This window comes from Pseudomonas retamae (assembly GCF_043496865.1).
In the GTDB taxonomy this organism is placed as follows: domain Bacteria; phylum Pseudomonadota; class Gammaproteobacteria; order Pseudomonadales; family Pseudomonadaceae; genus Aquipseudomonas; species Aquipseudomonas retamae.
In genome coordinates this window covers 1-224,105 of the sequence record NZ_JBIEIL010000005.1, presented here as the reverse complement: position 1 = coordinate 224,105, position 224,105 = coordinate 1, and the positions used below count along the sequence as shown (strand labels likewise).

216 protein-coding genes, 2 tRNA genes and 1 riboswitch (1 of these 219 running past the window's edge) are annotated in these 224,105 nt (G+C 60.0%); of the genes, 114 read left to right on the top strand and 104 right to left on the bottom strand.

Going from position 1 to position 224,105, the window contains the following annotated elements:
* Positions 1-146, bottom strand: the start of a protein-coding gene (locus ACGSLL_RS12745) for a DUF6231 family protein (protein WP_394506282.1). It extends 352 nt beyond the left edge of the window; the window shows 146 of its 498 coding nt (coding positions 1-146); it begins with the start codon at positions 144-146; its stop codon lies beyond the left edge, outside the window.
* Positions 147-345: 199 nt separating this feature from the next.
* On the opposite strand from ACGSLL_RS12745, the gene ACGSLL_RS12740 reads away from it, so the two are divergent.
* The 4 genes from ACGSLL_RS12740 (at position 346) to ACGSLL_RS12725 (ending at position 3,046) form a co-directional block, all read left to right on the top strand.
* Positions 346-1,041 (top strand): OmpA family protein, encoded by a 696-nt coding sequence (locus ACGSLL_RS12740; RefSeq protein WP_394506280.1) that lies wholly within the window; start codon positions 346-348, stop codon positions 1,039-1,041.
* A gap of 90 nt (positions 1,042-1,131) precedes the next feature.
* Entirely contained in the window at positions 1,132-1,854 is a 723-nt protein-coding gene (locus tag ACGSLL_RS12735) for an OmpA family protein (RefSeq protein WP_208938453.1), read from the top strand.
* A gap of 159 nt (positions 1,855-2,013) precedes the next feature.
* Complete coding sequence (locus ACGSLL_RS12730) at positions 2,014-2,295, top strand: DUF1145 domain-containing protein (RefSeq protein WP_208938452.1); 282 nt, start codon at positions 2,014-2,016, stop codon at positions 2,293-2,295.
* Complete coding sequence (locus ACGSLL_RS12725; RefSeq protein WP_394506277.1) at positions 2,288-3,046, top strand: collagen-like protein; 759 nt, start codon at positions 2,288-2,290, stop codon at positions 3,044-3,046. The genes ACGSLL_RS12730 and ACGSLL_RS12725 overlap by 8 nt, the downstream gene beginning before the upstream one ends.
* Positions 3,047-3,159: 113 nt before the next feature.
* On the opposite strand, the gene ACGSLL_RS12720 is transcribed toward ACGSLL_RS12725, so the two are convergent.
* Positions 3,160-3,618: a DUF2269 family protein gene (locus tag ACGSLL_RS12720; protein ID WP_394506275.1), complete on the bottom strand. Its 459-nt coding sequence runs from the start codon at positions 3,616-3,618 to the stop codon at positions 3,160-3,162.
* A gap of 98 nt (positions 3,619-3,716) precedes the next feature.
* Between ACGSLL_RS12720 and dinG the strand changes: the two genes are divergently transcribed.
* From dinG to ACGSLL_RS12690, 6 genes are all read left to right on the top strand, one after another.
* Positions 3,717-5,861 (top strand): ATP-dependent DNA helicase DinG, encoded by a 2,145-nt coding sequence (dinG, locus tag ACGSLL_RS12715; protein WP_394506273.1) that lies wholly within the window; start codon positions 3,717-3,719, stop codon positions 5,859-5,861.
* A gap of 95 nt (positions 5,862-5,956) precedes the next feature.
* The gene (locus ACGSLL_RS12710; protein ID WP_394506271.1) at positions 5,957-8,431 is read left to right on the top strand and encodes a beta-galactosidase; all 2,475 of its coding nucleotides are present in this window, start codon (positions 5,957-5,959) and stop codon (positions 8,429-8,431) included.
* Between the two features lie 202 nt (positions 8,432-8,633).
* Positions 8,634-9,779, top strand: a complete 1,146-nt coding sequence (locus ACGSLL_RS12705) for a serine hydrolase domain-containing protein (protein ID WP_394506269.1) — start codon at positions 8,634-8,636, stop codon at positions 9,777-9,779.
* A 113-nt stretch (positions 9,780-9,892) separates the two neighbouring features.
* Entirely contained in the window at positions 9,893-10,999 is a 1,107-nt protein-coding gene (locus ACGSLL_RS12700) for an OmpA family protein (protein ID WP_394506267.1), read from the top strand.
* Positions 11,000-11,023: 24 nt separating this feature from the next.
* Positions 11,024-11,671 carry a pyridoxamine 5'-phosphate oxidase gene (gene pdxH, locus ACGSLL_RS12695; protein ID WP_394506265.1) on the top strand — a complete coding sequence of 216 codons (648 nt, stop codon included), beginning with the start codon at positions 11,024-11,026 and terminating at the stop codon, positions 11,669-11,671.
* Positions 11,672-11,848: 177 nt separating this feature from the next.
* On the top strand, positions 11,849-12,313 hold the full coding sequence (locus ACGSLL_RS12690) for an outer membrane lipoprotein (protein ID WP_016771369.1): 465 nt from the start codon (positions 11,849-11,851) through the stop codon (positions 12,311-12,313).
* A 71-nt stretch (positions 12,314-12,384) separates the two neighbouring features.
* Here ACGSLL_RS12690 and ACGSLL_RS12685 read toward each other — a convergent pair whose 3' ends face one another.
* From ACGSLL_RS12685 to nhaA, 5 genes are all read right to left on the bottom strand, one after another.
* Positions 12,385-12,636, bottom strand: a complete 252-nt coding sequence (locus ACGSLL_RS12685) for a pyocin S6 family toxin immunity protein (RefSeq protein WP_394506262.1) — start codon at positions 12,634-12,636, stop codon at positions 12,385-12,387.
* A gap of 21 nt (positions 12,637-12,657) precedes the next feature.
* Positions 12,658-12,903 carry a colicin E3-like toxin immunity protein gene (locus tag ACGSLL_RS12680; RefSeq protein WP_394506260.1) on the bottom strand — a complete coding sequence of 82 codons (246 nt, stop codon included), beginning with the start codon at positions 12,901-12,903 and terminating at the stop codon, positions 12,658-12,660.
* Positions 12,904-13,155, bottom strand: a complete 252-nt coding sequence (locus tag ACGSLL_RS12675; protein WP_394506258.1) for a colicin E3-like toxin immunity protein — start codon at positions 13,153-13,155, stop codon at positions 12,904-12,906.
* 7 nt (positions 13,156-13,162) lie between these two features.
* Complete coding sequence (locus ACGSLL_RS12670; RefSeq protein ID WP_394506256.1) at positions 13,163-14,377, bottom strand: S-type pyocin domain-containing protein; 1,215 nt, start codon at positions 14,375-14,377, stop codon at positions 13,163-13,165.
* Between the two features lie 163 nt (positions 14,378-14,540).
* Positions 14,541-15,731 carry a Na+/H+ antiporter NhaA gene (gene nhaA / locus ACGSLL_RS12665; protein WP_332762391.1) on the bottom strand — a complete coding sequence of 397 codons (1,191 nt, stop codon included), beginning with the start codon at positions 15,729-15,731 and terminating at the stop codon, positions 14,541-14,543.
* A 250-nt stretch (positions 15,732-15,981) separates the two neighbouring features.
* On the opposite strand from nhaA, the gene ACGSLL_RS12660 reads away from it, so the two are divergent.
* The gene (locus ACGSLL_RS12660) at positions 15,982-17,076 is read left to right on the top strand and encodes a PLP-dependent cysteine synthase family protein (RefSeq protein ID WP_394506253.1); all 1,095 of its coding nucleotides are present in this window, start codon (positions 15,982-15,984) and stop codon (positions 17,074-17,076) included.
* A 138-nt stretch (positions 17,077-17,214) separates the two neighbouring features.
* Here ACGSLL_RS12660 and ACGSLL_RS12655 read toward each other — a convergent pair whose 3' ends face one another.
* From ACGSLL_RS12655 to ACGSLL_RS12645, 3 genes are all read right to left on the bottom strand, one after another.
* Complete coding sequence (locus ACGSLL_RS12655) at positions 17,215-18,828, bottom strand: NAD(P)/FAD-dependent oxidoreductase (RefSeq protein ID WP_394506251.1); 1,614 nt, start codon at positions 18,826-18,828, stop codon at positions 17,215-17,217.
* Positions 18,829-18,925: 97 nt separating this feature from the next.
* Positions 18,926-19,579 carry a COG3650 family protein gene (locus tag ACGSLL_RS12650; RefSeq protein ID WP_394506249.1) on the bottom strand — a complete coding sequence of 218 codons (654 nt, stop codon included), beginning with the start codon at positions 19,577-19,579 and terminating at the stop codon, positions 18,926-18,928.
* Between the two features lie 59 nt (positions 19,580-19,638).
* Entirely contained in the window at positions 19,639-20,238 is a 600-nt protein-coding gene (locus tag ACGSLL_RS12645) for a short chain dehydrogenase (protein WP_394506247.1), read from the bottom strand.
* Between the two features lie 104 nt (positions 20,239-20,342).
* Here ACGSLL_RS12645 and ACGSLL_RS12640 point away from each other — a divergent pair, with 104 nt between their 5' ends.
* Positions 20,343-21,257 (top strand): LysR family transcriptional regulator, encoded by a 915-nt coding sequence (locus ACGSLL_RS12640; RefSeq protein ID WP_394506245.1) that lies wholly within the window; start codon positions 20,343-20,345, stop codon positions 21,255-21,257.
* A 109-nt stretch (positions 21,258-21,366) separates the two neighbouring features.
* Here ACGSLL_RS12640 and ACGSLL_RS12635 read toward each other — a convergent pair whose 3' ends face one another.
* From ACGSLL_RS12635 to ACGSLL_RS12595, 9 genes are all read right to left on the bottom strand, one after another.
* On the bottom strand, positions 21,367-21,843 hold the full coding sequence (locus tag ACGSLL_RS12635; RefSeq protein WP_394506243.1) for a DoxX family protein: 477 nt from the start codon (positions 21,841-21,843) through the stop codon (positions 21,367-21,369).
* Positions 21,840-22,598: an HvfC/BufC N-terminal domain-containing protein gene (locus tag ACGSLL_RS12630; protein WP_394506241.1), complete on the bottom strand. Its 759-nt coding sequence runs from the start codon at positions 22,596-22,598 to the stop codon at positions 21,840-21,842. The genes ACGSLL_RS12635 and ACGSLL_RS12630 overlap by 4 nt, the downstream gene beginning before the upstream one ends.
* Entirely contained in the window at positions 22,595-23,482 is an 888-nt protein-coding gene (gene bufB / locus ACGSLL_RS12625; protein ID WP_394506239.1) for an MNIO family bufferin maturase, read from the bottom strand. The genes ACGSLL_RS12630 and bufB overlap by 4 nt, the downstream gene beginning before the upstream one ends.
* A 25-nt stretch (positions 23,483-23,507) precedes the next feature.
* Entirely contained in the window at positions 23,508-23,813 is a 306-nt protein-coding gene (locus ACGSLL_RS12620) for a BufA1 family periplasmic bufferin-type metallophore (protein WP_016771358.1), read from the bottom strand.
* 293 nt (positions 23,814-24,106) lie between these two features.
* Positions 24,107-24,808, bottom strand: coding sequence for an ABC transporter ATP-binding protein (locus ACGSLL_RS12615; protein ID WP_003222380.1), 702 nt, complete (start codon positions 24,806-24,808; stop codon positions 24,107-24,109).
* Complete coding sequence (gene livG / locus ACGSLL_RS12610; RefSeq protein ID WP_016771357.1) at positions 24,809-25,576, bottom strand: high-affinity branched-chain amino acid ABC transporter ATP-binding protein LivG; 768 nt, start codon at positions 25,574-25,576, stop codon at positions 24,809-24,811.
* Positions 25,573-26,829: a high-affinity branched-chain amino acid ABC transporter permease LivM gene (locus ACGSLL_RS12605; RefSeq protein ID WP_090282128.1), complete on the bottom strand. Its 1,257-nt coding sequence runs from the start codon at positions 26,827-26,829 to the stop codon at positions 25,573-25,575. The genes livG and ACGSLL_RS12605 overlap by 4 nt, the downstream gene beginning before the upstream one ends.
* A complete protein-coding gene (gene livH, locus ACGSLL_RS12600; RefSeq protein ID WP_090282129.1) occupies positions 26,826-27,749 on the bottom strand; it encodes a high-affinity branched-chain amino acid ABC transporter permease LivH in 924 nt (307 codons plus the stop codon). Before livH ends, ACGSLL_RS12605 begins: the two co-directional genes overlap by 4 nt.
* A 230-nt stretch (positions 27,750-27,979) precedes the next feature.
* Complete coding sequence (locus tag ACGSLL_RS12595) at positions 27,980-29,107, bottom strand: branched-chain amino acid ABC transporter substrate-binding protein (protein WP_206416063.1); 1,128 nt, start codon at positions 29,105-29,107, stop codon at positions 27,980-27,982.
* 351 nt (positions 29,108-29,458) lie between these two features.
* On the opposite strand from ACGSLL_RS12595, the gene ACGSLL_RS12590 reads away from it, so the two are divergent.
* Positions 29,459-29,779 (top strand): DUF2288 domain-containing protein, encoded by a 321-nt coding sequence (locus tag ACGSLL_RS12590; RefSeq protein WP_394506492.1) that lies wholly within the window; start codon positions 29,459-29,461, stop codon positions 29,777-29,779.
* Between the two features lie 280 nt (positions 29,780-30,059).
* On the opposite strand, the gene ACGSLL_RS12585 is transcribed toward ACGSLL_RS12590, so the two are convergent.
* The gene (locus ACGSLL_RS12585; RefSeq protein ID WP_394506234.1) at positions 30,060-32,252 is read right to left on the bottom strand and encodes a hypothetical protein; all 2,193 of its coding nucleotides are present in this window, start codon (positions 32,250-32,252) and stop codon (positions 30,060-30,062) included.
* Positions 32,253-32,447: 195 nt separating this feature from the next.
* Here ACGSLL_RS12585 and ACGSLL_RS12580 point away from each other — a divergent pair, with 195 nt between their 5' ends.
* Complete coding sequence (locus ACGSLL_RS12580) at positions 32,448-33,344, top strand: NAD(P)-dependent oxidoreductase (protein ID WP_394506232.1); 897 nt, start codon at positions 32,448-32,450, stop codon at positions 33,342-33,344.
* On the opposite strand, the gene ACGSLL_RS12575 is transcribed toward ACGSLL_RS12580, so the two are convergent.
* A complete protein-coding gene (locus ACGSLL_RS12575; RefSeq protein WP_394506230.1) occupies positions 33,235-35,517 on the bottom strand; it encodes a putative bifunctional diguanylate cyclase/phosphodiesterase in 2,283 nt (760 codons plus the stop codon). The genes ACGSLL_RS12580 and ACGSLL_RS12575 overlap by 110 nt on opposite strands.
* Positions 35,518-35,665: 148 nt before the next feature.
* The gene (locus ACGSLL_RS12570; RefSeq protein ID WP_394506228.1) at positions 35,666-36,034 is read right to left on the bottom strand and encodes a YkgJ family cysteine cluster protein; all 369 of its coding nucleotides are present in this window, start codon (positions 36,032-36,034) and stop codon (positions 35,666-35,668) included.
* A gap of 301 nt (positions 36,035-36,335) precedes the next feature.
* Here ACGSLL_RS12570 and ACGSLL_RS12565 point away from each other — a divergent pair, with 301 nt between their 5' ends.
* Entirely contained in the window at positions 36,336-37,685 is a 1,350-nt protein-coding gene (locus tag ACGSLL_RS12565; protein ID WP_394506226.1) for a spinster family MFS transporter, read from the top strand.
* Between the two features lie 190 nt (positions 37,686-37,875).
* On the opposite strand, the gene rapA is transcribed toward ACGSLL_RS12565, so the two are convergent.
* On the bottom strand, positions 37,876-40,722 hold the full coding sequence (gene rapA / locus ACGSLL_RS12560) for an RNA polymerase-associated protein RapA (RefSeq protein ID WP_394506224.1): 2,847 nt from the start codon (positions 40,720-40,722) through the stop codon (positions 37,876-37,878).
* Positions 40,723-40,963: 241 nt separating this feature from the next.
* Here rapA and ACGSLL_RS12555 point away from each other — a divergent pair, with 241 nt between their 5' ends.
* The 3 genes from ACGSLL_RS12555 to ccoM all read left to right on the top strand — a co-directional run bounded on the left by ACGSLL_RS12555 (position 40,964) and on the right by ccoM (position 41,828).
* The gene (locus tag ACGSLL_RS12555; protein WP_394506222.1) at positions 40,964-41,305 is read left to right on the top strand and encodes an aspartate-semialdehyde dehydrogenase; all 342 of its coding nucleotides are present in this window, start codon (positions 40,964-40,966) and stop codon (positions 41,303-41,305) included.
* A 103-nt stretch (positions 41,306-41,408) separates the two neighbouring features.
* Complete coding sequence (locus ACGSLL_RS12550) at positions 41,409-41,570, top strand: hypothetical protein (protein ID WP_016771347.1); 162 nt, start codon at positions 41,409-41,411, stop codon at positions 41,568-41,570.
* Positions 41,571-41,714: 144 nt separating this feature from the next.
* Positions 41,715-41,828 carry a cytochrome c oxidase subunit CcoM gene (gene ccoM, locus ACGSLL_RS12545; RefSeq protein ID WP_016771346.1) on the top strand — a complete coding sequence of 38 codons (114 nt, stop codon included), beginning with the start codon at positions 41,715-41,717 and terminating at the stop codon, positions 41,826-41,828.
* Between the two features lie 1,022 nt (positions 41,829-42,850).
* Here the strand turns inward: ccoM and ACGSLL_RS12540 are convergent.
* Both ACGSLL_RS12540 and ACGSLL_RS12535 read right to left on the bottom strand, forming a co-directional pair.
* Positions 42,851-44,326: an inorganic phosphate transporter gene (locus ACGSLL_RS12540; RefSeq protein ID WP_093103960.1), complete on the bottom strand. Its 1,476-nt coding sequence runs from the start codon at positions 44,324-44,326 to the stop codon at positions 42,851-42,853.
* 371 nt (positions 44,327-44,697) lie between these two features.
* The gene (locus tag ACGSLL_RS12535; RefSeq protein WP_008080067.1) at positions 44,698-44,898 is read right to left on the bottom strand and encodes a hypothetical protein; all 201 of its coding nucleotides are present in this window, start codon (positions 44,896-44,898) and stop codon (positions 44,698-44,700) included.
* 630 nt (positions 44,899-45,528) lie between these two features.
* Here ACGSLL_RS12535 and pcaR point away from each other — a divergent pair.
* The 11 genes from pcaR to pcaC all read left to right on the top strand — a co-directional run bounded on the left by pcaR (position 45,529) and on the right by pcaC (position 56,536).
* Entirely contained in the window at positions 45,529-46,371 is an 843-nt protein-coding gene (gene pcaR / locus ACGSLL_RS12530; protein ID WP_394506218.1) for a pca regulon transcriptional regulator PcaR, read from the top strand.
* Positions 46,372-46,664: 293 nt separating this feature from the next.
* A complete protein-coding gene (locus ACGSLL_RS12525) occupies positions 46,665-48,011 on the top strand; it encodes an MFS transporter (RefSeq protein WP_394506216.1) in 1,347 nt (448 codons plus the stop codon).
* Between the two features lie 275 nt (positions 48,012-48,286).
* Positions 48,287-49,144, top strand: coding sequence for a CoA transferase subunit A (locus tag ACGSLL_RS12520; protein WP_024011937.1), 858 nt, complete (start codon positions 48,287-48,289; stop codon positions 49,142-49,144).
* Positions 49,144-49,923, top strand: coding sequence for a CoA-transferase subunit beta (locus ACGSLL_RS12515; protein WP_394506213.1), 780 nt, complete (start codon positions 49,144-49,146; stop codon positions 49,921-49,923). The genes ACGSLL_RS12520 and ACGSLL_RS12515 overlap by 1 nt, the downstream gene beginning before the upstream one ends.
* A complete protein-coding gene (gene pcaF, locus ACGSLL_RS12510; protein WP_394506211.1) occupies positions 49,920-51,125 on the top strand; it encodes a 3-oxoadipyl-CoA thiolase in 1,206 nt (401 codons plus the stop codon). Before ACGSLL_RS12515 ends, pcaF begins: the two co-directional genes overlap by 4 nt.
* A 36-nt stretch (positions 51,126-51,161) precedes the next feature.
* Positions 51,162-51,866 (top strand): protocatechuate 3,4-dioxygenase subunit beta, encoded by a 705-nt coding sequence (gene pcaH / locus ACGSLL_RS12505; RefSeq protein ID WP_394506209.1) that lies wholly within the window; start codon positions 51,162-51,164, stop codon positions 51,864-51,866.
* A gap of 1 nt (position 51,867) precedes the next feature.
* On the top strand, positions 51,868-52,434 hold the full coding sequence (pcaG, locus tag ACGSLL_RS12500; RefSeq protein WP_208938421.1) for a protocatechuate 3,4-dioxygenase subunit alpha: 567 nt from the start codon (positions 51,868-51,870) through the stop codon (positions 52,432-52,434).
* Between the two features lie 190 nt (positions 52,435-52,624).
* Positions 52,625-53,920 (top strand): MFS family transporter, encoded by a 1,296-nt coding sequence (locus tag ACGSLL_RS12495; RefSeq protein ID WP_394506206.1) that lies wholly within the window; start codon positions 52,625-52,627, stop codon positions 53,918-53,920.
* A gap of 44 nt (positions 53,921-53,964) precedes the next feature.
* Positions 53,965-55,329, top strand: a complete 1,365-nt coding sequence (locus tag ACGSLL_RS12490; RefSeq protein ID WP_394506204.1) for a 3-carboxy-cis,cis-muconate cycloisomerase — start codon at positions 53,965-53,967, stop codon at positions 55,327-55,329.
* A gap of 11 nt (positions 55,330-55,340) precedes the next feature.
* Positions 55,341-56,129, top strand: coding sequence for a 3-oxoadipate enol-lactonase (gene pcaD, locus ACGSLL_RS12485; RefSeq protein ID WP_394506202.1), 789 nt, complete (start codon positions 55,341-55,343; stop codon positions 56,127-56,129).
* A 14-nt stretch (positions 56,130-56,143) separates the two neighbouring features.
* The gene (pcaC, locus tag ACGSLL_RS12480) at positions 56,144-56,536 is read left to right on the top strand and encodes a 4-carboxymuconolactone decarboxylase (protein ID WP_394506200.1); all 393 of its coding nucleotides are present in this window, start codon (positions 56,144-56,146) and stop codon (positions 56,534-56,536) included.
* A 230-nt stretch (positions 56,537-56,766) separates the two neighbouring features.
* Here pcaC and ACGSLL_RS12475 read toward each other — a convergent pair whose 3' ends face one another.
* Positions 56,767-58,026: an OprD family porin gene (locus ACGSLL_RS12475; RefSeq protein WP_394506198.1), complete on the bottom strand. Its 1,260-nt coding sequence runs from the start codon at positions 58,024-58,026 to the stop codon at positions 56,767-56,769.
* 487 nt (positions 58,027-58,513) lie between these two features.
* Between ACGSLL_RS12475 and ACGSLL_RS12470 the strand changes: the two genes are divergently transcribed.
* On the top strand, positions 58,514-59,002 hold the full coding sequence (locus ACGSLL_RS12470) for a hypothetical protein (RefSeq protein ID WP_394506196.1): 489 nt from the start codon (positions 58,514-58,516) through the stop codon (positions 59,000-59,002).
* 82 nt (positions 59,003-59,084) lie between these two features.
* Here the strand turns inward: ACGSLL_RS12470 and emhC are convergent, their stop codons facing one another.
* From emhC to emhA, 3 genes are read right to left on the bottom strand one after another with little or no spacing between them, the layout of a single operon-like run.
* A complete protein-coding gene (gene emhC, locus ACGSLL_RS12465) occupies positions 59,085-60,545 on the bottom strand; it encodes an efflux RND transporter outer membrane subunit EmhC (RefSeq protein WP_258450215.1) in 1,461 nt (486 codons plus the stop codon).
* On the bottom strand, positions 60,542-63,691 hold the full coding sequence (gene emhB / locus ACGSLL_RS12460; protein ID WP_394506193.1) for an efflux RND transporter permease subunit EmhB: 3,150 nt from the start codon (positions 63,689-63,691) through the stop codon (positions 60,542-60,544). The genes emhC and emhB overlap by 4 nt, the downstream gene beginning before the upstream one ends.
* A 3-nt stretch (positions 63,692-63,694) precedes the next feature.
* Positions 63,695-64,852 carry an efflux RND transporter periplasmic adaptor subunit EmhA gene (gene emhA / locus ACGSLL_RS12455; protein ID WP_394506191.1) on the bottom strand — a complete coding sequence of 386 codons (1,158 nt, stop codon included), beginning with the start codon at positions 64,850-64,852 and terminating at the stop codon, positions 63,695-63,697.
* Positions 64,853-65,118: 266 nt separating this feature from the next.
* Between emhA and emhR the strand changes: the two genes are divergently transcribed.
* Positions 65,119-65,751, top strand: coding sequence for an efflux system transcriptional repressor EmhR (gene emhR / locus ACGSLL_RS12450; protein ID WP_090282156.1), 633 nt, complete (start codon positions 65,119-65,121; stop codon positions 65,749-65,751).
* Positions 65,752-66,143: 392 nt separating this feature from the next.
* On the opposite strand, the gene ACGSLL_RS12445 is transcribed toward emhR, so the two are convergent.
* The 3 genes from ACGSLL_RS12445 to ACGSLL_RS12435 are packed head-to-tail and all read right to left on the bottom strand — an operon-like array spanning position 66,144 to position 68,727.
* Positions 66,144-67,193, bottom strand: coding sequence for an alkene reductase (locus ACGSLL_RS12445; RefSeq protein ID WP_258450212.1), 1,050 nt, complete (start codon positions 67,191-67,193; stop codon positions 66,144-66,146).
* Between the two features lie 31 nt (positions 67,194-67,224).
* Positions 67,225-68,391, bottom strand: a complete 1,167-nt coding sequence (locus tag ACGSLL_RS12440) for an MFS transporter (protein WP_394506188.1) — start codon at positions 68,389-68,391, stop codon at positions 67,225-67,227.
* A 33-nt stretch (positions 68,392-68,424) separates the two neighbouring features.
* Positions 68,425-68,727 (bottom strand): ArsR/SmtB family transcription factor, encoded by a 303-nt coding sequence (locus ACGSLL_RS12435; RefSeq protein WP_007917068.1) that lies wholly within the window; start codon positions 68,725-68,727, stop codon positions 68,425-68,427.
* A 167-nt stretch (positions 68,728-68,894) separates the two neighbouring features.
* Between ACGSLL_RS12435 and ACGSLL_RS12430 the strand changes: the two genes are divergently transcribed.
* Positions 68,895-69,479 carry an acyl carrier protein phosphodiesterase gene (locus ACGSLL_RS12430; RefSeq protein WP_394506185.1) on the top strand — a complete coding sequence of 195 codons (585 nt, stop codon included), beginning with the start codon at positions 68,895-68,897 and terminating at the stop codon, positions 69,477-69,479.
* Positions 69,480-69,584: 105 nt separating this feature from the next.
* Here the strand turns inward: ACGSLL_RS12430 and ACGSLL_RS12425 are convergent, their stop codons facing one another.
* Both ACGSLL_RS12425 and olsB read right to left on the bottom strand, forming a co-directional pair.
* Positions 69,585-70,379: a lysophospholipid acyltransferase family protein gene (locus ACGSLL_RS12425; RefSeq protein ID WP_394506183.1), complete on the bottom strand. Its 795-nt coding sequence runs from the start codon at positions 70,377-70,379 to the stop codon at positions 69,585-69,587.
* Positions 70,379-71,134: an L-ornithine N(alpha)-acyltransferase gene (gene olsB / locus ACGSLL_RS12420; protein ID WP_206416047.1), complete on the bottom strand. Its 756-nt coding sequence runs from the start codon at positions 71,132-71,134 to the stop codon at positions 70,379-70,381. The genes ACGSLL_RS12425 and olsB overlap by 1 nt, the downstream gene beginning before the upstream one ends.
* A gap of 153 nt (positions 71,135-71,287) precedes the next feature.
* On the opposite strand from olsB, the gene ACGSLL_RS12415 reads away from it, so the two are divergent.
* The 5 genes from ACGSLL_RS12415 to ACGSLL_RS12395 all read left to right on the top strand — a co-directional run bounded on the left by ACGSLL_RS12415 (position 71,288) and on the right by ACGSLL_RS12395 (position 75,627).
* Entirely contained in the window at positions 71,288-72,166 is an 879-nt protein-coding gene (locus tag ACGSLL_RS12415) for an acyl-CoA dehydrogenase middle domain-containing protein (RefSeq protein WP_394506180.1), read from the top strand.
* Between the two features lie 168 nt (positions 72,167-72,334).
* The gene (locus ACGSLL_RS12410) at positions 72,335-73,414 is read left to right on the top strand and encodes a serine hydrolase domain-containing protein (protein ID WP_394506178.1); all 1,080 of its coding nucleotides are present in this window, start codon (positions 72,335-72,337) and stop codon (positions 73,412-73,414) included.
* Complete coding sequence (locus tag ACGSLL_RS12405) at positions 73,411-73,707, top strand: amidase (RefSeq protein WP_394506176.1); 297 nt, start codon at positions 73,411-73,413, stop codon at positions 73,705-73,707. The genes ACGSLL_RS12410 and ACGSLL_RS12405 overlap by 4 nt, the downstream gene beginning before the upstream one ends.
* 170 nt (positions 73,708-73,877) lie before the next feature.
* Positions 73,878-74,468 carry a YceI family protein gene (locus tag ACGSLL_RS12400; protein ID WP_208938406.1) on the top strand — a complete coding sequence of 197 codons (591 nt, stop codon included), beginning with the start codon at positions 73,878-73,880 and terminating at the stop codon, positions 74,466-74,468.
* A 1-nt stretch (position 74,469) separates the two neighbouring features.
* A complete protein-coding gene (locus tag ACGSLL_RS12395) occupies positions 74,470-75,627 on the top strand; it encodes a phospholipase D-like domain-containing protein (protein ID WP_394506174.1) in 1,158 nt (385 codons plus the stop codon).
* Between the two features lie 139 nt (positions 75,628-75,766).
* Here ACGSLL_RS12395 and bglX read toward each other — a convergent pair whose 3' ends face one another.
* Positions 75,767-78,058: a beta-glucosidase BglX gene (gene bglX / locus ACGSLL_RS12390; protein ID WP_394506172.1), complete on the bottom strand. Its 2,292-nt coding sequence runs from the start codon at positions 78,056-78,058 to the stop codon at positions 75,767-75,769.
* 252 nt (positions 78,059-78,310) lie between these two features.
* Between bglX and ACGSLL_RS12385 the strand changes: the two genes are divergently transcribed.
* The 4 genes from ACGSLL_RS12385 (at position 78,311) to ACGSLL_RS12370 (ending at position 81,882) form a co-directional block, all read left to right on the top strand.
* Positions 78,311-78,919 (top strand): LemA family protein, encoded by a 609-nt coding sequence (locus ACGSLL_RS12385; RefSeq protein ID WP_208938403.1) that lies wholly within the window; start codon positions 78,311-78,313, stop codon positions 78,917-78,919.
* A 25-nt stretch (positions 78,920-78,944) separates the two neighbouring features.
* On the top strand, positions 78,945-79,700 hold the full coding sequence (locus ACGSLL_RS12380) for a TPM domain-containing protein (RefSeq protein ID WP_208938402.1): 756 nt from the start codon (positions 78,945-78,947) through the stop codon (positions 79,698-79,700).
* A 32-nt stretch (positions 79,701-79,732) separates the two neighbouring features.
* Positions 79,733-80,350 (top strand): TPM domain-containing protein, encoded by a 618-nt coding sequence (locus ACGSLL_RS12375; RefSeq protein WP_394506169.1) that lies wholly within the window; start codon positions 79,733-79,735, stop codon positions 80,348-80,350.
* A gap of 305 nt (positions 80,351-80,655) precedes the next feature.
* Positions 80,656-81,882 carry a class I SAM-dependent methyltransferase gene (locus tag ACGSLL_RS12370; RefSeq protein ID WP_394506167.1) on the top strand — a complete coding sequence of 409 codons (1,227 nt, stop codon included), beginning with the start codon at positions 80,656-80,658 and terminating at the stop codon, positions 81,880-81,882.
* A 65-nt stretch (positions 81,883-81,947) separates the two neighbouring features.
* Here the strand turns inward: ACGSLL_RS12370 and ACGSLL_RS12365 are convergent, their stop codons facing one another.
* Positions 81,948-82,853 (bottom strand): DMT family transporter, encoded by a 906-nt coding sequence (locus tag ACGSLL_RS12365; RefSeq protein ID WP_394506165.1) that lies wholly within the window; start codon positions 82,851-82,853, stop codon positions 81,948-81,950.
* A gap of 233 nt (positions 82,854-83,086) precedes the next feature.
* Between ACGSLL_RS12365 and ACGSLL_RS12360 the strand changes: the two genes are divergently transcribed.
* Together ACGSLL_RS12360 and ACGSLL_RS12355 are read left to right on the top strand one after the other, a co-directional pair.
* Positions 83,087-83,668, top strand: a complete 582-nt coding sequence (locus ACGSLL_RS12360) for a DJ-1/PfpI family protein (protein WP_394506163.1) — start codon at positions 83,087-83,089, stop codon at positions 83,666-83,668.
* A 161-nt stretch (positions 83,669-83,829) separates the two neighbouring features.
* On the top strand, positions 83,830-84,174 hold the full coding sequence (locus tag ACGSLL_RS12355; RefSeq protein WP_394506161.1) for a YegP family protein: 345 nt from the start codon (positions 83,830-83,832) through the stop codon (positions 84,172-84,174).
* A 165-nt stretch (positions 84,175-84,339) separates the two neighbouring features.
* Here ACGSLL_RS12355 and ACGSLL_RS12350 read toward each other — a convergent pair whose 3' ends face one another.
* A complete protein-coding gene (locus ACGSLL_RS12350) occupies positions 84,340-85,359 on the bottom strand; it encodes a DUF4917 family protein (protein WP_394506159.1) in 1,020 nt (339 codons plus the stop codon).
* A 154-nt stretch (positions 85,360-85,513) separates the two neighbouring features.
* Here ACGSLL_RS12350 and yiaY point away from each other — a divergent pair, with 154 nt between their 5' ends.
* Positions 85,514-86,662 carry an L-threonine dehydrogenase gene (gene yiaY, locus ACGSLL_RS12345; RefSeq protein ID WP_394506157.1) on the top strand — a complete coding sequence of 383 codons (1,149 nt, stop codon included), beginning with the start codon at positions 85,514-85,516 and terminating at the stop codon, positions 86,660-86,662.
* On the opposite strand, the gene ACGSLL_RS12340 is transcribed toward yiaY, so the two are convergent.
* Positions 86,623-87,288: a hypothetical protein gene (locus ACGSLL_RS12340; protein ID WP_394506155.1), complete on the bottom strand. Its 666-nt coding sequence runs from the start codon at positions 87,286-87,288 to the stop codon at positions 86,623-86,625. The two genes, yiaY and ACGSLL_RS12340, sit on opposite strands and share 40 nt — an antisense overlap.
* Before the next feature lie 219 nt (positions 87,289-87,507).
* On the opposite strand from ACGSLL_RS12340, the gene ACGSLL_RS12335 reads away from it, so the two are divergent.
* From ACGSLL_RS12335 to ACGSLL_RS12315, 5 genes are all read left to right on the top strand, one after another.
* Positions 87,508-88,776 carry an NHL repeat-containing protein gene (locus ACGSLL_RS12335; protein ID WP_394506153.1) on the top strand — a complete coding sequence of 423 codons (1,269 nt, stop codon included), beginning with the start codon at positions 87,508-87,510 and terminating at the stop codon, positions 88,774-88,776.
* A gap of 198 nt (positions 88,777-88,974) precedes the next feature.
* A complete protein-coding gene (locus tag ACGSLL_RS12330; protein WP_394506151.1) occupies positions 88,975-89,706 on the top strand; it encodes a PA3715 family protein in 732 nt (243 codons plus the stop codon).
* Between the two features lie 38 nt (positions 89,707-89,744).
* A complete protein-coding gene (locus ACGSLL_RS12325) occupies positions 89,745-90,458 on the top strand; it encodes a PA3715 family protein (protein ID WP_394506149.1) in 714 nt (237 codons plus the stop codon).
* An 84-nt stretch (positions 90,459-90,542) separates the two neighbouring features.
* Positions 90,543-91,181: a LysE family translocator gene (locus ACGSLL_RS12320; protein ID WP_394506147.1), complete on the top strand. Its 639-nt coding sequence runs from the start codon at positions 90,543-90,545 to the stop codon at positions 91,179-91,181.
* Positions 91,182-91,331: 150 nt separating this feature from the next.
* Complete coding sequence (locus tag ACGSLL_RS12315; protein ID WP_394506145.1) at positions 91,332-91,835, top strand: DUF4142 domain-containing protein; 504 nt, start codon at positions 91,332-91,334, stop codon at positions 91,833-91,835.
* A 206-nt stretch (positions 91,836-92,041) separates the two neighbouring features.
* On the opposite strand, the gene ACGSLL_RS12310 is transcribed toward ACGSLL_RS12315, so the two are convergent.
* Complete coding sequence (locus ACGSLL_RS12310; RefSeq protein WP_208938389.1) at positions 92,042-92,452, bottom strand: low affinity iron permease family protein; 411 nt, start codon at positions 92,450-92,452, stop codon at positions 92,042-92,044.
* Between the two features lie 163 nt (positions 92,453-92,615).
* On the opposite strand from ACGSLL_RS12310, the gene tam reads away from it, so the two are divergent.
* Positions 92,616-93,386, top strand: coding sequence for a trans-aconitate 2-methyltransferase (gene tam, locus ACGSLL_RS12305; protein ID WP_394506142.1), 771 nt, complete (start codon positions 92,616-92,618; stop codon positions 93,384-93,386).
* A gap of 183 nt (positions 93,387-93,569) precedes the next feature.
* Here tam and ACGSLL_RS12300 read toward each other — a convergent pair whose 3' ends face one another.
* Together ACGSLL_RS12300 and ACGSLL_RS12295 are read right to left on the bottom strand one after the other, a co-directional pair.
* Positions 93,570-93,926, bottom strand: coding sequence for a helix-turn-helix domain-containing protein (locus ACGSLL_RS12300; protein WP_394506140.1), 357 nt, complete (start codon positions 93,924-93,926; stop codon positions 93,570-93,572).
* The gene (locus ACGSLL_RS12295) at positions 93,926-94,228 is read right to left on the bottom strand and encodes a type II toxin-antitoxin system HigB family toxin (RefSeq protein ID WP_394506138.1); all 303 of its coding nucleotides are present in this window, start codon (positions 94,226-94,228) and stop codon (positions 93,926-93,928) included. Before ACGSLL_RS12295 ends, ACGSLL_RS12300 begins: the two co-directional genes overlap by 1 nt.
* Positions 94,229-94,444: 216 nt before the next feature.
* Here ACGSLL_RS12295 and ACGSLL_RS12290 point away from each other — a divergent pair, with 216 nt between their 5' ends.
* Positions 94,445-94,741 (top strand): helix-turn-helix domain-containing protein, encoded by a 297-nt coding sequence (locus ACGSLL_RS12290; RefSeq protein ID WP_394506136.1) that lies wholly within the window; start codon positions 94,445-94,447, stop codon positions 94,739-94,741.
* A complete protein-coding gene (locus ACGSLL_RS12285; protein ID WP_394506134.1) occupies positions 94,741-96,024 on the top strand; it encodes a type II toxin-antitoxin system HipA family toxin in 1,284 nt (427 codons plus the stop codon). The genes ACGSLL_RS12290 and ACGSLL_RS12285 overlap by 1 nt, the downstream gene beginning before the upstream one ends.
* Before the next feature lie 143 nt (positions 96,025-96,167).
* Here ACGSLL_RS12285 and ACGSLL_RS12280 read toward each other — a convergent pair.
* From ACGSLL_RS12280 to ACGSLL_RS12225, 12 genes are all read right to left on the bottom strand, one after another.
* Positions 96,168-96,241, bottom strand: a tRNA-Gly gene (locus tag ACGSLL_RS12280).
* 158 nt (positions 96,242-96,399) lie between these two features.
* Positions 96,400-97,284 carry an alpha/beta fold hydrolase gene (locus ACGSLL_RS12275; protein WP_394506132.1) on the bottom strand — a complete coding sequence of 295 codons (885 nt, stop codon included), beginning with the start codon at positions 97,282-97,284 and terminating at the stop codon, positions 96,400-96,402.
* A 315-nt stretch (positions 97,285-97,599) separates the two neighbouring features.
* Positions 97,600-98,292, bottom strand: coding sequence for a pseudouridine synthase (locus ACGSLL_RS12270; RefSeq protein WP_394506130.1), 693 nt, complete (start codon positions 98,290-98,292; stop codon positions 97,600-97,602).
* A gap of 33 nt (positions 98,293-98,325) precedes the next feature.
* On the bottom strand, positions 98,326-98,544 hold the full coding sequence (locus tag ACGSLL_RS12265) for a cysteine-rich CWC family protein (RefSeq protein ID WP_394506490.1): 219 nt from the start codon (positions 98,542-98,544) through the stop codon (positions 98,326-98,328).
* Positions 98,545-98,548: 4 nt separating this feature from the next.
* Entirely contained in the window at positions 98,549-100,036 is a 1,488-nt protein-coding gene (locus ACGSLL_RS12260) for a sensor domain-containing diguanylate cyclase (RefSeq protein WP_394506128.1), read from the bottom strand.
* Between the two features lie 282 nt (positions 100,037-100,318).
* Positions 100,319-102,091 (bottom strand): allophanate hydrolase, encoded by a 1,773-nt coding sequence (gene atzF / locus ACGSLL_RS12255; protein ID WP_394506126.1) that lies wholly within the window; start codon positions 102,089-102,091, stop codon positions 100,319-100,321.
* A gap of 26 nt (positions 102,092-102,117) precedes the next feature.
* Entirely contained in the window at positions 102,118-105,762 is a 3,645-nt protein-coding gene (gene uca / locus ACGSLL_RS12250; protein WP_394506124.1) for an urea carboxylase, read from the bottom strand.
* 275 nt (positions 105,763-106,037) lie between these two features.
* On the bottom strand, positions 106,038-106,679 hold the full coding sequence (locus tag ACGSLL_RS12245) for an urea amidolyase associated protein UAAP2 (protein ID WP_394506122.1): 642 nt from the start codon (positions 106,677-106,679) through the stop codon (positions 106,038-106,040).
* An 11-nt stretch (positions 106,680-106,690) separates the two neighbouring features.
* On the bottom strand, positions 106,691-107,416 hold the full coding sequence (locus ACGSLL_RS12240) for an urea amidolyase associated protein UAAP1 (protein ID WP_394506120.1): 726 nt from the start codon (positions 107,414-107,416) through the stop codon (positions 106,691-106,693).
* Positions 107,417-107,441: 25 nt separating this feature from the next.
* Positions 107,442-108,230: an ABC transporter ATP-binding protein gene (locus tag ACGSLL_RS12235; protein WP_394506118.1), complete on the bottom strand. Its 789-nt coding sequence runs from the start codon at positions 108,228-108,230 to the stop codon at positions 107,442-107,444.
* Positions 108,227-109,042, bottom strand: coding sequence for an ABC transporter permease (locus tag ACGSLL_RS12230; protein WP_394506116.1), 816 nt, complete (start codon positions 109,040-109,042; stop codon positions 108,227-108,229). Before ACGSLL_RS12230 ends, ACGSLL_RS12235 begins: the two co-directional genes overlap by 4 nt.
* A gap of 18 nt (positions 109,043-109,060) precedes the next feature.
* Positions 109,061-110,128, bottom strand: coding sequence for a putative urea ABC transporter substrate-binding protein (locus ACGSLL_RS12225; protein WP_258450180.1), 1,068 nt, complete (start codon positions 110,126-110,128; stop codon positions 109,061-109,063).
* Between the two features lie 63 nt (positions 110,129-110,191).
* A riboswitch (guanidine-I (ykkC/yxkD leader) is annotated at positions 110,192-110,292 on the bottom strand.
* Positions 110,293-110,688: 396 nt separating this feature from the next.
* Here ACGSLL_RS12225 and ACGSLL_RS12220 point away from each other — a divergent pair.
* From ACGSLL_RS12220 to ACGSLL_RS12205, 4 genes are all read left to right on the top strand, one after another.
* Positions 110,689-111,090: a hypothetical protein gene (locus tag ACGSLL_RS12220; protein ID WP_093103835.1), complete on the top strand. Its 402-nt coding sequence runs from the start codon at positions 110,689-110,691 to the stop codon at positions 111,088-111,090.
* A 195-nt stretch (positions 111,091-111,285) separates the two neighbouring features.
* The gene (locus ACGSLL_RS12215; protein WP_394506113.1) at positions 111,286-112,530 is read left to right on the top strand and encodes a glycosyltransferase family 4 protein; all 1,245 of its coding nucleotides are present in this window, start codon (positions 111,286-111,288) and stop codon (positions 112,528-112,530) included.
* A gap of 1 nt (position 112,531) precedes the next feature.
* Positions 112,532-113,386: a hypothetical protein gene (locus ACGSLL_RS12210; RefSeq protein ID WP_394506111.1), complete on the top strand. Its 855-nt coding sequence runs from the start codon at positions 112,532-112,534 to the stop codon at positions 113,384-113,386.
* 2 nt (positions 113,387-113,388) lie between these two features.
* On the top strand, positions 113,389-118,929 hold the full coding sequence (locus ACGSLL_RS12205; protein WP_394506109.1) for a calcium-binding protein: 5,541 nt from the start codon (positions 113,389-113,391) through the stop codon (positions 118,927-118,929).
* Between the two features lie 67 nt (positions 118,930-118,996).
* Here the strand turns inward: ACGSLL_RS12205 and ACGSLL_RS12200 are convergent, their stop codons facing one another.
* Positions 118,997-120,109 carry an enoyl-CoA hydratase/isomerase family protein gene (locus tag ACGSLL_RS12200; protein ID WP_394506107.1) on the bottom strand — a complete coding sequence of 371 codons (1,113 nt, stop codon included), beginning with the start codon at positions 120,107-120,109 and terminating at the stop codon, positions 118,997-118,999.
* A 132-nt stretch (positions 120,110-120,241) separates the two neighbouring features.
* On the opposite strand from ACGSLL_RS12200, the gene ung reads away from it, so the two are divergent.
* Entirely contained in the window at positions 120,242-120,937 is a 696-nt protein-coding gene (gene ung / locus ACGSLL_RS12195; RefSeq protein ID WP_394506105.1) for a uracil-DNA glycosylase, read from the top strand.
* Between the two features lie 135 nt (positions 120,938-121,072).
* Here ung and ACGSLL_RS12190 read toward each other — a convergent pair whose 3' ends face one another.
* The 4 genes from ACGSLL_RS12190 to ACGSLL_RS12175 are packed head-to-tail and all read right to left on the bottom strand — an operon-like array spanning position 121,073 to position 125,110.
* Positions 121,073-122,110: an AbrB family transcriptional regulator gene (locus ACGSLL_RS12190; protein ID WP_394506103.1), complete on the bottom strand. Its 1,038-nt coding sequence runs from the start codon at positions 122,108-122,110 to the stop codon at positions 121,073-121,075.
* A complete protein-coding gene (locus tag ACGSLL_RS12185; protein ID WP_258450175.1) occupies positions 122,103-123,617 on the bottom strand; it encodes a tripartite tricarboxylate transporter permease in 1,515 nt (504 codons plus the stop codon). Before ACGSLL_RS12185 ends, ACGSLL_RS12190 begins: the two co-directional genes overlap by 8 nt.
* A gap of 1 nt (position 123,618) precedes the next feature.
* Positions 123,619-124,077: a tripartite tricarboxylate transporter TctB family protein gene (locus ACGSLL_RS12180; protein ID WP_258450174.1), complete on the bottom strand. Its 459-nt coding sequence runs from the start codon at positions 124,075-124,077 to the stop codon at positions 123,619-123,621.
* Positions 124,078-124,132: 55 nt separating this feature from the next.
* Positions 124,133-125,110: a Bug family tripartite tricarboxylate transporter substrate binding protein gene (locus tag ACGSLL_RS12175; RefSeq protein ID WP_394506100.1), complete on the bottom strand. Its 978-nt coding sequence runs from the start codon at positions 125,108-125,110 to the stop codon at positions 124,133-124,135.
* 434 nt (positions 125,111-125,544) lie between these two features.
* Between ACGSLL_RS12175 and ACGSLL_RS12170 the strand changes: the two genes are divergently transcribed.
* Together ACGSLL_RS12170 and ACGSLL_RS12165 are read left to right on the top strand one after the other, a co-directional pair.
* Complete coding sequence (locus ACGSLL_RS12170) at positions 125,545-126,216, top strand: response regulator (RefSeq protein ID WP_090282195.1); 672 nt, start codon at positions 125,545-125,547, stop codon at positions 126,214-126,216.
* A complete protein-coding gene (locus tag ACGSLL_RS12165) occupies positions 126,209-127,594 on the top strand; it encodes a sensor histidine kinase (RefSeq protein WP_394506097.1) in 1,386 nt (461 codons plus the stop codon). The genes ACGSLL_RS12170 and ACGSLL_RS12165 overlap by 8 nt, the downstream gene beginning before the upstream one ends.
* A gap of 121 nt (positions 127,595-127,715) precedes the next feature.
* On the opposite strand, the gene ACGSLL_RS12160 is transcribed toward ACGSLL_RS12165, so the two are convergent.
* Both ACGSLL_RS12160 and ygfZ read right to left on the bottom strand, forming a co-directional pair.
* Entirely contained in the window at positions 127,716-128,537 is an 822-nt protein-coding gene (locus ACGSLL_RS12160) for an HDOD domain-containing protein (protein WP_394506095.1), read from the bottom strand.
* A gap of 35 nt (positions 128,538-128,572) precedes the next feature.
* On the bottom strand, positions 128,573-129,517 hold the full coding sequence (ygfZ, locus tag ACGSLL_RS12155) for a CAF17-like 4Fe-4S cluster assembly/insertion protein YgfZ (protein ID WP_394506093.1): 945 nt from the start codon (positions 129,515-129,517) through the stop codon (positions 128,573-128,575).
* 150 nt (positions 129,518-129,667) lie between these two features.
* Between ygfZ and ACGSLL_RS12150 the strand changes: the two genes are divergently transcribed.
* Positions 129,668-129,922, top strand: a complete 255-nt coding sequence (locus ACGSLL_RS12150) for an FAD assembly factor SdhE (RefSeq protein WP_007911418.1) — start codon at positions 129,668-129,670, stop codon at positions 129,920-129,922.
* On the top strand, positions 129,906-130,358 hold the full coding sequence (locus ACGSLL_RS12145; protein ID WP_394506091.1) for a protein YgfX: 453 nt from the start codon (positions 129,906-129,908) through the stop codon (positions 130,356-130,358). The genes ACGSLL_RS12150 and ACGSLL_RS12145 overlap by 17 nt, the downstream gene beginning before the upstream one ends.
* Here the strand turns inward: ACGSLL_RS12145 and nadB are convergent.
* The gene (gene nadB / locus ACGSLL_RS12140; RefSeq protein ID WP_394506089.1) at positions 130,327-131,943 is read right to left on the bottom strand and encodes an L-aspartate oxidase; all 1,617 of its coding nucleotides are present in this window, start codon (positions 131,941-131,943) and stop codon (positions 130,327-130,329) included. The genes ACGSLL_RS12145 and nadB overlap by 32 nt on opposite strands.
* Before the next feature lie 558 nt (positions 131,944-132,501).
* Here nadB and rpoE point away from each other — a divergent pair.
* From rpoE to ACGSLL_RS12120, 4 genes are all read left to right on the top strand, one after another.
* The gene (gene rpoE, locus ACGSLL_RS12135; RefSeq protein WP_003172477.1) at positions 132,502-133,083 is read left to right on the top strand and encodes an RNA polymerase sigma factor RpoE; all 582 of its coding nucleotides are present in this window, start codon (positions 132,502-132,504) and stop codon (positions 133,081-133,083) included.
* Between the two features lie 30 nt (positions 133,084-133,113).
* Positions 133,114-133,701, top strand: a complete 588-nt coding sequence (locus ACGSLL_RS12130) for a sigma-E factor negative regulatory protein (protein ID WP_090282201.1) — start codon at positions 133,114-133,116, stop codon at positions 133,699-133,701.
* 8 nt (positions 133,702-133,709) lie between these two features.
* Positions 133,710-134,675 carry a MucB/RseB C-terminal domain-containing protein gene (locus ACGSLL_RS12125; protein WP_394506085.1) on the top strand — a complete coding sequence of 322 codons (966 nt, stop codon included), beginning with the start codon at positions 133,710-133,712 and terminating at the stop codon, positions 134,673-134,675.
* 207 nt (positions 134,676-134,882) lie between these two features.
* Positions 134,883-136,313, top strand: coding sequence for a DegQ family serine endoprotease (locus tag ACGSLL_RS12120; protein ID WP_206414868.1), 1,431 nt, complete (start codon positions 134,883-134,885; stop codon positions 136,311-136,313).
* An 80-nt stretch (positions 136,314-136,393) separates the two neighbouring features.
* Here ACGSLL_RS12120 and ACGSLL_RS12115 read toward each other — a convergent pair whose 3' ends face one another.
* A complete protein-coding gene (locus ACGSLL_RS12115) occupies positions 136,394-137,827 on the bottom strand; it encodes a M48 family metalloprotease (RefSeq protein ID WP_394506082.1) in 1,434 nt (477 codons plus the stop codon).
* Positions 137,828-137,924: 97 nt separating this feature from the next.
* Between ACGSLL_RS12115 and ACGSLL_RS12110 the strand changes: the two genes are divergently transcribed.
* A complete protein-coding gene (locus ACGSLL_RS12110; RefSeq protein WP_016771269.1) occupies positions 137,925-138,164 on the top strand; it encodes a sulfurtransferase TusA family protein in 240 nt (79 codons plus the stop codon).
* Positions 138,165-138,194: 30 nt separating this feature from the next.
* Positions 138,195-139,265, top strand: a complete 1,071-nt coding sequence (locus ACGSLL_RS12105) for an AI-2E family transporter (protein ID WP_394506080.1) — start codon at positions 138,195-138,197, stop codon at positions 139,263-139,265.
* Between the two features lie 129 nt (positions 139,266-139,394).
* On the opposite strand, the gene ACGSLL_RS12100 is transcribed toward ACGSLL_RS12105, so the two are convergent.
* Together ACGSLL_RS12100 and ACGSLL_RS12095 are read right to left on the bottom strand one after the other, a co-directional pair.
* Positions 139,395-139,868 (bottom strand): peroxiredoxin, encoded by a 474-nt coding sequence (locus ACGSLL_RS12100; RefSeq protein WP_394506078.1) that lies wholly within the window; start codon positions 139,866-139,868, stop codon positions 139,395-139,397.
* A gap of 10 nt (positions 139,869-139,878) precedes the next feature.
* Positions 139,879-140,439: a glycine cleavage system transcriptional repressor gene (locus ACGSLL_RS12095; protein WP_090282208.1), complete on the bottom strand. Its 561-nt coding sequence runs from the start codon at positions 140,437-140,439 to the stop codon at positions 139,879-139,881.
* A gap of 327 nt (positions 140,440-140,766) precedes the next feature.
* Here ACGSLL_RS12095 and dapA point away from each other — a divergent pair, with 327 nt between their 5' ends.
* The 5 genes from dapA to ACGSLL_RS12070 all read left to right on the top strand — a co-directional run bounded on the left by dapA (position 140,767) and on the right by ACGSLL_RS12070 (position 144,461).
* Positions 140,767-141,645 carry a 4-hydroxy-tetrahydrodipicolinate synthase gene (gene dapA / locus ACGSLL_RS12090; protein ID WP_394506075.1) on the top strand — a complete coding sequence of 293 codons (879 nt, stop codon included), beginning with the start codon at positions 140,767-140,769 and terminating at the stop codon, positions 141,643-141,645.
* A 17-nt stretch (positions 141,646-141,662) separates the two neighbouring features.
* A complete protein-coding gene (gene bamC, locus ACGSLL_RS12085; protein ID WP_394506073.1) occupies positions 141,663-142,778 on the top strand; it encodes an outer membrane protein assembly factor BamC in 1,116 nt (371 codons plus the stop codon).
* Positions 142,779-142,784: 6 nt separating this feature from the next.
* The gene (locus ACGSLL_RS12080) at positions 142,785-143,546 is read left to right on the top strand and encodes an MBL fold metallo-hydrolase (protein ID WP_394506070.1); all 762 of its coding nucleotides are present in this window, start codon (positions 142,785-142,787) and stop codon (positions 143,544-143,546) included.
* A gap of 28 nt (positions 143,547-143,574) precedes the next feature.
* Positions 143,575-144,288, top strand: a complete 714-nt coding sequence (gene purC, locus ACGSLL_RS12075) for a phosphoribosylaminoimidazolesuccinocarboxamide synthase (RefSeq protein WP_090282213.1) — start codon at positions 143,575-143,577, stop codon at positions 144,286-144,288.
* An 83-nt stretch (positions 144,289-144,371) separates the two neighbouring features.
* Positions 144,372-144,461: transfer RNA gene (locus tag ACGSLL_RS12070), tRNA-Ser, on the top strand.
* Positions 144,462-144,550: 89 nt separating this feature from the next.
* On the opposite strand, the gene ACGSLL_RS12065 is transcribed toward ACGSLL_RS12070, so the two are convergent.
* Both ACGSLL_RS12065 and ACGSLL_RS12060 read right to left on the bottom strand, forming a co-directional pair.
* Positions 144,551-145,312, bottom strand: a complete 762-nt coding sequence (locus tag ACGSLL_RS12065) for a hypothetical protein (RefSeq protein WP_394506068.1) — start codon at positions 145,310-145,312, stop codon at positions 144,551-144,553.
* 227 nt (positions 145,313-145,539) lie between these two features.
* Positions 145,540-145,731 (bottom strand): YegP family protein, encoded by a 192-nt coding sequence (locus tag ACGSLL_RS12060; protein WP_394506066.1) that lies wholly within the window; start codon positions 145,729-145,731, stop codon positions 145,540-145,542.
* A gap of 238 nt (positions 145,732-145,969) precedes the next feature.
* On the opposite strand from ACGSLL_RS12060, the gene ACGSLL_RS12055 reads away from it, so the two are divergent.
* Both ACGSLL_RS12055 and ACGSLL_RS12050 read left to right on the top strand, forming a co-directional pair.
* Positions 145,970-146,890 carry a LysR substrate-binding domain-containing protein gene (locus tag ACGSLL_RS12055; RefSeq protein WP_093103766.1) on the top strand — a complete coding sequence of 307 codons (921 nt, stop codon included), beginning with the start codon at positions 145,970-145,972 and terminating at the stop codon, positions 146,888-146,890.
* Between the two features lie 159 nt (positions 146,891-147,049).
* Complete coding sequence (locus ACGSLL_RS12050) at positions 147,050-147,412, top strand: 5-carboxymethyl-2-hydroxymuconate Delta-isomerase (RefSeq protein WP_394506063.1); 363 nt, start codon at positions 147,050-147,052, stop codon at positions 147,410-147,412.
* A gap of 3 nt (positions 147,413-147,415) precedes the next feature.
* Here ACGSLL_RS12050 and ACGSLL_RS12045 read toward each other — a convergent pair whose 3' ends face one another.
* Entirely contained in the window at positions 147,416-148,351 is a 936-nt protein-coding gene (locus ACGSLL_RS12045) for a LysR family transcriptional regulator (protein WP_394506061.1), read from the bottom strand.
* Between the two features lie 176 nt (positions 148,352-148,527).
* Positions 148,528-149,721, bottom strand: a complete 1,194-nt coding sequence (locus tag ACGSLL_RS12040) for a cyanate transporter (RefSeq protein WP_394506059.1) — start codon at positions 149,719-149,721, stop codon at positions 148,528-148,530.
* Between the two features lie 409 nt (positions 149,722-150,130).
* On the opposite strand from ACGSLL_RS12040, the gene ACGSLL_RS12035 reads away from it, so the two are divergent.
* From ACGSLL_RS12035 to ACGSLL_RS12015, 5 genes are all read left to right on the top strand, one after another.
* On the top strand, positions 150,131-151,780 hold the full coding sequence (locus ACGSLL_RS12035; RefSeq protein WP_394506057.1) for a phosphoethanolamine transferase: 1,650 nt from the start codon (positions 150,131-150,133) through the stop codon (positions 151,778-151,780).
* Positions 151,781-151,943: 163 nt separating this feature from the next.
* Entirely contained in the window at positions 151,944-153,077 is a 1,134-nt protein-coding gene (rnd, locus tag ACGSLL_RS12030; protein WP_394506055.1) for a ribonuclease D, read from the top strand.
* Positions 153,074-153,367 (top strand): YcgL domain-containing protein, encoded by a 294-nt coding sequence (locus ACGSLL_RS12025; protein WP_203421116.1) that lies wholly within the window; start codon positions 153,074-153,076, stop codon positions 153,365-153,367. Before rnd ends, ACGSLL_RS12025 begins: the two co-directional genes overlap by 4 nt.
* A gap of 104 nt (positions 153,368-153,471) precedes the next feature.
* Entirely contained in the window at positions 153,472-154,404 is a 933-nt protein-coding gene (locus ACGSLL_RS12020; RefSeq protein ID WP_394506052.1) for a D-2-hydroxyacid dehydrogenase, read from the top strand.
* Positions 154,405-154,657: 253 nt separating this feature from the next.
* Positions 154,658-155,107 (top strand): YcgN family cysteine cluster protein, encoded by a 450-nt coding sequence (locus ACGSLL_RS12015; protein WP_394506050.1) that lies wholly within the window; start codon positions 154,658-154,660, stop codon positions 155,105-155,107.
* Between the two features lie 169 nt (positions 155,108-155,276).
* On the opposite strand, the gene ACGSLL_RS12010 is transcribed toward ACGSLL_RS12015, so the two are convergent.
* The 4 genes from ACGSLL_RS12010 to ACGSLL_RS11995 all read right to left on the bottom strand — a co-directional run bounded on the left by ACGSLL_RS12010 (position 155,277) and on the right by ACGSLL_RS11995 (position 157,518).
* Positions 155,277-155,654 (bottom strand): YgaP family membrane protein, encoded by a 378-nt coding sequence (locus ACGSLL_RS12010; protein ID WP_394506048.1) that lies wholly within the window; start codon positions 155,652-155,654, stop codon positions 155,277-155,279.
* 81 nt (positions 155,655-155,735) lie between these two features.
* Positions 155,736-156,206 carry an RNA methyltransferase gene (locus ACGSLL_RS12005; protein ID WP_007911337.1) on the bottom strand — a complete coding sequence of 157 codons (471 nt, stop codon included), beginning with the start codon at positions 156,204-156,206 and terminating at the stop codon, positions 155,736-155,738.
* A gap of 204 nt (positions 156,207-156,410) precedes the next feature.
* The gene (locus ACGSLL_RS12000; RefSeq protein ID WP_007944009.1) at positions 156,411-156,782 is read right to left on the bottom strand and encodes a YajD family HNH nuclease; all 372 of its coding nucleotides are present in this window, start codon (positions 156,780-156,782) and stop codon (positions 156,411-156,413) included.
* A 49-nt stretch (positions 156,783-156,831) separates the two neighbouring features.
* Complete coding sequence (locus ACGSLL_RS11995) at positions 156,832-157,518, bottom strand: spermidine synthase (RefSeq protein WP_093103748.1); 687 nt, start codon at positions 157,516-157,518, stop codon at positions 156,832-156,834.
* A 78-nt stretch (positions 157,519-157,596) separates the two neighbouring features.
* Here ACGSLL_RS11995 and ACGSLL_RS11990 point away from each other — a divergent pair, with 78 nt between their 5' ends.
* Complete coding sequence (locus ACGSLL_RS11990) at positions 157,597-157,881, top strand: hypothetical protein (RefSeq protein ID WP_394506044.1); 285 nt, start codon at positions 157,597-157,599, stop codon at positions 157,879-157,881.
* Here the strand turns inward: ACGSLL_RS11990 and ACGSLL_RS11985 are convergent.
* On the bottom strand, positions 157,878-158,351 hold the full coding sequence (locus ACGSLL_RS11985; protein ID WP_090282232.1) for a cyclic nucleotide-binding domain-containing protein: 474 nt from the start codon (positions 158,349-158,351) through the stop codon (positions 157,878-157,880). The genes ACGSLL_RS11990 and ACGSLL_RS11985 overlap by 4 nt on opposite strands.
* Before the next feature lie 204 nt (positions 158,352-158,555).
* Positions 158,556-160,610, bottom strand: coding sequence for a S9 family peptidase (locus tag ACGSLL_RS11980; protein WP_394506042.1), 2,055 nt, complete (start codon positions 160,608-160,610; stop codon positions 158,556-158,558).
* Between the two features lie 233 nt (positions 160,611-160,843).
* On the opposite strand from ACGSLL_RS11980, the gene ACGSLL_RS11975 reads away from it, so the two are divergent.
* The 4 genes from ACGSLL_RS11975 (at position 160,844) to ACGSLL_RS11960 (ending at position 163,315) form a co-directional block, all read left to right on the top strand.
* Positions 160,844-161,341, top strand: coding sequence for an MFS transporter (locus tag ACGSLL_RS11975; RefSeq protein WP_394506040.1), 498 nt, complete (start codon positions 160,844-160,846; stop codon positions 161,339-161,341).
* 15 nt (positions 161,342-161,356) lie between these two features.
* Positions 161,357-162,133 (top strand): class II glutamine amidotransferase, encoded by a 777-nt coding sequence (locus tag ACGSLL_RS11970; protein ID WP_186532168.1) that lies wholly within the window; start codon positions 161,357-161,359, stop codon positions 162,131-162,133.
* A 12-nt stretch (positions 162,134-162,145) separates the two neighbouring features.
* Positions 162,146-162,688 carry a DUF2937 family protein gene (locus ACGSLL_RS11965; protein ID WP_394506037.1) on the top strand — a complete coding sequence of 181 codons (543 nt, stop codon included), beginning with the start codon at positions 162,146-162,148 and terminating at the stop codon, positions 162,686-162,688.
* 291 nt (positions 162,689-162,979) lie between these two features.
* A complete protein-coding gene (locus tag ACGSLL_RS11960) occupies positions 162,980-163,315 on the top strand; it encodes a hypothetical protein (RefSeq protein ID WP_394506035.1) in 336 nt (111 codons plus the stop codon).
* A 259-nt stretch (positions 163,316-163,574) separates the two neighbouring features.
* Here the strand turns inward: ACGSLL_RS11960 and ACGSLL_RS11955 are convergent, their stop codons facing one another.
* Positions 163,575-164,489, bottom strand: coding sequence for a LysR family transcriptional regulator (locus ACGSLL_RS11955; RefSeq protein ID WP_394506033.1), 915 nt, complete (start codon positions 164,487-164,489; stop codon positions 163,575-163,577).
* A 158-nt stretch (positions 164,490-164,647) separates the two neighbouring features.
* On the opposite strand from ACGSLL_RS11955, the gene ACGSLL_RS11950 reads away from it, so the two are divergent.
* From ACGSLL_RS11950 to ACGSLL_RS11930, 5 genes are all read left to right on the top strand, one after another.
* The gene (locus ACGSLL_RS11950; RefSeq protein ID WP_394506031.1) at positions 164,648-165,934 is read left to right on the top strand and encodes an MFS transporter; all 1,287 of its coding nucleotides are present in this window, start codon (positions 164,648-164,650) and stop codon (positions 165,932-165,934) included.
* Between the two features lie 62 nt (positions 165,935-165,996).
* Positions 165,997-166,749, top strand: a complete 753-nt coding sequence (locus tag ACGSLL_RS11945) for a 5-oxoprolinase subunit PxpA (protein ID WP_394506029.1) — start codon at positions 165,997-165,999, stop codon at positions 166,747-166,749.
* Positions 166,746-167,450 (top strand): 5-oxoprolinase subunit B family protein, encoded by a 705-nt coding sequence (locus tag ACGSLL_RS11940; RefSeq protein ID WP_394506027.1) that lies wholly within the window; start codon positions 166,746-166,748, stop codon positions 167,448-167,450. Before ACGSLL_RS11945 ends, ACGSLL_RS11940 begins: the two co-directional genes overlap by 4 nt.
* The gene (locus ACGSLL_RS11935; RefSeq protein ID WP_394506025.1) at positions 167,447-168,364 is read left to right on the top strand and encodes a 5-oxoprolinase subunit C family protein; all 918 of its coding nucleotides are present in this window, start codon (positions 167,447-167,449) and stop codon (positions 168,362-168,364) included. Before ACGSLL_RS11940 ends, ACGSLL_RS11935 begins: the two co-directional genes overlap by 4 nt.
* 118 nt (positions 168,365-168,482) lie before the next feature.
* Positions 168,483-169,025 carry a hypothetical protein gene (locus tag ACGSLL_RS11930; protein ID WP_394506023.1) on the top strand — a complete coding sequence of 181 codons (543 nt, stop codon included), beginning with the start codon at positions 168,483-168,485 and terminating at the stop codon, positions 169,023-169,025.
* A gap of 54 nt (positions 169,026-169,079) precedes the next feature.
* On the opposite strand, the gene ACGSLL_RS11925 is transcribed toward ACGSLL_RS11930, so the two are convergent.
* Positions 169,080-170,258 carry a vWA domain-containing protein gene (locus tag ACGSLL_RS11925; protein WP_394506021.1) on the bottom strand — a complete coding sequence of 393 codons (1,179 nt, stop codon included), beginning with the start codon at positions 170,256-170,258 and terminating at the stop codon, positions 169,080-169,082.
* Between the two features lie 12 nt (positions 170,259-170,270).
* Positions 170,271-171,116, bottom strand: coding sequence for an AAA family ATPase (locus ACGSLL_RS11920; RefSeq protein WP_076566454.1), 846 nt, complete (start codon positions 171,114-171,116; stop codon positions 170,271-170,273).
* A gap of 199 nt (positions 171,117-171,315) precedes the next feature.
* On the opposite strand from ACGSLL_RS11920, the gene ACGSLL_RS11915 reads away from it, so the two are divergent.
* Together ACGSLL_RS11915 and ACGSLL_RS11910 are read left to right on the top strand one after the other, a co-directional pair.
* A complete protein-coding gene (locus ACGSLL_RS11915) occupies positions 171,316-171,546 on the top strand; it encodes a DUF4160 domain-containing protein (RefSeq protein WP_394506018.1) in 231 nt (76 codons plus the stop codon).
* Positions 171,534-172,031 (top strand): helix-turn-helix domain-containing protein, encoded by a 498-nt coding sequence (locus tag ACGSLL_RS11910; protein WP_394506488.1) that lies wholly within the window; start codon positions 171,534-171,536, stop codon positions 172,029-172,031. Before ACGSLL_RS11915 ends, ACGSLL_RS11910 begins: the two co-directional genes overlap by 13 nt.
* On the opposite strand, the gene ACGSLL_RS11905 is transcribed toward ACGSLL_RS11910, so the two are convergent.
* Complete coding sequence (locus tag ACGSLL_RS11905) at positions 172,028-173,104, bottom strand: DUF748 domain-containing protein (RefSeq protein WP_394506016.1); 1,077 nt, start codon at positions 173,102-173,104, stop codon at positions 172,028-172,030. The two genes, ACGSLL_RS11910 and ACGSLL_RS11905, sit on opposite strands and share 4 nt — an antisense overlap.
* Before the next feature lie 142 nt (positions 173,105-173,246).
* Here ACGSLL_RS11905 and cysK point away from each other — a divergent pair, with 142 nt between their 5' ends.
* Together cysK and ACGSLL_RS11895 are read left to right on the top strand one after the other, a co-directional pair.
* Entirely contained in the window at positions 173,247-174,221 is a 975-nt protein-coding gene (cysK, locus tag ACGSLL_RS11900; protein ID WP_394506014.1) for a cysteine synthase A, read from the top strand.
* 181 nt (positions 174,222-174,402) lie between these two features.
* The gene (locus ACGSLL_RS11895; RefSeq protein ID WP_394506012.1) at positions 174,403-175,341 is read left to right on the top strand and encodes an aspartyl/asparaginyl beta-hydroxylase domain-containing protein; all 939 of its coding nucleotides are present in this window, start codon (positions 174,403-174,405) and stop codon (positions 175,339-175,341) included.
* Between the two features lie 50 nt (positions 175,342-175,391).
* On the opposite strand, the gene ACGSLL_RS11890 is transcribed toward ACGSLL_RS11895, so the two are convergent.
* Positions 175,392-175,553, bottom strand: a complete 162-nt coding sequence (locus tag ACGSLL_RS11890) for a hypothetical protein (RefSeq protein ID WP_394506010.1) — start codon at positions 175,551-175,553, stop codon at positions 175,392-175,394.
* A 35-nt stretch (positions 175,554-175,588) separates the two neighbouring features.
* Positions 175,589-176,011 (bottom strand): hypothetical protein, encoded by a 423-nt coding sequence (locus ACGSLL_RS11885; RefSeq protein ID WP_394506008.1) that lies wholly within the window; start codon positions 176,009-176,011, stop codon positions 175,589-175,591.
* 286 nt (positions 176,012-176,297) lie between these two features.
* Here ACGSLL_RS11885 and ACGSLL_RS11880 point away from each other — a divergent pair, with 286 nt between their 5' ends.
* Positions 176,298-176,462, top strand: coding sequence for a hypothetical protein (locus ACGSLL_RS11880; protein ID WP_394506006.1), 165 nt, complete (start codon positions 176,298-176,300; stop codon positions 176,460-176,462).
* Between the two features lie 95 nt (positions 176,463-176,557).
* A complete protein-coding gene (locus tag ACGSLL_RS11875; RefSeq protein WP_394506004.1) occupies positions 176,558-177,424 on the top strand; it encodes a DMT family transporter in 867 nt (288 codons plus the stop codon).
* A gap of 112 nt (positions 177,425-177,536) precedes the next feature.
* Here ACGSLL_RS11875 and ACGSLL_RS11870 read toward each other — a convergent pair whose 3' ends face one another.
* Positions 177,537-178,424, bottom strand: coding sequence for a DMT family transporter (locus ACGSLL_RS11870; RefSeq protein WP_394506002.1), 888 nt, complete (start codon positions 178,422-178,424; stop codon positions 177,537-177,539).
* Positions 178,425-178,630: 206 nt separating this feature from the next.
* Here ACGSLL_RS11870 and aceK point away from each other — a divergent pair, with 206 nt between their 5' ends.
* From aceK to ACGSLL_RS11845, 5 genes are all read left to right on the top strand, one after another.
* A complete protein-coding gene (aceK, locus tag ACGSLL_RS11865; protein ID WP_394506000.1) occupies positions 178,631-180,352 on the top strand; it encodes a bifunctional isocitrate dehydrogenase kinase/phosphatase in 1,722 nt (573 codons plus the stop codon).
* Positions 180,353-180,691: 339 nt separating this feature from the next.
* A complete protein-coding gene (hrpA, locus tag ACGSLL_RS11860; protein ID WP_394505998.1) occupies positions 180,692-184,603 on the top strand; it encodes an ATP-dependent RNA helicase HrpA in 3,912 nt (1,303 codons plus the stop codon).
* Between the two features lie 326 nt (positions 184,604-184,929).
* Positions 184,930-186,051 (top strand): beta-ketoacyl-ACP synthase III, encoded by a 1,122-nt coding sequence (locus tag ACGSLL_RS11855; protein ID WP_394505996.1) that lies wholly within the window; start codon positions 184,930-184,932, stop codon positions 186,049-186,051.
* Between the two features lie 137 nt (positions 186,052-186,188).
* Complete coding sequence (locus tag ACGSLL_RS11850) at positions 186,189-186,800, top strand: RNA polymerase sigma factor (RefSeq protein WP_394505994.1); 612 nt, start codon at positions 186,189-186,191, stop codon at positions 186,798-186,800.
* Positions 186,794-187,030: an anti-sigma factor family protein gene (locus ACGSLL_RS11845; RefSeq protein ID WP_208938317.1), complete on the top strand. Its 237-nt coding sequence runs from the start codon at positions 186,794-186,796 to the stop codon at positions 187,028-187,030. Before ACGSLL_RS11850 ends, ACGSLL_RS11845 begins: the two co-directional genes overlap by 7 nt.
* Before the next feature lie 145 nt (positions 187,031-187,175).
* Here ACGSLL_RS11845 and ACGSLL_RS11840 read toward each other — a convergent pair whose 3' ends face one another.
* Positions 187,176-188,498, bottom strand: a complete 1,323-nt coding sequence (locus ACGSLL_RS11840; protein WP_394505991.1) for a putative porin — start codon at positions 188,496-188,498, stop codon at positions 187,176-187,178.
* A gap of 279 nt (positions 188,499-188,777) precedes the next feature.
* On the opposite strand from ACGSLL_RS11840, the gene ACGSLL_RS11835 reads away from it, so the two are divergent.
* Positions 188,778-189,902: a GNAT family N-acetyltransferase gene (locus ACGSLL_RS11835; RefSeq protein WP_394505989.1), complete on the top strand. Its 1,125-nt coding sequence runs from the start codon at positions 188,778-188,780 to the stop codon at positions 189,900-189,902.
* 116 nt (positions 189,903-190,018) lie between these two features.
* Here ACGSLL_RS11835 and ACGSLL_RS11830 read toward each other — a convergent pair whose 3' ends face one another.
* The 4 genes from ACGSLL_RS11830 to ACGSLL_RS11815 all read right to left on the bottom strand — a co-directional run bounded on the left by ACGSLL_RS11830 (position 190,019) and on the right by ACGSLL_RS11815 (position 194,248).
* Positions 190,019-191,851: an ABC transporter ATP-binding protein gene (locus tag ACGSLL_RS11830; RefSeq protein ID WP_394505987.1), complete on the bottom strand. Its 1,833-nt coding sequence runs from the start codon at positions 191,849-191,851 to the stop codon at positions 190,019-190,021.
* An 88-nt stretch (positions 191,852-191,939) separates the two neighbouring features.
* Complete coding sequence (locus ACGSLL_RS11825) at positions 191,940-192,503, bottom strand: peptidylprolyl isomerase A (RefSeq protein WP_007956541.1); 564 nt, start codon at positions 192,501-192,503, stop codon at positions 191,940-191,942.
* Positions 192,504-192,506: 3 nt separating this feature from the next.
* Positions 192,507-193,310, bottom strand: a complete 804-nt coding sequence (locus ACGSLL_RS11820) for an alpha/beta fold hydrolase (RefSeq protein WP_394505984.1) — start codon at positions 193,308-193,310, stop codon at positions 192,507-192,509.
* A 14-nt stretch (positions 193,311-193,324) separates the two neighbouring features.
* Positions 193,325-194,248, bottom strand: coding sequence for a LysR family transcriptional regulator (locus ACGSLL_RS11815; RefSeq protein ID WP_090282261.1), 924 nt, complete (start codon positions 194,246-194,248; stop codon positions 193,325-193,327).
* Positions 194,249-194,297: 49 nt separating this feature from the next.
* Here ACGSLL_RS11815 and ACGSLL_RS11810 point away from each other — a divergent pair, with 49 nt between their 5' ends.
* From ACGSLL_RS11810 to ACGSLL_RS11800, 3 genes are all read left to right on the top strand, one after another.
* Positions 194,298-194,612 (top strand): 3-phosphoglycerate kinase, encoded by a 315-nt coding sequence (locus ACGSLL_RS11810; protein ID WP_394505981.1) that lies wholly within the window; start codon positions 194,298-194,300, stop codon positions 194,610-194,612.
* Positions 194,613-194,846: 234 nt separating this feature from the next.
* Positions 194,847-195,446 (top strand): FMN-dependent NADH-azoreductase, encoded by a 600-nt coding sequence (locus tag ACGSLL_RS11805; protein WP_394505979.1) that lies wholly within the window; start codon positions 194,847-194,849, stop codon positions 195,444-195,446.
* 346 nt (positions 195,447-195,792) lie between these two features.
* Positions 195,793-196,659, top strand: coding sequence for a carboxylate/amino acid/amine transporter (locus tag ACGSLL_RS11800; protein WP_394506486.1), 867 nt, complete (start codon positions 195,793-195,795; stop codon positions 196,657-196,659).
* 106 nt (positions 196,660-196,765) lie between these two features.
* On the opposite strand, the gene ACGSLL_RS11795 is transcribed toward ACGSLL_RS11800, so the two are convergent.
* Positions 196,766-198,064: a mechanosensitive ion channel family protein gene (locus ACGSLL_RS11795; RefSeq protein ID WP_394505977.1), complete on the bottom strand. Its 1,299-nt coding sequence runs from the start codon at positions 198,062-198,064 to the stop codon at positions 196,766-196,768.
* 191 nt (positions 198,065-198,255) lie between these two features.
* Here ACGSLL_RS11795 and ACGSLL_RS11790 point away from each other — a divergent pair, with 191 nt between their 5' ends.
* Positions 198,256-199,596 (top strand): DEAD/DEAH box helicase, encoded by a 1,341-nt coding sequence (locus ACGSLL_RS11790; RefSeq protein WP_394505975.1) that lies wholly within the window; start codon positions 198,256-198,258, stop codon positions 199,594-199,596.
* Positions 199,597-199,648: 52 nt separating this feature from the next.
* Here ACGSLL_RS11790 and ACGSLL_RS11785 read toward each other — a convergent pair whose 3' ends face one another.
* The 5 genes from ACGSLL_RS11785 to ACGSLL_RS11765 all read right to left on the bottom strand — a co-directional run bounded on the left by ACGSLL_RS11785 (position 199,649) and on the right by ACGSLL_RS11765 (position 201,681).
* Positions 199,649-199,924 carry a hypothetical protein gene (locus ACGSLL_RS11785; protein ID WP_394505973.1) on the bottom strand — a complete coding sequence of 92 codons (276 nt, stop codon included), beginning with the start codon at positions 199,922-199,924 and terminating at the stop codon, positions 199,649-199,651.
* A 74-nt stretch (positions 199,925-199,998) separates the two neighbouring features.
* A complete protein-coding gene (locus tag ACGSLL_RS11780) occupies positions 199,999-200,367 on the bottom strand; it encodes a Fic/DOC family protein (RefSeq protein WP_394505971.1) in 369 nt (122 codons plus the stop codon).
* Positions 200,364-200,621, bottom strand: coding sequence for a hypothetical protein (locus ACGSLL_RS11775; RefSeq protein WP_394505969.1), 258 nt, complete (start codon positions 200,619-200,621; stop codon positions 200,364-200,366). The genes ACGSLL_RS11780 and ACGSLL_RS11775 overlap by 4 nt, the downstream gene beginning before the upstream one ends.
* The gene (locus tag ACGSLL_RS11770) at positions 200,618-200,788 is read right to left on the bottom strand and encodes a YhfG family protein (RefSeq protein ID WP_090282270.1); all 171 of its coding nucleotides are present in this window, start codon (positions 200,786-200,788) and stop codon (positions 200,618-200,620) included. Before ACGSLL_RS11770 ends, ACGSLL_RS11775 begins: the two co-directional genes overlap by 4 nt.
* Before the next feature lie 149 nt (positions 200,789-200,937).
* Positions 200,938-201,681 (bottom strand): DUF899 domain-containing protein, encoded by a 744-nt coding sequence (locus tag ACGSLL_RS11765; RefSeq protein WP_394505966.1) that lies wholly within the window; start codon positions 201,679-201,681, stop codon positions 200,938-200,940.
* A gap of 174 nt (positions 201,682-201,855) precedes the next feature.
* On the opposite strand from ACGSLL_RS11765, the gene ACGSLL_RS11760 reads away from it, so the two are divergent.
* Entirely contained in the window at positions 201,856-202,248 is a 393-nt protein-coding gene (locus ACGSLL_RS11760) for a transcriptional regulator (RefSeq protein WP_394505964.1), read from the top strand.
* Between the two features lie 123 nt (positions 202,249-202,371).
* Here the strand turns inward: ACGSLL_RS11760 and ACGSLL_RS11755 are convergent, their stop codons facing one another.
* The 3 genes from ACGSLL_RS11755 to ACGSLL_RS11745 form a co-directional block, all read right to left on the bottom strand.
* On the bottom strand, positions 202,372-203,241 hold the full coding sequence (locus ACGSLL_RS11755) for a DUF6279 family lipoprotein (RefSeq protein WP_394505962.1): 870 nt from the start codon (positions 203,239-203,241) through the stop codon (positions 202,372-202,374).
* A gap of 77 nt (positions 203,242-203,318) precedes the next feature.
* Positions 203,319-204,038: a TorF family putative porin gene (locus tag ACGSLL_RS11750; protein ID WP_394505960.1), complete on the bottom strand. Its 720-nt coding sequence runs from the start codon at positions 204,036-204,038 to the stop codon at positions 203,319-203,321.
* Between the two features lie 205 nt (positions 204,039-204,243).
* Positions 204,244-204,432 carry a hypothetical protein gene (locus ACGSLL_RS11745; protein ID WP_016985943.1) on the bottom strand — a complete coding sequence of 63 codons (189 nt, stop codon included), beginning with the start codon at positions 204,430-204,432 and terminating at the stop codon, positions 204,244-204,246.
* A gap of 340 nt (positions 204,433-204,772) precedes the next feature.
* On the opposite strand from ACGSLL_RS11745, the gene ACGSLL_RS11740 reads away from it, so the two are divergent.
* From ACGSLL_RS11740 to ACGSLL_RS11730, 3 genes are all read left to right on the top strand, one after another.
* Entirely contained in the window at positions 204,773-205,609 is an 837-nt protein-coding gene (locus ACGSLL_RS11740) for a CvfB family protein (RefSeq protein WP_090282275.1), read from the top strand.
* Between the two features lie 45 nt (positions 205,610-205,654).
* On the top strand, positions 205,655-206,059 hold the full coding sequence (locus tag ACGSLL_RS11735) for a DUF2177 family protein (protein WP_394505957.1): 405 nt from the start codon (positions 205,655-205,657) through the stop codon (positions 206,057-206,059).
* 242 nt (positions 206,060-206,301) lie between these two features.
* Positions 206,302-207,234, top strand: a complete 933-nt coding sequence (locus ACGSLL_RS11730; protein WP_394505955.1) for a DMT family transporter — start codon at positions 206,302-206,304, stop codon at positions 207,232-207,234.
* Here the strand turns inward: ACGSLL_RS11730 and ACGSLL_RS11725 are convergent.
* A complete protein-coding gene (locus ACGSLL_RS11725; RefSeq protein ID WP_394505953.1) occupies positions 207,179-208,360 on the bottom strand; it encodes an MFS transporter in 1,182 nt (393 codons plus the stop codon). The genes ACGSLL_RS11730 and ACGSLL_RS11725 overlap by 56 nt on opposite strands.
* 104 nt (positions 208,361-208,464) lie before the next feature.
* Between ACGSLL_RS11725 and ptrR the strand changes: the two genes are divergently transcribed.
* Together ptrR and ACGSLL_RS11715 are read left to right on the top strand one after the other, a co-directional pair.
* Complete coding sequence (ptrR, locus tag ACGSLL_RS11720) at positions 208,465-209,358, top strand: putrescine utilization regulator PtrR (protein ID WP_394505951.1); 894 nt, start codon at positions 208,465-208,467, stop codon at positions 209,356-209,358.
* A gap of 142 nt (positions 209,359-209,500) precedes the next feature.
* Entirely contained in the window at positions 209,501-209,629 is a 129-nt protein-coding gene (locus ACGSLL_RS11715; protein WP_003198971.1) for a PA1414 family protein, read from the top strand.
* Between the two features lie 5 nt (positions 209,630-209,634).
* Here ACGSLL_RS11715 and ACGSLL_RS11710 read toward each other — a convergent pair whose 3' ends face one another.
* From ACGSLL_RS11710 to speB, 5 genes are all read right to left on the bottom strand, one after another.
* On the bottom strand, positions 209,635-209,781 hold the full coding sequence (locus ACGSLL_RS11710; RefSeq protein ID WP_394505949.1) for a hypothetical protein: 147 nt from the start codon (positions 209,779-209,781) through the stop codon (positions 209,635-209,637).
* Between the two features lie 18 nt (positions 209,782-209,799).
* The gene (locus ACGSLL_RS11705; protein ID WP_394505947.1) at positions 209,800-211,179 is read right to left on the bottom strand and encodes a sodium:solute symporter family protein; all 1,380 of its coding nucleotides are present in this window, start codon (positions 211,177-211,179) and stop codon (positions 209,800-209,802) included.
* Between the two features lie 163 nt (positions 211,180-211,342).
* Entirely contained in the window at positions 211,343-212,854 is a 1,512-nt protein-coding gene (locus tag ACGSLL_RS11700; protein WP_394505945.1) for a purine-cytosine permease family protein, read from the bottom strand.
* Positions 212,855-212,905: 51 nt separating this feature from the next.
* Positions 212,906-213,328, bottom strand: a complete 423-nt coding sequence (locus tag ACGSLL_RS11695) for a YybH family protein (RefSeq protein ID WP_394505943.1) — start codon at positions 213,326-213,328, stop codon at positions 212,906-212,908.
* 10 nt (positions 213,329-213,338) lie between these two features.
* A complete protein-coding gene (gene speB / locus ACGSLL_RS11690) occupies positions 213,339-214,289 on the bottom strand; it encodes an agmatinase (protein WP_394505941.1) in 951 nt (316 codons plus the stop codon).
* 343 nt (positions 214,290-214,632) lie between these two features.
* Between speB and ACGSLL_RS11685 the strand changes: the two genes are divergently transcribed.
* Both ACGSLL_RS11685 and ACGSLL_RS11680 read left to right on the top strand, forming a co-directional pair.
* Positions 214,633-215,526, top strand: a complete 894-nt coding sequence (locus tag ACGSLL_RS11685) for a LysR family transcriptional regulator (RefSeq protein ID WP_394505939.1) — start codon at positions 214,633-214,635, stop codon at positions 215,524-215,526.
* A 6-nt stretch (positions 215,527-215,532) separates the two neighbouring features.
* Entirely contained in the window at positions 215,533-216,129 is a 597-nt protein-coding gene (locus ACGSLL_RS11680) for a tRNA-uridine aminocarboxypropyltransferase (RefSeq protein ID WP_394505937.1), read from the top strand.
* Between the two features lie 119 nt (positions 216,130-216,248).
* On the opposite strand, the gene ACGSLL_RS11675 is transcribed toward ACGSLL_RS11680, so the two are convergent.
* The 3 genes from ACGSLL_RS11675 to ACGSLL_RS11665 all read right to left on the bottom strand — a co-directional run bounded on the left by ACGSLL_RS11675 (position 216,249) and on the right by ACGSLL_RS11665 (position 221,299).
* Positions 216,249-217,610 carry an HlyD family type I secretion periplasmic adaptor subunit gene (locus tag ACGSLL_RS11675; protein WP_258450115.1) on the bottom strand — a complete coding sequence of 454 codons (1,362 nt, stop codon included), beginning with the start codon at positions 217,608-217,610 and terminating at the stop codon, positions 216,249-216,251.
* 9 nt (positions 217,611-217,619) lie between these two features.
* Entirely contained in the window at positions 217,620-219,779 is a 2,160-nt protein-coding gene (locus ACGSLL_RS11670; protein WP_394505934.1) for a type I secretion system permease/ATPase, read from the bottom strand.
* Positions 219,780-219,940: 161 nt separating this feature from the next.
* Positions 219,941-221,299 (bottom strand): TolC family outer membrane protein, encoded by a 1,359-nt coding sequence (locus tag ACGSLL_RS11665; protein ID WP_394505932.1) that lies wholly within the window; start codon positions 221,297-221,299, stop codon positions 219,941-219,943.
* Positions 221,300-221,831: 532 nt separating this feature from the next.
* Here ACGSLL_RS11665 and ACGSLL_RS11660 point away from each other — a divergent pair.
* The coding region (locus ACGSLL_RS11660) for a retention module-containing protein (protein ID WP_394505930.1) at positions 221,832-224,105 on the top strand (2,274 nt) is incomplete at its 3' end.

The window sequence follows — 224,105 nt, the reverse complement described above, 5'->3', positions numbered from 1 at the left end:
ACCACCGTGTCCGGATGCGCCTCTTTGAAAGCGCTCAAGGCCGGAAACTCGCTTGCGCCGATCAGCAGCAAGTGCGCCGGCGCGTAACGATCCAGCAAGGCAGCCAATGCCTGTTGGGGCGTGCGGGAAGAAATGGCGACGTTCATCAATGCTCCTCAATCAGACCGCCAAGACTAGCCTGCCTGTGCGCGGTGGCAAAGCGTTGCGTCGGCGCGCTTGCCCGCCAATCTGGCCAAGCCCTGTGAACACGGTCGCAAACAGCAATGGCCTATTGCTGGCGGAGATTAAAACTCCGGTCTTTACTCCCTGAATCGGTTTTAAGCCGATCCCTCAGGAGAAAACTAGATGAGCATAGTTCGGACAGCATTACCCTTGGTTCTGCTAACCAGTGTGTTGACTGGTTGTGCAGGTTTGCAGAAAACCGACTGGCCGACCTGTGCGGCGGTCGGTGGTGTGGTCGGCGCCGGTCTCGGTGCCACCGAAAGCGCTTCGTGGGCCGGCTACGGTGCGCTGCTGGTCGGTGGTACGGCAGCGGCGTATTGCTGGGTTCACGGCGATGGCGATGAGGACGGCGATGGTGTGCCGGACAGTCGCGACAAGTGCCCGGGCACGCCTAAAGGCGTCCAGGTCGACGCTGACGGTTGCCCGCCACCGGCCCCGGCGCCAGTGGTAGAAGAAGCGGTAGTGGTCAAGGAAGAAACCATCGTCATCCGTGATGTGCACTTCCAGTTCGACAAGGCCACGCTGACCGGGCCTGACAAACAGGTACTCGACAAGGTTGCCGACCGCCTGAAACAGGAATCCTCGACCGCGCAGCTGACCGTGACCGGTCACACCGACAGCGTGGGCAGCGATGCCTACAACAAAAAACTCTCGGATCGCCGTGCGCATTCGGTGGTGGAGTATCTGATCCAGCAGGGCGTGCCACGCGCCAGCTTCGTCTCGGTCTCCGGCCTCGGTGAAAGCCAGCCAGTGGCGGATAACAAGTCGGCTGATGGTCGCGCGCAGAACCGTCGCACCGAAATCAAAATCGTCCGCTAAGCCCTCTCGCATCCGCGGCTTGTGCAGTCGCGGATGCGGGTCTTTACTCCTGTGTAACCGGTATGGGCCGGTGACACAGGAGCTTTCACCATGACTGTTTTCGCAAGGTCCGTCTTGCCGGTACTGCTGCTCGGCAGCCTGCTCACCGGTTGCGCCACGCACAGCGATGGCACTGCACCCCTCAATCAACGTACATGGCCGATCTGCAGCCTTCTCGGCGGGCTGGTCGGTGGCGGCCTCGGCGCTATCGAAAGTGGCGGCTGGGCCGGCGGCGGCGCGGCATTGGGCATCCTCACCGGGGGCCTGATCTGTTACGCCCAGGACGGCGATGAAGACAGCGATGGCGTATTCGACCGCCGCGACCGCTGCCCGGATACCCCGGAAAACACCGAGGTCGATCATCGCGGTTGCCCGTTGCCGGTGTACCCGGCGGCGACCAAAGCGCCGGAGCCGGCGCCGCAAACGGAAGTCATCACCCTCAGCGATGCCGGCGACGTGCTGTTCGATTTCGACAAATCCGACCTGACCCCGGCCGCGACGGCGCAGCTCGATACGCTAATGGACAAGTTGCGCAACGCCGACGTGGTCAGTATCAAGGTCATCGGTCACACCGACAGCAAGGGCTCGGATGCGTATAACCAGGCCTTGTCGGAACGCCGTGCCAGCAGTGTTGCGTCTTATCTGCTGAGTCAGGGCCTGGCGCCGAACAAACTGACCAGCGAAGGGCGTGGCGAAAGCGAACCGGTAGCGGACAACGCCACAGACGAAGGGCGCGCGCAGAACCGTCGCGTGGAATTGCACATCAATCGTTAGTGTGCCGCTGCAGGGCGCAGGCTAGAGCTGCCGGGCGATCGTTATCGCTCCGGCAGCCATTTAGCGGCATGGCGAAGTTTTTTCATTTGACCCTCTGGCTTATCCCCCGTAGAAGCCGGTACTGTGCGCGCAAAGAATAATTCGCAACACGGGGGGCGTATGAAAGTGTTCTGGTGGCTGGGGCGGTTGTTGACCCTGCTGTTCTGCTGCGTGGTGCTGGCCAATCAACTGGTGCCGTTCGTTCATCCGCTGCACCTGCTGGTCAATCTGGCCGGCGGTCTGTTGTTGCTGATCCACGTACTCGAAGTGCTGCTGTGCAACCGCAGCCTCAAAGGCCGTCCGCATCCCTGGCGTGATCGTGGCCGCATTCTCTTGTTCGGCATCTTCCACCTGCAAACCATCCCGGCCCCGGCCGCTCCGGAGGCTTCTTCCCATGCGTAAACTCTGCCTGCTCGCTGCATTCATCAGTCCCTTGGCCTGCGCCCAGGTGGTCAGCGTCGAAGCCAACTCGCTGATGCGTCTGCCCAACACTGCCAGCACCTTGCAGCTGGAGAAGCTTGAAGTGGCCGATTACGGCACTTTGCTGATCCCGTCGAACGTGACCGAATTGAACGTCGGTGAATTACGTTTGGGCCATGAAGCGCGCATCGCGATCGTCCCGGCCGAACAGGCGCTGGAAATGAAAGTGGCGCGCGCCGACCTCAGCGAAGGCAGCCAGATCACCGCGCGCGGGGCACCGGGCACTTATGAAAAAGCTGCTCGTGCCGGGCGCAATCTGAATCTGCAATTCAAGGCGTTGAGCGCGCCGCAGCTGTTGGTTGACGCTCGTGGCGGCACGGGCGCCCCTGGATTTGTCGGGCTCGACGGCGGTAACGGTGAAGATCCGGGTTGCACGTATGGCGCCGCCGGGCATGGTTCCGATGGCAGCAACGGTAGCGACGGCCAGCCGGGCGCACCGGGAGCGCTGGTGCGCCTTGAGGTACCGCGTGAATTTCCGGCCGAGCTGATCAAGGTCAACGTGGCGGGCGGTGCTGGTGGGCCGGCAGGAGTTGGCGGCAAGGCGGGCAAAGGCGGCAAGTCCAAGGGCTGCCTGGTGTATCGCGCCGATGGCGGCAAGAACGGCAAGGCCGGCGCGGATGGACAGCCTGGGCCGGTGGGGGCGGCGGGGGTTGTGACTGTGCAGCGCCTTTAACGGCCAATCCGCCGATTGTTCCCACGCGCAGCAAAGGAACACTGCCTGTGACGCTCCGCGTCACTGGACGCAGAGCGTCCCTTGCGGCATTCCCACGCAGAGCGTGGGAACGATCAAGGCCGGGCCGCCGCAACCGCCACCAGCACCAACCCGACCAGCAGATTAAACCCCACCACCCGACGTATCCGCCCCAGCACTGCCGCACCTGCCGGCCAGTCCTTCGCCTCTACCGCTTTGCGCAGCTCAGGCAGCATCAGCCCCTGAATGCGGATGAACAGCGCGGTCATCACCACGTACAAACCGATCATCACCTGCACATACTTCGGCGCGGTCTCGAACCCGACCTGCTGCAGATGCAACATGCCTACACCGGTGATCGGCAAGAGGATCACTGCGACCCAGACCCAACGGAAAAAACCTTGAAACACTTCCACCCACAGGGTCAGTCGGGCAGGCCCCTCCAGCGCCTTCACAGCCGCGGGGCGCAAGACCATCCAGGCGAAAAACATGCCGCCGACCCACACCAGCGCGGCGAGGACATGCAGGGGATAAACGAGGCTAAAAGGTGTCATTCGGGCACTCCGTTCTGCGCAGGATCGATTAGCGGGGTATGATAGCCGCCGAATCAAACCACTGAAAATTTATCCAGCGTTTTTGCGCCCGACACTCAATGATCAGCACTGAACTCAAAACCACGATCCAGGGCGCCTATTCGCGTTTTCTAGAAGCCAAGAGCCTCAAGCCGCGTTACGGTCAGCGCTTGATGATCGCTGAAATCGCAAAAGTCCTCGGCGATATCGACACCGATGACGAAGGCCGGCGCAGTGGCGACCCCGCCATTGTCGCGGTGGAAGCCGGCACCGGTACCGGCAAGACGGTGGCCTACAGCCTCGCCGCGATCCCGACCGCGAAACTGGCCGGCAAGCGTCTGGTGATCGCCACCGCGACCGTGGCCCTGCAGGAGCAGATCGTCTACAAGGATTTGCCTGACCTGATGCGCAACAGCGGGCTGAATTTCAGCTTTGCACTGGCCAAGGGGCGTGGCCGTTACATGTGCCTGTCCAAGCTCGACATGCTGCTGCAGGAAGGCCACGCACAAACCGCCACCGCGCAGCTGTTCGAAGAAGAAGGCTTCAAGATCGAGGTCGACGAGGCCAGTCAGAAGCTGTTCACCAGCATGATCGAAAAGCTCGCTGGCAATAAGTGGGACGGCGACCGCGACAGTTGGCCGAATGCGCTGGAAGACGCCGACTGGGCGCGCCTGACCACTGATCACAGCCAGTGCACCAACCGGCATTGCCCGAACTTCGGCCAATGCGCGTTCTACAAGGCGCGCGAAGGCATGGGCAAGGTCGACGTGATCGTCACCAACCACGACATGGTCCTGGCCGATCTGGCGTTGGGCGGCGGCGCGGTGCTGCCGGATCCGCGCGACACCATTTACGTGTTCGACGAAGGCCACCATCTGCCAGACAAGGCGATCGGCCACTTCGCCCATTACACGCGCCTGCGTTCCACTGCCGACTGGCTGGAAACCACTGCCAAGAACCTCACCAAGCTGCTGGCTCAGCACCCGTTGCCGGGCGATCTGGGCAAGCTGATCGAGCAGGTGCCGGAGCTGGCGCGGGAGATCAAGGCACAGCAGCAGTTCATGTTCAGCGCCTGCGAACAGGTGGCCGATTTCAAACCCGGTGAAGACGTCGAGGGGCGCGAGCGCCCGCGTCATCGCTTTGTCGGCGGGGTGATTCCCGAGCACATGCGCGAAATGGGCATCGAGCTGAAGAAGGGCTTTTCCCGTCTCAACGATCTGTTCCAGCGCCTGACCGACCTGCTCAAGGAAGGCATGGATGGTGAGGTCAACATTGGCATCGCCAGCAATCAGGCCGAAGAATGGTACCCGCTGTTCGGCAGCCTGTTGTCCCGTGCTTCGGGCAACTGGGAATTGTGGACCGCGTTCACCGCCGAAGACCCGGAAGACAGCCCGCCGACGGCGCGCTGGCTGACCCTGGCCGAAAGCGGTTCGCTGTTCGACATCGAGGTCAACGCCAGCCCGATCCTCGCCGCAGAAACCCTGCGCCGCAGCCTGTGGAACGTCGCTTACGGCTGTCTGGTGACTTCGGCAACGCTGACCGCGCTGGGCACTTTCGACCGATTCCGCATGCGCGCCGGTCTGCCGAAAAAAGCCGTCACCGCCGTGGTGCCGAGCCCGTTTCACCACGCCGATGCCGGGGTGTTGCGCGTGCCGGACCTTAAGGCCGACCCGCGTGATGCGGCGGCGCACACGGCGGCGATCATTCGCGAGCTGCCGGATCTGGTCGAAGGCTCGCGTGGCACGCTGGTGCTGTTCTCTTCGCGCAAACAGATGCAGGACGTGTTCGACGGCCTCGACCGCGACTGGCGCAAGCAAGTGTTCATTCAAGGCAACCTGTCGAAACAGGAAACCCTGAACAAGCACAAGGCGCGGGTCGATGGCGGCGATTCCAGCGTGTTGTTCGGGCTGGCCAGTTTTGCCGAGGGCGTCGACTTGCCGGGCGCTTATTGCGAGCACGTAGTGATCGCGAAGATCCCGTTTTCGGTGCCGGATGACCCGGTCGAGGCCGCGTTATCGGAGTGGATCGAAGCGCGAGGCGGCAATCCGTTCATGGAAATTTCGGTGCCCGACGCTTCGCTGAAACTGGTACAGGCCTGCGGGCGTCTGCTGCGCACCGAAGAAGACCGCGGCACCATCACCTTGCTCGATCGGCGTCTGGTCACCCAGCGCTACGGCAAGGCGATCCTCAACGCACTGCCGCCGTTCCGCCGCGAAATATCCTGAGACAACAGTGGGCGGTTTCGCCCACCGTGTTGTCTATCTCTCTGCCACCGCTTTTCCACTGGCCTTGATGGGTCGTTAGGGAGAACTCCGTTCTTATGATTCGCCGTTCGTTGCCCGCTGTATTCGCCCTGATCTTCGCTGCGCCGTTGTGCGCAGCGCCTGCCGGTCAACAGACCCTGTTCAACTTCGTGCGCCCGGCCGACGTGGTCAAGGTTGTCACCGAAAATGCTGATCTGCCGCAAGCCAACGCCGAGCAGACCGCAGAGGGCGAGGTGCTGCGCCGTGTGACGTTCAATCCCGTGGCCCGACCGACCCTGCGCCTGACGCCGCAGACCGGCGCATGGGACTGGTCGCAGTCCGGCATGATGACCCTGCGGTTGCAGAGCGCAATGGATTGGGCCGTGACGGTTTACGTGCAGATTCAGAGCAACGATGGCAAAACCCTGGTCAGCCGCGTCGACCTGCCCGCCGGGCCGGCGCAGACCCTGCTGGTGCCTTTGGTCGCCACCACGCCATTGAGCCAGGGCATGAAGGCCGGGCCGGCGATGCCGATGACTGTCGATGGCCAACGCATCCTGCTCGCCAGCAGCAGTGGCGTGATCGACCGCAGTCAGGTGGTCTCGGTCAGCCTGTCGCTGGATCAGCCGAAAGTTGCCCAGAGTCTGCTGCTCGAACGTTTTGGCGTGCAGAACGACGACGGGGTCAACCAAGCCGTGTACGGCAATCTGGTCGATGCTTACGGGCAATCGACCCGAGGCAAGTGGCCGGAAAAGATCGCCGACGACCAGCAACTGAAATCCGCCGCTGCCAAGGAACAGCAACAACTGAAAACCTGGCTGGCCGAGCGCGAGAAGTCCTCGCTGGACAAGTTTGGTGGCTGGAAGCAGGGCCCGGCGTTCAAGGCCAGCGGTTTCTTTCACACTGAAAAACGCGACGGCCGCTGGTATCTGGTGACCCCTGAAGGGCATCCGTTCTACTCCCTCGGCGTCAATACCGTCAGCCCCGACGTCAGCCGCACTTATGTGAGCGGTCGAGAATACATGTTCGAAGCCTTGCCCAAGCCGAACGAACCGTTGGCCAGCCATTTTGGCGAGGGTGACAATCGCGGCGGCAATGGCGTCGATCAGGGCCGAGGCTATGCCAATGGCCGTTGGTATGACTTCTACGCCGCCAACCTGCAACGCCTGTACGGCGCGCCATGCAAGGCGGACAGCGAAGGCAAATCCGGCGTGGCAGAGGCGGCCAAATCCGAAGCCGCCGAAACCTCCACCGAGAAAACCGCCGCGCCTGGCGCCGTGGCTATCGTCGAGCCGAAGTCGGGAGTCGCTGAAGCCGCGCAAACAGACGCGGCGCAGATCGCCCGCGCCGAAAGCGCCACACCTTGCCAAGCGAATATCGACGAGCAGCATTGGGCCACTCACACCCTCGATCGCCTGCAAGCCTGGGGCTTCAACACCATCGGCAACTGGAGCGCACCGGTGCTTGCCGATGCCGAGCGCGTGCCGTACACGTTGCCGCTGTCGATCGTCGGCGACTACACCAGCATCAGTACCGGCAGCGACTGGTGGGGCGGCATGCCTGACCCGTTCGATCCGCGTTTTGCCATGGCCACCGAGCGTGCGGTGGCAATTGCAGCGCGCGATCATCGCGACGATCCGTGGCTGATCGGCTATTACGCGGACAACGAACTGGCCTGGGCCGGTCCCGGCGACGATCCCCACTCGCGTTACGCGCTGGCGTACGGCACGCTGAAAATGACCACCGACGTGCCGGCCAAACGCGCCTTCCTTAAGCAACTGCGCGACAAGTACCGCAATCAGGCCGGGCTGTCGAAGGCCTGGGGCATCGACTTGCCGGCCTGGGAATTGATGGAAGATCCGGGCTTCGTGCCGCCGCTGCCGAACCCGGAACACCCGGAAATCGAGGCTGACTTCAAATACTTCCAGAAGGTTTTCGCCGACACGTACTTCAAGACCATTTCCGACTCGCTGAAATGGCACGCGCCTAACCAGATGCTGCTCGGCGGGCGCTTCGCTGTGAGCACGCCGGAAGCCGTGGCGTCCTGTGCGCAGTATTGCGATGTGCTGAGCTTCAACCTGTACACCCTCAAACCGCAGGACGGTCATGACTTCGCCGCGCTCGCTGCACTGGACAAACCGGTGCTGATCACCGAGTTCAATTTCGGCTCGACCGATCGCGGCCCACTCTGGGGTGGTGTCACGCAAGTAGCGCGAGAAGAAGATCGCGGCCCGGCCTATGCCAACTTCCTCAAACAGGCGCTGAACGAGCCGTCGATTGTTGGCGTGCACTGGTTCCAGTATCTGGATCAACCGGTGACCGGGCGCTTGCTCGACGGTGAAAACGGGCACTTCGGACTGGTCGGGGTCACTGATCTGCCGTATCAGGGCTTCGTCGAAACCGTGCGCAAGAGTAATTTGCAGGCGCTGGAACAACTGGGTAAAGAAGCGCAGAAAGTTCCGGCCCATGAGGCTGAGGGAGGGCGCAAAGGGGAGGCCGGTAAAGCGGCAGGTGCCGGTCATGCGGGTGGGCATTCTGCCAATGGTCACTGAGTTCTGAGACACCGCGTTATCGTTCTTTGCGAGCAGGCTCGCTCCCACACAGGATTTCGGTAACAGCTGATATCCCCTGTGGGCGCGAGCCGCCTCGACAAAATTTCCAGAACAACCGTCTGGCCCGCGCCTGTTCCCAAATCCCTCTAGGGCTGGAACAATGCGGGCCACTTTGTAGAGCGTTTTCGCGGGGGAGTTGCGGGTGCAGATTCAGGGTCATTACGAGCTTCAATTCGAAGCGGTGCGCGAAGCATTTGCCGCACTGTTCGACGATCCCCAGGAACGCGGCGCAGCCCTGTGCATTCAGGTTGGTGGACAAACCGTTGTCGACCTGTGGTCCGGCACCGCCGACAAGGACGGCGCCGAAGCCTGGCACAGTGACACCATCGCCAACCTGTTCTCCTGCACCAAGACATTTACTGCGGTCACCGCGCTGCAACTGGTGGCCGAAGGCAAGTTGCAACTTGATGCACCAGTCGCCCGCTATTGGCCGGAGTTTGCCGCTGCCGGTAAAGAATCCGTGACCCTGCGCCAGTTGCTTTGCCATCAGGCCGGTCTGCCGGCGTTGCGCGAACTGCTCGCTCCCGAAGCCTTGTACGAATGGCAAACCATGGTCGATGCCCTTGCGGCCGAAGCTCCGTGGTGGACGCCGGGTACCGGTCACGGTTATGCCGCGATCACTTACGGTTGGCTGGTTGGCGAATTGCTGCGCCGCGCTGACGGCCGTGGGCCGGGCGAGTCCATCGTCGCCCGCGTGGCCAAGCCGTTGGGGCTGGATTTCCACGTCGGCCTGGCTGACGAAGAGTTTCATCGCGTGGCGCATATCGCCCGTGGCAAAGGCAACCCCGGCGACGCCGCGGCCCAGCGTCTGCTACAAGTGACCATGCGCGAGCCGACGGCCATGACCACCCGTGCCTTCACCAATCCGCCCTCGGTGCTGACCAGCACCAACAAACCGGAATGGCGCCGCATGCAGCAACCAGCGGCCAACGGCCACGGCAATGCGCGCAGTCTGGCCGGGTTCTATGCCGGCCTGCTCGACGGCAGCCTCCTCGAAAGCGACATGCTCCAGGAGCTGACCCGCGAGCACAGCCTCGGCGACGACAAGACGTTGCTGACTCGCACGCGTTTCGGTCTCGGCTGCATGCTCGACCAACCGGAAGTGCCCAACGCCACCTACGGCCTCGGCCCGCGCGCGTTCGGCCATCCGGGAGCGGGCGGTTCCATTGGTTTTGCTGACCCTGAGCATGATGTTGCGTTCGGTTTTGTGACAAATACCCTTGGGCCCTATGTATTGATGGACCCGCGCGCGCAAAAGCTCGCGCGGGTGCTTGCCACTTGTCTGTAAAGCATTGATAGAGGTTCCAGGGGCGGAACCTCAACAGGATTTTCGATTCAAAACGGCTGTTTATCCGGGCGAAAGTGCTCTGATTTTTCATTACTTCATTTTGTGGATTTTCAATGTCATCTAAAAAGACTCTCGCCCTGGCCCTGTGTGTAGCGATCACCGGTTGCGCACAGACCCCGAAAAACGACGCGGACGGCGGCAGTTGGTGGCCGTTCGGTTCTTCCGACACGGTCGCGGCCAAGGAGCCTGCACCCGCCCCGGCCCCGTTGAAACCTGCCGCGACTGCACCGGTCGCCAAGGCCGAGAGCAGCAATCCGTGGTACTGGCCGTTCGGTTCCAGCGATGAAGCGACCAAAGCCGACCTGAAGGCTGAAATTGCTCCGGAAGTGAAAAAACCGGTCACTGTCGCCAAGGCTGAGGCCGAGTCCAGTGGCAAATGGTGGTGGCCGTTCGGCGGCAAGGACCAGCCGACTGCCAAAGCGGTGCCGATGCCTGATCCCAAAGTGACTCAGGCCTGGCTCGACGACTACGAGCCGCGTCTGCGCGAAGCGGTCAAGGACAGCAACCTGCAACTCGAGCGCCGCGACAACGTGCTGGTCGTCACCGCGCCAGTCGAAGGCTCGTTCAACCCGGACCGCCCGGCGATGCTGTTGCCGGTCACCCTTGGCCCATTCACTCGCGTAGCGAAAATTCTCGAAGCCGATCCGAAGACTGCCGTGCTGGTACTCGGTCACAGCGACACCAGCGGTGCCGCGCCGGCCAATATCAAGCTCAGTCAGGAACGTGCGCAATCGGTGGCGGCGATCTTCCGCCTCAGCGGTCTGCAGCGTGATCGCCTGATGCTGCGTGGCATGGGTTCGGAAGCGCCGCGTGCGGCCAATGACAGCGTTGAAGGCCGCGCCTTGAACCGTCGCGTCGAATTGCTGGTGACCCCGCAAAACACCATGGTTGCGCTGTTGAGCAAATACAACATGCCAGCGCCGAAGCCGGTGACAATGGTCGCGGCGCAAGACGTCAAGCCAGTGGCCAAACCGGCGACTCCGGCGCCTGCCGCGAAGAAAGCTGCCGCCCCGGCGACGAAAAAGGCCCCAGCCAAGAAAGCTGCGGCCAAGGCCCCTGCGAAAAAGGCGCCGGCCAAACCGGCCGCGAAGAAAACCGCGCCAGCCAAAGCCGCCACGACCGACAAGAAAGTCGCTGCGACAGACGCCACCAAAAAGTGATCCGTTAATCAAAAGGAATGCGCCATGACCCAGGCTCTGGCAGATATGCGTCGTGATTACACCCGCGATGGCTTGACCGAGGCGCAAGCTCCGGCCGAGCCGTTTGCCCTGTTTCACCAGTGGTTCGCCGATGCGGTGAACACCGAACAGGCGCCGGTCGAGGCCAACGCCATGACTCTGGCCACGGTCGATGCCGAGGGGCGTCCGCATTGCCGCATTCTGCTGCTCAAGGGCCTGGACGAACACGGCTTCACATTCTTCACCAATTACGACAGTGCCAAGGGCCAGCAGCTGGCGGCCAATCCGTTTGCCGCAATGACGTTCTTCTGGCCGACGCTGGAGCGTCAGGTGCGCATCGAAGGGCGGGTGGTGAAGGTCACGTCGCAGGAGTCAGATGCGTATTACCAGGTGCGCCCGTTGGGTAGCCGTCTCGGGGCTTGGGCCTCACCGCAGAGCCGGGTGATCAACGGCCGCGGTGAACTGGAAGATTTGCTCAAGGCCACCGAGCAGCGTTTCTCCGATACCCAACCCGACTGCCCGGCACACTGGGGCGGGTATCGCTTGCTGCCCGAGCGCATTGAGTTCTGGCAGGGCCGGCCGAGCCGTCTGCACGATCGCCTCAACTACCGCGCGCAGGGCGCCGCCTGGATTCTTGAACGACTTGCACCCTGAGCAGTCTACCGAGCGATAGCAGCCGGCGGCGCAGGATTGCTGATTTGGCGCTACTGTAAGTGGACGTTCGCCGCCATCTGTACCTGGCCTGAATGGAAGCCAATTTATCCGGCAGGTGTCGTGACAGGCGCCACGCCACGGAGTTTAATGCACATATGTTTTTTTGGAGTTGATGCTATGCGTAAGTCTGTTCTGCTGGTTGCTTCCTTTTCCACCATGGCAATGTTGCTGACCGGCTGCCAGTCGAGCCTGACCGGTGACTCCTACTCCCGTGACGAAGCACGTCGCGTGCAGACGATTCGCATGGGCACCATCGAATCCCTGCGTCCGGTGAAAATCGAAGGCACCAAGACCCCGATCGGCGGCGCGGCGGGCGCAGTGGTCGGCGGTGTCGGCGGCAGCGCCATCGGCGGCGGCAAGGGCAGCATCGTCGCCGCAGTCATCGGTGCAGTGGCGGGCGGCCTGCTCGGTTCGGCTACCGAAGAAGGCCTGACCCGTACTCAAGGCGTGGAAATTACCGTCCGTGAAGACGACGGCAGCATGCGCGCCTACGTGCAGCAGGTTCAGGAGAATGAAGTATTCCGCGTCGGCGAGCGGGTACGGATTTCCACCGTTGGCGGGACCAGCCGCGTGTCGCACTAAGCGGGATGCAGGTAAAGAAAACCCCGATCAGGTGACTGGTCGGGGTTTTTCTTTGCTTGTGAATTGTTCATTCAGTATGTGGCGCAGGTACCCATGAAGTATTCGAGGCCCTTTGGAAAACTGACGTTGAGCAAGTTTTCCAATGCGGTTACCTGCTCCTGAGTCAACAACAGTTCGCCGGGTTCCACCTCATCCAAGGGCTTGGATTCAATGAGCTGGGCCACTTTTTCATTCATCTCGCTGCCGGTGATATCCAGCTCGAATTGCAAGGAGTCATCTTGGACTTCGTCAGGGTGGAATCCGGTAATCGAAAGAAAGTGCATGGAGCTAAACTTTCGGGGCTGTTAGCCGTAGTCAAACGAAATTTGATAGTCGTGGACTCTCAAATCGATTTGATGTTGAAAATACGGCTGAATTGTGGGCAGCCAGTTTTGAGCGACGTTGAAGCTGCCATTATTGATGTTGTCCTCGACGGGGATCCCCAAGGCGTTTAACACTGACTCGTCATCATCCAAATCTTTTGACGACTCTTCCCCCTCAAACTCCAAGGTTGCTGTGTCGTACCATTCCAATCTCAATTCCAGTCCCATCTACCACTGATCCCGGTAAACGAACGATACCTGATAGTCGTAAGAAGAAAATTGAATGGAATGCTGGAAGTGGGGCTGGAGAGTCTTGATCCAATCGGCTTTTACATCAAATCCGCCGTTATTGAAGCTTTTCGACGGTAGGCCTAATGCTTCAATTAATGACCCGTCCTCGCCAAAATCTTTCGACAGTTCCTCCCCCTCACCCAGTTCGGTTTGTTGGTCGTACCATTCGAGTCTGGCTTTAAGTCCCATGTAATCCTCACAAATATTTTTTGATACTACGGTTCTTTTTGGGTGGATCTATCTGTTCACCAGTTCTGTGGTCGTAAGAGCCTAAATGGCTACCATCGCTTGTGCGGTAGGCTTCAAGCTCACCATGTAAATAGTCCCATTCATAGATTATTCGGCCTTTTGCATTGATCCAGCGATCCCGAAGCCCACCGTTGAACGGCGTTTTCTTTTTTGCTCTTCTTAAATCGGGAAAGGCTGTGATATCCGACGTTTCGGGAGCGGGGTGATAGGTATGTCCCGCTTCAGCGGTGCCTTTCGCAGAGCTGACAACGATGTAAGTCGGTTTTACACCCGAGTCTGCGGGAAACACCAGAATGAAATCTTTGTACTCCGGCGGATAAACCGGATTCACCAGTATCCCGTCCACCGCTTTCGTCGGTGGATACACCCAGATATGCGGTGCCTGCGGTGCGGCCTCCAGTGCTGGAATGCCGAGAATGTCCGAGCCATCCACCGCCGGGGTCCAGAGCAGTTCGACGCCTTCACCCAGATCCGCAGCGAACCGGTCGCCGCGTGCAGTGAACTGCACGACATCGACCATTTCCCAATTGCGGTTCTTGCCGGTGTAGAAGCCGTAACCCTTGAGGCTGCCATCGGCCTGTTGCTCGACGCGCAGGCGCACGCGGGTTCGGGCTTGTTTGAGTGTGCTTAGTTGCTCATCGGTGTAGAGCGCGCTGTCGCCCAGGCTTGACGGCATCAGCAGCGCAACCAACCCGAGCAAGGGCGCAGCCACCGCACTGGAGGCGAGCGCCGGCAGCGCTTCAAAAGCCGAGCCTGCCAAGGCCAGACTGCCGAACCCGACCGGGATGGCGTTGGCGCTGATTTTCTTGAGTGGAATACCGCAGCTTGGGTCGGCTTCGCGACCGCCGAGCAGGATCAGCTCGCCGTAATCCTTCAGGCTGTCGGTCGGCACCATGCCGGAAGGATTGCTGTAATCGATAATCGCATCCGGCAACTTGCAGGACTTGGCGAATACACAGCCGGCACGCACGGCTTGGGGTTTTTTCGCTGCCACTTCACGGCTGCGCTCGAAAGCCTCCTGCCGCGCCAGCATCGCGTCGTAAGCGTTTTGCCCGGCTTCGCGCTCGGCCAGTTCGGCGGCCGTCATATACCGCCAGGTAACGTGATGTCCGTCGCCCGCCGGTGGGTTTTGCACCCGCGGAATGTCCTTGTCACGCGCCACAGATCGTCCCTTCGCTCATCATCGACAGCCCCTCGAAAGGGGCCGCACGACGTTAACGCAGGAAAATTATGGCTGTAGGACGCGTCGCTAAAGAGGTGGGGATAGTTCGCCGCGTGTTAAAAGGATGACGGCGAGGGAATATTTTTCCCTCGCCATGGATCTTCTATCTGGTCGGCAATGCAGCCTGCTTGCGACTCGCCGCGGCCGTTACCGCATAACCAATCAACGCCGCCAGAATCGAGCCGGTCAAAATGCCCATCCGGTCCATGCCCGCGTAGTCGCTCACGCCCGGCTCGAAGGCCAGTGAGCCGACGAACAGGCTCATGGTGAAGCCGATGCCGCACAGGATCGCTACGCCGAGGATCTGGCCCCAGTTGGCGCCTTGGGGCAGGGCGGCGATGCCGACTTTTACCGCGAGCCAGGTCAGGCCGAACACGCCTACGGTTTTGCCCAATAGCAGGCCGATGGCGATGCCCATCGGTACGTCGTGGGTGAAGCTCTCGACGGTGACGCCGCTCAGCGACAGACCGGCGTTGGCGAAGGCGAACAACGGCAGGATGCCGTAGGCGACCCATGGGTGTAGTGCGTGTTCGAGGGTGAGCAGGGGGGACGGTTCTGCGTTTTTCGTGCGCAACGGAATGCAAAACGCCAGAGTTACACCGGCCAGCGTCGCGTGGACGCCGCTCTTGAGCACGCAGACCCAGAGGATCAGACCGATGATCATGTACGGCCCGAGCTTGACCACGCCGAGGCGGTTCATTGCCACCAGCGAGGCGATGCACGCAGCCGCGAGCCCTAGCGACAGGGTCGAGAGTTCGCCGGAGTAGAAAATCGCGATGATCACGATGGCGCCAAGGTCATCAATGATCGCCAGGGTCATCAGGAACAGCTTCAGCGACACCGGTACGCGTTTGCCGAGCAGGGCGAGTACGCCAAGGGCGAAAGCGATGTCGGTGGCGGTCGGGATCGCCCAGCCGCTGAGGGCGGCAGGGTTGTCGCGGTTGAGAAACCAGTAGATCAGCGCCGGTATCAGCATGCCGCCGACCGCCGCCGCACCCGGCAGGACGATCTGCGAGGGCTTGGACAGCTGGCCATCGAGGACTTCGCGCTTCACTTCCAGACCGATCAGCAGGAAGAACATCGCCATCAGGCCGTCGTTGATCCACAGCAACAGCGGTTTGGCAATTTTCAGCGCACCGACCTGCGCCACCACCGGCGTGTCGAGCAGGCCGGTGTACAGCCACGACAGCGGCGAGTTATTGATAATCAGCGCGAGAATGGCTGCGGCGATCAGTAACAGACCGCTGGCAGCTTCCAACTGAAAGAAACGCGTGAAAGTGCTACGCAGAGGCAAGGTCGCTCTCCATCGGATATCAAAAAAGGTAGAACACCCTAACCCGTACGGTTAGTTGTTAAAACAAAAGTTATATTCTTTTTTGTTATATGTCGTTACAAGGCTTCAGGTCCCAGCCACGCTGAGCCTAGCAGTTGCCGGACACATTGAGACTCAGCTGTACCTGTGCGCGCTAGCGGATTTTTCCTAAGCTGATCAGCGAGCCTCATAAAGAGGCTGATTCCTGCCCGATTCGACGAGAAGCCTGACCATGAGCGACAACCGACAGTGGGCCCGCGAGGCCATCCGCATCATCGAGGCGGATTTCCAGCGCAGCGCCGATACCCACCTGATCCCCTTGCCGCTGCCGGGTTTTGCGGGCATCGAGTTGTACTTCAAGGATGAGTCCAGCCACCCGACCGGCAGCCTCAAGCATCGCCTGGCCCGCTCGCTGTTTCTGTATGCGTTGTGCAACGGCTGGTTGAAGCCTGGCGCGCCGGTGATCGAGGCGTCCAGCGGCTCGACGGCGATTTCCGAAGCGTACTTCGCACGGATGCTGGGTTTGCCGTTCATTGCGGTGATGCCGGCGACCACGTCGAAAGAGAAGATTGCGCAGATCGCTTTTTACGGTGGCCAGAGTCATCTGGTGCAAGATCCGACGCAGATTTACGCCGAATCCGAGCGCCTGGCTCGCGAACACGGCGGCCATTTCATCGATCAGTTCACCTATGCCGAACGCGCCACCGACTGGCGGGCGAACAACAATATCGCCGAATCGATCTTTCAGCAGATGCGCTATGAAAAACATCCGGAGCCGAGCTGGCTGATTTCCAGCCCCGGCACTGGCGGCACCACCGCAACGCTTGGTCGTTACGTGCGCTACCGCCAGCACTGCACCCGCGTATTGTGCGCCGACGCCGAGCGCTCGGTGTTTTTCGATTATTACCAAAGCGGCGATGCCAGTCTGCGCCTGGAGTGCGGTTCGCGCATCGAAGGCATTGGCCGGCCGCGGGTGGAAGCGTCGTTTCTGCCCAAGGTGATCGATGCGATGGTCAAGGTGCCGGATGCCCTGTCGCTGGCGGCCATGCATTATTTGGCGCAGCGCCTGGGCCGGCATGTCGGCGGCTCGAGCGGGACCAACCTGATCGGCGCGCTGATGGCGGCGCAGCAAATGAAAGCGGCGAGAGAGTCGGGGTCGATCGTGGCGATACTGTGCGATGGCGGCGAGCGGTATGCCGACACCTATTACGATCAGGGCTGGTTGAAGGCGCAGGGGTATGAGCTGGAAGGTTTGATCGAAGCGGTGGCGGCCAGCGCCGAGCGCGGGGAGGCGCTGCCGACCTCAGTATTGCGCGCCAATATCTAAAGCGGAATGCAGAAACCAATGTGGGAGTGAGCCTGCTCGCGAAGGCGGAATCACATCCAACAACTTCGTTGAGTGACAGACCGCTTTCGCGAGCAGGCTCGCTCCCACAGGGTTTTGCGTTGTTGCAAACTTCGCGGATCAGGCTTCCAGGCCGAGAATATCCCGTGCCACGGCCTCGGCAATCCGAATCCCGTCCACGCCCGCCGAAAGAATCCCGCCGGCATAACCCGCGCCTTCACCCGCCGGGAACAGGCCTTTGACGTTCATGCTCTGCAGCGAATCGTTGCGGGTGATGCGCAGCGGCGACGAGGTGCGCGTTTCGATCCCGGTCAGCACGGCGTCATGCAGGGAATAACCGCGAATCTGCTTCTCGAACGCCGGCAACGCTTCGCGGATGGCTTCAATGGCAAAGTCCGGCAGGGCCAGGGCCAGATCGCCCAACGCCACACCCGGTTTGTACGACGGCTCGACTTCGCCCAGTTCGGTCGAAGGTTTGCCATTGATGAAGTCGCCGACCAACTGCGCCGGCGCCTTGTAGTCGCTGCCGCCAAGGATGAACGCGTGGGATTCCAGGCGCTCCTGCAGCTCGATGCCGGCCAGCGGGCCGCCCGGATAATCGACTTCCGGGGTGATGCCGACGACGATGCCCGAGTTGGCATTGCGCTCGTTACGCGAGTACTGGCTCATGCCATTGGTGACCACGCGGTTCGGCTCCGAAGTCGCCGCGACCACGGTGCCGCCCGGGCACATGCAGAAGCTGTAGACCGAACGGCCGTTCTTGGCGTGGTGCACCAGTTTGTAATCGGCGGCGCCGAGTTTCGGGTGTCCGGCGTACTTGCCCAAACGTGCGCGGTCGATCAGAGATTGCGGGTGTTCGATACGGAAACCTACCGAAAACGGTTTGGCTTCCATGAACACGCCACGGCTGTGCAGCATGCGGAAGGTGTCGCGGGCGCTGTGGCCGAGGGCCAGAACCACATGCTTCGAATGCAGGGTTTCGCCGCTGGCCAGCTGCACGCCGACCAGTTGGCCGTCTTCGATCAACACGTCGGAAACGCGCTCCTGAAAGCGCACTTCACCGCCCAGTTCGCGGATCTGCTCGCGCATGTTTTCAACCATGCCGGTCAGACGAAACGTACCGATGTGCGGTTTGCTGACGTAGAGGATTTCTTCCGGCGCGCCGGCCTTGACGAACTCGTGCAGGACCTTGCGCCCAAGAAACTTCGGATCCTTGATCTGGCTGTACAGCTTGCCGTCGGAGAATGTGCCCGCGCCGCCTTCGCCGAACTGCACGTTGGACTCGGGGTTGAGCACGCTTTTGCGCCACAGGCCCCAGGTGTCTTTGGTGCGCTGACGCACTTCGGTGCCGCGTTCGAGGATGATTGGCTTGAAGCCCATCTGTGCCAGCAAAAGACCTGCGAAGATCCCGCACGGGCCGAAACCGACGACGATCGGGCGCTGGCCAAGGTCGCCAGGCGCCTGGCCGACAAACTTGTAGCTGACATCCGGCGCCACGTTGACGTTGCGGTCATCGGCGAACTTGCCCAAGACCCGCGCCTCATCGTGCAGGCTGAGGTCGATGGTGTAGATGAAACACAGCTCGGAGGATTTCTTGCGCGCGTCGTAGCTGCGCTTGAACAGGGTGAAATCGAGCAGCTCATCGCTGGCGATGCCCAGGCGTTGCACGATGGCCGCGCGCAGGTCTTCTTCGGGATGGTCGATGGGCAGCTTGAGTTCGGTGATTCGTAACATGGCGGGGATCCGGGTTCGCGGGGCGCACAACTGCGCCAAGGCGTTTGAAGGCGGCGATTATAAGCCGCAACGGCCGGATCGGGTGAGGCTAAAACGCTCAGTCGTTGCGCGATCCGCCGAAATACCCGCAACCACGCTGCACCTGGCCGTCGATGCGCAACTCGGCGCTCATGTGCTGCACGCTGCCGCTGCTGCTGTCGACGCAGCGTTGCGGGGCGACCCATAATTCGATGCGCTGATTGTTGGCTTCGCTGCTGAGGTTGAAACGACCGTCACCCGTTTGTTCCTCGACATAAGGCACGGCCAGCGGTGGCTGGCCCTCACGCTCGATGACCATACCTTTGCCGCTGACCTTGACGTTCCATTCCGGGCCATGGCCGGCAGCATGCAGAATCAGCAATTTGAAATTCGGATCATCGCAAGCGCTGCCGGAGCGTTCGACTCGGTACAGTTGGGTCAGATCGAGGCGATCGCCAACGACCTTGCCACGCACATCGGCGAACAGCTTGCCTTGCTCGTCGGCCAGCGTCGCGGCTTCCTGCAGCACGCTAGTGCCGCCGATGTCATTGATCACCAGCTGACGCTGCTCCTGACACGGCTGAAACACCAGCTTGCCGTCCGCCGCCGTCAGTTGCCCCTGCATTCGCGTCTGCCCGACGTGCGAGGCACTTTCACGCTGGCCATCGAACAACTGGCAGGCGGCAAACAACGGCAGCAGGGCAACAACGATCAACGAACGGGCGACACGCATCTTTGGCTCTCCAGACAAGTGTCGCCACGTTACGCAGCCTGACCGTTCATCACAAGGGGTCAACCGACGTGAAATGTCTGCCCGGTTTGCAGGCCTTCGACACTTTTGGCGTAGGCCAATGCCACTTCTGCCGCAGGAACAGACTTGAAGCCGCGGAAATAGGGCGCGTATTTACCCAAGGCTTCCGTCAGAACCGTCGGGCTCACCGAGTTCACGCGCAGACCACGCGACAGTTCAATGGCCGCCGCGCGAACAAAACTGTCCAGTGCGCCATTGACCAGCGCCGCCGAAGCACCGCTGCGAATCGGATCGTGGCTGAGCACCCCAGTGGTGAAAGTGAATGAAGCGCCATCATTGGCGAATTCGCGGCCGATCAGCAGCAGATTGACCTGGCCCATCAATTTGTCTTTCAGGCCGAGGGCAAAGCTGTCGTCGCTCATTTCGTTCAGCGGTGCGAAGGTCACGTTGCCCGCCGCGCAGATCAGCGCATCGAACTTGCCGGTCTGTTCGAACAGCTTGCGAATCGACGCGCTGTCGCTGATATCGACTCGCAAGTCGCCGCTGTTACGGCCGATACGAATGACTTCGTGACGTTGCGACAATTCTTTGTCCACGGCCGAACCGATCGTGCCGCCAGCGCCTATCAACAGAATTTTCATCGAGCTGTACCTCAAGTCATTGAATGAGGTTTCAGTCTAGAGTGGTTTTTCTCGCGGATAAGCGCACTAATAGGCAACCTTTGGTTTTCGAATGGAAACAATCCATGAGTGAAATGGATGATCTGGCAGCGTTCGCCGTGTTGATCGAAGCCGGCAGTTTTACCTTGGCCGCGCAACAGTTGGGCTGCAGCAAGGGCCAGTTGTCCAAGCGCATCAGCCAGCTTGAAGCGCAGTTTTCCGTGGTCCTGCTGCAACGCACCACCCGGCGTTTGAGCCTGACGGCGGCGGGCGCGGCGTTGTTGCCGCAAGCGCAGGCACTGGTGGTTCAAGTGGAACGGGCGCGTCAGGCATTGGCACGGCTCAAGGACGATATGGCCGGCCCGGTGCGGATGACGGTGCCGGTTTCGCTTGGAGAAACCTTTTTCGATGGCTTGCTGCTGGAGTTCTCGCAGCAGTACCCCGAAGTGCAGATCGAGCTGGAGTTGAGTAACAACTACCGCGATCTGTCGCGTGACGGTTTCGATCTGGCGATCCGCTCCGAGGTGGCCAATGATCAGCGGCTGGTAGCCCGACCGCTGCTGGCGTGGCAGGAGATGACCTGTGCCAGCCCGGCCTATCTCGAGCGTTACGGCGAGCCAATGACGCCGCAACAACTGGCCGAGCACCGCTGCCTGCTCAACAGCCATTACAGCGGGCGCGAAGAATGGCTTTATCACCAGCAGCACGAATTATTGCGGGTGCGAGTCTCGGGCCCGTTCGCCAGCAACCATTACAGCCTGTTGAAAAAAGCCGCGCTCACCGGCGCCGGCATCGCCCGACTGCCTTCCTACCTGCTGCAGACGGAACTGGCCGACGGCCGCTTGCGCTGGCTCCTGCGCGATTTTCAGACCCGTCGTATGCCGATGTTGCTGGTGCATCCGTATCAGGGTGGATTGCCGAAACGCACGCAGGTGCTGGCGGATTATCTGATGGGCTGGTTCAAGCGCAGCGGCGAGGCGCTGGATCGACTGCAGCGCTGATTTTATAACCCTGTGAGCGAACCTGCTCGCGAAGGCGATAGTTCAGCAACGTTTTAGGCAAGCTGACACACCGCCTTCGCGAGCAGGCTCGCTCCCACAGGCATTTCTTTCAGCGAGAAAAGCGGCGTGCGATCAGGTGATCGATCGACAATTTCCCCGGCCCGGTCGTCATCAAATACAGCAATACCGCAGCCCAGGTGCCGTGGGTCGGGTACGCGTCGGGGTAGACAAAAATCTGGATGGTCAGGGTCATGCCCAGCAGCGCCAGCGCTGAAAAACGTGTCGCCAGGCCGATCAGTATCAGCACAGGGAAAAAGTGTTCGGCGAATGCCGCCAGATGCGCGGCGATTTCGGGCGACAGCAGCGGTACGTTGTATTCGCTCTGGAACAACGGAATCGTCGAGTCCGCCAAGCGCGGCCAACCCAGTTGAAACGTGCCGTCAATCAAGTCGATCGCCAGGCCCTCGACCTTGGTCTGCCCGGACTTCCAGAACACCGCAGCGATCGAAAAACGCGCAATGAAGGCTATCAGGCTGTGCGGGATTTTTTCCAGCAGGCTGATGGCGTGCAGGATAAGGGTGTTCATGGCAACTCCTTGTAGTTCAGTTGAATAATCGCGTGGTGTGCGATCAGCAAGGCCAGGGTTTGGGCGAGATCGAAGGGCGGGCTGTGTTCTGCCGCCGCAAGCAACGGCAGGCCATTGCGCAGGTGACGGATAAACACGCTGGCGCCCTCGTCCACGGCAAACACCTCAACGTCGAGACCGTTGCGCAGCACCAGTGCGTGTTGCCCTTGATTCAGTCCAATGTCCGCCAGGCTTTGCGCCTGCTGATGCGCGGCCCAGATCGCCACCACGGCAAACGCGGAGTCGAGCAGGTGCAGGGACGGATGCAACCCGAACGTTAGTTTGTTCAGAGTCTGCGGGCTGGCGAGGGCGGCGCTGACGTGCTCCGGCTGGATCGGCTGCGCGTCGGCAGCGTGATAGGCGACGACGCGCAAATACTCAAGGCGTGCGACATCGGCGACATAGGGCACACCGGCAATCGGTTCAAACTGCGCGATGAAGTCGGCGAACGTGTCGCCGTAGCGGCTCATCAGCGGACTCTGTGGCGGTTGGCTGCGGATGAAAACTGCGGCCATGGCGCGGAAGAATTCCTGACCCACCAACTGATGCACCACCGGATAACTGTCGGCCAGGACATTGATCAGCGATGCCTGCACGTTGTTGCGATACACCGCAAAACGGCTCGCCGGGTCGGCACCGTTGGCGCTGCGCAAGCCGTCGGGGCAGGGCAGGTGTGGATCGATCAGCGCGGCGGCGAAAGCGCTTTGTGTGCTCATTTGCGGCCTCCGCTTGCCAGCAACAATCGCTGAGCCTGTTGCGCCTCGGCCAGCAATACCTCGAATGCTGGCACCTGGTTGTCACGCTCGATCAGCGTCGCCACCGGGCCGATGCGCTCCAGTACCTGGCGATACAACTGCCAGACCGCTTGATCGATCGGCGCGCCGTGATCGTCGATCAGCAAACGATCACCGAGGCTGTCGCAATCTTCGGCGAACCCGGCCAGATGAATCTCGCCGACTGCATGCAGCGGCAAAGCCGCGAGATAGGCCAGCGGGTCGCGCTGATGATTGATGCAGGACACATAGACGTTGTTCACGTCGAGCAGCAGACCACAGCCGCTACGGCGAATGACCTCGGCGATGAAATCTGCCTCATCAAAAGTCGAGCGTTCGAACCCCAGATAAGTCGCCGGGTTTTCCAGCAGCATCGGCCGCTTGAGGGTGTTTTGTACCTGATCGATGTGCGCGCAGACGCGGTCAAGCGTGGGCGTGTCGTAGGCCAGCGGGAGCAGGTCATTGAGAAACACCGGGCCGTGGCTCGACCAGGCCAGGTGTTCGGAAAAGGATTGCGGTTGATAGCGTTCAATCAGCTCGGCCAGGCGCTTGAGGTGTTGTTGATCCAGCGGCGATTCAGCACCGATGGACAAGCCGACACCGTGCAGCGACAGCGGATACTGCTCACGAATCAAACCGAGAAAATGATGAAACGGACCGCCGGCCACCATGTAGTTTTCGGCGTGGACTTCGAAGAAACCGAGGTCCGGTGATGAACCGAGCACTTGTTGAAAGTGCCCGGTCTTGAGGCCCAGCCCGGCACGGGGCGGGAGCCCGGTGAGGGCTGCCTGAGTGCGCGCAAGGATATGGTCGTGGTGGCTGAACATGATCGTCACTCAGGCAGGCCGCGGATCAGGACTTGGCTTTGAACGCTTCGAGCTGACCGAAACCGGTCGGCGAGGTTTTGCTTTCGGTGGTGGCGCAGGTGCCTTTCGGAACGAGTTTCCAGGCGTTGGCCTGGTAGTCCATTTTCGCTGTGCCAGCGCAGGTGGTGCCTGCACCTGCGGCGCAGTCGTTCTTGCCTTTCATGGCCACGCCGAAGCATTTTTCCATGTTGGCATCGGCGGCTTGGGCGGTGGAGACGGTGGCGATGCTCAGCGCGGAACCAAGGGCCAGAACCAGAGCGGTGGCGGACAGGGTGCGAGTGGTAGCAGTCATGATGTTTCTCCAGGTTTTATCAGGGTGTCCGCAAGTGCTTTTGCGCTTGCTTGTCCCTCTAGAGAAAGGTCGGGGGGATGTGTTACAGGCGGGGATGAAATTTTTATAGAAATCTCGAATTCACATGTATCCCTGTGGGAGCGAGCCTGCTCGCGATGGCGTCGTGTCAGGCACCCATAAGTTGAATGACAGACCGCTTTCGCGAGCAGGCTCGCTCCCACAGGGTTTCTATGTTGTTCGTTCGCGAAATAAAAAAACGGCCCGAAGGCCGTTTTTTTGTTTAGCGATAACGCTCAACCACCCAGATACGCCTCGCGCACTTTCGGGTCGGTCAGCAGTGCTTCACCGGTGCCTTGCATAACCACACGGCCGTTCTCCAGAACGTAGGCGCGGTCGGCGATTTTCAGCGCCTGGTTGGCGTTCTGCTCGACCAGGAACACCGTCACCCCGTCCTTGCGCAGTTGTTCGATGATGTCGAAGATCTGCTGGATGATGATCGGTGCCAGGCCCAGCGACGGCTCGTCGAGCAGCAGCAGCTTGGGCTTGCTCATCAGCGCACGGCCGATGGCGAGCATTTGCTGTTCGCCGCCGGACATGGTGCCGCCGCGCTGGTTGAAGCGTTCTTTCAGGCGCGGAAACAGGCCGAGGACCTTGTCCATCTGCTCCTGATAATCGCCCTTGTCGGTGAAGAAGCCGCCCATGGACAGGTTCTCTTCCACGGTCAGACGAGCAAATACCCGACGACCTTCAGGGACCACGGCGATGCTCTTGCGCATGATCTGCGACGAGTCCTGGCCGACCAGTTCCTCACCCATGTAGCGGATGCTGCCGCTGTGCGCCTGCGGCGAACCGCAGAGTGTCATCAGCAGCGTGGACTTGCCGGCACCGTTGGCGCCGATCAGCGTGACGATCTCGCCCTGACGGACTTCGACGTTGACGCTGTGCAGTGCCTGAATCTTGCCGTAGAAGGTGGAAACGTTTTCGAACTGCAGCATTTACGCTTCCCCCAGGTAGGCTTTGATCACTTCAGGATTGTCGCGGATCTGTTCCGGCGTGCCGTCGGCCAGCGGTGTGCCCTGGTTGATCACGACGATGTGGTCGGAAATGCTCATGACCAGTTTCATGTCGTGCTCGATCAGCAGCACGGTGACGTTGTGCTCTTCACGCAGCACGCCGATCAGCGCCTTGAGGTCTTCGGTTTCCTTCGGGTTGAGGCCGGCGGCTGGCTCGTCAAGCATGAGGATCCGCGGGCGGGTCATCATGCAGCGGGCGATTTCCAGACGCCGTTGCTGGCCGTAGGCGAGGGTGCCGGCGGTGCGGTTGGCGAACTCTTTGAGGTTGACCTTTTCCAGCCAGTACTCGGCAAACTCCATCGCCTCGCGCTCGCTTTTGCGGAACGCCGGGGTCTTGAACAGGCCGGACAGGAAGTTGGTGTTCAGGTGCCGGTGCTGGGCGATCAGCAGGTTCTCGACCGCGGTCATGTCCTTGAACAGCCGCACGTTCTGGAAGGTACGCACCACGCCCTTGAGCGCGATCTTGTGGCCGGGCAGGCCCTGGATCGGCTCGCCGTCGAGCAGGATGCTGCCGCCGGTAGGCTGATAGAAACCGGTCAGGCAGTTGAACACGGTGGTCTTGCCCGCGCCGTTCGGCCCGATCAGCGCAACCACTTGTTTCTCTTTGACGGTCAAGGCCACACCGTTGACCGCGAGCAAACCGCCGAAGCGCATGCTCAGGTTTTCGACTTTAAGGATCTCGCGGCTCATTTGCGCAACTCCATGTGTGGGCGTTGCATCGGCAGCAGACCTTGAGGACGCCAGATCATCATCAACACCATCAGGGCACCGAACATCAACATGCGGTACTCGCTGAATTCACGCATCATTTCCGGCAACAGGATCATCACGATCGCCGCCAGGATCACGCCCAGCTGCGAGCCCATGCCACCCAGCACGACGATGGCGAGAATGATCGCCGACTCGATGAAGGTGAACGACTCCGGCGTCACCAGACCCTGGCGCGCGGCGAAGAAGCTGCCGGCAAAACCGGCGAACGCGGCACCGAGGGTGAACGCAGAAAGCTTGATCACGGTCGGGTTCAGGCCCAGCGCACGGCAGGCGATTTCGTCTTCACGCAGCGCTTCCCACGCACGGCCGATCGGCATGCGCAGCAAACGGTTGATCACGAACAGCGCAGCCAGTGCCAGCAACAGCGCAACGAGGTAAAGGAAAATCACCTTGTTGATCGAGTTGTATTGCAGGCCGAAATACTCATGGAACGTCTGCAGACCTTCCGCCGCTTTACGCTCGAAGGTCAGGCCGAAAAACGTTGGTTTTTCGATGTTGCTGATGCCGTTCGGGCCGCCGGTGATATCGGTCAGGTTGCGCAGGAACAGACGGATGATCTCACCGAAGCCGAGGGTCACGATTGCCAGATAGTCACCGCGCAGACGTAACACCGGGAAGCCCAGCAGGAAGCCGAACGTCGCCGCCATCAGACCGGCAATCGGCAGGCAGATCCAGAAACTCAGGCCGTAGTAGTGCGACAGCAGCGCGTAGCTGTAGGCGCCGACGGCATAGAAACCGACGTAACCGAGGTCGAGCAGGCCGGCCAGACCGACGACGATGTTCAGGCCGAGGCCGAGCATCACGTAGATCAGGATCAGCGTGGCGATGTCCACCGCGCCGCGCGAACCGAAGAACGGCCACACCAGGGCGATGATGATCAGCGCAATGATGAAGTAACGCTGAGTGGTCGGCAGGGTCAGGAAGTTGCTGGCCTTGGCCGGGATCAGCGGCATGCCCGGCGAGGAGCGCCAGGCTTTGCTGATCTGCTGATTGAACAGCACGCGCAGGAACATCAGCACCGAGCAGATCGCGATGGTCGCGAGCACCGCAGGGCTGGTGTTGTGCACTTCCAGGTTGATGCCGACGATGGTCAGTTTCAGACCGAGTACCGGGTAGGCCACGGCCCACACCAGCAAAGCGCTGAACAGCGCTTGTTTAAGATTCCTAGTCATACTTTCTCAACCTCCGGACGGCCCAGAATGCCGGTCGGACGGAACAACAGCACCAGAACCAGCAAGCCGAACGCCACGACGTCCTTGTACTGGTCGCCGAAGATATCGGCACCGAACGCTTCCGCTACACCGAGCACCAACCCGCCGAGCATCGCGCCGGGAATGCTGCCGATGCCGCCCAGTACCGCAGCGGTGAAGGCCTTGAGGCCGACGAGGAAACCGGCGTTCGGGTTGATCACCCCGTATTGCATGCTCAGCAGCACAGCCGCAACGGCTGCCAGCGCAGCACCAATGACGAAGGTCAGGGCGATGATGTTGTTGGTGTTGATGCCGAGCAGGTTGGCCATCTTGATGTCTTCGGCGCAGGCGCGGCAGGCGCGACCCAGACGAGAACGGGAGATGAACAGGGTCAGGCCGAGCATGGCGATCAGAGTGACCACGAACACCACGATCTGCATGTAGGAAATCAGCACTTCTTGTGCGCCACCCGGACCGAAGGCGAGGTTGCCCGGGATCAGGTTGGGGATTGCTTTGTCCTTGGAGTCTTGCGCCAGCAGAACGGTGTTCTGCAGGAAGATCGACATACCGATGGCGGAAATCAGCGGGATCAGACGGTTGCTGCCGCGCAGGGGGCGGTAGGCAATGCGTTCGATGCTGTAACCGTAGGAACTGGTGACGACGATGCTGGCGATGAACGCCGCGGTCATCAGCAGCGGGACACTGTCGAGTCCCATCATGGTCAGCCCGGCGATGGCGATGAACGCCACGTAGGAACCGATCATGTACACCTCGCCGTGGGCGAAGTTGATCATTCCAATGATGCCGTAGACCATCGTGTAGCCGATGGCGATCAAGGCATACATGCTGCCAACGTTGAGGCCGTTAACCAGCTGTTGGAAGAAGTGATAGAGGTCAGGCATTACAGCGCTCCTAAAAACCTGATACGCATTTCACTGGTGGAGTCATTTTCCCGCCCGGCCCCGTGGATCTCTATCCACTTCGAATCCGGGTTTTGCCAGCGAACCGCTGATGACGGTTTTGAGATTTTCAGGTGGGCAGACTGGCGGATCACGCCAGCGCGGCCCATACATTCGTAAAACAAAGCCCACGGCACGCCGTGGGCTTTATTGGCAGTCAGTCAGGCAGCGCCTTACTGAGGCGAAACTTCAGTTTTAGGTTTGCCGTTGTGCCATTCGTAAACCACGAATTTGAAGTCTTTCAGGTCGCCTTTGTCGTCGAAGCTCAGGTCACCGGTCGGGGTCTTGAACGAACCCTTGTGGATTGCTTCGGCAACTTTGGTAGCGTCTTCGGACTTGGCAGCGGTGATACCGGCGGCAATCACTTCAACCGCGGAGTAGGACGGGAACACGAACGGGCCGCTCGGATCTTCCTTCTTCGCTTTGAACGCGTCAGCCAGGGCAACGTTGGCCGGATCCTGGTCGAAGGATTTTGGCAGGGTCACCAGCAGGCCTTCGGACGCGTCCTTGGCGATCTGGGTGATCGAGTCGTTACCCACGCCTTCCGGACCCATGAACTTGGCTTTCAGGCCTTTTTCCTGAGCCTGACGCAGGATCAGACCCAGCTCCGGGTGGTAGCCGCCGTAGTAGACGAAGTCGACACCGGCTTGCTTGAGCTTGGCGATGATTGCCGAGAAGTCCTTGTCGCCGGCGTTGACGCCTTCGAACACGGCAACCTTGGTGCCTTTTTTCTCCAGAGTCGATTTCACCGCGGTGGCGATGCCTTCACCGTACTGCTGTTTGTCGTGCAGCACGCCAACCACTTTCGGTTTCACGTAATCGGCGATGTAGTTACCGGCGGCTGGGCCTTGGGCGCTGTCCAGACCGATGGTACGGAAGATCATTTTGTAGCCACGGGCGGTGATGTCCGGGCTGGTGGCAGCCGGGGTGATCATGATCACGCCTTCGTCTTCGTAGATGTCCGAAGCTGGCTGAGTGGAGCTGGAGCACAGGTGACCGACCACGAACTTGACGCCGTCGTTGACGACCTTGTTCGCTACCGCTACCGCTTGTTTCGGATCGCAGGCATCGTCGTATTCAACGGCTTCGAGTTTCTTGCCGTCGACGCCGCCCTTGGCGTTGATTTGCTCGATGGCCATTTTCGCGCCACTGAACTGCATGTCGCCGTACTGGGCTACTGGACCGGTTTTAGGACCGGCGATACCGATTTTGATGGTGTCAGCTGCGAACGAATGGCTGGCAACCCCGGCCAGAACCATAGCGGCAAACAGTTTGGAAATCTGCTTAGTAGCCTTAGTCATAGTGCTCCACTCTTACTGTTGTATTTTTTTAGAGTCCTGGCGCCGTAGCAGCAGAACCGGGTCAGATATCTTTGCGACATCCTCCGGAAAATGCCCCGGCAACTGTACCGGTACAGTGTAGAGCGCCGCTTGTTCAACTGGGAAGCGGGCGCCAAGGGGCAAAACCTGGGGGTGTCGCATTTTTGAATGAAAAAGACAGAATTGCGGCGGGGCTTTCGCGGGCATATACCCAATCAGCAGCATTCCCTGGCGTTCCTGCTCTTTTCGTTCGGTGCAGCAATTTGCAACCGGGTTTTTCTGGCGGACCACCAACGTTATGATTCGCGTCGATTTCTTTTCCGGACAGAGCCCATGAATCAAGAACCTAGCACCCTCTATGCCAAGCTGCTTGGGGAAACCGCATCTATTACCTGGAAAGAGTTGGAGCCGTTCTTTGCCAAGGGTGCCCTATTGTGGGTCGACCCTGAGCTGGATTTGATCGCCGCTGCCGAGGCCGTGGCGTCGGACGAAGGCGAGAAAGTCGCGGCCTGGCTGGCCGACGACAAGGTCGCCAAGCTGTCTGAAACGCGGGCGCTGGATATTTTCGAACGCGACCCGCCGCTGTGGGCAGTGGTGGTATCCCCATGGATTCTGATCCAGGAAAGGGCGGCCTCTGCAAGCGATGCACCTTGATGGTGCGAGTCGTCATCGGCGAAAAGTGTGTAGCGGAGTAGCGTGATGGCACGTTGCCGTAGAGAAACGCCACAGGCGCGTCTCACTTCACGGTGACGTAAACGTAACGGGAACAGTTGATCGAGCGGCCTGAGGGTCGCTTAATTGTTTCTGGATGTTGATTCAGTCAGATGTGTATCGGTCGGTAAGGCCCCTTCGCGAGCAGGCTCGCTCCCACAGGGGAATGCATTCCAAATGTGGGAGCGAGCCTGCTCGCGAATAGGGGCGACCCGGTAGCGGATCAGGCCGAATAACTCTTCCCGGTATGGTTATTCAGCGAAATAACCTTGGTCTTGCCAATCCGGTGACGATAGATCTCGCGCAGGTACTTGATCGACTTCTTCACACAATCGCGCGACAGGCGAATGTCGTTGATCGAGACGAACTTGTCTTTGTCGTTGATCAACTCGCGGTACTTCTTCTCGTACATCGGTTTGATCGCGTACCAGTTGGTGTCGAGAATCTTCGCCGGGTTTTCGAATTCGTTGAGCAAGTCGTCAATGCGGTCTTCGTCAAACTCTTCCTGAATGATGAAATCGAGAATCGAGTTGTCCAGCGTCTCGTCGAAACGGTACGGGGTTTTGGCGAAGCAGCGCTTGATAAACGCCACGATCAGGGTCAGGAAGTCGTCCGACAGGCACGGGCTCTTGGCGATCAGGGTGGTCAATGACAGGTTCGCCGAAGCGCCGATCACCAGCGCGTAACGTTTGAGCGTGGTATTGGGGAACAGGCTGTTGAGGTGGGTCTTCAACCGGTTCAGGTCCATGTACGACAGCTTGTAGTCCTTGGGCAGCGAAACGATCGAGACCACTGACGAGCAGTTTTTGAAGAAGTGCAGGTCATGCAGGGCGGCGGCGTCGTAGCCGGAATTCTTGTACTGCTCCAGCGACGCGCGATAGCGCTTGGACTCGATCGGCAGCAGGCTGATGCCTTCGATGGCCTGGGTGACCTTGTTGAAGTGCGGCAGGTCGATCGAGCGGAAGAACAGATCGTCGATGTTCAGGCGCTGCGGCTCTTTTTCAAAAACCTTGAACTTGTCGCTGCTCGGCGGCGGGGTTTCCGGTACCACCGATTCGGCGTAGGCAATCGCCACTGGGCCGGCCAGGCTCATGAACAGGTCGTTGGCATCCAGGCGAATGGTTTCGCCGATGTCGATGCCGGCGCGGCGGAAGTAGTTCTGGTCGTAGTCGGTGGTCACTGCCTGCGCGGTAAGAATGTTGAAAATCTGCTGCGAGATGTACTGGTTGGCGTGCTTCTCCATCGCATTGACATCAATGTTCTGGATGTTGCCGTCGTCGCTTTCTTCGGCGTACCGCATGATGTCGTTGGAGATCAGCATCATGGCGTTCCACGGGCGAATCCGTCCCATGACGCTGGCTTCGCTGCTGTCTTCGTTGGCGAAGTTGTAAGAGAAATCCCATTCCTCAGAAAGGTATTTGCACAGCAGACGCCCGGCGTTGATGTGCAGGGCTTCGGACATTTCGCTGCGGTGGTCGGAAATGTTCGGCAGCACGCAGATGCCGCTGGTGAAGATCGGCTCGAACACGAACGAATGACCGCTTTTGCCGTCGTGTTCGTCCATCGGCTTGGTGTCGAAGGTCTTGTTCATGTACGAGTGCTGCTGGGCCAGACCGAATTCCGAGGCCATGCCCGAACCGGTACCGCCGCCGGCACTGAAAATCGAAAAGTACAGGCGCGACTGGTTGGCTTTGATGCCGCAGCTGTCGATCAGGTACGAGTGGATCATTTTCCAGTCAGGGCTGGAAAAGCGCTGGGTGTCCTTGTTGAGGATGATCTTCGCCAGATACTGGCCGAGGATCGGCGCGTTACCGGCGCCACCGGCGTGGACTTCGGACAAGTCCATGATCTTCATCTTGCTGTAGTCACGCAGGAAGCCGCTTTTTTCGCCCTTGCGGGAAAAACGGATGCGCCCGGCGATGTCCTTGTCGAGGTCGCCTAGCATCACCAGCGGCTCGACCAGAAACACCGGTTTGGCCGATTTGTTGGTGCCGATGCGCAGGTTGTTTTTGATCCACTGCGCCGGGCTGTAGCCTTTGTCGACGAGGCGGCGGTCGGCCGGGCGGTCTTCGTTGTTGAATTCGTTGAGGTAGAACTTGCGCGCGTTGTACACCAGCTCCGCGACGTCGAGGGCGATGTTGGAGCCGCAGCGACCGAGGCCGATCAGGCACACCGAAGGGAATTCCTGATCGTTGTGCTGTTCGTTGTCGCCTTCCAGGTGCGGCGGGCGCGGGAACACCAGATCACGCAGGCCGTCGAGGTTGTCGAGGATGCGGTCGGTATTGGTTTCGGTGAAGTACAGGTATTGCTGGGTCGACAGCGGACGCGCGGGTTGCACAGGCTTGGTCGGGCTGTTGGCGGCGGGGCTGGAGGTCAGGTCGGAAATCGCAGTGGCAGGATTGTTTTTGGATGTCATGGTGCGCCATGTACCTGGACTGGGTTGGCCCGATGACCGATGTCAGCGAACCTCACGGAATAGGATCTCGCGTCTTTTTTGCGCGAATTGAGCCCGAGCGTCAGCGCTGTGGCCTGACTGTCGCTGGGGGGAATCCTTTCCTGATCGTTGTTGAATCGGCCATTATTCGGCGATCTTTAATGGAAAAGAGGCAAAATGATGTCAACGCTACCTTCGTTGGGGTTTGCCGGAATCGGCCTGATGGGCCTGCCGATGTGCCGGCGTCTGTTGGCGGCGGGTTACCCGCTGACCGTGTGGAATCGCAACCCGGCCAAGTGCACGGCACTGGTCGAGGCCGGTGCCCGGCAAGTGGCGAGCCCCGCCCAACTGTGCGAGCACGCGGACATCGTGATGTTGTGCCTGGCTGACACGGCGGTGGTGCGCGAGGTGGTGTTCGGCGAGGGCGGCATTGCCGAGGGCGCCAAAAACGCGCAACTGCTGGTGGATTTTTCCAGCCTCGAACCAACGGCAACCCGCGAGCTGGCCGCGCAACTGGCGCAGCGAACCGGCATGGGCTGGCTCGACGCGCCGGTCTCCGGCGGCGTGGTCGGCGCCGAGGCGGGCAGCCTGGCAATCATGGTCGGCGGCGCGGCGGCGGATCTTGAGCGGGTGCGCCCGGTGCTGCTGAGTCTCGGTCAGCGCGTCACGCACATGGGCGGCGTCGGTGCCGGCCAGGTCACCAAGGCCTGCAATCAGATGATTGTCGCCTGCAACGCGCTGGTGATTGCCGAGGTAGTGGCGTTGGCCGAACAGGCCGGGGTCGACGCCAGTCTGCTTGCCGAAGCGCTGGCCGGCGGTTTTGCCGATTCGAAACCGCTGCAGATTCTTGCCCCGCAGATGGCCGAAAGTCGTTTCGAACCGATCAAATGGCACGTGCGCACGCTGCTCAAGGACCTCGACACGGCGGTGAAATTTTCCCGAGAACAGGGTTCGGCGACGCCGCTCAGCGGATTGGCCGCACAACTGATGCGCCTGCATGGGGCGCAGGGCTATCTGGCGCAGGACCCAGCGACACTGGTGCAAATGTACCGCGCGCCAACAGCAACGGATTGAACGCCGGCGACGCCTTGCGCTGGTTGATTTCCTCCAGCACCGGGCGCAACTCGTTGAGCGGCACCGGACGGCTGAGCAGGTAGCCCTGAATGAAATCGCAGCCCGAGCGCTCGAGAAACTCGTATTGCTCCAGGCTTTCCACGCCCTCGGTGACCACCTGCAGGTGCAGGGTGTGCGCCATGACGATGATCGCCTGGACGATCTCCATGTCCGCCGTAGCCTTGGGGATGTCGAGGATGAACGAGCGGTCGATTTTCAAGGTGTTGAGCGGTAGCCGCTTAAGGTAGGCCAGCGACGAATAGCCGGTGCCGAAGTCGTCGATCGACAGCGACACGCCGAGCGCGCGGATCTGTCGCAACAGCACCAGGGTATTGGCGATGTTGCCCATCAGCGCGTTCTCGGTGACCTCCAGCTCCAGCCGCTCCGGCGCCACCCCGGCGCTGCGCAGGGCGTGTTCGATTTCATCGGCCAGTTCCTCGCGGGCCAGATTCAACGGCGAGCAGTTCCAGGCGATTTTCAGCTCCTCGCAGCCATGGCTGGAGAGTTCGCCGAGATCACGACAGGCGCGCCGCAGAACCCAGTTGTCCAGTTCGGCGATCAGTCCGTTGTTTTCGGCGATGGCAATAAAACGATCCGGGGTGAGCAAACCGTGCAGCGGGTGCTGCCAGCGAATCAGCGCTTCGAGCTTGGTGACGCGACCGGTTTTCAGTTCGAAGATTGGCTGGTAATACAGCATCAGACCGTTTTCCTCACGCAGGGCGTGGCGCAGTTCTTCTTCGAGTTGCAACTCCATGGTTGCGCGGCTTTTCAGGCTGGAATTGAAAAAGTGCAGGCCGTTGCGCCCTGCGCCTTTGGACTGGTACAGCGCGAGGTCGGCGTGTTTGAGCAGTTCTTCGCAAGTCGTGCCGTCTTCAGGAAACAGGCTGATGCCGATGCTGGTGGTCATCACCATGCGCCGGCCGGCCAGTTCGATCGGTTCCTTCATCTTGAGCATGATGCGCTGAGCCATGCCGCGCGCTTCTTCGCGGTCGTGCAGGCTGATCAGGATGCAGAACTCGTCACCGCCGAACCGCGCGACCACGTCTTCGTGGCTGCGTACCGAGCTTTTGATGTGCTGGGCGATGACTTTGAGCAGCGCGTCGCCGGCGTCATGCCCGAGGCTGTCGTTGATCCGTTTGAAGTGATCGATGTCGAGAAACATCACCGCGAGCATGCCGCCCTCGCTGGTTTTCTGGCTGAGTTTTTCGGCGAACATCTGGTTGAAACCACGGCGGTTGATCAGGTTGGTCAGCGCGTCGTAATTGGCCGCTTGCTGTAATGACATGCGTGCCTGATCGAGCTGGCTGAGCAGGGCGTTGACCCGGCGCAGGTCGTGCTCCTTGTTCTGCAGCTTCTTGTCGGCGAGAGCGGCGCTGATCGCACTGCCCAATATCAACAGGATGATCAACGCCACCGTCAGGCCAAGTTGCAAATGCCCGCTTGCACCGCCGCTCGCGGCCACGCCGCCCTCGGGTATGACCAGGTTCAGCGCAGCCATGCCGATAAAATGCATGCTGATGATGCCAGCGCCGAGAATCAGCGCAGCGCTGTATTTGAGCAACTGATGGGCCACGCCGCTGCCTTCGCTCAGATAGCGGGCCACCCACAGCGCGGCGAAACTGGCACCGATGGCGATCAGCACCGACAACGCGAACAGTCCCGGATGGTAGTAACTGGTTGCGCTCGATTTCATCGCCGCCATGCCAACGTAATGCATGCCGGCGATCCCCAGGCCAATGACGCACGCCGTTTTCAGGCAGCGCAACGCACTGGGCTGCACCTCGCTCAGGGTTTGCATGGCGAGCCAGGAGGCGAGCAGGGCGATCAGCAGGGAGAAGAGGGTGATGCCGAGGTCATACTCGATATCGATGGGCGTCTGAAAAGCCAGCATGCTGATGAAGTGCATGGCCCAGATGCCGCCGGCCAGACAGGTCGCGCCGATCCAGCGCCAGAGACGCCGCGATGGCAGATCCTCGGCATGCACCACACGCTCGGCCATATCGAGCGTCGCGAAACTCGCCGCGCAGGCGACCAGATAGGCCGCCAGCACCAGCAACGGATTGTGAGTGCAATCGAGAATGACCTGCCCGCGCGCCGGCAGCTCGGTAACAAAATGCAAACCAAGCCACTCCATAGCGTGCCCCGTCTCTGAAGTCGTCCTGACTGCGCGTTCAACGCAGGCGAATGACTGGAGTATAGAGGCGGATTTCAGGCTGCAAGGCGTAGTGGCATATTGGTGCTAATGAATTTGACATGAGCCTCATAGCGTTTAGCGCTAAGGCTCAGGCGATGCGCTCCAGAGGCAGGTCGTTCCAGTGCGGATCAAGCGGCGGCAGACCGTGCGCGGCGCGGGCCTTGTCGCAGTCGGGGTTGTGTTCACCGTTCTCCCACGACGCTTCGAACTCGCGGCAGGTGCTTGAGCGTTTCTCATAGATTGTGCAGGCCACGGCGCTGCCGACCTCGCCCGCCAACGACAGGCAACGTGCGGGTTTGCGGTCGGTACCGATCATCGCCACCCGGCTCGGGGTAATTTGCGCGACCAGTTCATCGGGCACTGTACCGCCGGAGGATGCACATTCACCCCAGAAAAAAGACACGCGAAAATGGGAACAGCAGGCACCGCAATTCAGACACGGACTGACTTCAGACATGGGCGAGGGTATCAAAGGGATTGATCGGCAGATCCGGACGGATCCGGCGGCCATTCTAGGCTTTGCCATGGACTTGGGAAGGGGGGCGCGAAAGTATTTTTTTGTGCCTGGATTTTGCCGTGAAAGCCCCGTATGGCGGGGGATTTCAGCGTTATCAAGGGCTTACGTTTCGTTACAGTGCGATGGGCCGATATCAGGCTGACGAATGATCACAGACAGCCCCCGCGCGGCTGACTAGATTGCAGGTTCCGGGCTCGAACGCGCTGGCAGTGAAGCCCCATAACAATAAAGAGACGGACCCATGCAGAACTCGACCCAAGCGGCGAATGCCTGGCGCATTCTGTTTTTGCTGTTCCTCGCCAACCTGTTCAATTTCTTCGACCGCACCATTCCGGCGATCATCATCGAACCTATCCGCATGGAATGGCACCTCAGCGACTTTCAGCTGGGCATCATCGGTACTGCGTTCACCATCGTTTACGCCATTGCCGGCCTGCCACTCGGGCGCATGGCCGACACCGGTTCACGCAGCAAACTGATGGGCTGGGGTTTGGCGACCTGGAGTGCACTGACTGCGGTCAACGGTATGGTCGGCAGTTTCTGGAGCTTCCTGATCGTACGCATGGGTATCGGCATCGGCGAAGCCAGTTATGCGCCAGCGGCGAACTCGCTGATCGGCGATCTGTTTCCGGCGCACCGTCGGGCGCGGGCCATGGGCATTTTCATGCTTGGCCTGCCGCTGGGGCTGCTGCTGGCGTTCTTCACCATCGGCGCGATGGTCAAGGCCTTCGACAGTTGGCGCGCGCCGTTCTTTATCGCCGCGGTGCCGGGGCTGATCCTGGCGGTGTTCATGTTCTTCATCAAGGAACCCAAGCGCGGCGCGGCGGAAACCGTGCAGGTCTCGCAGGAGAAAGTCGACAAGCCGATTCGTCGCGTGCTGGCGGTGCCGACGTTTCTGTGGCTGGTGATGGCCGGGCTGTGCTTCAACTTCGCAACCTACGCCTGCAACTCCTTTCTGGTGCCGATGCTGCAACGCTATTTCCTCATGCCATTGCAGGAAGCGGCGGTAGCTACGGGAATTATCGTCGGCGTGACCGGGCTGGTCGGGCTGACATTGGGCGGCTGGATCGCTGACAAGATTCATCAGCGCGTGGCCAGCGGGCGGCTGTTGTTTGCCGGGTTCAGCCTGATCATCTCGACCCTGTGCACGGCGTGGGCACTGCATGCCGGGCGAATCGAGATCGGCGTGTTCGTCGCGGTATTCAGCGTCGGCTGGCTGTTCGCCTATAACTTCTACACCTGCGTCTACACGGCGATTCAGGACGTAGTCGAACCGCGCTTGCGGGCGACGGCGATGGCGTTGTTCTTTGCCGGGCTGTATCTGCTCGGCGGTGGTTTGGGGCCGGTGGTGGTCGGTGGTTTGTCGGACCATTTCGCGCACACGGCAATGCTGTCGGCGGGCGCGGAGCAGATGACCGAGGCGTTCAAGGCGGTCGGCCTGCATGACGCGATGTACCTGATCCCGGTGGCGCTGTTTCTGACCATGGTGTTTCTGTTTCTGGCTTCGCGGTGTTTTGTGCGGGATGCGCAGCGGATGAAGGAGGGCTTGGTAGCGGTGGTTGAGCCTGAAATTTCTGCGGCGACTGCCTGACCGTTTTCGCGAGCAGGCTCGCCCACATGATCGTTCCCACGCTCCGCGTGGGAATGCAGCCCGGGACGCTCCGCGTCCCTATCGAAGCTGGAACGCAGAGCGTCCCTTGAGGCATTCCCACGCAGAGCGTGGGAACGATCGGCCCGCATCACTGCGGGCCTTGTTGTTTTTGAGCGGTGGAGCGGGGCGGTTAGCCCGCTACCAACACCCGAATCGCTTCCAGACGCAACGCCGCTTTATCCAGCATCGCCAGACCCTGCTCACGCTGAGTGCGCAACGCTTCCAGTTCGCTGTCACGCACGGTCGGGTTGACCGCTTGCAACGCGGTCAGGCGCGCCAGTTCTTCGTCGGTGTCGGCGGCCAGACGACGACGCGCCTCGGCCACACGCTCGGCGTGACGCGGGGCGATCTTGTCTTCGCCGGCGTTGATCCGCGGCGTCAGCTGATCGCGCTGGGCCTGGATGAACTTGTTGGCGCTGGCGCGCGGCACGCTTTCCAGCTGATCGTTGAGGGTTTCGAAGGATACCCGTGGCGACAGGTCGTTGCCGTTGGCATCGAGCAGGCAGCGCAGCGCCGCCGGTGGCAGGTAGCGACCCAGTTGCAGCGAACGCGGTGCGACCACTTCGCTGACATACAGCAATTCGAGCAACACGGTGCCCGGTTTCAACGCCTTGTTCTTGATCAGCGCGACGGCGGTGTTGCCCATCGAACCGGACAACACCAGGTCCATGCCGCCCTGCACCATCGGGTGTTCCCAGGTGATGAACTGCATGTCTTCGCGCGACAGCGCCTGGTTGCGGTCGTAGGTGATGGTCACGCCTTCGTCGTCGCCCAGCGGGAAGCTGGCGTCGAGCATTTTCTCGCTCGGCTTGAGGATCAGGGCGTTTTCCGAATGGTCTTCGCTGTCGATGCCGAACGCGTCGAACAGGGTTTCCATGTAGATCGGCAGGGCGAACTGGTCGTCCTGCTCAAGAATCGCTTCGACCAGCGCTTCACCTTCGCCAGCGCCGCCGGAATTAAGTTCCAGCAAACGGTCGCGACCGGTATGCAACTCAGCTTCCAGACGCTCACGCTCGGCGCGTGCTTCGTCGATCAGCGCTTGCCATTCGCCGTCGTCGGCTTCTTCGAGCAGCGGCAGCAGGCGCGGGCCGAACTGATGCTGCAAGGCGTTGCCGGTCGGGCAGGTATTGAGGAAAGCGTTGAGCGCTTCGTGGTACCACTGGAACAGGCGCTCTTGCGGGCTGGTTTCCAGGTAAGGCACGTGCAGTTCGATGATGTGTTTCTGGCCGATCCGGTCGAGACGACCGATACGCTGCTCGAGCAGGTCCGGGTGCGACGGCAGATCGAACAGCACCAGGTGGTGAGCGAACTGGAAGTTGCGACCTTCACTGCCGATTTCCGAGCAGATCAGCACCTGCGCGCCGAACTCTTCATCGGCGAAGTAGGCGGCGGCGCGGTCACGCTCAAGGATGTTCATGCCTTCGTGGAACACCGTGGCCGGGATGCCGGAACGCACGCGCAGGGCGTCTTCCAGATCCATCGCGGTTTCAGCGTGGGCGCAGATCACCAGCACTTTGGTGCGCTTGAGCATTTTCAGCTGATCGATCAGCCACTCGACGCGCGGATCGAATTTCCACCAGCGTTCTTCTTCGCTGGCCTCTGGCTGGGACTGGAAGCTGACTTCCGGGTACAGCTCGGCGTGTTCGCCCAGCGGCAGTTCGAGGTATTCGTCCGGGCATGGCAGTGGGTACGGATGCAGCTTGCGCTCCGGGAAACCCTGCACGGCAGCACGGGTGTTACGGAACAGCACACGGCCAGTGCCATGACGATCGAGCAGTTCACGCACCAGACGCGCGCTGGCTTCGGTGTCGCCATCGTTGACCGCGGTCAGCAAGGCTTCGCCTTCGTTGCCGAGGAAACCGTGAATGGTCTTGTGCGCTGCGGGCGAGAGGCGGCCCTTGTCGAGCAGTTCCTGAACGGCTTCGGCCACCGGGCGATAGTTGTCGCTCTCGGCGCGGAATGCGGCCAAGTCATGGAAACGGTTCGGGTCAAGCAGGCGCAGACGGGCGAAGTGGCTGTCCTGCCCGAGTTGTTCCGGGGTGGCGGTGAGCAGCAGCACGCCGGGGATGACTTCGGCCAGTTGCTCGACCAGCGAGTATTCCGGGCTGGCCTTTTCTTCGTGCCAGACCAGGTGGTGCGCTTCGTCGACCACCAGCAGATCCCAACCGGCAGCGAACAGTGCGTCCTGAGCTTTTTCATCGGCGACCAGCCATTCCAGCGCGACCAGCGCCAGTTGCGTGTCTTCGAACGGGTTGGTGGCATCGCTTTCGATGAAGCGTTCTTCGTCGAACAGCGCGACCTGCAGGTTGAAGCGGCGGCGCATCTCCACCAGCCACTGGTGCTGGAGGTTTTCCGGAACGAGGATAAGCACGCGATTGGCGCGGCCGGACAGCAGTTGGCGATGAATCACCAGACCGGCTTCGATGGTTTTACCCAGACCCACTTCGTCCGCCAGCAATACCCGCGGCGCGATGCGGTCGGCGACTTCCCGGGCGATGTGCAACTGGTGCGCGATCGGTTGCGCGCGCACGCCACCCAGGCCCCAGAGCGAGGACTGCAACTGGCGGCTGGTGTGTTCCAGGGTGTTGTAGCGCAGGGAGAACCACGGCAGCGGATCGATCTGCCCGGCGAACAGGCGGTCGCTGGCCAGACGGAACTGAATGAAGTTCGACAGCTGGGTTTCCGGCAGGGTGACGGCTTCGTTCTGCGCGTTGAGACCGTGATAAACCATCAGCCCGTCGACATCGTCGACCTGCTGCACGGTCATCTTCCAGCCTTCGAAGTGGGTGATGCTGTCACCCGGCGAAAACCGCACGCGGGTCAGGGGCGCATTCCGTAGCGCGTACTGGCGGGTTTCGCCAGTGGCCGGGTAAAGCACGGTCAACAAGCGGCCGTCCTGTGCCAGAACGGTGCCTAAACCAAGCTCTGCTTCGCTGTCACTGATCCAGCGTTGCCCCGGTTGATACTGCTGCGCCATGCTGCCTGACTCCCACCTTGAAAAAGCGGGCTATCTTAACGGAATGACGGCCTCAGGGCCAAAGGAATAGGAGCAGTGGCGAGCTTTTAGCTGCTGGCTGCAAGGCGAAGCCGGTGGCGGTCATGCGTCGGTTTTATCAAGGATGCGGGCACCTGTGGGTGCCAACCGGGTCACAAGTTTGCGACGGGCGGCTCAAGGCGCCTGTACCGCAGCCGATAGCCTGCACACAGGAGACCTATATATGTTGCCACCGATGCTCCCCTTGAGCGCCGTGCCGATCACTTCCCAGCAGGATCCGATCCGCCAGCGGCCGGACATCCCTCCGGTGGTACCGGTGCAGGAAAGCTCCAACGAAAGCACGATCGATCTGCAAAAACGCAATCCCGAAGAGGATGGCCTGTTGCTGCGCGAGGAACAGCGCCGCCAGCATGAGCGCGAACGTCGGCGTCGCGAGGCTGATGAAGATCCGGAAGAACATCTGGCCGTACCCGGTACCGAACTCAATGCCGACAACACCGTGCCGGTAGTGCCGCTGATGGAAGATCAGCCGCGTCAGGGCTTGTGGGTCGATATCGAAATCTGAATGTGCCGGTGCGGCTGGTCAGCGCTCGCGTCAGGCGGCATGATTGGCGCAGTCCTGCCGGTGATGTGGCAGTTGTGATCCTTTTCTGCGATGTACTGATGCCATGAGCCAAGACGACAAACTGATCGACCTCAGCACTGAGCGCGCCAAGCGTGTGCATGACCTCAACGAGAAGCGCCTGAACGAAGTGCGCCAGGCGTTCGAGCAGGCGATGCCGTTGGGAAAAGCCAAGAAAAAGTCGAAGAACAAGCCGAAAAAGCGCTGATCTCCCTCTGCATTCCTTGATGCAGGTCATTTAATTTCCCCTCTTTTCTCTCTTTGTCGCGGACATTGATCCTGGTCAATGTGCGTGTCCGTGTGTCTGCTAATTTGCACTCATCGCAGCAAAGCAGGGGCCAGGAGGCCAGTCATGTTTTTCGATAACGTGGTGTTTGCCGGGGTCCTGACGGTGGGGCTGATGGTGCTGTTTTTTGCAGGGTTTGGGTTTTTTATCTGGAAGGATGCGCATAAGCGGCGCAAGTAAGTTCTTCTGGGTTGATGGGCACGCAAGGCATTTTGGGGCGACTTCGGTTGCCCCTTTTTTTTGGCCTTGGCGCCTTGGCGGCCTTTGGGCCGACCAAGCTCTTGGGGTTTTGGGTGAATATCCGTTGCTTCGGGTGTTGCGGCTGGCGGTTTCGCCCTTACGGCGAGTCCCTTTTTCAGACGCCAAAAAGGAACCAAAAGGCTTTGCTCCTACGTACGGCCCTCGCAGGCTCGGGTCCCTTCGCTCCGGGATCGATCCGGGCGCAGCGGCTACGGTTTGCTTCGCTGCACCTACTTCCGCTGTGTCTGGCTGCGCCAGACGGTCGCTGCGCTCCCACGCCCCGATCGATCCCTGCGCTCAGCCTTCCGATGTCGCTGGTTAGGCAAGATCAAGATCAAGGGCACGCGAGCTAACGCTCATTGTTGAGTGGTTAGAAGCGTCGCATGGCTTGAGATTTTCGGTGGATTCGCCCCTCACCCCAGCCCTCTCCCGAGGAGAGGAGCCGATCTGCGTGCCATTCAAAATTTGAATACGACTCGGTATCGAACGTCGGCATATCTCTCACATTCACCACGGTCAGTCCCCTCTCCCTCCGGGAGAGGGCTAGGGTGAGGGGCTTTTGATTTTGCTCCGGCTTTTGATTTTGCTCTGGCTTTAGCTCTTGATCTGGCTTTTGATCTTTTGCCCCTTCGGCAGGCTGAGTGAAGGGATCGATCCGGGTGTGGGAGCGTAGCGACCGTACGACGAAGTCGTACACAGCGGAAGGAGGTGCAGCGAAGCAAACCGTAGCCGCTGCGCCCGGAGCGATTCCGTAACGAAGGAACCCCGAGCCCCAGCGAGGGGCCGAACGCCGGGGCAAAGCCTTTTGGTTCCTTTTTGGCGTTTGAAAAAGGGACTCGCTGTAAGAGCGAAACCATAAGAAGCCGTTACCGCAGCAACGGATATGCTCACAAATCTCATCCCCCTAAACCAAAAAAGGCGCGATTCCAAAGAATCGCGCCTCCTTCACAAGCAGCTGAAGATCAGCTACCCAACGCCTTGGAAGCCAGCCAGAACAACCCGGCCGACAGCGCCACCGTCGCCGGCAAGGTCAACACCCACGCCAGCAAAATGGTCTTGACCGTGCCGCCCTGCAAGCCGCTCTTGTTGGCAACCATGGTGCCGGCTACACCCGAAGACAACACATGTGTGGTCGACACCGGCAGGCTGAAGATGTTGGCCATGCCGATCAAACTGGCGGTGGTGATCTGCGCCGACATGCCCTGGGAATAGGTCATGCCCTGCTTGCCGATCTTCTCACCGATGGTCAGCACCACACGCTTCCAGCCCACCATGGTGCCCAGGCCCAGGGCCAGTGCAACCGCCAGAATCACCCAGAACGGGGCGTATTCGGTGGTGGTGGTCAGGTCTTTGCGCAGCTTGTCGAGGTCAGCCTTTTCACGGGCTTCGAGGCCTGGCAGTTTGCCGACTTTCTTCGCCGTGTCGTCGAGGCAGAGCAGGTAACGACGTACCTCGATACGGCTTTCCGACGAGAGCGAGTGGTAGTCCGCTACACCTTTGAGGGTGTGCAGCAGGGCGGAGATGGTCGGTTCGGTCTGCTGCGGGTTGCAGCGGAATTTCTCCGGCAGGTCGCCTTCCACGCTTTTGCCCAGGGCCAGGAACTCACCCAGCGAATCGGCGTTGCGCTGGTAGAACTGGCTCAGGTGCAGGGTCGCGTCGCGGGTGCGTTCGATCTGGTAGGTGGTGCTGTTCAGGTCGAGCACGAACTGCGCCGGCACGATACCAATCAGCACCAGCATGATCAGGCCGATGCCTTTCTGGCCATCGTTGGAGCCGTGTACGAAGCTCACGGCCATGGCCGAGATCACCAGGACCAGACGGTTCCAGAACGGCGGGTGTTTCTTGTCGTCGATCTTGCGGCGCTGTTCCGGGGTCTTGTGCATCTTCGACAGCGGGCGCCACCACTTAAGGCCGATCAGCACCAGGGCGGCGATCAGGAAGCCGGCCATCGGCGAGAACACCAGCGAGGCGCCGATGTCGATCGCTTTCTGCCAGTTCACGCCATCTCTCAACGGGATGTCGTTGATCAGCGCGTTGGCCAAACCAACACCGAGGATCGAGCCGATCAGGGTGTGCGAGCTGGAAGCCGGGATACCGAAGTACCAAGTGCCCAGGTTCCAGGCGATGGCCGCCGCGAGCAACGAGAAGACCATTGCCAGGCCATGGCCGGTGTTCACATTGATCAGCAGCTCCACCGGCAGCAAGTGGACGATGGCATACGCCACGCCCACACCGCCCAGCAGCACGCCGAGGAAATTGAACACGCCGGAAAAGAACACTGCCAGGTGTGGCGGCATGGCTTTGGTGTAGATAACAGTGGCTACCGCGTTAGCGGTGTCATGAAATCCATTGATGAACTCGAAGGCGAGGACAAACGTCAGGGCGAGCAAGAGGCTCACAAGCACCCAAGCATCCAGTCCGCTGAATAAATCGATCATGAAGGTTTTCTGACCCGGTCGTAAGGGGGCGCGATTATGCCAGAAAAGACAGGAAATCGATGCCCTGTCTGCTCACTGGTCACACTCTTCTTCAAGTTAATTTGTTGCAGCGCGTTAAAACCAAGCGGTGCGCATGGTTTTTCAAGTAATTGATTCTATTAATAAAACCCGAGATTTGCCGGCATTTTCAAAGACTGGGTGAGCGCTCAAACGCTTGTCTGAAATATCTGTGAAACCTGTAGGACGTCTGTCATCAGCCTGTCAGACCTCGGGATAGCCGCTGCCCGCGGGTAGCGGGCGCGCGAGGCATCGTCGTTTCACCGCGCTTGTAAACGGTGCGGACGCAAACCTTCAAAAACCGGCGCCTGTATTCAAGGCTCCTCGGCTTTGAGTTCCTTTTCGATTTTTTCGATTTCCTGCTTGAATACCTGATCCTGAACGGTCGGGCGCTTGCGCCAGGCTTTGCGTTCCGGTTCGGGCTGAGCGGCGTAGGTGGTGACTTCCCCGCCGTAAACTTCCTTGTAACGTTGTTCCTGGCGCTCAAGTTCCGCGCGCAGTTCGTCTTTCGTCACAGTGCTACCTGTATGAGTTGAGTTGTAAGTCTGGTGAAACGCATGGCAACGAATCGCTCGAGCACCCTCGCAATCTCAATGCCGAACTGGCATTAGTTCAATCGTTGGGCGATCGGGACTTGCGTATGTCAGGCGGCTACGGCACCAGATAAAACTGACGCAGCATCAGTTTCCTGTTTCGGCGAACGCAGGCGTTGCATGAGTAATGGCGTCTGGCGCTGGCCGGGCTGTCGATGATGGACATCACCTCAGCGGGTGGCGATCCCGGTCGAAGGAAACACGGCGCCACTGAGGTGCATTATAGCCATCGATTCAGGAATGACTATCTTTGCCAAGTTAAAAACGGTTCTGAATGTGTGATTGTTTTGTTGCGCAGAAGTTTATTAGTTGTGGCACAAGCCAAGGACTATTTACCGTGTGATGAGTTTTTGGCGCCATTAAGTCGAGCAACTAAGGCGGTCATCGAGACGGTGGTGAGGTTGATTCAGGCAGCTCGAGAGGGGATAGGCAATCGATTGCGATTATCGGTCGACGGTTCGATAATCGCCCAATGTTGCGCGCCCAGCGCTTGTGCATTCGGGTGCGAGCCGTTTGTATAACCACTGATCCGAGCCGGACCAAGGACCTTAGATGAACGATCAAATGCGCAATTCCTTCACTTCCGTGGCGCCGCCGATCGTCGCTTCGCCGGCCAAGCGCATTCAGGCCCTGACCGGCGATCCGGATTTCATGACCTCTTTGGCCCGCGGTCTGGCCGTGGTGCAGGCCTTTCAGGAGCGCAAGCGCCATCTCACCATCGCGCAGATCAGCCACCGCACCGAAATCCCGCGCGCGGCGGTGCGCCGTTGCCTGCACACGCTGATCAAACTCGGCTACGCCACGACCGACGGTCGCACCTATTCATTGTTGCCGAAAGTCTTGACCCTCGGCCATGCCTACTTGTCGTCGACACCGCTGGCCGTTTCTGCCCAGCCGTACCTCGATCGCATGAGCGAACAAGTGCACGAAGCCTGCAACATGGCCACGCTCGAAGGCGACGACATTCTGTACATCGCCCGTTCGGCGACCACTCAGCGGCTGATTTCGGTTGACCTGTCGGTCGGCGGGCGGCTGCCAGCCTATTGCACGTCGATGGGGCGGATTCTGCTGGCGGCACTCGACGATACGTCGCTCGGCGAATACCTCGATCACGCGGAACTGGTGGCCAAGACCAGCCGCACGATCCATACCCCTGACGCCTTGCTCGCCTGCCTGCAAGAGGTGCGGCAGCAGGGCTGGTGCATCGTCGATCAGGAACTGGAGCAGGGCCTGCGTTCGATTGCTGTGCCGGTGTATGACGCGTCCGGCCAGGTGGTCGCAGCACTCAACGTCAGTACCCATGCCGGGCGGGTCAGTCGTAGCGAGCTGGAGCAGCGCTTTCTGCCGGGCCTGCTCAGCGCCAGTCGCGACCTCAGCGCGCAATTGTTTGCCTGATGAAGCTGTTCGATAAACGCACAGTGTTGCGTTTATCGAATTGACGCTAAAACCCTCGGATCATTAATGTCGCGGCAGCGTCATCCGGCGCTGACCAGCAGAGTCAGCCCGGACTGCCGACTCCGATAATAATGACAAGAGGCACCTCACCATGCGCATGTTCTCCGACTGTCCGCCTTGCCGACTCTGTTGCCGGATGCAACGCGACGCCTGATTCAAACCTCTATTCTCATGACCGTGCTGCCCGTTGGCCGGCCATCGTTCGACTGCGTTTTTTGCGTGGAATAAAAATAATGAACCAGCCTCAGTCCGCTGTGGGTAACTGCCTCGATGTGCAGACCTTCATCAATGCCCAACCGATCTCGCGCTATCAATGGCGCGTGGTGATCCTGTGTTTCCTGATTGTCTTTCTCGATGGCCTCGACACCGCCGCCATGGGCTTCATCGCCCCGGCGCTGTCGCAGGACTGGGGCATCGACCGCGCCAGCCTCGGCCCGGTGATGAGCGCCGCGCTGATCGGCATGGTCTTCGGTGCCCTCGGTTCCGGCCCGCTGGCTGACCGCTTCGGCCGCAAAGTAGTGCTGGTCGGCGCCGTGCTGCTGTTCGGCGCTTTCAGTCTGGCTTCGGCTTACAGCACCAACGTCGAACAACTGCTGGTGCTGCGTTTCTTGACCGGTCTCGGCCTGGGCGCGGGGATGCCGAATGCCACCACGTTGCTCTCGGAATACACCCCGGAGCGCAAGAAATCGCTGCTGGTGACCAGCATGTTCTGCGGTTTCAACCTTGGCATGGCGGGCGGCGGATTCATTTCCGCCAAGCTGATTCCGGCGTTCGGCTGGCACAGCCTGCTGTTGATCGGCGGGGTGCTGCCACTGATTCTCGCCGTGGTCCTGCTGTTCTGGCTGCCGGAATCGGCGCGTTACCTGGTAGTGCGCAATCGTGGCACCGACAAAGTGCGCAAGACGTTGGCGCCGATCGACCCGGTGACCGTGGCCCAAGCCTCGAGCTTCAGCGTGCCGGAACAGAAGACGGTCAAGGCGCGCAACGTGTTTGCGGTGATCTTCTCAGGCACTTACAGCACCGGCACCTTGCTGCTGTGGCTGACCTATTTCATGGGCCTGGTCATCGTTTACCTGCTGACCAGTTGGCTGCCGACGCTGATGCGCGACAGCGGCGCGAGCATGGAGCAGGCCGCCTTCATCGGTGCGTTGTTCCAGTTCGGTGGCGTATTGAGCGCGGTGGCGGTGGGCTGGGCGATGGACCGCTTCAACCCGCACAAGGTCATCGGCACGTTCTACCTGCTGGCCGGGGTGTTTGCCTACGCGGTAGGGCAGAGCCTGGGCAACATCACTCTGCTGGCAACCCTGGTGCTGGTGGCGGGGATGTGCGTGAACGGCGCGCAATCGGCAATGCCATCGCTGGCGGCGCGGTTTTATCCGACCCAGGGGCGGGCGACCGGCGTGTCGTGGATGCTCGGGATTGGCCGCTTCGGCGCGATTCTTGGCGCGTGGATGGGCGCGACGTTATTGGGCCTTGGCTGGAACTTCGAGCAGGTGCTGACCGCACTGGTGATTCCGGCCGGGTTGGCGACGGCAGCGGTAGTGATCAAGGGCATGGTCAGTCATGCGGATGCTACCTGAGTCTCCCAGAGCAGGATCTTCTATGAGTGTTCCGGCCCCTTCGCGAGCAGGCTCGCTCCCACATTTTGAAATGCATTCCACTTGTGGGAGCGAGCCTGCTCGCGAAGCTTTTGTTCTTGGTTGTTAGGGAAACAACAATCTGTTCGATAAACGAACACTCAGTCGATTATCGGATTGTTTGGCCATTTCCCCAGGCTTAATCTTCAGTGACTCCGGCGCTGAACCTCGCGCCTTTTTATCACTGGCGATTCACTCTAAAAACGGGAGCCCGCTCCATGGCTGAGATCCTTTCGCTGCACGACGCGGTGAAGCAATTCGTCAACGATGGCGACACCGTCGCGCTCGAAGGCTTCACGCACCTGATCCCTACGGCAGCGGGTCATGAAATCATTCGTCAGGGCAAGAAAGATCTGACCCTGGTGCGGATGACCCCCGACCTGATCTACGACCAACTGATCGGCGCCGGTTGCGCACGCAAGTTGATTTTCTCCTGGGGCGGTAACCCGGGCGTCGGTTCGCTGCACCGCCTGCGCGATGCGGTCGAGAAACAGTGGCCGCATGCGCTGGAAATCGAAGAACACAGCCACGCCGACCTGGCCAACGCCTACGTCGCCGGTGCTTCCGGCCTGCCATTCGCGGTGCTGCGTGCCTACGCCGGCTCTGATCTGCCGAAGGTCAACCCGCTGATCAAAACCGTTACCTGCCCGTTCACCGGCGAAGTGCTGGCGGCGGTGCCGTCGGTGCGCCCGGACGTCACCGTGATCCACGCGCAGAAAGCCGACCGCAAGGGCAACGTGCTGCTGTGGGGCATTCTTGGCGTGCAGAAGGAAGCAGCGTTGGCGGCCAAGCGCTGCATCGTCACCGTCGAAGAAATCGTCGACGACCTCAACGCACCGATGAACGCTTGCGTGCTGCCAACCTGGGCCTTGAGCGCGGTCTGCCACGTTCCCGGCGGCGCGCACCCGTCCTACGCTCACGGTTACACCGAGCGTGACAATCGGTTCTATCAGGCGTGGGACCCGATCGCCCGCGACCGTGAGACGTTTACCGCGTGGATCAACGAATACATCCATGGCTGCGCTGATTTCAGCGAATTCCAGGCCAAATTGGCCGCTGCTTCGGAGGCCAAGTAATGGCTTACACCACCAATGAAATGATGACCGTCGCCGCAGCCCGTCGCCTGAAGAACGGCTCGGTGTGCTTTGTCGGCATCGGCCTGCCATCGAAAGCCGCCAATCTCGCGCGTCTGACTTCGTCGCCGGATGTGGTGCTGATCTACGAATCGGGCCCGATCGGCGCCAAGCCAAGTGTGTTGCCGCTGTCGATCGGTGATGGCGAACTGGCGGAAACCGCCGACACCGTGGTCCCGACCGGTGAGATTTTTCGCTACTGGCTGCAGGGCGGGCGCATTGACGTCGGTTTTCTCGGCGCCGCGCAGGTCGACCGTTTCGGCAACATCAACACCACCGTGGTCGGCGATTACTTCTCGCCGAAAGTGCGCCTGCCAGGTGCCGGTGGCGCGCCGGAAATTGCCGGCTCGGCGAAAAGCGTGTTGATCATCCTTAAACAGTCGGCGCGCTCGTTTGTCGACAAACTCGACTTCATCACTTCGGTCGGCCACGGTGAGGGCGGCGATTCGCGCAAGCGTCTGGGCCTGCCGGGCGCCGGGCCGGTCGGCATCATCACCGACCTGTGCATCATGGAGCCGGAAGAGGGCACCCACGAATTCGTGGTCACCGCGCTACATCCGGGCGTGACCCGCGAGCAAGTGGTCGCCGCCACCGGTTGGGCGATCCGTTTTGCCGACGCCGTTGAAACCACTGCTGAGCCGACCGACGTCGAGCTGACGGCGCTGCGTGATCTTGAAGCGCGCACCGCTGCCGCCCACGGTCAGGCACCGGGAGAAGCATGATGCGTGACGTGTATATCTGCGACGCGATTCGCACCCCCATTGGCCGTTTCGGCGGCGGCTTGTCGGCCGTGCGCGCCGATGACCTCGCCGCCGTGCCGATCAAGGCCCTGATGGAGCGCAATCCGTCGGTGGACTGGAACGCCGTCGATGAAGTGTTCCTCGGCTGCGCCAACCAGGCCGGCGAAGACAACCGCAACGTTGCGCGCATGGCCCTGCTGCTGGCCGGTCTGCCGGACAGCGTGCCCGGCGTTACGCTCAATCGTCTTTGCGCCTCGGGCATGGACGCCATCGGCAGCGCATTCCGGGCGATTGCCAGCGGCGAGATGGAGCTGGCGATTGCCGGTGGCGTCGAGTCGATGTCGCGCGCGCCGTTCGTGATGGGCAAGGCTGACGCGGCGTTCTCGCGCAACATGAAACTGGAAGACACCACCATCGGCTGGCGTTTCATCAACCCGTTGATGAAAGCGCAATACGGCGTCGACGCGATGCCGCAGACCGCTGACAACGTCGCCGACGACCATCAAGTCTCGCGCGAAGATCAGGACGCGTTCGCCCTGCGCAGCCAGCAACGTACCGCCGCGGCGCAGGCTGCCGGTTACTTTGCTGAAGAGATTGTCGAAGTGCGCATTGCCCACAAGAAGGGTGAAACCGTGGTCAGCCAGGACGAACATCCTCGCGCGGACACCACGATTGAAGCGCTGGCCAGGCTTAAGCCGGTCAACGGTGCGGACAAAACCGTCACCGCCGGCAATGCTTCCGGGGTCAACGATGGCGCCGCTGCACTGATTCTGGCCTCTGCCGAGGCAGTGAAGAAACACGGCCTGACTGCCCGCGCAAAAGTCCTCGGCATGGCCAGCGCCGGCGTCGCGCCGCGGGTGATGGGGATCGGTCCGGTGCCAGCGGTGCGCAAACTCACCGAGCGTCTCGGTGTGGCGGTCAGCGATTTCGACGTGATCGAACTCAACGAAGCGTTTGCCAGCCAGGGTCTGGCGGTGTTGCGTGGACTGGGGCTGGCGGACGACGCGGCGCAGGTTAACCCGAACGGCGGCGCGATTGCCCTCGGCCACCCATTGGGCATGAGCGGTGCGCGGCTGGTCCTGACCGCGCTGCATCATCTGGAAAAGACCGGTGGCAAGAAAGGTCTGGCGACCATGTGCGTCGGTGTTGGCCAAGGTCTGGCCCTGGCCATCGAACGCGTCTGACGCGTTGCGGCATCTAAAAGAACTGAGGAAAGCGAAATGACTGACAAGCCTGGTTACCGTCGCCCACAGGCAGGCACCCAGCCTGACTACCTGCACCCGACTTACCAATCCACCAACCTGCGCTCGCCGTCCAAGCCATTGGTGCACCTGCCGCACTCGCTGTCGGAAATCACCGGGCCGACCATTGGCGCCGAGCGCCTGGTGGAAAATGACCACGACCTGACCGCGCAGCACGAAGGCGAGCCGTTGGGCGAACGCATCATCATTCACGGTCGCGTGCTCGATGAAGACGGCTTGCCGGTGCCAGGGATTCTGGTGGAGATCTGGCAGGCCAATGCCGCCGGTCGCTACAACCATGCGCGCGATCTGCACGACGCACCGCTGGACCCGAACTTCACCGGCACCGGTCGCACCGTCACCGACGCCGACGGTTGGTATCAGTTCCAGACCATCAGGCCCGGCGCGTATCCGTGGGGCAACCACCACAACGCCTGGCGTCCGGCGCATATCCACTTTTCGCTGTTCGGGCCGAGCATCCTCACCCGTCTGGTCACGCAGATGTATTTCCCCGGCGACCCGCTGCTGGCGTACGACCCGATCTACAACTGCGTGCCGGACACCTCGGCCAAGGAACGCCTGATCGCTGCTTTCGATCTGGAAAAAACCATTCCGTCCTACGCCCTCGCTTACCGCTGGGACATCGTGCTGCGCGGGCGTGAAGCCACGCCGATGGAGAAATAAGATGACGCTCAATGCGACCACGTCCCACACCGTCGGGCCGTATTACCACATCGGCCTGACCTGGCTGAACCGCGAAGACCTTACTGTCGAGCAGACCCTCGGCGAGCGCGTGGCGATCACCGGCCAAGTGGTGGACGGCAATGGCGATGTCGTCAACGACGCCATGCTTGAAGTCTGGCAGGCCAACGCCGCCGGCAAGTACGACCACCCGGAAGATCATCAGGACAAGCCGCTGGATCCGCACTTCGAAGGTTTCGGCCGGGTGCCGGTGGATGGCGAAGGGCGGTTCCGCTTCACCACGATCAAACCGGGCACTGTGCCGGGTCTGAAAGGCACGACCCAGGCGCCGCATCTGGTGGTGCTGGTGTTTGCTCGTGGCCTGGTCAAGCATTTGCTCACGCGGATCTACTTCGAGGGCGAACCGGCCAACGTCGATGATCCGCTGCTCGAATGCGTACCCGCCGAACGCCGTCAGACGTTGCTGGCCAAGCCGGATGCCTCGGGTGTTTACCAGTGGAATGTGATTCTTCAGGGCACCGAGGCCGAGACGGTGTTCTTCGATTACTGACCAATACCGCCAATCCCCTGTGGGAGCGAGCCTGCTCGCGAAAGCGCTGGGTCAGCCAGCACACATGTCGTCTGGCACTCCCTCTTCGCGAGCAGGCTCGCTCCCACAGGGGAACAATCGATACCGGATGTGGAACGGGACTGTTGCAAAGTATGTCTAGACTCTCACTGTCCCTTTCGAGTGAAAAACAATGACAACCACTACTTCCCATTACACGGGTGAGGAGCGCAGCAAGCGCATCTTTGCCATTGTCGGCGCCTCGTCGGGCAACCTCGTCGAATGGTTCGACTTCTATGTCTACGCCTTTTGCGCGATTTACTTCGCACCGGCGTTTTTCCCTTCCGACAATCCGACGGTGCAACTGGTCAACACCGCTGGCGTGTTCGCCGCCGGCTTCCTGATGCGCCCGATCGGCGGCTGGATTTTCGGTCGGGTCGCCGACAAGCACGGGCGCAAGAAATCGATGCTCATCTCGATTCTGATGATGTGCTTCGGCTCGCTGCTGATCGCGTGCCTGCCGACCTACAACTCCATCGGCGTCTGGGCGCCGATCCTGTTGCTGTTCGCGCGTCTGCTGCAAGGCCTGTCGGTGGGCGGCGAATACGGCACCACTGCAACCTACATGAGCGAAGTGGCGCTCAAGGGTCAGCGCGGATTTTTCGCCTCGTTCCAGTACGTGACGCTGATTGGCGGGCAACTGCTGGCGGTGTCGCTGGTAGTGGTGTTGCAGCAGTTTCTCAACGAAGACGAACTGCGAGCCTACGGTTGGCGGATTCCGTTCGTGGTCGGTGCGGTGGCGGCGCTGATTTCGCTGTTCCTGCGGCGCTCGCTGAAAGAAACCACCAACGAGGAAACCCGCGCGCACAAAGACGCCGGCAGCATCAGCGCGCTGTTCCGCGATCACAAAGCCGCGTTCATCACCGTGCTCGGTTACACCGCCGGTGGCTCGCTGATTTTCTACACCTTCACCACTTACATGCAGAAATATCTGGTGAACACCGCCGGCATGCACGCCAAGACCGCCAGCTACATCATGACCGGCGCGCTGTTCCTGTACATGTGCATGCAGCCGCTGTTCGGCATGCTCGCCGACCGGATCGGTCGACGTAACTCGATGCTCTGGTTCGGCGCCCTCGGTACGCTGTTCACCGTGCCGATTCTGCTCAGTCTGAAAAGCGTGAGCAGCCCGTTCCTCGCCTTCGTCCTGATCACCGTGGCGCTGGCGATCGTCAGCTTCTACACCTCGATCAGCGGCCTGGTGAAAGCCGAAATGTTCCCGCCGGAAGTCCGCGCCCTCGGCGTCGGCCTGGCTTACGCGGTGGCCAATGCAATCTTCGGTGGCTCGGCAGAGTTTGTGGCCCTGAGCCTCAAGGCCGGCGGCATGGAAAACGCCTTCTACTGGTACGTCACGGCGATGATGGCGGTGGCTTTCCTGTTCAGCCTGCGTTTGCCCAAGCAGGCGAAGTATTTGCACCACGATCTGTAAACCCATGTGCGCGGGCTGCGAGGCCCGCGCCGGCAAGGATTTTTATGACTCAGCGACCGGGCAATCAAATGTTCGATGCCTATTTCACTGCCCGCGATATGCGTGAGGTGTTCTGCGATCAGGGCCGCGTGCAGGCAATGCTCGATTTCGAAGCCGCGCTGGCCCGGGCCGAGGCGCGGGTCGGGCTGATTCCGGCGTCTGCCGTGGCACCGATTGCGGCAGCATGCGACGCAGCGTTGTATGACTTCGCCGCACTCGGCGAGGCGATTGCCACGGCCGGCAATTCGGCGATTCCGCTGGTCAAGGCGTTGGGCAAGCAGATTGCCGCGAGCAATGCCGAGGCCGAGCGCTACGTGCATCTGGGCGCGACCAGTCAGGACGTGATGGATTCCGGACTGGTGCTGCAATTGCGCCAGGCGCTGGTGTTGATTGAAAACGAGCTCGCGAAACTGGCCGATTCGCTCGCCGTTCAGGCCCAACGCTTTGCCACGACGCCGCTGGCCGGGCGCACCTGGCTGCAGCACGCGACGCCGGTGACCCTCGGCATGAAAATCGCTGGATGGCTCGGCGCGGTGACGCGCAGTCGTCAACGGCTGCAAGAATTGAAACCGCGCTTGCTGGTCCTGCAATTTGGCGGTGCGTCGGGGACGCTGGCGGCGTTGGGTCAACACGCCTTGCCAATCGCCGAAGCCTTGGCCGAAGAGCTGCAACTGCGCCTGCCGGAACAACCGTGGCACACCCAGCGTGACCGCATCGTCGAGTTCGGCGCTGTGCTGGGATTGATCGCCGGCAGCCTTGGCAAGCTCGGCCGCGACATCAGCCTGTTGATGCAGACCGAAGCCGCTGAGGTCTTCGAACCTGCGGCGCCGGGCAAGGGCGGTTCGTCGACCATGCCGCACAAGCGCAACCCGGTCGGCGCGGCGGTATTGATCGGTGCGGCGACGCGGGTGCCGGGGCTGGTCTCGACGCTGTTCAGCGCCATGCCTCAGGAACACGAACGCAGCCTCGGTTTGTGGCATGCCGAATGGGAAACCCTGCCGGAGATCTGCTGCCTGGTGTCCGGTTCGCTGCAACAGGCGCGCTTGCTGGCTGACGGCCTGGAAGTCGATGCCGAGCGCATGGGCCGCAACCTTGAATTGACTCAAGGGCTGGTACTGGCCGAAGCGGTGAGCATCGTGCTCGCGCAACGCGTCGGCCGCGACACGGCGCATCACCTGCTCGAACAATGCTGCAAACGCGCCGTGGCCGAGCAACGACACCTGCGTGCGGTACTCGGAGACGAACCGCAGGTCACTGCGCAGCTGAGCAGCGCTGAGCTCGATGATCTTCTCAACCCCGCGCGTTACCTCGGTCAGGCTCACGTCTGGGTCGAGCGCGCGGTGGCCGAACACAACGCTTTGACTGTCTGAAGGAGAGGGCTGTGGCTTTCGTTCAACTCGCCGATGGCGAACTGCACTATGAGATTCAAGGGCCGGCGCAGGCGCCGGTGCTGGTCCTGTCCAACTCGCTGGGCACCGACCTGCACATGTGGGACGCGCAGATGCCGGCGTTCACCGAGCATTTTCGCGTGCTGCGTCTTGATACCCGTGGTCACGGCCAATCACTGGTTACGCCGGGGCCGTACAGCATCGAGCAACTGGGTCACGACGTACTCGGTCTGCTGGATGCGCTGCACATCGAGCGCGCACATTTTTGCGGCTTGTCGATGGGCGGGCTGATTGGTCAGTGGCTGGGGATCAATGCCGGGCATCGTTTGCACAAGCTGATCGTCTGCAACACGGCGGCGAAAATCGGCGATCCGTCGGTGTGGAATCCACGTATCGAAACCGTGCTGCGTGATGGCCCAACGGCGATGGTTGCACTGCGCGATGCGTCGATTGCGCGCTGGTTCACGCCTGACTTTTCCGCAGCGCATCCCGAGGCGGCGAAGAAGATTACCGACATGCTCGCCGCGACCAATCCACAGGGTTATGCGGCCAACTGCGCGGCGGTGCGGGATGCAGACTTCCGCGAGCAACTGGCTTCGATCAACGTGCCGTTGCTGGTGATTGCCGGGAGCGAAGATGCGGTGACGCCGCCGTCCGGTGGGCATTTCATTCGCGACCATGTGCGCGGCGCCGAGTACACCGAGTTCTATGCGGCGCATTTGTCCAACGTGCAGGCTGGCGCTGATTTCAGTGATCGTGTTGTGGCGTTTCTGAACGCTTGATAAGGGGAATTTTCGTGGATGAGAAGCAACGTTACGACGACGGCATGCAAGTGCGCCGCGCGGTGTTGGGTGATGCCCATGTCGATCGCAGCCTGACCACGCTGACCGAGTTCAACTCCGAATTTCAGGAGATGATCACCCGCCACGCCTGGGGCGATATCTGGACACGCCCGGGCTTGCCACGCCACACCCGCAGCCTGATCACCATCGCCATGCTGATCGGCATGAACCGCGAAGGCGAACTGAAACTGCACCTGCGCGCCGCCGCCAACAACGGCGTGAGCCGCGGCGAGATCAAGGAAGTGATCATGCAGAGCGCGATCTACTGTGGGATACCAGCAGCGAATGCGACGTTTCATCTGGCTGAGTCGGTGTGGAATGAACTCGGTGTTGAATCCCGGGAATAGCGGTTGACCGGCCCACCGCCTTCGCGAGCAGGCTCGCTCCCACATTGGCTATGCATTTCACTTCAGGCTTTGCCTGCTTCCACAGGATTAGTTGTTGGCCGCAGGATATGGGTACAACGCAAAGCCCTTGTAGGAGTGAGCCTGCTCGCGAAGCGGTGTGTCAGTCAAAGATGATTCGACCGACCTGCCGCGATCGCGAGCAGGCTCACTCCTGCAATTTGGATCGGTGATTAGAGCAGGCTGATCGGGTAGCTGACGATCAAGCGGTTCTCATCGAACTCGTTGTTGCTGAAATCCCGGCGCATGGTCGAGTTGCGCCATCTGACGTTGAGATCCTTGAGCGTGCCGCTCTGCACGGTGTAGCCCAGTTCCGATTCGCGCCCCCATTCCTTGCCGTCGGTGATAGCGCCGGTGTGCACGTTGTCGCCGCTGATGTAGCGGTTCATCAGGGTCAGGCCGGGAATGCCCATGGCGGCGAAGTTGTAGTCGTGGCGCAGTTGCCAGGAGCGTTCCTGTGCATTGTCATAACTGGCGTTGTAGCTATCGTTGGCCAAGGTGCCGCCACTGGTGCCGTTGACCCGCATCCACGCGCTGTCGCCGGTGAGTTTCTGCAGGCCGACGTAGAAGGTGTTGCCGCCGTATTTGGCTGAGAACATCCCGTACCAGGTCTTGTTATCCAGATCGCCGGCACGGGCGCTGCCGTCCTCCTTGCCATAAAAGAAGCCGAGGTTTGCGCCCAGCGTCCAGTCGCCGAGCGGCTGGCTGTGCAGCACGTTCAGGTACTGCTGGCTGTAGATGTCCTTGAGCTGCGCGTTCCATAGGCCGATCTGCGTACGCTTGTCGTTGAACAGGTACTCGCCGCCCTGGAAGTTGAATCGGTCGGAAGTGAACGCGGCTTTGCCGGTCATCGACATGTCGCTCATGCTGCTGTCGTCACGCGGGCTGTTGGCGCGGAACTGGCCGCCATACAAAGTCAGACCGTCGATTTCCTTCGATGTGATCTGCCCGCCGCGAAAGGTCTGTGGCAGCGAGCGGCCGTCGTCCGAACGCAGGATCGGCAGCACCGGCATCCACTCGCCGACCTTCACTTCAGTCTGGGAAAACTTCGCTTTGAAGGCGACGTTGGTGCGGCCGAAGTTATCGGCCGGGCGACCGTCGCGATCGAGCGGCAACAGTTGCGTGCCGCCTGTTCCTTTACCGCCATCGAGCTTGACCGAGTACAAGCCAAGCACGTCCATGCCGAAGCCGACGGTACCTTGGGTGAAGCCGGATCTGGCGTCGAGGATGAAACTTTGCGTCCACTCTTCAGCCTTGCCCTGGGCCTTGGTCGGGTTGGTGAAGTTGCGGTTGATGTAGAAGTTGCGCAGGTTCAGGTTGACCTTGGCGCCTTCGACGAAACCGGCTTCTTCGGCTGCGGCGGGCAGGGCCGCGCCGGCCAGGGCCAAAGCGATCAGACCGGGAAGTGCGTAGGGCGCAGGGGAAGCTTTCATGGGCGTGGGTCTCTCTTGTTTTTTTGGGCGAACGAGGGCGCTGGCGCCGGTTTTTCAGGGCGCAGGCGGGAATTGCATTGGGAGATGAAACGGATTGATCAGCCGGGCGGGGCAGGGCGCTGGAGCATGGCGTCGAACCTGATGTTATTGGTTTTATTGAGTGAATGGTGCGGGGCGCGCGGGGCTGGATTCAATTGGGGAAAGCGGGTTTTGGGCGATTATCGAACGCAAGATTGAACTTGATTTTTGAGTCAGTAGGGCCTTTGCAGGCAAGCCTGTACAAAAGAACTCCAAGAGGCAACAAAAAGTTTCAGACAGTTGTTAGTGGTTGCTGGAATTAACCATTGTCTAATCGGGCCTGTCAGTCCGGTAGAAGTTCTTTTATTTTGTCAACTGTCAACTATGACAGTTGTAGAAGAGATTGCCGGGGTGTAGGTTTTGTTACTTGTAAGTGCATATAAAACTCGCGATGCAGGAAGGGCTTGCTATGAATAGCGTTCATATTGGATTAATCAAGAAATTCGGTGAAAATCTAAACCAGGTCAGAGCTACAAGTGGTGAAATCAACCTTCGAATTATCCGCAAGGGTCTACCGGTTGAAGAGCTGAAAACGGAATGGTTCAATTTCTATATTCAGAGCTGGCGTACTGTAGTCGAGGCTTATTTTGGAGATGATACTGGCGCAAAGGTCCCAGCAGTGGCGTTGCTGGCGAACCATAAGCTGGAGCAGAAGAACTACGAAATAAAAAACCCCTTCGACGATGATTGGCAGGTTGGCGCTATCTTCGGTGCCGGCAGGCCTAATGGGGGTATTGCGGGGGATGCATTTGGTGAAGGTAAACTTAAAGTTGATCTTGTCGTTGATGATGAGGAAAGGCAGCGTATTGAAGGGAGTTTTTCATTTGGTTATGTAGACGCTTCCGGAAGCGAGGTTGAAGTGGAAGCTGTAAATTTCTGGGTAGAATTTAAAAAGTGATATTTTTTGTTTAATTTGATTTTCTATTTATGTAAAAAGAGCCTGCCTAATTGGCGGGCTCTTTTTGTTCAGCGGATGATGATCAGAACAGCTTCATCTTCGGTGCTTCTTCTTTCAGCGGTTCGTTCTGCGCGGTCTGCGCATTCCAGCCGCCGCCCAGTGCCTTGTACAGGTTGACCGCACTGGTCAACTGCGCGAGGCGGTCGGTGATCAGTGCCTGTTGCGCGCTGAACAACTGACGCTGGGCGTCGAGGAAGGTCAGGTTGCTGTCGACGCCGATGCGGTAGCGACGTTCGGCCAGGCGGTAGTAATCCTGGTTGGCCTGCACGAAGTCACGCTGCGCTTGCAGCTGCTCGGTGTAGGTCTGGCGCGCGGCGAGGCCGTCGGCGACTTCCTGGAAAGCCGTTTGAATGGACTTCTCGTAGTTCGCCACGCCAATGTCCTTCTGGATCTTGGCGTAATCAAGGCTGGCGCGCAGGCTGCCGGCGTTGAAGATCGGCAGGTTGATCTGCGGCTGGAACAACCACGTCCCCGAACCACCCTTGAACAGGCCGGACAGGTCCGGGCTCAGGCTGCCCGCGTTGGCGGTCAGGCTGATGCTCGGGAAGAACGCTGCCCGCGCCGCGCCGATGTTGGCGTTGGCGGCCTTCAGGTTGTATTCGGCCTGAAGGATGTCCGGACGCCGCTGCAGCAGATCCGAAGGAAGACCGGCCGGCACATCGCTGAGCAGGTCATCGGACAGCGGTTTGGCGGTCTGCAGATTGGCCGGGATACCGGTGCCGAGCAGCAGGGTCAGACTGTTTTCATCCTGCGCGACCTGGCGGGTATAACGCGCCAGTTGCGCCCGGGCGTTTTCCACGGAAGTGCGCGACTGCGCCAGATCCAGCGCCGAGGCCACACCGACTTCGTTGCTGCGGCTGGTCAGCTTGTAGCTTTCTTCGAAGGCACCGAGGGTGTCCTGGGTCAGCTTGAGCAGTTCCTTGTCGGCTTGCCAGGTCAGGTACGCATTGGCGACGTTGGCGACCAGACTGATCTGCGTGCTGCGCCGCGCTTCTTCGGTGGCGAAATATTGTTGCAGCGCTTGTTCGCTCAGGCTGCGCACCCGACCGAACAGGTCAAGTTCATAAGCGCTGATGCCGACAGTGGCCGAGTACGAGCTGGTGATGCCCGATTCGCCAGTCTGCGAGGCACGGGCCGGAACCCGCTGACGGCTGCCGGCCGCATTGGCCGACACTGCCGGGAACAGATCGGCGCGCTGGATGCGGTACTGCGCCGCGTACGCGTCGATGTTCAGCGCCGCGACACGCAGGTCGCGGTTGTTTTCCAGGGCCACCTGGATCAGCTGTTGCAGCGCCGGGTCATGGAAAAACTGCTTCCAGCCCTGCTCGGCAGCCGTCTGCGCCGGAGCCTGGGCCGGCGAATACGCCGGCCCCTGCGGGTACTGGCCTGCGACCGGAGCCTCAGGCTGCTGATAATCAGGTATCAGCGAGCAACCGCTCAGCACGAAGGCGGCGACTGCGATGGAGAGTAGCGACTTGCTCATTGGCCAGCCTCTTTAGGAGTTTCAGGCGTTTCATCCGTGTCAGCGTTTTTGCGCTGGCCGATGGACGAAACCGTAACGAAGAACAGTGGGACCCAGAAGATCGCCAGGATCGTGGCCGTGAGCATACCGCCAATCACGCCCGTACCGATCGCATGTTGACTGCCTGAACCGGCGCCGGTGGAGATCGCCAACGGTACAACACCAAGGACGAAAGCCAGCGACGTCATGATGATCGGTCGCAGACGCATGCGGCAGGCTTCGATCGCCGCGTCACGCAGGCTGCGTCCTTGCTCATGCAGTTCCTTGGCGAATTCGACGATCAGAATGGCGTTTTTAGCCGCCAGACCGATGGTCGTCAACAGGCCCACCTGGAAGTACACGTCGTTGGACAGTCCGCGCAGGCTGGTGGCCAGCAGCGCACCGATGATCCCCAGCGGTACCACGAGCATGACGGCGATCGGAATCGACCAGCTCTCGTACAGCGCCGCCAGACACAGGAACACCATCAGCAGCGACAGGGCATACAGCGCCGGCGCTTGCGAACCCGACAGACGTTCCTCGTAGGACAGGCCGGTCCAGGAGATACCGACACCGGCCGGCAGCTTCTTGGCGATCGCTTCGACTTCGGCCATCGCTTCACCGGTGGAGTAACCCGGCGCCGGAGAACCGAGGATCTCCATCGCTTCCACACCGTTGTAACGCGCCAGTTTCGGCGAACCGTAAATCCACTCGCCCTTGGCGAACGCGGAGAACGGCACCATGGTTCCGGCGCTGTTGCGCACGTACCATTTCTTCAGGTCTTCAGGGCTCATGCGAGCACCGGCCTGACCTTGTACGTAAACCTTCTTCACACGACCACGGTCGATGAAGTCGTTGACGTAGCTACTACCGAAGGAGATCGACAGCGTGCTGTTGATGTCGGTGAGGCTCAAGCCAAGGGCCTGGGCTTTCTCGTCGTCGATTTCCAGGTGATATTGCGGTTCATCGTTGAGGCCGTTCGGACGCACCTGATAGAGCACCTTGCTCTGAGCGGCGAGGCCGAGGAACTGGTTACGCGCTTCCATCAGCTTGTCGTGACCGATACCGGCGCGGTCTTGCAGGAACACGTCGAAACCGGTGGCGTTACCCAACTCCAATACCGCAGGCGGGGCGAAAGCGAAAACCATGGCATCGCGGAAAGTGAAGAAGTGTTGCTGGGCACGTTGGGCCAGGGCAAACACGCTGTTGTCCGCGTTACGCTCATCCCACGGCTTGAGCATGATGAACGCCAGGCCAGAACTCTGACCGCGACCGGCGAAGTTGAAGCCGTTTACGGTGAACACCGAGGACACTGCGCCTGCTTCTTTATCCAGCAGGTAGCTGCGCATTTCGTCGATCACCACCTGAGTACGCTCGGCGCTCGAACCGGCCGGGGTCTGGACTTGGGCGAACAGTACGCCCTGGTCTTCTTCCGGGAGGAACGCGGTCGGAATGCGGGTGAACAGCCAGATCATGCCGACGACGATCAGCAGGTAGGCCAGCAGATACGGGATCTTGCGCTGCAGCATGTTGCCGACACCGCGCTCGTAGCTTCTGACACCACTGTCGAACGTGCGGTTGAACCAGCCAAAGAAGCCTTTCTTCGGCGTGCCGTGCTCACCTTTCGGAATCGCCTTGAGCATGGTCGCGCACAGGGCCGGGGTGAAAATCAACGCCACCAGCACCGACAGGGCCATGGCCGAGACGATGGTGATCGAGAATTGCTTATAGATCACACCGGTAGAGCCGCTGAAGAACGCCATCGGCAGCAGTACCGCCGACAGTACCAGGGCGATACCGACCAGGGCGCCCTGAATCTGGCCCATGGATTTCTTGGTCGCTTCCTTCGGTGACAAGCCTTCTTCGCTCATCACCCGCTCGACGTTTTCCACCACAACGATGGCGTCATCCACCAGCAAGCCGATGGCCAGCACCATACCGAACATGGTCAGGGTGTTGATGCTAAAACCGAAGGCCGCGAGGATGCCGAACGTACCCAGCAATACCACCGGCACGGTCATCGTGGTGATGACGGTGGCGCGGAAGTTCTGCAGGAACAGGAACATCACCAAAAAAACCAGCACGATCGCTTCGACCAGGGTTTCAACCACACCTTTGATCGACTCGGTCACCACCGGAGTGGTGTCGTACGGGAATACCACTTCCATGCCTTGCGGGAAGAACGGCTTGAGGTCGTCAATCGTCTTGCGCAGCGCTTTTGCAGTGTCGAGGGCGTTGGCACCGTTGGCCAGTTTTACCGCCAGACCAGAAGCCGGGCTGCCGTTGAACTGCGCAGAAATGCTGGAGTTTTCACCGCCCAGACCGACGTCAGCGACGTCGCCGACACGCACTTGCGAGCCGTCCTGGTTGACCTTCAGCAGAATCGCCTTGAACTGCTCGGCCGTCTGCAGACGCGTTTTGCCGATGATCGTGGCGTTCAGTTGCTGGCCTGGCAGCGCCGGCAGACCGCCGAGCTGACCGGACGAGACCTGAACGTTCTGCGCCGAGATCGCCGTGCTGACATCGCCCGGGGTCAGGTTGTACTTGTTCAACTTGGCCGGATCGAGCCAGATGCGCATCGCATACTGGGCACCGAAAACCTGGAAGTCACCGACACCGGCGGTCCGCGAGATCGGGTCCTGCATGTTCGACACGATGTAGTTGGACAAGTCGTCCTTGGTCATGCTGCCGTCACGCGATACCACGCCGATCACCAGCAGGAAGTTTTTCACTGCCTTGGTCACGCGGATACCTTGTTGCTGCACTTCCTGCGGCAACAGCGGGGTGGCCAGGTTCAGCTTGTTCTGAACCTGTACCTGCGCGGTGTCGGAGTTGGTGCCTTGCTCGAAGGTCGCGGTGATGGTCATGCTGCCGTCGGAGTTACTTTCCGAAGACACATAACGCAGGTTGTCGATACCGTTGAGCTGCTGCTCGATCACCTGGACCACGGTGTCCTGCACGGTTTGCGCCGAGGCGCCCGGGTAGGTCACGGAGATCGCAATGGCCGGTGGCGCAATGCTCGGGTATTGGTTGATCGGCAATTTCAGGATCGAAAGTGCCCCGACCAGCATGATCACCAGGGCAATTACCCAGGCGAAAATCGGACGGTCGATAAAGAATTTTGACATGGATTACTCCCCTTTGCCGCCGGCGGCTTTGTCAGCTGCCTGTGCGGGGGCCGGGTTCTTGGTACCGACGTTGGTCGCTTCGGTCGGTTTGACCTCGGCGCCCGGTTTGACGTACTGCAAGCCTTCGGTGATCAGACGATCGCCGGCCTTCAGGCCGTCTTCGATCAGCCACTGGCTGCCGACGGTGCGGCTGGCCTTGAGCTGACGCAGTTCGACCTTGTTGTCCGGGCCGACGACCAGTGCGGTCGGCGTGCCTTTGAGGTCGCGGGTCACGCCTTGCTGCGGCGCCAGAATGGCCGCGGAGTTGACACCGGCCTGCAACTGGGCGCGTACGAACATGCCCGGCAACAGGGTGTGATCCGGGTTCGGGAACACGGCGCGCAGGGTCACCGAGCCGGTGGTCGGGTCGACCGTCACTTCGGAGAATTCCAGCTTGCCATCCAGCTTGTACTGGGTGCCATCTTCCAGGGTCAGCTTCACTGCTGCGGCGTTGTCGCCGGACTTCTGCAGGCGACCGCTTTCCAGCTCGCGGCGCAGTTGCAGCAGTTCAACCGACGACTGGGTCACGTCGACGTAGATCGGATCGAGTTGCTGGATCGTCGCCATCGCATCGGCCTGGCCATTGCTGACCAGCGCGCCTTCGGTAACTGCGGAACGACCGATACGGCCGGAGATCGGCGCGTACACCTTGGTGTAACGCACGTTGATCTGCGCAGTCTGCAACGACGCTTCCGATTCCATGCGGTTGGCCACGGCGGTGTCGTATTCCTGACGGCTGACGGCCTGCTCATCGACCAGTTGCTTGTAGCGGTCGGAGATCGACTTGGTCGAACGCAGGTTGGCTTCGGCGCTTTTCAGGGTCGCTTCATAGACCGACGGATCGATCTGGTACAGCTGCTGGCCGGCTTTGACGTCGGCACCTTCCTTGAACAGACGCTTGAGAATGATGCCGTTGACCTGTGGACGCACTTCGGCAATGCGGAACGCGCTGGTGCGGCCCGGCAGTTCGGAAGTCAGGGTAAAGGCTTGAGGTTGCAGGGTGACGACGCCGACCTGAGGGGGCGGAGCGGCCGGTGCCGCTTCTTCCTTTTTACATCCGCTGAGCAGCGATGCCAGGGCGACGGCAGTGACCAGAGCGGTAACAGCTGGCTTGAATTGCATGAAGATCCTCGGGTCAGGCGCGCACAAAGCGCACAAGAAGTGTGAAAGGGTAAAAAATTCGTACCGGGTGGATAAGTAGCTTGCTAAGGAATATACTTACGTTCATGGTTGTTTGTAAATACCTTCGCCGCGTACCCACCCTGTTACAAAAGTCGTCGCAAGGTTCGAAATTGTAGGCCGGGGAGACGATTCACGAGAGATCGCCCCCTCTTTATTCAGCGGATATTCAGCCATCCCTGAAACATCCTGTTTGAGGTTTTACTGCCATGGTCCGTCGTACCAAAGAAGAAGCTCAGGAAACCCGCAGCCAGATTCTGGAAGCGGCCGAGAAAGCCTTCTATGAAAGGGGGGTTGCCCGTACGACCCTGGCGGACATCGCGACCCTGGCCGGTGTGACGCGCGGTGCCATTTACTGGCATTTCAGCAACAAGGCCGATCTGGTCCAGGCCATGCTCGACAGTCTGCACGAGCCGCTGGAAGAACTGGCCAAGGCCAGTGAAAGCGAGGACGAACCGGACCCATTGGGCTGTATGCGGCAATTGCTGATTCATTTGTTTCATCAAGTTGCGCTGGACCCGAAAACCCGGCGCATCAACGAAGTTCTGTTTCATAAGTGCGAATTCACCGATGAAATGTGCGATCTGCGCCAGCAGCGCCGGACGGCCAGTCTCGAATGCAACGTGCGCATCGGCCTGACCCTGCGTAATGCGGTAAATCGCGGCCAGTTGCCGGAAGATCTCGACACCGCCCGTGCGGCTGTCAGCATTCACGCCTATATCGATGGCCTGCTGTACGGCTGGCTGCTCGCGCCGGACAGCTTCGAACTGCACGCCGAGGCCGAGCGTTGGGTCGACACCGGGCTGGATATGCTGCGCCTGAGCCCCAGCCTGCGCAAATGAAACAAAATGCGTAATTGACACAGCTTATGTCAATTGGCCTCCCTTTATATAGGTGGGCGGCGGGGAGTTTATACGTAGCAGGCTGCGCATTTTGTAGGGAAATTGTGTCGCTCTTGTGAAATGGAGTTGGCCGCTTGCCCTCACCCTAACCCTCTCCCGGAGGGAGAGGGGACTGACCGCGTTGTTGATTCAATCTACGCCGACCTTAAATATCCAGCCGAACCCAAATTTCGAATATTCCCCGATCGGCTCCCTCTCCCCCCGGGAGAGGGCTGGGCGGGCGGCGTTCCGATGAGGGGCTACGTCTCAAGCAACACAACCACTTTCCACCGAACACAAAAAAGCCCCCAACTCTCACAAGTCAGGGGCTTTTTGCATCTCTGCGATCCGGCTTACAACGTCGGATAATCGATATAACCCACCGGCCCCTTGCCATAGAATGTTTCAGGATGCGGCTCATTCAACGGCGCATCGGCCTTCAACCGCGCCGGCAGGTCCGGATTGGCAATGAACGGCACGCCAAATGCCACCGCGTCAGCCTTGCCAGCCGCCAGCCATTCGTTGGCGCTGTCCTTGGTGAATTTTTCGTTGGCGATGTACGGGCCGCCAAACGCTTCTTTCAGTTGTGGACCCAGGCTGTCGGCACCTTCTTTTTCACGCGAGCAGATGAACGCGATACCGCGCTTGCCCAGTTCCCGCGCGACGTAAGTGAAGGTTTCCGCCAGGTTGTCGTCGCCCATGTCGTGGGAGTCAGCGCGCGGTGCCAGGTGCACGCCGACACGGCCGGCGCCCCAGACTTCGATCGCGGCGTCGGTCACTTCCAGCAGCAGACGTGCACGGTTTTCCAGCGAGCCACCGTACTGGTCGGTGCGCTGGTTGGTGCTGCTCTGCAGGAACTGGTCGAGCAGGTAGCCGTTGGCGCCGTGGATTTCCACGCCGTCGAAACCGGCGGCTTTGGCGTTCTCGGCACCGGTGCGGTAGGCGTCGACGATGTCGGCGATTTCAGCGGTTTCCAGCGCACGCGGTGTCGGGTAATCGGCCAATGGGCGCACCAGGCTGACGTGGCCTTTTGGCTGAATCGCGCTCGGCGCCACTGGCGCTTCACCGTTGAGGTACGAAGGGTGGGAGATGCGGCCGACGTGCCACAGTTGCAGGAAGATCTTGCCGCCTGCGCCGTGAATGGCTTTGGTCACGTTGGCCCAGCCACGCACCTGGTCGTTGGACCAGATGCCCGGGGTGTCCGGGTAGCCGACACCCATCGGCGTCACCGAGGTGGCTTCGCTGAGGATCAGGCCGGCCGAAGCGCGCTGTACGTAATACTCGGCCATCAATGCATTCGGCACGCGGCCTTCGTCGGCGCGGCAACGGGTCAGCGGAGCCATGATGATGCGGTTGCTCAGCTCGATGTCACCGAGTTTGATCGGGTCAAAAATAGTCGCCATGTCTTAAACCTCTTGAATGGAAATAAGTTGATCAGTTGGATGCAGCGGCCAGCTCGGCGTTGCCGTTCTGGCGGAAAGTAATCAGGGTCACCAGCAGGGCGAGCACCGCCAGTGCAGCGGCGGCCAGTGGCACGCGAGTCAGGCCATAGCCGTGGGCGATGACCGTGCCACCGACCCAGGCGCCAAGCGCGTTGCCGACGTTGAACGCGCCGATGTTCAGGGTCGACACCAGGTTCGGTGCCGCCTTGCCGAAGGTCACCACGTTGACCTGCAGCGCCGGCACCGCGGCGAAACACGCAGTAGCCCAGAGGAACAAGGTGATTTCGCTCGGGATCAGCGCGACGCTGGTCCAGCTCAGCACCGTAGAGATCACGGCCATGGCAATGAATACGCCGATCAGCGTGGCAGCCATGCCTTTGTCGGCCAACTTGCCGCCAATGATGTTGCCGACGGTCAGACCGAGGCCGATCAGCATCAGCGTCCAGGTCACGCCACGCGGCGAGACACCGGTGACTTCACCGAGCAGCGGCGCAACGTAGGTGAACAGGGTAAAGACCGAGGCAGCGAACAGCGCGGTCATGCTCAGCGACAGCCAGATGCCGGCGCCTTTGAGGGCAGCGAGTTCGGCGCGCATGTCGAGTTTTTCTTCGTCACGCTTGGCTGGCAGGAAACGGATCAGACCGATCAGCGCGATTACACCAATCACCGTCACCGCCCAGAAGGTCGAACGCCAGCCCGCGTGTTGACCCAGCGCCGTACCGAGTGGCACGCCGAGCACGTTGGCCAGGGTCAGGCCAGTGAACATCAGCGCTACGGCGGAAGCGCGTTTGTTCGGCGCAACCAGATTGGCCGCCACCACCGAGCCGATGCCGAAGAACGCACCGTGGCACAGCGCGGTGATCACGCGGGCGAACATCAGCACGTTGTAATCACTGGCAATGGCGCAAAGCAGATTGCCGACGATGAAGATGCCCATCAGCGCGACCAGTGCCGCCTTGCGTGGCAGCTTCGCCGTGGCCATCGCCATGAACGGCGCACCGATCGCCACACCGAGGGCGTAACCAGTTACCAGCCAGCCGGCGCCAGGGATCGACACACCGAGATCCGCCGCGACATCGGGCAACAGGCCCATGATGACGAACTCGGTGGTGCCGATGGCGAAGGCGCTCAAGGCGAGGATGAGAAGCGAAAGGGGCATGCGGGTTTCCTTGCGGCTGACTGACGTCAAGGGTCAGAGCTCTTTACTGAGGGTGCTGAGGAACGCCTGGATCACGTCCTCGTTACGTTTGAAAAAGTGCCATTGCCCGGCCTTCTGGCTGCTGATCAGCCCGGCGCGTTGCAGGGTCGCCAGATGCGCGGAAACGGTCGATTGCGACAGGCCACAACGCTGATCGATCTGCCCGGCGCAGATGCCGTACTCGTGGTTGTGCAACTGCTCGGGGAATTCGTTCTTGGGGTCTTTCAGCCAGTTGAGGATGTCTCGCCGTACTGGGTGCGCCAGGGCTTTTATTATTTCGTCGAGGTCAAGGTTCATGGCAGGGCTCGTGTTGGCAGTGGCGATATATCGCGATGAGGCGAACTTTAAATCGTTGGATCGCGATATACCAATATGATTTCGTTCTGATCAGCGCATGAATCGCTATATCGGGTTATAACGATATAGGGCTGCCGGCCCGCCTGGCGCAGTGCTAAGCTGCGCCCATGAACTATCTCGCACATTTGCATCTCGGTGGTCAGCGACCTGGCCAGCTACTCGGCAGCCTGTATGGCGATTTCGTCAAAGGTCGGCTGCAGGGGCAGTTTGCCCCGGAGGTCGAAGCGGCCATCCAGCTGCATCGCCGCATTGATGTATTTACCGACCGCCATCCGCTGGTGGACATTGCCCTTGCACGCTTCACCGAAACCCGCCGGCGTTATGCCGGAATCGTCCTCGATGTGTTTTTCGATCATTGCCTGGCGCGGGACTGGGGGCTATATGCCGACCGGCCGCTGGAGCAGTTCACCGCAGACGTCTATCAGGTGCTGTCTCGCGAACGTCAATTGCCGGAACGGCTAGCGAAGATTGCGCCGCACATGGTTGCCAATGACTGGCTGGGCTCGTATCGCGAGTTTGAGGTGCTGGAGCAGGTGTTGCGTGGGATTTCGCGGCGGCTGACCCGGCCCGAAGAGTTGGCCGGGGCAATGCAGGAATTGCGGCGATTGTATGAACCGCTGAGTGAAGACTTCAGTCTGTTTTACCCACAACTGCAAGACTTTGCCCAAAACTCGAAACCATCGGAGATTTGACCTGTGGGAGCGAGCCTGCTCGCGAAAGCGTCCCATCAGTTAACACATTCGGTGACTGACACAATGCCTTCGCGAGCAGGCTCGCTCCCACAGGGGATTGGATGTTCACGCCGCTATCAATTCGCCTGCGCGACGCGGTTCTGCGGGTTTAGCCACTTCACCAAACAACGCCCTCTGCACCGCCTGCTGCGCTTCGAACGCCAGTGCCGCACGCTCGCGGCCTTCACAGGCAATCGGCTTGAGCAAATGCACCTCGACATCGCCGCAGTCATTGCTGAACAGGCGCATCAGGTGCGAGAGCAAATCGTCGTCGCCAATGAACGGCGCCAACGTATCGACTTCACCATGGCGCAGATAACGAATCGCCACCGGTTGCAGCATCACTTCGGAATCAATCGCCGCCGCCAGCAAGCGGCCATGAAACGTGCGCAGCGAGCGGCCGTCAGTGGTGGTGCCTTCGGGGAACATCAGCAAGGCGTGTTCGCTTTGCAGATGGCGGGTCATCTGCTTGCGGATCAACTGGCTGTCGCCCGAGCCGCGACGGATAAACAGGCTGCCGGCCTTGGCCGCGAGCCAACCCGCGACCGGCCAGGTGCGCACTTCGGCCTTGGACAGAAACGACAGCGGCGTGAGCATGCCCAGCAGCGGAATATCGGTCCAGGACACATGATTGCTGACCCACAGCATCGGCTGTTTCGGCAGCTCGCCGTGTACGCTCACGCGAAAGGGCAGGGCATTACTCAGGCGCGCCATGAAAAAGCGCGACCAGCGCTGGCGCCGCTCCATCGAATGCGCCAGGCCGATGCGCTCGAACACCCCGAACACGCTGGCCATGCTCAAGCCCAGCGAGACCACCAACAGCACCCGCGCGATTCGCGCGTACACCCGCAACCGGCTCATCAGACGGCCGCCTTGAAGTGTTTGGCGTAGCGCGGGCAGAGTTCGTCGCGCTTGAGCAGGATGAACACGTCGGCGACCTGGAAATCTTCGTCCCAGCACGGCTCGCCGCAAATCTTCGCGCCCAGGCGCATGTAGGCCTTGAGCAGCGGCGGCATTTCCGCGATCACGTTGGAAGGGATATCCAGGGTCGGCAGCGGGTTTTTCGGCTCGGCTCGCAGGTGTTCGGTGCACAGATAACGTTCGCGCAGGCGCTGCATGATCGCGTGGGCCTGAATGCCGCCGTCCTGCATCGGAATGCTCGCGCACCCCATCAGGTAGCTGTAGCCGCCCTGATTCAGCACTTCGGCCAGTTCGCCCCAGAGCACGGCGATGGTCCCGCCGTTGCGGTAGGCCGGATCGACGCAGGTGCGACCGATTTCCAGAATCGGGCCCTGCAGATGCGCAAGACCGTGCAGGCTGAATTCTTCTTCGCTGTAAAACTTGCCCAGGCTGCTGGCCGCGGTGTGATCGAGCAAACGGGTGGTTGCCACCAGGCGCCCGGTGTTCAAGTCACGCACGCCGATGTGGCTGCAGTGAACATCATAGTCATCCATGTCCAGACCCAGTTCAGCGCCTTTCAATTTGGCGTTGAACTCGCCGCTGAAAACGGCGAAGCGCAGGGCCTGGGCTTGCTGCAAGGCTTCGGCGCCGACCAGGCGTTCGGCTTGCAGGCGGCGTTCATTGCCGGTGTCGCTGATGCGGGCGATTTGCGTCATGTGAATCTCCGTACGGGCCTTGAACCCGTCGTGGGTTGCAGCCGATCGACTTTCTTTATGCAGCCGTGTTGTGCAAAGTCAGGCTATGTAGCCCCGGTGTCATCGCCATGAACGTTCGGTGATGCTTATATGACAGCCCACAAGGAGGCGCCCGTGCCCTGGTCAGATCTGCTGCAACGTAGTGAACGCTTGCCCGTCGTCGCCGACCTCGCGGAGGGTTTCGCGACGCTGTTGCAGACGCTGGGCAATGTCTCGCCGTTTGAACTGGCGGTCGCGGGTGGGCGGCGCATGGCGACGCCGGGGCTGGCCTTTCTGGTCGGCTATCAAGCGGCGTTGCGCATGCTCTGGCCGAGCGCGCCATTGAGCCTCGGCGCGTTGTGCGCCACCGAACAGCGCAGCCTGCGCCCGGCGGATATGCAAACGCGTCTGAACGGCTTGCGCCTGAGCGGGCGCAAGGATTTCGTCACGGCTGGCGATGCGGCTGACTGGCTGCTGGTGGCTGCACGCAGTGAACAACCCGGCGAAACGCCGCGCCTGACGTTGGCGGTGGTCTACCCCGGCGAGCCCGGCGTGAGCGTGGAAACACTGCCGGCGCTGCCGTTGATGCCCGACATCAGCCACGGACGTCTGCACCTGGACGGCGCACTGTGCGAACTGCTCGCCGGCGATGGCTGGGATGCTTACGTCAAACCGTTTCGCACCCTTGAAGACGTCTATGTGCTGAGCGCGATGACCGCTTGGCTGTATGGCATCGGCCAGGACAGCGACTGGCCGCAGCCCCTGCAATTGCGTTTGCTGGCGCTATTGGCCGGGTGTGCCGAAGCGAGCCGGCAAGCGCCGGATAATCCGGCCGGGCATGTGTTGCTGGGCGGGTTGTTTGCGCAGTTCGAGGCGCTGGCGGGGGAGGTGGATCAGGCGCTGGCCGGTGGCCCGGTGGAGTGGGCGCAAATGTGGCAGCGGGACAAGGGCGTGATGCTATTGGCGGCGGGGGCCCGGGCGAAGCGGTTGGCCAAGGCATTGGCGGCGATCTGACTGGCCTCTTCGCGAGCAGGCTCGCTCCCACAGGGAACCGCGTTTGTTCAGTTGAAACACGGTCGAATTGTGGGAGCGAGCCTGCTCGCGAAGGCGGCCGCAAGAGCACCACACATCTGTCATAAACCCCAACTAGGCTCAGCAGGTTCATTCCCCAGAGCCCCGACCATGCGCAAAGGCCTGTTGCTGTTCTTGCTGCTCGTCAGCCTCACCGCCCGCGCCGAACAATGGCCCGGCGAGCAATGGTCTACCGGCCCGAAGATCACCGGCCCAGCCGTCGAGGCGCTGGAAACCTACGCCTTCCCGTCGCGCGACGACAGCACCCGCCAAGGCATCCGCACCGACGCCTTGTTGATCATCCGCGACGGCCAGATCATCTACGAACGCTACGCCGGCCCGACCACTGCGCAAACCCCGCACCTGACCTGGTCGATCAGCAAAAGCCTGATGGCCACCGTGCTCGGCGTGGCGTATGGCGAGAACCGCTTTAAACTCGACGACCCGGCCGCGCAGTTTTACTCGCCCTTGGCAAACCGCCCGGCGCTGAAAATCGCCGACCTGCTGCACTGGGCCTCGGGCATCGACTGGCAGGAAGACTACGAATACGCGCCGCTGAAATCCTCGGTGGTGGCGATGCTCTATACCCGTGGTCATCGCGACATGGCCGCGTTCGCCGCTGATCATCCGAGCTACGCTGAACCGGGTCAGGCGTTTCGTTATTCCAGCGGCGACAGCAATCTGCTCGCCGCCGCATTGAAAGGCATGCTCGGCCCGCAGCGTTATGCCGATTACCCGTGGACGGCATTGTTCGAACCGCTGGGCATTCGTCACGCCGTCTGGGAAACCGATGCCAGCGGCACGTTCGTCGCCTCGTCCTACGCCTATCTCACCGCGCGGGATCTGGCGCGGGTCGGGCTGCTGATGGTGCGCGACGGGCGCTGGCAGGACCGGCAATTGCTGCCCAAGGACTGGGTGGCGTTCAACCGCGAACCCTTCGCGGGCTACAAGGCCGGTCAGGACGAAGCCGTGCCCGGCGGCCACTGGTGGCTCAATCGTGCGATTGCCGGCGCGCCATCGCCATGGCCCGCCGCGCCGCCCGACACCTTCGCCGCGCTCGGCCATTGGGGCCAAGCGCTATACGTGATTCCCAGCCAGAAACTGGTCATTGTGCGCTACGCCGATGACCGCGACGGTGGTTACCGCCACAACGAACTGCTCGCGCGCGTGCTCAAGGCGGTGCAGCCATGAAGCGACTATTGCTGTTGCTGCTGGCCGTGCTGCTCGGCTGGATGGCTTACGAGCGGGAAAATCTATGGGCCTTCCCGGACATCATCAGCGCCTACACCGCCAAGGAATATTGTTCGTGCCGGTATGTGACGAACAACGACGCGCAATACTGCCGTGGCTATGTAAAGCAGTGGCTGCCGATCAGCCAGTTCACCGATGACCCGGCCAGCAAAACCATCACCGTCAGCGGCATGGGCCGCAGCAATAGCGCGCAGTGGCAAAACGAACGCCACGGTTGCCGCCTCATTCCCTGAGACTCCGGATCACCCCTGTGGGAGCGAGCCTGCTCGCGAAATCGTCGCCAGCCGCAATACATGCCGTGCGACGAGCATTGCATTCGCGAGCAGGCTCGCTCCCACAGGGTTTCCAATAACATGATGGGCGGTTAAGGTTCGTGCAGGTTTATCGCCCCCACGAGTGCTCAATGTTCAACCGCTCCCTGTACACAACCCTTTCTAGCCTGCTGCTGGCCGCCGCCGCATTGCCGGCCCAGGCCAATTGGTATCTGGACGGCGAGTCGTCGCGGCTGTCGTTCGTCAGCACCAAGAACGCCAGTGTTTCCGAAGTGCAGCGCTTTCTGGTGCTGCACGGCAAGGTCGACCCCAATGGGCGTGCCGAAGTCGAAGTCGAGCTGGAGTCGATCAACAGCGGCATTCCGCTGCGCGATGAGCGCATGCGCAAGGAGCTGTTCCAGATCGAGCAGTTCCCCGAAGCGACGATCACCACGCAGATCGACCTGCGCCCGATCAACGATCTGGCCCCCGGCGCGCAGCTGGAATTGCGCCTGCCGCTGACCGTCAAGCTGCATGGCAAGCAACACGAATATCCCGCCGAGCTGCTGGCAACACGCCTCGACGACCGGCGTTTTCAAGTCGTGACGCTGGAGCCGCTGGTGATCAACGCCGCGGATTTCGACCTCGCGCCGGGGCTCGAAAGTCTGCGCAAACTCGCCGATCTTTCAGCCATCAGTCTGTCGGTACCGGTGGGTGCGGTGCTGATCTTCACGGCGCGCTGACATGCGCGGCGCAGTATTTCCCTGGCGCGACGGCAACCGCTTCGAGCTGTTGATCGACGGCCCGCAATTCTTTCCGCGGATGCTCGAGCACATCGCCGCCGCCAAAGAACAGATCGAACTGGAACTGTATCTGGTCGAGGCCGGCGCCTGTGCAGACGCCATCGTCCAGGCGCTGGTGGCGGCGGCCGAGCGCGATGTGCGCGTGCGCTGTCTGTTCGATGATTACGGCAGCCTCGCGTTTACCTTGCACTTGCGTCAGCGCCTGACCGCTGCCGGGGTTGAACTGCGGTTCTATAACCGCTTGAGCTGGCGGCGCTGGGTTGGCAATTTCTATCGTGATCACCGCAAACTGCTGCTGGTCGATCAATGTCTGGCGGTGGTCGGCGGCACCGGTGTCACTGATGAGTTCTGGACCCCGGGCCATGACACCAGCGAGTGGCACGAAGTAATGGTGCAGATCAGCGGCCCGCTGGTGATCGATTGGCAATTGCTGTTCGACCGCCAGTGGATCGCCAACCGCTACCGCCGCGCCTGGCGTCCGGCAGCGCATTTCGGCCTGCCGCGGTTGCCGCGTGTGCCGGACAAGGGCGAGGGTATGGGCCGCGTGGCGTATGCCGATGCGCGCCAGCATCGCGATATTCTGCAATCGCTGTTTCGCGCACTGAACAGCGGGCAGAAACGCATCTGGATGGCCACGCCGTATTTCCTGCCGACCTGGAAAATCCGCCGCTCCCTGCGCAAGGCCGCCGCACGTGGGGTCGACGTGCGTTTGCTGCTGACCGGGCCGCGCACCGATCACCCGTCAGTGCGCTACGCCGGGCACCGCTACTACCCACGACTGCTCAAGGCCGGGGTGCAGATCTTCGAATACCAGCCGTGCTTTTTGCATCTGAAAATGGTGCTGGTGGACGAATGGGTGAGCATCGGTTCGTGCAACTTCGATCACTGGAACCTGCGCTTCAATCTGGAGGCGAACCTGGAAGCACTGGATCCGTCGTTGACGGCAGCGGTAGAGGCGAGTTTTGTCAGGGATTTCGGGCTGAGTCAGTTGGTCAGCCTTGAGGAATGGCAGCGCCGGCCGTTGTGGCGGCGGGTCAAACAGCGGGTGTGGGGCTGGGTGGATCGGTTGGTGGTGAATATTCTCGATAGACGCGGCTGAGCCCACTGTCGAAAACGACATGAAACCAATGTGGGAGCGAGCCTGCTCGCGAAAGCGGTCCGTCAGCCAAGCAAATGCTGACTGACACACCGCCTTCGCGAGCAGGCTCGCTCCCACAGGGTTTTGCAGTGTTATGCAGTTACAGCAATTCGAAGCTCTGCTGCGTCACGCTCTGCGAATCCAGGCCGATCTGCACGTTGAACTTGCCGGGTTCTGCCGCGTATTTCAGTTGGGCGTTGTAGAACTTCAAATCATCCTCAGTGATGGTGAAGTGCACGACTTTCTGTTCGCCGGCCTTGAGCATGATCTTCTGGAAGTTCTTCAGCTCTTTGACCGGGCGGATCATCGAGCCGGTGACGTCCTGAATGTACAGCTGCACCACGGTTTCGCCGTCACGCTTGCCGGTGTTCTTGACCATCACGCTGGCGTCGAGCTTGCCGGTGGCATTCAGCGTGGTCGACGACAAGGCCATGTCGCTCAAGGCAAACGTGGTGTAGCTCAGGCCATAACCGAACGGAAACAGCGGCCCGGTGGTGTCATCGAAATACTGCGAGGTGTAGTTGCCCGGTTTGCCCGGGGTGAACGGCCGGCCAATGCTCAGGTGGTTGTAGTAGGTCGGAATCTGCCCGACAGAGCGCGGGAAGGTCACCGGCAGTTTGCCCGACGGGTTGTAGTCGCCGAACAGTACGTCGGCAATCGCATTGCCACCCTCGGTGCCGCTGAACCAGGTTTCCAGAATCGCGTCAGCCGACTGGTTCTCTTCGAGAATAGTCAGCGGGCGGCCGTTCATCAGCACCAGCACCAGCGGTTTGCCGGTGGCTTTCAGCGCGCGGATCAGCTCGCGCTGGGTTTCCGGGATGTTCAGGTCGGTTCGGCTGGAGGACTCGTGAGACATGCCACGGGATTCGCCCACTGCTGCAACCACCACGTCGGCATCCTTGGCGGCTTTCACCGCTTCGTCGATCAGTACGCTGGCCGGGCGCGGATCATCGACCACTTCCGGCGCATCGAAGTTGAGGAAGTTCAGGTAGTCGAGGACCTTCTTGTCGCCGGTGATGTTGGCGCCACGGGCGTAGATCAGCTTCGATTTGTCGCCGATCACCGCGCTCATGCCGTCAAACAACGTCACCGATTGCGCAGGGCGGCCGGCGGCGGCCCAACTGCCCATCATGTCGATCGGCGCTTTGGCCAGCGGGCCGACCAGCGCGACTTTCGCGTTCTTCTTCAGCGGCAGGGTTTCATTCTGGTTCTTCAGCAGCACCAGGCTGCGCCGCGCCACTTCTCGGGCCTCGGCACGGTGCAGGCGGCTTTCGGCGTAGGTGTCAGCCGGATCATCCTCGGCCTTGCCGATGCGCAGGTACGGGTCCTTGAACAGGCCCATGTCGTACTTGGCGGCGAGCACTTCACGCACCGCGTTGTCGATGTCTTTCTGTTCGATCTCGCCGGACTTGAGCAGCCCCGGCAGCTCTTTGCCGTACAGGGTATCGTTCATGCTCATGTCGATGCCGGCCTTGATCGCCAGCTTCGCCGCTTCACGACCGTCACGGGCGACGCCGTGTTTGATCAGCTCGAAAATTGCCCCGTGGTCACTGACCGCCAGGCCCTTGAAGCCCCAATCCCTGCGCAGCAGATCGTTCATCAACCAGGTATTGGCCGTGGCCGGAATGCCGTTGATCGAGTTCAACGCGACCATCACCCCACCGGCGCCGGCATCGATCGCGGCGCGGTACGGCGGCAGGTAATCCTGGTACATCTTCACCGGGCTCATGTCGACGGTGTTGTAGTCGCGACCGCCCTCGACCGCGCCGTACAGGGCGAAATGCTTGACGCTGGCCATGATGCTGTCGGCGGCGCTCGGAGTGGCGCCCTGGTAGGCGCGAACCATGACCCCGGCAATGCGCGAGGTCAGGTAGGTGTCTTCACCGAAACCTTCGGAGCTGCGGCCCCAGCGCGGGTCGCGGGAAATGTCGACCATCGGCGCAAAGGTGATGTCGAGGCTGTCGGCGGCGGCTTCTTTGGCAGCGACGCGACCGGACTGGCCGATGGCGTCCATGTCCCAGCTCGAGGCGAGGGCCAGCGGAATCGGGAAAATCGTCCGGTGACCGTGGATCACGTCGTACGCAAAAAACATTGGAATCTTCAGGCGACTGCGCATGGCGGCGTCCTGCATCGGCCGGTTTTCCGCACGGGTGATCGAATTGAAGGTACCGCCGATGTTGCCGGAAGCGATCTCTTTGCGGATCAGCTCGCGAGGCATTTCCGGGCCGATGCTGATCAGGCGCAACTGGCCGATCTTCTCATCGAGGGTCATCTGGCCCATCAGGTTGCTGATGAACGCGTCCTTGTTTTCCAGAGGGACCGGAGTCGTGGCGGCCAGTACCTGGTGACTGGCCAGGCTGACGAACAGGCCCAGCAAACACAGCTTCTTCATGAATGTTTTTTCTCAAGGGCCCAAGCGGTGACGAAACACCGGCCAGCCAAAATGTAAGGAGCGACTATTGTTGTTCGGGTGCCGGCTCGAATATTCAGAGCCAAAAAACCACAGTCGACAGCGGCAGCGTGAACACGAAGGGCACTTTTTAGCCCATAAGCCCGTCGCAATCCAGTGGCGGGGCCGATTATGCCCCAACCGCCGTGCCGGAATGTTCAGCGCGCGGTTTTTAATCCAAGGAGCATCACCGCAATGACGATCAACCCGACCTACCGCTCACGTTTGCAAGTAGCCACGCTGCTGGTGCTGGCTACGTTCTTGACCGCGTGCGGCATCAATAATATCCCGACCCTCGACGAACAGGCCAAAGCCGCTTGGGGCCAGGTGCAGAACCAGTACCAGCGCCGCGCCGACCTGATTCCCAATCTGGTGGAAACCGTCAAAGGCTACGCCGCCCATGAACAGGAAACCCTGACCGCCGTGATCGAAGCGCGGGCCAAGGCCACGTCGATCCAGGTCGATGCCAGCACCCTTGACGACCCAGCGAAACTCAAGCAGTTCCAGCAGGCGCAGGATCAGTTGACCGGCGCATTGAGCCGCTTGATGGTGGTCTCCGAACGCTATCCGGACCTGAAGGCCAACCAGAATTTCCTCGCCCTGCAATCGCAGCTCGAGGGCACGGAAAACCGCATCGCCGTGGCGCGCCGCGATTTCATTCTGGCGGTGCAGAAATACAACACCGAGATCCGCACCTTCCCCGGGCGTCTGTGGCACAGCGTGATGTACAGCGACCTGCCAATGCGCGAAACCTTCGAAGCCACCACGCCCGGTGCGGAAAAAGCCCCGGAAGTGAAGTTCTGATCCGATGCTGGCGATGAGGTTGACCATGCGCGTGTTGAAAACGGGCCTGGTGCTGATGCTCTGGCTGTTTGCCGTCAGCGCCCAGGCCGAATTGACGTTCCCGGCGCTGAGCGGGCGCGTGGTCGACCAGGCGCAGATGCTTGAGCCGTCGCTGCGCGCGCAACTGAGCCAGCAATTGCAGGCCCACGAACAGGCGACCGGCGAGCAGTTGGTGGTGGTCACGCTGCCCGATCTGCAGGGCACCACCATCGAAGATTTCGGCGTTCAGTTGGGCCGGCACTGGGGCATCGGCCAGAAGGACAAGAACAACGGCGCACTGCTGATCGTCGCTCGTGACGAGCGCAAGCTGCGCATCGAAGTCGGTTATGGTCTGGAGGACCGGCTGACCGATGCGCAGGCCTCGGTGATCATTCATCAGGTCATCACGCCTGCGTTCAAGGCTGGCAACTTCAGCAAAGGCATCAGCGACGGGGTGGCGGCGATGCTGGTGGTGCTGGGCGGCAACCCTTTGGACGAGCCATCTACGGTGTACGAATCCAGCGGCGACCCGGCCGACGATTTCATCTCGCGACATCCGGCGCTGTTCATGTTTTTGGTGATGTTGTTCATCCTGACGGTGTTTGTCTGCCAGATGCTCGGTATCCTGCCGGCCGGCCGTGGCGGCTCCGGAGGCGGGGGCGGCTTGGGTGGCGGTGGATTCGGCGGGGGCGGTGGCGGCGGAGGCGGCTTCAGCGGTGGCGGGGGCAGTTTCGGCGGCGGTGGTTCGTCCGGCGGCTGGTGAGCACAGAACAATAACGAGCAGGCATTTTTCGAATGGCATTACTGACTGAACACGAACAACGCAAAGTCGCCGAGGCGATCGCCCGGGTCGAACGCGACACCGACGCCGAACTGGTCACGGTGCTGGCCGCCCGCGCCGACGACTATGCGTACATCCCGCTGCTCTGGGCCAGCCTGCTGGCGCTGGTGCTGCCGGGTGTCGTGCATTACCTGACCGGCTGGCTGACCCTGCGCAGCCTGCTGATGGTGCAATGGGGGTTGTTCATTGTGCTGTGCCTGCTGTTCCGTCTGCCTAAAATCACCACCCATCTGGTCCCGCGCCGCGTGCGCCACTGGCGCGCTTCGAATCTGGCGCGGCGGCAGTTTCTTGAACAGAACCTGCACCACACCGTGGGCAGCACCGGCATGCTGATTTTTGTCTGCGAGGCTGAGCGGTATGTGGAGATTCTGGTGGATGAGGGGATCTCCCGGCGTCTGGACAACAAGAACTGGGATGCGATTGTTGCGGCGTTTACCGAGCAGGTGCGGCAGGGGCGCACGCTGGAGGGGTTTGTCACCTGTATCGAGGCGTGTGGGCAGTTGCTGAAAGTGCATGTGCCGGTGACGCAGGTGAGGAACGAGTTGCCGAATCGGTTGGTGGTGTTGGGCTGAAAAGCCCCTCACCCCAGCCCTCTCCCGGAGGGAGAGGGAGCCGACCGCGTTGTTCTATCGAGTATCGCCGACCTGAATACCGAGTCGAACTCAAGTCGGGAAATCCAGAGTCGACTCGGTCGTTCAGGTCAATGTCGAGCGCAAGACACCTCGGTCGGCCCCCTCTCCCTCCGGGAGAGGGCTGGGGTGAGGGTAGCTTTTAGCTGTTGAAACCAACCGTTCAGCAAATAAGCACGTGTCCCCAACCCCCATCCCCCCTAAAATACCCGCCATTCCCGATTTCGCCCGTCCGAGGCCGCTTTTTCATGTCCGTCACCGCCCCATCTGCGCCGTCCACAAAGTCTGCGCCCGACCATCACGCCCAGTTCATCGAGCTGCTGCAAGCCAGCCTCGAACAGAACGGTTTCATCAAACTGGTGCTGGCCAAGTACGTCGGTGACGAGGCGGATCTGCAGCGGGTGATCATCAAACCGGTGACGGTCAAGGCGCAGCCGAACCTGTCGTTCGTCTACCGCTACAAGACCCGAGATATCACCAAGAACCTGCCCCTGACTGAAGGCGTAGCGGCGATTGCCGGGCTGTTGCCGGCCGCGTTCAAGAATGCGCATTTGCTGGCGCTGAGCGACGAAGCACAGCTGGAATACAGCAAAAAGGGCAAGTCTTCGCTGTTCAAGAGCAAATCTCAGCAATTGCGCGAGGCGCCGTCCGCCGAGCACAACCGCGAGAAAAACCGCTTTCTCGAACTCAGCCGGCCGTTCCTCAAAGACCTCGGCGTGACCAATGCCCAGCACGAGCTGATCCCGGCGATGTCGCGCAAGTGGAAGCAGATCAACAAGTTCATCGAAGTGTTCAGCCACGCGCTGACCTCGTCACCGCTGGCGCTGGACAAGCCGGTGCGGGTGGCGGATTTCGGTTCGGGCAAGGGCTATCTGACGTTCGCGATCCACGATTATCTGCGCAACACCCTCAAGGCCGAGGGCGAAGTCACCGGCGTTGAACTGCGCGAGGAGATGGTCAACCTGTGCAACACCGCAGCGGCCAAACTTGAGCATCCGGGGCTGGTGTTCAAGTGCGGTGACGTGCGCAGCGTCGCACCGAGCGAGCTGGATGTGATGATCGCCCTGCATGCCTGCGACATCGCCACCGATTATGCGATCCATACCGGCATCCGCTCGGGTGCGTCGATCATCATGTGCTCGCCGTGCTGCCACAAGCAGATCCGCCTGCAGATCCAGAGTCCGGCGCTGCTTAAACCGATGCTGCAATACGGTTTGCACCTGGGCCAGCAAGCGGAAATGGTCACCGACAGCCTGCGTGCGTTGTTCCTCGAAGCCTGCGGTTACGAGACCAAAGTGTTCGAGTTCATCTCGCTGGAACACACCAACAAGAACAAGATGATCCTGGCGGTGAAACGCGCCGAGCCGGTGAACCCGGCGCAGCTGTTGGCGAAAATTGAAGAACTGAAAGCTTTCTACCACATCAGCGAGCACTGCCTGGAAACCCTGCTGCGCGCCGACGGCTATCTGGCCTGACGCGAAACCTGTGGGAGCGAGCCTGCTCGCGAAGGGGCCATAACAGCCAACATCATAGTTGACTGTCAGTCCGCCTTCGCGAGCAGGCTCGCTCCCACATTGGTTTTCACTGCCGTCTTGCGCCCGAGCATCACCGTGGCGATCACGCCGCAAGCAAACACCCAGGTGACCGGCTCGACGTGTTCGCCGAAGAACAGCGCAGAAAAAGCGATAGTGAAGAAGATCTGCAACAACTGAATCTGACTGACCCGGGCGATGCCACCCATGGCCAGCCCGGCGTACCAGGCAAAAAAACCGAGAAACTGCGAGAACAGCGCAACATACCCAAACGCCCACCAGGCCTTGGCCGACACTGCGCCCTGATGTTGCAACGCCAGGTACACAACCGGCCCGATCAGCAGCGGCGTCGACAGCACCAGCGCCCAGCAGATCACCTGCCAGCCGCCCATCTCTCTGGCCAAGCGGCCGCCCTCGGCGTAACCCAGCCCGCCGACAGCAATCGCGCCGAGCATCAACAAATCACCGGCCTGAATGCTGCCCGCCCCGGTGTACAAGGCATAACCGAGCACCAGCGCACTGCCCAACGCGGCGCAGGCCCAGAAGGCTTTCGATGGGCGTTCATGGGATAGCCACGCCGCGTACAACGCGACGCACAGCGGTTGCAAACCATTGACCAGCGCACCGTGGGACGCCGGCAAGGTTTGCATGGCCCACGCCGACAACACCGGAAAACCCAGAATCACCCCGGCGATCACCAGGCTCAGGCCTTTGACTTGTTGCCAGCTCGGCCACTTCTCACGACGCCACAACAGCAGCAGCGCCGCCGGGATTGCCGCGAACAGCGCCCGCCCCAGACCGTTGAGCAGCGGATGCAGTTCCTGCACCACGATGCGGGTGAAGGGCAGGGTCAGGCTGAAAATCACCACACCGAGCAGGCCGAGGGCCATGCCGGTGTTTTCGCGCGAGGACATGAGGAGGACCGGAATTGACGGTGGCTGGGAGTCCACCATCTAGCCATAAACCGCACGGTTCAGGCTGTTACAGCCAGACACAAATTCAGGCGTACAGTTTGCTGGCCTCTTCGCGAGCAGGCTCGCTCCCACAGGGGGAACGCATTCCAAATGTAGGAGTGAGCCTGCTCGCGATGAACGATGACTCGGTCTACCTTGAATACTCCCGGATCTTTCTCACAGGAGACCTCCCCATGCCCGCCAAAAAAATCCTGATGCTTGTCGGCGATTACGTCGAAGACTACGAAGTGATGGTGCCGTTCCAGGCCCTGCAAATGGTCGGCCACAGCGTGCATGCCGTATGCCCGGACAAAACCGCCGGGCAAACCGTGCGCACCGCGATTCATGACTTCGAAGGCGATCAGACCTACAGCGAAAAACCCGGCCATCTGTTTGCCCTGAATTTCGACTTCGCCAAGGTCAGCGAAGCCGATTACGACGCGCTGCTGATCCCCGGCGGGCGCGCGCCGGAGTATCTGCGGCTGAACGAGAAAGTCCTCGAACTGGTGCGCGCCTTCGACAACGCCGGCAAACCGATCGCCGCGGTCTGCCACGGTGCGCAACTGCTGGCGGCGGCGGGTGTGCTCGAAGGACGCGAATGCAGCGCCTACCCGGCCTGCGCGCCGGAAGTGCGGCTGGCCGGCGGTACCTACATCGACATCGCAGTCACCGACGGCCACGTCCAGGGCAATCTGGCCACGGCACCGGCATGGCCGGCCCACCCGAACTGGCTGGCCGGGTTCCTCGGGTTGCTCGGCACGCAAATCATTTTGTAGTGAGCGGACAGGTGCTTTCGTGAGCAGGCGCGCTTCCACAGGGGATGCGTTTCAATGTGGGAGCCAGGCTGCTGGCGATGGGGCCGCAACAGGCGACAGATAGTCCGCGCTGGTCTTTACTGTGAAGCGCACTCTGCCTAAATCGCCAAGGAGCAACACGCATGTCCGGATGGTACGAAGTCAGCAAGAGCAGCAACGGCCAATTCAGGTTCGTGCTCAAAGCGGCGAATGCCGAAACGATTCTGACCAGCGAGCTGTACACCACGCGCGCCGGCGCCGACGGCGGCATCGCCGCCGTGCAGAGCAACAGCGCGGTGGACGAGCGCTACGAGAAGAAGTCGACCAAGGACGGCCACCCTTATTTCAATCTGAAAGCGGCCAACCATCAGGTCATCGGCAGCAGCGAGGCGTACTCATCCGACGCCGCCTGCGATAAAGGAATCGCCAGCGTCAAAAGCAACGGCGCGACCAAGGTGATCAAGGACAAGACCGTGCCCGTCCTCTGAATACGACACGGTCCCTGCGGGAGCGAGCCTGCTGGCGATGAGGCCATCGGCTTCGATAGAGATGCCGAACAATAGACCGCTATCGCGAGCAGGCTCACTTCTACAGTTGAAATACGATCCCCTGTAGGAGTGAGCCTGCTCGTGATGGCGTCGGTAGCCTCGCCGCTAAACCTCGACCGGCACCGACAACTTCGGATCGCCCAGCGCGTGGCTCTTGGCATCGAAGAACCGCAACTCGACCCCGGTGCCGTCGAACAGCTTGATGTAATGGCGCTTCTGATGCTGGACGAACGCTGCACTGCGCGGGTAAATCGAAATCGCCACGCTCGCCGGTTTGGCCAGGCGCAGCGCGCGGACGATGTGCGCATCCTGCTCACCCAAGGCATGGCCGAAGATGCACAAACTGCCGGCGTGGCCCAATAACTGCTGATAACAGAACGACAGATAATCCGAGCTGCGGATGGTCTTGAGCTTGTCCGCGCTCGGGCCTTCGCTGACGAACAGCGGCACGTCATCAAGGGTTTTCAGGGTGTTGTTGATGGCGAAACTGCCCAGCAGCGTGCCCTCGGTCGAGGTCAGTTTGCGCGCCGTGCCGTCCTGGTTGCGCACCAGGTGCAGGCCACCGTGCAGGTAAAGCAGACGCGGTTTGTCAGTGGCGCTGTCGCTCAGGTCGAAACTGGCGTTCGGGCCATTGAACAGATCATCGATCACTGCGCTGTCGTGTTGCAGCGCCCAGTAGTTGAGCAAATCGTAATTGGTGGTGAACACCGTGCGATAGCGCGCCAGTTCTTCATTGAGCGTCGTCAGCGTCGACGGCTGCACCAGCCGCCACGGGATGTGCATGGCGTGCACGGTGTTGATCAACGCTTCCTTGATCGCGTAGTAGCGATTGCGCGGCGCCGCCGAGCTGACGGCCAGTGCCTTGTTGACCCGGCTAGTGGTTTTCAGCGAACCGAGCACTTGCTCGAAACTGCGCGTCTGCAGCGCGTCGAACACCGCCAGTTCCGAGGCGCTCAGGGGTTTTTCTTCCACGGTGCGGGCGTTTTCGAACAGCGAGTCGTAGCCGAAGTCGTCCCATACCGCGCGGCTGGCGCCGTTGCCCACCAGCAAACCGTTGAAATCGGTCGCGGCGCGCAGAGCGTTCCAGTCTTCGAGGGTGGCGTCGACATTCAGAAAATCAGTCATTGCGCAGGCGTCTCAAAACAAAGGGGCGGATGGGCGGCGACTTTATCACGAGCGGGCATTGAGCCAGATCAACATCCGTCGTGACCGATCGGTCGATCCTGTGTGCATCCGCCGGAGCGCAGCGCTCGAGCCGGCCCTAGTCAGGAGACACACGATGAGCAGCACCTTCTTCATTCCGGCGGTCAACATCATGGGCAGCGGCTGCCTCGACGAAGCCATGGACGCGATCCGCAACTATGGCTTCGGCAAGGCGTTGATCGTCACCGACAGCGGTCTGGCCAGGGCTGGCGTCGCCACTCTGGTGGCCGAGAAACTGGCGATGCAGGACATCGACTCAGTGATTTTCGACGGCGCCAAACCCAACCCGAGCATCGCCAATGTCGAGGCCGGGCTGGTGCTTTTGCAGGACAGCGGCTGCGATTTCATCGTCTCGCTGGGCGGCGGTTCGCCCCACGACTGCGCCAAAGGCATCGCCCTCTGCGCAACCAATGGCGGGCACATTCGCGACTACGAAGGCGTCGATCAATCGCAAAAGCCGCAACTGCCTTTGGTCGCGATCAACACCACCGCCGGCACTGCCAGCGAGATGACCCGGTTCTGCATCATCACCGACGAATCGCGCCACGTGAAAATGGCCATCGTCGATCGCAACGTCACGCCGCTGCTATCAGTCAACGACCCGCAACTGATGGTCGCCATGCCCAAAGGCCTGACTGCGGCCACCGGCATGGACGCGCTGACCCACGCCATCGAAGCCTACGTTTCGACCGCCGCCAACCCGATCACCGATGCCTGCGCTCTCAAGGCCATGAGCCTGATCAGCAACAACCTGCGCCTGGCCGTGCGTGACGGCAGCGACCTCGCTGCAAGGGAAAACATGGCCTACGCGCAGTTCCTCGCCGGCATGGCCTTCAACAACGCCTCGCTGGGTTTCGTCCATGCGATGGCGCACCAATTGGGTGGCTTCTATGACTTGCCGCACGGCGTCTGCAATGCCGTGCTGCTGCCGCATGTGCAGGCGTTCAATGCGCAAGTGTGTGCTGAGCGATTGCGAGATGTCGCACACGCGATGGGCGCGGACATTCGCGGCTTCAGCGCGGAGGAGGGCGCGCAGGCCGCGATCAACGCGATCCGCAGCCTGGCCAGAGACGTCGAGATTCCCGGCGGCCTGCGTGAACTGGGCGCCAGACTCAGCGATATTCCGCTGCTGGCGGCCAACGCCTTGAAAGACGCTTGTGGATTGACCAATCCACGGGCGGCGGATCAGCGCCAGATCGAGGAGATCTTTCGCAACGCGTTTTGATAAAAGGCGCGAAGGCGAGCGCGGTCGAACAGTCCTTCGCGTGCTTCCACAAGCACGGTAAATGTGCGCACGCGGGACCAGTTCGACGCGATGCCACTCAAGCGATGACTGGCGCAGATCCGGTGCTGTTGCGCAGCGTCGATATCGGTCAGTTGTGTAAACCAGGTGCAGTCGGCCTCAACTATCACTTCGGCCAGGTGACGGCCGTTGTTCAAATCGACAATATCGACGTAACCGCCTTCGCGCGGCACTGTTCCTGTAAACGTCACGACATTGCTGACGCTCTCGTGTTCTTCAGGAGAAACGATCACAGGCGCATCGTCCGTGGCGGTGACTTCGAATGCGCGGTCGGCAGACCAGTCCGACGTGTTTCCGGCGATCACCCGTGCGCGGATTTGATGAGGCCCGGGGGAGAGGTCTTCAAACACATCAACTGTCCAGCGCCCGTCGGAATCGATCGGACCCGACGCATAGTGAAAGTTTTCCCTGGCGTCCCATATCTCGATCAGACCGCCTGCCTGGCCCGTGCCGAAAAGATGCGGGCGGCGTGCGGTTTTGCTGCCTTCGAAAGGGAATACGATCGTCAAAACAACCGGTTGGCTGCCTGATTCATGTCTGTTACTCATGACCGGATTGCTCACTTGGGACCAGAGAAGTGTCAGCGTTACAGGTTTGCGCGGATTTGGAACCTGTAAGAAGTACCAGTCATTTAGATCAAGTCGATAGATTCGCTATCGCTTTAGGTTCTTAAAAACTGTCACTTCTATCAGTTGTCGGACGTGAGTGCTTCGGATCGAATGTCCTGCACAGCGGGAACGCAATCGATCTTTCGAGGAGCGCACCACATGTCAAACAACAAAGTCCCAATCGCACAGTCAGCAGGGGAGGTGGATATCTCCTTCGGCACATCAGGTTTGTGCACGCTGCGTTTTTCAGGCGCCGTCAGAACGATAGCCGAGGGTATGGCGACGACGCCGTCGGGGCAAATTATCGTCAGCGCGACTGTCATCGATGCGCAGGGAAAATCCAGTTACGGCCTTGCGCGTCTGGACGCCGAAGGTCATCCAGATTTGAACTTTGGTACGGCGGGCTACCTTACCGGCCAATTCAATCATGATGCGGCCTCGCAGGGCGGGCAGGTGTTCGTTGACAAGCATGAGCGCATCTGGATGTGTGGCGTGAAAAGCGGCATAGCCACCGAGTACCAACAGGTCATCGCTCGGTTCAATTCTGACGGCTCGCCCGATGTCCATTTTGGTGGTACGGAGTCAGGTTATCGCGAAGTGCCCATGCGCATTGCCTCACTGTTCGGTGCCACGGGTGGCAGCCTGATTTTGGCAAAATCGGATCCTCAGCTTGCGGAGCCTGACAGGTTGCTGTTCATGATTTCGCGAAACGGCAACGGACTGCTGGCGCGGTTCCATCTCGATGGCAAGGATGACGACACGTTCGACGGTAAAGGCTGGAAACACCTGCAAGTCCCCGAGCTTGCCATTACCCTGCGTGGAGTCACGCAGTTGAACGATGGGCTGATTTTTGTGAACGGCGGACTCGAAGAGATCGGCCAGGGTTTGGTCATGGGGTTCGACCAGAGCGGAGCGGTCGCGGAATTTGGCGAGGGAGGTGTGTTGCGTTTGCTGATCGAGAAGGATGATGCACCTCTCAAAAGCACAGTGAACCATATCATTGTGCAATCGGCGGAGCGCTTGCTCTTGATCGGTTCGGCGGTTAACGCCGGTGGGGTTCAGCACGCGTTCATCAGTGGAATCTTGAACAATGGCACATTCGACCGCGACTTCAACGCCGGTGTACCGGTCATCACCGCGGCAACCGACGCACTGGACCTGCGTAGCTGGAGAGCGGGTTTTGCGCTGGACGATAACGACGGCAAGCGAATCGTCACGGTCGGACAGACCTCGCACGGCGAACAACGCTTGCTGACAGGAGGCTTCCTGGTCGATGGCGCCGTGGACCCAGCGTTCGATGTCGAAGGCACTGCCCGGGTCGAATGGACTGCGCAGGCGGCCTGCCTGCAGAACTCTTGTGTGCTGGTGCTGGGGCACAAGGAAGGTGCGGCTTGTGTGGTGCGATTGTTGACCGCTGCAGTTGGCTGACGGCAGGGCAATCACACGATGGACGTGACTGGATTCGGGCTATCCTGCCGACCCGCACGAATCCCAGTCATGTTGCAGGAACGACTGATTCCGGGGATGAATTGCTCACACTGGATGGTTGATCACGCATCGAACGGGTTGAAACGGCTGAAGGGGAAAGGGATAGTGCGCGGCTGAAACGTTATCAAGGAGAGCGGTGTGACATTGAAGTCTGCAAGGATCGGATGTGCGGCATTGTGTGTAGCGTTGATGGCAGGGCAGGCTTTTGCCGAATGCACGCCGTCAGCCGTTTCGGGTGATCTTGATTTCGCTGTGTGCAAGGACTGGCCAGCTTATCCGGGGCAGTCCATCAGTGCCAAAGCCACGTTCGCGCGTGCCGCCGGCTCTGATGTAGAAACGAGCGGCTTTTATGATTTCGACCTGTCTGTTGTTCAGGACGGGCAAGCGGTGCCGATCGCGACCTTTCACCAGGACAGCGCCTTCGAATCAAACGGCGTCGCGTTGCATGAGCTGACGCTGGACACCGCCCGCTATTCGGTCACTCCCGATATCCGCGCCTTTGGCGTTCGCACCCGGTTTACCAATAGCTCTCGGCTCAATCCACTGGATGAGACTCAGCTCACCCTCTACGTCAGAGAAGGTCAAACGCTGCGCCCTGTGCTGCAGCAGTTACTGGTCTATCAGTATGGCGGCGAGTGGGACGGAAATTGCGAGGGCGAGCGCAGTGAAATCACCCGAACCGTGGAGATCGCCAAAACCAGCTCCCATGGTTACGCGGACCTTGTCGTGAAAACGAGGGAAACAGGTACTTCCAGTGTGGGCAGGGGCGATGCTTGCAAGGATAAGATCACCGAGTCCAAACCCGTTTCGACAATCTTGCGTTATGACGGCAAGTCTTACGTTCTGCCACAAGGTTTCAAAGGCCTTTAACCGGCCTGTATTCATACGACTTTTATCAAGGAAGAACCATGCTCCCACTCACCAGACTGCTTATCGCCATGGGTATCCTCGCTTGCACGTTCCAGGCCCAGGCCGCTTGCGACAGCAAGGCCTTCGACGGCAAGTCCCTGTCACGCTGCAAGGTCTGGCCTGCGGTGCAGAACCAGGCCATCGCCGTGACCTCGACGTATCTGGCCGACCCCGGTGACGACGAGGCTGGCGTGTTCGATCTGGACCTGGCGATCGTCGATGCGAGCAGCGCCAAACCCATCGCCACCTACCGCAAACCGGGAGCGTACAACTCCGATGCCGTGCGCTTTGATGACCTGCGTATCGACACGGCCCGCTATCGACTGGCGCCGGAGACTCGGGCTTTTGGCCTGCGTTCGAGGTTTTCGCACAGCTCCCAGGCCAATCCTTACGAAAAAACCGATCTGGCCCTGTATGTGCGCGAAGGCAATGCGCTGCGCCCGGTGCTGGAGGGGTTGGTGATTGCCAAGAGCAACGGTGAGTTTGTGGACTGCGAAGGCTACGAGAATAAGATTCGCCGCAGCGTGGAAATCGGCCCCTCCAGCCACCATGGCCTGGCCGACCTGATTGTCACCACCCGTGGCAGCAAGACGAAAAATACCCGGTCGGGCCAGGCATGTGTTTCCAGCACGACGCAACTGAAACAGACCCGCATCACCCTGACTTACGACGGCGAGCAATATGTCGTTCCCGAGGATTTCAGAGGTTATTGATTGATGATCTCCCACCGGTCGGCGACCTCGCCTCGCGGCTGATATAGACTGGCCGCCACGTGTTCTGGCGCTTGCAGGTTCCCCATGACTCCATCGTTGCTTATGGCCGTGCTGGCCTCGGGTTTCATCTACGGCATTACTCCAGGACCCGGCGTGCTCGCGGTGTTCGGCATCGGTGCAGCGCATGGGCGGCGGGCCGGGGCGGGGTTTCTTTGTGGGCATTTGCTCGGTGATGTGGTCTGGTGCAGCACGGCGTTGATCGCGATTGTCGGCGCCCGTGAAATCGGCAGCACGGCGTTCGATGTACTTGGCGTGCTTAGTGCGCTGTACCTGTTCTGGCTCGGCTGGCGCGCAGTGCGGGCGCAGCGGCGCAATGGTGACGAAGCGCAAGGCGCGGCGCGCCAGCCGTTCTGGCACGGCATTGTGTTCGGCCTGACCAATCCCAAGGCCTACCCGGTGGCCGTGGCGACGTTCACTGCGCTGCTGTCGAGCCGCGCAGAGTTGCTTAACTGGTCGATGCTGCCGGCGCTGATCGCTCTGAGTTTCATCGGTGGAGCGCTGGCATACGCGATTCTCATCGGTGTGGTTGGCGCGCAGCGAGTGCGCACCGTATATCAGCGTCACGAATTGCTGATCACCCGTTTGTGCGGCGTGATGTTTATCGGTTTCGCCATAAACGCTTTGATGCATGCGCTGCCGGGGTTGATGCCGAACAAGGTTTGACGGCGCACCGTTCGTCGCGCCTGGGCCAGTTTTTCTAAACCTTTGACCGTTAAAACATTCCTAACTGAGGCGGACGGCTGTCCGCAGCGTGCATTTAAGCAGCGGGCAAATCACGGCCCGCTTGAATTTTCAACGAAGGAGGGCGCGACCATGAGCCGGATGGCCACCCGTTTACGTACCGTCAGTTTCGCAACCCTGCTCGGCTTGTGCGCCAGCAGTGCGTTCGCCCAGTCGCCTGCCGAATTCATCAACGATGCCTCCGCCAAAGGCATGGCCGACATCGAAGCCAGCCGTTTGGCCCACGGCAAGACCGAATCCAAAGAGGTCAAGGATTACACCATCGTCGTCATCAACGACCGCACCACGGCCAATCAGCACCTGGCAAAAATCGCCAAGAAACTCGACCTGCCTGTCGCACCCCGCGAAGAGCTCGCCGATAAGGCGAAAGAGCTGATGCCGGAAGTCAAGGATGGCGCGACCTTCGATCAGGCGTACGCGGCCAGTCAGGTCAAGGCCACCGAAGAAGCCATTACCCAGATCGAGCAACAGGCACAGACCACCGACGTGCCGGAAATCAAAGCGTTTGCCGATGAGACGTTGCCTAAGCTGCAAAGCCATCTGGAGAAGGCCCGCGCGCTGCAGGCCAGTCGTTAAATCTCAAGCTGATCCAGGCATCACCGAAATCTTCGCAGGGCCTGCTTGATGCAGGCACTGTCGAAGGTTTTTTTATGGCTGCGACGCGTCCCCAGTGGGAGCGAGCCTGCTCGCGAATGCGGTGTGTCAGCCAATCATGTATTGCCTGAAACTCCGTCTTCGCGAGCAGGCTCGCTCCCACAGGGGAGGGGTTATATGCAGATTGCTCAGCACTCATTCAAATCCTGCTTTGGCTTGCTCTTGTCACCGAGCCCCTCAAGATCAAATACCTGGTTTTCACCCAGCGAGCGGTAATGCTTGCGCAATTCCTCAAGCTGCTTGAGGTCCAGCGCCTCCAGCCCGAGCATCGCGTTCTGCGCTTCCTTGTTGACCCGCAGCAGCTCATCGAGCTTGAGGTGCAGGATGTCGGTATCACGGTTTTGCGTGTTCTGAATCAGGAACACCATCAGGAACGTGATGATCGTGGTCGAGGTGTTGATGATCAGTTGCCAGGTGTCGTTGTAACCAAAAATCGGTCCGCTCAAACCCCATAACCCAATCAGGATCAACGCGCCCATAAAGGTCTTCGGGCTACCGGCCCACAGGGCCAGTTTTTGGGCGATTTTTGCGAATTTCATGACTGCGTTCCTTTTTTTCAGCGAGCTTGAAATTCAGACAGTCGCTGCGCTTGGAAAATTCTAATTACAATTGAGCTGCGAATACTGGACGTTGGTAGGAAAGGCAGGTGCGCCGGATCGCGGTATGGTGACCGCCGCTAGACTGCCCCGACAGGAGAACGCAATGAGCTGGTCTGCCAAGCAATACGTCACTTTCGAAGATGAACGCACCCGCCCGGCCCGCGATCTGCTGGCGGCGATTCCCACGGCTGATGCGCGTGCCGTGGTCGATATCGGTTGCGGTCCCGGTAACTCCACGGAGTTGCTGGTGCAGCGGTTTCCTGCAGCAAAGGTCCGTGGTCTCGATAGCTCGGCAGACATGATCGATGCAGCACGTCAGCGCTTGCCGCAGGTGCAGTTCGATGTTGCCGAGATTGATAAATGGGCGGATGCAGGTCCGTTCGATGTGATCTTCGCCAACGCCGTGCTGCAGTGGGTGCCGAATCACGCGACGTTGCTGCCAGCACTGGCAAGCAAGCTTTCAGCGGGTGGCAGCCTGGCCATCCAGATGCCCGACAATCTCAACGAACCCTCACACCGATTGATGCGCGAAGTCGCCGCCAGTGGCCCATGGGCGAGCAAACTCGCTGGCGCGGCAGGGCAACGTACCGACATGGCCAGTGCCAGCGAATACTTTTCAATGCTGCGACCGCACTGTGCGCGAGTGGATGTGTGGCGTACGACTTATCACCATCAGTTGTCTGGTGGGGCGGCGGGGGTCGTTGAGTGGTTCAAGGGGAGCGGGTTGATTCCGTTTTTGAGCCCGTTGACCGAAGAGGAACGGGCGCAGTATCTGCAGCACTATCTAGCGGCGGTTGCTGAGGCTTATCCAGCATTGGCCGACGGCTCGGTGCTGTTGCCGTTTCCACGCTTGTTTATTGTTGCAACGCGTTGAACCATTCTTCAGCCGGCTCGCTTTATGTGCCGCGTTCGACGCATTGGTTCAGTTCGTCATGCTGGGGGAACTGGTGGCGTATCAGGGGCAAGGTAACGTTGTGCCGGTGAGTTAGCGGGCGCTGATTTTCTGGTAAAAAAAACCGGTCGTTGCGACCGGTTTTTTGTGCGACACCTTTCAGCTTCAGGCACTCGCGAGCAGGCACTCATAAGGAATGCGTAATCCATCGTGCAGACGCTTGATCATCGCCAGGCTCAGCTTGCGCTTGCGGTTCAACACTTCCGAAACACGGCCGCTAGTACCGATAAAAGGCTCAAGATCTCGCGGCGTCAAACCTTGCTGATCCATGCGAAATTTAATTGCTTCAATGGGATCAGAAGGCGGCATCGGAAATTGCTGCTCCTCATATTTTTCGATCAGCAGCGCGAGAATTTCCAACTCATCACCCTCCGGCGAGTCGATCTCAGCACCCCACAGCTGTTCCATGCGCAGCAACGCTGCGGTCAGGTCTTCCGGGTTACGAATGGGTTTGATGTTCATTAAACGGTCTCCGCATTGATCTGGTCGTATTGAGCGTGTGTCCCAACGAAGCGGATAAACCCCAGCTGCCGCTGGTAGTCGATAGCCAGAATCACTCGATATTTATTTCCGCCGATATTGAATACCACCCTGGCTCCCTTGAGGATACTGGCCGTTCGCAGGTCGGCTTTGACCTGTTGCGGCGTTCGATAAATCGCCTTTTCCATGTGGCGGTACCATTCAACAAGAGGTGTCTGAGCATCAGCATGAGCCGGTTTGCTTTCCCAAAAGTGTCTTAGCGTCGCTCTTGCAATTATCCGCATCCATGCCTCCTCCCAATGAGGGAGATCCTAGTCGCTGCTGAGTAGAGAGGCAATCTTGGATGTGCTTTGAGAGCGGGCCTTCAACATTGAATTGCAAGATATGTACTGGCCCACCAAGCTTATGAAAATTTTTAATGGTTCTTAAAAGACCTTTAAAAGCCAATACAAGCCTACAATGGTCTGGAAAAGACCCATTAGAAGTTGACGGAAGCCGCCATGTCTTTCATGCATCTGCTTCACTCGCCTGCCGAGATCGCTAAAAATGTCGGAGAGAACGCCAGAACCCTGCGCCTCTCCAAAAACCTGTCCCGCAAGACGCTGGCTGTAAAGGCGGGGGTTTCCGAATCCACGATCAAGCGATTCGAAGCGACCGGGCTCGTGACTTTGGAGGCTTTGATCTTGATAGCCACTGCGCTGGATGAACTCTACGCCGTAACCCGACTGTTCAAGCCAGAGCAACCTAACTCGATAGATGAGCTGAAAAATGCCAGGCGCAAGCGGGGGATGCGTTGATGATCAAACCTTTCAAACACACAGAAGCGCTGATTGTTTTGAAAGAGGGAGCCAAAGTTGGCGAGCTGATCAAAGTCGCGGGCCGAGGAATTTACTTCGCTTACGATCAGGGTTGGCTGGCCACGGGCTACAATGTTTCACCGCTGACAATGGCTTGGGACGAGAAGCCACAGCTAGCCAGGAACACCAACCTCTTCGATGGGCTACACGGGCCGTTTGCCGATTCACTGCCTGACGGCTGGGGGATGTTGCTGATGGATCGCTATTTCAACAGCACTTTCGGTGACGGCACCCACCTTACAGTCACAGCGCTTGATCGCCTTGCTTATATGGGGGACCGCAGCATGGGCGCGTTTGAATATCAGCCGAAGGCGGAAAAAACAGAGCTCACGGGCCCTCTGGATATTTGCCAGCTCTACGAAGCTTCCATTGAGGTTCAAAAGGGCGAGACCCCAGCAGTGCTCACCAAGTTACGACTTGCCGGTGGCTCACCGGGTGGCGCACGACCAAAGGCAATTGTGGCACTGTCTGCCGACAAGGCCCATGCAACCTCAGCCTTCGATGCCCTGCCCGAAGGCTATGCACACTGGATCGTCAAGTTCAGGGCATTGTACGAACCGATTGAAACTGGCGGCATCGAACTTGCCTACGCCGAGATGGCTCGCGCCGCCGGAGTGACCATGGCTGAATCGGATCTTATGGATCTGCAGATGCCTGGCGGCGAGGTTGAGCGTTTCTTCGCAACCAAGCGCTTCGACCGCGACGGCGAGCGCAAGATTCACATGGTGACCGTCTCGGCACTCATGTACGCGGACTACCGCGCATTGTCATCCATCGATTATCCGAACCTGCTGAAACTCACGCAGGTGCTGACCAAAAGCTCAGCTGATGTGGAAAAAATGGCCAGGTTGATGATCTTCAATGCGCTGTCACACAACCATGACGACCATGCGAAAAACTTTGCCTTTCTTTGCCACGATTCCCAAAAAAAAGGTGAGAAGGAAACCTGGAGGCTGTCTCCGGCATACGACCTGACATTCGCAAATGCCATGGGCGAGCACACCACTGACTTCGGAGGCCGTACACCTGGGAAACCTACACGCAAGCGAATCATGGAGATTTGCAAGGATTACAAATACCTTAAGGCCGAGGAGTACATCGAGCAGACTCTCGTTGCGCTCGCCGAGTGGGAGAAGGTATTCACTCGATTGAATGTCCCGCACAAAGCAGGGGAGCCGATCTTTAATGTACTGATGAAGCTGCATCAGGATTTCGAGAAGTAACCCGCAGACGTGAGGCAGCATTGAACTCGCAGGTTGTTGGCGGTGAAACTTCAAATCCTACACACAAAAAAACCGGCCCTGTAGGCCGGTTTTTTCGTTCCTGCGTCCCCCGTCAAAAAGCATGACGTGAGACAAGATTCGGTTGGAGCGGGTAGAGGGAATCGAACCCTCATCTAAAGCTTGGGAAGCTTTCGTTCTACCACTAAACTATACCCGCTCAGAGCGGCTGACTTTGTACCAGACTCGGCCACGGATTTGAAGTTTTCTTTTCTTTCCGACGACTTTTTACGCAGAAACCGGTCAGTCGCGGGCAAGGGCTGCAACGGTGCGAAACGAACACCTCAAGCCTGCATCCTTGCCCGCGCTGACGTCCTTTCAAATAGCCAATGCATGTTGGCCCTGCACAAACGAGTAACGCGTTCGATTGGCCTGCTGCGCCGGTTTCAGAAAACCGAGCAAGGCGTTCTGGCTGTCGCGGCACGCGGCTTTGTGTTCCATGTCGAGAAAATGCCCGGTGGCTTGCAGGGTGGTGAACGTGCTCTGCACCACATGGTTGCCGAACAGGCGCGCATCCTCGGCGGCGGTGTATTCGTCCCACTCGCCGTTCAGAAACAGTACCGGTACGTTGATCTTCTTCGCCGCGTTCAAGTAGCACTGGCGGTCGCTGTGCAGTACATCGTTGATGTGGAAGTGCATCTGCCCGTATTCGTGTTCGGCCAGGCTGCTGACGTGGCGGTAGTTGAAGCGCTTGAACAGTGATGGCAGGTGTTTGCCGATGGTGTTGTTGACCAGATGGCCGACGCGGTCGCGGTCCAGATTGCCTAGGTAGTCGACGCCGCGCTCAAGGTAATCGAGCATGTGTGCGTTAATCACCGGCGAGAATGAGCTGATCACGGCTCTTTCGATGCGTCGTGGCTGCTGGGCAAGAGCGACCAAAGTGGCGGCACCTCCCCAGGAAAACGACAGCACGTGTTCGGCGGCGAAGTGGTCGATGAGCTCCAGCAGGATCTGCCCTTCGACTTCCTTGGTCAGATGTTTCTCGTGACGGTTGTGGGCTTTCGAGCGACCGGCGTAGGGCTGGTCGTAGCAGACCACGTTGAATTGCGGGTGCAGGTTTTTCACCGTCTGGGCAAACGACGCAGTCGTGGCCATCGAGCCGTTGACCAGAATAATGGTCTTTTCTGCGGCGTCTGCGCGATAGAACTCCGTGTAAACCCGATACTGACCCTGTATATCCAGCACAGCGATTTCTGGCCTCATGTCGTAAGACTCCTGGCAAGCAAGCGGGTATGCGCGCAACGAAGATTGCACGAGCTTTGTGACAGGTAGGCATACGCCTGGAATGTGTTGGCCCATGTCGATCCGGTAAGGCAGGTCGACGGGTGTTGTTATTGGCGGGCAGTCTGCCGGTTGCAGTGCAGCCCCGAGGGCGTGCGACCGACAAAAAGTTTCTTGGAAGTATGTGGTGACTCATCGGTCACATTTCGGCCGACGACCTGATTCAAGCAGGGGAGTCTGGATCGCGCAAGTGCCGTTGGTAAATTGTTCGACAACTTCGGCTGAGCGGTCGCTGAGTTAAAATAAATGAATCTCTTCGGTGCGCAAAGCGCGGTATTCGCCCGGTTTTAGCGCGCTATCGAGGACCAGTTCGCCCATCGATTCGCGGTGCAGACGCAGCACCTTGTTGTCAAAAAAACCAAACATGCGCTTCACCTGATGATAGCGTCCCTCGACGATGCTCAGCCGCGCCGAACGCGGGCCGAGCAACTGCAGGTGCGCCGGTTGCGTAGTCAGATTTTCAAAGGCGAAATAGATCCCCTCGGCAAAGGTCAGCGCGTAGCGCGCATCAATCTCTTGCTCGGTTTCGACGTAATAGACTTTTGGCAGCTTGGTCTGCGGTTGAGTCAGGCGCCGCGACCAGGCGCCGTCGTTGGTGATCAGCATCAGCCCGGTGGTGTTGAAGTCCAGGCGCCCGGCGATGTGCAGGTCGGCCTTGTCCGGTTCATCGAGCAGGTCGAGCACGGTCGAGTGTTGCGGATCGCGGGTGGCGCTGACGCAGCCCGGTGGCTTGTGCAGCATGAAGTAGCGCGCCGGTTTACCGCTTTGCAGGACTTCGTCGTCGACTTCGACGCGGCTGAATTCCAGCACCTCGCTGTGCGGGTCGTTGACGACTTTTCCGTCAACGCGCACGCGCTTTTCCACCAGCAGTAGGCGAACCTGCTGACGGTTATAGCGGGGCAGGTTACTGAGGAAGCGATCGACGCGCATGGTCAGCATTCAACGGCTAAACGGCCGCGCATCTTACGGGATCGGGCGCCGGCCTGCTTGCAGTTGCGCCTCGACCTGCGCGCAACGTGGACACAGGCAGGACTGGTTGCGCAGCGCTGGCGGCAGTGCCTCGAGCACCGCCGGGTCGATCGTCACGCCGTAGCACCAGCATGCGCGGTCGGCCGTGCGCGGGTCGGCCAGGCTGCAGTCGTTGCGAGCGCCGCAGGCCGGGCAAAGGTCGGGTTTTGCAATGTCATCAGGCATAAGTCGAGTGAGGCATTTCCACGCAGGTGCGGTTGCGGCCGGTGTGCTTGGCCCGGTACATCGCATGATCGGCCCGCGACAGCAGACTATGCAAGGTGTCATCGCGTTGCACGGTGGTGGCGCCGATGCTGACGGTCAGATTCAGGCTGTGGCCGTTGTAGGCATATTCGTGTTGCTCGACGTGCTGGCGGATCTTCTCGGCAATTTTCTGACCGGTGTCGCCGTCGGTGTCCTTCAACAACACGATAAATTCCTCGCCGCCCCAGCGGCAGACAATGTCGGCATGGCGCAGACAGCTTTGCAGATCACGGGCGAAGCCGAGCAACACCTGATCGCCAGCCATATGACCATGGGTGTCGTTCAATGCCTTGAAGTGATCGAGGTCGAGCAGCAGCGCAGTCAGCGGTTTCGTCTCGCGCTGGGCTTCGTGCAAAGCCTGCGCGGCAAGAATATCGAAGCCGCGGCGGTTGGGCAGGCCGGTGAGGCTGTCGAGGGTAGCCAATGCCTGGATTTTGTTCTGGTAGCGTTTGATCACGCGGTTGAGCAGCACCAGCACGATCAACGTCACCAGCAGGCAGATCAACAGATTGAGGTACAGCGACTGACGGATTTCACTCAACGCGCCGTCTTCACGTTTATCAACGAACAGGTACCAGTTCAGCTCCGGAATAAACCGCACGTTGAGGAAATGCCCCTGGCCGTGGGTGGAATATTCATAACTGCCGCTGTGCGGTTTCGGCAACTGGCTGATCAGGCTCTTCATGCTGTCCAGTTCGCCGAGGCTCTGGCCGATGTGCGCACCTTGCGGCCCGCCCTCGGCGCCGGTCAGGACCAGGCGCCCAAAGGTGTCAACGAAGTACACGCTGCGTTGATAGCGCTGTTGATATTTGTCGATCAGCTTGATCACCGCGTCGACGGTCAGCCCGACACCCGCCGCGCCGATGAAGCGATCGTGGTAGTCGTAAACCTTGTAGTTGATGAAAAACGTCAGGTTGTCCTTGTTGGCCAGATCCGGGTCGACGTTGATCTCGTACGGGTCTTTCATGTCGCGCACGCGGAAGTACCAGGCGTCGCGCGGCTCGTCGACCTTGACCTGCTTGAGCACGCCCTTGGCGTGGTAGTAAGTGTGCGTGCTGTCGGAGACGAAAAACGCTGTGTAGGCGCCGTAATGGGTCATGACCTCGTCGAGGTAGCGGGTCATCTGTTCCCGGTTCTGCTCACCGTTAACCACCCAGTCGCGCATGAACGTGTCGCGGGACATCATCGAAGAAATCAGGATCGGCCGGACCAGATCCTTCTGGATTTCCGAATAGACCGTGTCGGAGGTCAGCGGCAGTTCGGTGTTGACGATGTTGTCGCGGATCGACGCCCGCGAGGCGTAGTAGCTCAGCAGCGAGGTGGCGAGGAAGCCGGCGCCGAGCAGCGCGACCAGGGTCAGCACCAGTGAGCGTTGCGAGTACAGCGGTGAACGAAGCGGCATGGCAGATCCGTTGGCAGTGGCCCGATGGCAAGCATTTTAGTGGCATGGCCAGGAAAAGACTGCGGGATTTGTGCCGGAAATGGCGCGGGATCTGACTCTGCGGTGTGTCAGTTAGATCGCAGGCCCTTACCCCAGCCCTCTCCCGGAGGGAGAGGGGGCTTGATTGTGGCGACTACCAGATCTGAACTCGGCTCGGTATCAGCGAATGGCGACGAATTGAAAAGCACTGCAGTCAGTTCCCTCTCCTTGGGGGAGAGGGCCAGGGTGAGGGCGACCTTCGGATCAGCCCCGAGAAGCCAGATACGCCCGCCATCCCCCCAAATGGCTGATATCCAGCGCACCCTCCAACCCATACGCCTCACAGATGAAACCGCTCTCCCAGCGCCCATCCGCCAGTTGCACCTTGCCCAACCCGAGCGGCGCCGGTATGCCGGTGAGAAACGAACCCAACTCGCTACTCGGCAACTCCCACACCTCGACGGCAATCGCCACACCGCCGTCCTTGACGCGCACCATGCCCGGGCGCAATGGCGGGCCGCCAGCCAGCGCGAACAGTTGATAGTCCGGTGAGCTGAACGTGGACTCCAGCAAGCGCCCGCCACGCTGGGTCAATTGCCAGTTCAATGCCAGCCCTTGCAGGTGCGCGCCGCACACCACGATGCGCGCTTGATCGTTGCGCGCCACGGTGGCCGGTACCGGCAAGTCTGCATCCTGCTGACGCTGCAACGCATCCGCCACGCTCAACAGGTACTGGTCGGTAAACGCCCGGCCAAACAGCGTCACGCCCCACGGCAATCCATTGGCCATGAACCCGCTCGGTACGGCGACGGCGGCATAATCAAGCAGGTTCATGAAGTTGGTGTAGTAACCCAGTTCGGAGTTGCGCAGCACCGGTTCGGCGTCGAGTTCAGCCAGTGTCACCGGGCGCCCGATCGTCGGAGTCAGCACGCAGTCGAGGTTCTCCAGCGCTTGATCGCAGATCGCTTTCAGCGCCTGCAGCCGATACTGCGCGCGGAACGTCTGCACGCCGGTCACCGCCGGCGCCTTGGCCAGAACGGCGCGGATCACCGGCAAGACTGCTTGCGGATTCTGCTCCATGAGTTCACCGGCAACGCTGTAACGCTCGGCAACCCACGGCCCGTCATACAGCAAACGCGCCGCTTCGAGGAAAGGTGACAGGTCGAGTTCCACCGCTTCGCCACCCAGCGCCTTGAGCCGCTCGACGGCGTTCTCGAACAACCGCGGACCTTCGGTGCAACCGAAGAACTCGAGGTCCTGCGCGCGCGGCACGCCAAAGCGAAACGGCCGTGGCGCGCCGAACGCCGAGCCGTCGTTCCACGTCGGGTTGCGGCGGCTGTACTCGTCACGCGGATCGAGTTTTGCGCTCAATGCCAGCAACTGACTGGCCTCACGTGCCGTCGCGGTAAACGTGGTGACGCAGTCCAGCGTGCGGCACGCCGGCAGCACGCCGGCCGTCGAGATCAGGCCTTTGCTCGCCTTCAGTCCAACCAGATTGTTCAGCGCCGCCGGCACTCGCCCGGAGCCGGCGGTGTCGGTGCCCAAGGCAAAACTCGCCACGCCCAATGCCACCGCCAGCGAAGAACCGGCGCTGGAACCGCCGGAGGGGAATTCAGGCAAAACACTGTTCGGGCAGGCGCCATAGGGCGAGCGACTGCCATTGAGGCCGGTGGCGAATTGGTCGAGATTGGTCTTGCCCAGTGGAATCGCGCCCAGCGCCAGCAATTGTTCGACGATGGTCGCCGAGCGCTGCGGTACGTAGGCAAACTCCGGACACGCGGCGGTGGTCGGGATGCCGGCCAGATCGATGTTGTCCTTGATCGCGAACGGCACGCCGTACAGCGGCAGACTGTCGAGGTCGCGGCCGTCGAGGGCGGCAAGATACGGTTCCAGTTCTGCGGCGCTGAGCAGGTGGATGAACAGGTGATAATCGGGGTTCAGCGCGGCGGCTTTTTCGCGCAGCTGCAGGAGCAGTTGCCGCGGTGTGGTGTCGCCATTGCGGTAGGCCTGGCGCAGGGCATCGAGTTGCAGATTCATCAGTTATTCCTTGTTCAGAATGGGCTTCAGTCGAGTTCCAGCACCACGACCCGTTGGCCGGCGCGCACCGCCGAACCGGGTTGCACGCGTATCTCGCGGACCACCCCGGACAGCGGTGCGAGCACCGGGATTTCCATCTTCATCGACTCGAGAATCACCAGCACATCGCCTGCGGCAACCCGGTGGCCGGCCTCGACCTGCACCTGCCAGAGATTGCCGGCGATGTGGCTGTCGACGCTGTGTTCGCCGGCCGCCAGCGGCGCATCTTCAATGGTTTCGGCATGTACTTCTTCGCTGTCGAAATGCGCCTGGCCGCTGGCGATCCAGCGCTCACGCTCGGCGTTGAAGGCGCTTTGTTGCTGAGCACGAAAGGCGTCGATGCTCGGCGTTTCACGACTCAGGAACGCCTGATAATCGGCAAGGTTGAGCTGACTGTGTTCGATGTTCAGTTCGAAGCGCCCAAGCGGGAAATCGCGACGAATGCGCAGCAGTTCCTCGGCGCTGACCGGGTAGAAACGAATCTGGTCGAAGAAGCGCAGCAGCCACGGTTTGCCGTCGAAGGCGACGACGTCGCGGTAGCGATTCCACATCTGCAATGTGCGCCCGACAAACTGATAACCGCCGGGGCCTTCCATGCCGTACACGCACATATAGGCACCACCGATGCCCACCGAGTTTTCTGCCGTCCAGGTGCGCGCCGGGTTGTATTTGGTGGTGACCAGACGATGGCGCGGATCAAGCGGCGTCGCCACCGGCGCACCGAGGTAGACGTCGCCCAGGCCCATCACCAGATAGCTTGCATCGAACACTGTGCGCTGCACTTCGTCGAGGTTCGGCAGGTCGTTGATGCGCCGGATGAACTCCAGATTGCTCGGGCACCACGGCGCGTCCTTGCGCACGGTGGTCATGTATTTTTCGATCGCCAACTGGCACGCCGGGTCATCCCACGACAGCGGCAGGTGGACGATGCGCGACGGCACTTGCAGGTCCTTGGCGGCGCACACCGCGTCCCACTCGCCGGCGATGATTCCAAGCAGATCGGCCAGTGGCAGTTGCTCAGGCTGATAGTGCACCTGCAGCGAGCGGATGCCGGGGGTGAGGTCGATTACGCCGTGCAGGTTTTTGCCCTCCACCGCCTGCATCAGGGCGTGGGCGCGGAAGCGCAGGACCAGGTCGAGCTCAGGTTCGCCGATTTCCAGCAGTAGATGAGTGTCGCCAGAAACTCGCGCAACCAGTCGCTGATCGCCACGGCTCAGGTCAAGAACCACAGGCGATATCAGACTCTGTGGGAGCGAGCCTGCTCGCGAAAGCGGTGTAGCAGACAAATCGATGTTGACCGGCATGGCCTCTTCGCGAGCAGGCTCACTCCTACATTGATCCCATTTCAGGGCGAGATCGCGTGCGGTCTTGAGATCGACCGGAATGAACTGGATTTTATCGCCCGCCTTGAGCTGCCCCAACTGCCACAAATCCGCTTCGATCACCGTCACCGGGCACACGAACCCGCCCAGGCTCGGACCATCCGGGCCAAGGATCACCGGCATGTCGCCAGTGAAATCCACCGCGCCAATCGCATACGGGTTGTCATGAATGTTCGACGGATGCAGACCCGCCTCACCGCCGTCCGCGCGCACCCATTCCGGCTTCGGCCCGATCAGGCGTACACCGGTGCGGCTGGAGTTGAAATGCACTTCCCACTCGGTGGCGAAAAACGTGTCGATGTAGTTTTCCGTGAAGTATTCCGGGGCGCCGTGCGGGCCGTAGATCACCCGGATCTGACGCACGTCCGGCAACACGGTGACGTGCTGTTCGGCCAGTTGCTGACCGCTGCTACGATCGCTGAGTGCTGGAACATGCAACACGTCGCCGGCACGCAACGCACGACCGCCATGCCCGCCGAACTGGCCGAGCGTGAAGGTGCTTTTGCTGCCCAGATAATCCGGCACCTGCAAGCCGCCGCGCAGACACAGATAACTACGTGCGCCGGCGGCGCTGATGCTGCCCAGATGCAAGGTCGCGCCGGCCGGGATCAACAGCGCGGTGTTCATCGGCACGTCTGCGCCATCGAGGGTCAGCGTCAGTGCTGCGCCGGTCACCGCCACCACCGCCTCGCAATTGAAACGCAGCAACGGCCCGCTCATGGTGATTTCCAGCGCCGCCGCGCCGTCGGGGTTGCCGAGCAGGCGATTGCCCAGGCGCAGCGCGCGACTGTCCATCGGCCCCGAGGGCGGCACGCCGACGGCCCAGTAACCGAGGCGACCGGGATAGTCCTGCACGCTGGTTTGCGTGCCTGCGCTAAGCACTTCGAAGGTGTTTGCGCGATAGACCAGATGCTCGAGACAACGGGTCCACGGCTCACCGCTGGCAAAGGGCGTGTCGAGGAGAATCTGCCGCAGGTAGTCGCGATTGGTTTCAACGCCGTACAGCACGCTGTCACCCAGCGCCTGATGCAACTCGGCGCGCGCCTGTTCGCGGGTCGGCGCCCAGCTGATGACCTTGGCGATCATCGGATCGAAATACGGTGGGATCTCGCAACCGGCCTCGACCCACGTGTCGATGCGCAACTGCACACCGTTGGCCGGTGGGAATTGCACCGCCGTCAGCAAGCCCGGGCTCGGCTGAAAATCGCGCCCCGGATCTTCCGCGTACAGCCGCGCCTGAATCGCATGGCCTTCGGGTTGCAGTTCACGATACAGCTCGCTCAACGGTGGCAGATCACCGGCCGCCAACTCGACCATCCAGCGCACCAGATCGACGCCCCAGACCTGTTCGGTGACGCCGTGCTCAACCTGCAAACGCGTGTTCACTTCGAGGAAATAAAAGCGCTGCGCCTCGCTGTCGAAGACGAATTCGACGGTGCCGGCGCTGCGGTAATTCACCGCTTTCGCCAGTTTGATCGCCGCCGCGCAAAGTGCTTCAGCCATGCCGTGCGGCAGGTTCGGCGCCGGGGTTTCTTCGAGGACTTTCTGGTTGCGCCGCTGCACCGAGCAGTCGCGCACGCCGAGGGCGATCACTTCGCCGCGACCGTCGCCAAACACCTGCACTTCCAGGTGCCGGGCGCGCTGGATGTACTTTTCGATGAACACTCCGGCGTCGCTGAAATTGTTCTGGCCCAGACGTTTCACCGCGTCGAAGGATTCGCGCAATTCGCTGGCGCTGCGGCATACGCGCATGCCGATGCCGCCACCGCCGGCGGTGCTTTTCAGCATCACCGGGTAGCCGACCTGTTCGCCAGCGATCAGCGCGGCGTCGAGGCTGTCGAGCAGCTCGGTGCCTTCGAGCATCGGCACTCCGTGCTGTTTGGCCAGGGCGCGGGCGGTGTGCTTGAGGCCGAACACGCGTAACTGCTCAGGCGTCGGGCCGATGAAGGCGATGCCTTGCGCTTCACAGGCTTCGGCGAACGCGGCGTTTTCCGAGAGAAATCCGTAACCGGGATGAATCGCTGTGGCGCCGCTTTGCCGGGCGACCGCGAGGATCTTCTCGACCGCCAGATAGGTATTGGCCGCCGCGCCCTCGCCGAGGCTGTGGGCTTGATCGGCCTGCAGGATGTGCAGGCTGGCGGCATCGGCTTCGGAGTACACCGCCACGCCTTGCACTTGCAGCTGCGCGAGGGTGCGCAGAATGCGGCAGGCAATGGCGCCACGGTTGGCAATCAGGACTTTTTCGAACATGGCATAACCCCTGAAGGGGAAGCGGGCCGTCCCGCTGTTTTTTGACAGACATCCGGGCCGTCCCGGATGGAAAGCGTTCTCCAAACCACCACAACACCCTTGTGGGAGCGAGCCTGCTCGCGAACGCGTCAAATCAATCAATATTGATGGGTCTGACACACCGCCTTCGCGAGCAGGCTCGCTCCCACAGGTTCAGTGGTGTTTGGTAGATTTCACACACTGCCCGGACCGGGCCTGGCACAGGGCAAACAGCCAACGCCGCAACCGGCTGATTTTCAGTTCCATACCAGCAACTCCGCAGGTGTCGGGTTGTAGGCGTTGCATGGGTTGTTCAACTGCGGGCAGTTGGAAATCAGCACGATCACGTCCATCTCCGCGCGCAAATCGACGTACTTGCCCGGCGCGGAAATACCATCCTCGAAGGTCAGCCCGCCATCCGCGGTGACGGGCACGTTCATGAAGAAATTGATGTTCGGGCCGATGTCGCTTTTGCTCAGTCGGCCGTCGTGCGCACAGGCGCGCAGGTAGTTGTCGCGGCAGCTGTGCATGTAGCGTTTTTCCAGGGCGTAGCGCACGGTGTTGCTCTCTTGCGCGCAGGCGCCGCCGAGGGTGTCGTGGCGCCCGCAGGTGTCGGCGACGATGGTCAGCATCGGCTGGCCGAGGTTGGAATACAGCACGCTGCCGGTGCTCAGATACACGCTGTTCTGCCGACGCAGGGTGCGCTGCACGTCGTAGCGTTCCTTGGGGTTGGCGAGGCTGTAGAACAAGGTGTCGATGGCCTGATTGCCTTCCAGATCGAGGATGCGCAGGGTCTGGCCGGCCTTGACCTCCAGCAGCCACGGCTCGCCCGCCGGGATGGTGGCGCGGTACACCGCAGCGTCGGGTTGTTTTTGCGAAGTGGCGATTGCAACGGACATGGCAGCGATCCTCAGGCGAACAAACGGTCGGTGTTGATGAAGCCGCGCTGGTTTTCCGGACGCGAGGTGCGGCAGTGCTCGGCGACGCTGGCGTCAGCGTTCATCCAGCTGAGCTTCAGCGGTTTTGGCGCGTAGTCTGGCGCCGGGTCCATCGGGTGTTGCAGGGCGGTGAGTACCATCAGGGTGTCCATCGGCGCGTACAACTCGATGTAGTCGCCAGCCTTGGAGTTGCCTTCGACGAAGTGGAATCGTCCGGCCTCATCGACGTTCACCCGGCTGAACAGATTGAGGGTCATCAGCAGATCGGACAGGCCCAGACCCCACTTGCCCAGTTCCACCAGCAGATTGTCGGTGCCGTTGCGGAAGAAGCCGTTGCGCAGTTCCTGATAGCGGCCCTGCCCGTATTTTTCTGCGACTTCCTGCGCGCAGAGCACGCCGCCGAGGCTGTCGCTCCAGCCGCAGGTGTCAGCGGTGATCGCGGCCAGTACACGGCCCATGTCCGAGTACAGGCAATGGCCGCTGGTGAGCTTGGCGGTGTGTTGGCATTTGAGGCTGTCGGGGAGGTTCAGCCGTTCGGTTTTTTCGTTGGCATTGAGCAGGGTCAGGCTGACGTTGGCGCCGCCGCGCAGGTCGGTCAGGCGCAGCAGTTGGCCGCGCTTGAGCACGAACGAGCGGTGGCCGCCACCGGGCAGCACTTCTTCAGCAAAGGGCGGGAACAATTGGGTCGAATCAGTCATTGGCGTGTTCATCAATGCAGTCCTCTCAAGCGGTGCGAAGGGTGCCGGCCAGGGGCAGCGGCAGGGCGTCGACGGCGGCGCGCTGGGCGCGGCGGTCGCTGTTCAAAGGGATGTCGTAGGTGATGCGCGCGCCATAGGCGCCGGGTGCGTGCGGGTCGAGGCGGACCTTGTCGAACACCAGCAGGCGGGTGCCGAGGTTGAAGCCTTCGGACAAATCGTGAGTGACCATGAACACCGTCAAACGCGTCTCGCGCCACAGCTCCAGCAGCAGCGCATGCATGTCTTTGCGGATGCCCGGATCGAGTGCGCCGAACGGTTCGTCGAGCAACAGCACGCGCGGTTTCATGATCAGTGCCTGCGCAATCGCCAGCCGTTGCTGCATACCGCCGGAGAGCTGCGCCGGGTACTTGTCCAGCGCATGACCGAGGCCGACCTTGCCCAGCAATGCCGCCGCCTGCTCGCGCGCGTCGCGCTTGGCGCTGCCGAACAACCGGCCGAGCAACGGCGCGTGCGGCAGTTCCAGACCGAGGGCGACGTTGTCGAGCACGCTCAGGTGCGGGAACACTGAGTAGCGCTGGAACACCACGCCACGGCTGGCGTCCGGCTCGCTGGCCAGCGGCTGACCGTCGAGCAGAATCTCACCGCGACTGGCACTTTCCTGGCCGAGCAGCAGGCGCAGGAACGTTGATTTGCCGCAACCGGACGCGCCGACCAAGGTGCAGAATTCACCCTCGTTGACGCTCAGGTTCAAACCCTCCAGCACGACCTGATCGGCGTATTGCTGCCAGACGTTTTTCACCGTGATGAAGCTCATTTGCCGGCCCCCTCATACCAAGGGAAGGCGCGTTGCGTCAGGCGTTTCAAGCCCCAGTCCATCAGCCAGGCGAGGAGGGTGATCCACACCACGTACGGCAGAATCACGTCCATCGCCAGATAACGGCGAACGAGGAAGATCCGATAGCCGAGGCCGTCAGTCGAAGCGATCGCTTCGGCGGCGATCAGGAACAGCCACGCCGAACCGAGCATCAGCCGCAGCGAGATCAGCAGGCGCGGCAGCAATTGCGGGAGCACCACGCGCAGCATCAGCGTCCAGGTCGAAGCACCGAGGGTTTGCGCCTTGATCAGCAGTTCGACGGGAATCTCTCGGGCGCGTTGTTCCAGATCGCGGGCAAGGGCCGGGGTGATGCCGATTACGATCAACATGACTTTCGACAATTCGCCCAGACCGAAAACAATGAACAGAATCGGCAGGATCGCCAGCGGCGGCACCATCGACAGCACCGTCAGCAGCGGCGACAACGGTGCGCCAAACAGCGGCAGTGTGCCGGCGGCGATGCCCAGGCACAGCCCGGCCAGTGCAGCGATGCCAAGGCCGATGGCCAGGCGCCGCAGACTCGACGCAGTGTCTTGCCACAACAGGTAATCACCGGTGCGGCTGTCGGCAGTGAAGGCCAGGCGTTTTACCGCATCGGTCATCTGCGCGGCGCTGGGCAGCAGTTTGTCGTTGGGGTTGTCCGCCAGCCGCTCGGCCGAGCCGGTGAAGTAGGCGAACAGCACCAGGGCGAACGGCAGGAGCACCAGCAGCAGGCGACTCGGGCGATCCGGGTGGCGATTGATCAGGCGCATGGCCAAATCCTCCGTGGCTTACAGCTTGGCGTCGGCGGCCATCTGCACGTAAGTCGGATCGAAACGCAGCTTGAGATTGCCGGTGTCGCCGCTGGTCACGCCGTTGGCGAAACTCATGCCGACCGCGCTGGGGTCTTTCGCGCCTTCGCCGAGCAAACCGTGCTCGAAGGAAAACTCGGCGACCTTGCGCATGGTGTCCGGCAATTGTTTGCTGGTGGCGAAGCTCAGCGCTTCGGCTGGCGTGGCGAACAATCTGGTGGTGTCCAGTTGCGCCTGGAATCCGGCGAGGTCGGTGCCCGAGGCCTTGGCCATGTGTTCCAGTGCGGCCTTGCTCGCAGCGTTCTTCGCGTTCATCAGCGCGACCACTTCGAACCATGCGCCGGTCAGCGCTTTGCCCAGCGCCGGGTTGTCTTTGAGGGTGGCGCTGTTGACCACCATCATGTCCATGATTTCGCCGGGAATCTGGCTGGAGTTGAACACCTCGGTTACGCCGGGTTTGGCCTTGATGTCCGACAGCATCGGGTTCCAGGTGGTCACGGCCTTGACTTCATCGGTGTTGAAAGCGGCAGAAATATCGGCGTCGGAGGTGTTGACCACTTTCAGGTCTTTTTCGGTCAGGTCGACCGAGTCCAGAGCGCGGGCCAGCAGATAGTGCGAAACCGACAGCTCGACCAGATTGACGTCCATGCCCTTGAGATCGGCGACTTTCTTGCCCTCGCCCTTGAGGACGACGCCGTCATTGCCATTGGAGAAATCGCTGACGATCAGCGCGGTGCTGTCGACGCCACCGGCAGCCGGAATGGTCAGCGCATCCATGTTGGTCATGGTGCAACCGTCGAACTGGCCGGCGGTGTACTGGTTGATCGACTCGACGTAATCGTTGAGCTGCACGACGTCGATCTTGATCCCGTATTTCTTCGCCCACTTGTCGACGATGCCCTGGCTGCCAGCGTATTCCCATGGCATCCAGCCGGCGTAGATCGTCCAGCACACGCTGAAATGGTCTTTTTGAGCGGCGAAGGATTGTGTGCTGAGCAGCGCGGCGAATGCGGCGGCGAGCAGGGCGGGCAAACGTAGTCGGGTCATGGTGAGTTCTCCAGTTGATCGAGGGCGGACAGGAAGGCAACGCGGCACCGCGAACGGTGGCTTGTCTCCCGGGCTTTTGTCCCGCCGTGTAACCTCAACTGGAGGTCGCCAACTCTCGGACCAGCCACTCGCGAATGCGAGCCGGAACCCTAGTCAGCCATTGCAAATTGTGGTGCCGCGAACCTGTGATGACTCCTGCACAAGGTTGCTAAAGCGAGAGGCGTGCCAAGTTGCTTCGAGGCCTCTGGCGCGGGGGCTCACGGAAGATGGCTGTTGGGTTAGCGCAATCGCTGCGCTTTGTGTTGGTGCGCGACTGCACCGTCGTGCAGCGTTTGCGGGCGGCGATATCAGTGCGGTGGATTTATCGATCAGGGCTATCAATCAGCGCATGAATGACGGCTTTGCGTTGATGAATAACCTTTCATCGATCACTTGTTTCAACTTGTTGCAAGAACGCACCAGATGCCGAAATCGCTGTCTGATTTTTCGTCAGTCACCGATAAACGACTGATGCCTGCCAGCGTCGCTGGCGTGGCCCACCCGCGGTCCAGGAGGCCGCCATGTATAGACGAATTCTTCTGCTTGCTGCGTTGATGTTTTCCGTTGCCGGTTGCGTCCCGTACTCCTACGCGGACTCGTATTATTCCGAGGTCTACACCTCACCCGCACCGGCCTACTACAACACAGGGGGCACGTATTACCGGGGCGGCAGCACGTACTATTCGGCGCCGCGTTACTATCAGCCCGCACCACGTTATTACCAGCAACCGCGTTACTACCAGGCGCCGCGCTACTACCAACCGGCCCCGCGTTATTACGAAAGCCGCCGCTGGCACGGCAATGATCGCGGACGCTGGGAAGGCCACCGTCGCGGCGGTTGGGACAATGACCACCGCGGTCGCGGCAACTACGATCGCCACAGCGGTCGCCGTGATTACAACGGCCGGGGCAATCGCTGGTAATCACCCGCAAATGAAAAAGCGGCGCATCAAGCGCCGCTTTTTTTTGCCTGCCAGAAAAGCGCTCCGGTAGCCATCTCCCAGGCCATTCACAGACGCTTCCTACATTTTCGTTTCAGGGCATTTGTTAGCGTTTGCAGGTGCCGAACGACGCGAGAAAATCTCAGCTCGATAGCGGCGAAAACGGACGTTACCGCGATGAAGCTGCTTGTTGTTCACCAGAATTTTCCGGGCCAGTTCCGCCATGTGGTGCTGGCTGCGATTGCCCGCGGTGACGAGGTTGTGGCGATAGGCCGGGACACTGCACCAGGTCTTGCCGGGGTGAAATTGTTCCGCTATCGAGCTGGCAGAAAAACACCCGCAAACGTTCACCCTTATCTGATCCGCTACGAGCAAGCGGTGCTCGATGGTCAGAAGGTTTTTGCAATTCTGGCCCGCCTGAAACAGGCGGGCTATCGACCCGATGTAATCCTTGCTCATCCCGGCTGGGGTGAAACGCTCTTCGTCAAAGACGTCTTTGCCGATACGCCGCTTGTCCACTATTGCGAGTACTACTATCGGGCCCACGGCGCCGACTCCGGGTTCGATCCCGAATTTGCACGTGATGAGAGGGAGTCCTCAAGGCTTCGAGTGCTCAACTCGATGCATCTGTTGAATCTTGAACAATGTGATCTGGCGATCGCGCCTACGCACTGGCAGCGCAGTCTCTTTCCTGAAGCTTATCGATCCAGAATCAGGGTCATCCACGAAGGTGTTGTTCAGAACAAGAGCGTCGTGCAAGTCGAGTCTGTTGTGTTGCCCTGTGGGGCCAAGCTCAAAGCCGGACAGCCGATCGTTACCTATGTCGCCAGAAACCTTGAACCGTATCGCGGCTTTCACAGTTTCATGCGAGCGATCCCGCGTATTCAGGCTGCGTGTCCCAGCGTCCGGATAGTCATCGTGGGAGGGGATGAAGTCAGCTACGGACGGATGCCGGCTGAATATGCCAATTGGCGTTGCAGAATGCTGGCCGAAGTGAAGTTCGATCATTCCAGAGTGCATTTCACCGGAAAACTTCCTTATCAAACATATAGAGCGATTCTGCAGCTTTCCACGGTTCACGTTTATTTGACCTACCCGTTTGTGTTGTCGTGGTCGTTATTGGAAGCGATGGCTTCCGGTTGCGTGGTAGTCGCTTCGGATACGGCTCCGGTAATGGAAGTGATTCAAGACGGGGTTAATGGACTGCTGGTTGATTTCTTTGACTGTCAGGCGATTGCTGAAAGCGTCAGCAAGGTATTGAACTCGTGCGGTGTACATAAAGCTATGCAAGCCGCGGCAAAGCGGACCGCGAGCAAATTCGATGTAGTGGCCGGCACGAAGCAATATTTTGAGCTGTTTGAAAGCGCGACGTCGGGGCTTAACGGTAAACGAACTGCTGTTCGGTTTGGGGCGGGGATTTGAAATGCTCGTGATCTCGCGTAAGCAAGCGGTCAAGTGGCTTAAAAGGTTATTGAAGTTTGGCTTGTTCGTATATGTCTGTTATTGCATTGCGGAATTTCATATTCGCAGAGAACAGTCCGCTGAGGCGGCGGCAATCTATCAAGGGGACCAGAAGGCCTGTCAACAGAAGCTGGCGAGCATGAAACAGGTGCCGATATTGGGCGGCGCTTATGTGGATAAGACGCTGGTCCCGGAGTTTTACGTTGGCATGCCGGAATTGGTGAATAAGAAAGCTTGTTTGGCGATTGCTCTGAAGGGTTTTTTCTGGTGGACCGGGACGGGTATCCATCGGTACCAGAGTCAGGGCTTGGAATCGATCCCTGCAAGTTGGCGTCTCTATAAGTTGAACGCCGGGCTTTATACAAGAAAAGCAACCAACGAGCCCCATGAGCGAGGTTATCGCCACATCAACTGGCCGGATGAGTTAATTGTGAAGTTGAATAATTATCCGGGGCTGGAGATTTGGCTAAATGCTCCAGCACCTCATTTCAAGAATGAGGGTTCTGTCAGAACATTTGTTATTACTGGCTGGCCGCGGCGTGATGGTACACCTCGGTTGATAGACTGTGACGGCTTGATTCGCCCGGCTTCCGAGGAAAAACTAACTGACGAGAAATTGGCAAAGTTCAGCAGAGCCGAATTGGAGAATCTGGATTTTGGAAAGCTGAATTTTTACTGCACTGTCAAACTGGATAGCTTTGACTTTGCTGGGGGGCACGGTAGCGTAGATCTCAGCCTGTCGTCATTACGCGAAGCACCTGAGATGCTCAAGTATCTCAGTGATTATCTTTCACACTCTGTTATTACAAGGAAGTAACGATGAGTTATGTTTTTAACGATATGGAAAAAACAAATATTTTTAACACGGCCAATATTTGCAAAGGTATGAGGCTGCGCTCAGAAAAAATAGAGTACGAGGCGCTGAAGCTTGCAGGAGCTGACTGTGCGCCCCTTTATCGCAAGCTGCTCGATATCATTGAGGGAAAGGTTTCTGAAGTTGCTGCTGCCGACGATGAGGCTGGAAAAGTTCTGAAAAGCGCCAAACTCTGGCTGGCCGTAGCTATTGATGCCAACGGTGGAAACGGTGCTTACTCCGCCCTGATTCGCGGTTACACCTCGCGGCAAGGCGAACTGAGATTGAATAAAATCTTCGATCAAGACCTCATGCAATTGTCGTCCAATCAGGTCGCCGTTAATTTCATCAACACCCTGATCAATGGCTCCCTCGCTGGTCGACTCGCACCTTGGACTGTCCCGTCCATCAGCCAGATTGCAGAGATCGATGCCAGTGCAATTGGCAAGGCGCTTTTCAGTGAAGATTGCGGCGAGAACGACACTGCCGTTAGCCGCAATGCCGGTTGGTCCGGAACGGTCGGTTTCAGCTTGTTAGGTGGAAAGCCTCCCTATGAAACCTGGCGATTGATTTCCGCCGGTGATTCGAACGGGGAAGATGACGGACCACCCCTTCAGGCAAAACCCAACCGGCTCGACGATTATAAAAACATTCTCTTCTCCATCGACGCCTACAGCGTCGGCCTGCGAGCGGCGATCAATAATTTCGGCGTCAATCCACTGCAAAGTCTGCTCTCGGTCGTACCCGAGCAAATCAATATCGCGCTCGCCAGTGGCAGTGTGAGTCCGCTGATTCAGCATGTAGTGAAAGGCACACCTGTTGCCGCCGTAGTTGACCTGATATTGCGCTATGGCCAGAACGAATTTCTCGACATGTTCAAGCGCACTTACGATGGCGATTCTTCTGCCCCACCCACCACCGATGCAACCTTCGCCGCCAACGCTTATGCGTTTTTCTCGGCGTTTTCCCCGGAGCAGTCGCAAAGCATCGTCACCCGGACAATAGGCGAGTTCGGCAATGCCAATGCATGGGCAAAACTGGCAGGCGAGACAACGCCGCTCGGCTTGGCGTTGCGCAATTCCTTGCAGCAACTCAGTGAAATCGTCATAGAGCGAGCCGACGGTTATCCCGACCGCAAACTCGAACTTTACGATCCGCACACTGGCGAAGGTTTTATCACCGCGCAGTGGCTGGCGGATCGTGCGCAGATGCTGGCCCGGTTGATCGCCCGAACCCAGGGCACGTTCGCAGAACATTCGCTGCAAAGCTTTTCCTACTCCGATCTCGCATCCGGCAAACAGGCGCCGATGACCACCGGTGTATTGAACCCGCTGGCCATGTTCGGTGATGACGGCGGGCGCTCTTTCGCCGGCGGATCAAACAGCGATCACCTGTATGGCGGCTCGGGTAATGACACGATCAATGGTGCAGCGGGTCATGACGTTATCGAAGGTGGACGCGGTAATGATTCATTGACCGGAGGCGACGGCAATGACGCGCTATACGCAATGGCCGGTGATGATGTTCTGGTGGGTGGAAAGGGTAACGACTCATTGTTCGGAGGCGAGGGCAATGATCGCTACGCGTTTTCCAGCGGCGATGGCATCGACGAGATTGTCGATGCCAACGTAAATGGGCAGCTATGGATCAACGGTTCGCCCATTCCTTCACTCAAGCGCCGCGCGCCATTGAGCAATATCTGGTCTACCGAGGACCAGGCCATCACCATGACGCTTGTTGAACACACGCTGAATATCAAATATGGCCTGAACGATCTGGTTGTTATCAGGAACTTCCAGCCTGGAATACTTGGCATCCGTCTTCCCGAATACCGGGGGCAGTCAGTCACCATCGCGGACCTGACGCTTCAGGGGGACTGGAAAGCTAAAGATGCCGAACTCGATGTCCCCGGCGATCAGCTTTCCTTCGATAACTTAGGCAACGTCGTGTTGCTTGCCGATGTGAAACACCGAAACAAGTCAGACGTACTTTATGGTTCCGCTAAAAACGACGTCATTCTCGGCATGGGTGGTTCTGACCGTTTGTTCGGCAAGGCTGGCGATGATCGACTGTTTGGTGACAAGCAGACGACGTTAGAGAAAGCCTTGGCCACCGGCGATTCAAAGGGCAAAGCGGGCCGCGGCGATTGGCTTGATGGCGGTGTGGGCGATGACCTGCTGATCGGCGGTGCCACCCGAGACGTATTGTTGGGCGGAAACAATCAAGACACGCTGATTGGGGGAGCAGGTGACGACGTTTTATCCGGAGACGAGACGACCGGTTTCGTAAATGAGGGATGGGGATTCAAACAAATCAAGAATCTTGTGGGCGATGTTTCCCAACACCGCACCGTGTTTTCCAAGGCCTCTTTGACTAGTCCGCCACAAGGTGACAGTGACGTTCTTTACGGTCAGGGCGGTCGGGATGCTCTTAATGGAGGCTGGGGCGCAGATCTGCTCGACGGTGGAACGGAAGATGATTTGCTTGCCGGAGATGGCGGGGATGACACGCTAGTCGGAGGAAGCGGTAACGATATTTTATTGGGAGACAACCTCGCCTGGTCAGGTGGACTTCCAATCGAACACCACGGCAACGATGTGCTGGAGGGCGGCACTGGTGATGATCAACTCGCAGGCAACGGTGGCAGCGATGTGTTGTATGGCGGGCCTGGAAATGACGACCTGAAAGGGGATGACTGGGCTCCGTCCGATAGCGCCGTTGACGCTGCTCATGGCTATGGGCGCGATCTATTGGAAGGTGGTGCAGGAAACGACACGCTCTGGGGCGGCGGCGCCGATGATCGATTATTCGGCGGAGCAGGTAACGACGACCTGACTGCAGACTATCTTACCGATCCGATTGAGTACCACGGTGATGACTTCCTTGATGGCGGCGAGGGGGACGACACCCTGCGCGGCATGGGGGGCTCCGATACATTGATCGGTGGCGCAGGACGCGATGCGTTGGATGGCGATGCCGCGAATTTGCAACCAGGGAGAGCCAACGATGACTACCTCCAGGGCGATGACGGAAATGATACGTTGCTGGGTGGTTTCGGCGACGACACGCTGTATGGCGGCGCCGACGATGACCTTCTGGTCGGCGACTATGGCCAAACGGATGAAACCAGTCACGGCGCCGATTATCTCGACGGCGGCTCAGGCAACGACACCTTGCTCGGAGGCGGTGGCAACGACACGTTATTGGGCGGAGACGGAAGGGACCACCTTCGCGGCGATTCAGGCGATAACGTATTTGATGGCGGGGCAGGCGATGACCTGCTGGTAGGGCTGGAAGGTGCGGACCTCTATTATTTCGGCGCTGGCGATGGCCTGGATGTCGTCACTGATTCTGGTGGCAGAAACATCGTCAGATTCGGCGCAGGCTTTTCAGCGCAAGGCCTGAAAGCCGACATCCTTGAAGTGACGACCGGCACGGTAATGCGGCTGACCAACGGTACCGGCGACGCGCTGCTCATCAAGCACCACGAGAAGTGGAAGGATTCGACTTTCAGCTTCAATGACGGCGTTGTCCTGGGCTATGAAGAAGTGTTGCGCAAAACACTGCCACCGATGCCGGTGCCTGAGTCATCCGCATCTGAAGTTGTCACCGCCATGCAAACCAATGACGTTGTCGATGAAGGCCACGTTGAGGTTGCCGTTCAGCCAGACGATGAAACCCTTGCGGCGCAACGCCCTGTTGCAACCGATCCACACGTTGACTGGAGCGAAAAATTCCTCGCGCAGATCGAGTCGCAGCGCTCTACCCGCAGACACGCCACCGGTTTTGCCTTGAATGAACACGGTGTCTGGGTTCGTAGCCATATCACCACCAGCGACACCGGGTACATCACCCACACCGAGCTGATTGATGACCGCATCGAAACGGGAACATTGTCTGAAACGCCGCCATGGATGGGGATACATGGCGGGCAAGCAGTGTTCAGTGAAAGGCAGTCTAACGTCACAACCGAGACGCAACAGAAACAGGTAAAAGCCGAGGGCGCGACACCACGCGCAAGCCAGGCGCCGGGCTATTATCGATCCGGTTCAGCCGGTGGCTTTTCGTTCAACGCCGGAGATGTTCTGGTCGAAGACAGAAATGACTCCGGTGCCCTTCAAGGCTGGTACGTCTATCCCGCTGAAAGCTTCAGAACGGGCGAAACGCAGCGCAAGGAGTTTCGCCGCAACCTGGAGACGGCAACCATCAAACGCAAAATCGTCCAGGGCGACGATGCCGGCGGGCGGATTAATGTCGAAGTCGAAAATGTTTTCCATGGTGGTGGGGGAAACGATCTAATCGTCGCTTGTGCAGGTTCTCCGCTCGACTACGGCACTGTCGGTCACAGAACACCGGGCGCGTATTTATCCGCCGGAGCCGGTGACGATACGTTGCTGGGTTGCGAAGGCGCGGACTATCTGGTCAGTGGATCAGGCGATGACTGGCTTTACGGTGAAGACGGCGCCGACACCTACATCATTCAGGCGCATGCCGGCGCGACCACCACGATTGCGGATGTGCTGAACCCTGTTTTCCATCGGCCGGAAGTCGGCGTGGCTGGGTGGAAAGACCAGTACGGATTGGCCGATCAGGATACAGTCGTTCTACCAGCAGAAGCGAAGCGCGATGCGCTGCAATTGCGCTGGGGGGCGGCGCTGATTGAAACTACCCGTGTCGAGCTGGAACCCGACCCGGCGCGCGCGGCTTACCGCCAACCACCTCGGGCGAAAATGCTCTACCCGACGCTCGATATCCAATGGGGTGGAACGCAGAAAGTCCGCATCGTCCTGTCTGAGGCTGGTGATCTGGAAGGAACAGGAATTGAATGCGTCCAGTTTGCTGACGGGACGAGCGTTGGTTTGCAGCAGCTTCTGGAGTCCAGTCAGTTGGGCCCAGCACCCGACACTTTTCAGACTGGCGTAATCGTCAACAATCCCACCCGGTTCACCTCCTTGCGAGACGGACGAGCACTTCCACTAGTGGGCGGTCGTGGCAATGACACGATAATCGGCGCGGGCGAAATCCGAGGCATGCAAGGGGACGACGTGCTTACAGGTAGCCAGGGTGACGATCTTCTATTAGGTGGGCCAGGCAATGACACGCTGTCCGGCGGCGCTGGCAATGATATTTACCAATACGATGGCCTCGGCCGAGATGTGATCATCAACAGCGGCGGCGGCCTGGATGGAATCGATTTTTCCCAAGGCAGGCTGACGATCGACAATTTGAAGTTTCACCGTGAGCACGACGATCTGGTGATTGTCGTGGATTACGGCATGGCGCCCAAGATTCGGGTTTTCGGGCACTTTACCGGAGTCGGAAGCTCGATCGGATTCATCAGGGTCAGCGAAGGAACAGCGATTCAAGACTACACCGCGACGCAAATCGTGGAACGACTACATCCTCTCCCGCCCTTGAGGGATGTCGAAGACATTTTGAAAAAGGGCGACGATGAGGCCCAACAGGCGATCACGGAAATCATCGAGTTCTATGAACTGAATGTCTGAGTAACAAGGCGCACGATGAGCCAGCCCGCGATGCAGACCCAGTTGCCATCGCGGGCCACGAGCCATCTCAATACTGAGTCAGATCCGCCAACGGATGCCGCCCTTCCCAGGCTTTATGAAAGTGCGCCTCCACCACCGCCTCCGGCACGTTATTGATATCCGGCCAGTGCCAGTGCGGCTTCTGATCCTTGTCGATCAACCGCGCACGCACCCCTTCGCTGAATTCCGGATGCCGGCAGCAGTTGAGGCTCAGGGTGTATTCCATCTGAAAGACTTCAGCCAGCGACATGTGCCGTGCGCGGATGATCTGTTGCCAGACCAGATGCGCAGTCAGCGGCGAGCCTTCGCTCATGGTCTTCGCTGCGCGGGTAAGCAACGGGTCATTGCTGTCGCGTTGCAGGCTGATGGCGGTCCAGGCACAGGTGACATCGCTGACATCGAGCAATTCGTCGATCTGCTGGCGACGCGGTAGCCACTGCGCTTCGGGCATCTGCGCCAGTGCTTCCTGTTGCAGGGCCTTGAGCAGGCTGTTGAGTTGCATGCCGGTCTGTTCCTGCCAATTGAGCTGCAACAGGCCTTTGATCAATTCCGGTTGTTGCTCGTCGAGCAGAAAACGGTCGGCCAGACCCAGATCCAGCGCATCACGGCCATTGATGTGCGCGCCGGTCAAACCGAGGAACAGGCCGAGCTTGCCCGGTAGCCGCGCGAGAAACCAACTGGCGCCGACATCCGGATACAGCCCGATGGTGATTTCCGGCATCGCCAGACGGCTGCTCGGCGTGACGATCCGCGTGCTCGCACCTTGCAACAACCCCATGCCGCCGCCAAGCACGTAACCGTGGCCCCAGCAGATCAACGGTTTGGGGTAAGTGTGCAGTTGGTAGTCCAGACGATATTCAGCACTGAAAAACTGCGCCGCCAGCGGTGGGACTTCGCCGGGATGGGCGCGGCAGGCTTCGACCAGGCTGCGCACTTCACCGCCGGCACAAAACGCCTTGGCGCCGTTGCCACGCAGGAGCACGCAGACGATTTGCGGGTCATTGGCCCAGGCGCTGAGCTTGTCGCCGAGGGCGTTGATCATCGGCAGGGACAGTGCGTTCAGCGACTTTTCGGCATCCAGGCTGGCAATGCCGATACGCGCGCCGTCGGTGCCGGTGAGTTCTTCGAAGTGCAGATTCATCGTGACCTCGATCGGGAATTTGAACGATCAGTATGATCGTTGTGGGGGAAAGTGCCGGATCTGCGTCAGATCAATTGACAAGCGTGGTCGGCTTTCCTAGGGTTCGCCCCATTGTTTTTGCCGGGTATGACCATGACTGCTGACGACCGTATCAAACTCGAACCGAGCTGGAAGGAGGCACTGCGTGCTGAGTTCGACCAGCCGTACATGGCAGAGTTGCGCCAGTTTCTGCAGCAGGAGCGCGCGGCCGGCAAGGAGATTTATCCGCCGGGGCCGATGATCTTCAACGCACTGAATTCGACGCCGCTGGATAACGTCAAAGTGGTGATTCTCGGCCAGGACCCATACCACGGCCCCGGTCAGGCCCACGGCTTGTGCTTCTCGGTGCAGCCGGGCGTGCCGGCGCCGCCATCGCTGGTCAACATCTATAAAGAGTTGAAGCGCGACCTGAACATCGACATTCCCAATCACGGTTATTTGCAGAGCTGGGCCGATCAGGGCGTGTTGATGCTCAACACCACCATGACCGTCGAGCGCGCCAACGCCAATGCGCACAAGGACAAGGGCTGGCAGTTTTTCACCGACCGCATCATCGAAGTGGTCAGCGAGCGGCAGCCCCATCTGGTGTTCATGCTCTGGGGCGCGCATGCGCAGAGCAAGCAAAAGCTGATCGATGCCACCAAGCATCTGGTACTGACTTCGGTGCATCCTTCGCCGTTGTCGGCTTATCGCGGGTTTCTCGGATGCGGGCACTTTGGCCGGGCGAACAAGTTTCTCGAGCAGAATGGCGAGACGCCGATCGAGTGGCGCCTGCCGCCTCTCGCATAAGATCGTTCCCACGCTCCGCGTGGGAATGCCTCAATGGACGCTCCGCGTCCGCTTTTGGGACGCAGAGCGTCCCGGGCTGCATTCCCACGCAGAGCGTGGGAACGATCAGTTAACGATCAATTGACGATCAGTCAGTCAGGACTCGGGCTGACGATTCCAGTACTTGAACAACGGCTCCGCCAGAAACAGCACGAACAACAGCCGCATCACCTGCATCGCCGTCACCAGCGGGACCGACAATTGCAGGGTTTCTGCGGTCAGGCTCATCTCGGCAATCCCGCCGGGCATCATGCCCAGGGTCAGCGAGCGTAGATCCAGATGGGTCAAGGCGCTCAAACCCAGGGCTGCCAATGAAGCGATCAACATGGTCAGCGCCGTGCCGATCAACGTGCGCCCCATGAATGACGGCGCACGGCGGAAGAACTCCCGGTTGAAATGACAACCCAGGCCACTGCCGATCAGCCACTGGCCGATCTGACTGCCGCCATTGGGCAAACCGATGTGCAGGTCCCAGCCGATGCTCACCGCCGCACTCACCAGCAACGGCCCGAACAACCACGGATTGGGTTGGCGCAGACGTTGCCAGAGCCAGGCGAGCAGGGCGCCCGCCGGAAACAGAATCGCCAGCCAGCGCCAGTCGACGCTGCCCGCATGAGAAATCGGCGTGCCGTCGCCGAGCAGATACTTGAACGCGGCCGGCACACACAACACCACCACCAGCACCCGCAGACTTTGCCCCGCCGCGACGTGGCTGAGCAAAGCGCCGTTGCGCGCGCCGAGGTTGACCATCTCGCCCGAGCCGCCGGGCATGCTGGAAAAGAATGCCGTGGCGCGGTCCTCGCCGGTGCGCCGCATCAACCACACGCCGACCACCGCCGACAGGCTGGTGACCAGCGCACCGAAGAAAATCAGACCGAAATGACTGAGCACCTGCTCCATCACCAGCGGGGTGAAGTGCAGGCCGATGCCGATGCCGACGATCCACTGGCCGCACTTGCGTCCACCAGGGATTTCCGTGAGCTGCCAAGGGGTCAGGCAGCGCACGAGGATGATCGCCAGTAACGAGCCGACCATCCACGGCAACGGCCAGCCGATCTGGCTGGCGAGGAAACCGCCAAGCAGACCGACCAGCGGTGTTCCCCACCAGGATTTGAGGGCCGAGCGATCAAACATCGGCGAGGGCGCGACGCGCAGCCGAACGTTTACGCCAGATGCGCAGGATCGGCATCAGCAGCATGATCGCCGTGAGGATCCAGCAGCCGAGGGTGATCGGGCTCGACCAGAGGATTTCCAGTGCACCGTTGGAAATCGACAGGGCACGACGCAGGTTCTGCTCCATCAACTCGCCCAGGATGAAACCGAGCAACAGCGGCGACAGCGGGAAATCCAGCTTGCGCAGGATGTAACCGAAGATGCCGATCCCGATCATCAGGAACAGGTCGAAGGTGGTGGCGTGCACCGCATAGACGCCGATCCCGGTGATGATCGCGATGACAGGCACCAGAGCCCAGTTCGGCACGGCGAGGATGCGGGTGAAGACGCGGATCATCGGAATGTTGAGGATCACCAGCATGATGTTGGCGATGAACAACGACGCGATCAGGCCCCAGACGATGTCCGGTTGCTGTTGGAACAGCAGCGGGCCCGGAGTGATGTTGTACAGCGACAACGCGCCGATCATCACCGCAGTGGTGCCGGAACCCGGAACGCCGAGGGTCAGCATCGGCACCAGTGCACCGCATGCTGCGCCGCCAATGGCGGTTTCCGGCGCGGCGAGGCCACGGGCGTCGCCTTCACCGAATTTGCCGCTGGTGCCGGCGATGCGCTTCTCGGTCATGTAGGCCACGGCACTGGCGAGGGTCGCGCCCGCACCCGGCAATACGCCCATGATGAAGCCGAGCACGCCGCAGCGCAGGTTGACCGTGAATACCGACGCCGCTTCCTTGAAGTTGAACATCATGCGCCCGGTAGCTTTTACCGCTTCCTGGCCGTGGTGGGTTTTTTCCAGCAGCAGGAGGATTTCGCTGATCGAGAACAGACCCAATACCAACACGACGAACTGGATACCGTCGGTCATGTGAATGTTGTCGCCGGTAAAACGGTACACGCCACTGTTCGCGTCGATGCCGACAGTGGAAAGGAACAGGCCGATCAGTGCCGCGATAAAAGTTTTCAGCGGTCGATCCCCGGCCATGCCGCCGAGACAGACAATCGCGAACACCATCAACACGAAATATTCCGCCGGGCCGAAGGCAATCGCCCATTTCGCCAGCAGCGGCGCGAACAGCACCATGCCGCAGGTGGCGATGAACGCGCCGATGAACGAGCTCCAGGCCGACAGCGACAATGCGACACCAGCCAGGCCTTTGCGCGCCATCGGATAGCCGTCCAGGGTGGTCATCACGGTAGAGGCTTCGCCGGGAATGTTCAGCAGGATCGAGCTGATCCGGCCGCCGTATTCGCAACCCAGATACACCGCCGCGAGCAGAATCAGCGCCGATTCCGGCGGCAGGCCGAGGGCGAATGCGATCGGAATCAGCAACGCCACGCCGTTGATCGGGCCCAGGCCCGGCAACAGGCCAACGACGGTGCCGATCAGCGTGCCGCACAACGCGGTCACCAGGTTATACGGGCTCAGCGCGACGCCAAAACCCTGACCCAAATAGCCAAGAGTATCCATTTCAGTTCTCCAGAACGCTGAGCAGGCCAAGGGGCAGCGGAACGTCCATCAAACGGTCGAACAGCAGATAAAGACCGATCGCCATCAGGCTGATGATCACCACGCTCGGCAGCCAGCGGCCGCCATAGAGACGGGCCATCGGTACGCCGGTGAGGATGCTGGCGATGATGAAACCAAGCGGCTCGAAGGTGCCGGCGAACACCAGCAACAGCACCACGCAAAGGCCGATCTTGGTCAGGCTTTCACGGTCCAGCGGCGGCTCATCCGGGTTGTGCTTGATCGGCGCCGGACGGAACACCATGTACAGCAGCGCCAGCCCCATCAGGCCGAGCATCAGCAGCGGAAAGGCGCGCGGGCCGACCGGCTCGTAGGAAAAAGCCGCTTGGTACGGCCACGCCATCAGTGCCAGGCCGGCGCAAGCCAGCAGCAACACTGCGGCGAAAATACGTTGAATAAGCATGGGAGCTCCTGTGCGACGTCCCCGCGAAGGAGACGCCGCCACTAGACAGAGACGATCACTGGATCAGGCCGAACTCTTTGGCCAGCACTTTGTAGTCCGCGACCTGCTTCTTCACGTAGGTGTCCAGCTCCGGGCCAGTCATGGCGAACGGGAACAGTTCACGCTGATCGCGCAGCTTGGCGAACTCCGGCGAAGCCAGCAGTTTGTCGAATGCGTCTTTCCACCAGGCGTAGTCTTCGTCGCTGACTTTTGGCCCGAGGTAGAAACCGCGCACCACCGGCCAGACGATGTCGTAGCCTTGCTCGCGAGCAGTCGGGATGTCCTTCATTTCCGGCTCGTCCAGACGCTTGTCAGCGAACACCGCGAGCAGACGCATGTCGCCGCTCTGGATGTGCGGCATGGAGTCGGAGATGTCGGTACTGCCGACCTGGATGTGGCCACCGAGCAGCGCGGTGGCGATTTCGCCGCCGCCTTCGAGGGCGACATAGCGCAGGTCACGCGGGTTGATCCCGGCGGCCTTGGCGATCAATGCGGTTTGCATCCAGTCCTGGCTGCCGACAGTGCCGCCGGAGCCGATGACCACCGAGCCCGGATCTTTCTTCAAGGCCTGAACGAGATCGTCGAGGGTCTTGTAAGGCGAATCGCTTTTCACGGCGATGGCGCCGTAGCTGGTGCCGACTGCCGCCAGCCAGCGCACGTTGGTTTCATCGAAACGGCCGAATTTGCCCTGCGCCAGGTTCAACAGCGAACCGCTCGACCAGGCAACCAGCGTGCCGGCATCGGCCGGACGTTGAGCCACGACCGCGTTGTACGCCACCGCGCCGACACCGCCGGGCATGTAGGTCACGCGCATCGGTTTGGTCAGCAGTTTCTGATTCACCAGCGCGCTTTGCGCCAGTTTGCAGGTCAGGTCGAAACCGCCGCCCGGCGAGGCCGGAGCGATGCATTCCGGGCGTTTTGGCTCGGCCATGAGTTGGCCGGCAATCAGCATCGCGCCAGCGGCTAAAGCAACTTTACGCAGGGATACGTTCATTCGAGTCTCCAGAGGAGTTGTTGTTATGGATGGACTAATGAGCAAGGGACACGCTAGAGCTTAGCGGCAGACGCAGTTTTCTCGCGGCGTGAGCGCAGACAGGGCAAAGACGCAGGCCTGCGGTGAAAAACCGGCAGGAGAATGCTGAAAGCGGGAGAGGCGGGCAGGCATTACAGCCTTGGTGCGCATGGACGGCATGCTAGGGGTACTCCGTTATTGTTCTTATGGGTCGAAAACGCTTCGTGGCGTTTTTCAGGCGCTGTGTGGCTTCAGCGACGACAGTCGCAACTGTCCGTGAGGCCGACTGTAATCCGCTAACCTTTCGCTAACCTTTCAGCTAGCTTTCACGGTTTTCGGGCTTCACAGCAGCGGTTGCGGCTGTAAACTCCGCGGCAAAGCGTGGCGCCGGCCATCCCTGAACGAGGTAAAAATCCATGCGTGTTCTGCTCGTCGAAGACCATCTGCAACTGGCTGAAAGCGTCGCCCAGGCGCTCAAGAGCACCGGTCTGACCGTGGATGTGTTGCACGATGGCGTGGCCGCCGACCTGGCGCTTGGCAGCGAGGAATATGCCGTGGCAATCCTGGATGTCGGCCTGCCGCGCATGGACGGTTTCGAGGTGTTGGCGCGGTTGCGCGCCCGAGGGAAAAACGTGCCGGTGCTGATGCTGACCGCGCGCAGCGATGTGAAGGACCGCGTGCATGGCCTTAACCTGGGCGCCGACGATTACCTCGCCAAGCCATTCGAACTGACCGAACTCGAGGCGCGGGTCAAAGCCCTGTTGCGCCGCAGTGTGCTCGGCGGCGAGCGTCAGCAGCGCTGTGGCGTGCTGGCCTACGACCTCGACACCCGACGCTTCACCCTCGGCGAAGAACTGCTGACCCTGACTTCTCGCGAGCAAGCCGTTCTCGAAGCGCTGATTGCCCGTCCTGGCCGCGTCATGAGCAAGGAACAGCTGGCGGCGCAGGTGTTCGGCCTCGACGAAGAAGCCAGCCCCGACGCCATCGAAATCTACGTGCACCGCTTGCGCAAGAAACTCGACGGCCAGCCGGTAGCGATCGTGACCTTCCGCGGCCTCGGCTATCTGCTGGAAAGCCGCGATGCATAAGCCCAGCAGCCTGCGCTGGAGGTTGTTGTGGAACCTCGCAGTGTTGCTGGTGGTGTTGATGCTTGCCAGTGGCTTGAGCGCTTACTGGAATGGCCGCGAAGCCGCCGATACCGCCTATGACCGCACCCTGCTGGCCTCGGCGCGGACCATTGCCGCCGGCCTCTCGCAACGTGATGGCAGCCTCAGCGCCGATGTCCCTTACGTCGCCCTGGACACCTTCGCCTACGACAGCGCCGGACGCATTTATTATCAGGTCAACGACATTCATCAGAAGCTGATTTCCGGCTACGAAAATCTGCCCGGCCCGCCGCCCGGCACGCCACGCACCGACAGCTACCCAGCACTGGCGCGCTTCTACAACGCCACTTACAACGGCCAGAACGTGCGCGTAGTGAGTCTGCTCAAGGCCGTGTCCGAGCCGAACATGAACGGCATGGCGGAAATCCGCGTGGCCGAAACCGACGAGGCGCGGGTCAGCATGGCACGCAGTCTGGCCGCCGATACCTTGCTGCGTCTGGGCATGCTGGCGATCGGTGCATTGCTGATGGTCTGGTTCGCAGTCAGTGCAGCGTTGCGTCCGCTGGAGCGCCTGCGCACGGCAGTCGAAGAACGTCAGCCTGACGATCTGCGGCCATTGCCGCTGGTTGAAGTTCAGGATGAGCTGGGGCCTTTGGTGCGCGGCCTCAACCACTTTACCGAGCGCCTGCGTGCGCAATTCGAGCGACAGGCGCAGTTCATCGCCGATGCCGCCCATGAATTGCGCACGCCATTGGCGGCGCTGAAGGCGCGGCTCGAATTGGGACTGCGCTCGACTGAGCCACAGGTCTGGCGCGATACCTTGGAGTCCTCCGCACAGGGCACCGATCGCCTGACTCATCTGGCCAATCAGCTGCTATCGCTGGCCCGCGTCGAAAATGGTGCCCGGGCGATTGCCGAAGGTGGCGCGCAGTTGCTCGATCTGAGTCAGCTGGCCCGCGAACTGGGCATGGCCATGGCTCCGCTGGCGCACAAGCGTGGCGTGGCACTGGCGCTTGAAGCGGATGAGCCGGTGTGGCTGCGCGGCGAGCCGACGCTGCTCAACGAATTGCTGAGCAATCTGGTCGACAACGCGTTGGCACATACACCGCCCGGCGGCAACGTGATCTTGCGGGTCACTGCGCCGGCGATACTTGAGGTGGAGGATGACGGGCCGGGCATTCCGCTGGAGGACCGTGATCGGGTGTTCGAGCGCTTCTACCGGCGCAATCAGCAGGTAGCCGGTTCCGGGCTGGGGCTGGCGATTGTGGGCGAGATCTGCCGTGCGCACCTGGCTCAGATCAGCCTGCATGATGGCGAGCAGGCGGGGTTGAAGGTGCGGGTGAGCTTTATCGCCGGGTGACAGGGGCGCCTTTACCGGCCCCATCGCCAGCAGGCTGGCTCCCAAAATGGGGAGAAAGTGCAGATCAATGCAAATCCTGTGGGAGCCAGCCTGCTGGCGATGGCAGCACCACGGTTGCGGATCAGTAAAACATCGTCCGCGACTCTTCCAGATCCGCGCACAACGCTTTGTTCTCAGGATCAATCCCAAGCTTCCTGAACGCCGGAACTGTCATTGGATCGATCCGCGCGAAAGGATGCTCGGTGTCCTTGTGGCAATACAGGCTCGCCACCTGCACCACATCCACATAATCGATTTCAGCCGAATCGCGTTTGAAATCCTGATAAAGCCCCGGCAGTGCCACCAACCGCTCGGGAAACTCCCAGACCCGCAACAGCTTGTCGCCGAGCAGCGGATGGATGCGGTCGATCACATGATTGAGGCTGACCGGGTCCGAGAGCAGCTCGTAGTGATCTTCGGCGTAGGTCAGAATCGGCAGCACGCCGATCTGGTGCACCAGCCCGCCCAGCGCGGCCTGATCAGGCTTGAGGGTGGTGTAACGGCGGCAAAGGGCGTAGCTGACCCCGGCGATTTCCAGACTCTTGCGCCAGACTTCGCGCATTTTCTGTTCGACCACTTCGGAGCGGGCATGAAAGATCTGCTCCATCACCAGGCCGATCGCCAGGTTGCTGCTGTAGTTGATCCCCAGGCGGGTGATCGCGGTGTGCAGGTCGGTCACTTCCTGGGCGGCGCGCAGCAGGGGGCTGTTGACCACTTTGATCAGGCGCGCCGACAGCGCCGTATCGCGGCCGATCATCTTGCTCAGGTCGCTGACGCTGATTTCCGGGTCTTCCGCGGCCTTGCGAATCTGCAGGGCCACTTCCGGTAGCGTGGGCAGAACCAGGTCATCGTTATCGATGGCCGCAACCAAATCCGTTTGGACTTTTTCTGCCAGTTCGCTCATTTAAACTCTCTAGGGTGTTGCGACAAATGCTGCGATCAACGCTGGATCTCGCGGTCGCGATCCAGTTCGTAAGGCAGGTCGAGCACATGCAGCGTCGGGCCTTCGAGAGTACCCAGATGCAGATCACCGGCTTCGGCAGCTTCGGCCTGCAATACCGCCAGGAGTTCAATGTTCTGGTCCGCATCGACGGCAGCCAGCACCACCTCGCCGATCGAGCTGTTGTGGCTGGGGGCGAACAATGGCGTGCCGGGCTCCGGCAGTTGCGTGCCGCCCAGGCTCAGGCGATACAGGCGGCGCTTGAGTTTGCCCAGATACTGCATGCGCGCGACGATTTCCTGGCCGGTGTAGCAGCCTTTCTTGAAACTCACGCCGCCGACGGCTTGCAGATTGAGCATCTGCGGAATGAACAGCTCGCGGGTGGTCGGCATGACCTGGCCAATACCGGCGCGGATCTGCCCCAGCAACCATTGATTCAGCTCGGCTTCGGGCAACATTGCGGCCAGTCTGGCTTTGATCGCATCGGCCTGATCGGCAGGCACCCAAAGTTCGGCACGCTGTGGCGAAACGCGAGTCGCGATCAGCGCTTCATGGCGCACGACGCTGTCGGTTTCAGCCGGCAAGTCCAGACCGAGGCCGCTCAGGGCGGCATCGCCGTGATCAATGCCGAAGCGCGCCCAGTCGGCGCTTTCATCGGTCAGCTTCGATTTGGAGAACACCGCGTACTTTTTCAGGTCCGCCAGTTGCGGCTCCAGCAGTTCGCTGGCCATCGCCATCAGCACGCCGTCACCTTCGAGCAGAATGCGGAAGCTCGACTGCATCCGGCCTTTCTGCGTGCACCGGGCGCCGAGGCTGGCGCGGCTTTCGCTCAGGTAATTGATGTTGCAGGTCAACTGGCCTTGCAGGAATTTTCCGGCATCCGCGCCGCGAACCGCGAGAACGCCTTCATGAGACAGGGTGCAGAAAAAAGCAGAATCGGCCATGGGTCATCGCAGGGTAAATAGACTGGGGCACATCATAAGGGTGCGTTGGTGAAATGGGTAGTTGATAAAGGATCGGTGGTGCCCGACCAAAGCCGACTGTGCGACCCGTCCGGGGTCTGTATACTTGCCGCCAAATTCGAGGAGGGCTCCATGGTCGAACAAGTTGAACTGAATCGCCTCTTTTGGCACAGCCGTCGCGGCATGCTTGAGCTTGACGTACTGCTGGTGCCGTTCGTGCAGGAGGTGTACGCGACGCTGAATCAGGTGGACCGCGATTTGTATGTCCGTCTGTTGACGTGTGAGGATCAGGACATGTTCGGCTGGTTCATGGAGCGCAGCGAGTCGGAAGACCCTGAGCTGCAGCGGATGGTCCGAATGATTCTGGATCGTGTCCAGCCCAAGTAATACGTTCGAATGCCGCTGGCATGCCTCACGGCAATTGCTGGCGGCGTATCTGTTGGTCCAGGCGTTCGCCCTGGGCGCTTTGCTTCTATTGTCGATTCCGATATGGGCCAGTCTGCTCGCGGCGTTCGGCTGCGTGCTGCACGGTTTATGGGTGTTGCCGCGGCAGATTTTGCTCAGCCATCCAGAGGCATTTTGTGGATTGCGTCGCGATGCCGATGGCTGGCAGGTCTGGAATCAGGCTGATGGCTGGCAAACAGCGCAATTGTGCCGCGACAGTCTGGCATTGCCGCTGGTCGTGGTGCTGCGGTTTCGCTTGCGCGGCGAGTGGCAGGTCAGGTCGGTCTGCGTGCCACGAGACGCGCAGACGGCCGATGTGCATCGGCGCCTGCGCGTACGGCTCAAATTCAGCCGACGTAGGTGGGCGGCACCAGAATAGTGTCGAGCGCCTCGGGCAGCATCTGCGGGTAATCGAGGGTGTAATGCAGGCCGCGACTTTCCTTGCGTTCCATGGCCGAGCTGATCATCAGTTCGGCGACTTGCGCCAGATTGCGTAGTTCGATCAGGTCACGGCTGACTTTGTAGTTGCTGTAGAACTCGTCGATTTCGTCGAGCAACAACCGCACGCGGTGCTGCGCCCGTTGCAGACGCTTGTTGGTGCGCACGATGCCGACGTAGTCCCACATGAACCGGCGCAGTTCATCCCAGTTGTGCGCAATGATCACGTCTTCATCGGAGTCGGTGACCTGACTGGCGTCCCAGGCGGGCAGGGCGTTTGGAGCGGTAACATTGTCCAGTTGCGCGAGAATGTCTGCCGCCGCCGAACGTGCGTAGACGAAACACTCCAGCAGCGAGTTGCTGGCCATGCGGTTGGCGCCATGCAGTCCGGTGAAGCTGGTTTCGCCGATGGCATACAAGCCCGGCACATCGGTGCGGCCGTGCTGATCGACCATCACGCCGCCGCAGGTGTAGTGCGCGGCAGGTACCACCGGGATCGGTTGTTGGGTGATGTCGATGCCGAAGCCGAGGCAGCGCTCATAAACTGTCGGGAAGTGACTCTTTACGAACGCTTCGGGTTTGTGGCTGATATCAAGATAAACGCAATCGACGCCCAGGCGTTTCATTTCATGGTCGATGGCTCTGGCGACGATATCCCGTGGCGCCAGTTCGGCGCGCGGGTCGAAACGCTGCATGAAGCGATCGCCATTGGGCAGCTTCAAATGTGCGCCTTCACCGCGCAGGGCCTCGGTGATCAGGAAACTCTTGGCTTGCGGGTGATACAGGCAAGTGGGATGAAACTGATTGAATTCCAGGTTCGCCACGCGGCATCCCGAACGCCAGGCCATGGCGATGCCATCTCCGCACGCACCGTCGGGGTTGCTGGTATAGAGATAAACCTTGGCTGCGCCGCCTGTGGCCAGGATCACGAAACGGGCGCCGTAGGTGTCGACTTCGCCGGTTTTGCGATTGAGTACATAGGCGCCGAGGCAACGCTCACCGGGCATGCCCAATCGGCGCTCGGTGATCAGATCGACAGCGACGCGCTGTTCCTGTAGATCGATATTCGGACGCTGCTTGGCCTGCGCCAGCAAGGTCTTGAAAATTGCCGCGCCTGTGGCATCGGCGGCATGGATGATGCGCCGGTGGCTGTGACCACCTTCGCGGGTCAGATGGAATTCGAATCCGCCGTCTTCGGTCCCCGACTGATCATCACGAGTGAACGGCACCCCTTGATCAATCAACCACTGGATGGCTTCGCGGCTGTGTTCGACCGTAAAGCGCACGGCATCTTCATGGCAAAGGCCGCCACCTGCGTTGAGCGTGTCGTCGACATGGGATTCGACCGTGTCGGTGTCATCGAGCACTGCGGCGACACCGCCCTGAGCCCAGAACGTCGAGCCGTTGGCCAGATCGCCTTTGCTCAGCACGGCAATGCGCAAATGACCGGGCAAGGTCAGTGCGAGACTCAAACCGGCAGCGCCGCTGCCAATGACCAGAACATCGTGTTGGAACTGTTGGCTCATTTCAGGATTCCGCTCAAAGCGACCCGGGTCGGGGTTGGCGCAAGACAGCTGGATCGGCGAGTCAAGACAGCCACACAGCCCACTAGTATATAGAGGGGTGGGACGGCACAATAGCCGGGCCGGTATGGCATTGTGAAACTACTGTGACGGCAAAAAGCGCACGCTTCGTCGGAAGTTTTTTTCACCTGTAATGGGTGAAGGCAACTGTATCGGCGCTGAAACACGCTTTTTCTTTGCAGGGTCGTCCAATGTCGGTGGGTGGCGGCTATAAATAATTGGAACTTTTGCCAAAGGCCCAAGATCAATAGTCGGTGCCAGAGATAAGGGACAGTGTCGGCTTCAGTGTGCAATCTGTGGTTGGGTTGCGGTCCGCGAAACCGATGACAAGATTATTCGCGCAGCCGGTTCATCCCGCGCTGCGTTTTTCGTGCGTGTCAAATCAGAGCCCGCAGGAAACTTGCTTGGAGGGGGAGAACTTTTGCGAAAAGCCCGAGTCTATGTTTGCAAGTCTGGTCGTTTAGTTGTGCAAGCCTCCTCCGGGCTTATCGAGGAGTGTTCATGCTAACCCAGGAAGAGGATCAGCAGCTGGTCGAGCGCGTTCAACGCGGCGACAAGCGAGCTTTCGATCTGTTGGTGCTGAAGTATCAGCACAAGATTCTCGGGTTGATCGTGCGGTTTGTGCACGACACCCATGAGGCCCAGGACGTGGCTCAGGAAGCCTTTATCAAGGCGTATCGAGCACTTGGAAACTTCCGCGGCGACAGTGCGTTTTATACGTGGCTGTACCGTATTGCCATTAACACGGCGAAGAATTACCTGGTTTCGCGCGGCCGCCGGCCGCCGGACAGTGATGTAAGTTCCGAGGATGCAGAGTTCTACGACGGCGATCACGGCCTCAAGGATCTCGAATCACCAGAACGTGCATTGTTGCGGGATGAGATCGAAGGCACTGTTCATCGAACCATTCAGCAACTGCCGGAAGATTTGCGTACGGCTTTAACTTTGCGCGAATTCGACGGTCTGAGTTACGAGGACATTGCGAGCGTCATGCAGTGTCCGGTGGGTACCGTGCGCTCCCGGATTTTCCGCGCTCGGGAGGCCATCGACAAAGCCCTGCAACCGTTGTTGCAGGAAAACTGAGACAGCGGCGACAGCCAAGAGAGGAACGCCATGAGTCGTGAAGCCCTGCAGGAATCGCTGTCCGCAGTGATGGATAACGAAGCGGACGAACTGGAATTGCGTCGAGTGCTTAATGCACTGGATGATGTTGAAACCCGTGAGACCTGGGCTCGTTACCAGATCGCTCGGGCAGCCATGCACAAGGATCTGCTGCTTCCGCGTCTGGATATCGCTGCGGCAGTGTCTGCTGCGCTGGAAGACGAAACGGCCCCGGCCAAAGTATCTCGCAGTCCATGGCGCAGCCTCGGCCGTCTGGCTGTTGCAGCCTCGGTGACGGTTGCCGTGCTGGCGGGTGTTCGCCTGTACAACCAGGACGAAATCGCTGGTGTCGAGCTGGCTCAGCAATCCAATCAGCCAACGCTGGCGACCCCGCAAGTCAAGGGTCCGGCTGTTCTGGCAGGCTACAGTGAAAGCTCTGAAGCCACTGGTCCGATGGCCAACGGCGTATTGCAAGGTCAGCCAGGCTGGCATGATCAGCGTCTGCCGGGCTACCTGCGTCAGCATGCCCAACAGGCTGCTTTGAAAGGCACTGAAAGCGCGCTGCCTTATGCACGTGCTGCAAGCCTGGAAAACCGTTAAGGAGGATCATGCGCGCCATACCTCTACTTACGCTTCTGCTCAGTGGCTGGTTCGTTGTTCCAGCCCACGCTGATGAGGCCCAGGATTGGTTGACCCGGCTGGGCCAGGCCGAACAGCAGCAAAGCTTTCACGGTACTTTCGTTTACGAGCGTAACGGTAGCTTTTCTACCCACAACATCTGGCATCGCGTCCAGAACGGCCAGGTCCGCGAGAGGTTGCTTCAGCTCGACGGTTCGGCGCAGGAAGTCGTGCGCATTGATGGACATACGCAATGCGTCAGCGGCACTCTGATTGCCGGGCTGGGAGACTCACCGAGTACTGCGGCTCGTCCTCTTGATCCCAAAAAGCTGAAAAACTGGTATGACCTTGCCGTCATTGGCAAGTCGCGCGTGGCTGGCCGAGATGCCGTGATCGTGGCGTTGACGCCTCGCGATCAACATCGCTACGGATTCGAATTGCATCTGGACAAAAAAACGGCTCTGCCGCTCAAATCGTTGCTATTGAACGACAAGGGCCAATTGCTCGAGCGGTTCCAGTTCACCAGCCTCGACACTGATCAAGTACCGTCTGAAGGTGAATTGCAGGCCAATGCGGATTGCAAGCCAGTCAAGCTTGACAGCGACAAGGCTTCGGCAGTCAAAACTGCACAAGTCTGGCGTTCGGACTGGCTGCCGCCGGGCTTCGAACTGACCAGCAGTGCATCGCACAAAGATGCCGAGACGAAGACGCAGGTCAACAGCCTGCTGTACGACGACGGTCTCGCGCGTTTCTCGGTTTTTCTCGAGCCATTGAACGGCGCGACAGTGACCGATACCCGCACTCAGCTTGGCCCGACCGTTGCCGTTTCCCGTCGCCTGACTACGCCTTCTGGCGAAATGATGGTGACCGTGGTCGGTGAGATCCCGATCGGCACCGCCGAACGAATTGCTCTGTCGATGCGAAATACCGATGGCGCCGCAACCAGCAAACAGTGAGCTGATCTCAGCTGTCCGCGTGTCATCACCGAGGCGTGGAAATGTTTGCTGAGCATTTTCATTTGCAAATACCCCGGAAATTTTTTATAGGTCAGAGCCTCACGGCTCTGGCCTTGTTTGTTGTTGCCGGAACAAAAATGCCGGTCTGTGGTTTCCGGTGTTCCTTGCTCCATATCGCTTAACCCTGCTCGTCGTAACGGGAGCTGTATGTCGATACTTAGCTTGAAGTCTTATCTTTCCATTTTTGCCACCGTGCTGGTGCTCGGTCAGGCAGTTCCTGCTGCGCAGGCGGCCGATCTGCCTGACTTCACCCAATTGGTCGAACAAGCTTCGCCAGCCGTGGTGAACATCAGTACCACGCAGAAACTGCCGGATCGCAAAGTGAACCAGCAGATGCCTGACCTCGAGGGCCTGCCGCCGATGCTGCGTGAGTTCTTCGAACGTGGCATGCCGCCGCAACAGCGTTCCCCGCGTGATGGTCGTCAGCGTGAAGCGCAATCGCTGGGCTCGGGCTTCATCATTTCTCCGGATGGCTACATCCTTACCAATAACCACGTGATCGCTGATGCCGACGAAATCCTCGTGCGTCTGGCTGACCGCAGCGAGATGAAAGCCAAGCTGATCGGCACTGACCCACGCTCCGACGTGGCGCTGCTGAAAATCGAAGGCAAGGATCTACCGGTACTCAAACTCGGCAAATCCCAGGATCTGAAGGCCGGTCAGTGGGTGGTCGCCATCGGTTCTCCATTCGGCTTTGACCACACTGTGACCCAAGGCATCGTCAGTGCCGTTGGCCGCAGCCTGCCGAACGAAAACTACGTGCCGTTCATTCAGACCGACGTACCGATCAATCCGGGCAACTCCGGAGGTCCGTTGTTCAACCTCAACGGCGAAGTGGTCGGCATCAACTCGCAGATCTACACCCGTTCCGGCGGCTTCATGGGCGTGTCGTTCGCCATCCCTATCGATGTGGCGATGGACGTTTCCAATCAGCTCAAGAGCGGTGGCAAGGTCAGCCGTGGCTGGCTGGGTGTGGTCATTCAGGAAGTGAACAAGGATCTGGCCGAATCGTTCGGTCTGGACAAGCCGGCCGGCGCGCTGGTCGCACAGATCCAGGATGACGGTCCGGCAGCCAAGGGCGGCCTGCAGGTCGGCGACGTGATTCTGAGCATGAACGGTCAACCGATTGTCATGTCCGCAGACTTGCCGCATCTGGTCGGCGCGCTGAAGGCTGGCGCCAAAGCCAACCTGGAAGTGATTCGCGAGGGCAAACGCAAGAACGTCGAGCTGACGGTCGGCGCGATTCCGGACGAAGACAAAGAACTGGATACGCTGGCGAAATCCGGCGCTGAAAGCAGCAGCAACCGCCTCGGTGTTGCAGTGGGCGAGCTGACCGCTGAGCAGAAGAAAGCCTACGACCTCAAAGGTGGCGTGGTGATCAAGGAAGTCCAGGACGGTCCTGCCGCCCTGATCGGCTTGCAGCCAGGTGATGTGATCACGCACCTGAACAACCAGGCCATCGGCTCGGCCAAGGAGTTCACCGACATCGCCAAAGCGCTGCCGAAGAACCGCTCGGTGTCGATGCGCGTTCTGCGTCAGGGTCGTGCCAGCTTCATTACCTTCAAGCTGGCTGAATAATCGGCTGACAAGGTAAAAACAAACCGCCTCGAAAGAGGCGGTTTTTTTATGTCTGAAACCTTTTTTCTGGCGACCAGGGCTTAGCCCATCATGTCCTTGATCATGCGCTCCTGCTCCATGAGCTCACGCTGGCGGGCGTCGATGCGTGATGACAGCGGGAAGTTGCTGCCGGCCTTGCGCTTGGCAAAGTCCAGTTGCTGAATCGCCTGACGATAGTCGCCGACCAAGGCGAAATATTCCGCTCGAGCCTGGTGCAGGCCGATGATGTTGCCCGACAAGCCACGGGTTTCGGCCACTTGATACCAGACGTCCGGATCGTCCGGGCGCGATTTGAGCAAGGCTTCCAGGGCTTTTTCGGCATCCGGCGCGCGGTTCTGCTTGAGCAGCAGATCAACACGGACCTGATTCAGCGGATAGTTGCCCGGGTACTGCGCCAGCATGCGGTCCACCCGTGACTGCGCGTCGGGCAAGCGGTTGTTGGTGATATCCAGATCGACCTGAGCGAGGTTGTAGATGATCTCGTTCGGCGATGTGGCCAGCAGTTGTTTGAGATTCTCGCGCGCCTCGTTCAGTTGCCCACCCTTGATCTGCGCGATGGCCAGACCATAACGCGCCACATCGTTTTTCGGGTTCTCGTCCAGCAGCGCGCGGAAACGCTTGGCGCCCAGCCCCGGTGTTTCTTCGTAGATCAACTGCACCCGCGCGCGGATCAATTGATAGCGTTTGGAGTCTTCGATGCCGCCCGGTTTGGCTTGTTCGGCACGGTTGCGGGTATCAGCGATACGCGACTCGGTCACCGGGTGAGTCAGCAGGAATTCCGGCGGCTTGGCATCGAAGCGATACTGGCGCATCAGGCGTTCGAACATGGTCGGCATCGAGCGCGGGTCATAACCCGCTTTTTCCAGATTGAGAATGCCGATGCGGTCGGCTTCCTGTTCGTTCTGTCGGGAGAACGTCCGTTGCGCCTGAATCGCCGCCGCCTGGCTGCCGGCAATCGCCGCAATCCCGGCATCGCCTCCGCCAGCCGCAGCGATGACGATACCGGCCAGCAGGGCAGCCATCATCGGCACTTGCATGCGTTGCGAGGCCTCGACGCCGCGGGCGAAGTGGCGTTGCGACAAGTGCGCCAGTTCGTGTGCGAGGACTGAGGCATATTCGCCTTCGGTCTGCGCGTTGAGGAACAGACCGCCGTTGACCCCGACCACGCCGCCGGGCGCTGCGAAGGCATTGAGCTGCGGGCTGTTGATCAGAATGAATTCAAGGCGCCGGTCAGTGACCTGGCTGGTTTCCACCAGTTTGTACACGCTGGATTCGACGTAGTCTTTCAATTGCGGGTCGTTGAGCTGTGACACCTGGCTGCGCAGCATCGCCAGCCAGGCGCGGCCGAGCTGATATTCCTGTTGCGGCGAGACAATGGCAGAACTGGCGTCGCCGAGTGACGGCAGATCGTCGGCAAAGCCTGGTGAGGCGAGCAGGCAAGCGAGCGTCAGCAGGGTAGGGCGCAGAAAAGTCATGCACAAAGCCTTAGAAGACAAAGACCTTACTGTAGCCGGACACCAACGCTGCGACCAGATATTCTAGGCAGCTAGAGACCCGAACCGGAGTGATGCAATGACCGATGCTGTAGCCCATGACGTGGAACTGGACGCCAGTGGCCTGAACTGTCCGTTGCCGTTGCTCAAGGCAAAAATGGAACTCAACAAACTGCAGAGCGGCGCCGTACTCAAGGTCATCGCCACGGATGCTGGCTCGCAACGCGACTTCCGCACCTTTGCCAAACTTGCCGGTCATGCGCTGCTGCGCGAAGAGGACGAGGCCGGCGTTTACCGTTACTGGTTGAAGAAAGCCTGAGCCAAGGCTAACCAATCGAAGGGATTATTGATGTTCAAAGTGTTACGCGACTGGATCCAGCGCTATTTCTCCGATGAAGAAGCGGTGGTGCTGGCGGTGCTGCTGTTTCTCGCCTTCACTGCGGTGCTCACCCTCGGCGGCATGCTTGCGCCAGTGTTGGCCGGCATGGTGCTGGCTTATCTGATGCAGGGGCTGGTGGTCACGCTGGAGCGAATGCGCGTGCCGGGCGCTGTCGCGGTGGGTTTGGTGTTTGCGCTGTTCATGGGCGCGCTGTTGCTGTTCATCGTCGTCGTGCTGCCGTTGCTCTGGCATCAGTTGATCACCCTGTTCAACGAACTGCCGGGCATGCTCGCCAAGTGGCAATCGTTGCTGTTGTTGCTGCCTGAGCGCTATCCGCACCTGGTATCCGATGAGCAAGTGCTGCAGGCCATCGAGGCGGCGCGTGGCGAGATCGGCAAGTTTGGCCAGTGGGCGCTGACTTTCTCGCTATCGAGTCTGCCGCTGCTGGTGAACATCATGATCTATCTGGTGCTGGTGCCGATCCTGGTGTTTTTCTTTCTTAAAGACCGGGCGATGATCGGCGAGTGGGTGCGCGGCTACCTACCCCGTGAGCGCGCGCTGATCACTCGAGTCGCGCAGGAAATGAACCGGCAGATTGCCAATTACATCCGCGGCAAAGGCATCGAAATCGTCATCTGTGGTGGCGTGACCTACATCGCGTTTATCGCGCTCGGTCTCAACTACGCCGCGCTACTGGCGTTGCTGGTGGGCCTGTCGGTGGTGGTGCCGTATGTCGGTGCCGTGGTGGTGACCGTGCCGGTGTTGCTGATTGCGCTGTTTCAGTGGGGCTGGAGTGATCAGTTCATCTATCTGATGGCGGTTTACGGAATCATTCAGACGCTTGACGGCAACGTGCTGGTGCCGCTGCTGTTTTCCGAGGCGGTCAATCTGCATCCGGTGGCGATCATCTGCGCGGTGCTGCTGTTCGGTGGGCTTTGGGGATTCTGGGGGGTGTTTTTTGCAATCCCGCTGGCGACGCTGTTCAAGGCTGTGCTCGATGCATGGCCGCGAAAAGAGCCGGTGGTGGCGCCGCTGCTTTAGCGGTTGATCCGAATGGCTCGGTCAAGCTCAATGGCCATTCGCGAGCAGGCTCGCTCCCGCCTTTGGAATACGATTCCCTGTGCGAGCGAGCCTGTTCGCGAAAGCGTCGGTAAATTCAATGCTAGGCCATCAGGCTTTATTCAAGGCCTGCGCAGCAGCCAAAACCGCATCCACATGCCCCGGCACCTTCACACCACGCCATTCCTGACGCAGCACGCCATCCTTGTCGATCAGGAAGGTGCTGCGATCAACGCCCAGGTATTCCTTGCCGTACAGCTTCTTCAGCTTGATCACGTCGAACAACTGGCAGACGGCTTCGTCCTTGTCGCTGATCAGCTCGAACGGAAACTCCTGCTTGCACTTGAAGTTCTCGTGGGACTTCAGGCTGTCGCGGGAGATGCCGAAAATTTCCGTGTTGGCGGCCTTGAACGCCGCATATTGATCACGAAAGCCTTGGCCTTCGGTGGTGCAGCCCGGGGTGCTGTCCTTCGGGTAGAAGTAGATCACCACTTGCTGGCCCTTGAGCGCCGCCAGGCTGACGGTTTGCCCGCTGGTGGCAGGCGCTTCGAAAACGGCAACCGGTTGGTCGATGGCAACGGCCATGAAAGCTTCCTTACATTGGGTTTTGTGGGCGCCAAGGCTCGATCAGCGCATCCAGATTCATCGCATCGGAGAAATCGAGGAACTGATCACGCAGCCAACTGATCTGGGTGCCAGCCGGCAGGGTCACGGTGAACGTGGCGTTGAGCATGGTGCCGCCGGTTTGTGGCGCCTGATAGGTGTCGCAGGTCAGGTTTTCCAGCTCGACGTTGTGGTCCATGAAGAACTGGCACAGCTCATTGATGATGTCCGGGCGGTACGCCGAACTGACGTAAGCCACATATGGCAATGCCTGAGGGCGATTTTCCAACGGTGCGCTGCGCACCACATTGACCGTGAATGCGTGTTTCTTGGCGAGGCCGGGCAGACTGCCTTCAAGGCGCGCGAGGGCGTCCCAGCTGCCGGAAATCTCGAGAACCAGCGCACTGCACTCGCCATGGCGAGTCAGGCGCGAAGTCACCACGGCACAGCGATTTTCATGGCTGGCGCGGCACAGCACGTTGGTCAGCTCCATCGGATTGGCGCCGAGAGCACTGATGACAAGGAATTGTTCGCGAACTGTGGGGGTGGACATGCAGCATTCCTAAAGCGATGAGCGGTCGGTAGGTTGAGGCGTTGGATGCCGGGAAGTGCCTGTTGTGGCTGTCCGTTCAAAGCGCCCGGCCGACGCTCACGGCTCGCTCCATTGAGTCAGAAGCGCGTCGAGGCGATGCAGGAACAGGGTCTGGAAGGCCGAAACGGGAGGCAGAAACCCGGCGTACAAGCTGATCAGTACCGATCAAAGTCTGAAGGGTAGCGAAAAGCGGCGCCAAGGGGAATGGCGGCAGCGCAGTACTTCGCTTGTGCAAGCATCTTGGCGCCAGTACCATTACCGCTCTCTTTTTCCGGCAGGAGCGGTTTCATGATTGCGGGCAGTATGGTGGCACTGGTCACTCCCATGGATGCACAAGGGCGTCTTGACTGGGACAGCCTCAGCAAACTCGTGGACTTCCACCTCAAGAACGGCACCCATGCCATTGTCGCGGTCGGTACTACCGGCGAGTCGGCAACCCTTGATGTTGACGAACACATCGCCGTGATCAAAGCCGTGGTCAAACAGGTTGCCGGGCGCATTCCGGTCATCGCCGGCACCGGCGCCAATTCGACCCGCGAAGCCGTCGAATTGACCCGCAACGCCAAGGAAGCCGGCGCCGACGCCTGCCTGCTGGTTGTTCCTTATTACAACAAGCCGACTCAGGAAGGTCTGTACCAGCATTTCAAGCACATCGCTGAAGCGGTCGACATTCGACAGATTCTCTACAACGTTCCCGGCCGCACCTCCTGCGACATGCAGGCCGAGACCGTGATTCGCCTGTCCAGCGTGCCGAACATCATCGGCATCAAGGAAGCCACCGGCGACCTGACGCGTGCCAAGGCGATCATCGATGGCGTGAGCAAGGATTTCATCGTGTTGTCCGGCGATGATCCGACCGCAGTCGAACTGATCCTGCTGGGTGGCAAAGGCAACATCTCGGTGACCGCCAACGTCGCGCCGCGTGAAATGGCCGACCTGTGCGAGGCCGCGCTCAAGGGCGACGCCGACACCGCACGCGCAATCAACGAAAAACTGATGCCGCTGCACAAAGACCTGTTCATCGAAGCCAACCCGATTCCGGTGAAGTGGGCTTTGGTCGAAATGGGCCTGATGCACGAAGGCATCCGCCTGCCACTGACCTGGCTGAGCACACCTTGTCACGAAACGCTTCGCACGGCCCTGCGCCAGTGCAGCGTCCTGGTTTAATTGAGGAAGTACAACGCATGAAGCGAATGGCCGGACTTTCCGCACTTGCCTTGATTATCTCCAGCACCAGCGGCTGCGGATGGGTCTGGGGGCCGGAAGGTTATTTCCGCGACCGTGGTAGCGATTACCTGCAAGCGCAACAGACTGCACCGATGCAATTGCCACCGGATGTAAACACTTCCAAGCGTCTTGATCCGCTGTTGCCGATCCCGCGCAACGTCGCCGATGACACTGCCAAGGGCGAATACATCGTGCCGCGTCCGCAGCCGTTGTCCGCCGTGGCCGATGCCAGCGATTACTCACTGCAGAAGAGCGGCGACTCGCGTTGGGTCGTGGCCCAGCATCCACCGGCCGAAGTCTGGCCAGTGGCGCTGCAGTTCTTCCAGGACAACGGCTTCCGTCTGGATGAACAGCGCCCGCAGACCGGCGAGTTCACCACGACCTGGCAGCACTCCGATGAGCTTTCGGCATCGATGGCCAAGCGCCTGAGCGCGGCCGGTATCGCCAGCGACAGCGAAACCCGCGTGCGTGTACGCATCGAGCCGGGCGTGCAGCGCAACACCAGTGAGATCTACGTGGTCAGCGCCGAGCGTCCTGCCGGCAGCACCGCCGATGTCGCCTTCACCAACCGTTCGGTCAAGACCGGCCTGGACGCTGCGCTGGTCGACGACATGCTCGCAAGCATGAGCCGTACCTCCGAGAAGGGCGGTTCGGTGTCGATGCTCGCTTCGCGTGATTTCGATGCGCCAAGCCGCGTCAGCCTCAGCGAAGACGGCAGCGGCAACCCGGTATTGAACGTCGGCACCGATCTCGACCGTGCCTGGTCGAGCGTTGGTCGTGCGCTGGAGCAGGGTGAATGGCGCGTTGAGGATATCAACCGCAGCCTGGGCCTGTACTACATCAACCTGGCCGAAAAAGCCGAGAAGAAAGACGACAAGCCTGGCTTCTTCAGCAGCCTGTTCGGCAGCGCGCCGAGCAAGGAAGAAGTTGAAGCCCGCGCCGAACGTTATCAGGTGCGCCTGAGCAAGGTCGGCGAGAACATTCAGGTGACAGTCGAGAAAAACATCAACACCGTCGCGCCAGCTGATGTGGCGCGTAAAGTGCTGAGCGTGATTCAGGACAATCTGGGCTGATCAATCATGCGTTTTGCCGTTCTCGGCAGCGGTAGCCAAGGGAACGGCACGCTGATCGCCAGTGCAGATACGTACGTGCTGGTGGATTGTGGTTTTTCCCTGCGGGAAACCGAAAAACGCCTGTTGCGCCTGGGGGTTCACCCGGCGCAACTGAGCGCGATACTTGTAACCCACGAACATGCCGACCACGTGCATGGCGTGGGTTTGCTGTCTCGGCGCTACAATCTGCCGGTCTACCTCAGTCGCGGCACGCTGCGCGGGATGCGCAAACCGCTTGAGCCAGCAGGTTTTCTGGCTGGCGGCGAGCAACTGCAGATCGGTGCACTGAGCGTCGGGGTCATTGCCGTGGCCCATGATGCGCAGGAACCGACCCAGTATGTCTTCAGCGATCAGGAACAGCGGCGCTTCGGCCTGCTCACTGACTTGGGTTCGTACTGCGAGCGGGTGCTGGACAATTATCGCGATCTCGATGCATTGATGATCGAGTCCAACCATTGCCGGGACATGCTCGCACGCGGTCATTACCCGTACTTCCTCAAGCAACGGGTCGGCGGCGAGCTGGGACATTTGAACAACCATCAGGCGGCATTCCTGGTGGCCGAGTTGGGCTGGCAGGGCTTGCAACACCTGGTCCTGGCCCATCTGAGCAGCAAGAACAACCTGCCGCAGCTGGCCCGGCAATGTTTTGTCGACACCCTCGGGTGCGACCCGGACTGGCTGCAACTGGCCGATCAAGATTCAGGGCTCGACTGGCGCCACATCGCCTAGCCCACCTACTTAGCAAGCGGAGCCCATCATGGAAAAACGTGAAGAACTCTACCGCGGCAAAGCCAAATCGGTTTACAAGACCGACGACGCTGACCGCTTGATCCTGCTGTTTCGCAACGACACCTCGGCGTTCGACGGCAAGCGCATCGAGCAGCTTGACCGCAAAGGCATGGTCAACAACAAGTTCAACGCCTTCATCATGCAGAAGCTCGAAGCGGCCGGCATTCCGACCCAATTCGACAAACTGCTGGCTGACAACGAAGTCCTGGTAAAGAAACTCGACATGATCCCGGTCGAGTGCGTCGTGCGTAACTACGCCGCCGGCAGCCTGGTCAAGCGTCTGGGTGTCGAAGAGGGCATGAAGCTCAACCCCTACACCTTCGAACTGTTTCTCAAGGACGACGCCAAGGGCGACCCGTTCATCAACGAATCCCACGTCGTGGCATTTGGCTGGGGCACCGCCGAGCAACTGGCGCGCATGAAAGAACTGTCGCTGAAGGTCAACGAAGTGCTGACCAAGTTGTTTGACGACGCCGGTCTGCTGTTGGTCGACTTCAAGCTTGAGTTCGGCGTGTTCAGCGACGGCTCCATCGTCCTCGGCGACGAATTCAGCCCGGACGGCTGCCGTCTGTGGGACAAGGACACCAAGAAGAAGATGGACAAGGACCGCTTCCGCCAGGGCCTCGGCGACGTCATCGAAGCCTACGAAGAAGTCGCCAATCGTCTGGGTGTACCGCTTTAATCGACGCAAGCATCTGATAGCACGAACAAATTTTCGAAAGAGGGTTTGCTTTCAGTAAAAGTGTTGTTATGATGCGCGCCGTTGGAGAGATGCCAGAGTGGCCGAATGGGACGGATTCGAAATCCGTTGTACCTTCACCGGTACCTAGGGTTCGAATCCCTATCTCTCCGCCATTACATAGAAAAAGCCCCGTAGATGAAAATCTACGGGGCTTTTTTGTTTCTGTTGCGTTTAACGATTGTCATACGCACGCCAGCTGCAATCAGCGGATGTCGATCTCGCTGAACTTGAGCGTGAGTGTTTCATCGTTCATGTCATTGAATACAAGCTTGACCGCGGGTGTCTTGGTGAGTTTGCTGTTGCTTTGCTGGAAGTTCAGCGTAACGCGCGTAGGGACGTTGCGGATCAACTGAAATCGCAACCATGGGCGGTCTTCCACTTGGCCGACCCGAATCGATTCAAATTTCAATGGGCCTCCTGATTCATCGAACAGACGAGTGTTTTCATCGAAGCGGAAGCTGCGATCCACGTTCAGGTTCGTCAATTCAAATGTGCACGTGGGCAGCCGACCGATGTTCTCGCAGCCGTCCAGCTCTATGCGGACGTTGTCCAGAACCTCCAAACGCTTGCCGAGGAGGTTGTTTCCCTCGTTTTCAACAATCTTTGCCTGCAGTTTTGCGAATTCGAATGACGGCTTGGCGTACTCCGTGCCCAAGATGAAGAAGCCGAATGAGATACCCGTAATTATGAGGAATTGCAGGCTGCCCCTGAGCAACGGGGTGAAATTCCGAATTTGCCATCCAAATGAAACCGCACTCAGAAACAAGAATGTGCTGACCAGCAGCACCACATTTTTCCAGCTGATGAAGCTGAAGCCGAATACGCTCGGGTCTGGCACTACATAAGTTATCAATGCCCACATGGCGCCGAGCACCACGCCGAGCCCGGCCATGCCTCGCGCCATTAATGAGGTGAACTTGTGTGTTCGGGAAACGGGTGCTGATAAATCTTGAGAAGGCGTCAAAGTTACGAACTCCTTGTTCCGTAGCCTGATCATGTATCCATGAGGTCGAAGGTCGGGCTGAGTTGATGAGCATCCCTGGCGGGAGGGATGGCGAATTATGGCAGGTCGCCATTATCCATCTGCAAGCCTTCGGGTAAAGCCGTATCTTGTTTTCGGAAGCATCGCGGCCGATGTTTCGAAAAAATCTCAGGTGTTGCCCATCTGGAGTGAGCAACACCCGTGTTTGTTTAAATCTCCTTCACCGGCGTCTCCCCCTGCACAGCCTTGATCAACCCGATCACATGCAGACAATCCGCCTTGTTTACATATGACTCGCCGCTGGCAATGGTTTCGTGGTTGCGCGCTCTCAATCTCCAGCGCCATTGTCCTTTGCCGGTGCTCGGGGTGCCTCTGGATTGCCTGTAAATCTCGAAATACATTCAGTTCGCTCCATGCGATTTTAGATATGCGTCAGTCGGTGTGGCGCATCGTCGCAAGCCTAGCGCAGACGGTTTTTTTGGCTATCGGACATTTGTTTCCAGACGTTGGTGGATGTTTCTGAGTTGCGCGAATGCCAGTCCGGATAACGGTGTTCTTGAATTGATCAGTGCGTGGCGATGGACGCCGGGCCTGTGGGCTTTCTACACTGCCCGCATTCCGGGGAGCAGGGGGCAATGGATGAACCGCAATGAACTTCGCAAGGCCGATATCAACCTGATGGTGGTGTTCGAGACCTTGATGCTCGAACGCAACGTGACCCGGGCGGCGGAAAAACTGTTTCTCGGCCAGCCGACCATCAGCTCGGCACTCAACCGCCTGCGCACCATGCTCAACGACCCGCTGTTCATCCGCGTCGGCCACCGCATGGAACCGACGGCCCGCGCCGAAGATATCTTCCGTCATCTGAAACCGGCGCTGGATTCGTTGTCGGTGGCGCTGAGCCTGACCCGCGATTTCGACCCGGCCGTGAGTACCATGACCTTTCGCATCGGCTTGTCCGACGACGTCGAGTTCGGCCTGCTGCCACCGCTGTTGCGCGCGCTGCGCCAGGAAGCGCCAAACGTGGTGTTTGTGGTGCAACACGCCGATTACTGGCGGATTCCCGATCTGCTCGCGGCGGGCGATATCACCGTTGGCATCAGCCAGACCCGCGGCCTGCCGGCCAACGCCAAGCGCAAATTGCTGCGGCACATCCAGCCGAGCATCCTGCGCGCCGATGCCAGCGACACACCGCTGACCCTGGATGAATATTGCGCGCGTCCGCATGTACTGGTCTCGCACACGGCGAATGTCAGTGGCTACGCTGACGAGTGGCTGGCGGAGCTGGGTCGCACGCGCCAGGTGGTGTTATCGGTGCCGCAATACAGCGCGTTGCCGGCGCTGCTGGCTGGTACCGACCTGATCGCCAGCCTGCCGGATTACACCGCGGCGGCGATGGCCGCCTCGGGGTTGCTGTTCCAGGAACCGTTTCCGTTCAAGACACCCATGCTGGACCTGTCGATGGTCTGGCTCAGCCACGTCGACAGCGATCCGGCCGAGCGCTGGTTGCGTTCACGGCTGGAAGCCTTCATGAGCGAACGGCCACAAAACCCGCTCTGATAAACATATCCCTGAGTGAGCCTGCTCGCGATTGCGGTGCGTCATTCAGCATAAGTGCTGCCTGACACACCGCTATCGCGAGCAGGCTCACTCCTACCAAAGCTTAGGTGTGACTGTGGTATATGTACGGCCCCACGCCCCACTGACCGGAGTCCTGTAATGCCACACCTGCACATGGAATACACCGCCAACCTGCCGCTGAACGCCGATGTTGCATTGATCCGGCTCAACAACACTTTGGTGGGATCCGGTCAGTTCGCTGCCGAGTTCGATATCAAGGGCCGCGCGATCAAGGTCGAGACTTTCAAGGTCGGCACCGCGCTCGCCGAGCGTGCTTTCGTTCACGTCAAACTGGCGCTGCTCAGCGGGCGCTCGCCGGAGATCAAGAAGCAGTTGTCGCAAAGTCTGCTGACGGCGTTGCAGGACATCTGCGAATGGCCGGCCGGTGTCGAAGTGCAATTGTGTGTCGAACTGCTCGACATCGACCGCGAGTCCTACAGCAAGGCCGTAGTAGGCGTGTAGCACTCAGCTCGCATCGAGTTCGTTGCAGACGTTGACCACCTGCTCGCGCAGCCAGACGTTAGCGCTGTCCTGATCGACGCTCTGGCTCCACTGCATGTCGAGAGTGAAACCCGGCAAACCATTGGGCGCCTCGCAGTGGTTGAACACCGCCTCGTTGATCAGTAGACGCTGGATACGGCGGGGCAGGGTGAGGATGAAATCGGTACCGGTGATCATTTTCAACGCAGCGCTGTAGCTGTTCGAGCGCGCGACGATCTGGCGTTTCTGCGCCTGCCGCGCCAGCCAGCCATCGACCATGTTGGTCGACGAAGTCCAGGGCGTCGGGAAGACGTGCCGGCGTTCGGTAAAGGCTTGCAGGCTCAGGCGCGGTTCCAGCGGCGTGGCGCGTTTGTCGAACACGCAAACCAGGTCATCTTCCAGCAGCAGGCGCGACTTCAGGTCGCTGTGCTGGCGGTGGAAGTTGGGGCCGAAGCTGATCACCAGATCGAGGCTGCCGTCGCGCAGTTCTTCTGCCGGGACGTCGGTCTCGAACTTGTGCATGTTGACCATCACCGGCAAATCGTCAAAGTCGAAGCGCTTCAACAGCCGCGGCAGAATGAGTTGCTCGAAATATTCCGGCGCGCAGATGTTAAAGGTAACGGCTTGCTGGCTCGGGTCGAACGTCGGCGCGCCGGCGTGGCACAGGTTGATGCTTTCGATGATCTTCTGCACATGGCCGTACATGCTGCTGGCCTTGTAGGTCGGGCGCATGCCGGTGCGGGTGTTGATGAACAGTTCGTCTTCAAAACTGGTGCGCAGTTTTTTCAGGCAGTAACTGACGGTGGACTGGCTGACGAACAGGGTTTCCGACACATCGGTGACGCTGCTCTGCTCATACACGGCGACAAACACCATGAGATCCTGCATGTCGAGCTTTCGAAGCAAGTTACTGTTCAGCATCCGTTCTGTCTCGCTGTGCTTCTTGCGCTGAAACCGCGCAAACGTGTGCGAACGATCCTAGCGGAACGATGGTGCCAGGAGAAAGCCCTGTAAGACATTTCACGGTCACATGTGGGACAGAAACTTTTAGCAACACGACGTCATCGATCAGAGCGGATAAAGCTGGCCAGAGGCCTTCAGCTCGCTGGTGAAAAGTGTCGGCGGTAGTGCCGCGGATCGAAGCGCAACACCATCAGCAGCATCAGCGCCATGACGGCCGTCAGCGACCACCACGCCCATTCGAAGCTGCCCAGGCGATCGCGGATCAACCCGGCCAACATTGGCGAGAGCCCGGCGATCAGATACCCGATACCCTGCACGAACGCCGTCAGACCACCGGCGCGCTGCGGGTCTTCGAGGTGATCGAGTGCGACGATCAGGCTCATCGGAAACAAGCCGCCGATGCCCAGGCCCAGCAGGCACGGCCAGAGCAGGCTGAAATGCTGCGGACTGAGGACCAGGCCGCAGAACCCGGCAATGATCAGCGCCAGCAACGTCACCAGGACCGCTCGTCGATCGCGGCTGCGATTGGCGATAGCCGGAACGAGCAGGCCGGAAATGACTTCCATTGCCGTCAGAAAACCCAACAACAGCCCGGCGTTTTGTTCGCTCCAGCCTTTTTCCATGTAATAGGGAGCGAGCCAGGCGAGCACGCAGGTGTAGGACGCCGTTCCCAGTCCGAAGAAAATCGCCAGTAGCCAGGCGCGACCGTTACTGGCGAAAACGTCTTTCTTCGCGGCCGGCGTCAGAGTATTCGGCAGATGGCGGCGTTGTGCCCACCAAACCAACAGCGCGATCATTGCCAGCAAGGCCCATACCGCCAGACCCATACGCCAGCTTGCGGTCTGCACCATCACCCAGGGCGCGAAGGTCGCCGCCAGCGCCGCGCCGCCCATGATCGACGTGACATACAAGCCCATGCACAGTGCGACGTTGTTGGGGAAACGCGATTTGATCAATGCCGGCATCAACGCCTGAATCAACGCAATGCCAAACCCCGCCAGCACGGCGCTGACAATCAACCCGGTCGCCGTATCGACAAACAGCCGCGCCAGCGTTGCCAGCGCAATGATCAGCAGCGACCACAACATCGTGCGCTGCTGACCTACGCGCTGACTGATCGCCAGAGCGAAAAACATCGCCAGCCCCATCGCCATCACTGGCAGCATGGTCAGCAGTGACGCGAGGCTGAAACTCAGCGGAATTTCGCCGCGAATGGCCGACAGCAGGGGACCGACCGCCGCCATCGACGGTCGCAGATTGAGCGCGACGAGGATGATCGCGAGCATCAATCCCACAGCGGGGCGAGTAATGGCGTGGTCGGTTTGCATGGCGTGTCCTTGATAAGCGCAGACCGATGATTAGGCGCGGAGCCGTGCATGCCAGGCAAACCAGAAAATCCACGGGCCTATTCAATAATCCAATACCGCCTGGCCCCTTGTGGGAGCGAGCCTGCTCGCGAAGAGGCCAGCACATAAACAATGCAGTGTCTGACATAGCGCTTTCGCGAGCAGGCTCGCTCCTACAGGGGCACCCCGTATAACTGAATAAACCCTGAACCATTCTCAAATACATAAATAGTCCATCACTATGATTAAAAGCCAACTAATCATTGGCGTCTTTTTCACAAAAAATTGATGGTTACCTGCCTAAAGTTTGTATGCACTTGGTTAATGAATTTTTCACAAATGAAAAACTCGTTATCAACCAAGGCTCTTCTTTTCAGGAACAGCCCCTTCTATGTTCAAGTCAAAAGCCGTGCGCCCGGAATGGGTGACGTTGATCGCCAGTGTGTTTCTGTTGATTGGCTTCAACCTGGTGCTCTGGCAGCACCTGTTCGCGATCACCGGCGCCGATGGCCGGGGCATCGCGATGCGCGTGGCTTTTGCAGTGATGATCCTGGCGGCATTCAATCTGGTGCTGACGGTATTTGCCTTTCGCCCGCTGCTCAAGCCTGTGCTGATTGCGCTGTTTTTAAGCAGTGCCGGCGTGGCCTACTTCATGAATCAATATGGCGTGATGATGGACGCCGGCATGTTTCGCAATTTTGCCGAAACCAATATCACGGAAGTGCGTGATCTGCTGTCGTTGAAGTTGTTTGCTTTTATTTTGTTGTTGGGTGTCTTGCCTTCATGGTTGTTGTGGAAAGTGCCGGTTAATTATCGTCGCTGGCATCGCGAAGTCTTCAGTAAAGTTGTGGTGAGTGTGGCCAGTGCCGCGGTTATTGGCGGGGTGGCACTGGCCAACTATCAAGGCTTGTCCTCGCTCTTTCGCAATCACCACGAAATTCGCTTGATGCTGGTACCGAGCAACTTCATTGGCGCCTCTGCTGGTTACTTGCGTGAACAAGTAGCTTCCGCACAGCAGCCGTTCATCAAAATCGGCGAAGACGCTCAGCGCAACCCGGACATCGAACTGCAACCGCGCAAATCCCTGACGGTGTTGGTGGTCGGCGAAAGTGCCCGTGCGGAAAACTTCGGTATTCTCGGTTACCCCCGCGACACCACCCCGACACTCGACAAGGAAGCCGGGCTGATCGCCTTCACCGATGTGCATTCCTGTGGCACGGAAACCGCCGTGTCGGTGCCGTGCATGTTCTCCAACATGGGCCGCAAGAACTACGACGCGAGCAAGGCGAAGAATGAAGAAGGTCTGCTCGATGTGCTCAAGCGTGCCGGCATTGACGTGATCTGGCGCGATAACCAGTCCGGCTGCAAAGGTACTTGCGATCGCGTCACGGTGCAGGATGTCAGCAATCTGAAGGATCCGGCGTTATGCGCCAACAGCGAATGCCGCGACGAAATTCTCCTGCAAGGCCTGCAGAGCTTTATCGATCATCTGGACAAGGACACCGTGCTGGTATTGCACCAGATGGGCAGCCATGGCCCGGAATACTTCAAGCGTTATCCGAAGGAATACGAGCACTTCACTCCGGTCTGCGAAAGTAACGCGCTGAACAATTGCAGTCGCGAAAGTATCGTCAACGGCTACGACAACACGCTGGTTTACACCGATCATGTGCTGTCGAGCCTGATCGATGTATTGCGCAGCAATCAGGACAAAGTCGATACCGCGATGTTGTATCTGTCGGATCACGGCGAGTCGCTGGGCGAGTACAACCTGTTCCTGCATGGCACGCCTTACATGCTGGCGCCGGAACAACAGAAACACGTGGCGATGCTGGCGTGGTTCTCCGACAGTTATCAGAAAGCCTATTCGGTCGATACGCATTGCCTGCAAATGAGCCGCGACAAACCGCTGAGCCAGGACAATCTGTTCCATTCGATGCTCGGCTTGCTGGAGGTCAAGAGCAGCGTTTACCAGGCCGATCTGGACTTGTTTGCCGGTTGCCGTGGTGCGGTGATCGACGGCGTGCTGGCCAAGGACTGAAAAGTCTCAGGCCCGTCCCGCTGACGCGACGGGCCTGTCTGTTTCCTCTGTCAGACTATTCTTTCTATCTAGCAGGACATTTCGTTACAGCTGTTACCCTTCGCAGGCGCGTAAATCGCCGGTGGCGATATATACTGCGCGCCATTCTTCAAGGGAGAGCCGTGTGGCTATCGATATTCACTGGATTCGCGACAACGAAAGCCTCGCGCAGTTTTGCGCCGAGTGGCAGCAGCTGCCGTTCGTTGCCCTCGACACCGAATTCATGCGGGTCGACACCTTCTATCCGATCGCCGGCCTGTTGCAGGTCGGCGATGGCAAACGCGCCTACCTGATCGATCCGCTGACCATCAATGCCTGGCAACCGCTGGCGGCGTTGCTGGAAAACCCGGCGGTGCTGAAAGTGCTGCACGCCTGCAGCGAAGACCTCGAAGTGCTGTTGCGTCTGACCGGCAGCCTGCCGGCGCCGCTGTTCGACACCCAATTGGCTGCCGCGTACCTGAACCTCGGTTTCTCGATGGGTTATTCGCGTTTGGTGCAGTCAGTGCTCGGTATCGAGCTGCCCAAAGGCGAGACCCGCTCCGACTGGTTGCAACGTCCGCTGTCCGAGACGCAGATCAGCTACGCTGCCGAAGACGCCGTGCATCTGGCTGAAGTGTTTGTCGAGTTGCAGCCCCGGCTGTCCACCGACAAGTTCGCCTGGGTGCTGGAAGATGGCGCCGAACTGGTCGCCAACCTGCGCCGCGAAACCGATCCGTACGAGGTTTACCGCGAAGCCAAACTGGCGTGGAAACTGTCCCGTGCGCAATTGGCCGTGCTGCGTGAGCTGTGCGCCTGGCGCGAGCGTGAGGCGCGAGCCCGCGACCTGCCACGTAACCGCATCGTCCGCGAGCATTCGCTGTGGCCACTGGCGCGCACGCAACCGGACAATCTCGTCGCGCTGGGCAAGATCGAAGACATGCACCCGCGTACCGTGCGTCAGGATGGTCAGTTTCTGCTTGATCTGATCAAGCGCTCTGGCAGTGTGGGGCCTGATCAATGGCCGCCCGCCGTGCCGGAGCCGTTGCCGATTGAAGCCGCGGCACTGATCAAGCGTTTGCGTGCGTTGGGTCAGGCCGAGGCCGAGCGTCTGGATATCGCGCCGGAACTGATGCTGCGCAAGAAAACCCTCGAAGCGCTGGTCAAAAGCGGCTTCCCCGAGGGGCCTTACCAGTTGCCCGAGTCGTTGCGTGGCTGGCGCCGCGAACTCATGGGCCAGAAGCTGCTCGACAGCCTGGCCACCGCCGGAGAACAGCCTTGAAACGTATCTGCTCCATCTACCAAAGCTCCAAGCGCAGCGGCATGTATCTTTACGTGCTCAAAAGCGATGCGCTCGAGCGCGTGCCGGAAGCGCTGATGCTGGCGTTCGGTAAAGCGAAACATTCCTTCGATCTGGTGCTCTCGCCTGAGCGCAAACTGGCCAGCGAAGACATTACCGTGGTCCTGGAAAACCTCGACAAGCAGGGCTATCACTTGCAGATGCCGCCAGCCGAGGATGAGTACATCGAACACTTGCCCGAAGAGTTGCTGCGTCGCAACGACCCGGTCTGATTGGCGGGGCTCTGTTCTGAGCCTCGATTCCCCCTGGAACTGTTTTTACCGCGATGGCCGCCGGAATCCGGCGACCGTCTGCACGGCTTGCGAAAGGTTTGAAGATGCGCGTTCTGATTGCTGAACACGACCACGCGATATACGCCCGGCTGCTGCGTCAGGCAGCGCCCGAGCTTGAAGTACTGACCAGCGGCGACTCCGCCGAACTGGCGCGGCAGGCCGCCGATTGCCCGGTCTGGCTGGGCCAGCCGGATCTGCTGGCGACGCTGTTGCGCCAAGGGCATCAGCCACAATGGCTGCAATCGACCTGGGCCGGGATCACGCCGTTGCTCGCCGACGGTTTACGCCGCGACTATCGCCTGACCCGTGCGGTGGGGATTTTCGGTCAGGTGATGGCTGAATATGTGCTGACCTACATGCTCGGCCATGAGCGCGAAGTGTTGGCGCGTCTGGTGAGCCAGGTCGAGCGCAAATGGGACAACCGCAGCGGCCAGAGTCTGGTCGGGCGCAAGGTGCTGATCGTCGGCACCGGCGATATCGGCCAGAGCGTGGCGCAGTTCCTGTTGCCGTTCGGCATCGAGTTGTACGGCATCGCCAGCAGCGCCCGTGAGCAGGCGCCGTTTGTCGAAGTCGGCTCGATGGCCGATCTGCCGCGCCTGGTGGGGGAGGTCGATTACGTGGTCAATCTGCTGCCCAACACCGAGCACACCCACGATATCTACGATGCGGCGCTGTTCAAGCAATTCAAGCCGACCGGGTTGTTCATCAACGCCGGGCGGGGTGTCGCAGTGGTCGACGCCGATCTGGTGGAAGCTCTGAAAGAAGGGCATCTGGCCGGCGCAGTGATCGACGTCTGCCGCCAGGAACCGTTACCGCAGCGCCATCCATTCTGGACGGCGTGGGGCTTGTTGCTGACCGGGCACAGTTCGGCACCGACCTCGCCCGCGCTGATGGTGGATTTGTTTGTGCAGAATCTGAAAGCGTATGAGGCGGGTGAAGCGTTGCGTGGCGAGGTGGATTTCACCCGCGGTTACTGACTTTCCACCGATTTCACTGTGGGAGCGAGCCTGCGCGCGAAGAGGGCGTGTCAGTCGACAACAGGGTGTCTGACACAGCGCTTTCGCGAGCAGGCTCGCTCCCACATTGATTTCAAAGTGTAGTCACCAGTTTGCTCAGCGGGCGGCGCTGGGACGGACAAGCGGATTTACCGATAGTCGCCAGCGCTTGGCCGACAGCCCCGCTGGCACTAGACTGGCGGCCTTTTCACCACCTGATGTTGATGCTTGAGCCATGGCCGCGATAGTCGAACCGTTCTGGAAACGCAAAACCCTCGATCAGCTCGATCACGAGGAATGGGAATCGCTGTGCGACGGCTGCGGTCTGTGCTGCCTGCAGAAACTCGAGGACGAAGAAGACAACAGCGTCTATTACACGCGCATCGCCTGCAAACTACTGGATATGAACACCTGTCAGTGCAGCGATTATCCGAACCGCATCCAGTTCGTCCCCGACTGCATTCAGCTCACGCCGGGACAGGCTGAAGAGTTCAAATGGCTGCCGCCGACCTGTGGGTATCGCCTGGTCAGCGAGGGCAAGGACCTGCCGTTGTGGCATCACCTGGTGTGTGGCGATCGCGACGCGGTGCACCACGAGCGGATTTCCCAGTCCGGGCGCATGCTGGCCGAGGGCAGCGTGCCGGAGGATGACTGGGAAGATCACCTGATCTTTCGCGCGGGTTGAGTAAAGAATAAGGTCAGGCTTGATGTGGAGAGGTGCCTGTCAGACGCTATCGCCAGCAGGCTGGCTCACACAGGTTTTCGAGTCGTACATGTGTCTTGATACAACCCAAAACCCCTGTGGGAGCTGGCTTGCCAGCGATGGGGCCGGCAGAAGCGCTACAGGTTTCAGCTCAAACCGCAGCTTTCGGCGACTTCAGCGAATCATTGCCGGTCACGGTGGCTGTTTCAGTCGCTACCTCGGCGTTGGTTTTCAGCCTGTTCAATTCTTCGCCGGCACGCTCGATTTTCGCCCGGACGTTGTTCATGTCCTGCCGACTTTTCTCCAGAAGGCTTTTCGCCGAGCAGTGCCCGGTAATCCCGCGAGCCATAGCCATGCCGCCCAGGGCGACCTGAATCAGGCCGAACACACCACCGCGGCGCAGCCCTTTGCCGACCATCAGCACACCGCCGGTCAACGAGCCAATGCGTTCCCAGCCGTGAACGTTCTGGTTGGAGTGAGATTGAAACGGGGTCGATTCGACACGCTCGACGCGTTTGAGCTCGGACATGATGGTTCTCCAGGCAATCAATGATGGATAAACAAGCTGACTGCCAAGGCGATCAGCTTGTTCCATCGAATGTGCGACGCTTCAGCGAAATTTTGGCCCGGAGCGGGTGTTCAGACCCTTGGCCATGCGGTCGTAGAGCACGACGTTGACCGTGGCGGCGAGGTTCATGCAGCCGGTGGTCGGGATGTACACGACGTCTTCACACCAGTCGCGGATCTCTTTGTCCAGCGAGCCGTCTTCCGGGCCGAAAATATACAGCGCGCGATCCGGGTGGGTGTATTCGGGCAACGGGCGGGCGCCCTCGACCAGTTCCACGGCCACGGGCACACAGTTGAGCGGAAGGATCTTTTTCAGATCGTCGATGCCAATCAGCGGAATGTCGTAGTGCACGCGTTTGGTGTCGGTGACGAAATCAGCGGCGCGTTCATAGCGCTTGCCGGTGTAGAACACCGACGCCACGCCATAGCAGCCGGCGGCGCGCATCACCGAACCGACGTTCTCGGGTGATTTGGGGTTATACAAACCAATGCAGCTGTACCGTTTGTCTGCCACGAGCGGGGTGCCTTCGGGAAAAAGAGCGCGATTATACGGGGATTGGACAGTTGTGGTCAGATCATGGATTGGCAGTGGCAAGCCGGCCGTCTTCGCGAGCAGGCTCGCTCCCACAGGGTTCTTTGTCGTTCACATGTTTTGTGCGCGCCAGGCAACCTGTGGGAGCGAGCCTGCTCGCGAAGGGGCCCGTTATGGCAACGGTGATCAGTCTTCTTTTTTCATCAGCCCGGCCAGGGCGGCAAACGGGTTGTGCGTGGCTTTGGCGATTTTCGGCGTGCTCAGCGAGCCTTCGCCGAAGTACTGCTGATCGGTATAACGCGAGTGCTCGTTATCGTGGCAATACAGGCACAGCAGCTCCCAGTTCGAGCCGTCCTGGGGGTTGTTGTCGTGGTTGTGGTCGCGGTGGTGCACGGTCAGTTCGCTCAGGCGCTTGCCGGAAAATTCACGGGCGCAGCGGCCGCAGACGTGCGGGTACATTTTCAGGGCTTTGTCACGGTAGCCCATTTCCTTGTCGCGCTGGTTGTCGGCAAGGATGCGGTCCAGCTTCGACGTGTTGGTGGGGGTGGACGAACTCATGGGTTCACCTTTGTAGAAAGACTGATGACGGTTATGCGCAGAGTTTAGCTCAGCCCTTGAGTTTCTCGGCAATCCAGATCGTGTGGCGGGTGCCCTTGTTGCCGTGGGCGAAGACCTGGACTTCTTCGGCCTTGAAACCGGCCTTCTTCAATTTGTCGGAAAATTGCCGGTCAGCGCTGGCCGACCACACCGCGAGCACGCCTTTGGGGCGCAAGGCCTTGGCGCAGGCATTCAGGCCCGCAGCCGAGTACAGCCAGCTGTTGGCCTTCTGGGTCAGACCTTCGGGGCCGTTGTCGACGTCGAGCATGATCGCGTCAAAGCCGTTGGGTTCGCTCTGCAGCACATTCGCCACGTCCTCCTGGCGGATCACCGTGCGCGGATCGAGCAATGGCCGGCCGGATTTTTCCCCCAGCGGGCCACGGTTCCACTCGACCACGCCGGGCACCAGTTCGGCGACCACCACCTCGGCACTTTTGCCCAGATGCTTGAGCGCCGAAGCCAGGGTGAAACCCATGCCGAGGCCGCCGATCAAAACGCGCGAATCCGGCCGCCCGGCGACCTTGCGGCACGGGATCTCGGCCAGCGCGTCCTCGGAACCGTGCATGCGAGTGTTCATCAATTGCCCGCCGTCGCCGCCCTGAATCTTGATGACGAAGTCCTCGCCATACTCGAACAGGCACAGGGCACCGCCGCTTTCAGGGATCGGGGTGGTGTCGAGCAGAACGAAACGTTTCATGGAAATCTCTACAGGGGGAAGGCAAGCAGGCGCGTTGAGAGTAGCCTGAGCACAGACTAGAGCCAAACGGAGCCCTTGATGAAGCGCACCATTCTAACGGTCATTGCCTTGGCCGCGCTCGCGATTACTGCAGCAAAAGCGCAGCAGACGATTCCGGTCAGCCCGACGCCGCAGCCCGGTTCGCCTGGCACCGCGACACCGACGCCGTATCCGCAGATCACGCCGATCACCATTCCCAAGTCCGGCGCCGGCAGTGGCAGCCCGCCGCTGGTGCCGATCGAAATGCCCAGCCCGCCGAGCAAGGATCAACCGGTGCCGGGCATCGAACCGAACGGCACCAAGGCCAAATCCCCCGGCGGTTAAACCTGTTGTGCTGCCAGTTGACCATCGGCCATGCGCAGGCGTTTCGACAGCGAGACGGCGAGGGCGCGGATGATCTTTGCGGCGATTTTTGGCGCGTCGTTGAGCATTTTTTCCAGGGAGTCCTTGCCCAGATTCAGCAACTGGCAGTTGCTCGCGGCAATGCAGGTGGCCGAGCGCCGTTCACCGTCAAGCACGGCCATTTCGCCGAACGCCCGGCCGCTGCGCAGAGTGGCCATGGTGATGACCTGGCCGTCGGCGCCGGTTTTCTGCACTGCGACCTGGCCGGTGTGGATGATGCACATGAAGCTGCCGGCGTCGCCCTCGTGAAAGATCGCTTCGCCTTGCGCCACGGTGCTGATGCTGAAGTAGCCGGAGGCGGCGGCAAAATCGGCCAGTTGCAATTGGTCGAACAGGCCGCAATCCATCAGCCAGTCGCGGATCTCGTTGTTCAGTAAAGTCGGTTCTGACATGTCGTCACAGTCTTTTTGTTTTTCACATTTCTGAAGGCTTGCACCGGCCCCTGTGGGAGCGAGCCTGCTCGCGAAAGCGTAGTGTCAGTCACCGACGATGTGGATGACAGGTCGCATTCGCGAGCAGGCTCGCTCCCACAAGGGGGCTGGGCTATATCGGCCCTTTGGGTCTGGAATTAAGACCCAGCCGGCCCACAGAGTTCCTCAGGCCAGGCCCAAAACCTTGAACACAAACGCATATTCGAGCGCTACGTCACGTAATCCCTGGTAACGGCCGCTCATGCCGCCATGCCCGGCGCCCAGTTCGGTCTTGAGCAGCAGCGGATTGTTGTCGGTCTTGGTCGCGCGTAATTTCGCCACCCACTTGGCCGCTTCCCAATATTGCACGCGGCTGTCGTTGTAACCGGCGATCACCAGCAGCGGCGGATAAGCCTGCGCGGTGACGTTTTCGTACGGCGCGTAAGCCTTGATCCGCTCGTAGACGTCCGGATCTTCCGGGTTGCCCCATTCGTCGTATTCGGTGACGGTCAGCGGCAGTTCCGGGTCGAGCATGGTGTTGAGCACGTCGACGAACGGCACTTCGGCAATCGCCACACCGAACAGGTCAGGACGCTGGTTCAGTACCGCGCCGATCAACAGGCCACCGGCGCTGCCGCCGCTGATCGCCAGTTTTTCTGCGGTGGTGATGCCGTTGAGAATCAGAAACTCGGCGCAGGCAATGAAATCGCTGAAGGTATTGTGCTTGTGTTCCTGCTTACCGGCGCGATACCACGCCTCGCCCAGTTCACCGCCGCCGCGCACATGGGCGATGGCGAACGCCATGCCGCGATCGAGCAGGCTCAGGCGCGCGTGGGAGAACCATGGATCGAGACTGGAGCCGTAAGCGCCGTAACCATAGAGATACAGCGGCACCGGTTTGCCGAGCATTTCGCGCTTCATCACCAGGCTGATCGGCACTTGCGTACCGTCCGGCGCGGTCGCCCACAAACGCTGACTGACGTAGGCGTCGGCGTCGAACGGGCCAAGCACCGGGGTTTCCTTGAGCACCGTTTGTTCGCCCGTGGCGAGGATCAACTGGCGCACCTGTGCCGGGCGATTCAATGCCTCATAACGCAGACGAATGCGGTCGCTGACGAATTCCAGGCTGTTTTGCACATAGAGACTGTAGGCCGCATCCGGCAATTGCACACGATACGGCGCCAATCCTTGCGGGTGCACTTCGATGATGGGCAGGCCGCCTTCGCGCAGGCTCAGGGTCATGGCCTCGGCGTTGAGACTGACGCCGTCGAGCATTACCTCATCGCTGTGCGGAATCAGGTTCTGCCAGTCCGCCTCGCTCGGCGCCACGCCAGTGTCTGGCGCCTGATACAGCGCATAGTTGATGCCGTCGCGGTTGCTGCGGATGAACCAGGTCCAGACGCCATCGAGCATGCCGTGATCGACGTCGTATTCATGGTCTTCGACCCGCGGCGCCAGGCAGGTGAACGGCAGATGCGGCTGGTTAGCGTCCAGTGCCCAGACTTCGCTGGTGGTCTTGCTGCCCAGCGACAGCAGCAACTGCTGCTCGGAGCTTGCACGGTAGCAGTGCAGGAAAAAGCGCCCGTCCGGCTCGTGAAACACCTCTTCGGCTGCGGTGCCGTCGAGGCGATAGCGCAACAGTTTGTGCGGGCGGTGCGTCTCGTCGAGCACGCCAAAAAACAGGGTCAGGCTGTCGTTGGCCCAGGTCATGCTGCCGTCGCAGTCGGCAAACTCCAACTCGCTGACGCGGTCGCTGGCCAGCTCTTTGACGAACAGCGTGTAAATTTCATCGCCCGCGGCATCGACGCTGTAGGCCAGACGCTGATGATCGGGGCTGATGCTGAACGCGCCCAACGAAAAGAACCCGCCGTTGGCCAGGGCGTTCGGGTCGAGCAACAGTTGTTCGCGGCTTTCGTCGAGCGTCAGGCTGTCGTCGGCCGGACGCGGGCAGCGATAGTGCCGGGCATATTCGTCACCCGCGGTGGTGCGCGTGTAATACAGGTACGGGCCCCACGGCGACGGCAGCGACAGATCGGTTTCGAGGATCCGGCCCTTGATCTCGTTGAACAGGGTTTCGCGCAGCTCGGCCTGATCGGCGGTTTGCGCTTCTTGATAAGCGTTTTCGGCCTTGAGGTAGTTGAGCACCGCGTCGGTGTCGCGCTCCTGCAGCCAGGCATACGGGTCGGCGCCGGGGGCCCGGTGGGCGATCGGGGCAGTCATGACATTGGCGGATTCGGACATGGAAGGCTCTCGGACAATTCGGAATCAGGGTTTTCGCGGGTCTTGATGACGCTGCAGATTCTGTGGGAGCGAGCCTGCTCGCGAAAGCGGTGTGTCAGACAACAATGTTTCAACTGACAGTCCGTATTCGCGAGCAGGCTCGCTCCCACAGGGATAACAGTGGCTGTCTGGTATTGGGACAAGCCGCATGGGCGAAAAGTCGTTACTATAAGCGCCTCTTTGCCTGCCTTGCCATGGACACCATGACCGAGAACGACTATCTGATCGCCTGGGGCCTTTACGCCTTTGCCGCCGTAGGCTGCCTGTTGGTATGGATGCGCCTGACTACCTGGATGTGGCGCTGGTTGCGCGAGCCGCTGCGTGTGCTGATGGCGGTGTTGCTGTTCAGCCCGACCATCGTTGATCCGGTGAAAGCCAAGGTTGCGCCGGCCATCGCCATTACCGCGCTGGATCTGCTGTTCAAGGTCGGCAACAACGCCTGGCGGGCGGTGTCCGACCTGTTCATGTACGGCATGATCGCGCTCGGCATCTATCTGGTATTCGTATTGATTCGGCTTCCGATCGAGCGCGCCTCCAAAGCACGCCGCGAGCAGGCCGAAGCGGCCAGGGCAGCGGCTCGCGCCGATGACCGCGACGACGATCAGCCGTTCGGCGGTGCCGGTGACGACCGCTATGGGCGCCCGCCAGTGCCGAACAATCCGCAGCGCATGCGGGTCGAGCCGCGTCTGTAACCCGAGAGTCCGCACATGTGTGAATTACTGGGCATGAGTGCCAACGTGCCGACCGACATCGTGTTCAGCTTCACCGGCCTGATGCAGCGCGGCGGTCGTACCGGCCCGCACCGCGACGGTTGGGGCATCGCTTTTTATGAAGGTCGCGGCTTGCGCCTGTTCCAGGACCCCGCGGCGAGCAGCGAGTCGGAAGTCGCCAACCTGGTGCAGCGCTACCCGATCAAGAGCGAAGTGGTCATCGGCCACATTCGCCAGGCCAATGTCGGCAAGGTCTGCCTGTCCAACACCCATCCGTTCGTGCGCGAGCTGTGGGGACGTAACTGGTGTTTCGCACACAACGGTCAGCTCGCCGAATTCACCCCGATCAAGAGTTTCTACCGACCGGTTGGTGATACCGACAGCGAAGCGGCGTTCTGCGATTTGCTTAACCGTGTACGCGCCGCGTTCCCGGAGCCGGTCGATATCGAAGTGCTGTTGCCGGACCTTGTCGCGGCTTGCGCCGAATATCGCAGCAAAGGCGTGTTCAACTGCCTGCTCAGCGACGGCGACTGGCTGTTCTGCTATTGCTCGACCAAACTGGCGCAGATCACCCGTCGTGCACCGTTCGGCCCGGCGCGGCTGAAGGATGTCGATGTGATCGTCGACTTCCAGGCGGAAACCACGCCCAACGACGTGGTGACGGTGATCGCCACCGAACCGTTGACCGAAAACGAAACCTGGACCCGCTACGAGCCGGGCCAATGGAGCCTGTGGCGACGCGGCGAATGCGTCAGCCAGGGCAAGACCGAATAAGGATTGCACCTCATGTTGCTCAGTTATGTACGGCTGGTGTTGTTTGCGGCGGGCCTGTTGATCGGTGTCCAGGTGCCGGGGTTCATCAACGATTACGCCCAGCGTGTCGAAGCGCATCTGATCGAAGCGCAGACCGGTCTGCGTGGTTTCCAGGGCACGGCCGAGCAGTTCTTCAAAGGCGACATGCAGGCCTTGGTCGCGCATTACCGCGCCAGCGAAGACCCGATATTCCGCAGCGATGCCGACAGCCTGAACACCTTGCTCACCCGTCAGGTTGCGCTGGACAAGCAGTTCCAGGCGATGCAAGGGCCGTGGTACATCCGCTTTCTGCAAGTGGTGCTGGCCGCCGATCCGGACATTCGCAAGGAAACCTGGAACGGCTACAGCTACCAGATTCTACTGACCCCGGAAGCGATGATCTGGGGCATGAGTGGCGCGTTGCTGCTGTCGTTCGGCATCGAATGCCTGTTCCGTCTGATCGACTGGGTTGTGCTCGGCGGTCGACGCCTGCGCCAGAGCCGACCGATCGAAGACCGCGATGTGCGCGGGTTGTAGGGGCGGCGCAGCCGCTCCATCGGTGTTCTGCAAACTCTGTGCGGCGGACCGGGGAAGGCGAGACAGGATCAGTCGTGCGCGAATGTGATTAAGCCAATGGCGCGCGGCCCATGCGTCCATTGACGAATGCCGGCTCGCTGATCAATACCCCGCACCCTTCTGAGTCATTGAGCGCAAATTGGAATAATTTTCCAGACCTTCACCCGCTGCCGGTAATTGATATTAGAATGACATCCAAGATGGTGTCTCAAGACGCCTCTGTGAATGTGCACATTTTGATGGAGCGGGTAAGTGATGGAGCCGATGGCGCTGGTGACCTTGGTAGTCTGGGTGAGCGTGGTGTTCTTTGTTGGCTGGTGCGTGATGCTGTCGCTTGCCGAAATCTTCCGACATACATGGAACTGGGTGGATGATCACTCTCGACCTATCACGCGAAACCCATTGATGTCATGGGTGCAGCGCCTGTTCTTCCGTGACGGCGACGCGAGCGATGTCTGGCTGGGTGTGGTGCTCGTAACGCTGTGGCCGCTTTACGTGATGGTGCTTTCACTGTTTTTCGCAGCGAAAGGCGTGAGGGCCGTGCGTCGCTGGTATAAGCAGCGCCAAGCCACAGCGGTGCAAGCGTAACGCCCAACGGATACAGCTAAAGCAAGACTCCTGTAGAGCCTGCCAAAAACGCCAGCGTTGACCAATGTGCGGTAGCCGTCCGCGCTGGCTGAGTAATAGCGAGCCGGTAATTTTACAAGCATTGCAAGGCTCTTCACACAGGCGTGATACGTTGCGCTTGTCTGGTGCGCGGTTTGGATCACGCCGCTTGGCAGGCTGGGAAGCAGTGGATTTCTCCCTTGGTCGAAGCGGCGACGAGGAGTGCCTGCGTATGGGGGGATCACGGTGTGAGACTGATGTGATGTTCATCCACCACGCGGGCATAACCCTCAAGCACTTGTCGACATAACGTCACAATCTCCTCGACCCACTCAACCCCGATCCGCCACGACACCACCACCGGTAAATCCGCCGGCCGCTGATCGATATTCAGCAGGATCAAATCCCCCCGCGCCAGCTCTTCGGCCACCAGTACCGGCGGCAGTACACCAATGCCAAACCCGTCACGTAATAACCGCGTGATCGCCGACACCGAATTCACGCAATTCAAACGCGGCGCCACCACGCCATTGGCCTGCATCAACGCTAACAAGTCCTGATGCGGCCGCGAGTTTTTCGAGTAGGTGATGATGCGTTCCTGCGCCAGTTCGGCGAGGTCGGCGTAGTCGCGGTGGTAAATCGACTGGCTGGCGACGATCCAGCCCAGCGGATGGCTGGCCAGTTCCAGACTGCGCACGCTTTCGTGGCGGATCAGGTCGGTCTGCAGAATGATGTCGAGGAAGCCTTTTTGCAGTTGATCGCAGAGATTCAACGCCGTATCCGCGACCAATTCGATTTCTACCCGCGGGTACAGATCGGTCATCTGCGCCACCAACGGGCTGAGCCAGGTGTGAATTACCGTGTCCATCACACCGATGCGCACCCGGCCAATCTTGCTTGAACGGGTCTCGATCGACTGTTTAAGCGCCGCCATGGTGTCGAGCATCTGCTCGGCGTAGTCGAGCACTTTCAAGCCTTCGGGCGTCAGGCTCACGCCGCGCGAGTCACGCAAAAACAGCTTCACCCCAAGCTCGCCTTCGAGCACCGCGATGCGGCTGGAGATCGACGCCTGCGTGGTGAACAGCTTGTCGGCGGTCAGGCGAAAACTCTTCAGTCGGGCGACCCAGACAAAGGTTTCGAGAAACTTCAGGTTCATGGGCATGGCTCGGGTGACAAATTTTTCTTATGCCTAAGGCGGGTTTTTATTCGTTGGACGCACAAGCGCCGTGCGGCGAAAAATCGGCGCATGCGGTTCCCACGATAGGCGTCGTCGGAGCTTCGAACAAGACCAATAAAAACCTGCGGAGATTTGCCATGAGTGCTCCCGATACCCTCCCTTTGGCCAAGCCGGCGACGCGTCCGGGGCCGTTCGACTGGTACCGCAATATCAATCAGCAGGAGCGTCGCACGTTCTGGAGTTGCAAGATCGGCTACGGCCTCGATGGCATGGACACGCAGATGCTCAGCTTCGTCGTGCCGACCCTGATCGCCATGTGGGGCATCACCACGGGCGAGGCGGGGTTGATTCATACCAGCACCCTGATCGCTTCGGCCATTGGCGGCTGGGTTGCCGGAATTCTCTCTGACCGCATCGGTCGCGTGCGCACCTTGCAGCTGACGGTGCTGTGGTTCGCCTTCTTCACTTTCCTCTGTGGCTTTGCGCAAAACTACGAACAATTGCTGATTGCCCGCACCTTGATGGGCTTCGGTTTCGGCGGCGAGTGGACTGCCGGTGCGGTGTTGATCGGCGAGGTGATCCGCGCCAAGGACCGCGGCAAAGCGGTGGGCATGGTTCAGTCCGGCTGGGCGTTGGGTTGGGGCCTGACGGCGATTCTTTATGCCGTGCTGTTTTCGCTGTTGCCACCGGAAGACGCCTGGCGCGCACTGTTCATCCTCGGCATTGTGCCGGCGATTTTCGTGATTTTCGTGCGCCGACTGGTGAAGGATCCGGAGATCTATCGCGAGGCCAAAGCGGCGCAAACGCCGGAAAACCCAGCGAAGTTCTACGAGATTTTCGCGCCGGGCATGCTGTTCACCACGTTCCGCGCGTCGTTGCTGACCACTGGTGCGCTGGGCGGTTACTACGCAATCACTTCCTGGCTGCCGACCTTTTTGAAAAACGAGCGCGGCTTGAGTGTGCTGGGCACGGGCGGGTATCTGGCGATGGTGATTGTCGGGTCTTACGTCGGCTATGTGATCAGCGCCTATTTGACTGACCTGCTGGGGCGCAAAAAGAATTTCATCCTGTTCGCGGTCGGCTCGTTCACCATTGTTCTGCTTTATACGCAGATGCCGGTGAGCAACGGTGTGATGCTGTGGCTGGGCTTTCCGCTGGGCTTTTTCGCGTCAGGAATTTTCAGCGGCATGGGCGCGTTTCTCACTGAGCTGTTCCCAACGCGGATTCGTGGTTCGGGGCAGGGCTTCTGCTACAACATCGGCCGCGCATTGGCGGCACTGTTTCCATTGTTGATTGGCCTGCTCAGCCAGAAAGTGCCGTTGAGCGTAGGTATCGGCGCGTTCGCGGCGGTGTCGTATGGCGTGGTGATAATCGCGGCGCTGAGCCTGCCGGAAACCCGTGGCAAGCAACTCGACGCGCAGTAACTGATAACCTGCCAGGCAAAGTCCTACAGAAAAAAAGATCAGCACCTACAGGAGTGTTCACCGTGAACCGCCTGCTTTTGAATTGCGACATTGGCGAGAGCTTCGGCAGCTGGACCATGGGTCTGGACGCCGAGGTCATGCCCTTCATCGATTGCGCCAACGTGGCCTGCGGCTTTCATGCCGGCGATCCGGGCATCATGCGCAAGACGGTCAGCCTGGCTTTGAGCCATGGCGTGCAGATTGGCGCGCATCCGGCTTATCAGGATCTGGTCGGCTTCGGCCGGCGTTCCATGGCCTATTCCGCGCAAGAGTTGCAGGACATTCTGCATTACCAGATCGGCGCTCTTGACGGCATATGCAAGGCGCAAGGCGCGCGGGTCAGTTACGTCAAACCCCACGGTGCGATGTACAACGACATGATGGCCAACCCGGCGCAGTTGCGCGCAGTGATTCAGGCGATTGCGGCCTACGACCGCAGTCTGCCGTTGATGTTGATGGCTACGCGTGACAACGCAGCGGCGCAGCAGATCGGCGATGAGTACGGCGCGACCCTGTGGTTCGAAGCTTTTGCCGACCGAGCCTACGACAGCGCCGGCCGGCTGGTCTCGCGACAACTGCCGGGCGCGGTGCACCACGATGGCGAAACAATTGTCGCGCAAGCGCTGATCATTGCCCGTGGCAACGACCTCACGGCCAGCGACGGCAGTGCCTTGCGCCTGCACGCCAATACCCTTTGCGTACACGGTGACAACGCCAGTTCGGTGGCCGCCGTACAGCGCATCCGTGAGGCCTTGAATCAGCTGAGTGCGCCATGAATCCCAAGGTTGAAGTGGTCGCACTGGATTGCCTGATGCTGCGTCTGTTCGATGAAATCGCCGAAACCAACATGCCGTGGATGCTCGCCGCCAGCGAGCGTTTACGCGCAATCTTTGCCGGGCATCTGATTGATCTGGTGCCGTCTTATACGACGCTGATGGTGCATTACGACCTGACTGCTTTGAGCCCGGCGCAAGCGCGAGAGTTGATCGCCGAGGCGCTGGTCGATCTGTCGCCGAATGCACGCGCTGCTGGCCGGTGCCATGTATTGCCGGTCTGGTATGACCTCAGCGTCGGCCCGGAACTGCGCCTGCTTGCTGAGCGCGGCGGGTTGGCGGTGGGAGAGGTGATCCGCCGCCACAGCGCTCGGGAATATCAGGTGTTCGCCCTTGGGTTTGCGCCGGGGTTCGCCTTTATGGGCCTGGTTGAAGAAGTACTCGCCGCACCGCGTTTGAACACCCCGCGCAAGAAAGTCGCGGCCGGCAGCGTCGGCATCGCCGAGCGCCAGACCGCCGCTTATCCCGTCGTGTCTCCGGGTGGCTGGAACCTGATCGGGCGCACGCCGGCAAAACTGTTCGACCGTGATCGCGATGGCTACAGCCTGATGCAGCCCGGCGACACCGTGCGCTTCGAAGCGGTCAGCCATGCCGAATTCATCAACCTGGGCGGTGACGACACGCCGTTGGAGGCACAGGCATGAGCCGACTGACGATTACTGCAAGCACACCGCTGTGTCTGTTGCAGGACGCCGGGCGCTTTGGCGTGCGGCATCTGGGCGTGACGCAGGGTGGCGCGGCGGATTGGTGTTCGATGAGCTGGGCCAACTGGTTGCTCGGCAATGCGCTGGATGCCACGGTGATCGAAATCACCCTCGGCGGTTTTGCGCTCGTGGCTGAGGAAGCGTGTTGCCTGGCACTGGCAGGCGCGGACCTTGGCGCGCAGATCGATGGCCAGCCGCTGGTGCCGTGGCGCAGTTTCAAACTCGATAAAGGACAGACGTTGCAACTCACGCAGCCGTTGCTCGGTGCCCGAGCCTATCTGGCAGCACCTGGCGGGTTTGCGGCGCCGAAGGTGCTGGGCAGCTCCGCGACCGTGGCGCGTGAAGAACTCGGCGGTCTCGATGGCATGGGGTTGCCGCTGGCCAAGGGTGCGACGCTGGAATATCACGGGCCATCCCGGCCAATGCGTGAAGTGCCCTGCCAGCGTCAACCTGACCTGCGATCACATAAACCGCTGGATCTGGTGCTCGGCGCACAGATCGGCCAGTTCAGCGGGCAGAGTCTGTTCGATGTATTCAACACGGCCTGGACTCTGGACAGTCGCGCTGACCGCATGGGCATTCGCTTGTTGGGCAATGCCTTGCACTATCAGGGTCAACCGATGATATCCGAGGGCATTCCGCTGGGGGCGGTGCAGGTGCCGCCGGACGGGCAGCCGATCGTGCTGCTCAATGATCGCCAGACCATTGGCGGTTATCCGCGGTTGGGGGCGTTAACGCCGCTGGCTCTTGCCCGATTGGCGCAATGTCTGCCGGGCGACAGGGTTCGGTTTACGCCGGTCATGCAGGAGCGCGCATGGCAAGCTCATAGCAACTATCTGAAGTCCTACTTGTGATTGTCCGAGCTTCGGACTGAAAACCGGGACGATTCGTTGAGTCTGAGTACATTGCCCTACATTGCTTTTCGGCGATGTGTGGAATCATCGAGCTTCATCTCTCACAAGGAAGTTTCAGATGCGTTCTATGAAAGTCAGTGTTCAGGTTAGCGTTGAAGGCGCGGCCAGTGTCGAGCGTCATATCGTCGAGTTCTATGAGTCAGGCGAAAATGATGCGATTTATACAGCCAGAGTGGACCGTTTTGGCAATCTGCAGAAATTGAGCATCGACAAGATCGGTTTCGAAGGATTTTCGAGCATGTTCGAACAATTCATATCCAGGACGCGCCTGGATTTGAAGCGCGCGTTGGATCGGTTTCACCGTGGCGATCAGAACGGCAGATCCATGCTGCTGATTACCGAGGATCACGCCTCGGCGGAGGCTGCCAGGGCTGTCCTGTTTCGCTTTTTTGCCGCAGACGGCGAAGTGAAATACGAAGAGGTACTTACACCTGAAACCGATCTGGAACGAAAAAAACGGCGCAAGCTGCAGGCCCAGAAGAGGATAGAGATGGCGCTGGTGGCAAAAAGGCGAGGGGTGCAACCTCCGGTCATTTGCGAGACGGATGACCGCGAGTTCATGGACAGGCTTTGCAAGTCTTACATCAACCTAGGCTGGTAACGGCTACCGGGTTTCTGGATCGTCCTCACGCGGAGCGAGGGGACGATCCGGTGTTTATTTGGATAAAAATCTCATGCCTTCTTCCAGCCCGCGCAGTGTCAGCGGATACATCTGATCCTCGATCAGATCGCGCACGATATTGGTCGACGAGGTATAGCCCCAGGTATCTTTCGGATACGGGTTGATCCAGATGAGTTTCTTGTACTTCTCCATGAAACGCTGCATCCAGACATAGCCCGGTTCTTCGTTCCAGTGCTCGACGCTGCCGCCGGCCTGAGTGATTTCATAGGGGGCCATCGCGGCGTCGCCGATAAAGATCACTTTGTAGTCGGCGCCGTACTTGTGCAGTAGATCCTGCGTCGAGGTGCGCTCGGAGGTGCGGCGCATGTTGTTTTTCCACACCGATTCATAAATGAAGTTGTGGAAATAGAAATATTCCAGATGCTTGAACTCGGTCTTGCAGGCCGAAAACAACTCCTCGCAGATTTTCACATGCGCATCCATCGAGCCGCCGATGTCGAACAGCAGCAACAGTTTCACTGTATTGCGCCGCTCCGGACGCATCTGGATGTTCAGCAGGCCGGCATCCTTGGCGGTATGGTCGATGGTGCCATCAATGTCGAGTTCTTCCGCCGCACCCTGGCGAGCAAACTTGCGCAAGCGACGCAGAGCGACCTTGATGTTGCGCGTGCCCAATTCCACCGAATCATCGAGGTTCTTGTATTCGCGCTGATCCCAGACCTTGACCGCTTTGCCCTGGCGCTTGCCGGCATCACCAACCCGAATACCTTCCGGATTGAAGCCGCCGGAGCCGAACGGGCTCGTACCGCCTGTGCCGATCCATTTGTTGCCGCCGGCGTGGCGTTCCTTTTGTTCTTCCAGACGCTTCTTGAATTCTTCGATCAGTTTGTCCAAGCCGCCAAGGGACTGGATCTGCGCACGTTCTTCGTCGGTCAGCGAACGCTCGAATTCCTTGCGCAGCCAGTCTTCGGGAATCAGCGCCTGCAAATGATCGTCGAGCTTTTCCAGACCATTGAAATAGGCCCCGAAGGCACGGTCGAACTTGTCGAAATGGCGCTCATCCTTGACCAGAATCGCTCGCGACAAGTAATAGAACTCGTTCATGTCGGCGAAGGTTACGCGCTGTTTCAGCGCGTTGATCAGGTCGAGCAGTTCACGCACCGACACCGGCACTTTCGCTGCACGCATTTCATTGAACAGGTTGAGCAACATGGCAGCAGCCTCTTAGCGGGTGCCGCGCCGGCTCATGAACGCCAGACGCTCAAGCAGTTGCACGTCCTGTTCGTTCTTCACCAGTGCGCCTGCCAGCGGCGGAATGGCTTTGGTCGGATCGCGCTCGCGCAGCACCGCTTCGCCAATGTTGTCGGCCATCAGCAGCTTCAGCCAGTCGACCAGTTCCGATGTGGATGGCTTCTTCTTCAGGCCGGGCACTTTGCGCACATCGAAGAACACGTCCAGCGCTTCGCTGACCAGATCTTTCTTGATATCCGGATAGTGCACGTCGACGATCTTTTGCAAGGTGCTGCGATCAGGGAAGGCGATGTAGTGGAAGAAGCAGCGGCGCAGGAACGCATCCGGCAGCTCTTTCTCGTTGTTGGAAGTAATGATGATGATCGGGCGTTTCTTCGCCTTGATGGTTTCGTCGATCTCGTAAACGTAGAACTCCATCTTGTCGAGTTCTTGCAGCAAGTCATTCGGGAACTCGATGTCGGCCTTGTCGATTTCGTCGATCAGCAGAATTACCCGCTCTTCGGACTCGAACGCTTCCCAGAGCTTGCCCTTCTTCAAGTAGTTGCGCACATCGTGAACTTTTTCATTGCCAAGTTGCGAATCACGCAGACGGCTGACCGCATCGTATTCATACAGGCCCTGATGGGCCTTGGTGGTGGACTTGATGTGCCAGGTGATCAGTTTGGCGCCAAACGACTCGGCCAGTTGTTCGGCAAGCATGGTCTTGCCGGTGCCCGGCTCGCCCTTGACCAGCAGCGGCCGCTCCAGGGTGATGGCGGCGTTGACCGCCAGCTTCAGGTCATCGGTGGCGACGTAGGCCTGGGTGCCTTCGAACTTCATCTGCTAATCCTCGAACGGTAACGCCGACCTGACGGGCAGGGCGGGGGCGAAATAATCGGATGCCCGACTATAACGCGCAGCCCGGGCGACTGTGAACGCAGACGGCGTATTCAGTCTCTGAATGGGGCGTCACATGTTGACTCAGTCTCGGCTGATGGCCAGTATTCAGGTATCGCCGATTTGGCGATAGTCTTGCGGCATGTCTACTAAATATCGATTTCGCGATAAATACCGAATTCAGCTGCGGGAAAAGGATCACCCACCGCCTTACGTTCACCTTACCGGTGGCGGCGTTGATGTGATGCTGAGCCTTGAGACCATTGAAGTGATGATGGGCAAGGCACCGCCGCTGATTGTCAAGGAGGCCCTCGCATGGGTGGCCGCGCATCAGGCGCAATTACTGGAGGATTGGAAACGATGTTACCCATGAAGCGGCCTCGTCTGGCCGCTGTAACAGTGCTGCCGGATCTGCGCCTGGCGCTGACGTTCATTGATGGCCAGCAGATGACCCTCGATCTGGGACGAGACATTCGTGGATTTCCGGGGCTACGACCGTTGCTCGATAGCGACGTGTTCGCCACTGCAACGCTCGATGAGGACGGCTGGATGGTTGAATGGCCTGAACCGGATATACAGATCGGCGCAGACACCCTTTATATGGACGCGCTGGCACAGAATGCACTGGATGAAAACACCCGGATCTTCATTGACTGGCGCGCCCGAACGGGGCTATCGCTTCAGCAGGCCGCCGAGGCGTTGGGCGTCAGTGCTCGCAGTATCAGCCGTTACAGCAATGGTCGCGAGGCCGTGCCTCGTTCGCTCGCGCTGGCTTGTCTGGGCTGGGATTCGCTGCAACAGCCGTCGACCATCGCAGCAGAAGATAGCGGCCGTTATATCGTCAACCATAAACCCTAACCCTCGTCCGGCTTTGGCCGCTCATAACGGGCGTTGAACGCTTGAATGAAGCCGTTGCGCAAAATCTGCAAAAACGCTTCGAACGCATTGATATCTTGCTGGTGGACATTTCCGCTGAGTTCAACACGTGTGGCGAACTGGTTTTTGTTCTGGTTTTTCAGCACGGTTTCGGTGCCGCCGACCAGCGCTTCCCAGATCGAGCGGAAAATGCCCTTGTTCTTGTTTTCCACGTCCTGCTGCCAGTTGAACACGTCAACATCGCGTAGCAGCGGTTTGATGTAGCCGGTGAGCTTTGCATTGTCTGCCTTGGCTTCGATGACCACGTCGCCGTGGCCGGCGTTGAAGTCGAACTTGCCATAGGCTGACGCAAAGTCGTTCATGCGTTTGAGTTCGATATCGCGGGCGCGCAGGCGGAATTCGAAATCTTCGAAGTCGCTCAGCGGATCGAAAGTGGCGGTCACTTCGACGGGGGCATGACCCAGCAGCAGGGCCTTGCCTTCGAACAGGGCGTCGCGTTTGCCTTCCTTGTCGACCACGTTGGTCAGGTTGTAAATGCTCGCGTTGACCTTGCTCGCATTCATGTTCACTGGCGGCTTGGAGTTGAAGTTGCGGAAGGTGATGCGGCCATCGTTGATCTGCACTTCGTCGAGGGTGATCGGCAGCAGTTTGCCTAGTTGCTCGCGCCAGTCGGTGCCTTGACCTGTCTGGGAGTTCTGCTTGTTGGCGCCGCCATCGACAAAGTTGATTTCCGGGTTGAGGAACTGTACCTGCGCGACCACGGCATGGTCGTACCACAGCGAGTGCCAGCTCACCGACAGGTCGATCAACGGGGCATCGACGAACGGCACCGGTACCTTGCCGTCGACCTTGACGATTTTCAGACCATTGATTTTGTAGGCGCCGCGCCACAAGGCAAGGTCAACATCGGTGATCTGACCGCGGTAATCGCCCATGTCGGCTAGCTTGCCATTGAGGTAGTCGCGCACCAGATAGGGCAGGGCGATGTGCAAGGCCAGCAGCAGCACGACGGCGCCTGCGAGGGTCCAGAGCGGCCAGCTGTAACGACGCTTCATGACGACGGTTCCTGAATAAGGGTCCTTGAGGATTCTTTGCGATTGACTGCGCGCGTTCGCAGACGTTCGACCCGACTGGACTGTGATGGGCAACAGGCTTACCGTGGAAGGCTGAATTCAACGCTGCACAAGGACCCAGCCAATGAGCCGTATTTTTGCTGACAACGCCCATTCCATCGGTAACACACCGCTGGTGCAGATCAATCGCATCGCTCCGCGCGGCGTGACCATTCTGGCCAAGATCGAGGGGCGCAACCCCGGTTATTCGGTGAAATGCCGGATCGGCGCCAACATGATCTGGGACGCTGAAAGCAGCGGCAAACTCAAGCCGGGCATGACCATCGTCGAGCCGACATCGGGCAATACCGGTATCGGCCTGGCCTTCGTCGCCGCAGCCCGAGGCTACAAGCTGATGCTGACCATGCCGGCCTCGATGAGCATCGAGCGGCGCAAGGTGCTCAAGGCGCTGGGCGCCGAGCTGGTGTTGACCGAACCGGCCAAAGGCATGAAAGGCGCTATCGAAAAAGCGGCCGAGATCGTCGCCAGCGATGCCGACAAATACTTCATGCCGGCGCAATTCGATAATCCGGCGAACCCGGCGATCCATGAGAAGACCACCGGCCCGGAAATCTGGAACGACACCGACGGTGCGGTCGACGTGCTGGTTGCAGGCGTCGGTACAGGCGGAACCATTACCGGCGTTTCGCGGTATATCAAGAACACCGCCGGTAAACCGATTATTTCGGTGGCCGTCGAGCCGACGTCATCGCCGGTGATCACTCAGGCGCTGGCCGGACAGGAGATCAAACCGAGCCCGCACAAGATTCAGGGGATCGGCGCCGGTTTCGTGCCGAAGAACCTTGATCTGTCGATGGTCGACCGGGTTGAGCAGGTGACCGACGAAGAATCCAAGGCCATGGCGCTGCGCCTGATGCAGGAAGAGGGGATTCTCTGCGGCATTTCCTGCGGCGCGGCGATGGCCGTTGCCGTGCGTTTGGCGGAAACGCCGGAAATGCAGGGCAAGACCATTGTTGTGGTGCTGCCGGACTCCGGCGAGCGGTATCTGTCGAGCATGCTGTTCAGCGACCTGTTCACCGAGCAGGAGAACCAGCAATAAGCAGATTGATGCAGGTCAGCCAGGGTTCAGGCGCCCTGTGCTAATAAATGCTTTGTTGCGAACCGCTTGACAATGAATCTTGCCAGGTGGGTTTTTCCCGGCGCCGGTAGTGTTTATCATGGCCGGCTGCCATGCCGGGTAAAAGGCATGCGCAGCGTTGTCTTTATTCAAGGAGTTGTTGATGACCGTTTCGTTTGCCGCCAAGGCGTTTGTGCTGTTGCTGTTTTTGGGCAGCACGCTCTATGTGCATTTGCGCGGCAAGGCGCGTTTGCCGGTATTGCGTCAGTTCGTCAACCACTCGGCACTGTTCGCTCCGTATAACGCTTTGATGTACCTGTTTTCCGGGGTGCCGTCCAAGCCGTATCTGGATCGCAGCAAATTCCCGGAACTGGATGTATTGCGCGATAACTGGGAAACCATTCGCGACGAAGCGATGCACTTGTTCGACGAAGGCTATATCCGCGCCGCAGAGAAGAACAACGACGCCGGTTTCGGTTCGTTCTTCAAGAAAGGCTGGAAGCGTTTCTACCTCAAGTGGTACGACAAACCGCTGCCATCGGCCGAAACCCTGTGCCCGAAAACCGTGGCGCTGGTCAGTGCGATTCCCAATGTCAAAGGCGCGATGTTTGCGCTGCTGCCGGGCGGCAGCCACCTCAACCCGCATCGCGACCCGTTCGCCGGCTCGCTGCGTTACCACTTGGGCCTGTCCACGCCGAACTCCGACGATTGCCGGATCTTCGTCGACGGTCAGGTCTACGCCTGGCGTGACGGTGAAGACGTGATGTTCGACGAGACCTATGTGCACTGGGTCAAGAACGAAACCGACCAGACTCGCGTGATCCTGTTCTGCGACATCGAGCGGCCATTGAGCAACCGCCTGATGACTCGCATCAACCGCTTCATCAGCGGCTGGCTCGGTCGGGCCACTGCTCCGCAGAACCTTGACGACGAACGCGTCGGCGGAATCAATCAGGCTTACGCCTGGAGCAAGAATTTCAGCGATAAGTTCAGTGGGGTGGTCAAACAGTGGAAGCGCCGTCATCCCAAGGCCTACCGAGTGATGCGACCGGTGCTGGCGGTGGTTGTGCTGACGTTGTTGGGGTATTGGCTGTTTGGCTGAGGCTGGATCTGGCAATAAAAAACCGCTCACTGGGAGCGGTTTTTTTTGCTTCAAGGGCGGCCGGCCAACACGCTGGGCTCGTCCAGATCAGTTCCGTTTTCAAGAACATGCAAAAAACGACGCTGATTAGCGGATAACGCAGGACTTCCAAGCGCACCTGCAGGCTTGGGCAACGCCTTCTTGGTCAGGGATTTTTTAATGACTTTGCGCATACTCCCTTCCTCATTGATCAAAATTTGAACTGCTTTCAAGATACTTGATTCTCCACTGCAAGAACAAGGCGACCTTGCAGATCAAAGGCAAAGCCGAGTTGTTGATAAATTGGAATCGCTCCCGGCATCGGTTCCTGCACTTCGATCAAGCGACTGCCGATGATCCGGGCGAATTCATCGATAGCAATCAATGCCAGAGCTGCGATACGGTTTCTGAGTGGATGAGCCTTAGCGGGTCTCCCCTCCAGCCGCACGATGCGAACTCGTTGACGGCTATTGTTCGGGTTTGCGAAACACAGCCCGCACAGCTCTTGTTCGAACCAGATCGCGATATCGAACGATAAAGGTTCTCGGGCTTTCCATCTGACGACCTCATCCCATGAGAAAACTGAGTCGTGCCACGCTTCAAAAGCCGCCAGTGCTTGAGCATCGATAGGTTCGAAGCGCACTTTGGACATGTCTGCACTTGAGGTTGACTGCATCTGGAGAGTGGCGAAAGCAGCCTTTTTTCTGGCCTCTGACCGATACAACTGATACCGCAAATACGTCCGTTCCCTTGGCATGTGATCTCTTGCATTCCCTGTCTCCTGACAATCCGTTGCCACCGCCAATCACCCTAATTCCCCGGCACCGCGCTGTCGCTGGCGGCCCTTTGCCCAAGTCATTGCAATCTGTGTCCCGGGCTGGTTATAGTCGGCGCTCGTGAATCAGGCGGTTCACGTTCCTCCCAAAGAGATCTGCTCAATGCCTGCATCCCACATCAACGCGGTAGTCGATTCAGCGGTCAACGCTGGCGTCGTGCCGTGCGGGAATCAGCAGCCTGTGCAGATCAGTCATTACCCACCTCCTGTCAGTAGCACGCCGGTGCGCGCAGTCGTAGCACCGCCGGGCGTTGGCGTTTCGGGCTGATCGGCAGTTTTTGCTGACCCCTGCGCCCGCCAGAACAACCTACTGAATTTCAGCTTCGGCTGAGTTGGCTTTGTGCCTGACTACAGGTGGTATTCATGTTTATCCTTTCGAAACAATCCGCGCTCGCGGCGGCGACCACGAGCCTGTTCGTCCTGCTGTGGAGCAGCGGGGCGATTTTCTCCAAGTGGGGATTGGCCCACGCGTCACCGTTCGCTTTTCTGCTGATCCGCTTTGCGATTGCCTTGTGCGGGCTCGTGCTGCTGGCGCCGCTGCTCAAGCTCAAGTTGCCCAAGGGCGGCAAGCCGATGCTGTTCGCGATCGCCACGGGTGTGGTGTTGTTGGGGGCCTATCAGATTTTTTATCTGCTGGCCTTGAACAGCAAAGTCACGCCGGGGGTGATGGCGACCATCATGGGCGTGCAACCGATTCTTACGGTGGTGCTGATGGAGCGGCAGCGCTCGGCCAGCCGGATATTCGGACTGATGCTTGGGTTGGCCGGATTGATCATGGTGGTCTACCAAGGCATCGGTCTGGCCGGGATGTCCTGGGCGGGCATGCTGTTTGGGCTGCTGGCGCTGGCGAGCATGACGCTGGGCTCGATCATGCAGAAACGCATCACCGAAAATCCGCTCGGCACACTGCCGGTGCAGTATCTGGCCGGGCTGTTGTTGTGCGGGATATTCGTGCCATTCCAGCCGTTCCATTTTGAACACGGCGCGGGTTTCGTCGTGCCGGTGTTGTGGATGGGGCTGGTGGTCTCGGTGCTGGCGACGCTGTTGCTGTATCGCCTGATCGCACGGGGCAATCTGGTGAATGTCACCAGCCTGTTTTATCTGGTGCCGGCGGTGACGGCGGTGATGGATTACCTGATTTTCGGCAATCGCCTGGCGGCGTTGAGTGTGCTGGGGATGTTGTTGATTATTGTTGGTTTGGGGTTCGTGTTCCGTAGAAGCAATCAGTAGAACAGGCGCTGATTGATCCATCGCCTTCGCGAGCAGGCTCGCTCCCACATTGCACATGCATCCCTGTGGGAGCGAGCCTGCTCGCGAATATCAGCCGCAACACAATCTAGCGTTAAGACACTCGCGCAGGTTTCAACACCAGCCACAACGCCAGCGCAATCAAAACCCCGCCATACACGTGCGCCATCGACAACGGCTCATCCAGCAACAACGCCCCCCACAACACCCCGAACGGCGGAATCATGAAGGTCACGGTCATTGACTTCACCGGGCCGATCGAGCTGAGCAGGCGGAAATAAATGATGTAGGCAAACGCCGTGCAACCCAGGCCCAGACCGAGCAGCGATAGCCAGACGTGCCAGCCACCCCAGCTCACCGGCGGTGCAGTGATGACGCTGTAGCCGAACAGCGGCAGCAGAAACAACGTTGCCCCGAGCATGCTGCCCAGCGCTGATAAACGACTGTCCAGCCCGCCCGCCTGATCCAGCCAGCGGCGCGCAAGAAATCCGGCAAAGCCATAGCAGGTCGTCGCCAGCAAGCAGGCGACCGCGCCCATCAGCAATTGCAGGTCGAAAGCCACCGGGCCGGCGCGGGTCAGAACGCCGACACCGAGCAAGCCGAGGAACACTCCGCCCAGTTTCGCCGCGGTGAGTTTTTCGCTGAAGAACAAGCCGCCGATCAGCACGCCCATCAACGGCGTGGTGGCATTGAAAATCGCTGAATAACCCGCCGGCAATACTTGCGCCGCCACCGAGTACAGCGTCGCGGGAATCCCCGAGTTGATCACGCCCAGCAGCATCACGGTTTTCAGTTTGCCTTTGAAATCCCAGCTGACACGCATCAGCCCCAGGATCACCAGCAAGCCGGCGGCGGCAATCGACACGCGAAAGAAACCGGTGGGAATCGTGCCGATCACCGGCGCAATGATGCGCATGAACAGAAAACTCGCGCCCCAGATAGCGGCCAGCGACAACATGCGGAAAATATCGACAGGGCTCACGGCGGGTCTCCTTCCTTGATCGGGACGAGAGTGTTGCCGAGTGTCCTGGTCATGGCAACCGCTGATCGGGCATTTAATTTTGCATTACGCAGCACTACCTGGCGTGTTGGGCAGCCCGGTATCGGTTTTGGCTGAAATTGCACTTTTCCTGCGGGCCTTTCCGTGACTAAGCTCAAGCGAACCGAATTCGCGCCGAGGTTTCACTTATGCCGCAGCAATGGCCAGCCACCGACATCGCCCGCATGATCCTCGCTGGCTTCGACGATTACCGCGAGCATTTCCGGCGCATCACCGACGGTGCCCGCGAGCGATTCGAACAGGCGCGCTGGCAAGAGGCGCAAGTCGCCTCGGCGGCGCGGATCAGCCTCTACGAGGAAAAGGTCGGCGAAACCGTAGCGCGCCTGCGCGAGCATTTCGATGAAGAGCTGCTGATGAATGTCAGCTGCTGGCCACTGGTCAAAAGCGCCTACATCAGTGTGATTGACCTGCGCTTCGACGATGAGCTGTCCGAGACCTGGTACAACTCGATTTTCTGTGGGCTGTTCAGTCATGACCTGATCAGCGATGGCTGCATGTTCATCCACACCACCCGGCCGACCTTGCGTCGTGCCCGCGCCGCACAGACCCGCACCTACAAGCCGCAGGGCCAACTGCCGGGCATGCTCGCCAGTATCTTCGCCGACTTCCGCTTCAGCGAGGATTACGCCGATCTGCCCGGCGACCTCAACCGGCTCGAAGCGCAACTGCGGGAAAACCTGCCGGACTGGGTCTGCAAGGACCCGGAACTGGCGGTCGAGCTGTTTTCCTCAGTGTTGTACCGCAACAAGGGTGCTTATCTGGTCGGGCGCATCTACACCCGCGACGAGCAATGGCCGCTGGTGATTCCGTTGCTGCACCGCGAAGGACGGGGGATTCAGATCGATGCGTTGATCACCGACGAAGCCGATGTGTCGATCATCTTCTCGTTTACCCGTTCGTATTTCATGGTCGACGTGCCGGTGCCGGCCGAGTTCATCGGGTTTCTGCGGCGCATTTTGCCGGGCAAGCACATTGCCGAGCTGTACACCTCGATCGGTTTCTACAAACACGGCAAGTCCGAGTTTTACCGGGCGCTGATCAATCACCTCGCCAACACCGACGATCAATTCATCATGGCGCCGGGCGTGCGCGGCATGGTCATGAGCGTGTTTACCCTGCCGGGTTTCAACACCGTGTTCAAAATCATCAAGGACCGTTTCTCACCGTCGAAAAACGTCGACCGCGCGACAGTGATCGAGAAGTACCGACTGGTGAAAAGTGTCGACCGGGTAGGGCGCATGGCCGATACCCAGGAATTCGCCGACTTCCGTTTTCCGCTGAGCAAGTTCGAGCCGGCGTGTCTGCAGGAATTGATCGAAGTCGCGCCCTCGACCGTGTCGGTGGAGGGCGACACGGTGCTGATCCGCCACTGCTGGACCGAGCGGCGCATGACCCCGCTCAACCTGTACCTGGAAAATGCCAACGAGGCCCAGGTGCGCGAGGCGCTGGAGGATTACGGTCTGGCGATCAAGCAACTGGCGGCGGCGAACATCTTTCCCGGCGACATGCTGTTGAAGAACTTCGGCGTCACCCGGCACGGGCGGGTGGTGTTTTATGACTACGACGAGATCTGTTTCCTGACCGAAGCCAACTTCCGCCACATCCCCGCGCCACGCACGCCGGAAGATGAAATGGCGTCCGAACCGTGGTATTCGATCGGGCCGCTGGACGTGTTTCCCGAGGAGTTTCCACCGTTTCTGTTTGCCGATGCCGGGCAGCGTAAATTGTTCGATCAGTTGCATGGCGAGTTGTATAACGCCGATTACTGGAAAAGCCTGCAAGAGGCGATTCGCGCCGGCAAAGTCATCGACGTCTTCCCGTATCGGCGCAAGGGTCTCAATAACGAATGACGGCAGCTACAAGCTTCCAGCTTCAAGCTAAAGGCCGCTACGGCTTTTAACTTGCAGCTTGTGGCTTGGCTGCTGAAAGCTGCTTTGCCCTGATCGTTCCCATGCTCTGCGTGGGAATGCCTCACCGGACGCTCCGCGTCCGCTTCTGGGACGCAGAGCGTCCCCGGCTGCATGCCCACGCGGAGCGTGGGAACGATCACTAGACAAGCAGCCACAAGCGGCAAGCACCAAGCTACAAGTCACAGCGGCTTTTAACTCGCAGCTTGCGGCTTGGCGCTGACAGCTGCTTTTCTGCCACAATCGCCCCCTGCATAAACAGACGACCGAATTGCCTACCCGATGACCGACGAATCGCCCTCTATCGACAAACTGCTGAAAAACCTCGATCACGCCATGCTCGCCGACCGTCACCGGTTGCGCCGGCAGTTGCTTGAGTTGCGCAAGAAACCCGACGAGGCCAAGTTGGCTCAGTGGGTCGCGCGCATGCAGGCGTCCTGTGATCAGGTGCTGGCGCGCAAGGCCAGCCTGCCGGTGATTCGTTACGACGACAGCTTGCCGATCGCGGCCAAGCGTGACGAGATCAAAAAGGCCCTGGAGCAGCATCAGGTGCTGATCATCGCCGGCGAAACCGGTTCGGGCAAAACCACCCAGTTGCCGAAGATCTGTCTAGAAATCGGTCGCGGTCAGCACGGTTTGATCGGCCATACCCAGCCACGTCGAATCGCTGCGCGCAGTGTCGCCAGCCGCGTCGCCGAAGAGCTCGGCACACCGCTCGGGTCGCTGGTCGGCTACCAGGTGCGCTTCGAAGATCAGAGCGACGCCAACACCCTGATCAAACTGATGACCGACGGCATCCTGCTCGCAGAAACCCAGAACGACCGCTATCTGGAACGCTACGACACGATCATCGTCGACGAAGCCCACGAACGCAGTCTTAATATCGATTTCCTCCTCGGTTACCTGAAAACCCTGCTGCCGCGCCGTCCCGATCTGAAAGTCATCATCACCTCGGCGACCATTGACCTGGAGCGCTTTTCCAAACACTTCGACGACGCGCCGATCGTCGAAGTGTCCGGCCGTACCTTTCCGGTGGAGACCTGGTATCGCCCGCTGACGCTGGAGCAGGACGAGGAGGGCAACCGTGTCGAGGACGACCTGACCGTCGATCAGGCGATCCTCGCCACCCTCGACGAGATCGCCGCTTACGAGCGCAGCGAACGCCGCAGCCCCGGCGATGTGCTGGTGTTTTTGCCCGGTGAGCGCGAGATCCGCGATGCCGCCGACATGCTGCGCAAGGCGCAGCTCAAACACACCGAAATCCTGCCACTCTACGCGCGCCTGTCGCCGGCCGAGCAGCAGCGGATTTTCCAGTCGCACCCCGGTCGCCGCGTGGTACTGGCGACCAACGTCGCCGAAACCTCGCTGACCGTGCCGGGCATCCGCTACGTGATCGACAGCGGCACCGCGCGCATCAGCCGTTACAGCTACCGCGCCAAGGTCCAACGCTTGCCGATCGAAGCGATTTCCCAGGCCAGCGCCAACCAGCGTAAAGGTCGTTGCGGGCGGGTCGAACCGGGTATTTGCGTACGTTTGTACAGCGAGGAAGATTTCCTCGGCCGCCCGGAATTCACCGATCCGGAAATCCTGCGCACCAACCTTGCCGCGGTTATTTTGCAGATGTTGCATCTGCGCCTCGGTGAAATCACCGCGTTTCCGTTCATCGAACCGCCGGATGGCAAAGCGATCAGCGACGGTTTCAATCTGCTGCAGGAGCTTTCCGCAGTCGACCGCAACAGTCAGCTGACGCCGCTCGGCCGCCAGTTGGCGCGCTTGCCGGTCGACCCGCGCATGGGCCGCATGCTGCTGGAAGCGGCGAAACTCGGCAGTCTGCAGGAAGTGCTGATCGTCGCCAGCGCGATGTCGATTCAGGACCCGCGCGAGCGTCCGCCGGAGCGTCAGCAAGCGGCCGATCAGGCCCACGCACAATGGAAAGACAGCGATTCCGACTTCGCCGGACTGGTCAATCTCTGGCGCGGTTTTGAAGAGCAGCGCCAGGCGCTGACGGCCAGTCCGCTGCGCAACTGGTGCCGCAAGAACTTCCTCAATTACATGCGCTTGCGCGAATGGCGCGATTCGCATCGCCAGTTGAGCCTGATCTGCCGCGACATGCAGCTAAGCCTGAATAAAGAGCCGGCCGACTATCCGAAACTGCACAAAGCGGTGCTGGTCGGGTTACTCAGCCAGATCGGCCAGAAAACCGAAGACGGCGATTACCTCGGCGCGCGGCAGCGGCGCTTCTGGATTCATCCGTCTTCGGGTATCGGCAAGAAACGCCCGCAATGGCTGATGGCTGCCGAGCTGGTGGAAACCACCAAACTCTATGCGCGCATGGTCGCCAAGATCGACGCCGACTGGATCGAACCGCTGGCCGGGCACCTGATCAAGAAAAACCACTTCGAACCGCACTGGGAGAAGAAGCGCGGTCAGGTCGTGGCCTTCGAGCAGATCACCTTGTTCGGCCTGATCGTCGTCGGCCGGCGCCCGGTGCATTACGGCCCGGTCGATCCCGTGGTGTCGCGCGAGCTGTTCATCCGCGAAGGTCTGGTGCGCGGCGAGATTCAGTCCCGAGCCAAATGTCTGAGCGCCAACCAGCAATTGCTCGAACAGCTCGACGAACTGGAAGCCAAGGCCCGCCGCCGCGACATTCTTGCCGACGAAGAAACCCTGTACGCGTTCTACGACGCGCGCTTGCCGGCCGAGATTCACCAAACCGCAACCTTCGATAGTTGGTACAAGGTCAACAGTCAGAAAGACCCGCAACTGCTGATCATGCGCGAAGAGGACGTGCTGGCTCGCGAGGCCAGTGAAGTCACCGCACGCGATTACCCGGATACGCTGCACATCGGCGATCTGGAACTGGCGCTGACCTATCACTTCGAACCCAATCACCCGCGCGACGGCGTGACCTTGCGCGTGCCGGCGCCGCTGTTGCCGATGCTGCCACCGGAGCGTCTGGAGTGGCTGGTGCCGGGGCTGATCGAGGCCAAATGCATTGCGTTGGTGCGCAATCTGCCGAAAGCCCTGCGCAAGAATTTCGTGCCGGTGCCGGATTTCATCAAAGCCGCGTTGCAGCGCATGACCTTTGCCGAAGGTTCGCTGCCGCAGGCGTTGGGGCGTGAGTTGCTGCGCATGACCGGTGCGCGGGTCAGCGACGAGGCGTGGGCGGAAGCGGCGCAGCAGGTCGAAAGCCATCTGCGGATGAACCTGGAAATCGTCGACGGCCAAGGCAAGTTCCTCGGCGAAGGCCGCGATCTGGCCGAGCTGACCGCGCGCTTTGCCGAAGCCAGTCAGGCGGCGCTGGCGGTGCCGCAGAGTGCCAAAAGTCAGCAGCCGGTGGAGGCGAAAGTCTTCGCTCCGGTGGCGGAAAAGACTCAGCAAAAAATTGCCGGCCTGTCGATGACGGTGTATCCGGCGCTGGTCGAGGAGGCCGGTACGGTCAAGGAAGGGCGCTTTTCGACGCCGGCCGAGGCCGAGTTCCAGCATCGTCGCGCCTTGCAACGCTTGTTGATGCAGCAACTGGCTGAACCGGCGAAGTTCCTGCGCGGCAAGCTGCCGGCGCAAACCGAGCTGGGCTTGCTCTATCGCGAGCTGGGTCGCGTCGATGCGCTGGTCGAAGACATTCTGCTGGCCAGTCTCGACAGCTGCATCCTTGACGGCGAAGACCCGCTGCCGCGTGACGGCGCCGGTCTGGCGGCACTGGCCGAGCGCAAGCGCGGCAACTGGAGCGAGCACGCCGAGCGCGTGGCACGCCTGACCCTGGAGATTCTCAAGCTCTGGCACGGTTTGCAAAAACGCTTCAAGGGCAAGATCGACCTCGCTCAGGCCGTGGCCCTGAATGACATCAAGCAGCAAATCGGCCATCTGGTTTATCCGGGGTTCGTCCGTGAAACGCCGATGCAATGGCTCAAGGAGTTGCCGCGCTATTTGAAAGCGGTTGAGCAGCGCTTTGACAAGCTGGGCGCGCAATTACAGAAGGACCGGGTCTGGAGCGGCGAACTCGCCGGCCTCTGGGCGCAATACCAGGCTCGCGCCGCCAAGCATGCGCAGGAAGGCAAGCGCGATCCGCAGCTCGAGTTGTACCGCTGGTGGCTCGAGGAATACCGCGTCTCGCTGTTTGCCCAGCAGTTGGGCACCAAAGTGCCGATTTCTGATAAGCGCCTGAGCAAGCAGTGGAGTCAGGTCGAACCGTAAAATGAAGGCATACGCAATCCCTGTGGGAGCGAGCCTGCTCGCGAAAGCGCTGTGTCAGACCCATACCCGGTATCTGACACGCCGTCTTCGCGAGCAGGCTCGCTCCCACAGTGAGATGGGTGTTGATCTTGAGAATGGCGCCAAAACCCTGGGTTTATGGCAAACTTCGCCACCATAAACGCCGGTTTCGCGACCCAGAGCCTTCGCCGTGTCGCGCCGCGGAATAAAACGATGCCAGGTTTGCGTCCCCCGGACGGGAATAGACCCTTTGTGTGTTGGTACGACGGTTCCAGCACTTTCTGCCTGAACAGATTAGAGAAACGAGCATGCATAACGTCGTCATCAGCGGCACCGGCCTGTACACCCCGGCCAACAGCATCTCCAACGAAGAGCTGGTGGAATCTTTCAACACCTACGTCGCCCGGTTCAACGCCGACAATGCCGAGGCGATCGCCAGCGGCGAAGTCCAGGCCCTGACCGAATCCAGCGCCGCATTCATCGAAAAAGCCTCGGGCATCAAGAGCCGCTTCGTCATGGACAAGGACGGCATCCTCGATCCGCAACGCATGGCCCCGCGCCTGCCGGAGCGTTCCAACGACGAATGGTCGGTGCTCTGCCAGATGGCCGTTGGCGCAGCCGAACAAGCCTTGCAGCGTGCCGGCAAGACCGCCGCTGATATCGACGGCGTGATCGTCGCCTGCTCGAACCTGCAACGCGCCTATCCGGCGATCGCCATTGAAGTTCAGGAAGCACTGGGCATTCAGGGCTTCGGTTTCGACATGAACGTGGCCTGTTCCTCGGCGACCTTCGGCATCCAGTCGGCGGCCAACAGTGTGCAATTGGGTCAGGCGCGGGCGATTCTGATGGTCAACCCGGAAGTCTGCACCGGGCACCTCAACTTCCGCGACCGCGACAGCCACTTCATCTTCGGTGACGCTGCCACAGCCGTGATCATCGAACGTGCCGATCTGGCCACCTCCAAGTACCAGTTCGACGTGGTCAGCACCAAGCTTTTGACCAAGTTCTCCAACAACATCCGCAACAACTTCGGTTTCCTCAATCGCGCGGCGGAAGAGGGCATTGGCACGCGCGACAAACTGTTCGTCCAGGAAGGCCGCAAGGTGTTCAAGGACGTTTGCCCGATGGTGGCCGAACTGGTCGGTGAACATCTTCAAGAAAACCAGCTCAACGTCGCTGATGTGAAGCGTTTCTGGTTGCATCAGGCCAACCTGAGCATGAACCACCTGATCGTGCGCAAGCTGCTCGGCCGCGAAGCCACCGAAGAAGAAGCGCCGGTAATTCTCGACACCTACGCCAACACCAGCTCGGCCGGTTCGGTGATTGCATTCCACAAGTATCAGGACGATCTCGCCTCCGGTTCGCTGGCGGTGCTCAGTTCGTTCGGTGCCGGCTATTCGATCGGCAGCGTGATTCTGCGCAAGCGTTGAAAATTGGTTTAATTTCCGCTTAATCGCGGCGACCTTTCCTACATCCGAATCGGCTCAAACGCTGTAATTTTTCCGCAGTGAGCGGCAGGCAAACACCTGCCGCGTTCATCTATGGAATCGGAACAAGGGGATGATGGATGGCGGCTGACGATACCCTCCTGCTCGCGCGGCTGTTGGCCGGCGAGCAACAGGCATTCAAGGAACTGGTGACGACGTATCAGAGCGCCATGCGCGCCGTGGCCTATGCCATCGTCGGCCAGCGTCATGTCGAAGAGGTGGTGCAGGACGCCTGGCTGTCGGTGGTACGCCATCTGGGCAGTTTTGAGGGGCGTTCCAGCCTCAAGACCTGGCTGCTGACCATCACCGCCAATTCAGCGAAAAGCCGCTACAAGCACAATCGCCGCGAAGTGCTGATGGATGATCTGCCATCGCCGCACGGCAGCATCGACGACGATCGTTTTTCCTCGGCTGACGGCCATTGGCTGGTGGCGCCGTTCGCCTGGCATCAGGACACACCCGAAGCGCTGCTCACACAAGACGAACTGCGTGAATGCCTCGAACACACGCTGCTGAGCCTGTCGGAACTGCAGAGTAGCGTTTTGCTGTTGCGCGAGCGGCAGGGACTGGAACTGGAAGAAATCTGTAATCTTCTGGAGATCTCGCTCTCCAACGTGCGAGTGCTGCTGCATCGTGCGCGGCTGAAAGTCTTCGCGACCGTGGAGCATTTTGAGGAGACCGGAGAATGCTGACCTGTAAGGAACAAGTGGCGCGCTCCAGCGATTATCTCGATGGTCAGTTGAGCTTTCGGGAAAAACTGATGGTGCGCCATCACCTGCTGTTCTGCCCCAACTGCCGCCGATTCATTCGGCAGATGCGCTTGATGCAGGCGACGCTGAAGGCGATGCCGGAGCAACCGCAAGAAGGGATAGACGCGCTGGCCGAACGTCTGGCGACGCAGAGACGCGACGACAGCCCTTGAAAAAAATCAGCCCGGGGCAGCGCCAGCGAACGGATGATGGGGATCGCTGTGACTGTACCGGGCTGCAGGAAAATCAGCTTCGATCGACAAACCGCAAGAGGAGCGGTGACTTGCAGCTAGTCGGTCGAAGCCTGGAGCTGTCTTCTTAGAACTTGGCTTCGGCGTCCAGTTGCAGAGTGTTGGCGTCTGCATCGCGCTGACCGCGGCTGGCGAAGTCGGCCTTGGTCAGGAAGTAGGTCGCGCCGATGGCGAAGTTCTTGTCGATGTCGTAACCGACCTTGAACTTGTGACCACGCGAACCCGTCGTGCCGTTGGCGAAGTCGGAGTCGGTGAAGGCGCCGACCACGGCGTTGCGCTGCACGTCGCGATAGTTGTAATCGAGGTTCAGGCCAAACACTTTCGACTTGGCACCGAGCAACCAGGCGGTGTCCTGATCGGTCACGGCATCGTTGTTTTTCACGTACTGACCGTAGAACGACAATGGCATCGGCAGACCGCCGATGTCGACCTGGCTGAACCCTTCATACAGACGGAATTCGTTGTTGGCCGAGTTGCCGTTGACGGCCAGGGCGCACGGTGTCGACGTGCCGGTGCAACGGCTGTCTTCGTCGTTCTGGTAGGCGTAGACACTGCCGCCCAGAGTCACTTTCAGGTTGTCGGTGATGTTGAAGCGGCTGCCCAACTGGCCTGCAGTCAGGCGCAGGTCGTGACGGAACTGCACGCCGTCGCCGTCGACGTTGTCCTTGAGGTTGTAGTTACCCAGGCTGCCGAACAGCTCGGCGCTGCCGCCCAACGGGTATTTGTAGGTAACGGCCAGACCTTCCGGGTTGATGTCGCTATCCCAGATCACGTCGCCCATGCTCACCCACGGTTGCAGCATTTTGCCGCCAATGATGTGCAGGTTCTTGATCTGGTCAGGGTGGTAATCGATGTAGCCGAGGTCGAGCCAGATCTGCTTCTTGTCGAAGTAGTTGTCCTGGTCCTGGTTGGTCGAACGCGCGTCATCACCGCCGCCAGTGGCAATACGAATGCCGGTGTCGACCTGCGGGTTGATCTCGCTGTAGGCGCCCAGACGGGCACGGATGCGCTGACGGTCCTTGTCGCGGCCGCCGTTGTTCGGCTCGCCGTCGATCTTGATGGTTTCCTGACGGAAACGCACGTCGCCCTTGAACTGGGTCTTGGCCGCCCAGGCCAGTTTCTGGTCGAAGGCGCTTTGTTCGTTGCTCTTCTTGGCGACAGCCGCGACTTGTTCGTTGGTCTCTTGCTGCGCCTGCTGGGCGATTTGCTGAGCCTTCTGATCCTTGGCCAGTTCCGTTTGCAGTTCAATGTACTGCGCCTGGGAAATCGAACCGTTGGCCTTGAGCATGTCGAGCAGTTTGGCGTCGACTGCGGCACTGGCCGGAACACTCATGGCCAGCAACAGGCCGCCACACAGGGCTGCCGCAGTTTTCGTGGAAGCAAGACGCATAGCAATCTCCGAAGATAAAAGGGATGGCTGAACCATCCTGGGCACAACCGACGTTGACGTCGGAAAACTGTGTCCGGGCTAGAACCCGGCGCTCTAAAAACAGGCGCCAGTATCGCGATCGTTTATGACAGAGCAGTGGCACGGTGATGGCAGGATGATGACGATCGCGATATGCCCTGAACTATCGGGGCAGAGCACTGTCGCCGCGATCGCGGGTGTGCAACGGCGCGCAATCGGCGATACTCGCCGGGCGCTGAAGTCTGTCTGGAGAGCTTGTTGATGCCGTTGCAATGCCTGCAAAACCTGTCGCAAATCGCCCCGGCGAGCTGGGATGCACTGGTGCCGGAAAACCAGCCGTTTCTGCGTCACGCCTTCCTCAGCGCGATGGAGGATAGCGGCAGCGTCGGCCCGCACAGCGGCTGGCAGCCCGAGCATTTGCTGCATGTGGAAGGTGATCGTCTGATCGCCGCGTTGCCCGGTTACCGCAAGTGGCATTCCTACGGCGAATACGTGTTTGATCATGGCTGGGCCGACGCCTGTGCCCGTGCCGGTATCGACTATTACCCCAAGTATCTCAGCGCCGTGCCGTTCAGCCCGGTCGGCGGTCCGCGCCTGCTAGCGGCGAACGTTGAAGATGGTTTCGAACTGCTCAAGAGCTTGCCGGGCTATCTGGAGATCGAAGGGCTTTCCAGCGCGCACATCAATTTCACCGACCCGTTCACCGACGCGGCGATGGCTGAACAGCCTGGCTGGCTGCAGCGCATCGGCTGTCAGTATCACTGGCAGAACCGCGGCTACCGCGACTTCCAGGATTTCCTCGATGCGCTCAGCTCACGCAAGCGCAAGCAGATGCGCAAGGAGCGCGAGCAGGTGGCGGGGCAGGGTTTCGAGTTCGAGTGGCTGGAGGGGCGTGAGCTGGACGAGGCGCAATGGGATTTCGTTTATGCCTGCTATGCCAATACCTACGCGGTGCGGCGCCAGGCGCCGTATCTGACGCGCGAGTTCTTCAGCCTGCTGGCCGAGCGCATGCCCGAAGCGATTCGCGTGGTGCTGGCCAGACAAGGCTCACGGCCGGTGGCGATGGCCTTCAGTCTGGTCGGTGGTGACAGTTTCTACGGGCGATATTGGGGCTGCCTCGCCGAGTTTGATCGGCTGCACTTCGAGACGTGTTTCTATCAAGGCATGGATTATGCGATTGCCCAGGGTTATCAGCGCTTTGATGCCGGTGCGCAAGGTGAGCACAAGCTGATTCGCGGGTTTGAGCCGGTGATCACCCATTCGTGGCATTACTTGCGCCATCCAGGGTTGAAGGCGGCGGTGAAGGACTTCCTCCAGCAGGAACGGGCCGGCGTTCTGGCTTATGCCGAAGAGGCCCGCAGCGCCTTGCCCTACCGCCAGACCTAGCACCACTGTGGGAGCGAGCCTGCTCGCGAAGGCGGTGTGTCAGTTAATGAATCTCATACCGACATACCGCTTCGCGAGCAGGCTCGCTCCCACAGGTCTTGTGGTGTTCGGCAGATTTAATCGATGCCGACAAAGCCTCCGGTCTGATGCGCCCACAGCCGCGCGTACAGACCACGATGCGCGAGCAGTTCGGCGTGGGTGCCGCTTTCGGCGATCTTGCCGTTCTCCAGCACCACCAGTCGGTCCATGCGGGCAATGGTCGAGAGGCGGTGGGCGATGGCGATCACGGTTTTGCCCTGCATCAGGGTTTCCAGGCTTTCCTGAATTGCCGCCTCGACCTCCGAGTCCAGCGCCGAGGTGGCTTCGTCCATGATCAGGATCGGCGCATCCTTGAGCAGCACCCGCGCGATGGCGATACGTTGCCGTTGGCCGCCGGACAGTTTCACCCCGCGCTCACCGACATGCGCGTCGAAGCCGGTACGGCCCTCAGCATCGGACAGCAGCGGAATGAACTCATCGGCGCGGGCCTTGTGCACCGCTTCCCACAGCTCGGCGTCGGTCGCATCGGGTTTGCCGTAAAGCAAATTGTCGCGGATCGAACGATGCAGCAGCGACGTGTCCTGCGTGATCATGCCGATACGCTCGCGCAGGCTTTCCTGGCCGACTTCGGCGATGTTCTGGCCATCGATCAGAATTCGCCCGCCCTCGACGTCGTACAGGCGCAGCAGCAGGTTGACCAGCGTCGATTTGCCAGCGCCGGACGGGCCGATCAAACCGATCTTTTCCCCCGGTTTGATGTTCAGGTTGAGGTCGCCGATGATCCCGCGCTTTTTGCCGTAGTGAAAATCCACGTGCTCGAAACGCACTTCGCCACGGGCCACTTGCAGCGGTTTGGCCTGCTCGTGATCGGTGACGCTGACCGGTTGCGAGATGGTGCGCAAACCGTCCTGGACCATACCGATGTTTTCGAAGATCCCGGTGACCACCCACATGATCCAGCCGGACATGTTGACGATGCGGATCACCAGCCCGGTCGCCAGAGCAATCGCCCCGACCGTGATCAGCGACTGCGTCCACAGCCACAAGGCCAGCGCGGTGGTGCCGACGATCAGCAGGCCGTTCATGGTGGTGATCGTGACGTCCATGCTGGTCACTACACGGCCGGCCATTTGTGCTTTGACGGTCTGTTCTTCGATCGCCTCTTTGGCGTAGTGCTGTTCGAAATTGGTGTGAGCGAACAGTTTCAGCGTGGCGATGTTGGTGTAGCCGTCGACGATGCGGCCCATCAGTTTCGAGCGCGCGTCGGAAGCTTCCACCGAACGTTCCTTCACGCGGGGCACGAAGTAATACAGCGCGCCGATGTAGGCGACGATCCACGTCAGCAGCGGAATCATCAGGCGCCAGTCGGCCTCGGCGAACAGCACCAGCGAACTGATCGCGTAGATCACCACGTGCCACAAGGCGTCGACCGCCTGCACCGCCGAATCGCGCAGCGAGTTGCCGGTCTGCATGATGCGTTGGGCGATGCGCCCGGCGAAGTCGTTCTGGAAGAAATTCAGGCTCTGCTTGAGCACGTAGCTGTGGTTCTGCCAGCGAATCATGCTGGTCATGCCCGGGCTCAGGGTCTGGTGCACCAGCAGGTCGTGCAGGGCGAAAAAGATCGGCCGCAGCACCAGCGCCACCACCAGCATCCACGTCAGTTCGAGGGCGTGGTCGCTAAAGAAATTCGGGTTGGGCGTGCCCTGCGCCAGATCAATGATGCGGCTCAGGTAACTGAACAGCGCCACTTCGATCAGCGAGGCAAACAGGCCGACGACCAGCAGGGCGGCGAAACTTGGCCAGACCTGCTTCAGATAATAGGTGTAGAAGGGCCAGACGCGGTCTGGAGGAGACGCCGTCGGGGCGTCGCGGAATATGTCGATCAGTTGTTCGAAACGGCGATAGAACATCAGATAATCGCCCGCAGTACGGGCTCTCCTTTTATCAGTGTGAGCGGCGCGGGATCAGGCCGTCGCCGCTCGTAATGCCCTGCAGCAATCAGTCGATGCGCTTGGCCGACTTGATGATCACAGGGTCGACAGGCACGTTTTGCATGCCTTGTTTGGTGGTGGTTTGCGAGTTGACGATGATGTCGACCACGTCCATGCCCTTGACCACTTTGGCGAAGACCGCGTAACCGGCATCACGGCCCGGATCCAGGAACGCGTTGTCAGCCACGTTGATGAAGAACTGGCTGGTGGCCGAATCCGGGTTGGAGGTGCGCGCCATCGACAGGGTGCCGCGAACGTTGTGCAGGCCGTTGCTGGCTTCGTTCTTGATCGGCGCCTTGGTTTCCTTCTGCTGCATCTGCTGGGTAAAGCCGCCGCCCTGGGCCATGAAGCCGGGAATCACGCGGTGGAAAATCGTGTTGGTGTAAAAGCCGCTGTCGACGTACTCGAGGAAGTTCTTGGTGCTGATCGGTGCCTTGACCGGGTCCAGCTCGATTTCGATCTGGCCGTTGGTAGTGTCGAGCAAAACATGTGGCGCCTTGGCTGGGGTGGCAGCCATCAGGTTGGCGGCGAACAGCACGGTACCAGCGGCGAGGGCGAGTTTTTTCAGCATGGGTCAGTGATCCTGAGATTGAATATCGGCTGCGGCGAGAAACTCCAGCAGCGTGTGGTTGAAGCGTTCGGGTTGATCGAGCGGGGTGGCGTGGCGCGAGTCGGCGATCACCACCAGCCGCGCATTCGGTAGCAGTTTTACATAGGTTTCTTTCAGCGCCACGGGCGTGTAATCGCGGTCGGCGCTGACGATGAGGGTTGGACAGGTCACCCGGGAAAGTCGTTCCTGAACGCCCCAGCCCACAATCGCATCGAAGCTGGCGAGATAAGCACGTTGGTCGTTTGTTGCCCAGCGTTCGGCCATTTTTCGTCGCAGGTCGGCCTGTTCCGGCTTGGGAAACAGTTTGCCGCCGAGGGCTCTGCCGATGGTTTCCAGGCTGAGCAGGCGCATCAGGCTCCAGCGTTTGAACCACTGCCAGTAATCGTCGCGGCTGCGCAGTTTGACCTGTGGTGCGCTGTTGACGATGGTCAGGCTTTTCAGCGCCTGCGGCTGATCGACGCCGAGCTGGAAGCCGATCATCCCGCCCATCGACAGGCCGACGTAATGTACCGGGCCGAGGTTCAGATATTCGATCAGCGCGAGCATATCGGCGCTGAAACCGGCGATGCTGTAGCGCTCACGCGGCTTGTCCGAGCGGCCGTGACCGCGAATGTCCGGGACGATCACCCGGTAATGCGCGGCCAGTGCCGGGATCTGCATCTCCCAGTCCAGCGTGCTCGAACCGAGCCCGTGGACCAGCAATAACGGGGCACCGTGGCCGTATTCTTCGTAGTGCAGGTTGCAACCATCGTGCTCGAAAAAGGCCATCGGTGAACTCCGTGTCAGGCTTGTTCGGGGGCGGCGAACGGGGCGTCCAGCGGCAAGGTATCGAAGGTGCGCAGCAGCTCGATGAGGATTTGCGTGGCCGGGCCCAGGGGTTTGTCCTTGTTCGAATACAAATAGAAGCTGGAATTGCGATTGCCGCCTCTGTCCAACGGTAGCAGCTTCAGCGAGCCATCCTTGAGTTCCCGCTCGATCATGTGCCGGGGCAGCCAGGCAAAGCCCAGTCCGCTGCTGACAAACGTTGCGGCAGTGGCAAGGCTGCCGACCGTCCAGCGCTGTTCAGCGCCGAGCCAGCCGACATCGCGCGGCTGCTGGCGACCGGAGTCGCGGATCACCACTTGCATCTGCGTTTCCAGATCCTGAAAGCTCAGCTCGCGATTGAGTCGATGCAGCGGGTGATCAGGGTGGGCGACGGCGACGAACTCGACATCGCTCAACTCCGCCCCCAGATAACCGGGAATGCTCAGCCCGGTAATGGCAAGATCCGCCACGCCTTCGAGCAGGACCTCCTCAACGCCCGACAATACTTCTTCGCGCAGACGCACCCGGCAGCCGCGGCTTTGCGGCATGAACGCGGTCAATGCCCGCACGATGCGCGCGCTCGGATACGCCGCATCGACCACCAGCCGCACTTCGGCTTCCCAGCCTTGCTCCATGTGGTGGGCAAGGTCTTCGAGCTGGCTAGCCTGTTTCACCAGTTGCCGGGAACGGCGCAGCAGCACGCCGCCGGCTTCGGTGAGCACGGCCTTGCGCCCGTCGATGCGCAGCAGCGGCACGCCGAGCTGGTCCTGCATGCGCGCCACGGTGTAGCTCACCGACGATTGCGAACGGTGCAAGACCTCGGCGGCCTGGGCGAATCCGCCGTGGTCGACCACGGCCTGCAACGTTCGCCATTGATCCAGGGTCACGCGGGGCGCTTTCATCAATAGCTCCTCTTGTCCTAAGCTGGCCGTTCCCCATGGAGAGCGGCGAATGAAAAAATTCTGTTGTGTGGTGCTGGCGTTGCTGCCGTTGACGGCTTTTGCTTATCCGATCGATGTGCAGAAAGACCTCAACGGCATGAAGATCGACTACGAGACCTTCGACACCGATAACGATATCGGCTCGATCCGCGTGGCCAACTACGGTGACGTCGACGCGACGTGTCGTGCCGTATTCAGCAACGGCCCGGAAGCGCCGCGTACACGCAGCATCGACGTGCCGGCCGGCAAACATAAAAACGCCACGGCCAAGTTCACCCGCGAGATCATCAAGCTGCGCATCAAACTCACCTGCATCCCGAAATGATTCCGGATCCCGGGTGGGAGCGAGCCTGCTCGCGAAAGCGGCGTATCAGATACATCAATGTTGGCTGACACACCGCTTTCGCGAGCAGGCTCGCTCCCACAAAGGGAATGTGGGTTAGCTTATAAACGAATTTATCGATCGGTTACAGCGGATAATTGCGCTTTTTAATCGATTCGGCCCTGTTTAACCTTCACTCCATCGACCTACAACATATTCGGATGGAGGCTACACAGCATGTCCCGCGTACTGATCATCGAAAGCAGCGCCCGCCAGCAAGACTCGGTTTCCCGTCAACTGACCCAGACCTTCATCGCTCAGTGGAAAGCCGCGCACCTGAACGATCAGATCAGCGTGCGTGACCTTGCCGTGAACCCAGTGCCGCACCTGGACGCCAACTTGTTGGGCGGCTGGATGAAGCCGGCCGAGCAACGCAACGCCAACGAGCAAGCGTCGCTGGACCGCTCCAACGCCCTGACCGATGAGTTGCTGGCGGCCGATGTGCTGGTGATGGCGGCGCCGATGTACAACTTCGCCATTCCGAGCACGCTCAAGGCCTGGCTGGATCATGTCCTGCGCGCCGGGGTGACCTTCAAGTACACCGAAACCGGTCCGCAAGGTCTGCTCAATGACAAGCGTGCCTTTGTCCTGACGGCGCGCGGCGGGGTGTATGCCGGTGGCCCGGCGGATCATCAGGAACCGTACCTGCGTCAGGTCATGGGTTTCATCGGCATCCATGACGTGACCTTCATTCACGCCGAAGGGATGAACCTCGGTGGCGACTTCCAGGAGAAGGGCCTGAATCAGGCCAACGCCAAACTGTCCCAGGTCGCTTGATATGTTAATCGCCAGATAATCGCTGGATGGTCTAGTGACCTGGCGCAACCCCTTCAAGGCTTTACGCGCAACGAACCTCCCTTTGCACTTTTGCTCCTGAGTGCTGTAGCCCGATTGAACGCTTTAGCGAGATCGGGCTTTTTTTTGCCTGGGATTCGAGATCAACCCGATTCCCTCTGTGGGAGCGAGCCTGCTCGCGAAGGGGCCGTGACAGCCGAGTTCTTCGCAGCTGGCACACCGTCTTCGCGAGCAGGCTCGCTCCCACAGGGGCTCGCACGAATGTCGAACAGTCGCGATGACCGGAGAAAACCGCTATCGTCGCCGCCATTCGATTTTCGAGGCGAGCATGGGCTATCTACTTTTTGTGACGCTGATCCAGGCGTTTTCCTTCAGTCTGATCGGCGAATACCTGGCGGGGCATGTCGACAGTTATTTCGCGGTGCTGGTGCGCGTGGTGCTGGCCGGGCTGGTGTTCATTCCGTTGACGCGCTGGCGCTCGGTCGAACCTGGGTTCATGCGCGGCATGCTGCTGATCGGTGCGCTGCAGTTCGGCGTGACGTACGTCTGCCTGTACCTGAGCTTCCGCGTGCTGACCGTGCCGGAAGTCTTGCTGTTCACCATCCTCACGCCGCTACATGTGACATTGATCGAAGACGCGCTGAACCGGCGCTTCAACCCATGGGCACTGATCGCTGCACTGGTGGCGGTAGGCGGGGCGGCGGTGATTCGTTTCGACAGCATCAGCCCGGACTTCTTCATGGGCTTCCTGCTGCTGCAACTGGCCAACTTCACTTACGCGGCAGGACAGGTGCTGTACAAGCATCTGGTGGCGAAACACCCGAGCGATCTGCCGCATTACCGGCGCTTCGGTTATTTCTACCTCGGCGCATTGGCCGTGGTATTGCCGGCGTTTCTGCTGTTCGGTAAAGCCGACTTCCTGCCGGAAGCACCGCTGCAGTGGGGCGTGTTGTTGTTTCTGGGGCTGGTGTCGACGGCGTTGGGCCTGTACTGGTGGAACAAGGGCGCGTGCATGGTCAATGGCGGCACGCTGGCGGTGATGAACAATCTGCATGTGCCGGTGGGGTTGTTGTTGAACCTGCTGATCTGGAATCAGCATGAGGAGCTCGGGCGGTTGTTCCTTGGCGGGGGGGTGATTCTCGCTGCGGTTTGGATCAGCCGGTTGGGTATCCGCAAATCCTCAGTCACCGCATAACGCCTGTGGGAGCGAGCCTGCTCGCGAAGGCGCTGGGTCAGATAAGTATGGGGCGACTGACACATTGCATTCGCGAGCAGGCTCGCTCCCACATTTGATCTTTGGGTTACAGGAGGTGTTTCTGTGGTTCAGGAATGCTCGAAGCGCCCAACACCGCCGGCAGCAACCCCGAGCGCAAATCCCCACCACTCGGCTGCTGATACAGGCTCAGGCCAAACTCCGGCAGCACCGCTAGCAGGTAATCGAAAATATCCCCCTGAATCCGCTCGTAATCGGCCCAGACCGTGGTGCGGGTGAAGCAGTAGATCTCCAGCGGAATGCCCTGGGCGGTGGTCTGCATCTGACGGACCATGCAGGTCATGTTCGGCTGAATCTCCGGATGACTTTTCAGATACGCCAGCGCATAGGCGCGGAAGGTGCCGATGTTGGTCATGCGTCGGCGATTGGCCGACATTGCCGCGACGTTGCCTTGTGCCTCGTTCCAGGCCTTGAGTTCGGCTTTTTTGCGGCTCATGTAGTCCGTCAGCAGGTGCACTTGCGAGAGTTTTTCTTCTTCATCGTCACGAATGAAGCGCACGCCGCTGGCGTCAATGAACAGGCTGCGCTTGATCCGTCGTCCGCCCGATTGCTGCATGCCGCGCCAGTTCTTGAACGACTCGGACATCAACCGCCAGGTCGGGATCGAGACGATGGTCTTATCGAAATTCTGCACCTTGACAGTGTGCAGGGTGATGTCGACCACATCGCCATCGGCACCGACCTGCGGCATTTCGATCCAGTCGCCCACCCGCAGCATGTCGTTGCTGGTCAGTTGCACGCTGGCAACGAATGACAGCAGCGTGTCCTTGTAGACCAACAGAATCACCGCCGACATCGCACCCAGACCGGACAGCAGCAACAGCGGCGAGCGGTCGATCAGGGTGGCGACGATGATGATCGCGCCGAACACGTACAAGACCATTTTCGCCAGTTGCACGTAGCCCTTGATCGAGCGGGTGCGCGCGTGTTCGGTACGCGCATAGATGTCGAGCAGGGCATTGAGCAGGGCGCTGACCGCCAGCAGCAGGAACAGAATGGTGAACGCCAGTGCCACGTTGCCAAGGAAGTTCATCGCGTTTTTGCTCAGCTCGGGCACCAGATGCAGGCCGAACTGAATGACCAGCGACGGCGTCATCTGCGCCAGACGCTGAAACACCTTGTTGTGACGAAAATCGTTGATCCAGTGCAGCGCCGGTTGACGCCCGAGCATGCGGCTGGCGTGCAGGATCAGATAGCGCGCCACTCGTCCGAGGACGAGGGCGACCACCAGCAGCACCATCAGCGCCAGCCCCGATTGCAACAGCGGGTGCTGTTCGAGGGTGCCCCAGAGGTCCTGAGCTTTGAGCCAGAGCTGTTTGATATCCATAAGCGAAACGGTTCTTCTATAAGACGCGAGGGACGATTAGAGCATTTAAGACGCTGCGTATTACGATTGGAGACAAATCAGGCAACAAAAAAACCACTGATTGCGCCCGTTTGCATAAAGAAACTCGGCCTGAGCGCTCGAAACCGGTAACCTATGCAGCTGTTTTTTTGCATATCTTCGAGGTAGCACCCGTGTTTTCCCAATTCGCCCTGCACGAACGCCTGCTTAAAGCTGTGGCCGAGCTGAAATTTGTCGAGCCAACGCCTGTGCAAGCCGCGGCCATTCCGCTGGCGCTCCAAGGGCGTGATCTGCGGGTGACGGCGCAAACCGGTAGCGGCAAAACCGCCGCTTTCGTACTGCCCATCCTCAATCGCCTGATCGGTCCGGCAAAGATTCGCGTCAGCATCAAGACGCTGATCCTGCTGCCGACCCGCGAACTGGCCCAGCAGACCTTGAAGGAAGTTGAACGCTTCGCGCAGTTCACCTTCATCAAGTCCGGCCTGATCACCGGTGGCGAAGACTTCAAGGTCCAGGCGGCGATGCTGCGCAAAGTCCCGGACATCCTCATCGGCACCCCGGGCCGGATGATCGAGCAACTCAATGCCGGCAACCTCGACCTCAAGGAAGTCGAAGTGCTGGTGCTCGACGAAGCCGACCGCATGCTCGACATGGGTTTCGCCGAAGACGTACAGCGTCTGGTCGATGAATGCCCGAACCGTCAGCAGACCATGCTGTTTTCCGCCACCACCGGCGGTTCTGGCCTGCGCGAGATGATCGGCAAGGTGCTGAACAACCCGGAGCACTTGCAGCTCAACGCGGTCAGCCAACTGAACTCGACCACCCGTCAGCAAATCATCACCGCCGACCACAATCAGCACAAAGAGCAGATTGTGAACTGGCTGCTGGCCAACGAGACCTATCAGAAAGCGATTATCTTCACCAACACCCGCGCCATGGCCGACCGCATCTACGGCCGCCTGGTGGCCCAGGAATACAAGGCGTTCGTGCTGCACGGCGAGAAAGACCAGAAGGATCGCAAACTGGCGATCGATCGCCTGAAGCAGGGCGGCGTGAAGATTCTGGTCGCGACCGATGTGGCGGCCCGTGGTCTGGATGTCGATGGTCTGGATCTGGTGATCAACTTCGACATGCCACGCAGCGGCGACGAATACGTACACCGCATCGGTCGTACAGGGCGTGCCGGTAACGATGGTCTGGCGATCTCGCTGATCTGCCACGGCGACTGGAACCTGATGTCGAGCATCGAGCGCTATCTGAAGCAGAGCTTCGAGCGCCGCACCATCAAGGAAGTCAAAGGCACCTACGGCGGGCCGAAGAAGGTCAAGGCCTCGGGCAAGGCCGTTGGCGTGAAGAAGAAAAAGACCGACGCCAAGGGCGACAAGAAGAAAACCGCGGCCAAGACGCCGACCAAGCGCAAGAGCGCTAACCGGCCAAAACCGGATTCGCTGGTGAGCAGCGACGGCATGGCCCCGCTCAAGCGCCGCAAGCCGGCAGAGCCTGCGGCTGAGTAAGCGTTTGATGCGTGCACAAAAAAACCGGACGATGTCCGGTTTTTTTGTGCCTTCAGCTATCGGCTTTTTTCTCTGCCGAGCCCAGTTCCTTCAGACGCTCATCGATCAACTGGCACTTGTCCGGTAGATCCTTGCTCGCCGTGCCCAGATCCATCTTCTGCAACTCGGCGTTGATCTCCTTGGCTTTTTCCGGGTTCTGCTCGGTCAGTTTCGAGACTTCCTTCGCCAGCTGTTCGCGTTTGATCGTCGCTTCTTCCGGCGTGCAGGCCCACACGGGCAGGGCGCAGACGAGGGTAGCGGCGAGGGTGAGCTTGATCAGGGTTTTCATCGGGGCAGGCCTCAGTTCCGGTTAAGGCGGGTTACGCGGTTGAGGGCTGAAGGGTGGGAAAAGTTCAGCGAGTTTTATGCGCGAGAGTCATCAGATTCGTTTTCAATCAGTGATGCGCCGATGCATTGATCAAAGATATCGGCAAGAGGTTGGTCCGCGCCGTAAAAGGATTGAATGCATGCTTCAATCCATCCCTCACGGTCCACGGAGTGCCAATCGACCAAGTAGCCAACGTTGAAAATAATATATTCGAAAACGACTCGTTGCGTACGACCGTTGCCTTCTCGGAAGGGATGGGCAACATTGATGTTTCCGTAGGATTCAGCCACCGATGAAACCAATTGATCGCGAGAGTATCCCTCGAACCAGGCTGCATCAGCCATTCCAAGAAATTCCTTGTCGACTTCGCGCTCAATAAACTCAGGGCTGCAGAACCGTGTCATGCCTTTACTGATAGCCAGAGTGCGTGTTTCACCGGCCCAGGCGTAGATTTTTCGAATAGCGTATGGTGGACGTTTTTGAGAGTTGCCAGGCTATAGGGCGGTAGGACGAACTCAAGTTTCATCGCCGCTACCTCGTTAAGGTAGCGTTCTGCTTCATCGAGATCGTCCGCATTTCGCAGGCCGAGCAGATTGATAAGAACATTGGTGCCCGGATAACAATCCGGGGCTTGGTCGACACCGTATTTGTCGCTCAAGCTTTCAAGTGCCGGACGGCTCGCAATGCAGCTTCTCTGTCCGGAAGCTTGATCTCACCTTCGCAAGGTGACGGAGCAAACCCTTCCAGGCGCAAACTGGCCGCGAAATTGGCTCTTCGATGCTTTGCAAACCACGTTTTCTTGGTCTCCAGGCTCAGCTTTTCCATCGTTGCTCCTTAAGCTCATATTCCGCAATTATAGCCAACGTTAGCCTGCCGGTACGGAAGGGCTTAGCATCTCACAATCATTAGCCGCATTGAATCCACTTGTCGGACCTTCAGTTCGCAATTCCTGTCATCGGCAAATTCGATGACCTCTACGAAGCCTGTTCATCATGGCAGCAGCTGGTTTTCACTGCGGTCTCATACCGATCATGATGCCGCACCCAGTCCATGATCTCGTCTTCATTGCGGCCCTTGGGCGTGAGATCAAGGTAGTGGTAGGCGCCGACCAGCATGTCCAGGCCGCGGGCATAGGTTGAATAAGTGTGGAAAATCTCGCCTTGATCGTTGCGATAAAACACGCTCAACCCGGGCATTTCTTCCTCGGCGCTGTCGGTCTTTTCATAGTTGTAGGTAGCCGTTCCTGCCGCGACGTCGGCCGCGCGTGCGCAGACGCCGAAGTCGTAGTTGAAATCGCAACCTGCTGACGACACCCAGTCGAATTTCCAGTCCATGCGTTTTTTGAAATCCTGAAACTCACTGAACGGTGCGTGAGACACGGCCACCACGGCGACATCGTGATGAGCCAGATGCTGGTTGGCGCCATCAATGTGGTCACTGAGAAAAGAGCAACCCTGACAACCTTCCTGCCAGTCCTTGGCGAACATGAAGTGGTAGATGATCAGCTGGCTGTGCTTGCCGAACAGGTCGGTGAGCTTCAGTTCGCCGTTCGGGCCCTGGAAGTGGTAATCCTTGTCGATCTTTACCCAGGGCAGGGCGCGGCGTTCGGCGCTGAGACGGTCGCGCTCGCGGGTGAAGGCTTTTTCGTGGGCCAGGTGTTGCTGGCGCGCGGCGAGCCATTCTTCGCGCGATACCACCGGATGGTGTTCAACGTTCATGACGATGTCTCCTGCGGGGTTGAACCGGCTGTTTCAGACTAGTCGTTCAACGGGGAGGGAAATCGACAGACCGCTGGTCGGCCTGTGCCGGAAATGCGGCTGAACGGCTGTGCGCCGCTCCGGTCACAACCTAAGAACGCACCATTACCGATGCGCACCGGAGGTTGAATCAGGATGACCAAATACGACTGGGATTTGATTGAACGCTTGCTGCATGAAGTGCAGAACAGCGCCGGACACAGTTTCACGCCGCGCCCCTATGCCGAGGAACACGCCGCGAATATGGCAGCGTCGGGTGAGCCGGTGGAAAATCTTGATCATTTGAAAACGCAGGCGTGCCAATACGAGAAATTGCTGTTGGAACGCGGTTTCATCAAGCCACGGCCAGAGGACGAGGGCGGCAACGGCGAAAACTTCGTCCTGACCCCACGCGGTGCGAGCCTGCTGAGCCTGATCGACAGCAGCATTCCCGGCAATGACCACCCGCGTCAGGTGCTGGATGAACAGGAAGATGCGCTGGATGAGCTGACGTTTGATGAAGTCGCGTCCAAGGCGCAAATTGCCTGAAGCTGAGTCAAAACCCATGTGGGAGCGAGCCTGCTCGCGAATGCGGTATGTCAGTGATATTTGAGCAGTCTGACACTACGCATTCGCGAGCAGGCTCGCTCCCACAATGGGCCATTGGTCCATTCAGGATTTCTGTGCGCCCTTCAGGCACTTGAGGTCATTGAAATCCTTGCGCACGCCTTCGATCTTCTTCAACAAGCGTTCACGCTGCTGCGGTGTGCTTTCGGCCATCAGGTCCACCGCCAGCGCGCGTCCCTGCGCTTCGGTGTTGGCGTAGGCCTTGCGATAATCCGCCGTCCATAAGCGCTCACGGTTGACCAGCAATGTCTCGATGCGTTGCGCAAACTCAGGGCTTTGGCGCTGTGTCACGGCGGCGCTGAATTGCTGCTGCCAGTGGGCGCGGTTGGCGATCCACTGGGTGTTCTGATCGCCCAAGGCCGCGGACCACTGCGCTACACGTTGTTTTTGCTTGTCGCTGAGTGGGCCGAGCCAGTCGCCGAGGCGTTTTTCCATGCGCTCGCCGCGTTCCCTGATCTGTTGCGCCACGGGCGGCTCGACGTATTCCTTCTGGCGCTTGCGCAGGTCCTTGGCAAAGGCATCGTTCATTTCGGCGACCTGTTTGTCATCCAGACCCTGGAGCAGTTCGATGGCCGACGGCGTGATTTCTCGTGCGGTTTCGGCAATCGCCTGTTTGGCTTCGGTGGTGCGTTGCTGCAGCGCGGCGTCGGTGACCTGATTGCTTTCAACCATGCTTTGCAGGCGATCAAGCCAATCCAGATAACCCGGCAATTGCGTGGTGCAATGCCAGCTCAGGTGCTCCTTGAGCCGTTCGTTGAACCAGTCTTTCTGCTCGCCGTTCATGTCCAGGTAATCGCCGAGCGTCCATGGAATGATCACGTCGAGATTGCGGTAGGCCAAGCCAACACGGCTGCAGGCGCCGAGGGCGAGGGTGAAAATCAATAACGCGGCGATGTGTTTGAACCAGCGAGACATGGGCAAATCCTTGCGAGAGCCTGGCGTCGGAAATCTGATTCTTATGTGATGCAGGATGCGCGCGGCAGTTCAGCCGATCAATAGAACGTGCGTACAGCCTTGAGGGTGACGAGGCCGTCGCACTCGCTGTTGTGCCCGGAATAGGCCGAACAATCACTGCCGCTGAGGCTGGAGTCGCTGTAGATCAGATCAAGATCGACGCCCATGAATGGCCGCGACAGTTTCACCGACCAATCAGTGAAACTGCTGATGTAACCACCGTCCACCGCCGCCGGTGTATTCAACTGGTGCGTGGTGTATTTCATGCTCACGCCAATGCCGAACGGCTGATTGCCAGTGAGGTCGGCAAACAAGGTGTTGTTCTGTTTATCCGGGTCGTTGCTCAGGGCAATGCCAAAGCGACTGCCGAGCAGAGTCAGGCCACCAAACAGCTCCTGGCTGTCGAGAGTGTCCACGCGGGGATAGCTGTAATGGATCATCCCGACTTCATAGCCGAGCACCTGATCGAACGGCTGCTTGAAGCCGACGTAGGAATCGATCTCGAGGTTCTTGCCCGGGCTGATGCCCATGCTCGGCGCGTACTGGCCGAAATACACGCCGCTGTCGTGGCTCAGATCGAGGCCACCGTGGAACGAGCCGACCGCCGCCGGTTTCACCAGACCCTGGGCCATGCTGCGGCTGGGTGTGGTGCCAAGCTTGAGATCGAAGTCACCCAGTTCACCCTGAAAAACCTGCGCGTGCGCAGTCGCGCCTGACAGCAGGCTGACGAACAATAATAAATAGGGAAATGGGCGCATGCGTCACTCCATGAACCGCGAGCGCAGGGCGATGGCCTGCTGAAACGCTTGATCTAGACGCGTGCAAGGATACCGGCGAATGCCCGGCATTGATGGCCGTTCGTCGATTTTCGGGAATTTTTGTTTAAAACGAAGGGAAGTTGCGCGGTGCCAGTCCAGGCGCTTCGAAGCTCAAAGCGCCTCTGGACGGGTGTAAAACCGGGTATTACTTCTTGCCCAGGCTGATCTGCTTGGACGGGCCGAATGTCTGGCCACTGACGCCTTTGGCAATTTGCTGAATCTCGCCGCCGGACTTGAGAAACGCGGCGATCTGATCATTGATCGATTCGCTGGTTTCAACGGCTGGAGCTGGCTTTGCTTTGCTGGTGGATGCTTTTACACGCATGGCGGCCATTAACCTGTAGAAAGTAACTCGGCCAGGCATCGTACAGGAATAACTTGACAATTGCTTGGTAAATATCCTTCGGAATAACCGACCGCTGCGCTGCATTATTATCGCTTCGATCTCTGAGATAATCGTCTAACCTGCTGTTTTAAATAAGAAGATTTATCTGACGCAAGCGTTGAATATTCACTCGAGCGTGGCCTCGTCGGCCTGACGAATGGCATGTGGTCCGCCTGCCAGCGCGGCAAATCAAGGCCTTGCGCAGATTAAACGTGGCGCGCCGATCTGTCGCCCGACGCTCAGGCCAAAAACGGGTAGAATGCCGCCCACGCAATGAGGGTTCTGGAAAATGGCTTTAGTCGGGCGTTACAACAGTTTGCAAGTGGTTAAACACACTAACTTCGGTTTATATCTGGATGGCGGTGCCGACGGCGAAATTCTTCTGCCCAACCGTTATATCCCCAAAGATATTCCCAGCGAAGATGAAGATTGGCTCAATGTTTTTGTTTATCTGGACAGCGAAGACAAACTGCTCGCGACCACAGAAAAACCGAAAGTCCAGGTCGGCGAATTTGCCAGCCTGAAAGTCGTTGAGGTCAACAGCATCGGTGTGTTCCTCGACTGGGGTCTGCCAAAGGATCTGCTGCTGCCGTACTCCGAAGAAAAACGCCAGATGACCGCCGGCGAATACTGCGTGGTGCACGTCTACCTCGACAAGCACACCCGCCGCATCACCGCCACGGCGCGGCTGGATCGCTACCTCGACAAGACCCCGGCCAACTACAGCCCGGGCCAGGAAGTCGACCTGCTGGTGGCCGAAGCCACCGACATGGGTTTCAAGGCGATCATCAACAACAAGCACTGGGGTCTGATTCACAAGAACGAAATCTTCAAGTTCATGCGTGCCGGCATGCTCGAGAAGGGCTACATCAAGGAAGTGCGTGCCGACGGCAAGATTGCCCTGAGCCTGCAACCGGTGGGGCAGGAAGCGGCCAGCAGCCTGAGTTCGAAGATTCTCGCCAAGTTGCGCGACAACAGCGGCACGCTCGCAGTCAGCGATAAAAGCGACCCGGCGCTGATCAGCAGCCTGTTCGGCGTGAGCAAAGGTAACTTCAAGAAGGCCATCGGTTCACTGTACAAAGAGGGCAAGATTGTCATCCATGCCGATCGCATTGAACTAACCTGAGCCCTGAATGGCCCATGCTCCATGGGCACACAGGGAAACGGTTCGATGAAAAAAACGCTGATCGCTTACGTCGCCACGCTGCTGACGTTTCTGTTGCTCGACGGCGTCTGGCTCGGCCTGTTGATGGCGCCGACCTACCGCGAACTGCTCGGTCCGCTGATGCTCGACAAACCGCTGCTGGTCCCCGCAGCGGTTTTTTATTGCCTGTACGTTATTGGTTGCGTGGTGTTTGTGGTGGTGCCGGCCCTGACCTGGCAACGCGCGGCGAAGATGGGCGCGTTGCTCGGGCTGGTGGCCTACGGCACGTATGATCTGACCAACTGGGCGACGTTGCGCGGCTGGTCGGTGCAGGTGAGTCTGATGGACTGGGCGTGGGGGACGTTTGCCACGGCGGTGGCGTGTGCGGTGGGGTTTTTGCTGGCGAACCGGATGGTGCGGGCAGATCGTTGAGTCTTGTTGTCTGGCCTGGCTTCTTCGCGAGCAGGCTCGCTCCCACAGGGGAATGCGGGCAAATTGTGGGAGCGAGCCTGCTCGCGAATGACGGCGAAGCCGACAACCATTCACCGCTGACGCCACAGAAACACTTAATGTCTTTTCCAGACGCCTTTTTCCGCGCGCCTGATCAATAATCCCCGATTCTGTTTCTGACCATTGGATGGCCTGCCCATGTTGTGTGTGTTCGAGGTGTTGCTGTGAGTGTCGAGCGGCGCAATGCCGACCGCTTTGCCCTGCAAGTGATGATCGGCCTGTGCCTGATCTGGGGTGTACAGCAAGTGCTGATCAAGTGGGCGGCGGCGGATATCGCCCCGGTGATGCAGGCAGCGGGGCGTTCGGGGATTTCCGCGTTGCTGGTCGGCTTGCTGATCTGCTGGAAGGGCGGTTGGGGTCAGGTCGGTAGCACCTGGCGCGGCGGCTTGCTGGCCGGTGCGCTGTTCGGTCTCGAGTTTCTGTTCATCGCCGAGGGCCTGCAACTGACCACCGCCGCACACATGTCGGTGTTCCTCTATACCGCGCCGATTTTCACCGCGCTGGGTGTGCACTTTCTGCTGGCCAGTGAGCGTCTGCGACCGTTGCAATGGCTGGGGATTCTGCTCGCGTTCATCGGCATCGCGATCGCCTTCGCCGGCGGTGTGTCGTGGGACAACCTCGATCGGCGTATGCTGCTTGGCGATGCGTTTGGCGTGCTGGCCGGGGCCTGCTGGGGCGCGACCACGGTGGTGGTGCGCGCCTCGCGACTGTCGGAAGCGCCGGTGACGCTCACGCTCTTTTATCAGTTGATCGTCGGCTTCCTGGGTCTGTTGCTGATTGCGCTGTTCAGCGGCCAGATCACCCATGTCAACCTGACCACCGTGGCGGTCGCCAGTGTGCTGTTCCAGGGACTGGTCGTGTCGTTCTTCAGCTACCTGGTCTGGTTCTGGCTGCTGCGTCGCTATCTGGCGGCGAATCTGGCGGTGTTTTCGTTCATGACGCCGCTGTTCGGGGTGACCTTTGGCGTGTTGCTGCTGGGCGAACAACTGACGCTGAATTTCATCATCGGCGCCGTGCTGGTATTGCTCGGCATCACCTTCGTCAGCGCCGAGCAGTGGCTGCGTCGGCGTTTGCGCAGCGCGCTGGGCCAGCACTAGACGCCTGCATCGCCAGGCCGCCAGCGATCAGCAAGCCGCAACCGGCGATCACCAGCGCTGGTTGCAAGCCGCCACTGAAGTGGCTGCTCGATGCCGCCAGCAAGGGGCCGCTGAGCTGGCCGACGGCGAAACAGGCAGTGAGCAAACCGGCGTTACGCTGAGTGGCGTGAGGCGCCAATTCCCTTGAGCGCTGCATCACCAGTTGCATGCACGCCAGAAACGGCGTGCCGCACAGGATCACACCCAGGCCGAGGCCGATGCCGCTGCCCAACAGGCAAGCGAACACTCCGCCCGCTTGCAGCCATAGCGTCGCCATCAACCAGTGCCGCGTGGTCTGCGGATCGTGACGACGCAGGCTGACCAGCAACACCCCCAGCGCCGCGGCCAGACCGAAGCACGGCCAGAACAGATCGGCCTGCCATTGCCCGTCAAATTGCGCATTGGCCATCTGCGAGAGGAACGTCGCCGGGATGATATAGCCAATCCCGTACAGCGCATAAACCAGCGCCAGCCTGCTGATGCCGCGATTCGCCGGGCTCGACGCAGGCGCAGCCACTGCAACCGTGGCAACTGGCGTCGGCAACAGGCGCCAGACGCTCAACATCATCACCAGTGCGGCCGCCGCGTAAATCAGCCACAACGTCGCCGACGTCTGCTGCAACCCATGCGAGACCAGCGCCAGCAAACCGGTGAGAAAAATCCCCAGCCCCGGTCCGGCAAAGACCAGCGCACCCAGCCGTGGTCGACCCGCCGCCGCGGCCAACGGCTGACTCAACGCGGTGATCATCACCAGCACCCAAGCGCTCGCCACTCCGGTGCCGAAGCGCAACAGCAAGTGCGACCAAAAGCCGTCCGCCCAGAACGACGCCAGCGTCAGCAACACGCACAGCCACAAACCACCGTGCAGGCGCCGCTGCACTTGCGACGGGCGGTGCGCGAACATCGCATCCACCGCGCCGAGCAGATAACCCAGGTAATTGGCCGCGGCGATCAGGCCGGCGCCCGTCAGGTCGATCTGGCCTTCACTGAGCAGATGCGGCATTTGCGGGGTGAGGGCGAAACGGCCGATACCCATGGCCATCATCAAGGCAACGAAGCAGGCGGATAAGCGAATCAGAGGCGACATGGTCGGGCTTCCGTCGAGAGAGCAATGACCGTCAGGCTAGGACTGATTGACTTTCTTTAAAATTGAATAATAGTGAGTAACTTGTTCTGTTCTGGAGAGTGGTAGTGGAGTTCAGTCAACTGCGGATCTTTCAGGCCGTCGCCGAGGAAGGTTCGATCACTCGCGCCGCCGAGCGCTTGCATCGGGTGCCGTCGAACCTGTCAACCCGTCTCAAGCAGCTCGAAGAGCAATTGGGCGTCGAATTGTTCGTGCGTGAGCGTCAGCGTTTGCAGTTGTCGCCTGCGGGAAAAGTCCTGCTGGACTACACCGCCAAGCTCTTCGCGTTGCGCGATCAGGCCAGCGCGGCGGTGATGGGCGGGCAGCCGGCCGGGGATTTTGTGCTCGGCACGATGTACAGCACGGCGGCGATTCATCTGCCGGAATTGCTCGCGCGCTATCACCAGCAATACCCGGCGGTGAACCTGCAAGTGCAGGCGGCACCGAGCGGCGAGCTGCTTGAGGGTTTGCTCACCGGGCGCCTCGACGCTGCACTGGTCGACGGCCCGCTGGAGCTGGCCGGGCTCGATGGTGTGCCGTTGTGCGACGAGCGTCTGGTGTTGATTACCGAACCCGAACATCCGCCGGTACGCACGGCGCTGGATGTCGCGGGGCGGGCGGTGTTCACCTTTCGTCAGGGCTGTTCGTACCGCATGCGCCTGGAAGCCTGGTTCGCCCATTACCACGCGGCGATGGGCCGGCCGATGGAGATCGAGTCGTATCAGGGCATGCTCGCCTGTGTGATTGCCGGCAGCGGCGTCGCGCTGATGGCCGAGTCGATGCTCGCCAGTCTGCCGGGGCGCGAGCGCGTGGCCGTGCATCCGCTGGCCGAGCCGTTCGTGGGTGCGACAACGTGGCTCATGTGGCGTAAAGGCATGCTTGGGGCCAATCTGAATGCCTGGATTGAAGTGCAGCAAGCGGTCTATCCCGCGCCTGTAGCGCAGACACGCGAAACAGCCTGAACCAATGGCGGCGGATTCTGATCAATTCAGTAACAGATCATTGCGGATTTGCCCGAGCATTGCGTAGGACTTCGGACTATTATCAGTGCGAAGCGACCTCAGAATTCCGGCCGCTCAGCACCACCCTGAAGGGGGCACAACGATGAAAGAGAAAATTCAAAACTGGCTGCACGATTTGGGTGTTGCGCTCGGCTTGATCGAACCGCCAATGCAACCTGTGCCGATTCGCACCGATGACGAGCAGCGCCGCCGCCAGCCACGTCGGCGTTAATGCCCTCAGATTTCCAGATTCAGAAAAATCGCAGTCTTCGGCTGCACCTGCCCATCAACCGGCAGGCGCTGCCGGAGGCTGCGATTTTTTGCTTTCTCCAGACGTAAAAAAACGGGTGTGGCAACCGACGCCACACCCGTCGAAGAAAGCATCAAATCCTTACATCACGCTCAGATCGCAGGCGCCACAGCCGCCGGACGTGGCGAAAACAGGCTGACCAGCACGAAGCTCACCAGACTGACGCCGAGGCTGTAATAGATCGGCGTGTTCGCGTCCATACCGTCCTTGACCATGAACACCAGCGCAGTGATAAAGCCCAGCGTCATCGCGCTGATCGCCCCGGCGGTGGTCGCGCGTTTCCAGAAGATCGCACCCATCAGCGGAATCAGCATGCCGCCGACCAGCAGGTTGTAAGCCAGAGTCAAGGCACTGATCACGTCATTGACCACCAGCGCAATGCCCAGCACCGCCACGCCGGTCAGCAGGGTGAACAGACGGCTCACAGCGACGTTCGACTGTTTGCCGCCGCGCAGTTTCGGCAGCAGGTCTTCGGTCAACGTGGTGGAGGCGGCGAGCAGGCCGGCGCTGGCGGTGGACATCATCGCCGCCAGTGCTGCAGCGATCACCAGGCCACGGATGCCGTCCGGCAGCGAGACTTTGACGATGGCGGCGAAGGCGTTGTTGACGTTGTCCAGATCCGGAATCAGCACATGCGCGGCCATGCCGATCAGCGCGCAGACCAGGCCGTAAATAATGCAGTAGATCCCGGCCGAGGTGCCGGCGTACTTGGCGACCTTCTCGCTTTTGGCAGTGAACACCCGCTGCCAGATGTCCTGACCGATGAGGATGCCGAAGAAGTAGATCATGAAGTAGGTGATGATCGTGTCCCAGCCGATGCTGGTGAAGTTGAAGCTGGCCGCTGGCAATTGCGCGACCAGTTGATCCCAGCCACCGACGCGGTACAGGCAGATCGGCAGCAGCAGGAACATCAGGCCGACGGTCTGGATGCCGAACTGGACGATGTCGGTCAGGGTCAGCGACCACATGCCGCCAATCGTTGAATAGATCACCACGATACCGCCGCCCAGCAACACCGAGATCCAGAACGGCAGGCCGAACAGCACTTGCAGAACGGTGCCGATCGCCAGAATCGAGGTCACGCCGATCATCAGCGCGTAAGCGAGCATGATGGTTGCGCTGGCGGTGCGGGCCATCGGGTTGTAGCGCTTTTCCAGCACCTGAGTGACGGTGAACACTTTGAGCTTGAGCAGCGGTTTGGCGAGGAACAGGTTCAGCGCGACGATCCCGCAACCCAGTGCCGCGCACAGCCAGAACCCGGAAATGCCATGCACGTAACCCAGCCGCACGGTGCCGACGGTGGACGCGCCACCGAGAACGGTCGCGGCCATGGTGCCCATGTACAGCGACGGCCCCAGGTTACGCCCGGCGACCAGGTAATCCTCGTGAGTCTTGGCCTTGCGCATGCCGTAGTAGCCGAGTATCAGCATCGCGGCGGCGTAGAGGAGTACGACGAATAAATCCAAAGCCATGATGGCGAGTCTCCGATTGTCTTTTTTATGGTCAAGCAAATGGGGTCTGCAAGGCTTCCTGTGGGAGCGAGCCTGCTCGCGAAGTCGCACGCACATTCAATAAAGATGTGACTGACAGATCGCTTTCGCGAGCAGGCTCGCTCCCACAGGGTTTTGCGTTTATTCAGGCGGCCTGGCGCATGGCGGGTTTAGCCGGGGCATCGTTGCTTTGGCTGCGCACATCCGTTGGCCCAAACACCTCCCGAGGTTCGGGGAACAGGCGTAGCAATGTCAGGTACACCACCGACGCCAGGCCCAGGGTCACCGGCAGGCTGATGTCGATGCCGCCAGCCAGTTCACCGAGCGGGCCGACAAATTGCCCCGGCAGATTGACGAAGCACAAGCCAACCGCCGCACTCGGAATCCATGCACCCAGACCGCGCCAGTTCCAGCCGTGGCTGAACCAGTAGCGCCCGCCCTGTTCGCCACGGGTGAATACCTGCAGGTCATCCGGGCAGTAGAAGCCGCGACGCACCACCAGGCCGATGATCATGATCACCATCCATGGCGTGGTGCAGGTGATGATCAGCACGGCGAAGGTCGACACGCTCTGCACCAGGTTGGCGGCAAAACGACCGATGAAAATGAAGGCAATCGACAACACGCCGATCAGCAACGTCGCCTTGACCCGTGACAGTACGCGCGGGAACACACTGGACATGTCCAGCCCGGTGCCATACAGCGAGGTGGTGCCGGTGGACATGCCGCCGATCACCGCAATCAGGCACACCGGCAGGAAGAACCAGCTCGGCGACACCGCCAGCAAGCCGCCGACATAGTTGTTCGCAGCGATGTAGTCGGGGGCCTTGATCGCCACGATGGTCGCGGTGGCGAGGCCGAACAGGAACGGAATCAGCGTCGCCAGTTGTGCGGCGATCACCGCCAGCATGATCTGGCCCTTCGGCGTTGCCCTTGGGATGTAGCGCGACCAGTCGCCGAGGAATGCTCCGAAGGAAATCGGGTTGCTCATCGCCACCAGCGCCGCGCCAATGAACGCCGCCCAGAAACCGGCCTGACCGAGCGCGACGCTGCCGGCGTACTGGCTGTCGAATGCCGGCGCAAAGGCAAAGATCCCGAGCAGGAACAACAGGCTCGCGGCCCACACCGCAATGCGGTTGACCCACAGCATGAAGCGAAAGCCGTAGATGCACACGGTCAACACCAGCAACGCGAACAAGCCGTAGGCCAGGCCCAGGGTCAGGTCGGTTTCCGGCAGGTCGAGCAGGCGTTTGGCGCCGCCGACCAGCGCGTCACCCGAGCTCCACACCGACAGTGAGAAGAACGCGATTGCGGTCAGCAATGACAGGAAGGAACCGACGATCCGCCCGTGTACGCCGAAGTGCGCACCGGAAGACACGGCGTTGTTGGTGCCGTTGAGCGGGCCGAACAGGCCCATCGGCGCGAGAATCAGCGCACCGACCACCACACCCAGGACAATCGCCCAGACGCCGGCCTGAAACGACAGGCCGAACAGCACCGGGAAACTGCCCAGCACTGCGGTGGCAAAAGTATTGGCGCCGCCGAAGATCAAGCGAAACAGGTCGCTGGGTCGGGCGTCGCGCTCATGATCCGGGATCTGTTCGACCCCGTTGGTTTCGATGCTGCTAAGGCTTTTTTCGTTGTTGTTGTTATTCATGATCTGCTCCGATCATCAGGCGCGCTCATCGTGCGTGAGCGTCACCATTGGCTAAGGGGATGGCAGCCCTTCCGGCATTGCGGACAAATGTTCGTGACAGGCCAGCCATAGGCCTTGTTGTTCTAGGCTCGACGCTTGTTTTTTGAAAACAATCGTCTCGCGCTCCTGGCTGAAGTGTTGCTCCCCTTGCATGCGCAGCTCGGTGGCCACGTCATGAATGAAAATCGCCACGTCACCCTGCAGGCTGACAAAAGCGTTGCTCGAGGTGCACGACAGCACCTCGAAGCCATCCTCGTGACGCCAGCGGTCCCACAACGCCTGATAGGCGTCGCGCGAAAGCAGTGGCTGTTCGAGGGTGTAAAACACAAAACTCGCATCGGCGCTGAACGCGCCGAAGTAGGCTTCGCGGTCGTTGCGGGCGAACGCGGCGACCAATTCGGCGGCCGCGTGCAGAACCTGATCACGTGCGTGCATGACCCGACCCTCAGCGATGGACCACGCCAGGCAGTACGCAGAGCATTTCGTACAGCAGGTTGGCGGCCAGCAGCGAGGTGTTGCCGGTGGTGTCATAAGCGGGCGAGACTTCTACCAGATCGCAACCGATCAGGTCGAGGCTCTGGCAGCCACGGACGATTTCAATCGCCTGAATGGTCGTCAGACCGCCGATTTCCGGGGTGCCGGTGCCGGGCGCCCAGGCCGGGTCGATGCCGTCGATATCGAAGCTCAGGTACACCGGGCCGCCACCGACTTTTTCGCGCACCTCGGCCATCAGCGGTGCCAGCGACTTGTGCCAGCACTCTTCAGCCTGCACCACGCGGAAACCCTGATCGCGGCTCCAGTTAAAGTCATCCGCGGTGTAACCCTGCGCGCGCAAACCGATCTGCACCACGCGTTCGCAGTCCAGCAGGCCTTCTTCGACGGCGCGACGGAAGGTGGTGCCGTGGGCGATTTTCTCGCCGAACATGTGATCGTTGACATCAGCGTGAGCGTCGATGTGCACCAGCCCGACCTTACCGTGCTTCTTGTGAATCGCACGCAGGATCGGCAGGGTGATGGTGTGGTCGCCGCCCAGGGTCATCGGGATGACGTTGTGCTCGAGGATGTTGTCGTAGGCTTCTTCGATGATGCGCACGGCGTCGAGCAGATTGAAGGTGTTGATCGCCACGTCACCGATGTCGGCGACCGACAGCGAGTCGAACGGCGCGGCGCCAGTGGCCATGTTGTACGGGCGGATCATCACCGATTCGGTGCGGATATCGCGCGGCCCGAAACGAGTGCCGGGGCGCAGCGAAGTGCCGATGTCCAGCGGCACGCCAACGAAGGCAGCGTCGAGACCGGCAGCGGTCGGTACATGGGGAAGTCGGAGCATGGTGGCGATGCCGCCGAAGCGCGGCATTTCGTTGCCGCCCAGTGGTTGGTGAAGAATCTTGTCCACGGGTAGGGCCTCATCGTCTTTGTTTTATTTATGTCGGCGCACCGATGAATACGGGGTCGGACGCCGCTGTGGGGGCGATGATGCGAAATGTAGTGACGGGGAAGAATCGCTACGGGCAAAAACTTAGTTCAGATTTTTCTAAACTAATGCCACCCAGCGCCATAGACTTCGCGCCACTGGAATATCTGAAGATCGCCACCTGTGGGAGCGAGCCTGCTCGCGAAGAGGGCATGACAGTCAACATCAATGGCGACTGACCCGACGCCTTCGCGAGCAGGCTCGCTCCCACAATATGATCTCCATCGAACTGTGCATTGCGCGTTACCTCGTGACCGGAGCAGAAATGGTGAACGCTTTACCCGACCTGAAACTGTTGCGCATCTTCGTCAGCGTCGTGCGTCATCAGGGTTTTGCCAATGCGCAGCAGGAACTCAACCTGTCGACCTCGGCGATCAGCACCTACATGAGCCAGCTCGAAGCGGCGCTCGGCCTGGTGCTGTGCCATCGCGGGCGCGGCGGGTTCAGCCTGACCAGCAAGGGCGAGCTGTTCCATCAGGAAACCCTGCGCCTGCTCGGTGAACTCGAGGGCTTCGAGCAATACGCCGCCGCGCTCAAAGGCGAACTGCGCGGCACCCTCAACCTCGGGGTGATCGACTCCACTGTCAGCGACAAGGCCTTGCCCTTTGCCGAAGCCATCGGCGCCTACAGTCAGGAGCACCCGGCGGTGCATTTGCATTTGTCGGTGATGAGTCCGTACGAACTGCAACTCGGCGTGCAGGACAACCGTCTCGACCTGGCCATCGGCGCGTTTTCCACGCGCATGAGCGGACTGGTCTACATGCCGCTGTACCGCGAGCAACACTGGTTGTATTGCAGCAGTCGCCACCCGCTGTTCAACGAGCGGCGCATTCCCGAACAGGTCATCACTCAGCAGCGCATGGTCGGGCGAGGTTACTGGAGCCAGGCGGAACTGGCGCGGCACGGTTTCAAACACAGCGCCGCCACCGTGGAAAGCATGGAAGCGCAGCTGATTCTGGTGCTCTCCGGCGCCTACATCGGTTACTTGCCGGAGCACTACGCCCAGGCCTGGGCCGACAAGGGCGACTTGCGCGTGTTGCTGCCGGCCACCTTCGGTTATCAGGCGCCGTTTTCGATGATCATGCGCCGCGGCCGCAGTCGCGAGCCGCTGATCCAGACCTTTCGCGATTTGCTCAAAGCCCAGTTGAATCAGGCGTAACCCATCATGTCCCGACCACAATGCCCGCGCTGCCTGCGCCCTCAAACCCACTGCCTGTGCCCGCTGATCCCCAGCCTCGACAGCCGCACCCGGGTGTTGCTGTTGCAGCATCCGAGCGAGGTCAACCATGCGCTGAATACCGCGCGGCTGGCGGCGCTGGGCCTGAGCAATGCCGAATTGATCGTGGGTGAAGTGTTCGACGATTTGCCGACGCTGTTGAACCGTCCGGGCTATCAGGCGCGGCTGTTGTTTCCGGCTGAGGATGCGCAGCCGATGCGGGCTTATGCGCCGACTGACGAACCGTTGTTGTTGGTTGTGCCGGATGGTACCTGGCGCAAGGCACGCAAGATGTTGCACCTCAATCCGCTGCTGGCGGCATTGCCCCGGGTGTCTTTGGCTGAGGGCGGCGTGTCGCGTTATCGCTTGCGCAAGGCACCGGGGCCGGGGGCGTTGTCGACTATCGAGGCGATTGTGCAGGCGCTTCAAACGCTTGAAGCGCCGACTTCATTTGAGGCACTGCTCAAGCCGTTTGAAGTGTTGATCGAAGGGCAGATTGCGGCGATGGGGGAGGAGATCTTCCAGCGTAATCATGGCGACAGATGATCATTGTCAGTGCCGTCCTCTTCGCGAGCAGGCTCGCTCCCACATTGGAACGCATTCCACCTGTGGGAGCGAGCCTGCTCGCGAAGGCGGCGGAACAATCACCGCAGATTCAAATATGACTAGCGCTCGCGCATCGCCTCGGTCCGGGCCTTCAGCACCGGCTTAAGCAGGTAATCCAGCACGCTTTTTTCGCCGGTAATGATGTCCACCGTCGCCACCATCCCCGGAATGATCAGCAGCGGTTTCACATCACCGCCCAGATGGTTTTTATCGGTGCGCACCTGAATCAGATAGAAGCTGTTGCCCTTGTCATCGGTAATGGTATCGGCGCCGATCAACTCGAGTTTGGCGCTCAGCCCGCCGTAGATCGTGTAGTCGTAGGCACTGAACTTGACCATGGCTTTCTGGCCCGGGTGCAGGAACGCCACATCCTGCGGGCGCACTTTAGCCTCTATCAGCAGGTTGTCTTCCAGCGGCACGATTTCGACCATGTCGCTGCCCGGCTGGACCACGCCGCCGATGGTGTTGACCTTCATCTGCTTGATCACCCCGCGCACCGGCGAGGTCACCGTGGTACGGGTGACGCGGTCGTCGATGGCGATGCTGGTGGCGGTGATTTTTGACAGGTCGGTGCGTTTCTCGTTGAGCTCTTTGGCGGCCTCGGAGCGGAAGGTCTGCTCCGATTCGTCGATTTTGCTGCGGATCTCGGCAATCGCCGATTCGGCGCGGGGAATTGCCAGCGTGGTGGCGTTCAGCGAACCACGAATTTCCACGGCGCTGCGCCTCAGGCGAAGGATTTCCACCGGTGACACAGCCCCGGTTTTCACCAGCGGTTCGGACATGTTCATCTCTTGCTGCAGCAAGGCCAGGCTGGAGCTGAACTGGCCTTGCTTGGAACGAAACTCCGCCAGCTCCTGGGTTTTCTGCCGCAGCTGTTCGCTCAAGGTGCGCTGCTCGCTGGCGAGGCGGCGCTGGCGCTGTTCGTACAGCGAACGCTCGTCTTCGGCGACTTGCGGGGCCTTGGCAATCACCTCTGCGGAGAGCTTGAACGGCCGGCCCTCGGCCTCGGCGGACAGGCGTTCGACTTGCGCGGTCAGCGCGTAGCGGTCGGCCTCGCTTTCGCCCTTGTTCGAGCGAAAACGCGTGTCATCCAGGCGCAGCAGGGTATCGCCCTTGCTGACCATCTGGCCTTCGCGAACGAAGATCTCGGTGACGATGCCGCCTTCGAGGTTCTGGATCACCTGGACCTTGCTCGACGGAATCGCCTTGCCTTCGCCCATGGTGACTTCTTCGAGCACGGCAAACTTCGCCCAGACCACCGCGCTGATCAGCAGCGCCGCCGCCAGCCACACGGTGATTCGCGATTTGCGCGGCGAGTCCTGCAACGAGGCGCCGGCGGTTTCCGGCATGAAGTCGGCCTCGGCGCTTTTGCCGAAGCTGTCGAAGTAGCCGCGATCCTTGCTATCGGTGGAAGCAGACATGGGCAACTCCTAGACCGCCGCCGAGCCGACACGGCCCTTGCGCAGTGCATCGATGACCGCTTCTTTCGGACCGTCGGCGACGACCCGGCCGTTATCCAGCACCAGCAAGCGATCGACCAGGCTCAACATCGAGGTACGGTGGGTGACCAGCAACAGGGTTTTGCCCTGCACCCATTGATGCAGTTTCAGCCGCAGCTGGTCTTCGCTGCTGTTGTCCATGGCGCTGGTGGGTTCGTCGAGCAGCATGATCGGCGGGTCGAGCAACAACGAGCGTGCCAGCAGCACGGCCTGACGCTGCCCACCGGAGAGCAATTGCCCGCGCTCGCCCACCGGCCGGTCGAAGCCTTGCGGGTGCTGGCGCGCCAGTTCGGTGACGCCGGTCAGCTCGGCCACTTCAAGCATGCGCGCGTCGCTGATGTAGCGTGCGCCGAGGGTGAGATTGTCGCGCAGGCTGCCGGCCAGCAGCGGCAGGTCGTGGGCAACGTAGCCGATCTGTTGGCGCAGGTCGGCCACGTCGAGCTGGCGCAGGTCGAGGCCGTCGAGCAGCAACTGGCCTTCTTCGGGTTCGTAAAAACCCATCACCAGCCGCGCCAGGGTGCTTTTGCCTGAGCCGCTGCGGCCGATAATGCCGACCCGTTCGCCGGGCTTGAGGCTGAAACTGACGTTAATCAGCGCCGGCGCGTTCTGGCCGTTGTAGTGAAAGGTCACGCCGCTGACGTCCAGCGCGCCTTGCAGTTGCGTGCGTTCCAACGGCCGTTGCTTGCCGTCGCGTTCCTGCGGCAAGGCCATCAGCGCATCGGTGCTTTTCATGGTCAGTTGCGCTTGCTGATAACGGGTGATCAGCCCGGCGATCTGCCCCAGCGGCGCAAGTACCCGGCTGCCGAGCATGTAGGTGGCGACCAGCGCACCGACGCTGAGGTTACCGGCAATAATGCTGTAGACCCCGGCGACAATCGTCGCCATCCCCGAGAACTGCTGAATGAACAAGGTGCCATTGGTCGCCAGCGCCGAAAGGTTGCGCGCGTGGCTATCGAGGCGGGTGAGGGCGCCGTGGGTGCTTTCCCATTTGTGCTGACGCTCGCTTTCGGCACTGCAAGCCTTGAGGGTTTCCAGGCCGCTGAGGGTTTCGATCAGCAGGGCCTGGCGTTCGGCGCCAAGGCTCAGGCTCTTTTGCACGGTGTCGCGCAGTTTGACTTGAATGACCATGGCGAAAATGATCGTGAGCGGAAACGCCAGCAGCGGAATCACCACCAGCCAGCCACCGAGCAGGCCGATCACCGCCAGCATCAACACCACGAATGGCAGGTCGATCAGACTGGTCAATGTCACGGCGGTGAGAAATTCGCGCAGCCCCTGAAAATCATGAATGCTCTGCGCGAACCCGCCGATGGTCGCCGGCCGCGCTTTCATCGACATGCCGGTAATGCGTTCGAACAAGGTTGCGGAGAGAATCACGTCGGTTTTCTTCCCGGCGGTGTCGAGCAAATGCGCGCGCACCACGCGCAACACCAGCTCGAACCCGGTGCCGATCAGCAGGCCGATCGACAGCACCCATAAGGTCGAGGTGGCCTGGTTCGGCACCACGCGGTCGTAGGTCTGCATGACGAACAACGGCACCATCAGGCCCAGCAGGTTGATCAGGAAACTGGCGAGAATCGCGTCGCTGTACAGCCATTTCGACAGCTTCAAGGTGTCGCGAAACCATGCCTGCACCCGGGGCACCAGCGGCGCGCGCAGGTCTTCGAGTTCGTGGCGCGGCCGGGCGAACAAGGCCTGGCCACTGTAATGTTCGACGAGTTCTTCGCGGCTGACCCATTGCTCGCCGCCGTCGGCTTCACTGGGTAGCAGCAAGGCTTTGCCGTCGTCACCGAACCGCCGTAGCACTGCCGTGCGGCCGTCGTTGAGCAGCAGCAGGATCGGCAGATTGAGCGGCGAGATGTCTTTCAGATCGCGACGCAGCAGGCGCGCCTGCAACCCGGCCCGGGCAGCGGCGCGAGGCAGCAGATCCAGGCTCAGGCGTTGTTTGTCCAGCGGCAGCCCGGCGCTCAGGCTGGCGCGGCTGACTGTTGCACCGTGCAGTTTGCAGAGGATCAGCAGACCGTCGAGTAACGGATCATCGAAGCTTGCGCGCGGATCGATGCCGGCGACGCCGGTTTCCATGCGGGTCATATTGATTGCCTCAGTTGAACGGGCTTGGTTATCGGATCGTTCCCACGCTCCTGCGTGGGAATGCAGCCCGTGACGCTCCGCGTCACTGGACGCGGAGCGTCCCTAGAGGCATTCCCACGCAGGAGCGTGGGAACGATCAGTGTTCACGGCGCCTGTGTGGGTTACTTCAACTCAGGCAAGCGCGCCTGGTTTTTCACCTCGGTTGCGGCAATTGCATCGGCTGGCAGCACCACGCGTTGCTTGCTCAGCAACAGGCCCATGTTCGCCAGTACGCGGTACATCGAGTATTCCTCGGTGTAGCGGATTTCGGTGTAGCGGCGGTTGGCGTTGTACAGCTCGTTTTCGCTGTCGAGCAGGTCGAGCAGGGTGCGTTGGCCAAGGCCGAACTGATCCTGATAGGCGGCGCGTACACGTTTGGTGGTTTCGGCGTATTCGCGCGCGGTCGGCGTTTGTTTCTTCGCGTTTTCCATGGCGTTCCAGGCCAGACGAATATTTTCGTTGAGCTGGCGCAGGGCGTTGTTGCGGATGTCCATCGCCTGGTTGATGTCATGGGCGTTGGCCGCCAGGCGCGCCTTGTCGCTGCCGCCGCGGAACAGGTTGTAGTTCATCACTACACCGACGCGCCACTCGTTGTCGTGGCCTTCATCGCCCTGCACGTTGTTGTTCGCGCCCACTGCGGCTTCGGCATCGAAGCGCGGGTAGAACGGCGACTTCGCCACTTCGTACTGGCTTTCGGCAGACTGCACGTCGGCCTGTGCGGATTTCAGGTACGGGTTGTTGTCGACCATGCTTTGCTGGGCTTCGCGCAATTCGGTCGGCAGTTCGCCTCGGGTCGAGGCGGGCGTTTCCAGCTCATCGGGCATGCGCCCGACCACGCTGTAGAAGTTCGATTCGGCGTCGGCCAGATCAACTTCGGCGGTATCGAGGTTGTTTTGCGCCAGCGCCTTACGCGCTACCGATTGATCGGAGTCCGCCGTGCTGCCGACGCCACGCTCGGTGCGCAGGCCGATCTGGTCGTTGACGCGCAAGTGCGCCTGCAGGTTGTTTTTCGCCAACGTCACCAGTTCGCGACGCTTGAGCACTTCGAGGTAGACCTCAATGGTGCGCAGGGCCAGATCCTGCGCGGTGCCTTGCGCGTAATAGGCGCGCGAGTTCGATACGCCTTTGGTGCGCTCGACCTCGTTGGCGGTGTTGAAACCGTCAAAGATCATCTGCCGCAGACGCAGTTCGGACTGGGTGTAATTGAGGATTTCGGTGTTGTGGTTGCCGAAGGCCCGGGTGTTGGTGTTGTCGCTGTAGCCGCGACCGTAGGCGGCATTCAGATCGACAGACGGATAGAAACCACCCTTGGCAACCTTGACTTGTTCGTCCGCTGACAGGCGCGCATCCACGCGCGACGCCAGTTCCGGGTGAGTGGCAATCGTGCTTTGAATGGCTTCAGTCAGATTCATGGCGTGGGCTTGAGAAGTGCAAGCCATGGCCAGCAAAACCGCGCTGCAGAGGGGGGTTAGAACGCGCATGGGTGCATCTCCGTAAGTCCTGATGGTGTGTTACTGTCGCCAAATATTTGACGATATTTTAAGGTGTCGGCGTCTCACTCTTGTAACATCAGAGCTAAGAACATCCTGAAGCGTAGCTAAGAAAAAATTTTCATAAGGCTTATGCCAAAAAAAACTTATGCGGTTTTTCAAAACCAGCACATTGTTCAGCTCGAAAGCCTTTGTTTATGCGCTTTAGGGAGCTCAAAAAGGCTTGAGGAAAGTTCCATTCACTTTGCTTTAGACGGCGAAGTACTGCTGAAGGGGAGGGACGCGTAACGGTCGATGAGCGACATTTTTTTGTCACTCCAGTGATTCACCACCGTTACGTAGCGCTAGTGGGTGTATTGCCTTGAACAGGGTGCCGAAGTGCTTGAATGCGCTGAGGTTTTTCCCGGCAAGGAACCCGCGAAACGAACTGTCGAGGGTGCGAGCGTCGCCCCCGGCAACCCGATTGAGCCATGGGCTGCTTCGCGAACCAGTGCCGACGGTGGTCGGCAGCGGAGGATTTCACATGGCAACGCTCATCGGTACGGTCACAAAAGTCATTGGTCAGGTGTTCGCTCAGGCGGGCGATGGCATCAAACGCCCGTTGTTCGAAGGCGATCGTTTGTATGCGGGCGATCAACTGATCACCGGTGCGGAAGGCGCGGTGGCGGTGAAACTGCAAAACGGCGAGCAATTGACCCTCGGCCGCGGCAGCAGCATCACCATGACCGGGCAACTGCTGGCCGATCAGGCGGTGCCGGTGAACGTTGACGAAGCGCAGACCCCGAGCCAGGCGCAGCTGACCGACGTCGAGCAAATCCAGAAAGCCATCGCCGCCGGTGAAGACCCCAGCCAGAGCGCCGAAGCCACCGCTGCCGGGCCCAACGCGCCGACCGGCAATACCGGTGAACTGGGCGGCGGTCACAGTTTTGTGCTGCTGAGCGAAGTCGGCGGCCGGGTCGACCCGATCATCGGTTTCCCCACCGCCGGTTTCAACGGCATCCCTGAATTTCCCGAGTATCGCCGCAACGCGGACATCGACAATGGCGATGACGCCCCCGCTCCGATCATCGCGCCACCCCCTCCGGTGAACAACCCGGTGACGCTGACCGGCCTGGCGGTGCAGGGCGGCGAACTGTCGGTCAACGAAGCCAATCTGCCCAACGGCTCGGCCAGCAACAACGGCGCGCTGACCCAGAGCGGCACGTTCAGCATTTCTGCCCCCGATGGTCTGACCAGCCTGAGCATTGGCGGCATCAACATCATCGTTGGCGGGGTAGCGGTGGGCTTTCCGCAGTCGATTACCTCACAACTGGGCAACACCCTGACCATCACCGGTTACAACCCGGCAACCGGCGTTGTCAGCTACAGCTACACCCTCACCGGCAACGAAACCCATTCGGCCGGTGACGGTGCAAACACCATCAGCGAACAGTTCACCGTGATCGCCGGCGACAGCAATGGCGACACGGCCACCGGCACCCTCGACGTCAACATCACCGACGACGTGCCCAAGGCGTTCGATGACAACAACGGCACCGCTTCGGAAACCCAGCTGACCCTGACCGGCAACGTGCTGACCAACGATGTACAAGGCGCCGACCGCGTGCCGACCGGCCCGGTTACGCCCGGCACTTTCACCGGTACTTACGGCACTCTCGTACTCAACGCCGATGGCACCTACACCTACACGCTCAACACCAGTGACGCTGATTTCAAAGCACTGACCGGTGGCGGCAATGGCACCGAAATCTTTGCCTACACGATCACCGATGCCGATGGCGATACCAGCACCGCGAATCTCGTTCTGCAGATTCACAACAACGATGACCCGGTGATCATCGACGGCCTCGATGTGAATGGCGGCGAGCTGACGGTCAACGAAAGCAATCTCAGCGACGGCAGCGCCCCGAATGCCGGTGCACTGACCCAAAGCGGCACCTTTACCATCACCGCACTCGACGGCGTCAGCACCCTGACCGTCGGCGGTATCGCCGTGGTCACCAACGGCGTGGCCGCAGGCTTCCCGCAATCGATCACCACACCGCTGGGCAGCACGCTGACCATCACCGGTTACAACGCCACGACCGGCGTTGTCAGTTACAGCTACACCCTGGTCGATAACGAAGCCCATCCGAACGCCAACGGCACGAATAATCTGCCAGAGCAGTTCGCTGTCACCGTGGTCGATGACAACGGCACCACCGCCACCGGTACCCTCGACGTCAACATCACCGACGACGTGCCCAAGGCGTTCGACGACAATAATGGCACCGCGTCCGAGACTCAACTGACCCTGACCGGCAACGTGCTGACCAACGACGTGCAAGGTGCCGACCGCGTGCCGACCGGCCCGGTTACGCCAGGCACTTTCACCGGCACTTACGGCACCTTGGTGCTGAACGCCGATGGCACCTACACCTACACGCTAAACACCAGTGACGCTGATTTCAAAGCACTGACCGGTGGCGGCAATGGCACTGAAATCTTTGCCTACACGATCACCGATGCCGATGGCGATACCAGCACCGCGAATCTCGTTCTGCAGATTCACAACAACGATGACCCGGTGATCATCGACGGCCTCGATGTGAATGGCGGCGAGCTGACGGTCAACGAAAGCAATCTCAGCGACGGCAGCGCCCCGAATGCCGGTGCACTGACCCAAAGCGGCACCTTTACCATCACCGCACTCGACGGCGTCAGCACCCTGACCGTCGGCGGTATCGCCGTGGTCACCAACGGCGTGGCCGCAGGCTTCCCGCAATCGATCACCACACCGCTGGGCAGCACGCTGACC

Bases quoted from the DNA above. Each gene is read 5' to 3' on its own strand.
- ACGSLL_RS12730 (WP_208938452.1), top strand. From the start codon at position 2,014: ATGAAAGTGTTCTGGTGGCTGGGGCGGTTGTTGACCCTGCTGTTCTGC.
- emhR (WP_090282156.1), top strand. From the start codon at position 65,119: ATGGTCCGTCGTACCAAAGAAGAAGCTCAGGAAACCCGCAGCCAGATT.
- ACGSLL_RS11760 (WP_394505964.1), top strand. From the start codon at position 201,856: ATGACCAAATACGACTGGGATTTGATTGAACGCTTGCTGCATGAAGTG.
- ACGSLL_RS12215 (WP_394506113.1), top strand. From the start codon at position 111,286: ATGAAGCTGCTTGTTGTTCACCAGAATTTTCCGGGCCAGTTCCGCCAT.
- ACGSLL_RS12230 (WP_394506116.1), bottom strand. From the start codon at position 109,042: ATGCGCCTGATCAATCGCCACCCGGATCGCCCGAGTCGCCTGCTGCTG.
- ACGSLL_RS11875 (WP_394506004.1), top strand. From the start codon at position 176,558: ATGTTTATCCTTTCGAAACAATCCGCGCTCGCGGCGGCGACCACGAGC.
- ACGSLL_RS11665 (WP_394505932.1), bottom strand. From the start codon at position 221,299: ATGCGCGTTCTAACCCCCCTCTGCAGCGCGGTTTTGCTGGCCATGGCT.
- ACGSLL_RS12365 (WP_394506165.1), bottom strand. From the start codon at position 82,853: ATGTCCTCGCGCGAAAACACCGGCATGGCCCTCGGCCTGCTCGGTGTG.
- ACGSLL_RS11895 (WP_394506012.1), top strand. From the start codon at position 174,403: ATGACCGTTTCGTTTGCCGCCAAGGCGTTTGTGCTGTTGCTGTTTTTG.
- ACGSLL_RS12630 (WP_394506241.1), bottom strand. From the start codon at position 22,598: ATGAGCACACAAAGCGCTTTCGCCGCCGCGCTGATCGATCCACACCTG.
- ACGSLL_RS11800 (WP_394506486.1), top strand. From the start codon at position 195,793: ATGGGCTATCTACTTTTTGTGACGCTGATCCAGGCGTTTTCCTTCAGT.
- ACGSLL_RS12405 (WP_394506176.1), top strand. From the start codon at position 73,411: ATGAAGCGACTATTGCTGTTGCTGCTGGCCGTGCTGCTCGGCTGGATG.
- ACGSLL_RS12690 (WP_016771369.1), top strand. From the start codon at position 11,849: ATGCGTAAGTCTGTTCTGCTGGTTGCTTCCTTTTCCACCATGGCAATG.
- ACGSLL_RS12520 (WP_024011937.1), top strand. From the start codon at position 48,287: ATGGCTGAGATCCTTTCGCTGCACGACGCGGTGAAGCAATTCGTCAAC.
- ACGSLL_RS11710 (WP_394505949.1), bottom strand. From the start codon at position 209,781: ATGCTTTCTTCGACGGGTGTGGCGTCGGTTGCCACACCCGTTTTTTTA.
- ACGSLL_RS11955 (WP_394506033.1), bottom strand. From the start codon at position 164,489: ATGAACCTGAAGTTTCTCGAAACCTTTGTCTGGGTCGCCCGACTGAAG.
- ACGSLL_RS12115 (WP_394506082.1), bottom strand. From the start codon at position 137,827: ATGACTTTTCTGCGCCCTACCCTGCTGACGCTCGCTTGCCTGCTCGCC.
- bufB (WP_394506239.1), bottom strand. From the start codon at position 23,482: ATGTTCAGCCACCACGACCATATCCTTGCGCGCACTCAGGCAGCCCTC.
- ACGSLL_RS11985 (WP_090282232.1), bottom strand. From the start codon at position 158,351: ATGTCAGAACCGACTTTACTGAACAACGAGATCCGCGACTGGCTGATG.
- ACGSLL_RS11670 (WP_394505934.1), bottom strand. From the start codon at position 219,779: ATGACCCGCATGGAAACCGGCGTCGCCGGCATCGATCCGCGCGCAAGC.
- ACGSLL_RS12285 (WP_394506134.1), top strand. From the start codon at position 94,741: ATGATCAAACCTTTCAAACACACAGAAGCGCTGATTGTTTTGAAAGAG.
- ACGSLL_RS12045 (WP_394506061.1), bottom strand. From the start codon at position 148,351: ATGCTGAACAGTAACTTGCTTCGAAAGCTCGACATGCAGGATCTCATG.
- ACGSLL_RS11815 (WP_090282261.1), bottom strand. From the start codon at position 194,248: ATGAAAGCGCCCCGCGTGACCCTGGATCAATGGCGAACGTTGCAGGCC.
- ACGSLL_RS12220 (WP_093103835.1), top strand. From the start codon at position 110,689: ATGTATAGACGAATTCTTCTGCTTGCTGCGTTGATGTTTTCCGTTGCC.
- ACGSLL_RS12740 (WP_394506280.1), top strand. From the start codon at position 346: ATGAGCATAGTTCGGACAGCATTACCCTTGGTTCTGCTAACCAGTGTG.
- ACGSLL_RS12350 (WP_394506159.1), bottom strand. From the start codon at position 85,359: ATGACTGATTTTCTGAATGTCGACGCCACCCTCGAAGACTGGAACGCT.
- ACGSLL_RS12190 (WP_394506103.1), bottom strand. From the start codon at position 122,110: ATGTTTGATCGCTCGGCCCTCAAATCCTGGTGGGGAACACCGCTGGTC.
- ACGSLL_RS12645 (WP_394506247.1), bottom strand. From the start codon at position 20,238: ATGAAAATTCTGTTGATAGGCGCTGGCGGCACGATCGGTTCGGCCGTG.
- ACGSLL_RS12470 (WP_394506196.1), top strand. From the start codon at position 58,514: ATGAATAGCGTTCATATTGGATTAATCAAGAAATTCGGTGAAAATCTA.
- ACGSLL_RS12570 (WP_394506228.1), bottom strand. From the start codon at position 36,034: ATGTCTGAAGTCAGTCCGTGTCTGAATTGCGGTGCCTGCTGTTCCCAT.
- ACGSLL_RS12060 (WP_394506066.1), bottom strand. From the start codon at position 145,731: ATGTATTTCGAGATTTACAGGCAATCCAGAGGCACCCCGAGCACCGGC.
- ccoM (WP_016771346.1), top strand. From the start codon at position 41,715: ATGTTTTTCGATAACGTGGTGTTTGCCGGGGTCCTGACGGTGGGGCTG.
- ACGSLL_RS12100 (WP_394506078.1), bottom strand. From the start codon at position 139,868: ATGGCCGTTGCCATCGACCAACCGGTTGCCGTTTTCGAAGCGCCTGCC.
- ACGSLL_RS11785 (WP_394505973.1), bottom strand. From the start codon at position 199,924: ATGAAAACCCTGATCAAGCTCACCCTCGCCGCTACCCTCGTCTGCGCC.
- ACGSLL_RS11805 (WP_394505979.1), top strand. From the start codon at position 194,847: ATGTCCCGCGTACTGATCATCGAAAGCAGCGCCCGCCAGCAAGACTCG.
- ACGSLL_RS12160 (WP_394506095.1), bottom strand. From the start codon at position 128,537: ATGAGCGAACTGGCAGAAAAAGTCCAAACGGATTTGGTTGCGGCCATC.
- ACGSLL_RS12580 (WP_394506232.1), top strand. From the start codon at position 32,448: ATGATGTCAACGCTACCTTCGTTGGGGTTTGCCGGAATCGGCCTGATG.
- ACGSLL_RS12235 (WP_394506118.1), bottom strand. From the start codon at position 108,230: ATGAGCTTCATCACGGTGAAAAACGTCTGGCAGCAATACGCCGATCAG.
- aceK (WP_394506000.1), top strand. From the start codon at position 178,631: ATGCCGCAGCAATGGCCAGCCACCGACATCGCCCGCATGATCCTCGCT.
- ACGSLL_RS12410 (WP_394506178.1), top strand. From the start codon at position 72,335: ATGCGCAAAGGCCTGTTGCTGTTCTTGCTGCTCGTCAGCCTCACCGCC.
- tam (WP_394506142.1), top strand. From the start codon at position 92,616: ATGAGCTGGTCTGCCAAGCAATACGTCACTTTCGAAGATGAACGCACC.
- ACGSLL_RS12585 (WP_394506234.1), bottom strand. From the start codon at position 32,252: ATGACATCCAAAAACAATCCTGCCACTGCGATTTCCGACCTGACCTCC.
- ACGSLL_RS12515 (WP_394506213.1), top strand. From the start codon at position 49,144: ATGGCTTACACCACCAATGAAATGATGACCGTCGCCGCAGCCCGTCGC.
- ACGSLL_RS11850 (WP_394505994.1), top strand. From the start codon at position 186,189: ATGGCGGCTGACGATACCCTCCTGCTCGCGCGGCTGTTGGCCGGCGAG.
- ACGSLL_RS12340 (WP_394506155.1), bottom strand. From the start codon at position 87,288: ATGAGTAACAGACATGAATCAGGCAGCCAACCGGTTGTTTTGACGATC.
- ACGSLL_RS12375 (WP_394506169.1), top strand. From the start codon at position 79,733: ATGGCATTACTGACTGAACACGAACAACGCAAAGTCGCCGAGGCGATC.
- ACGSLL_RS11705 (WP_394505947.1), bottom strand. From the start codon at position 211,179: ATGGCTTTGGATTTATTCGTCGTACTCCTCTACGCCGCCGCGATGCTG.
- ACGSLL_RS11905 (WP_394506016.1), bottom strand. From the start codon at position 173,104: ATGAAGCGTCGTTACAGCTGGCCGCTCTGGACCCTCGCAGGCGCCGTC.
- ACGSLL_RS11830 (WP_394505987.1), bottom strand. From the start codon at position 191,851: ATGTTCTATCGCCGTTTCGAACAACTGATCGACATATTCCGCGACGCC.
- ACGSLL_RS11845 (WP_208938317.1), top strand. From the start codon at position 186,794: ATGCTGACCTGTAAGGAACAAGTGGCGCGCTCCAGCGATTATCTCGAT.
- ACGSLL_RS11675 (WP_258450115.1), bottom strand. From the start codon at position 217,610: ATGTCTGCTTCCACCGATAGCAAGGATCGCGGCTACTTCGACAGCTTC.
- ACGSLL_RS12020 (WP_394506052.1), top strand. From the start codon at position 153,472: ATGCGCGTTCTGATTGCTGAACACGACCACGCGATATACGCCCGGCTG.
- ACGSLL_RS11910 (WP_394506488.1), top strand. From the start codon at position 171,534: ATGTTACCCATGAAGCGGCCTCGTCTGGCCGCTGTAACAGTGCTGCCG.
- ACGSLL_RS12605 (WP_090282128.1), bottom strand. From the start codon at position 26,829: ATGACTAGGAATCTTAAACAAGCGCTGTTCAGCGCTTTGCTGGTGTGG.
- ACGSLL_RS12640 (WP_394506245.1), top strand. From the start codon at position 20,343: ATGAGTGAAATGGATGATCTGGCAGCGTTCGCCGTGTTGATCGAAGCC.
- ACGSLL_RS12475 (WP_394506198.1), bottom strand. From the start codon at position 58,026: ATGAAAGCTTCCCCTGCGCCCTACGCACTTCCCGGTCTGATCGCTTTG.
- emhC (WP_258450215.1), bottom strand. From the start codon at position 60,545: ATGAGCAAGTCGCTACTCTCCATCGCAGTCGCCGCCTTCGTGCTGAGC.
- ACGSLL_RS11920 (WP_076566454.1), bottom strand. From the start codon at position 171,116: ATGAAGTTCGAAGGCACCCAGGCCTACGTCGCCACCGATGACCTGAAG.
- cysK (WP_394506014.1), top strand. From the start codon at position 173,247: ATGAGCCGTATTTTTGCTGACAACGCCCATTCCATCGGTAACACACCG.
- nadB (WP_394506089.1), bottom strand. From the start codon at position 131,943: ATGAGCCAACAGTTCCAACACGATGTTCTGGTCATTGGCAGCGGCGCT.
- ACGSLL_RS12575 (WP_394506230.1), bottom strand. From the start codon at position 35,517: ATGGAGTGGCTTGGTTTGCATTTTGTTACCGAGCTGCCGGCGCGCGGG.
- ACGSLL_RS11995 (WP_093103748.1), bottom strand. From the start codon at position 157,518: ATGAAACGTTTCGTTCTGCTCGACACCACCCCGATCCCTGAAAGCGGC.
- ACGSLL_RS12050 (WP_394506063.1), top strand. From the start codon at position 147,050: ATGCCACACCTGCACATGGAATACACCGCCAACCTGCCGCTGAACGCC.
- dinG (WP_394506273.1), top strand. From the start codon at position 3,717: ATGATCAGCACTGAACTCAAAACCACGATCCAGGGCGCCTATTCGCGT.
- ACGSLL_RS12355 (WP_394506161.1), top strand. From the start codon at position 83,830: ATGTCCGGATGGTACGAAGTCAGCAAGAGCAGCAACGGCCAATTCAGG.
- ACGSLL_RS12685 (WP_394506262.1), bottom strand. From the start codon at position 12,636: ATGCACTTTCTTTCGATTACCGGATTCCACCCTGACGAAGTCCAAGAT.
- pcaF (WP_394506211.1), top strand. From the start codon at position 49,920: ATGATGCGTGACGTGTATATCTGCGACGCGATTCGCACCCCCATTGGC.
- ACGSLL_RS12170 (WP_090282195.1), top strand. From the start codon at position 125,545: ATGCGTGTTCTGCTCGTCGAAGACCATCTGCAACTGGCTGAAAGCGTC.
- ACGSLL_RS12245 (WP_394506122.1), bottom strand. From the start codon at position 106,679: ATGTCCGTTGCAATCGCCACTTCGCAAAAACAACCCGACGCTGCGGTG.
- ACGSLL_RS12125 (WP_394506085.1), top strand. From the start codon at position 133,710: ATGCGCGCCATACCTCTACTTACGCTTCTGCTCAGTGGCTGGTTCGTT.
- ACGSLL_RS11765 (WP_394505966.1), bottom strand. From the start codon at position 201,681: ATGAACGTTGAACACCATCCGGTGGTATCGCGCGAAGAATGGCTCGCC.
- ACGSLL_RS12325 (WP_394506149.1), top strand. From the start codon at position 89,745: ATGCTCCCACTCACCAGACTGCTTATCGCCATGGGTATCCTCGCTTGC.
- ygfZ (WP_394506093.1), bottom strand. From the start codon at position 129,517: ATGGCCGATTCTGCTTTTTTCTGCACCCTGTCTCATGAAGGCGTTCTC.
- ACGSLL_RS11915 (WP_394506018.1), top strand. From the start codon at position 171,316: ATGTCTACTAAATATCGATTTCGCGATAAATACCGAATTCAGCTGCGG.
- ACGSLL_RS11725 (WP_394505953.1), bottom strand. From the start codon at position 208,360: ATGTCGCCTCTGATTCGCTTATCCGCCTGCTTCGTTGCCTTGATGATG.
- ACGSLL_RS11685 (WP_394505939.1), top strand. From the start codon at position 214,633: ATGGTGAACGCTTTACCCGACCTGAAACTGTTGCGCATCTTCGTCAGC.
- ACGSLL_RS11890 (WP_394506010.1), bottom strand. From the start codon at position 175,553: ATGCGCAAAGTCATTAAAAAATCCCTGACCAAGAAGGCGTTGCCCAAG.
- ACGSLL_RS12700 (WP_394506267.1), top strand. From the start codon at position 9,893: ATGTCATCTAAAAAGACTCTCGCCCTGGCCCTGTGTGTAGCGATCACC.
- ACGSLL_RS12650 (WP_394506249.1), bottom strand. From the start codon at position 19,579: ATGCGTGTCGCCCGTTCGTTGATCGTTGTTGCCCTGCTGCCGTTGTTT.
- ACGSLL_RS12720 (WP_394506275.1), bottom strand. From the start codon at position 3,618: ATGACACCTTTTAGCCTCGTTTATCCCCTGCATGTCCTCGCCGCGCTG.
- emhB (WP_394506193.1), bottom strand. From the start codon at position 63,691: ATGTCAAAATTCTTTATCGACCGTCCGATTTTCGCCTGGGTAATTGCC.
- ACGSLL_RS12260 (WP_394506128.1), bottom strand. From the start codon at position 100,036: ATGCCGCTTCGTTCACCGCTGTACTCGCAACGCTCACTGGTGCTGACC.
- ACGSLL_RS12425 (WP_394506183.1), bottom strand. From the start codon at position 70,379: ATGAGCCGGTTGCGGGTGTACGCGCGAATCGCGCGGGTGCTGTTGGTG.
- ACGSLL_RS12105 (WP_394506080.1), top strand. From the start codon at position 138,195: ATGTTCAAAGTGTTACGCGACTGGATCCAGCGCTATTTCTCCGATGAA.
- ACGSLL_RS12295 (WP_394506138.1), bottom strand. From the start codon at position 94,228: ATGCGGATAATTGCAAGAGCGACGCTAAGACACTTTTGGGAAAGCAAA.
- rpoE (WP_003172477.1), top strand. From the start codon at position 132,502: ATGCTAACCCAGGAAGAGGATCAGCAGCTGGTCGAGCGCGTTCAACGC.
- ACGSLL_RS12165 (WP_394506097.1), top strand. From the start codon at position 126,209: ATGCATAAGCCCAGCAGCCTGCGCTGGAGGTTGTTGTGGAACCTCGCA.
- ACGSLL_RS12675 (WP_394506258.1), bottom strand. From the start codon at position 13,155: ATGGGACTTAAAGCCAGACTCGAATGGTACGACCAACAAACCGAACTG.
- ACGSLL_RS12180 (WP_258450174.1), bottom strand. From the start codon at position 124,077: ATGCTTATTCAACGTATTTTCGCCGCAGTGTTGCTGCTGGCTTGCGCC.
- ACGSLL_RS12680 (WP_394506260.1), bottom strand. From the start codon at position 12,903: ATGGGACTGGAATTGAGATTGGAATGGTACGACACAGCAACCTTGGAG.
- ACGSLL_RS12175 (WP_394506100.1), bottom strand. From the start codon at position 125,110: ATGAACGTATCCCTGCGTAAAGTTGCTTTAGCCGCTGGCGCGATGCTG.
- ACGSLL_RS12445 (WP_258450212.1), bottom strand. From the start codon at position 67,193: ATGGCGACTATTTTTGACCCGATCAAACTCGGTGACATCGAGCTGAGC.
- uca (WP_394506124.1), bottom strand. From the start codon at position 105,762: ATGTTCGAAAAAGTCCTGATTGCCAACCGTGGCGCCATTGCCTGCCGC.
- ACGSLL_RS12635 (WP_394506243.1), bottom strand. From the start codon at position 21,843: ATGAACACCCTTATCCTGCACGCCATCAGCCTGCTGGAAAAAATCCCG.
- ACGSLL_RS12495 (WP_394506206.1), top strand. From the start codon at position 52,625: ATGACAACCACTACTTCCCATTACACGGGTGAGGAGCGCAGCAAGCGC.
- emhA (WP_394506191.1), bottom strand. From the start codon at position 64,852: ATGCAATTCAAGCCAGCTGTTACCGCTCTGGTCACTGCCGTCGCCCTG.
- ACGSLL_RS12435 (WP_007917068.1), bottom strand. From the start codon at position 68,727: ATGAACCTTGACCTCGACGAAATAATAAAAGCCCTGGCGCACCCAGTA.
- ACGSLL_RS12150 (WP_007911418.1), top strand. From the start codon at position 129,668: ATGGTCGAACAAGTTGAACTGAATCGCCTCTTTTGGCACAGCCGTCGC.
- ACGSLL_RS12310 (WP_208938389.1), bottom strand. From the start codon at position 92,452: ATGAAATTCGCAAAAATCGCCCAAAAACTGGCCCTGTGGGCCGGTAGC.
- ACGSLL_RS11965 (WP_394506037.1), top strand. From the start codon at position 162,146: ATGTTGCTCAGTTATGTACGGCTGGTGTTGTTTGCGGCGGGCCTGTTG.
- ACGSLL_RS11770 (WP_090282270.1), bottom strand. From the start codon at position 200,788: ATGGAAAAGCTGAGCCTGGAGACCAAGAAAACGTGGTTTGCAAAGCAT.
- ACGSLL_RS12335 (WP_394506153.1), top strand. From the start codon at position 87,508: ATGTCAAACAACAAAGTCCCAATCGCACAGTCAGCAGGGGAGGTGGAT.
- ung (WP_394506105.1), top strand. From the start codon at position 120,242: ATGACTGCTGACGACCGTATCAAACTCGAACCGAGCTGGAAGGAGGCA.
- ACGSLL_RS11835 (WP_394505989.1), top strand. From the start codon at position 188,778: ATGCCGTTGCAATGCCTGCAAAACCTGTCGCAAATCGCCCCGGCGAGC.
- ACGSLL_RS12400 (WP_208938406.1), top strand. From the start codon at position 73,878: ATGTTCAACCGCTCCCTGTACACAACCCTTTCTAGCCTGCTGCTGGCC.
- ACGSLL_RS12490 (WP_394506204.1), top strand. From the start codon at position 53,965: ATGACTCAGCGACCGGGCAATCAAATGTTCGATGCCTATTTCACTGCC.
- ACGSLL_RS11745 (WP_016985943.1), bottom strand. From the start codon at position 204,432: ATGGCCGCCATGCGTGTAAAAGCATCCACCAGCAAAGCAAAGCCAGCT.
- ACGSLL_RS12590 (WP_394506492.1), top strand. From the start codon at position 29,459: ATGAATCAAGAACCTAGCACCCTCTATGCCAAGCTGCTTGGGGAAACC.
- ACGSLL_RS12385 (WP_208938403.1), top strand. From the start codon at position 78,311: ATGACGATCAACCCGACCTACCGCTCACGTTTGCAAGTAGCCACGCTG.
- ACGSLL_RS11980 (WP_394506042.1), bottom strand. From the start codon at position 160,610: ATGTCCGAATCCGCCAATGTCATGACTGCCCCGATCGCCCACCGGGCC.
- pcaH (WP_394506209.1), top strand. From the start codon at position 51,162: ATGACTGACAAGCCTGGTTACCGTCGCCCACAGGCAGGCACCCAGCCT.
- ACGSLL_RS12395 (WP_394506174.1), top strand. From the start codon at position 74,470: ATGCGCGGCGCAGTATTTCCCTGGCGCGACGGCAACCGCTTCGAGCTG.
- ACGSLL_RS12110 (WP_016771269.1), top strand. From the start codon at position 137,925: ATGACCGATGCTGTAGCCCATGACGTGGAACTGGACGCCAGTGGCCTG.
- ACGSLL_RS12525 (WP_394506216.1), top strand. From the start codon at position 46,665: ATGAACCAGCCTCAGTCCGCTGTGGGTAACTGCCTCGATGTGCAGACC.
- ACGSLL_RS12290 (WP_394506136.1), top strand. From the start codon at position 94,445: ATGTCTTTCATGCATCTGCTTCACTCGCCTGCCGAGATCGCTAAAAAT.
- ACGSLL_RS12010 (WP_394506048.1), bottom strand. From the start codon at position 155,654: ATGTCCGAGCTCAAACGCGTCGAGCGTGTCGAATCGACCCCGTTTCAA.
- ACGSLL_RS11840 (WP_394505991.1), bottom strand. From the start codon at position 188,498: ATGCGTCTTGCTTCCACGAAAACTGCGGCAGCCCTGTGTGGCGGCCTG.
- ACGSLL_RS12225 (WP_258450180.1), bottom strand. From the start codon at position 110,128: ATGACCCGACTACGTTTGCCCGCCCTGCTCGCCGCCGCATTCGCCGCG.
- ACGSLL_RS12360 (WP_394506163.1), top strand. From the start codon at position 83,087: ATGCCCGCCAAAAAAATCCTGATGCTTGTCGGCGATTACGTCGAAGAC.
- dapA (WP_394506075.1), top strand. From the start codon at position 140,767: ATGATTGCGGGCAGTATGGTGGCACTGGTCACTCCCATGGATGCACAA.
- ACGSLL_RS12550 (WP_016771347.1), top strand. From the start codon at position 41,409: ATGAGCCAAGACGACAAACTGATCGACCTCAGCACTGAGCGCGCCAAG.
- ACGSLL_RS12185 (WP_258450175.1), bottom strand. From the start codon at position 123,617: ATGGATACTCTTGGCTATTTGGGTCAGGGTTTTGGCGTCGCGCTGAGC.
- yiaY (WP_394506157.1), top strand. From the start codon at position 85,514: ATGAGCAGCACCTTCTTCATTCCGGCGGTCAACATCATGGGCAGCGGC.
- ACGSLL_RS11810 (WP_394505981.1), top strand. From the start codon at position 194,298: ATGAAAAAATTCTGTTGTGTGGTGCTGGCGTTGCTGCCGTTGACGGCT.
- ACGSLL_RS12035 (WP_394506057.1), top strand. From the start codon at position 150,131: ATGTTCAAGTCAAAAGCCGTGCGCCCGGAATGGGTGACGTTGATCGCC.
- ACGSLL_RS11795 (WP_394505977.1), bottom strand. From the start codon at position 198,064: ATGGATATCAAACAGCTCTGGCTCAAAGCTCAGGACCTCTGGGGCACC.
- ACGSLL_RS11750 (WP_394505960.1), bottom strand. From the start codon at position 204,038: ATGCGCCCATTTCCCTATTTATTATTGTTCGTCAGCCTGCTGTCAGGC.
- ACGSLL_RS12735 (WP_208938453.1), top strand. From the start codon at position 1,132: ATGACTGTTTTCGCAAGGTCCGTCTTGCCGGTACTGCTGCTCGGCAGC.
- ACGSLL_RS12710 (WP_394506271.1), top strand. From the start codon at position 5,957: ATGATTCGCCGTTCGTTGCCCGCTGTATTCGCCCTGATCTTCGCTGCG.
- ACGSLL_RS12200 (WP_394506107.1), bottom strand. From the start codon at position 120,109: ATGAATCTGCACTTCGAAGAACTCACCGGCACCGACGGCGCGCGTATC.
- ACGSLL_RS12540 (WP_093103960.1), bottom strand. From the start codon at position 44,326: ATGATCGATTTATTCAGCGGACTGGATGCTTGGGTGCTTGTGAGCCTC.
- olsB (WP_206416047.1), bottom strand. From the start codon at position 71,134: ATGACGCAAATCGCCCGCATCAGCGACACCGGCAATGAACGCCGCCTG.
- ACGSLL_RS11880 (WP_394506006.1), top strand. From the start codon at position 176,298: ATGCCTGCATCCCACATCAACGCGGTAGTCGATTCAGCGGTCAACGCT.
- ACGSLL_RS11700 (WP_394505945.1), bottom strand. From the start codon at position 212,854: ATGAATAACAACAACAACGAAAAAAGCCTTAGCAGCATCGAAACCAAC.
- ACGSLL_RS12595 (WP_206416063.1), bottom strand. From the start codon at position 29,107: ATGACTAAGGCTACTAAGCAGATTTCCAAACTGTTTGCCGCTATGGTT.
- ACGSLL_RS11950 (WP_394506031.1), top strand. From the start codon at position 164,648: ATGAGTGCTCCCGATACCCTCCCTTTGGCCAAGCCGGCGACGCGTCCG.
- ACGSLL_RS11820 (WP_394505984.1), bottom strand. From the start codon at position 193,310: ATGGCCTTTTTCGAGCACGATGGTTGCAACCTGCACTACGAAGAATAC.
- ACGSLL_RS11825 (WP_007956541.1), bottom strand. From the start codon at position 192,503: ATGCTGAAAAAACTCGCCCTCGCCGCTGGTACCGTGCTGTTCGCCGCC.
- ACGSLL_RS12655 (WP_394506251.1), bottom strand. From the start codon at position 18,828: ATGTTACGAATCACCGAACTCAAGCTGCCCATCGACCATCCCGAAGAA.
- ACGSLL_RS12095 (WP_090282208.1), bottom strand. From the start codon at position 140,439: ATGTCCACCCCCACAGTTCGCGAACAATTCCTTGTCATCAGTGCTCTC.
- ACGSLL_RS11940 (WP_394506027.1), top strand. From the start codon at position 166,746: ATGAATCCCAAGGTTGAAGTGGTCGCACTGGATTGCCTGATGCTGCGT.
- bglX (WP_394506172.1), bottom strand. From the start codon at position 78,058: ATGAAGAAGCTGTGTTTGCTGGGCCTGTTCGTCAGCCTGGCCAGTCAC.
- ACGSLL_RS11780 (WP_394505971.1), bottom strand. From the start codon at position 200,367: ATGACACGGTTCTGCAGCCCTGAGTTTATTGAGCGCGAAGTCGACAAG.
- ACGSLL_RS12430 (WP_394506185.1), top strand. From the start codon at position 68,895: ATGAACTATCTCGCACATTTGCATCTCGGTGGTCAGCGACCTGGCCAG.
- ACGSLL_RS12440 (WP_394506188.1), bottom strand. From the start codon at position 68,391: ATGCCCCTTTCGCTTCTCATCCTCGCCTTGAGCGCCTTCGCCATCGGC.
- ACGSLL_RS11715 (WP_003198971.1), top strand. From the start codon at position 209,501: ATGAAAGAGAAAATTCAAAACTGGCTGCACGATTTGGGTGTTGCGCTC.
- livG (WP_016771357.1), bottom strand. From the start codon at position 25,576: ATGAGCCGCGAGATCCTTAAAGTCGAAAACCTGAGCATGCGCTTCGGC.
- ACGSLL_RS12120 (WP_206414868.1), top strand. From the start codon at position 134,883: ATGTCGATACTTAGCTTGAAGTCTTATCTTTCCATTTTTGCCACCGTG.
- ACGSLL_RS11935 (WP_394506025.1), top strand. From the start codon at position 167,447: ATGAGCCGACTGACGATTACTGCAAGCACACCGCTGTGTCTGTTGCAG.
- ACGSLL_RS12130 (WP_090282201.1), top strand. From the start codon at position 133,114: ATGAGTCGTGAAGCCCTGCAGGAATCGCTGTCCGCAGTGATGGATAAC.
- ACGSLL_RS11885 (WP_394506008.1), bottom strand. From the start codon at position 176,011: ATGTCCAAAGTGCGCTTCGAACCTATCGATGCTCAAGCACTGGCGGCT.
- ACGSLL_RS12080 (WP_394506070.1), top strand. From the start codon at position 142,785: ATGCGTTTTGCCGTTCTCGGCAGCGGTAGCCAAGGGAACGGCACGCTG.
- ACGSLL_RS11990 (WP_394506044.1), top strand. From the start codon at position 157,597: ATGAAGCGCACCATTCTAACGGTCATTGCCTTGGCCGCGCTCGCGATT.
- ACGSLL_RS12000 (WP_007944009.1), bottom strand. From the start codon at position 156,782: ATGAGTTCGTCCACCCCCACCAACACGTCGAAGCTGGACCGCATCCTT.
- rapA (WP_394506224.1), bottom strand. From the start codon at position 40,722: ATGGCGCAGCAGTATCAACCGGGGCAACGCTGGATCAGTGACAGCGAA.
- ACGSLL_RS12565 (WP_394506226.1), top strand. From the start codon at position 36,336: ATGCAGAACTCGACCCAAGCGGCGAATGCCTGGCGCATTCTGTTTTTG.
- ACGSLL_RS12725 (WP_394506277.1), top strand. From the start codon at position 2,288: ATGCGTAAACTCTGCCTGCTCGCTGCATTCATCAGTCCCTTGGCCTGC.
- ACGSLL_RS12205 (WP_394506109.1), top strand. From the start codon at position 113,389: ATGAGTTATGTTTTTAACGATATGGAAAAAACAAATATTTTTAACACG.
- ACGSLL_RS11930 (WP_394506023.1), top strand. From the start codon at position 168,483: ATGCGTTCTATGAAAGTCAGTGTTCAGGTTAGCGTTGAAGGCGCGGCC.
- ACGSLL_RS12555 (WP_394506222.1), top strand. From the start codon at position 40,964: ATGTTGCCACCGATGCTCCCCTTGAGCGCCGTGCCGATCACTTCCCAG.
- pdxH (WP_394506265.1), top strand. From the start codon at position 11,024: ATGACCCAGGCTCTGGCAGATATGCGTCGTGATTACACCCGCGATGGC.
- pcaR (WP_394506218.1), top strand. From the start codon at position 45,529: ATGAACGATCAAATGCGCAATTCCTTCACTTCCGTGGCGCCGCCGATC.
- ACGSLL_RS12055 (WP_093103766.1), top strand. From the start codon at position 145,970: ATGAACCGCAATGAACTTCGCAAGGCCGATATCAACCTGATGGTGGTG.
- ACGSLL_RS12615 (WP_003222380.1), bottom strand. From the start codon at position 24,808: ATGCTGCAGTTCGAAAACGTTTCCACCTTCTACGGCAAGATTCAGGCA.
- ACGSLL_RS11755 (WP_394505962.1), bottom strand. From the start codon at position 203,241: ATGTCTCGCTGGTTCAAACACATCGCCGCGTTATTGATTTTCACCCTC.
- atzF (WP_394506126.1), bottom strand. From the start codon at position 102,091: ATGAATCTGCAACTCGATGCCCTGCGCCAGGCCTACCGCAATGGCGAC.
- ACGSLL_RS12620 (WP_016771358.1), bottom strand. From the start codon at position 23,813: ATGACTGCTACCACTCGCACCCTGTCCGCCACCGCTCTGGTTCTGGCC.
- hrpA (WP_394505998.1), top strand. From the start codon at position 180,692: ATGACCGACGAATCGCCCTCTATCGACAAACTGCTGAAAAACCTCGAT.
- ACGSLL_RS12320 (WP_394506147.1), top strand. From the start codon at position 90,543: ATGACTCCATCGTTGCTTATGGCCGTGCTGGCCTCGGGTTTCATCTAC.
- ACGSLL_RS11680 (WP_394505937.1), top strand. From the start codon at position 215,533: ATGTCCCGACCACAATGCCCGCGCTGCCTGCGCCCTCAAACCCACTGC.
- ACGSLL_RS12370 (WP_394506167.1), top strand. From the start codon at position 80,656: ATGTCCGTCACCGCCCCATCTGCGCCGTCCACAAAGTCTGCGCCCGAC.
- ACGSLL_RS11735 (WP_394505957.1), top strand. From the start codon at position 205,655: ATGAAAAAAACGCTGATCGCTTACGTCGCCACGCTGCTGACGTTTCTG.
- ACGSLL_RS11970 (WP_186532168.1), top strand. From the start codon at position 161,357: ATGTGTGAATTACTGGGCATGAGTGCCAACGTGCCGACCGACATCGTG.
- ACGSLL_RS11925 (WP_394506021.1), bottom strand. From the start codon at position 170,258: ATGTTGCTCAACCTGTTCAATGAAATGCGTGCAGCGAAAGTGCCGGTG.
- livH (WP_090282129.1), bottom strand. From the start codon at position 27,749: ATGCCTGACCTCTATCACTTCTTCCAACAGCTGGTTAACGGCCTCAAC.
- bamC (WP_394506073.1), top strand. From the start codon at position 141,663: ATGAAGCGAATGGCCGGACTTTCCGCACTTGCCTTGATTATCTCCAGC.
- ACGSLL_RS12270 (WP_394506130.1), bottom strand. From the start codon at position 98,292: ATGCGCGTCGATCGCTTCCTCAGTAACCTGCCCCGCTATAACCGTCAG.
- ACGSLL_RS12660 (WP_394506253.1), top strand. From the start codon at position 15,982: ATGAGCGACAACCGACAGTGGGCCCGCGAGGCCATCCGCATCATCGAG.
- ACGSLL_RS12315 (WP_394506145.1), top strand. From the start codon at position 91,332: ATGAGCCGGATGGCCACCCGTTTACGTACCGTCAGTTTCGCAACCCTG.
- ACGSLL_RS11855 (WP_394505996.1), top strand. From the start codon at position 184,930: ATGCATAACGTCGTCATCAGCGGCACCGGCCTGTACACCCCGGCCAAC.
- ACGSLL_RS12015 (WP_394506050.1), top strand. From the start codon at position 154,658: ATGGCCGCGATAGTCGAACCGTTCTGGAAACGCAAAACCCTCGATCAG.
- ACGSLL_RS11740 (WP_090282275.1), top strand. From the start codon at position 204,773: ATGGCTTTAGTCGGGCGTTACAACAGTTTGCAAGTGGTTAAACACACT.
- ACGSLL_RS12275 (WP_394506132.1), bottom strand. From the start codon at position 97,284: ATGAGGCCAGAAATCGCTGTGCTGGATATACAGGGTCAGTATCGGGTT.
- ACGSLL_RS12040 (WP_394506059.1), bottom strand. From the start codon at position 149,721: ATGCAAACCGACCACGCCATTACTCGCCCCGCTGTGGGATTGATGCTC.
- ACGSLL_RS12380 (WP_208938402.1), top strand. From the start codon at position 78,945: ATGCGCGTGTTGAAAACGGGCCTGGTGCTGATGCTCTGGCTGTTTGCC.
- ACGSLL_RS12300 (WP_394506140.1), bottom strand. From the start codon at position 93,926: ATGAACATCAAACCCATTCGTAACCCGGAAGACCTGACCGCAGCGTTG.
- ACGSLL_RS11695 (WP_394505943.1), bottom strand. From the start codon at position 213,328: ATGCACGCACGTGATCAGGTTCTGCACGCGGCCGCCGAATTGGTCGCC.
- purC (WP_090282213.1), top strand. From the start codon at position 143,575: ATGGAAAAACGTGAAGAACTCTACCGCGGCAAAGCCAAATCGGTTTAC.
- pcaG (WP_208938421.1), top strand. From the start codon at position 51,868: ATGACGCTCAATGCGACCACGTCCCACACCGTCGGGCCGTATTACCAC.
- ACGSLL_RS12210 (WP_394506111.1), top strand. From the start codon at position 112,532: ATGCTCGTGATCTCGCGTAAGCAAGCGGTCAAGTGGCTTAAAAGGTTA.
- ACGSLL_RS11975 (WP_394506040.1), top strand. From the start codon at position 160,844: ATGGACACCATGACCGAGAACGACTATCTGATCGCCTGGGGCCTTTAC.
- ACGSLL_RS12240 (WP_394506120.1), bottom strand. From the start codon at position 107,416: ATGACTGATTCGACCCAATTGTTCCCGCCCTTTGCTGAAGAAGTGCTG.